Source organism: Kluyvera fluvialis, from assembly GCF_059725275.1.
The window spans coordinates 4,247,351-4,477,403 of sequence record NZ_AP046142.1; the positions used below are offsets into that span (position 1 = coordinate 4,247,351).

211 protein-coding genes, 9 tRNA genes, 3 rRNA genes and 5 pseudogenes (1 of these 228 only partly in view) are annotated in these 230,053 nt (G+C 52.8%); 93 read left to right on the forward strand and 135 right to left on the reverse strand.

Annotated features, from left to right (window positions below):
- Window positions 1-1,161, forward strand: partial view of a YjjI family glycine radical enzyme gene (locus AC6I4B_RS20060; RefSeq protein ID WP_497767678.1) — the 3' portion only. 390 nt of this gene lie to the left of the window's left edge; the window shows 1,161 of its 1,551 coding nt (coding positions 391-1,551); its start codon lies beyond the left edge, outside the window; the stop codon is at window positions 1,159-1,161.
- Window positions 1,133-1,996 carry a YjjW family glycine radical enzyme activase gene (locus AC6I4B_RS20065; protein WP_497767679.1) on the forward strand — a complete coding sequence of 288 codons (864 nt, stop codon included), beginning with the start codon at window positions 1,133-1,135 and terminating at the stop codon, window positions 1,994-1,996. The genes AC6I4B_RS20060 and AC6I4B_RS20065 overlap by 29 nt, the downstream gene beginning before the upstream one ends.
- Here the strand turns inward: AC6I4B_RS20065 and AC6I4B_RS20070 are convergent.
- The 7 genes from AC6I4B_RS20070 to AC6I4B_RS20100 form a co-directional block, all read right to left on the reverse strand.
- The gene (locus AC6I4B_RS20070; protein WP_497767681.1) at window positions 1,991-3,268 is read right to left on the reverse strand and encodes a NupC/NupG family nucleoside CNT transporter; all 1,278 of its coding nucleotides are present in this window, start codon (window positions 3,266-3,268) and stop codon (window positions 1,991-1,993) included. The genes AC6I4B_RS20065 and AC6I4B_RS20070 overlap by 6 nt on opposite strands.
- Window positions 3,269-3,413: 145 nt before the next feature.
- Entirely contained in the window at window positions 3,414-4,193 is a 780-nt protein-coding gene (locus tag AC6I4B_RS20075; RefSeq protein WP_497767682.1) for a TatD family hydrolase, read from the reverse strand.
- A gap of 118 nt (window positions 4,194-4,311) precedes the next feature.
- Complete coding sequence (locus tag AC6I4B_RS20080; protein ID WP_234508140.1) at window positions 4,312-4,473, reverse strand: DUF1328 family protein; 162 nt, start codon at window positions 4,471-4,473, stop codon at window positions 4,312-4,314.
- A gap of 198 nt (window positions 4,474-4,671) precedes the next feature.
- Window positions 4,672-6,261: a peptide chain release factor 3 gene (gene prfC / locus AC6I4B_RS20085; RefSeq protein ID WP_497767684.1), complete on the reverse strand. Its 1,590-nt coding sequence runs from the start codon at window positions 6,259-6,261 to the stop codon at window positions 4,672-4,674.
- A gap of 93 nt (window positions 6,262-6,354) precedes the next feature.
- Window positions 6,355-7,032 carry a pyrimidine 5'-nucleotidase gene (yjjG, locus tag AC6I4B_RS20090; protein WP_497772262.1) on the reverse strand — a complete coding sequence of 226 codons (678 nt, stop codon included), beginning with the start codon at window positions 7,030-7,032 and terminating at the stop codon, window positions 6,355-6,357.
- 17 nt (window positions 7,033-7,049) lie between these two features.
- Window positions 7,050-7,496, reverse strand: a complete 447-nt coding sequence (gene rimI, locus AC6I4B_RS20095; RefSeq protein WP_497767686.1) for a ribosomal protein S18-alanine N-acetyltransferase — start codon at window positions 7,494-7,496, stop codon at window positions 7,050-7,052.
- Window positions 7,465-7,878 (reverse strand): DNA polymerase III subunit psi, encoded by a 414-nt coding sequence (locus tag AC6I4B_RS20100; RefSeq protein WP_497767687.1) that lies wholly within the window; start codon window positions 7,876-7,878, stop codon window positions 7,465-7,467. Before AC6I4B_RS20100 ends, rimI begins: the two co-directional genes overlap by 32 nt.
- Before the next feature lie 102 nt (window positions 7,879-7,980).
- Between AC6I4B_RS20100 and rsmC the strand changes: the two genes are divergently transcribed.
- The 4 genes from rsmC (at window position 7,981) to AC6I4B_RS20120 (ending at window position 9,553) form a co-directional block, all read left to right on the forward strand.
- Window positions 7,981-9,012, forward strand: a complete 1,032-nt coding sequence (gene rsmC, locus AC6I4B_RS20105) for a 16S rRNA (guanine(1207)-N(2))-methyltransferase RsmC (RefSeq protein WP_497767689.1) — start codon at window positions 7,981-7,983, stop codon at window positions 9,010-9,012.
- A 222-nt stretch (window positions 9,013-9,234) separates the two neighbouring features.
- Window positions 9,235-9,321: transfer RNA gene (locus AC6I4B_RS20110), tRNA-Leu, on the forward strand.
- A 27-nt stretch (window positions 9,322-9,348) separates the two neighbouring features.
- Window positions 9,349-9,435, forward strand: a tRNA-Leu gene (locus tag AC6I4B_RS20115).
- A 31-nt stretch (window positions 9,436-9,466) separates the two neighbouring features.
- Window positions 9,467-9,553 (forward strand) — tRNA-Leu (locus AC6I4B_RS20120).
- A gap of 36 nt (window positions 9,554-9,589) precedes the next feature.
- Here AC6I4B_RS20120 and AC6I4B_RS20125 read toward each other — a convergent pair.
- Window positions 9,590-9,829 (reverse strand): DUF1435 domain-containing protein, encoded by a 240-nt coding sequence (locus tag AC6I4B_RS20125; protein ID WP_497767690.1) that lies wholly within the window; start codon window positions 9,827-9,829, stop codon window positions 9,590-9,592.
- A gap of 231 nt (window positions 9,830-10,060) precedes the next feature.
- On the opposite strand from AC6I4B_RS20125, the gene AC6I4B_RS20130 reads away from it, so the two are divergent.
- Entirely contained in the window at window positions 10,061-11,125 is a 1,065-nt protein-coding gene (locus AC6I4B_RS20130) for a GGDEF domain-containing protein (RefSeq protein WP_497767692.1), read from the forward strand.
- Window positions 11,126-11,227: 102 nt separating this feature from the next.
- Window positions 11,228-12,016 carry a siderophore-iron reductase FhuF gene (gene fhuF, locus AC6I4B_RS20135; RefSeq protein WP_497767693.1) on the forward strand — a complete coding sequence of 263 codons (789 nt, stop codon included), beginning with the start codon at window positions 11,228-11,230 and terminating at the stop codon, window positions 12,014-12,016.
- A 35-nt stretch (window positions 12,017-12,051) separates the two neighbouring features.
- On the opposite strand, the gene AC6I4B_RS20140 is transcribed toward fhuF, so the two are convergent.
- Window positions 12,052-13,395: a PTS sugar transporter subunit IIC gene (locus AC6I4B_RS20140; protein WP_497767695.1), complete on the reverse strand. Its 1,344-nt coding sequence runs from the start codon at window positions 13,393-13,395 to the stop codon at window positions 12,052-12,054.
- A 389-nt stretch (window positions 13,396-13,784) separates the two neighbouring features.
- On the opposite strand from AC6I4B_RS20140, the gene AC6I4B_RS20145 reads away from it, so the two are divergent.
- The gene (locus AC6I4B_RS20145; protein WP_497767696.1) at window positions 13,785-14,252 is read left to right on the forward strand and encodes a YbaK/EbsC family protein; all 468 of its coding nucleotides are present in this window, start codon (window positions 13,785-13,787) and stop codon (window positions 14,250-14,252) included.
- Here the strand turns inward: AC6I4B_RS20145 and bglJ are convergent.
- From bglJ to AC6I4B_RS20170, 5 genes are all read right to left on the reverse strand, one after another.
- Window positions 14,249-14,926, reverse strand: coding sequence for a DNA-binding transcriptional activator BglJ (gene bglJ, locus AC6I4B_RS20150; RefSeq protein WP_497767697.1), 678 nt, complete (start codon window positions 14,924-14,926; stop codon window positions 14,249-14,251). The genes AC6I4B_RS20145 and bglJ overlap by 4 nt on opposite strands.
- Window positions 14,887-15,609 carry a helix-turn-helix transcriptional regulator gene (locus AC6I4B_RS20155; protein ID WP_497767699.1) on the reverse strand — a complete coding sequence of 241 codons (723 nt, stop codon included), beginning with the start codon at window positions 15,607-15,609 and terminating at the stop codon, window positions 14,887-14,889. The genes bglJ and AC6I4B_RS20155 overlap by 40 nt, the downstream gene beginning before the upstream one ends.
- A 272-nt stretch (window positions 15,610-15,881) precedes the next feature.
- Entirely contained in the window at window positions 15,882-16,763 is an 882-nt protein-coding gene (locus tag AC6I4B_RS20160; protein WP_497767700.1) for a helix-turn-helix domain-containing protein, read from the reverse strand.
- A 3-nt stretch (window positions 16,764-16,766) separates the two neighbouring features.
- Window positions 16,767-17,951: a 4-hydroxybenzoate 3-monooxygenase gene (gene pobA, locus AC6I4B_RS20165; RefSeq protein ID WP_497767702.1), complete on the reverse strand. Its 1,185-nt coding sequence runs from the start codon at window positions 17,949-17,951 to the stop codon at window positions 16,767-16,769.
- Window positions 17,952-17,975: 24 nt separating this feature from the next.
- Window positions 17,976-18,146 (reverse strand): hypothetical protein, encoded by a 171-nt coding sequence (locus AC6I4B_RS20170; RefSeq protein WP_497767703.1) that lies wholly within the window; start codon window positions 18,144-18,146, stop codon window positions 17,976-17,978.
- Window positions 18,147-18,232: 86 nt separating this feature from the next.
- Here AC6I4B_RS20170 and AC6I4B_RS20175 point away from each other — a divergent pair, with 86 nt between their 5' ends.
- The 7 genes from AC6I4B_RS20175 (at window position 18,233) to AC6I4B_RS20205 (ending at window position 24,489) form a co-directional block, all read left to right on the forward strand.
- Window positions 18,233-19,009, forward strand: coding sequence for a threonine/serine exporter family protein (locus tag AC6I4B_RS20175; RefSeq protein WP_497767705.1), 777 nt, complete (start codon window positions 18,233-18,235; stop codon window positions 19,007-19,009).
- A complete protein-coding gene (locus AC6I4B_RS20180) occupies window positions 19,000-19,473 on the forward strand; it encodes a threonine/serine exporter (RefSeq protein ID WP_497767706.1) in 474 nt (157 codons plus the stop codon). Before AC6I4B_RS20175 ends, AC6I4B_RS20180 begins: the two co-directional genes overlap by 10 nt.
- 115 nt (window positions 19,474-19,588) lie before the next feature.
- A complete protein-coding gene (dnaT, locus tag AC6I4B_RS20185) occupies window positions 19,589-20,128 on the forward strand; it encodes a primosomal protein DnaT (RefSeq protein WP_497767707.1) in 540 nt (179 codons plus the stop codon).
- 2 nt (window positions 20,129-20,130) lie between these two features.
- Window positions 20,131-20,868 carry a replicative helicase loader DnaC gene (dnaC, locus tag AC6I4B_RS20190; protein WP_497767709.1) on the forward strand — a complete coding sequence of 246 codons (738 nt, stop codon included), beginning with the start codon at window positions 20,131-20,133 and terminating at the stop codon, window positions 20,866-20,868.
- A 68-nt stretch (window positions 20,869-20,936) separates the two neighbouring features.
- On the forward strand, window positions 20,937-21,425 hold the full coding sequence (locus tag AC6I4B_RS20195) for a YjjA family protein (RefSeq protein ID WP_497767711.1): 489 nt from the start codon (window positions 20,937-20,939) through the stop codon (window positions 21,423-21,425).
- A gap of 197 nt (window positions 21,426-21,622) precedes the next feature.
- Entirely contained in the window at window positions 21,623-23,917 is a 2,295-nt protein-coding gene (gene opgB, locus AC6I4B_RS20200) for a phosphatidylglycerol--membrane-oligosaccharide glycerophosphotransferase (protein ID WP_497767713.1), read from the forward strand.
- A 56-nt stretch (window positions 23,918-23,973) separates the two neighbouring features.
- A complete protein-coding gene (locus AC6I4B_RS20205; protein WP_497767715.1) occupies window positions 23,974-24,489 on the forward strand; it encodes a GNAT family N-acetyltransferase in 516 nt (171 codons plus the stop codon).
- 25 nt (window positions 24,490-24,514) lie between these two features.
- Here AC6I4B_RS20205 and AC6I4B_RS20210 read toward each other — a convergent pair.
- Both AC6I4B_RS20210 and AC6I4B_RS20215 read right to left on the reverse strand, forming a co-directional pair.
- Window positions 24,515-24,982: pseudogene (locus tag AC6I4B_RS20210) on the reverse strand (methyl-accepting chemotaxis protein); the annotation flags it as partial.
- A pseudogene (locus AC6I4B_RS20215) lies at window positions 24,979-25,137 on the reverse strand (oxidoreductase); the annotation flags it as partial. The pseudogenes AC6I4B_RS20215 and AC6I4B_RS20210, both read right to left, overlap by 4 nt.
- A 465-nt stretch (window positions 25,138-25,602) precedes the next feature.
- Here AC6I4B_RS20215 and btsT point away from each other — a divergent pair.
- The 3 genes from btsT to yjiA all read left to right on the forward strand — a co-directional run bounded on the left by btsT (window position 25,603) and on the right by yjiA (window position 29,021).
- Window positions 25,603-27,753 carry a pyruvate/proton symporter BtsT gene (btsT, locus tag AC6I4B_RS20220; RefSeq protein WP_497767716.1) on the forward strand — a complete coding sequence of 717 codons (2,151 nt, stop codon included), beginning with the start codon at window positions 25,603-25,605 and terminating at the stop codon, window positions 27,751-27,753.
- Window positions 27,754-27,850: 97 nt separating this feature from the next.
- On the forward strand, window positions 27,851-28,054 hold the full coding sequence (locus tag AC6I4B_RS20225; RefSeq protein WP_497767718.1) for a YbdD/YjiX family protein: 204 nt from the start codon (window positions 27,851-27,853) through the stop codon (window positions 28,052-28,054).
- 10 nt (window positions 28,055-28,064) lie between these two features.
- On the forward strand, window positions 28,065-29,021 hold the full coding sequence (gene yjiA, locus AC6I4B_RS20230) for a GTPase (protein WP_497767719.1): 957 nt from the start codon (window positions 28,065-28,067) through the stop codon (window positions 29,019-29,021).
- A gap of 115 nt (window positions 29,022-29,136) precedes the next feature.
- Here yjiA and AC6I4B_RS20235 read toward each other — a convergent pair whose 3' ends face one another.
- On the reverse strand, window positions 29,137-30,105 hold the full coding sequence (locus AC6I4B_RS20235) for a hypothetical protein (protein ID WP_497767721.1): 969 nt from the start codon (window positions 30,103-30,105) through the stop codon (window positions 29,137-29,139).
- A gap of 142 nt (window positions 30,106-30,247) precedes the next feature.
- On the opposite strand from AC6I4B_RS20235, the gene hsdR reads away from it, so the two are divergent.
- The 4 genes from hsdR to symE all read left to right on the forward strand — a co-directional run bounded on the left by hsdR (window position 30,248) and on the right by symE (window position 36,479).
- Window positions 30,248-32,677 (forward strand): EcoAI/FtnUII family type I restriction enzme subunit R, encoded by a 2,430-nt coding sequence (gene hsdR, locus AC6I4B_RS20240; protein WP_497767723.1) that lies wholly within the window; start codon window positions 30,248-30,250, stop codon window positions 32,675-32,677.
- 70 nt (window positions 32,678-32,747) lie between these two features.
- Entirely contained in the window at window positions 32,748-34,217 is a 1,470-nt protein-coding gene (locus AC6I4B_RS20245; protein WP_497767724.1) for an N-6 DNA methylase, read from the forward strand.
- Entirely contained in the window at window positions 34,217-35,944 is a 1,728-nt protein-coding gene (locus AC6I4B_RS20250; protein WP_497767726.1) for a restriction endonuclease subunit S, read from the forward strand. The genes AC6I4B_RS20245 and AC6I4B_RS20250 overlap by 1 nt, the downstream gene beginning before the upstream one ends.
- A gap of 214 nt (window positions 35,945-36,158) precedes the next feature.
- Entirely contained in the window at window positions 36,159-36,479 is a 321-nt protein-coding gene (gene symE / locus AC6I4B_RS20255; RefSeq protein WP_497767727.1) for an endoribonuclease SymE, read from the forward strand.
- A gap of 43 nt (window positions 36,480-36,522) precedes the next feature.
- On the opposite strand, the gene AC6I4B_RS20260 is transcribed toward symE, so the two are convergent.
- The 3 genes from AC6I4B_RS20260 to AC6I4B_RS20270 all read right to left on the reverse strand — a co-directional run bounded on the left by AC6I4B_RS20260 (window position 36,523) and on the right by AC6I4B_RS20270 (window position 39,470).
- Window positions 36,523-38,376 carry a GmrSD restriction endonuclease domain-containing protein gene (locus AC6I4B_RS20260; RefSeq protein WP_497767729.1) on the reverse strand — a complete coding sequence of 618 codons (1,854 nt, stop codon included), beginning with the start codon at window positions 38,374-38,376 and terminating at the stop codon, window positions 36,523-36,525.
- Window positions 38,377-38,527: 151 nt separating this feature from the next.
- Window positions 38,528-38,833, reverse strand: a complete 306-nt coding sequence (locus tag AC6I4B_RS20265) for a TauD/TfdA dioxygenase family protein (protein WP_497772264.1) — start codon at window positions 38,831-38,833, stop codon at window positions 38,528-38,530.
- Complete coding sequence (locus AC6I4B_RS20270) at window positions 38,823-39,470, reverse strand: TauD/TfdA dioxygenase family protein (protein WP_497767730.1); 648 nt, start codon at window positions 39,468-39,470, stop codon at window positions 38,823-38,825. Before AC6I4B_RS20270 ends, AC6I4B_RS20265 begins: the two co-directional genes overlap by 11 nt.
- A 135-nt stretch (window positions 39,471-39,605) precedes the next feature.
- Here AC6I4B_RS20270 and AC6I4B_RS20275 point away from each other — a divergent pair, with 135 nt between their 5' ends.
- From AC6I4B_RS20275 to AC6I4B_RS20290, 4 genes are all read left to right on the forward strand, one after another.
- Complete coding sequence (locus AC6I4B_RS20275; RefSeq protein WP_497767731.1) at window positions 39,606-39,848, forward strand: DUF2164 domain-containing protein; 243 nt, start codon at window positions 39,606-39,608, stop codon at window positions 39,846-39,848.
- 107 nt (window positions 39,849-39,955) lie between these two features.
- Entirely contained in the window at window positions 39,956-41,107 is a 1,152-nt protein-coding gene (locus AC6I4B_RS20280) for a double-cubane-cluster-containing anaerobic reductase (RefSeq protein WP_497767733.1), read from the forward strand.
- 9 nt (window positions 41,108-41,116) lie between these two features.
- Complete coding sequence (yjiL, locus tag AC6I4B_RS20285) at window positions 41,117-41,881, forward strand: putative 2-hydroxyacyl-CoA dehydratase activator YjiL (protein ID WP_497767735.1); 765 nt, start codon at window positions 41,117-41,119, stop codon at window positions 41,879-41,881.
- Entirely contained in the window at window positions 41,881-42,129 is a 249-nt protein-coding gene (locus AC6I4B_RS20290; RefSeq protein WP_497767736.1) for a putative Se/S carrier protein, read from the forward strand. The genes yjiL and AC6I4B_RS20290 overlap by 1 nt, the downstream gene beginning before the upstream one ends.
- Here the strand turns inward: AC6I4B_RS20290 and bglB are convergent.
- From bglB to AC6I4B_RS20320, 6 genes are all read right to left on the reverse strand, one after another.
- A complete protein-coding gene (bglB, locus tag AC6I4B_RS20295; RefSeq protein ID WP_497767737.1) occupies window positions 42,126-43,199 on the reverse strand; it encodes a beta-galactosidase BglB in 1,074 nt (357 codons plus the stop codon). The genes AC6I4B_RS20290 and bglB overlap by 4 nt on opposite strands.
- Window positions 43,196-45,616 (reverse strand): hypothetical protein, encoded by a 2,421-nt coding sequence (locus tag AC6I4B_RS20300; protein WP_497767739.1) that lies wholly within the window; start codon window positions 45,614-45,616, stop codon window positions 43,196-43,198. Before AC6I4B_RS20300 ends, bglB begins: the two co-directional genes overlap by 4 nt.
- Window positions 45,617-45,854: 238 nt before the next feature.
- Window positions 45,855-47,525, reverse strand: coding sequence for a hypothetical protein (locus AC6I4B_RS20305; RefSeq protein WP_497772265.1), 1,671 nt, complete (start codon window positions 47,523-47,525; stop codon window positions 45,855-45,857).
- A gap of 79 nt (window positions 47,526-47,604) precedes the next feature.
- A complete protein-coding gene (locus AC6I4B_RS20310) occupies window positions 47,605-48,666 on the reverse strand; it encodes a DUF2955 domain-containing protein (protein WP_497767740.1) in 1,062 nt (353 codons plus the stop codon).
- Window positions 48,656-49,723: an HlyD family secretion protein gene (locus tag AC6I4B_RS20315; RefSeq protein ID WP_497767742.1), complete on the reverse strand. Its 1,068-nt coding sequence runs from the start codon at window positions 49,721-49,723 to the stop codon at window positions 48,656-48,658. The genes AC6I4B_RS20310 and AC6I4B_RS20315 overlap by 11 nt, the downstream gene beginning before the upstream one ends.
- Window positions 49,724-49,727: 4 nt before the next feature.
- A complete protein-coding gene (locus tag AC6I4B_RS20320) occupies window positions 49,728-50,195 on the reverse strand; it encodes a MarR family winged helix-turn-helix transcriptional regulator (RefSeq protein WP_497767743.1) in 468 nt (155 codons plus the stop codon).
- 328 nt (window positions 50,196-50,523) lie between these two features.
- Between AC6I4B_RS20320 and trpS the strand changes: the two genes are divergently transcribed.
- Window positions 50,524-51,531: a tryptophan--tRNA ligase gene (gene trpS, locus AC6I4B_RS20325; RefSeq protein WP_497767745.1), complete on the forward strand. Its 1,008-nt coding sequence runs from the start codon at window positions 50,524-50,526 to the stop codon at window positions 51,529-51,531.
- A gap of 178 nt (window positions 51,532-51,709) precedes the next feature.
- On the opposite strand, the gene rrf is transcribed toward trpS, so the two are convergent.
- The 4 genes from rrf to AC6I4B_RS20345 form a co-directional block, all read right to left on the reverse strand.
- Window positions 51,710-51,825, reverse strand: a 5S ribosomal RNA gene (gene rrf, locus AC6I4B_RS20330).
- Window positions 51,826-51,919: 94 nt separating this feature from the next.
- A 23S ribosomal RNA gene (locus tag AC6I4B_RS20335) occupies window positions 51,920-54,825 on the reverse strand.
- Between the two features lie 219 nt (window positions 54,826-55,044).
- Window positions 55,045-55,120 (reverse strand) — tRNA-Glu (locus AC6I4B_RS20340).
- Window positions 55,121-55,205: 85 nt separating this feature from the next.
- Window positions 55,206-56,745 (reverse strand): 16S ribosomal RNA (locus AC6I4B_RS20345).
- Together the 16S, 23S and 5S rRNA genes with 1 tRNA gene alongside form the textbook arrangement of a ribosomal RNA operon.
- Window positions 56,746-57,319: 574 nt before the next feature.
- Between AC6I4B_RS20345 and AC6I4B_RS20350 the strand changes: the two genes are divergently transcribed.
- The gene (locus AC6I4B_RS20350) at window positions 57,320-57,706 is read left to right on the forward strand and encodes a VOC family protein (protein WP_497772267.1); all 387 of its coding nucleotides are present in this window, start codon (window positions 57,320-57,322) and stop codon (window positions 57,704-57,706) included.
- 122 nt (window positions 57,707-57,828) lie between these two features.
- On the forward strand, window positions 57,829-58,200 hold the full coding sequence (locus AC6I4B_RS20355; RefSeq protein ID WP_497767746.1) for a hypothetical protein: 372 nt from the start codon (window positions 57,829-57,831) through the stop codon (window positions 58,198-58,200).
- 241 nt (window positions 58,201-58,441) lie between these two features.
- On the opposite strand, the gene AC6I4B_RS20360 is transcribed toward AC6I4B_RS20355, so the two are convergent.
- From AC6I4B_RS20360 to AC6I4B_RS20425, 14 genes are all read right to left on the reverse strand, one after another.
- On the reverse strand, window positions 58,442-59,431 hold the full coding sequence (locus AC6I4B_RS20360; protein WP_497772268.1) for a restriction endonuclease: 990 nt from the start codon (window positions 59,429-59,431) through the stop codon (window positions 58,442-58,444).
- 87 nt (window positions 59,432-59,518) lie between these two features.
- Complete coding sequence (locus AC6I4B_RS20365; protein WP_497767747.1) at window positions 59,519-60,367, reverse strand: DUF4942 domain-containing protein; 849 nt, start codon at window positions 60,365-60,367, stop codon at window positions 59,519-59,521.
- A gap of 88 nt (window positions 60,368-60,455) precedes the next feature.
- Window positions 60,456-60,659, reverse strand: a complete 204-nt coding sequence (locus AC6I4B_RS20370) for a hypothetical protein (protein ID WP_497767749.1) — start codon at window positions 60,657-60,659, stop codon at window positions 60,456-60,458.
- A gap of 30 nt (window positions 60,660-60,689) precedes the next feature.
- A complete protein-coding gene (locus AC6I4B_RS20375) occupies window positions 60,690-61,181 on the reverse strand; it encodes a DUF5983 family protein (RefSeq protein WP_497767750.1) in 492 nt (163 codons plus the stop codon).
- A complete protein-coding gene (locus tag AC6I4B_RS20380) occupies window positions 61,178-61,558 on the reverse strand; it encodes a TA system toxin CbtA family protein (protein ID WP_497767752.1) in 381 nt (126 codons plus the stop codon). Before AC6I4B_RS20380 ends, AC6I4B_RS20375 begins: the two co-directional genes overlap by 4 nt.
- 56 nt (window positions 61,559-61,614) lie before the next feature.
- Window positions 61,615-61,974: a type IV toxin-antitoxin system YeeU family antitoxin gene (locus tag AC6I4B_RS20385; RefSeq protein WP_497767753.1), complete on the reverse strand. Its 360-nt coding sequence runs from the start codon at window positions 61,972-61,974 to the stop codon at window positions 61,615-61,617.
- A gap of 19 nt (window positions 61,975-61,993) precedes the next feature.
- Complete coding sequence (locus tag AC6I4B_RS20390; protein ID WP_497767755.1) at window positions 61,994-62,215, reverse strand: DUF987 domain-containing protein; 222 nt, start codon at window positions 62,213-62,215, stop codon at window positions 61,994-61,996.
- Between the two features lie 10 nt (window positions 62,216-62,225).
- Entirely contained in the window at window positions 62,226-62,705 is a 480-nt protein-coding gene (gene radC / locus AC6I4B_RS20395; RefSeq protein ID WP_497767757.1) for a RadC family protein, read from the reverse strand.
- Between the two features lie 11 nt (window positions 62,706-62,716).
- Window positions 62,717-63,196 (reverse strand): antirestriction protein, encoded by a 480-nt coding sequence (locus AC6I4B_RS20400; protein ID WP_497772270.1) that lies wholly within the window; start codon window positions 63,194-63,196, stop codon window positions 62,717-62,719.
- Between the two features lie 177 nt (window positions 63,197-63,373).
- A complete protein-coding gene (locus AC6I4B_RS20405; protein WP_497767758.1) occupies window positions 63,374-63,730 on the reverse strand; it encodes a hypothetical protein in 357 nt (118 codons plus the stop codon).
- Window positions 63,731-63,797: 67 nt separating this feature from the next.
- Window positions 63,798-64,310 (reverse strand): hypothetical protein, encoded by a 513-nt coding sequence (locus AC6I4B_RS20410; RefSeq protein ID WP_497767760.1) that lies wholly within the window; start codon window positions 64,308-64,310, stop codon window positions 63,798-63,800.
- Complete coding sequence (locus AC6I4B_RS20415; RefSeq protein ID WP_497767761.1) at window positions 64,310-64,858, reverse strand: hypothetical protein; 549 nt, start codon at window positions 64,856-64,858, stop codon at window positions 64,310-64,312. Before AC6I4B_RS20415 ends, AC6I4B_RS20410 begins: the two co-directional genes overlap by 1 nt.
- A 307-nt stretch (window positions 64,859-65,165) precedes the next feature.
- Window positions 65,166-66,050, reverse strand: a complete 885-nt coding sequence (locus tag AC6I4B_RS20420) for a GTPase family protein (RefSeq protein WP_497767763.1) — start codon at window positions 66,048-66,050, stop codon at window positions 65,166-65,168.
- A gap of 96 nt (window positions 66,051-66,146) precedes the next feature.
- Complete coding sequence (locus tag AC6I4B_RS20425) at window positions 66,147-67,004, reverse strand: hypothetical protein (RefSeq protein ID WP_497767764.1); 858 nt, start codon at window positions 67,002-67,004, stop codon at window positions 66,147-66,149.
- Window positions 67,005-67,468: 464 nt separating this feature from the next.
- Here AC6I4B_RS20425 and AC6I4B_RS20430 point away from each other — a divergent pair, with 464 nt between their 5' ends.
- Both AC6I4B_RS20430 and AC6I4B_RS20435 read left to right on the forward strand, forming a co-directional pair.
- Window positions 67,469-67,678: a helix-turn-helix transcriptional regulator gene (locus AC6I4B_RS20430; protein WP_497767766.1), complete on the forward strand. Its 210-nt coding sequence runs from the start codon at window positions 67,469-67,471 to the stop codon at window positions 67,676-67,678.
- Window positions 67,679-68,275: 597 nt separating this feature from the next.
- Complete coding sequence (locus tag AC6I4B_RS20435) at window positions 68,276-68,896, forward strand: inovirus Gp2 family protein (protein ID WP_497767767.1); 621 nt, start codon at window positions 68,276-68,278, stop codon at window positions 68,894-68,896.
- Between the two features lie 63 nt (window positions 68,897-68,959).
- Here AC6I4B_RS20435 and AC6I4B_RS20440 read toward each other — a convergent pair whose 3' ends face one another.
- The 9 genes from AC6I4B_RS20440 to AC6I4B_RS20480 form a co-directional block, all read right to left on the reverse strand.
- Entirely contained in the window at window positions 68,960-69,676 is a 717-nt protein-coding gene (locus tag AC6I4B_RS20440) for a M48 family metallopeptidase (protein WP_497767768.1), read from the reverse strand.
- A complete protein-coding gene (locus AC6I4B_RS20445; protein WP_497767770.1) occupies window positions 69,676-72,771 on the reverse strand; it encodes a type I restriction endonuclease subunit R in 3,096 nt (1,031 codons plus the stop codon). Before AC6I4B_RS20445 ends, AC6I4B_RS20440 begins: the two co-directional genes overlap by 1 nt.
- Before the next feature lie 20 nt (window positions 72,772-72,791).
- Entirely contained in the window at window positions 72,792-73,859 is a 1,068-nt protein-coding gene (darG, locus tag AC6I4B_RS20450) for a type II toxin-antitoxin system antitoxin DNA ADP-ribosyl glycohydrolase DarG (RefSeq protein WP_497767771.1), read from the reverse strand.
- Window positions 73,856-74,512, reverse strand: a complete 657-nt coding sequence (gene darT / locus AC6I4B_RS20455; RefSeq protein ID WP_497767773.1) for a type II toxin-antitoxin system toxin DNA ADP-ribosyl transferase DarT — start codon at window positions 74,510-74,512, stop codon at window positions 73,856-73,858. Before darT ends, darG begins: the two co-directional genes overlap by 4 nt.
- Before the next feature lie 12 nt (window positions 74,513-74,524).
- Window positions 74,525-75,898, reverse strand: a complete 1,374-nt coding sequence (locus tag AC6I4B_RS20460; protein ID WP_497772271.1) for a restriction endonuclease subunit S — start codon at window positions 75,896-75,898, stop codon at window positions 74,525-74,527.
- The gene (locus AC6I4B_RS20465; protein ID WP_497767774.1) at window positions 75,898-78,336 is read right to left on the reverse strand and encodes a type I restriction-modification system subunit M; all 2,439 of its coding nucleotides are present in this window, start codon (window positions 78,334-78,336) and stop codon (window positions 75,898-75,900) included. Before AC6I4B_RS20465 ends, AC6I4B_RS20460 begins: the two co-directional genes overlap by 1 nt.
- A 39-nt stretch (window positions 78,337-78,375) precedes the next feature.
- Entirely contained in the window at window positions 78,376-78,615 is a 240-nt protein-coding gene (locus tag AC6I4B_RS20470; RefSeq protein WP_497767776.1) for an HTH-like domain-containing protein, read from the reverse strand.
- 345 nt (window positions 78,616-78,960) lie between these two features.
- Window positions 78,961-80,235, reverse strand: coding sequence for a tyrosine-type recombinase/integrase (locus AC6I4B_RS20475; RefSeq protein WP_497767777.1), 1,275 nt, complete (start codon window positions 80,233-80,235; stop codon window positions 78,961-78,963).
- Between the two features lie 198 nt (window positions 80,236-80,433).
- A tRNA-Leu gene (locus tag AC6I4B_RS20480) sits at window positions 80,434-80,518 on the reverse strand.
- 209 nt (window positions 80,519-80,727) lie between these two features.
- Here AC6I4B_RS20480 and ahr point away from each other — a divergent pair.
- Entirely contained in the window at window positions 80,728-81,747 is a 1,020-nt protein-coding gene (gene ahr / locus AC6I4B_RS20485; RefSeq protein WP_497767778.1) for an NADPH-dependent aldehyde reductase Ahr, read from the forward strand.
- A 31-nt stretch (window positions 81,748-81,778) separates the two neighbouring features.
- Here ahr and AC6I4B_RS20490 read toward each other — a convergent pair whose 3' ends face one another.
- Window positions 81,779-83,419, reverse strand: coding sequence for a dihydroxyacetone kinase subunit DhaK (locus AC6I4B_RS20490; protein ID WP_497767780.1), 1,641 nt, complete (start codon window positions 83,417-83,419; stop codon window positions 81,779-81,781).
- A gap of 134 nt (window positions 83,420-83,553) precedes the next feature.
- Here AC6I4B_RS20490 and AC6I4B_RS20495 point away from each other — a divergent pair, with 134 nt between their 5' ends.
- Window positions 83,554-85,056 carry a helicase HerA-like C-terminal domain-containing protein gene (locus AC6I4B_RS20495; protein WP_497767782.1) on the forward strand — a complete coding sequence of 501 codons (1,503 nt, stop codon included), beginning with the start codon at window positions 83,554-83,556 and terminating at the stop codon, window positions 85,054-85,056.
- A 103-nt stretch (window positions 85,057-85,159) separates the two neighbouring features.
- Here AC6I4B_RS20495 and lptG read toward each other — a convergent pair whose 3' ends face one another.
- On the reverse strand, window positions 85,160-86,242 hold the full coding sequence (lptG, locus tag AC6I4B_RS20500) for an LPS export ABC transporter permease LptG (RefSeq protein WP_497767783.1): 1,083 nt from the start codon (window positions 86,240-86,242) through the stop codon (window positions 85,160-85,162).
- Window positions 86,242-87,342: an LPS export ABC transporter permease LptF gene (gene lptF, locus AC6I4B_RS20505; protein WP_497767785.1), complete on the reverse strand. Its 1,101-nt coding sequence runs from the start codon at window positions 87,340-87,342 to the stop codon at window positions 86,242-86,244. The genes lptG and lptF overlap by 1 nt, the downstream gene beginning before the upstream one ends.
- A 267-nt stretch (window positions 87,343-87,609) precedes the next feature.
- Here lptF and pepA point away from each other — a divergent pair, with 267 nt between their 5' ends.
- The 3 genes from pepA to AC6I4B_RS20520 all read left to right on the forward strand — a co-directional run bounded on the left by pepA (window position 87,610) and on the right by AC6I4B_RS20520 (window position 92,537).
- On the forward strand, window positions 87,610-89,121 hold the full coding sequence (gene pepA, locus AC6I4B_RS20510) for a leucyl aminopeptidase (protein ID WP_497767786.1): 1,512 nt from the start codon (window positions 87,610-87,612) through the stop codon (window positions 89,119-89,121).
- Window positions 89,122-89,238: 117 nt separating this feature from the next.
- Window positions 89,239-89,682, forward strand: a complete 444-nt coding sequence (gene holC / locus AC6I4B_RS20515; RefSeq protein WP_497767788.1) for a DNA polymerase III subunit chi — start codon at window positions 89,239-89,241, stop codon at window positions 89,680-89,682.
- Window positions 89,682-92,537 (forward strand): valine--tRNA ligase, encoded by a 2,856-nt coding sequence (locus AC6I4B_RS20520; protein WP_497767789.1) that lies wholly within the window; start codon window positions 89,682-89,684, stop codon window positions 92,535-92,537. Before holC ends, AC6I4B_RS20520 begins: the two co-directional genes overlap by 1 nt.
- A 49-nt stretch (window positions 92,538-92,586) precedes the next feature.
- Here AC6I4B_RS20520 and AC6I4B_RS20525 read toward each other — a convergent pair whose 3' ends face one another.
- Window positions 92,587-93,780, reverse strand: a complete 1,194-nt coding sequence (locus AC6I4B_RS20525; RefSeq protein WP_497767791.1) for a YjgN family protein — start codon at window positions 93,778-93,780, stop codon at window positions 92,587-92,589.
- A gap of 189 nt (window positions 93,781-93,969) precedes the next feature.
- Here AC6I4B_RS20525 and AC6I4B_RS20530 point away from each other — a divergent pair, with 189 nt between their 5' ends.
- On the forward strand, window positions 93,970-94,467 hold the full coding sequence (locus tag AC6I4B_RS20530) for a GNAT family N-acetyltransferase (protein ID WP_497767792.1): 498 nt from the start codon (window positions 93,970-93,972) through the stop codon (window positions 94,465-94,467).
- A 23-nt stretch (window positions 94,468-94,490) separates the two neighbouring features.
- On the opposite strand, the gene AC6I4B_RS20535 is transcribed toward AC6I4B_RS20530, so the two are convergent.
- The 3 genes from AC6I4B_RS20535 to rraB form a co-directional block, all read right to left on the reverse strand.
- Window positions 94,491-95,321, reverse strand: coding sequence for a topoisomerase II (locus tag AC6I4B_RS20535; protein ID WP_497767793.1), 831 nt, complete (start codon window positions 95,319-95,321; stop codon window positions 94,491-94,493).
- Between the two features lie 171 nt (window positions 95,322-95,492).
- Window positions 95,493-96,251 carry a tRNA isopentenyl-2-thiomethyl-A-37 hydroxylase MiaE gene (gene miaE, locus AC6I4B_RS20540; RefSeq protein ID WP_497767795.1) on the reverse strand — a complete coding sequence of 253 codons (759 nt, stop codon included), beginning with the start codon at window positions 96,249-96,251 and terminating at the stop codon, window positions 95,493-95,495.
- A 52-nt stretch (window positions 96,252-96,303) separates the two neighbouring features.
- Entirely contained in the window at window positions 96,304-96,723 is a 420-nt protein-coding gene (rraB, locus tag AC6I4B_RS20545) for a ribonuclease E inhibitor RraB (RefSeq protein ID WP_497767796.1), read from the reverse strand.
- Window positions 96,724-96,818: 95 nt separating this feature from the next.
- Between rraB and argL the strand changes: the two genes are divergently transcribed.
- Window positions 96,819-96,914, forward strand: a complete 96-nt coding sequence (gene argL / locus AC6I4B_RS20550) for a putative translational regulatory protein ArgL (protein WP_497767798.1) — start codon at window positions 96,819-96,821, stop codon at window positions 96,912-96,914.
- On the forward strand, window positions 96,884-97,888 hold the full coding sequence (argF, locus tag AC6I4B_RS20555; protein WP_497767799.1) for an ornithine carbamoyltransferase: 1,005 nt from the start codon (window positions 96,884-96,886) through the stop codon (window positions 97,886-97,888). Before argL ends, argF begins: the two co-directional genes overlap by 31 nt.
- Before the next feature lie 38 nt (window positions 97,889-97,926).
- Here the strand turns inward: argF and AC6I4B_RS20560 are convergent, their stop codons facing one another.
- The gene (locus AC6I4B_RS20560; protein ID WP_497767801.1) at window positions 97,927-98,379 is read right to left on the reverse strand and encodes a YhcH/YjgK/YiaL family protein; all 453 of its coding nucleotides are present in this window, start codon (window positions 98,377-98,379) and stop codon (window positions 97,927-97,929) included.
- 263 nt (window positions 98,380-98,642) lie between these two features.
- On the opposite strand from AC6I4B_RS20560, the pseudogene pyrL reads away from it, so the two are divergent.
- The 4 genes and pseudogenes from pyrL (at window position 98,643) to ridA (ending at window position 100,651) form a co-directional block, all read left to right on the forward strand.
- Window positions 98,643-98,781, forward strand: a pseudogene (pyrL, locus tag AC6I4B_RS20565) (pyr operon leader peptide).
- Between the two features lie 2 nt (window positions 98,782-98,783).
- Window positions 98,784-99,719, forward strand: a complete 936-nt coding sequence (gene pyrB / locus AC6I4B_RS20570; protein WP_497767802.1) for an aspartate carbamoyltransferase — start codon at window positions 98,784-98,786, stop codon at window positions 99,717-99,719.
- A 10-nt stretch (window positions 99,720-99,729) separates the two neighbouring features.
- Window positions 99,730-100,194 carry an aspartate carbamoyltransferase regulatory subunit gene (gene pyrI, locus AC6I4B_RS20575; RefSeq protein ID WP_497767803.1) on the forward strand — a complete coding sequence of 155 codons (465 nt, stop codon included), beginning with the start codon at window positions 99,730-99,732 and terminating at the stop codon, window positions 100,192-100,194.
- A 70-nt stretch (window positions 100,195-100,264) separates the two neighbouring features.
- Window positions 100,265-100,651: a 2-iminobutanoate/2-iminopropanoate deaminase gene (gene ridA, locus AC6I4B_RS20580; protein WP_497767805.1), complete on the forward strand. Its 387-nt coding sequence runs from the start codon at window positions 100,265-100,267 to the stop codon at window positions 100,649-100,651.
- A 432-nt stretch (window positions 100,652-101,083) separates the two neighbouring features.
- Here the strand turns inward: ridA and mgtA are convergent, their stop codons facing one another.
- Window positions 101,084-103,792: a magnesium-translocating P-type ATPase gene (gene mgtA, locus AC6I4B_RS20585; protein ID WP_497767806.1), complete on the reverse strand. Its 2,709-nt coding sequence runs from the start codon at window positions 103,790-103,792 to the stop codon at window positions 101,084-101,086.
- Window positions 103,793-104,145: 353 nt separating this feature from the next.
- On the opposite strand from mgtA, the gene treR reads away from it, so the two are divergent.
- The 5 genes from treR to nrdG all read left to right on the forward strand — a co-directional run bounded on the left by treR (window position 104,146) and on the right by nrdG (window position 111,709).
- Entirely contained in the window at window positions 104,146-105,093 is a 948-nt protein-coding gene (treR, locus tag AC6I4B_RS20590; RefSeq protein ID WP_497767808.1) for a trehalose operon repressor TreR, read from the forward strand.
- A 195-nt stretch (window positions 105,094-105,288) separates the two neighbouring features.
- The gene (gene treB, locus AC6I4B_RS20595) at window positions 105,289-106,710 is read left to right on the forward strand and encodes a PTS trehalose transporter subunit IIBC (protein WP_497767809.1); all 1,422 of its coding nucleotides are present in this window, start codon (window positions 105,289-105,291) and stop codon (window positions 106,708-106,710) included.
- A gap of 57 nt (window positions 106,711-106,767) precedes the next feature.
- On the forward strand, window positions 106,768-108,423 hold the full coding sequence (gene treC / locus AC6I4B_RS20600; RefSeq protein ID WP_497767811.1) for an alpha,alpha-phosphotrehalase: 1,656 nt from the start codon (window positions 106,768-106,770) through the stop codon (window positions 108,421-108,423).
- A gap of 392 nt (window positions 108,424-108,815) precedes the next feature.
- Window positions 108,816-110,954, forward strand: a complete 2,139-nt coding sequence (nrdD, locus tag AC6I4B_RS20605; protein ID WP_497767812.1) for an anaerobic ribonucleoside-triphosphate reductase — start codon at window positions 108,816-108,818, stop codon at window positions 110,952-110,954.
- 290 nt (window positions 110,955-111,244) lie between these two features.
- Window positions 111,245-111,709: an anaerobic ribonucleoside-triphosphate reductase-activating protein gene (nrdG, locus tag AC6I4B_RS20610; RefSeq protein ID WP_497767814.1), complete on the forward strand. Its 465-nt coding sequence runs from the start codon at window positions 111,245-111,247 to the stop codon at window positions 111,707-111,709.
- 75 nt (window positions 111,710-111,784) lie between these two features.
- On the opposite strand, the gene AC6I4B_RS20615 is transcribed toward nrdG, so the two are convergent.
- Window positions 111,785-112,366, reverse strand: coding sequence for a nuclear transport factor 2 family protein (locus AC6I4B_RS20615; protein WP_497767815.1), 582 nt, complete (start codon window positions 112,364-112,366; stop codon window positions 111,785-111,787).
- A gap of 110 nt (window positions 112,367-112,476) precedes the next feature.
- Between AC6I4B_RS20615 and AC6I4B_RS20620 the strand changes: the two genes are divergently transcribed.
- On the forward strand, window positions 112,477-113,367 hold the full coding sequence (locus AC6I4B_RS20620) for a LysR substrate-binding domain-containing protein (protein WP_497767816.1): 891 nt from the start codon (window positions 112,477-112,479) through the stop codon (window positions 113,365-113,367).
- Between the two features lie 4 nt (window positions 113,368-113,371).
- Here the strand turns inward: AC6I4B_RS20620 and AC6I4B_RS20625 are convergent, their stop codons facing one another.
- The 12 genes from AC6I4B_RS20625 to pmbA all read right to left on the reverse strand — a co-directional run bounded on the left by AC6I4B_RS20625 (window position 113,372) and on the right by pmbA (window position 124,236).
- The gene (locus tag AC6I4B_RS20625) at window positions 113,372-115,282 is read right to left on the reverse strand and encodes a BglG family transcription antiterminator (RefSeq protein WP_497767818.1); all 1,911 of its coding nucleotides are present in this window, start codon (window positions 115,280-115,282) and stop codon (window positions 113,372-113,374) included.
- Between the two features lie 22 nt (window positions 115,283-115,304).
- Complete coding sequence (locus tag AC6I4B_RS20630; RefSeq protein ID WP_497767820.1) at window positions 115,305-116,456, reverse strand: lactonase family protein; 1,152 nt, start codon at window positions 116,454-116,456, stop codon at window positions 115,305-115,307.
- 81 nt (window positions 116,457-116,537) lie between these two features.
- Window positions 116,538-117,278 (reverse strand): 2-dehydro-3-deoxy-phosphogluconate aldolase, encoded by a 741-nt coding sequence (dagF, locus tag AC6I4B_RS20635; RefSeq protein ID WP_497767821.1) that lies wholly within the window; start codon window positions 117,276-117,278, stop codon window positions 116,538-116,540.
- Window positions 117,275-118,393, reverse strand: coding sequence for a DgaE family pyridoxal phosphate-dependent ammonia lyase (locus tag AC6I4B_RS20640; protein ID WP_497767822.1), 1,119 nt, complete (start codon window positions 118,391-118,393; stop codon window positions 117,275-117,277). Before AC6I4B_RS20640 ends, dagF begins: the two co-directional genes overlap by 4 nt.
- Window positions 118,377-119,510 (reverse strand): amidohydrolase/deacetylase family metallohydrolase, encoded by a 1,134-nt coding sequence (locus tag AC6I4B_RS20645; protein WP_497767824.1) that lies wholly within the window; start codon window positions 119,508-119,510, stop codon window positions 118,377-118,379. Before AC6I4B_RS20645 ends, AC6I4B_RS20640 begins: the two co-directional genes overlap by 17 nt.
- Before the next feature lie 169 nt (window positions 119,511-119,679).
- Window positions 119,680-120,324, reverse strand: a complete 645-nt coding sequence (locus AC6I4B_RS20650) for a DUF4310 family protein (RefSeq protein WP_497767825.1) — start codon at window positions 120,322-120,324, stop codon at window positions 119,680-119,682.
- Window positions 120,325-120,336: 12 nt separating this feature from the next.
- Window positions 120,337-121,113, reverse strand: a complete 777-nt coding sequence (locus AC6I4B_RS20655; protein ID WP_497767827.1) for a DUF4311 domain-containing protein — start codon at window positions 121,111-121,113, stop codon at window positions 120,337-120,339.
- Window positions 121,114-121,134: 21 nt separating this feature from the next.
- Window positions 121,135-121,434, reverse strand: a complete 300-nt coding sequence (locus AC6I4B_RS20660) for a DUF4312 family protein (protein ID WP_035892752.1) — start codon at window positions 121,432-121,434, stop codon at window positions 121,135-121,137.
- 2 nt (window positions 121,435-121,436) lie between these two features.
- Window positions 121,437-121,799 (reverse strand): SFCGS family glycine-rich protein, encoded by a 363-nt coding sequence (locus AC6I4B_RS20665; protein ID WP_004206501.1) that lies wholly within the window; start codon window positions 121,797-121,799, stop codon window positions 121,437-121,439.
- Between the two features lie 10 nt (window positions 121,800-121,809).
- Window positions 121,810-122,148, reverse strand: a complete 339-nt coding sequence (locus AC6I4B_RS20670) for a glycine dehydrogenase (RefSeq protein WP_497767828.1) — start codon at window positions 122,146-122,148, stop codon at window positions 121,810-121,812.
- 287 nt (window positions 122,149-122,435) lie between these two features.
- Complete coding sequence (cybC, locus tag AC6I4B_RS20675; RefSeq protein ID WP_497767830.1) at window positions 122,436-122,822, reverse strand: cytochrome b562; 387 nt, start codon at window positions 122,820-122,822, stop codon at window positions 122,436-122,438.
- Window positions 122,823-122,883: 61 nt separating this feature from the next.
- Window positions 122,884-124,236, reverse strand: coding sequence for a metalloprotease PmbA (pmbA, locus tag AC6I4B_RS20680; RefSeq protein WP_497767831.1), 1,353 nt, complete (start codon window positions 124,234-124,236; stop codon window positions 122,884-122,886).
- A gap of 94 nt (window positions 124,237-124,330) precedes the next feature.
- Here pmbA and yjgA point away from each other — a divergent pair, with 94 nt between their 5' ends.
- From yjgA to AC6I4B_RS20695, 3 genes and pseudogenes are all read left to right on the forward strand, one after another.
- Entirely contained in the window at window positions 124,331-124,882 is a 552-nt protein-coding gene (gene yjgA, locus AC6I4B_RS20685) for a ribosome biogenesis factor YjgA (RefSeq protein ID WP_497767833.1), read from the forward strand.
- A 70-nt stretch (window positions 124,883-124,952) separates the two neighbouring features.
- Window positions 124,953-125,330, forward strand: a pseudogene (locus tag AC6I4B_RS20690) (hypothetical protein); the annotation flags it as partial.
- Window positions 125,320-125,490 (forward strand): annotated as a pseudogene (locus AC6I4B_RS20695) (hypothetical protein); the annotation flags it as partial. The pseudogenes AC6I4B_RS20690 and AC6I4B_RS20695, both read left to right, overlap by 11 nt.
- Here AC6I4B_RS20695 and AC6I4B_RS20700 read toward each other — a convergent pair.
- Entirely contained in the window at window positions 125,439-125,969 is a 531-nt protein-coding gene (locus AC6I4B_RS20700) for a GNAT family N-acetyltransferase (protein ID WP_497767834.1), read from the reverse strand. The pseudogene AC6I4B_RS20695 and the gene AC6I4B_RS20700 overlap by 52 nt on opposite strands.
- Window positions 125,970-126,047: 78 nt before the next feature.
- Entirely contained in the window at window positions 126,048-127,421 is a 1,374-nt protein-coding gene (gene mpl, locus AC6I4B_RS20705; protein ID WP_497767836.1) for a UDP-N-acetylmuramate:L-alanyl-gamma-D-glutamyl-meso-diaminopimelate ligase, read from the reverse strand.
- Window positions 127,422-127,596: 175 nt separating this feature from the next.
- On the opposite strand from mpl, the gene fbp reads away from it, so the two are divergent.
- Window positions 127,597-128,595, forward strand: coding sequence for a class 1 fructose-bisphosphatase (gene fbp / locus AC6I4B_RS20710; RefSeq protein ID WP_497767837.1), 999 nt, complete (start codon window positions 127,597-127,599; stop codon window positions 128,593-128,595).
- A gap of 48 nt (window positions 128,596-128,643) precedes the next feature.
- On the opposite strand, the gene AC6I4B_RS20715 is transcribed toward fbp, so the two are convergent.
- A complete protein-coding gene (locus AC6I4B_RS20715) occupies window positions 128,644-130,206 on the reverse strand; it encodes a methyl-accepting chemotaxis protein (protein WP_497772272.1) in 1,563 nt (520 codons plus the stop codon).
- 288 nt (window positions 130,207-130,494) lie between these two features.
- On the opposite strand from AC6I4B_RS20715, the gene ppa reads away from it, so the two are divergent.
- Window positions 130,495-131,022 (forward strand): inorganic diphosphatase, encoded by a 528-nt coding sequence (gene ppa / locus AC6I4B_RS20720; RefSeq protein ID WP_497767839.1) that lies wholly within the window; start codon window positions 130,495-130,497, stop codon window positions 131,020-131,022.
- A gap of 113 nt (window positions 131,023-131,135) precedes the next feature.
- On the opposite strand, the gene AC6I4B_RS20725 is transcribed toward ppa, so the two are convergent.
- From AC6I4B_RS20725 to tamA, 5 genes are all read right to left on the reverse strand, one after another.
- On the reverse strand, window positions 131,136-131,378 hold the full coding sequence (locus AC6I4B_RS20725; protein ID WP_497767841.1) for a hypothetical protein: 243 nt from the start codon (window positions 131,376-131,378) through the stop codon (window positions 131,136-131,138).
- A gap of 75 nt (window positions 131,379-131,453) precedes the next feature.
- Window positions 131,454-131,696 carry a hypothetical protein gene (locus tag AC6I4B_RS20730; RefSeq protein WP_497767842.1) on the reverse strand — a complete coding sequence of 81 codons (243 nt, stop codon included), beginning with the start codon at window positions 131,694-131,696 and terminating at the stop codon, window positions 131,454-131,456.
- Window positions 131,697-131,794: 98 nt separating this feature from the next.
- Window positions 131,795-132,133 carry a gamma-glutamylcyclotransferase family protein gene (locus AC6I4B_RS20735; RefSeq protein ID WP_497767843.1) on the reverse strand — a complete coding sequence of 113 codons (339 nt, stop codon included), beginning with the start codon at window positions 132,131-132,133 and terminating at the stop codon, window positions 131,795-131,797.
- A gap of 2 nt (window positions 132,134-132,135) precedes the next feature.
- A complete protein-coding gene (tamB, locus tag AC6I4B_RS20740) occupies window positions 132,136-135,912 on the reverse strand; it encodes an autotransporter assembly complex protein TamB (RefSeq protein WP_497767845.1) in 3,777 nt (1,258 codons plus the stop codon).
- Window positions 135,909-137,642 carry an autotransporter assembly complex protein TamA gene (tamA, locus tag AC6I4B_RS20745; RefSeq protein ID WP_497767846.1) on the reverse strand — a complete coding sequence of 578 codons (1,734 nt, stop codon included), beginning with the start codon at window positions 137,640-137,642 and terminating at the stop codon, window positions 135,909-135,911. The genes tamB and tamA overlap by 4 nt, the downstream gene beginning before the upstream one ends.
- Window positions 137,643-137,910: 268 nt before the next feature.
- Between tamA and msrA the strand changes: the two genes are divergently transcribed.
- Window positions 137,911-138,549 (forward strand): peptide-methionine (S)-S-oxide reductase MsrA, encoded by a 639-nt coding sequence (gene msrA, locus AC6I4B_RS20750; protein WP_497767847.1) that lies wholly within the window; start codon window positions 137,911-137,913, stop codon window positions 138,547-138,549.
- A gap of 2 nt (window positions 138,550-138,551) precedes the next feature.
- On the opposite strand, the gene AC6I4B_RS20755 is transcribed toward msrA, so the two are convergent.
- Window positions 138,552-139,607 carry a LacI family DNA-binding transcriptional regulator gene (locus AC6I4B_RS20755; RefSeq protein ID WP_497772273.1) on the reverse strand — a complete coding sequence of 352 codons (1,056 nt, stop codon included), beginning with the start codon at window positions 139,605-139,607 and terminating at the stop codon, window positions 138,552-138,554.
- 189 nt (window positions 139,608-139,796) lie between these two features.
- Here AC6I4B_RS20755 and AC6I4B_RS20760 point away from each other — a divergent pair, with 189 nt between their 5' ends.
- The 4 genes from AC6I4B_RS20760 to paeA all read left to right on the forward strand — a co-directional run bounded on the left by AC6I4B_RS20760 (window position 139,797) and on the right by paeA (window position 144,739).
- Complete coding sequence (locus AC6I4B_RS20760) at window positions 139,797-140,951, forward strand: Gfo/Idh/MocA family protein (RefSeq protein WP_497767849.1); 1,155 nt, start codon at window positions 139,797-139,799, stop codon at window positions 140,949-140,951.
- Between the two features lie 36 nt (window positions 140,952-140,987).
- Window positions 140,988-142,055, forward strand: coding sequence for a Gfo/Idh/MocA family protein (locus tag AC6I4B_RS20765; protein WP_497767850.1), 1,068 nt, complete (start codon window positions 140,988-140,990; stop codon window positions 142,053-142,055).
- Between the two features lie 13 nt (window positions 142,056-142,068).
- Entirely contained in the window at window positions 142,069-143,091 is a 1,023-nt protein-coding gene (locus tag AC6I4B_RS20770; protein WP_497767851.1) for a Gfo/Idh/MocA family protein, read from the forward strand.
- 301 nt (window positions 143,092-143,392) lie between these two features.
- The gene (gene paeA, locus AC6I4B_RS20775; RefSeq protein ID WP_497767853.1) at window positions 143,393-144,739 is read left to right on the forward strand and encodes a polyamine export protein PaeA; all 1,347 of its coding nucleotides are present in this window, start codon (window positions 143,393-143,395) and stop codon (window positions 144,737-144,739) included.
- An 82-nt stretch (window positions 144,740-144,821) separates the two neighbouring features.
- On the opposite strand, the gene AC6I4B_RS20780 is transcribed toward paeA, so the two are convergent.
- A complete protein-coding gene (locus tag AC6I4B_RS20780; RefSeq protein ID WP_497767855.1) occupies window positions 144,822-145,028 on the reverse strand; it encodes a DUF1107 domain-containing protein in 207 nt (68 codons plus the stop codon).
- Between the two features lie 322 nt (window positions 145,029-145,350).
- Here AC6I4B_RS20780 and AC6I4B_RS20785 point away from each other — a divergent pair, with 322 nt between their 5' ends.
- Entirely contained in the window at window positions 145,351-145,905 is a 555-nt protein-coding gene (locus AC6I4B_RS20785) for a YtfJ family protein (protein ID WP_497767856.1), read from the forward strand.
- A gap of 457 nt (window positions 145,906-146,362) precedes the next feature.
- Here the strand turns inward: AC6I4B_RS20785 and cysQ are convergent, their stop codons facing one another.
- Complete coding sequence (cysQ, locus tag AC6I4B_RS20790; RefSeq protein ID WP_497767858.1) at window positions 146,363-147,109, reverse strand: 3'(2'),5'-bisphosphate nucleotidase CysQ; 747 nt, start codon at window positions 147,107-147,109, stop codon at window positions 146,363-146,365.
- A 212-nt stretch (window positions 147,110-147,321) separates the two neighbouring features.
- On the opposite strand from cysQ, the gene cpdB reads away from it, so the two are divergent.
- Entirely contained in the window at window positions 147,322-149,265 is a 1,944-nt protein-coding gene (cpdB, locus tag AC6I4B_RS20795) for a 2',3'-cyclic-nucleotide 2'-phosphodiesterase (protein ID WP_497767859.1), read from the forward strand.
- Between the two features lie 80 nt (window positions 149,266-149,345).
- On the opposite strand, the gene AC6I4B_RS20800 is transcribed toward cpdB, so the two are convergent.
- Window positions 149,346-149,726, reverse strand: coding sequence for a winged helix-turn-helix transcriptional regulator (locus tag AC6I4B_RS20800; protein WP_497767861.1), 381 nt, complete (start codon window positions 149,724-149,726; stop codon window positions 149,346-149,348).
- A gap of 89 nt (window positions 149,727-149,815) precedes the next feature.
- Here AC6I4B_RS20800 and AC6I4B_RS20805 point away from each other — a divergent pair, with 89 nt between their 5' ends.
- From AC6I4B_RS20805 to AC6I4B_RS20815, 3 genes are all read left to right on the forward strand, one after another.
- Window positions 149,816-150,664, forward strand: coding sequence for an SDR family oxidoreductase (locus AC6I4B_RS20805; RefSeq protein ID WP_497767862.1), 849 nt, complete (start codon window positions 149,816-149,818; stop codon window positions 150,662-150,664).
- An 81-nt stretch (window positions 150,665-150,745) separates the two neighbouring features.
- A complete protein-coding gene (locus tag AC6I4B_RS20810; protein ID WP_497767864.1) occupies window positions 150,746-151,570 on the forward strand; it encodes an AraC family transcriptional regulator in 825 nt (274 codons plus the stop codon).
- 76 nt (window positions 151,571-151,646) lie between these two features.
- On the forward strand, window positions 151,647-152,612 hold the full coding sequence (locus AC6I4B_RS20815; protein ID WP_497767865.1) for a DMT family transporter: 966 nt from the start codon (window positions 151,647-151,649) through the stop codon (window positions 152,610-152,612).
- Between the two features lie 4 nt (window positions 152,613-152,616).
- On the opposite strand, the gene AC6I4B_RS20820 is transcribed toward AC6I4B_RS20815, so the two are convergent.
- Window positions 152,617-154,263 (reverse strand): methyl-accepting chemotaxis protein, encoded by a 1,647-nt coding sequence (locus AC6I4B_RS20820; protein WP_497767867.1) that lies wholly within the window; start codon window positions 154,261-154,263, stop codon window positions 152,617-152,619.
- Window positions 154,264-154,506: 243 nt separating this feature from the next.
- Between AC6I4B_RS20820 and ytfE the strand changes: the two genes are divergently transcribed.
- Window positions 154,507-155,169: an iron-sulfur cluster repair protein YtfE gene (ytfE, locus tag AC6I4B_RS20825; protein ID WP_497767868.1), complete on the forward strand. Its 663-nt coding sequence runs from the start codon at window positions 154,507-154,509 to the stop codon at window positions 155,167-155,169.
- A 36-nt stretch (window positions 155,170-155,205) separates the two neighbouring features.
- On the opposite strand, the gene nudI is transcribed toward ytfE, so the two are convergent.
- The 3 genes from nudI to bamJ all read right to left on the reverse strand — a co-directional run bounded on the left by nudI (window position 155,206) and on the right by bamJ (window position 158,087).
- Window positions 155,206-155,634 (reverse strand): nucleoside triphosphatase NudI, encoded by a 429-nt coding sequence (gene nudI, locus AC6I4B_RS20830; protein ID WP_497767870.1) that lies wholly within the window; start codon window positions 155,632-155,634, stop codon window positions 155,206-155,208.
- Window positions 155,635-155,760: 126 nt separating this feature from the next.
- Entirely contained in the window at window positions 155,761-157,164 is a 1,404-nt protein-coding gene (gene cycA / locus AC6I4B_RS20835) for a D-serine/D-alanine/glycine transporter (protein ID WP_497767871.1), read from the reverse strand.
- Between the two features lie 302 nt (window positions 157,165-157,466).
- Window positions 157,467-158,087, reverse strand: a complete 621-nt coding sequence (bamJ, locus tag AC6I4B_RS20840; RefSeq protein ID WP_497767873.1) for a BamJ family beta-barrel-assembly machinery protein — start codon at window positions 158,085-158,087, stop codon at window positions 157,467-157,469.
- 210 nt (window positions 158,088-158,297) lie between these two features.
- On the opposite strand from bamJ, the gene AC6I4B_RS20845 reads away from it, so the two are divergent.
- Window positions 158,298-158,939 carry a LysM-like peptidoglycan-binding domain-containing protein gene (locus AC6I4B_RS20845; RefSeq protein ID WP_497767874.1) on the forward strand — a complete coding sequence of 214 codons (642 nt, stop codon included), beginning with the start codon at window positions 158,298-158,300 and terminating at the stop codon, window positions 158,937-158,939.
- A 117-nt stretch (window positions 158,940-159,056) separates the two neighbouring features.
- Here AC6I4B_RS20845 and AC6I4B_RS20850 read toward each other — a convergent pair whose 3' ends face one another.
- The 5 genes from AC6I4B_RS20850 to rpsF all read right to left on the reverse strand — a co-directional run bounded on the left by AC6I4B_RS20850 (window position 159,057) and on the right by rpsF (window position 161,586).
- The gene (locus AC6I4B_RS20850) at window positions 159,057-160,001 is read right to left on the reverse strand and encodes a DMT family transporter (protein WP_497767876.1); all 945 of its coding nucleotides are present in this window, start codon (window positions 159,999-160,001) and stop codon (window positions 159,057-159,059) included.
- Window positions 160,002-160,146: 145 nt separating this feature from the next.
- Window positions 160,147-160,596 (reverse strand): 50S ribosomal protein L9, encoded by a 450-nt coding sequence (gene rplI, locus AC6I4B_RS20855; protein WP_497767877.1) that lies wholly within the window; start codon window positions 160,594-160,596, stop codon window positions 160,147-160,149.
- A 41-nt stretch (window positions 160,597-160,637) separates the two neighbouring features.
- Window positions 160,638-160,865, reverse strand: coding sequence for a 30S ribosomal protein S18 (gene rpsR / locus AC6I4B_RS20860; protein ID WP_000135199.1), 228 nt, complete (start codon window positions 160,863-160,865; stop codon window positions 160,638-160,640).
- A 4-nt stretch (window positions 160,866-160,869) separates the two neighbouring features.
- On the reverse strand, window positions 160,870-161,184 hold the full coding sequence (priB, locus tag AC6I4B_RS20865; RefSeq protein ID WP_455562635.1) for a primosomal replication protein N: 315 nt from the start codon (window positions 161,182-161,184) through the stop codon (window positions 160,870-160,872).
- A 6-nt stretch (window positions 161,185-161,190) separates the two neighbouring features.
- A complete protein-coding gene (gene rpsF, locus AC6I4B_RS20870) occupies window positions 161,191-161,586 on the reverse strand; it encodes a 30S ribosomal protein S6 (protein ID WP_006686337.1) in 396 nt (131 codons plus the stop codon).
- Between the two features lie 341 nt (window positions 161,587-161,927).
- On the opposite strand from rpsF, the gene AC6I4B_RS20875 reads away from it, so the two are divergent.
- Window positions 161,928-162,203: a YdgH/BhsA/McbA family protein gene (locus tag AC6I4B_RS20875; RefSeq protein ID WP_497767880.1), complete on the forward strand. Its 276-nt coding sequence runs from the start codon at window positions 161,928-161,930 to the stop codon at window positions 162,201-162,203.
- A gap of 64 nt (window positions 162,204-162,267) precedes the next feature.
- Here the strand turns inward: AC6I4B_RS20875 and AC6I4B_RS20880 are convergent, their stop codons facing one another.
- From AC6I4B_RS20880 to ulaA, 6 genes are read right to left on the reverse strand one after another with little or no spacing between them, the layout of a single operon-like run.
- A complete protein-coding gene (locus AC6I4B_RS20880) occupies window positions 162,268-162,954 on the reverse strand; it encodes an L-ribulose-5-phosphate 4-epimerase (protein WP_497767881.1) in 687 nt (228 codons plus the stop codon).
- A complete protein-coding gene (locus tag AC6I4B_RS20885; RefSeq protein WP_497767883.1) occupies window positions 162,954-163,808 on the reverse strand; it encodes an L-ribulose-5-phosphate 3-epimerase in 855 nt (284 codons plus the stop codon). The genes AC6I4B_RS20880 and AC6I4B_RS20885 overlap by 1 nt, the downstream gene beginning before the upstream one ends.
- Window positions 163,809-163,817: 9 nt before the next feature.
- Window positions 163,818-164,468: a 3-keto-L-gulonate-6-phosphate decarboxylase UlaD gene (ulaD, locus tag AC6I4B_RS20890; RefSeq protein ID WP_497767884.1), complete on the reverse strand. Its 651-nt coding sequence runs from the start codon at window positions 164,466-164,468 to the stop codon at window positions 163,818-163,820.
- A gap of 13 nt (window positions 164,469-164,481) precedes the next feature.
- Window positions 164,482-164,949 carry a PTS ascorbate transporter subunit IIA gene (gene ulaC / locus AC6I4B_RS20895; RefSeq protein ID WP_497767886.1) on the reverse strand — a complete coding sequence of 156 codons (468 nt, stop codon included), beginning with the start codon at window positions 164,947-164,949 and terminating at the stop codon, window positions 164,482-164,484.
- Between the two features lie 9 nt (window positions 164,950-164,958).
- Complete coding sequence (gene ulaB / locus AC6I4B_RS20900; RefSeq protein ID WP_332149842.1) at window positions 164,959-165,264, reverse strand: PTS ascorbate transporter subunit IIB; 306 nt, start codon at window positions 165,262-165,264, stop codon at window positions 164,959-164,961.
- A gap of 15 nt (window positions 165,265-165,279) precedes the next feature.
- Window positions 165,280-166,677 (reverse strand): PTS ascorbate transporter subunit IIC, encoded by a 1,398-nt coding sequence (gene ulaA, locus AC6I4B_RS20905; RefSeq protein ID WP_497767887.1) that lies wholly within the window; start codon window positions 166,675-166,677, stop codon window positions 165,280-165,282.
- 363 nt (window positions 166,678-167,040) lie between these two features.
- Here ulaA and ulaG point away from each other — a divergent pair, with 363 nt between their 5' ends.
- A complete protein-coding gene (gene ulaG, locus AC6I4B_RS20910; RefSeq protein ID WP_497767889.1) occupies window positions 167,041-168,105 on the forward strand; it encodes an L-ascorbate 6-phosphate lactonase in 1,065 nt (354 codons plus the stop codon).
- Between the two features lie 119 nt (window positions 168,106-168,224).
- Window positions 168,225-168,980, forward strand: a complete 756-nt coding sequence (gene ulaR / locus AC6I4B_RS20915; RefSeq protein ID WP_497767890.1) for an HTH-type transcriptional regulator UlaR — start codon at window positions 168,225-168,227, stop codon at window positions 168,978-168,980.
- Here the strand turns inward: ulaR and yjfP are convergent.
- Entirely contained in the window at window positions 168,977-169,699 is a 723-nt protein-coding gene (yjfP, locus tag AC6I4B_RS20920) for an esterase (protein ID WP_497767892.1), read from the reverse strand. The two genes, ulaR and yjfP, sit on opposite strands and share 4 nt — an antisense overlap.
- Before the next feature lie 204 nt (window positions 169,700-169,903).
- On the opposite strand from yjfP, the gene bsmA reads away from it, so the two are divergent.
- Together bsmA and yjfN are read left to right on the forward strand one after the other, a co-directional pair.
- On the forward strand, window positions 169,904-170,212 hold the full coding sequence (bsmA, locus tag AC6I4B_RS20925; protein ID WP_497767893.1) for a biofilm peroxide resistance protein BsmA: 309 nt from the start codon (window positions 169,904-169,906) through the stop codon (window positions 170,210-170,212).
- A 129-nt stretch (window positions 170,213-170,341) separates the two neighbouring features.
- A complete protein-coding gene (gene yjfN / locus AC6I4B_RS20930) occupies window positions 170,342-170,617 on the forward strand; it encodes a DUF1471 family protease activator YjfN (RefSeq protein WP_497767895.1) in 276 nt (91 codons plus the stop codon).
- 60 nt (window positions 170,618-170,677) lie between these two features.
- Here yjfN and AC6I4B_RS20935 read toward each other — a convergent pair whose 3' ends face one another.
- The 16 genes from AC6I4B_RS20935 to nnr form a co-directional block, all read right to left on the reverse strand.
- Entirely contained in the window at window positions 170,678-172,300 is a 1,623-nt protein-coding gene (locus AC6I4B_RS20935) for an isovaleryl-CoA dehydrogenase (protein WP_497767896.1), read from the reverse strand.
- A 116-nt stretch (window positions 172,301-172,416) separates the two neighbouring features.
- Window positions 172,417-173,148, reverse strand: coding sequence for a 23S rRNA (guanosine(2251)-2'-O)-methyltransferase RlmB (rlmB, locus tag AC6I4B_RS20940; RefSeq protein ID WP_497767898.1), 732 nt, complete (start codon window positions 173,146-173,148; stop codon window positions 172,417-172,419).
- A 112-nt stretch (window positions 173,149-173,260) separates the two neighbouring features.
- Complete coding sequence (locus AC6I4B_RS20945) at window positions 173,261-173,842, reverse strand: DapH/DapD/GlmU-related protein (RefSeq protein ID WP_497767900.1); 582 nt, start codon at window positions 173,840-173,842, stop codon at window positions 173,261-173,263.
- Between the two features lie 40 nt (window positions 173,843-173,882).
- The gene (rnr, locus tag AC6I4B_RS20950; protein WP_497767901.1) at window positions 173,883-176,324 is read right to left on the reverse strand and encodes a ribonuclease R; all 2,442 of its coding nucleotides are present in this window, start codon (window positions 176,322-176,324) and stop codon (window positions 173,883-173,885) included.
- A 38-nt stretch (window positions 176,325-176,362) separates the two neighbouring features.
- Window positions 176,363-176,788 (reverse strand): nitric oxide-sensing transcriptional repressor NsrR, encoded by a 426-nt coding sequence (gene nsrR / locus AC6I4B_RS20955; RefSeq protein WP_497767903.1) that lies wholly within the window; start codon window positions 176,786-176,788, stop codon window positions 176,363-176,365.
- A gap of 206 nt (window positions 176,789-176,994) precedes the next feature.
- Window positions 176,995-178,293 carry an adenylosuccinate synthase gene (gene purA, locus AC6I4B_RS20960; RefSeq protein WP_497767904.1) on the reverse strand — a complete coding sequence of 433 codons (1,299 nt, stop codon included), beginning with the start codon at window positions 178,291-178,293 and terminating at the stop codon, window positions 176,995-176,997.
- Between the two features lie 102 nt (window positions 178,294-178,395).
- Window positions 178,396-178,593: a DUF2065 domain-containing protein gene (locus AC6I4B_RS20965; RefSeq protein ID WP_497767906.1), complete on the reverse strand. Its 198-nt coding sequence runs from the start codon at window positions 178,591-178,593 to the stop codon at window positions 178,396-178,398.
- A 71-nt stretch (window positions 178,594-178,664) separates the two neighbouring features.
- Window positions 178,665-179,669 (reverse strand): protease modulator HflC, encoded by a 1,005-nt coding sequence (gene hflC / locus AC6I4B_RS20970; protein ID WP_497767907.1) that lies wholly within the window; start codon window positions 179,667-179,669, stop codon window positions 178,665-178,667.
- Between the two features lie 2 nt (window positions 179,670-179,671).
- Window positions 179,672-180,928, reverse strand: a complete 1,257-nt coding sequence (gene hflK / locus AC6I4B_RS20975) for an FtsH protease activity modulator HflK (RefSeq protein ID WP_497767909.1) — start codon at window positions 180,926-180,928, stop codon at window positions 179,672-179,674.
- Window positions 180,929-181,085: 157 nt separating this feature from the next.
- A complete protein-coding gene (gene hflX, locus AC6I4B_RS20980) occupies window positions 181,086-182,366 on the reverse strand; it encodes a ribosome rescue GTPase HflX (protein ID WP_497772274.1) in 1,281 nt (426 codons plus the stop codon).
- A gap of 197 nt (window positions 182,367-182,563) precedes the next feature.
- Entirely contained in the window at window positions 182,564-182,866 is a 303-nt protein-coding gene (gene hfq / locus AC6I4B_RS20985) for an RNA chaperone Hfq (protein WP_497767910.1), read from the reverse strand.
- Window positions 182,867-182,999: 133 nt separating this feature from the next.
- Window positions 183,000-183,950 (reverse strand): tRNA (adenosine(37)-N6)-dimethylallyltransferase MiaA, encoded by a 951-nt coding sequence (gene miaA / locus AC6I4B_RS20990; protein WP_497767912.1) that lies wholly within the window; start codon window positions 183,948-183,950, stop codon window positions 183,000-183,002.
- A complete protein-coding gene (mutL, locus tag AC6I4B_RS20995) occupies window positions 183,943-185,802 on the reverse strand; it encodes a DNA mismatch repair endonuclease MutL (RefSeq protein WP_497767914.1) in 1,860 nt (619 codons plus the stop codon). Before mutL ends, miaA begins: the two co-directional genes overlap by 8 nt.
- Before the next feature lie 9 nt (window positions 185,803-185,811).
- A complete protein-coding gene (gene amiB, locus AC6I4B_RS21000) occupies window positions 185,812-187,164 on the reverse strand; it encodes an N-acetylmuramoyl-L-alanine amidase AmiB (RefSeq protein ID WP_497767915.1) in 1,353 nt (450 codons plus the stop codon).
- A gap of 16 nt (window positions 187,165-187,180) precedes the next feature.
- Window positions 187,181-187,642, reverse strand: coding sequence for a tRNA (adenosine(37)-N6)-threonylcarbamoyltransferase complex ATPase subunit type 1 TsaE (gene tsaE, locus AC6I4B_RS21005; RefSeq protein WP_497767917.1), 462 nt, complete (start codon window positions 187,640-187,642; stop codon window positions 187,181-187,183).
- Window positions 187,635-189,161, reverse strand: coding sequence for a bifunctional ADP-dependent NAD(P)H-hydrate dehydratase/NAD(P)H-hydrate epimerase (gene nnr / locus AC6I4B_RS21010; protein WP_497767918.1), 1,527 nt, complete (start codon window positions 189,159-189,161; stop codon window positions 187,635-187,637). The genes tsaE and nnr overlap by 8 nt, the downstream gene beginning before the upstream one ends.
- Between nnr and queG the strand changes: the two genes are divergently transcribed.
- Complete coding sequence (gene queG / locus AC6I4B_RS21015) at window positions 189,160-190,299, forward strand: tRNA epoxyqueuosine(34) reductase QueG (RefSeq protein WP_497767919.1); 1,140 nt, start codon at window positions 189,160-189,162, stop codon at window positions 190,297-190,299. The two genes, nnr and queG, sit on opposite strands and share 2 nt — an antisense overlap.
- 269 nt (window positions 190,300-190,568) lie before the next feature.
- On the opposite strand, the gene AC6I4B_RS21020 is transcribed toward queG, so the two are convergent.
- The 4 genes from AC6I4B_RS21020 to orn form a co-directional block, all read right to left on the reverse strand.
- Window positions 190,569-190,644: transfer RNA gene (locus AC6I4B_RS21020), tRNA-Gly, on the reverse strand.
- A 30-nt stretch (window positions 190,645-190,674) separates the two neighbouring features.
- A tRNA-Gly gene (locus AC6I4B_RS21025) sits at window positions 190,675-190,750 on the reverse strand.
- A gap of 30 nt (window positions 190,751-190,780) precedes the next feature.
- Window positions 190,781-190,856, reverse strand: a tRNA-Gly gene (locus AC6I4B_RS21030).
- Between the two features lie 178 nt (window positions 190,857-191,034).
- Complete coding sequence (orn, locus tag AC6I4B_RS21035; RefSeq protein ID WP_497767921.1) at window positions 191,035-191,580, reverse strand: oligoribonuclease; 546 nt, start codon at window positions 191,578-191,580, stop codon at window positions 191,035-191,037.
- A 107-nt stretch (window positions 191,581-191,687) separates the two neighbouring features.
- Here orn and rsgA point away from each other — a divergent pair, with 107 nt between their 5' ends.
- The 3 genes from rsgA (at window position 191,688) to mscM (ending at window position 197,341) form a co-directional block, all read left to right on the forward strand.
- Window positions 191,688-192,743: a small ribosomal subunit biogenesis GTPase RsgA gene (gene rsgA, locus AC6I4B_RS21040; RefSeq protein ID WP_497767922.1), complete on the forward strand. Its 1,056-nt coding sequence runs from the start codon at window positions 191,688-191,690 to the stop codon at window positions 192,741-192,743.
- Window positions 192,744-192,947: 204 nt separating this feature from the next.
- Window positions 192,948-194,000, forward strand: a complete 1,053-nt coding sequence (asd, locus tag AC6I4B_RS21045) for an archaetidylserine decarboxylase (RefSeq protein WP_497767923.1) — start codon at window positions 192,948-192,950, stop codon at window positions 193,998-194,000.
- A 20-nt stretch (window positions 194,001-194,020) separates the two neighbouring features.
- Window positions 194,021-197,341, forward strand: coding sequence for a miniconductance mechanosensitive channel MscM (gene mscM / locus AC6I4B_RS21050; protein ID WP_497767925.1), 3,321 nt, complete (start codon window positions 194,021-194,023; stop codon window positions 197,339-197,341).
- 13 nt (window positions 197,342-197,354) lie between these two features.
- On the opposite strand, the gene AC6I4B_RS21055 is transcribed toward mscM, so the two are convergent.
- Window positions 197,355-198,335, reverse strand: coding sequence for a LacI family DNA-binding transcriptional regulator (locus AC6I4B_RS21055; RefSeq protein WP_497767926.1), 981 nt, complete (start codon window positions 198,333-198,335; stop codon window positions 197,355-197,357).
- A 248-nt stretch (window positions 198,336-198,583) separates the two neighbouring features.
- On the opposite strand from AC6I4B_RS21055, the gene AC6I4B_RS21060 reads away from it, so the two are divergent.
- The gene (locus tag AC6I4B_RS21060; RefSeq protein ID WP_497767927.1) at window positions 198,584-199,822 is read left to right on the forward strand and encodes an oligosaccharide MFS transporter; all 1,239 of its coding nucleotides are present in this window, start codon (window positions 198,584-198,586) and stop codon (window positions 199,820-199,822) included.
- 21 nt (window positions 199,823-199,843) lie between these two features.
- Complete coding sequence (locus AC6I4B_RS21065) at window positions 199,844-201,943, forward strand: glycoside hydrolase family 36 protein (protein WP_497767929.1); 2,100 nt, start codon at window positions 199,844-199,846, stop codon at window positions 201,941-201,943.
- A gap of 59 nt (window positions 201,944-202,002) precedes the next feature.
- Here the strand turns inward: AC6I4B_RS21065 and yjeM are convergent, their stop codons facing one another.
- Both yjeM and epmA read right to left on the reverse strand, forming a co-directional pair.
- Window positions 202,003-203,493, reverse strand: a complete 1,491-nt coding sequence (gene yjeM, locus AC6I4B_RS21070; protein ID WP_497767930.1) for a glutamate/gamma-aminobutyrate family transporter YjeM — start codon at window positions 203,491-203,493, stop codon at window positions 202,003-202,005.
- Between the two features lie 223 nt (window positions 203,494-203,716).
- Window positions 203,717-204,694 (reverse strand): elongation factor P--(R)-beta-lysine ligase, encoded by a 978-nt coding sequence (epmA, locus tag AC6I4B_RS21075; RefSeq protein WP_497767932.1) that lies wholly within the window; start codon window positions 204,692-204,694, stop codon window positions 203,717-203,719.
- Window positions 204,695-205,003: 309 nt separating this feature from the next.
- Here epmA and frdA point away from each other — a divergent pair, with 309 nt between their 5' ends.
- Genes frdA through frdD form a run of 4 tightly spaced genes read left to right on the forward strand, consistent with a single transcriptional unit; the run spans window position 205,004 to window position 208,297 of the window.
- The gene (gene frdA, locus AC6I4B_RS21080; RefSeq protein ID WP_497767933.1) at window positions 205,004-206,794 is read left to right on the forward strand and encodes a fumarate reductase (quinol) flavoprotein subunit; all 1,791 of its coding nucleotides are present in this window, start codon (window positions 205,004-205,006) and stop codon (window positions 206,792-206,794) included.
- On the forward strand, window positions 206,787-207,521 hold the full coding sequence (locus tag AC6I4B_RS21085; protein ID WP_497767935.1) for a succinate dehydrogenase/fumarate reductase iron-sulfur subunit: 735 nt from the start codon (window positions 206,787-206,789) through the stop codon (window positions 207,519-207,521). The genes frdA and AC6I4B_RS21085 overlap by 8 nt, the downstream gene beginning before the upstream one ends.
- 10 nt (window positions 207,522-207,531) lie before the next feature.
- Window positions 207,532-207,927, forward strand: a complete 396-nt coding sequence (gene frdC / locus AC6I4B_RS21090; RefSeq protein WP_497772276.1) for a fumarate reductase subunit FrdC — start codon at window positions 207,532-207,534, stop codon at window positions 207,925-207,927.
- A gap of 10 nt (window positions 207,928-207,937) precedes the next feature.
- Window positions 207,938-208,297 (forward strand): fumarate reductase subunit FrdD, encoded by a 360-nt coding sequence (gene frdD / locus AC6I4B_RS21095; protein WP_497767936.1) that lies wholly within the window; start codon window positions 207,938-207,940, stop codon window positions 208,295-208,297.
- A 95-nt stretch (window positions 208,298-208,392) separates the two neighbouring features.
- On the opposite strand, the gene sugE is transcribed toward frdD, so the two are convergent.
- From sugE to efp, 3 genes are all read right to left on the reverse strand, one after another.
- Window positions 208,393-208,710 (reverse strand): quaternary ammonium compound efflux SMR transporter SugE, encoded by a 318-nt coding sequence (gene sugE / locus AC6I4B_RS21100; protein ID WP_497767938.1) that lies wholly within the window; start codon window positions 208,708-208,710, stop codon window positions 208,393-208,395.
- Between the two features lie 145 nt (window positions 208,711-208,855).
- A complete protein-coding gene (gene ecnB, locus AC6I4B_RS21105; RefSeq protein WP_497767939.1) occupies window positions 208,856-209,002 on the reverse strand; it encodes a lipoprotein toxin entericidin B in 147 nt (48 codons plus the stop codon).
- 167 nt (window positions 209,003-209,169) lie between these two features.
- A complete protein-coding gene (efp, locus tag AC6I4B_RS21110) occupies window positions 209,170-209,736 on the reverse strand; it encodes an elongation factor P (RefSeq protein WP_497767941.1) in 567 nt (188 codons plus the stop codon).
- Between the two features lie 40 nt (window positions 209,737-209,776).
- On the opposite strand from efp, the gene epmB reads away from it, so the two are divergent.
- Entirely contained in the window at window positions 209,777-210,805 is a 1,029-nt protein-coding gene (gene epmB / locus AC6I4B_RS21115; protein ID WP_497767942.1) for an EF-P beta-lysylation protein EpmB, read from the forward strand.
- A 104-nt stretch (window positions 210,806-210,909) separates the two neighbouring features.
- On the opposite strand, the gene AC6I4B_RS21120 is transcribed toward epmB, so the two are convergent.
- The 3 genes from AC6I4B_RS21120 to AC6I4B_RS21130 form a co-directional block, all read right to left on the reverse strand.
- Window positions 210,910-211,263 (reverse strand): DUF4156 domain-containing protein, encoded by a 354-nt coding sequence (locus tag AC6I4B_RS21120; protein WP_497767944.1) that lies wholly within the window; start codon window positions 211,261-211,263, stop codon window positions 210,910-210,912.
- A gap of 133 nt (window positions 211,264-211,396) precedes the next feature.
- Complete coding sequence (groL, locus tag AC6I4B_RS21125; RefSeq protein ID WP_497767945.1) at window positions 211,397-213,043, reverse strand: chaperonin GroEL; 1,647 nt, start codon at window positions 213,041-213,043, stop codon at window positions 211,397-211,399.
- Window positions 213,044-213,135: 92 nt separating this feature from the next.
- Window positions 213,136-213,429 carry a co-chaperone GroES gene (locus AC6I4B_RS21130; RefSeq protein ID WP_003855929.1) on the reverse strand — a complete coding sequence of 98 codons (294 nt, stop codon included), beginning with the start codon at window positions 213,427-213,429 and terminating at the stop codon, window positions 213,136-213,138.
- A gap of 252 nt (window positions 213,430-213,681) precedes the next feature.
- On the opposite strand from AC6I4B_RS21130, the gene yjeH reads away from it, so the two are divergent.
- On the forward strand, window positions 213,682-214,926 hold the full coding sequence (yjeH, locus tag AC6I4B_RS21135; protein WP_497767947.1) for an L-methionine/branched-chain amino acid transporter: 1,245 nt from the start codon (window positions 213,682-213,684) through the stop codon (window positions 214,924-214,926).
- 433 nt (window positions 214,927-215,359) lie between these two features.
- Here yjeH and AC6I4B_RS21140 read toward each other — a convergent pair whose 3' ends face one another.
- Window positions 215,360-215,836, reverse strand: a complete 477-nt coding sequence (locus AC6I4B_RS21140; RefSeq protein WP_497767948.1) for an FxsA family protein — start codon at window positions 215,834-215,836, stop codon at window positions 215,360-215,362.
- A 327-nt stretch (window positions 215,837-216,163) separates the two neighbouring features.
- Here AC6I4B_RS21140 and aspA point away from each other — a divergent pair, with 327 nt between their 5' ends.
- The 9 genes from aspA (at window position 216,164) to gapS6b (ending at window position 226,622) form a co-directional block, all read left to right on the forward strand.
- Window positions 216,164-217,600, forward strand: a complete 1,437-nt coding sequence (aspA, locus tag AC6I4B_RS21145) for an aspartate ammonia-lyase (RefSeq protein WP_497767949.1) — start codon at window positions 216,164-216,166, stop codon at window positions 217,598-217,600.
- Window positions 217,601-217,711: 111 nt separating this feature from the next.
- Window positions 217,712-219,013, forward strand: a complete 1,302-nt coding sequence (locus AC6I4B_RS21150) for an anaerobic C4-dicarboxylate transporter (protein WP_497767951.1) — start codon at window positions 217,712-217,714, stop codon at window positions 219,011-219,013.
- 112 nt (window positions 219,014-219,125) lie between these two features.
- The gene (gene cutA, locus AC6I4B_RS21155) at window positions 219,126-219,449 is read left to right on the forward strand and encodes a divalent cation tolerance protein CutA (protein WP_497767952.1); all 324 of its coding nucleotides are present in this window, start codon (window positions 219,126-219,128) and stop codon (window positions 219,447-219,449) included.
- Window positions 219,425-221,104, forward strand: a complete 1,680-nt coding sequence (locus tag AC6I4B_RS21160; protein WP_497767954.1) for a protein-disulfide reductase DsbD — start codon at window positions 219,425-219,427, stop codon at window positions 221,102-221,104. The genes cutA and AC6I4B_RS21160 overlap by 25 nt, the downstream gene beginning before the upstream one ends.
- 45 nt (window positions 221,105-221,149) lie before the next feature.
- A complete protein-coding gene (locus tag AC6I4B_RS21165) occupies window positions 221,150-221,725 on the forward strand; it encodes a transcriptional regulator (RefSeq protein WP_497767955.1) in 576 nt (191 codons plus the stop codon).
- 169 nt (window positions 221,726-221,894) lie between these two features.
- Window positions 221,895-221,970 (forward strand) — tRNA-Phe (locus AC6I4B_RS21170).
- 163 nt (window positions 221,971-222,133) lie between these two features.
- Window positions 222,134-222,901 (forward strand): tyrosine-type recombinase/integrase, encoded by a 768-nt coding sequence (locus AC6I4B_RS21175; RefSeq protein ID WP_497767957.1) that lies wholly within the window; start codon window positions 222,134-222,136, stop codon window positions 222,899-222,901.
- Between the two features lie 56 nt (window positions 222,902-222,957).
- The gene (gene gapS6a / locus AC6I4B_RS21180) at window positions 222,958-223,284 is read left to right on the forward strand and encodes a GapS6a family protein (protein WP_497767959.1); all 327 of its coding nucleotides are present in this window, start codon (window positions 222,958-222,960) and stop codon (window positions 223,282-223,284) included.
- Between the two features lie 17 nt (window positions 223,285-223,301).
- Window positions 223,302-226,622, forward strand: a complete 3,321-nt coding sequence (gene gapS6b / locus AC6I4B_RS21185; protein ID WP_497767960.1) for a GapS6b family protein — start codon at window positions 223,302-223,304, stop codon at window positions 226,620-226,622.
- A gap of 121 nt (window positions 226,623-226,743) precedes the next feature.
- Here gapS6b and AC6I4B_RS21190 read toward each other — a convergent pair whose 3' ends face one another.
- Together AC6I4B_RS21190 and dcuC are read right to left on the reverse strand one after the other, a co-directional pair.
- On the reverse strand, window positions 226,744-227,886 hold the full coding sequence (locus AC6I4B_RS21190; protein ID WP_497767962.1) for a Fic family protein: 1,143 nt from the start codon (window positions 227,884-227,886) through the stop codon (window positions 226,744-226,746).
- 638 nt (window positions 227,887-228,524) lie between these two features.
- Window positions 228,525-229,997: a C4-dicarboxylate transporter DcuC gene (gene dcuC, locus AC6I4B_RS21195; RefSeq protein ID WP_497767963.1), complete on the reverse strand. Its 1,473-nt coding sequence runs from the start codon at window positions 229,995-229,997 to the stop codon at window positions 228,525-228,527.
- Window positions 229,998-230,053 lie beyond the last annotated feature (56 nt).

Sequence of the window (230,053 nt, forward strand, 5' to 3'; positions counted from 1 at the left end):
AGAATTCTAACACAAGATGAAATCGATATTCGAATAAAACGTTTCTGGCGCTATCTCGATCGCACGCTGCCCGATGCTTTTACTCACGTCAATATTGGCCCACACGATACGCCGATTACTCGCGCCATTTTGCGCGCGGATGCTGAATTAAAGCAGGTAGCACCGAATCTCACCTTTATTTACGACCCAGAAATCACGCCCGATGACCTGCTGTTACAGGTTGCACAAAATATTTGTGAGTGCAGCAAACCGCACATCGCCAACGGGCCAGTGAATGATAAAATATTCACAAAAGGTCAGTATGGCATCGTTAGCTGTTACAACTCTCTGCCGGTAGCCGGTGGCGGTAGCACCTTAGTTCGCCTGAATCTGCAACAGGTCGCCCAGCGCAGTGACTCCATTGCTGATTTCTTCACTCGTGTGCTGCCGCACTACTGCCAGTTGCAAATCGACATCATCGATGCGCGCTGCCGCTTCTTGTACGAACAATCGCACTTCTTTGAGAATAGCTTCCTGGTCAGCGAAGGGCTGATAAGTCCTGACCGTTTTGTACCGATGTTTGGTATTTATTCCCTGGCGGAAGCCGTCAACATTTTGTGTGAGCGCGAAGGGCTCGCAGGGCGTTATGGCAAAGATGAACAGGCCAATCAGCTTGCCTACCGCATCAGCGCCGAGCTTGCCGCGTTCGTCGCCCGCACACCAGTGCAATACGGCTGGCAACAGCGCGCATTGCTACATGCGCAATCCGGGATTAGCTCCGATACCGGCACTACCCCGGGCGCGCGTCTGCCGTACGGAGATGAACCCGATCCGATTACTCACCTGCGCACCGTCGCGCCGCACCACGCACACTACGCGGCGGGGATAAGCGATATCCTGACACTGGATGAAACGGTAAAACGTAACCCGCAGGCGGTTATGCAATTATGTTTAGGGGCGTTTAAAGTCGGTATGCGCGAGTTCAGCGCCAACGTGAGCGGCAACGATTTAGTCCGTGTCACCGGCTATATGGTGCGCCTCTCCGATCTGGAGAAATATCGTACCGACGGCTCGCGCACCAACACCACCTGGCTGGGTGAAGAAGCCGCGCGCAATACTCGTATTCTGGAACGTCAACCTCGCGTCGTTAGCCATGAACAACAGATGCGCTTTAGTCAGTAAGGTCATCCCATTCTCCTGCGTGGATGGGCCGGGCAGCCGCCTGGCCCTGTTCTTACAGGGTTGCAACCTGCGCTGCAAAAACTGCCACAACCCGTGGACAATGGGGCGCTGCAATGACTGTGGCGACTGCGTTTCGCAGTGCCCGCATCAGGCGCTAAGTCTCAGCGCCGGACGCGTAGTGTGGCAGCCTGACGTCTGCCAGCAGTGCGACACCTGTCTGCATATGTGCCCACAGCAAGCCACGCCGATGGCACAAACGCTGAGCATCGAACAGGTTGTCCAGCACATCCACCAGGTCGCGCCATTTATCGAGGGGATCACCGTTAGCGGCGGCGAAGCCACCACCCAGCTACCGTTTATCTGCGCGCTCTTTCAGCACCTGAAACAAACGCCCGCACTCCAGCATCTGACGTGCCTGGTAGACAGCAATGGCGAACTACCCATAACCGGTTGGCAAAAACTGCGCCCCGTTTGCGATGGCGTAATGGTGGATTTAAAAGCGTGGGACAACGACTGCCACCTGGCGCTTACCGGACGAGGAAACGCGCGTATTAAACAAAGTATTCAATGGCTTGCCGAGCACAACATGCTGGCGGAACTGCGGTTGTTAGTCATTCCAGATCACACGGATTATCTGCAAGAAATTGCGCCGCTCAGCGCGTTTATTGCCGGACTGGGAACGGTTGCCGTTCGCCTGAATGCATTTCATGCACACGGGGTTTATGGGGAAGCGAAGACGTGGCGTAGCGCCGGGCCGCAGGACATTGAAGCCCTTAGCCAGGCGCTACAGGCCAGGGGAATAACACAAATTATTCCCCCAGCGCTGTACTTATAGGGCGAGAAAAACACCCGCGATGGTGGCGCTCATCAGGTTAGAGAGCGTCCCCGCCGCGACCGCTTTCAGGCCAAGCTGCGCAATTTCCTGGCGACGGTTCGGAGCCATGCTGCCCAGACCGCCAATCAGAATCGCAATGGAGGAGAGGTTCGCAAACCCACACAGCGCGAAAGAGATAATCGCTTTGGTGTGTGACGAAATGGTTTGCAGCCCTGCCGCTGCCACTTCGGCGTCCGGTTTCAGGTATTCACCAAAGTTCATGTAAGCCACGAATTCGTTGATAACCAACTTCTGGCCGATGAAAGAACCGGCGACGGTCGCTTCACTCCACGGCACACCAATCACCCATGCCAGCGGCGAGAATACCCAGCCCAAAATCAACTGCAATGACAAATCGGGATAGTTAAACCAACCGCCCACACCGGACAGAATCCCGTTTAACAGCGCAATCAGGGCGATAAACGCCAACAGCATTGCGCCTACGTTCAGCGCCAGTTGCATCCCGGATGCCGCACCAGAAGCCGCAGCGTCGAGAACGTTAGCCGGGGCATCGGGATTATTCGCTTCGCTTTCAAGCGTCGGCGAGTCGTGCGGTTTTTCTGTTTCCGGCACAATGATTTTGGCAAACAGCAGGCCGCCTGGCGCTGCCATAAACGACGCAGCAATCAAATATTCCAGCGGCACACCCATTTGCGCATAGCCCGCCAGCACAGAGCCCGCGACCGACGCCAGGCCACCACACATGACAGCAAACAGCTCTGAACGTGTCATGGTCGCGATATACGGACGTACCACGAGCGGCGCTTCCGTTTGACCGACAAAGATATTTGCCGTCGCCGACAGCGATTCGGTACGCGAGGTTTTCAATACTGCGCGTAGACCACCGCCCAGAATGCGAATCACAAATTGCATAATGCCGAGGTAATACAGCACAGCAATCAGCGAGGAGAAAAAGACGATAACCGGCAGTACGCGCAGCGCAAAGATAAAACCGCCACCGCCGAAGACTTCAAACATTTTGTCGGAAACCAGGCCACCGAACAGGAAACCAATACCTTCATTACCGTAGGCGATTACGTTGGCAACGCCTTCCGACATCGCCAGCAGCACTTTACGCCCAGCCGGAACATAAAGAATTAATGCGCCGATGCCCACCTGGATAATCCAGGCGCCCAGCACGGTACGAAGGTTAATGGCTTTACGATTACTGGAAAGCAGTAAGGCAATGGCGAGTAGCACCACCATGCCTATCAGTCCCATGAGGATTTGCATACAGAGTCCCTGTGTATTGAAAAAGATGAATCACGGCATCTGAGCCGCCGCGATTATAACGCCACGTGATTATCTTTTTTGGTCAAAGTCACAGGTTTCACGCAATAGAAACAGTGTAATACTCGGTAATGAGATCTACATCACCTCATAACCCCACAAAGAGTGCATGGCTGTTATTAAGCAGCGTAGCCGCTATCTCTTCTGGGTTTTCCTGGCGCAAGGAACACAAATGCGTAAAGACATCGGCAATGCGCTCCGGGCGGTTGGGCTGACCCTGAAAACCGTTCAATGGCATATCGGGGGCATCGGTTTCGAGGATTAATGCCTCCAGCGGCAAACGCGCCATAACATCACGAGTTTTACTGGCCCGCGGGTATGAAATTGTACCGCCGACGCCAATTTTATAACCCAACTGAATGAAACGCTCCGCCTGTTGCAGGCTACCGGAAAAACCATGCACCACGCCGGTTCTTGGAAGATTATGCCGTTTCAGGTGCTGCGTCATCTTATCGTGGGTGCGCCTTGAATGTAGGATGACCGGCAAGTCATAGCGTTTTGCCAGCCGCAGTTGCGCATCTAACAGAGACTGCTGGCGCTCAAACTGCGGGTCTTCGCGATACAAATCAAGGCCAATTTCCCCAACCGCCACCACTTTGTCCGGTTTTGCTGCCAGCAGTGTTTCGAGCTGTTCCAGGCTTTCGTCGCTATGACGCTCGATGACTATCGGGTGCAGCCCCAACGCCGCGTACAACGGCGGGTGCGCGGCGGCGAGATCCACGACACGCTGAAAGCGCCCCGCTTCTATCGCGGGCACAATGATTTTCACGACGCCAGCCGCAGCCGCTTGCGCCAGGCTGGCGGGTTCATCATCGGTAAACGGAGGGAAATCAAAATGGCAGTGGGTATCAATAAAACGATAGGTCACGCGCGCCTCACCAGTCAGCAGTCTGAATACTGCTATCGTAAAACAGCACCACTCAGGAATATATAAAAAAGCCAGCGCTTAGGCTGGCTTAGAGAGTGGCCGCTGTGAGTGAAACGCGCTACGGGCGCTTACGCCCCATAAACAAGCTGACCAGAAACAGGATAAGACCCACAACAAAAACAATTTTTGCCGCACCTGCTGCTGCCCCCGCCAAACCACCGAAGCCCAACGCGGCGGCAATTAACGCGATAACCAGAAAGATGATGCCCCAACGAAACATATGATTCTCCTTTATCCGTACGTACCGACCTGTTGGTCGAACCCACATTAACTATCTTTTTTCGTCGTACTGATAAGGAGACTAGGACAAAAATCAGACCCTTGCGTTGTAAATTGCAAGAATTAAGAACTTTCCGTCGCAGGAGGTGTGAGGAAAAAGCAGCCAGAGCACGGCGGACGCCGTGCTCTGTGGCGGCGATTAGTGCTCGCGGGTTTTGCGGAACTCAACCTCAGGATAACGCTCCTGAGTCAGGTTCAGGTTCACCATTGTTGGGGCGATATACGTCAGGTTATCGCCGCCATCCAGCGCCAACTGCACTTCGTTTTTACGTTTGAACTCTTCGAATTTCTTCACGTCTTTGCTTTCCACCCAGCGGGCGGTCGCGACGTTGACCGATTCGTAGATAGCTTCAACGTTGTACTCGCTTTTCAGACGTGCAACTACCACATCAAACTGCAGCACACCGACTGCGCCGACGATCAGATCGTTATTGGCAATCGGTCGGAACACCTGCACCGCACCTTCTTCAGAAAGCTGAACCAGGCCTTTCAGCAGCTGTTTTTGCTTCAGTGGATCTTTCAGGCGAATACGGCGGAACAGTTCTGGGGCGAAGTTCGGGATACCGGTGAACTTCATCGTTTCACCCTGAGTGAAGGTGTCGCCAATCTGAATCGTGCCGTGGTTGTGCAAGCCGATGATATCGCCCGGATACGCTTCTTCAACGTGCGAACGGTCGCCCGCCATAAAGGTCAGCGCATCGGAAATCACCACGTCTTTGCCGGTACGCACCTGACGCAGTTTCATGCCTTTTTCATATTTGCCGGACACCACACGCATAAACGCCACGCGGTCGCGGTGTTTCGGGTCCATGTTGGCCTGAATTTTAAAGACGAAGCCGGAGAACTTCTCATCTTTTGCTTCGACCAGACGCGTGTCGGTTTGACGTGGCATCGGCGCAGGCGCCCATTCCACTAAACCATCCAGCATGTGATCCACGCCGAAGTTACCCAATGCAGTACCGAAGAATACAGGGGTAATTTCACCTGCCAGGAACAGCTCTTGATCGAACTCGTTGGACGCGCCCTGCACCAGCTCCAGCTCGTCACGCAGTTGTTGCGCCAGCTCTTCACCGACGGCAGCATCCAGTTCTGGGCTGTTCAGGCCTTTAACAATACGCACTTCCTGAATGGTATGGCCTTTACCGGTCTGGTACAGATAGGTTTCATCTTTATAAAGATGGTAAACGCCTTTGAACAGCTTGCCGCAGCCAATCGGCCAGGTAATCGGCGCACAGCCGATTTTCAGCTCGCGCTCAACTTCATCCAGCACTTCCATCGGATCGCGGATGTCACGGTCGAGTTTGTTCATGAAAGTCAGGATCGGCGTATCGCGCAGACGGGTAACTTCCATCAGTTTGCGCGTCCGGTCTTCGACGCCTTTCGCGGCATCGATAACCATCAGACAGCAGTCAACCGCCGTCAGCGTACGATAGGTATCTTCGGAGAAGTCTTCGTGCCCGGGGGTGTCGAGCAGGTTAACCAGGCAGTCGTGATACGGGAACTGCATTACGGAGGTGGTAATAGAAATACCACGCTGCTTTTCCATCTCCATCCAGTCAGATTTCGCATGCTGGCTAGAGCCACGGCCTTTTACCGTACCGGCGGTCTGAATAGCCTGTCCGAATAACAGCACTTTTTCAGTGATCGTCGTTTTACCGGCATCCGGGTGAGAAATAATGGCAAAAGTGCGGCGCTTGGCCACCTCCTGCAAATAAGGAGACAACGTCATAGTTCGATCTTCTTGAGTAGGCGCGGCTTTACGCCACGCATGTTGAATACGAAAAAATTGCGGCTATTTTACCCATCAAAGGGGGGCTGGCAATCACTGTTTACACAGGAGTCGCTCCAGTTCAGGCAATGAGGTCACCGTCCAGTCCGGCTCGATGCCTTCCGGCAGCGGACGTTGGTGCGCGTTCAGCCAGCAGGTCGCCCAGCCAGCGTTCATCCCACCGAGAATATCAGACTCGGCGGTATCCCCCACCATCAGCACGCGGGAACGGTCCGGGTTACCGGCCTGTTCAAGGGCGTAATCAAAGATTCGCTTATCCGGTTTTGCGACGCCAACCTCTTCAGAAATCACCAGTAAATCAAAGTGATCACGAAGCCCGGTGCGCTCCAGACGAATCTGCTGTAATGAGGTAAACCCGTTGGTGATAATGCCCATTTTCACCTTGCCCTGTAGCACGTTCAACAGTGAAACGGCTCCCGGCAGTGGTGAACAAATCTCGGCCATCGCGTTCATAAAAGCATCGTTAAGGTCGCCAGGATGCACATTCAAACGTTCAGCCCAGGTCACAAAGCGCTGATGTTGAAGCTGAAGCGAGGTGATAGCGCCGTTTTGGTAATCCACCCACAACGGTTTATTCACCGCCTGATAGTCCTGGAAATCTTCTGCGGTGAAGGTCACGCTATAGTCGAGAAACATCCGCTGTAAGCCACTAAACGAGTCAAACGTAAACAGCGTCTCGTCGGCATCGAAGAAAATCCAGTCCCACTTCATCATCTTTTCACCTTGTCTTACATACTGATGGGCAGCGCCATAATAATGGCATCCTCGCGGCCTTCTGCCGTGGGATAATAGTTGCGACGAATCGTCGCCTCATTAAAACCTAAGCTCTCGTACAGAGCGATAGCCGCGTGGTTCGACGCGCGCACTTCCAGCCATAACGTCAGCACACCACGCGCTTCTAACGTATCGATGAGATGTTCAAGCAGCTCGCGCCCCAAACCACGGCGCTGATAGTCCGGGTCAACCGCGATATTGAACAGCGTCGCTTCATCCAGCACTATCTGCGTGATAGCAAATGCCGCCATCTCGCCATCAACCGACATCTGCAAATTCAGATAGCGTTCGCCCTGATTGCTGGCGAAGGTTTTTTCACTCCAGGGAAACGCATGAGCGCGCGTTTCAATAGCAAAAGCGCGGGGCAAATCAGTCGTGCTGAGGGTAGAAATCGTGTTCATGGGCGCAAATTTGTTGCCAAAGCGCGGCGCGCGCTGGCGCGCTGGCTTGCAGTTCATTAAATGGCGGTGTTGAAATCACCGCCCCTTCCAGCGTCAACGGCGTATCATTGCCGAGGCGCCAGCAATGGCAGCGGCTACCCTGCGGCAGCATCGCCACTCGGTCTGGTGACAGCGGCAATACCTGATCAGGCGTTAGGCGCAGCGCACGAAGAATATCGCCAATAAGCGGCTCCGTCAGTGCGGGCAGAGCTTCGCCAACCATCACTAAACGAATGTGCTGCGGGAGCGTAATAGCAATCTCACCTTGCAACGCCCCAGGGCGGCGCAGTGACCACTGAGTGATACCCAACTGTTGTAATTGCCAGTCTCGCCGGGATGTCATGTGAAACGCTCCTGTCTATCAAGGGCGCAAATATAGCAAATTCATCGAAACTGCGCCAATTACACACTATAATCCCCGCCTAAGTTTATTGAGGAACGATTCATGTCTGCTTTTACTCCGGCAAGTGAAGTCTTGCTGCGCCACAGTGACGATTTCGAACAAAGCCGTATTCTGTTCGCCGGCGATTTGCAGGATGACCTGCCCGCCCGCCTGGAAACTGCCGCAAGCCGCGCGCATACCCAGCAACTCCACCACTGGCAAATGCTCAACCGCCAGATGGGTGATAACGTCCGCTTTAGCCTGGTTGCTCAGGCAGAAGACGTTGCCGATTGCGACACACTGGTTTACTACTGGCCGAAAAACAAACCAGAAGCTCAGTTCCAACTGATGAACATTCTCTCTTTGCTGCCAGTCGGTACGGATATTTTCGTCGTTGGCGAAAACCGTAGCGGCGTGCGTAGCGCAGAGCAGATGCTGGCGGAACTCGCACCGCTGAATAAAGTGGACAGCGCTCGCCGCTGCGGGCTATATCATGGGCGTCTGGAAAAACAGCCGACCTTTGATGCCGATGCATTCTGGGGTGAATATCAGCAGGGCAATCTGACTATCAAAACGCTGCCGGGCGTCTTCAGCCGTGACGGCCTGGACGTGGGGAGCCAACTACTGCTCTCCACCCTGACCCCGCACACCAAAGGTAAAGTGCTGGATGTCGGCTGCGGCGCGGGTGTCTTAGCAGCAACGCTTGCCAGCCATTCACCTAAAGTCCGCCTGACGCTGAGCGATGTTAGCGCAGCTGCGGTAGAAGCTAGCCGCGCAACGCTTGCCACCAACGGCATTGAAGGCGAAGTGCTGGCGAGTAACGTGTTCTCTGAGGTGACCGGTCGTTTCGACATGATTATCTCTAACCCGCCATTCCACGATGGTCTTCAGACCAGCCTGGACGCGGCGCAAACACTGATTCGCGGGGCGGTTCGCCACCTGAACAGCGGCGGTGAACTGCGTATTGTGGCTAACGCCTTCCTGCCGTATCCGGCAGTGTTGGATGAAACCTTCGGCTTCCACGAAGTGATCGCCCAAACCGGACGTTTTAAAGTGTATCGCACCGTAATGACCCGCCAGGCGAAAAAAGCCTAAAGGATGCAGGCCGGATAAGTCGGTTACGCCGTCATCCGGCATTAGCGCTCGCAGTGCCGGGTAGCGCTATCACTTATCCGGCCTGTATAAAATGCCCAAAGCCAGATAAACGCCTTTTTTTTCAGCATTCGCGCAGAGTTCTACAATTAACTATTGACGCCAAGCGTAAAACCACTAGAATGCGCCTCCGTGGTAACGATACTTTTTAAGTATCGATGGTATGCGAAGGTGGCGGAATTGGTAGACGCGCTAGCTTCAGGTGTTAGTGTCCTTACGGACGTGGGGGTTCAAGTCCCCCCCCTCGCACCATAAACCACGTTATATCGCTCGCACTGTGCGAAGGTGGCGGAATTGGTAGACGCGCTAGCTTCAGGTGTTAGTGTCCTTTCGGACGTGGGGGTTCAAGTCCCCCCCCTCGCACCAACGAGGCGATATAAAGTAACGAGATTTCTGTGCGAAGGTGGCGGAATTGGTAGACGCGCTAGCTTCAGGTGTTAGTGTCCTTACGGACGTGGGGGTTCAAGTCCCCCCCCTCGCACCAGTTTCCTCGTCCTCTCTGAGATATACCTTCCTCTATTTATCCCATTAGCTTTACATTCATACCTATCAAGACGATGCCGCCAATCAATGCTATGCATGATGGCAACAGCACGAAATGGCGCAATTGACGATGCCAGATCATTCCACCGCTCAGCAGCAGCCCGCACATAATTACCCCGCGCCAGACATCCATCGACAGCCCCATGGTGCTCAGTATCGCAATGGTCAGGCCAGGAATCAGAACCCCCCAACCACTGCCCAACGTTCTCCGCAACATGATTTCGCCCCTTTAAATGATAATGATTACCAATATCATATAGCATTTTTTGTCATTTGTCTGCTCATGAGCTAAGGTTTCATATTCATTAATGACATGTATATTGTATGGTGATAAATTGTACAGAATAATACTATGTCTAATATAAAAAGATGTGCGTATCACCTCATGCATTATTCTTGCTTTTGATGCACTTACTTATTTATTTAAGGCTGACTACAACTTCAAACAATGACAGTACAATCCTGGCGCACACTGCGTGCACAAAAATATCAGCTCACGTTCCGGCTGTTTTTGTTTTTAAATCTGGTTTCATCGGTGCTGTCTGTCTTCAGCCCAATATATGACACCAATATTTTCCCTCTGCCCGCAATACTGATTGCGATAAGTAGCGGAGTATTGTTGCTATGGAACTGGCGAAATGCACGTATCCGTTTGAATGTCCCGATAATTTCGGCGGTTTTCGGCTGCATGTGGGCTTGGCATATTTTAAGTAAAACTCAGACTCTTGATTCACCCAATGACAACTTCCAGCTAGTCGCATTATTCAGTGTGTTATTTGTCGGTACGATCGCATTTTCAAATAATATTATCGCCTTTACATTACATTCATTGCCTACGTTTATTATTTGCCTGGTAACCAGCGGAACAGACCAGTGGTGGCGTATGGCCTACTGTTTTGCTTTGCCGTTAATCGGTATTGCTATCCAGTATGTTATTCAGCGACGTAACGATAATTTCGCTCAGGGGCTGATGTATAAGCTGCTCGAAGAACGAGAGACGCTAAACGGGCTAAGTATGCTTGACCCCCTCACCGGCCTGTATAACCGGCGAGGGTTCCAGTTCCGCCTGGACTCACTAAGATCAACCGGGCCAGGCCATCATTCCGTTTTGCTATTAGATATTGACCACTTCAAGGCCTACAACGACCATTATGGTCACATGATGGGTGACCAGGCGCTGATACGTGTCTCTGCCGCTATCCGCAATGCAGTGCGCTCGCGTGATATTGTGACCCGCTTTGGCGGCGAAGAATTTGTCGTGGTTCTGCCGCACTGTGATATGCCAACCGCCATGCAAATTGCCGAACGTATTCGCCTACAGGTCTACGATTTAAAAATCCCACATATGTTCAATGCCAAGGTCGCAACCCACGTTACCGTCAGCATCGGTGTGGCTCCGCTTCAGGATAACAACATCGATTCCGCCATGGAAAATGCGGATAAAGCGCTTTATGAGGCCAAAAACAAGGGGCGTAATCACATTCTTACCAGTGATGAAGTTGCCACCGTATAAGGTCACAAAAAACGGGCTCAAGAGACAAACCTCTTGCGCTCGCTTTTATCTATAGCTAGGATTGCCAATCATTATCATTTAGATTTGTATCTAGCTAATCCTATGGCTTACCGCTCCGCTCCGATTGCTGATGACCTTATCTGGCGTACGCCGCTTCCCACCACGGAAAGCACGTTTGCCGAATCGGTACGCGCAAAAATTGCTGAACTACGGCCGCATATGCTGGAGCTGTTTCGCCTTGATGAAACCGCACCGGAGCGTGCTAAAACGCTGGCTGAATGGGCGCAACCCATGGAATTACGTTCTCTGCTAGCGGTGTACTCTGACCATATCTACCGCAACCAACCCACGCTGCCACGGGAAAATAAACCGCTGATTTCGCTGTGGGCACAGTGGTATATCGGCCTGCTGGTTCCCCCGCTGATGCTAGCCCTGCTGACAGAAGAGTCGGCCATCTCCCTCTCGCCTGAACATTTTCGAGTTGAGTTTCATGAAACCGGGCGAGCGGCATGTTTCTGGGTAGACGTGCGTCATGACCTGCGTGCCAGCCAAAAACCCGTAGCCGAGCGACTGGACAAGCTGATCACCCAAGCATTGATGCCGGTTATCCAGGCGCTGGAAGCCACAGGTGATATTAACGGTAAACTTATCTGGAGCAATACCGGCTATTTAATTAACTGGTATCTCGGAGAGATGAAAACACTGTTAGGCGACGAGCTAATTAACCAGCTTCGCCAGCGTTATTTCTTCACGAAAACGCTCGCCGATGGCCAGGATAACCCGCTGTGGCGCACCGTTGTACTCCGCGATGGCTTACTGGTGCGCCGTACCTGCTGCCAGCGTTACCGCCTGCCGGATGTTCAGCAGTGCGGCGACTGTACGCTTAAATAATTAGCGGGATATTCACCCCGCTAATTTATCACCCATTATGCCACCTGCTGGCTCTCTTCTGCCGCACGCTGCGCCTCTTCTTCTTCCTGCGCTAGCAACTGTTTTTCATACACTTTGAAGAACGGATAGTAGATAACCGCCGCAACGCACGCCAGCAGCACGACCAGAATCGCCGCACGGAAATCCCAGCCTAGTGCCCACGCCGCGCCAATCGGTGCCGGTGCTGTCCACGGAACTACAGAGATAACGCGACCAATCAAATCCAACTTCATGGCCGCCCATGCCAGCACGGCGTTCACCATTGGGGCCAACAGGAACGGAATAAAGAACACCGGGTTCATGACAATTGGCGTACCGAAAATCACCGGTTCGTTAATATTGAACAGGCTAGGGACTACGCTCAAACGACCAATAGAGCGTAAATGCGCGGAGCGGCTACGCAGATAGCAAATCACCAGCCCCATTGTTGCCCCTGAACCACCGACCACAATAAAGAATGTCCAGAACGCTTCCATAAAAATATGCGGCAATGGCGCACCTTGTGCCAACGCGGTTTGGTTCAGCCCCAGGTTGGTCAACCAGAACATTTGCAGCATCCCGGAAACAATCGCCGCGCCGTGAATACCGGCAAACCACAGCAGGTGGCCAATCAGCACCGCCAGCAGAATGGCAGGCAATGAGTCCGCCGCTGAAACCAGCGGTTTAAATACGGACATAATGGCCTGTGGAATCAGCATATCGAACTGGCTTTGAATAAACAGGCTCAGCGGATACAGCGTGAAAACCACCACCAGCACAGGGATCAACAGGTCAAAAGAGTTTTTGATCATCGGTGGCACCTGATCCGGCAGGCGGATCCCGATGTTACGGATTTTCAGAAAACGCATCATTTCTACGCAGTACACCGCCACCAGAATTGCGGTAAAGATACCGGTTCCGCCAAGGCTATCAACCGGCAGATTACCGTTCGTTTTCGGCGCAGCGACCAGCAGGAAAGCCATGATCGACAACATCGAACACATAAAAGGATCAAGCTGAAGCGCTTTTTCGTAATGTTTGCCAAGGTTATAGGAGATAGCGGCGCAGATATAAATAGACATGATGCCCATCGTCATATCAAACGGCGTCAGAATTCGGCCCTCAAATTCCTTTGCTAAATCTAACCACGCGCGAGCAAAGCCCCAAGTTGTATCGGGCGAGAACGGCGGGTAAGCTAATACCAGCAGAAATGAACCGACAATCATAAAAGGCATTGCGGAGATAAAACCGTCACGAATAGCCATGACGTGGCGCTGAGATGAAATTCTTCCTGCAACGGGACTTACATAATTTTCTACAAAGCGGAATATCAAATTAAATGCAGCGTGATTAGCAGACATAGCAGCCCTCCTGACAGGCCTTAGACGTAAACACAGCAACGACAATTTTTGCCGATATACGTCTGGGCATACGGTAACAACCCGTCATAGCGGATTGTTAATGGAGGCACAGCGCATATACAGCTCTTATTATGGAGACAACGGAAGCCACTGTTGCAGTATCAGCCGCCAGGAGATGAACGGCAACCGGTTACAGTAACCGGTTGCAGTGATTGTGAAGGAGATCCAGAAATACAACATTTTTTGCACAACTTGGATCTCAAGCGTACGAAATATTTCACCTTGCCGCGCTGCCAAAAAATGGCATCACTCTCTGCAAGGTCAGGTGAATATTTACAAGCAAGGCCACTTTGTGACAGAGTGACTCGCCGATTTTTCAGGAGAGCGCAATGAGCTTACAGTCTGTACAAGAATTCTTTGCCGAACATGCCCCGGATATTACCATCATCGAACTTGAACAAAGCACCGCGACCGTCGCACAGGCTGCTGCCGCTCACCACGTTGAACCGGGGCAAATCGCCAAAACACTGTCGTTGAAAATCAAAGATCAGGCTATTTTAGTCGTCGCTAAAGGCGATGCCCGCTTAGATAATAAAAAACTAAAAACGACATTTGGCGCGAAAGCACGGATGCTCAGCAGCGATGAAGTCGTCGTACTAACCGGCCACCCAGTTGGTGGTGTTTGCCCATTTGGCCTCGAAAATCCACTAACCGTGTACTGTGATGTTTCACTGCAACAATATGACGAAGTGCTACCAGCGGCGGGCTCGACTCATAGCGCGGTGCGCATTTCCCCGCAAAGAATGGCCAGCCTTACCGCCGCAACCTGGATTGATGTCTGCTGTAGTCAGGCTTAGTGACGCAAAGAGTGCGTATAGGCAATGTTTCGGTCAGGCAACGAAACCAATAGGTCAGCAGCACTCAGTAGATCAACATCGGAGCTTACGCCAAGTTTTGTCATGGCATTGAATTTGTGTGCACGAATCGTTTTGATGTTTCTATCCAGCCGCTGCGCTATCTCCATTAGTGAATAACCATAGGTCATATAGCGCAGAATCATGTTCTCTGTCGGGCTGAGAAAACGGCTTTCATTCTGAATAGATGAGGCATCGATGTACTCATGCCCCAGCGCAACCTCTTTGAAAAGCTCTATTATGCTTTGTTGTAGTTTATTCAAGGCGCTGGATTTATTTAATACGCCGTGAATATAGGTAGGTGAAAGGTGTTTGATTAACGACGCCTCTACCTTATCGTTTGCCAGAATAATACGTATCATTTTCGGGTGACGATTGGCGATTTCGCCCATCGCAAACAGGCACTCAAGGCGTTGCTCTCGCGTCCCTGATAAACAGCTCATCACTGCGTCAAACTGGGTATGCCGAAGCGCTAACGCAAACTCACTCATTGAGCGAAAAAAGTGAACGGTAAAACCATCATTATCAGTATGCGTTAACAAACTACGCAGCCCGACCTCCGTCATAATACAACGTTCTATAATAGCGACGCACTGCTTCCTGCCGTGCTTTTCCATTCTGCTTGCTCTCCGTAAGCTGAGTAGAGATTAAGTTCCTTCATCCCTTGATTGCTATTGATCCAGGCGTACATTTCCGCGTTGCTGCGCAGAGACAAACGACGCATCGCGCTGTTTTTCTGTGCGCTAATGGTCTTATTGCTCTTTTTGAGTAATGCCGCAATTTGATTAATGCCCCAGCCTTTCGCTAATAAACGCAGTACCTTGCGCTCAGACAGAGTCAGCATAACCAACCGTTCATTATCATCAGTCTCATCATTATGCTGTTGAGAAATGAGCGCCTGACTAATATTCTCCGTACTAACACCACTCTGCTGAATAGCTTTAATGACATGTTCTACGGTATCAGAGTCAGAAAGCAATGTACTTTCCGGACGCATTAAAAACTCGACAGCCAGCGCATAATATGGCCGGCTAATCATAAATACCCAATGAATATCCCGATATTGCGATAACAACGCGTAGTATTGTTCACACAGTGCGCGAGGAAGACGAACTTCACCTGAGAAATCAACAATCACGACATCTGTACGACGCAATTGCAACAGAGTAAGCTCTTCTAAAGACTGGCAAAAATTAAGTTCGTAATCAGGGAAATTCGCTCCCATAATGGCGCTAAGCCCAGACTGCATTACCGGTATTTTGCTGATAATCACCGCGAACTTACAGTATTCTGGTAACATACAACCTCCGTATCCATTCGAAGATTCATTTCCTGAATAAAATATTTAATACCTTATTAAGTATTAATAGGAATATGAACAACTCCGTTTCCATTCCCTTAAATGCAACAACATTATTTTATAATCACATCACCAATAAATTATGGCGCTACTTATCGGAAGTACTGGCAGGATTAACTAAAATAGTATGGCATAGTCATTTACAATGAATTAATTAGAAAATATTAAATGTCACATAAGTGCTAATTAAATATTCATTAATCCGATTTTAATTATTGTATCATTCTTAATTTGAATTCTTTTGGAGTCACCCCTTCGTGCTTACGGAAGAAACGGGAAAAGTAGGTCACATCGCTAAAACCCAAATACTCGGATACCTGAGTGACCGTCATGCTGGTGTACTGCAAGCTTCGTTTAGCCTCAAGCAGCAGGCGTTGATGCAGCACACCTAACGCGCTAGCGCCATGAAATTCCCGGCATAAACAGTTCAAATGCGTTGTAGATACCCCCAGCTTTTGCGCGTACTCGGCAAGCGATAAATGCTCGCAATAGTGGCTCTCAATCAGGCGCGCAAACTGGCGCAATACCCCGCGTTTACGCGCGCTTTTGTCCTTCAACACTTTTGGCGGCACACCCTGCCGGTTTAACCACACCAGCAATGCTCCCAGAAGTGAATACAGCATCATCTCGCGCGCATCATTGTCCTGCGTGTATTCATCAAGCAGGGCGGCAAACAGCGTGTTGATATGCCGGCTTGAATGCTTTACCGCCACACAGTTTGGCTGGGCAAGACTATCCAGCGGGCGTCCAAACTGCGCTTCCAGGCGGCTAAGTAAAGGCAGCGCCAGCGATAATACATAACCTTGAGTCCCCGGCAAAAAGCGAAACCCGTGGGCGCATAGCGACGGCACAATCTGGATACAGGCTTCGCGAACGACCCGTCGCTCGCCTTCAATCTCAATAGAAGCCTGCCCTTTGTGCAGATACAGCAGTTGCACAAGCTCAGCATGTTGGTGCACCCGGATATGCCATTCATACAAACTGCTGCGCTGATGAATCGATTCACAGTGCAGTAAATCCGGCGTCGGCCAGTCGTGATGCTCGCCATACAGTTTAAATACTGGCACCACATCCGGCGCAGTCACGCGTCTCATGCGTTATTCCACCGTGTCATAAGGTAGCCCCACATAGTTCTCAGCAATGGTTGTTAGCCCCGCGCGGGAGCCTAAATAATATTGGCGATCTGCTTCCTGCATTTTTTTGTCGAAGGCATTTTTGTCCTGAAAATCATGCAGAAGATGCGTCATAAACCAGCTAAAGCGTTCACCTTTCCATACCCGGTTCAGCGCCAACTGCGAGTAGCGGCTGAGCAAATCGGCGCGCCCTTGGTGGTAATATTGCCGCAAAATTCGCCACAGATAGTTCACATCCGACACCGCCAAATTCAGCCCTTTTGCCCCCGTCGGCGGCACGATATGTGCGGCATCGCCGACGAGAAACATTCGGCCATATTGCATCGGTTCCACCACATAACTGCGCAATGGTGCGATGCTCTTTTCAAGTGAGTGACCAGTCACTAACTTTTGGCTTAATTCAGCGGGCAAGCGGCGCTTTAGCTCGCCCCAGAAGCGTTCGTCCGACCATTGTTCAACGTGCTCCGTCAGCGGAACCTGCAAATAGTAGCGGCTTCTTGTTAGTGAGCGCTGACTACACAGCACAAACCCGCGTTCATGGTGCGCGTAAATCAGCTCAGGGTTAACCGGCGGCGTATCTGACAGCAACCCCAGCCAGCCAAATGGCCAGATGCTTTCATATTCGCGCAGCGTATCTCGTGGAATACTCTGGCGCGACACGCCATGAAAACCATCACAACCCGCCACGAAATCACACGTCAGTCGGCACACCTCACCGTTTTTCACAAAGGTGACATACGGCTTATCACTTTTCAGATCATGCAATGCCACCTGCTCCACGCCATAAATAATCGGCGCGCCGCAGGCCTCGCGGGCTTCCATCAAATCACGCGTGACTTCCGTTTGCCCGTACACCATCACGCTTTTACCGCGAGTCAGTTCGCTCAACGGCACTGGAATACGTTGCCCGGCAAACAGAAATTCAACGCCATGATGTACCAAGCCTTCGGCATCCATTCGGCGGGAAACCCCAGCCTCACGCAGCAGCTCAACCGTACCGTTTTCCAAAATGCCCGCGCGAATTCGCCCCAGCACGTACTCTGGCGTTTGCCGCTCAAGAATGACGGTCTTAATGCCAGCGTTGTGCAACAACTGCCCCAGCAATAGCCCAGAAGGCCCAGCACCGATAATGGCGACTTGCGTGTTCATAGGGTGACCTCACATCATGGTTAATTATTTGTTTAATTTATGTATTAATAAAGTTTCACGATGCATTTTTGATAACTCAGCAACGAAAAAGAAGGCCAGAATCCGTTCAAAAATTGCACTTTCCAACAGTTTTATAAAAGTGTGGGCAGCATCAACTCTTAGGCGTAACGCCGTTCCACCGCCGATTTTTTGCACATAGTTTGATCCTGTCTGGATAAGCGCTCCGCGTTATTCAGGTACAAGTAGATGATGGAACAGGCGTTTTTGATAGCGGGACTGTTATGGAAGCAGATCAATCGGAACAACGTATCGTTACCCGCCTTTGTATCCAGTGCGGGCTATTTCTTTTGCAGCATGGAGCTGAAAGCGCGTTAGTCGAGGAACTGTCAACGCGGCTGGGGCGTGCGTTAGGGATGGATAGCGTCGAAAGCGCCATTTCATCCAACGCCATCGTGCTCTCAACGATTAAAGACGGGGTGTGCCTCACTTCCACGCGCAAAAACAGCGATCGTGGGATCAACATGCACGTGGTCACCGAAGTGCAGCACATCGTTATCATGGCCGAGCACAAACTGCTGGACTACAAAGACGTCGGCAAACGCTTTACGCAAATAAAGCCGCTGCGCTACCCGCGCTGGCAGGTGGTGCTGATGGTTGGGCTGTCGTGCGCCTGTTTTTGCAAATTGAATAATGGCGGCTGGGACGGCGCGTTTATTACCTTCTGCGCCAGCACTATCGCGATGTACATTCGCCAGGTGTTGACGCATCGCTCCATGCACCCGCAGATTAATTTCTGCCTCACCGCATTCGTCGCCACCACCGTTTCCGGGCTGATGCTCAATCTGCCTGTATTTCATCAAACATCCACGGTTTCTATGGCAGCGAGCGTCCTGCTACTGGTGCCTGGTTTTCCGCTGATTAACGCCGTGGCGGATATGTTCAAAGGGCATATCAACACCGGCCTGGCGCGCTGGGCCATCGCCAGTCTACTGACGCTGGCGACCTGCATTGGCGTGGTAATGGCCATGACGATATGGGGGTTACGCGGATGGGCATAATCGATTTTATCCTGCTGCTGATACAAGATATGTTGCTGTCGGCTATCCCTGCCGTGGGCTTTGCGATGGTATTCAACGTCCCGCAGCGTGCGCTGTCCTGGTGTGCTTTGCTGGGTGCTATCGGCCATGCTTCGCGTTTTGGCATGATGAGCGCGGGTTTTAACATCGAATGGGCCACCTTTTTGGCGGCACTACTGGTTGGCAGCATTGGCATTGAATGGTCGCGCTGGTATTTGGCGCATCCTAAGATTTTTACCGTGGCGGCGGTCATCCCCATGTTCCCCGGCATTTCAGCCTATACGGCGATGATCTCGGCGGTCAAAATCAGCCATTTTGGCTATTCCGAAGAGATGATGATCACCTTATTAAGCAACTTCCTGAAAGCGTCGTCTATTGTTGGCGCGCTGTCCATTGGCCTGTCGATCCCCGGCCTGTGGCTATATCGCAAGCGCCCACGGGTGTAACGCTGGGGGCGGTACAGGAGAGTGCCGCCCATCCTGAAGCTTGTGCTACTATGTGCAGTATTACTGCGGATTTCCCGCACCCTTCCCGTTATTTTTTCAGTATTGAGATAGTGTTATGTCTTCTCGTATTTTAACGCCCAATGTGATTGGTATTGACGCCTTCGTTGCCGATCCCGTTGCTATTCTTGCGCAGACTCAAGGCGGCGCAGTCGCGGTGTTTGCCAATAATACGCCTGCGTTCTATGCCATTACGCAGGAACGGCTGGCGCAGCTGCTGGCACTGGAAGAAAAGCTATCCCGTCCAGGCAGCGACGTGGCACTGGATGCCCAGTTTTTTGAGGAGCCCACCGCCGCGCCGGTTGCCGTTCCGATGGGAAAATTTGCCATGTACGCGGGCTGGCAGCCCGATGCAGAATTTTTGCGCCTTTCCGCACTGTGGGGAATTGCGCTGAGCGAGCCGGTTACTCCAGAAGAGTTGGCCTCATTCGTCGCTTACTGGCAGGCGGAAGGAAAAGTATTCCATCACGTACAATGGCAGCAAAAACTAGCGCGCAGTGTGCAGATGAGCCGGGCAAATAATAACGGCCCAATGCGGCGCGACATCAACGCGGTCAGCGAGCCTGACAGCCATATTCCACCCGGTTTCAGAGGTTGAGCATGAAAGACGTTGGCGAATTAATGAAGCGCCTGCAAAAGATGATGCCGGCGCATATTGAACCCGCTTTTAAAACAGGTGAAGAGCTCTTAGCCTGGCAGAAGGAACAGGGCGAGCTGCGCGCAGCCGCACTGGCACGAGAAAACCGGGCGATGAAAATGCAGCGCACGTTTAACCGTTCAGGTATTCGTCCGCTGCATCAAAACTGCTCGTTCGATAACTATCGAGTTGAAAACGAAGGCCAGATGAACGCCCTGGCGAAAGCCCGGCAGTATGTTGATGAGTTCGACGGCAACATCGCCAGCTTTATTTTCTCCGGCAAGCCCGGCACGGGTAAAAATCACCTCGCCGCAGCCATCTGTAATGAACTGCTGCTGCGCGGTAAATCGGTGCTGATTATCACCGTTGCCGACATTATGTCGGCCATGAAAGAGACTTTCAGCAACCGCGAAACCAGCGAAGAACAACTGCTGAGCGACCTCAGTAATGTGGATTTGCTGGTGATTGATGAAATTGGGATGCAGACCGAATCCCGCTATGAAAAAGTGATCATCAACCAAATTGTCGATCGTCGCTCATCATCGAAGCGCCCAACGGGGATGCTCACCAACAGCAATCTGGACGAGATGAACAAGCTGTTAGGCGAGCGCGTGATGGATCGTATGCGTCTTGGCAATAGCCTGTGGGTTATCTTCAACTGGGAAAGTTATCGCAGCCGTGTAACAGGCAAAGAGTATTGAGATAAATCTGACGAATGACAGGCGTATACTCACGCGATGACTTTTAATAGCACATATGAGTACATCCCATGAAATCAGTAAAATCGATGTTGTGCCGCGTAATTCTCGCCAGCGCTTTTGTTTCTACCGCAGCGAGCGCGGTATCGTTACAAGATCTTAGCAGCGCCGCAAGCCAGCTTGGCGGCGGCAGCACCTCGCAGAGCGGCGGGACATCTCTTGCTTCACTGACCAGCCTGCTCAACGGCGGCAACCAGTCGCTGAGCGCTGGTAGCATGAACAACGCCGCCGGGATTATGCAGTACTGCGCACAGCAGAAACTGACTTCTGTGACCAACGCCGATAATCTGAAAAATCAGGTGCTGGATAAACTGGGCCTCAACACTCAGGCAGAGCAAAAACAGGATACCGGCTATATGGAAGGTATTCAGGGTCTGCTGAATGCCAAAAATGGCAAACAGATTGACCTCGATGCTCTGGGTAACACTGAGCTTGGCAAAAAAGTGAAAACCAAAGCCTGTGATCTGGTTTTAAAACAGGGCGCTAGCTTCCTTTCCTGATCCTATTTTTGCTGCGAATAGGTGCTTAAATCCCCCTGTTCGCAGCAGTTCCCTACCAGAAACATGCTTATTTCTAAACCAATTCTGAGTAACAACACACTTTCATCACGATAGAATTGCAGACAGGTGACAGCACAATTACATTGTGATGTTAATTTCTGTGTAGCCAGAAAACCTGGCGCTGTTGAGGACGTGTAGTGTCAGAGTTGTTATCCATCGCACTTTTTCTGGCTTCCATTGCGATTTATGCCTGGAAAGCAGGGCGTAATACCTGGTGGTTTGCCGCCACCCTAACCGTACTGGGCCTGTTTGTGGTCCTGAATATTACCCTGTACGCCAGTGACTACTTCACTGGTGATGGCATCAATGATGCGGTTCTCTACACCCTCACCAACAGCCTGACCGGCGCTGGCGTCAGCAAATATATTCTGCCAGGACTGGGGCTTATTGCCGCTTTGGTTGGTGTTTTTGGCGCGCTGGGCTGGCTTTTACGTCGCCGCCGCCATCACCCTCATCATTTTGGCTATAGCCTGCTGGCGCTGGTGCTGGCCGTCGGTTCTGTCGATGCCAGCCCAGCGTTCCGCCAGATTAGCGAGCTGGTAAAATCGCAATCTCGCGACGGCGATCCTGACTTTGCGGACTATTATAAAGAGCCGTCAAAGACGATTCCCAAACCGAAGCTGAACCTCGTTTATATCTACGGTGAAAGCCTTGAGCGCACCTATTTTAACGACCAGGCATTCCCGGAGTTAACCCCTGAATTAGGCGCGCTGAAAAACCAGAGTCTCGACTTTAGCCACACCATGCAGCTACCGGGAACCGACTACACCATCGCGGGAATGGTCGCGTCACAGTGCGGTATTCCTCTGTTCGCGCCGTTTGAGGGTAACGCGTCTGCGTCACTGTCGAGCTTCTTCCCGCAAAATATCTGTCTTGGCGATATCCTGAAAAACTCCGGCTACGAAAACTATTTCGTACAGGGCGCGAACCTGCGTTTTGCCGGTAAAGACGTGTTCCTGAAATCCCACGGCTTCGACTATCTGTACGGCGCGGAAGAACTTAAAACCACCGTTGCTGACCCTAACTACAAAAACGATTGGGGCTACTACGACGACACCGTGCTGGACGAAGCATGGAAAAAATTTGAAGCCCTCTCACGCGAAGGGAAACGTTTCTCGCTGTTCACCTTAACCGTGGATACCCATCACCCGGATGGTTTTATTTCCCGCAGCTGTAACCGCAAACGCTACGACATCAACGGTAAAGCCAACCAGTCATTTAGCGCGGTGGCGTGCAGCCAGGAAAACATTGCTGAATTTATCAATAAAATCAAAGCATCGCCGTGGTTTAAAAACACCATTATCGTGGTTTCATCAGACCACCTGGCGATGAAAAACACCGCCTGGGATGAGCTGAACAAGCAAGACCGCAGCAACCTGTTCTTCGTGCTGCGCGGCGATAAGCCGGACGAGCAAGATACGCTGGCAGTGAAACGTAACACGATGGATAACGGTGCGACGGTGCTGGATTTGCTCGGCGGTGATAACTATATCGGCCTGGGCCGCAGCAGCCTTTCCGGCGAGTCGCTGTCTGAAGTGTTCCTTAACATGAAAGAGAAAGTGCTGGCATGGAAGCCAGACGTAATTCGGCTGTGGAACTTCCCGAAAGAGATCAAAAACTTTTCGATTGATACGCAGAAAAACATGATTTCGTTCTCCGGCAGCCACTTCCGTCTGCCGCTGCTGTTGCGCGTGTCCGACAACCGTGTAGAACCGCTGCCGGAAAGCGAATACTCCGCGCCGCTGCGCTATCAACTGGCGGATTTTGCCCCACGAGACAACTTCGTCTGGATTGACCGTTGCTACAAGATGGCACGGCAGTGGGCGCTCCATTTGGCGCTCTTGACCGACTGGTGCGTCTCACAAGGGCAGTTGGGTGGCGAACAGCGCGTACAGCACGTTGATAAAACGCAATGGAACGGCAAAACCGCCTTTAAAGACACGGTTATCGACATGCTGCGCTACAAAGGCAACGTGGATTCGCTGAAAACCGTGGATAACGATATTCGCTATAAAGCCGACAGCTTTATCTTCAACGTGGCGGGCGCGCCGGAAGAGGTAAAAAGCTTCAGCGGCATTTCACGCCCAGAATCCTGGGGGCGCTGGTCTAACGCGCAGTTGGGCAAAGCGGTGAAAATTGAGTATCAGCACCCGCTGCCGAAGCAATTTGATCTGGTGATTACCGCGAAAGCCTTCGGCCCGAACGCCGATAAACCGATTCCCGTCCGCGTAGGCAATCACGAGCAGACGCTGGTGCTCGGCCATGACATCACCACAACCACGCTGCATTTTGAGAACCCATCGAATGCCAGTACGCTGATCATCGAGCCACCAGACCCACAGTTCACCAACGAAGGGAATATTCTCGGCCACTCGCCGCGTAAGCTGGGCATTGGCATGGTGGAGATTAAAGTCGTGGCTTCTGAAGGTTAATTCTCCCTCGCGCCTGGTAGGTTCCACGCCGCCAGGCGCTTTTTATGCAGGTTCTCATGACGTTTACTTTTCGCGCCACAACTGCGGCTGATACCGCCAAACTCCCCGCCATTGAACGCGCCGCCGGGCAGCGCTTTCGCCAGCTTGCAGAGCTGGCGTGGATTGCCGACGCTCCGGTGATTTCCGTTGCCGAGCACCAGCGCTACACCGCCAATGCGATGAGCTGGCTGGCTTTGGCTGACGCCCTGCCGGTGGGTTTTGTGCTGGCGGAAGCTCTCGACGACTCACTATTTATTGCTGAGATTTCACTGCATACGGCGTGGCAAGGCCAGGGGCTGGGCCGCCAGTTACTGGCTTATGTGATTGAACAGGCAAGAGAACGGGGGTTTAGCTCGCTGTCGCTGACAACGTTTTGCGACGTGGCGTGGAATGCGCCGTGGTATGCGCGAATGGGGTTTGAAATTCTGCCAGAAGCGTCGCTTTCGCAGGCGCTACGGCAGAAAAGAGAAGCTGAAACCGCGCACGGGTTAGCGTATGAATCACGCTGCGCCATGCGCCTGATGCTTCGTTAACGCGCCCGGAAAAGACGCGGAGGAGTTAGAAAGTTTCCCAGTTTTCCCCGTTTTCAATCGTCACCGGTTTGCGCTGCGCATTGGCGGCGGGAGCCGTCACACTGGATTTTTCACGCGCGGCATTCGCCTGGTTCTGCTGAATACGGAACACGGCTACGGCTTGTGTCAGATGGTTGGCCTGTTCTTCCAGCGCAACCGCTGCTGCCGCAGACTCCTCCACCAACGAGGCGTTCTGCTGCGTGACACGGTCCATCTCAGCAACCGCCAGCCCGACCTGATCAATACCACGGCTTTGCTCGTCAGACGCTGACGCAATTTCGCCCATAATATCGGTCACGCGGGTAACGGCATTCACAATCTCATCCATCGTTTCACCAGCGCTTTCCACCAGCGTAGAACCCTGGTCAACACGGTTTACCGAGTCTTCAATCAGGCTCTTAATTTCACGCGCCGCTTGAGCACTGCGCTGCGCCAGGTTACGAACTTCACCAGCAGCCGCCACAGGCCGTGTGACGCACAGCCGTCACGCTCCCCTGCCGTGACGTTGCGCGCAATCGCATCGGCGTGTGGTTTTGAAAATCCGTTCGAGTACAACACCTCAAAGGCCAGCTCATAAGCGTCATTGAGCGCGAGGTTTACCGTAGTCATGTTCTTCTCCGTAATGTAGGACTGGCATAAAGCGTAGACGGATGTGCAGGTTTTACTTAGGCTAACAAAGTGATTTAAATCACGTTTTTCCGACTCGCAGGCGATGTTCCAGCCAAACTCTACCACGCCTTTTCCCCGATGCGCAGACTGAACTTTTGTGCCCATTCTGCTTAAATGCGCGCCTTTCCGGCTCCGTAGGTAGCGAAAATCTTCAGCAAAATCTCAGAGCAAAAAAACTTGAGATCTCAATCACATATTTCCGCGTTGTTCAGACCTTACTCAACCGCTTATTCCCCTACATAACCGCTCACCCTGCACATTTAACCACTCGCCCATTTACCCAACTTTACGCGCGCGTATGTCTGGCAAGCTAGGAGTCAGAATCAATACCGACCTCCTCAACCCCAAACTCAAAAACAACGGCAGCTTCGGCTGATTATTAATCTTAAAAAACCAGGTTTTACTATGGATACCAAAAAGCTATTCAAGCACATACCCTGGGTGATTCTCGGAATCATCGGTGCATTTTGCCTCTCGGTTGTCGCCCTGCGTCGCGGTGAGCACGTCAGTGCCCTGTGGATAGTCGTGGCGTCAGTTTCCGTTTATCTGGTGGCATATCGCTACTACAGTCTGTACATCGCTCAAAAGGTGATGAAACTTGACCCCACGCGCGCAACACCGGCGGTCATTAATAACGATGGCCTGAACTACGTGCCGACCAACCGCTATGTGTTGTTCGGCCACCACTTTGCGGCGATTGCCGGTGCTGGCCCGTTGGTCGGCCCGGTTCTGGCGGCGCAGATGGGTTACCTGCCAGGCACGCTGTGGCTGCTCGCAGGCGTCGTGCTAGCCGGTGCGGTGCAGGACTTTATGGTGCTGTTTATCTCCACGCGCCGTAACGGTTCATCGCTGGGGGAAATGGTCAAAGAAGAGATGGGCCGCGTGCCGGGTTCTATTGCCCTGTTCGGCTGCTTCCTGATTATGATTATCATCCTGGCGGTACTGGCGCTGATTGTTGTTAAAGCGCTGGCAGAAAGCCCGTGGGGCGTCTTTACCGTGTGCTCAACAGTGCCAATTGCGCTGTTCATGGGGATCTACATGCGCTTTATTCGCCCAGGACGCGTGGGCGAAGTGTCGGTGATTGGTATCGTGCTGTTGGTTGCCTCCATCTGGTTCGGCGGCGTCATTGCCCACGACCCATACTGGGGCCCGGCGCTGACCTTTAAAGACACCACCATTACCTTTGCCCTGATCGGTTACGCCTTTATCTCTGCGCTGCTGCCGGTATGGCTGATTCTGGCGCCGCGTGACTACCTCGCCACCTTCCTGAAAATTGGCGTTATCGTTGGCCTGGCGTTGGGTATCGTTATCCTCAACCCGGATCTGAAAATGCCAGCAGTGACTCAGTACATCGACGGTACTGGCCCGCTGTGGAAAGGCGCGCTGTTCCCATTCCTGTTTATCACCATCGCCTGTGGCGCGGTGTCTGGCTTCCATGCGCTGATCGCCTCCGGCACAACGCCGAAGCTGCTGGCGTGTGAAACTGACGCACGTTTCATCGGTTATGGCGCAATGCTGATGGAGTCCTTCGTGGCGATTATGGCGCTGGTTGCCGCCTCCATCATCGAGCCAGGCCTCTACTTTGCGATGAACACCCCACCAGCAGGCCTGGGTATCACCATGCCAAACCTGCATGAGATGGGCGGTGAAAACGCCGCGCTGATTGCCGCACAACTGAAAGATGTGACGGCTCACGCAGCGGCAACCGTCAGCTCCTGGGGCTTTGTGATTTCGCCTGAGCAAATCCTGCAAACGGCGAAAGATATCGGTGAACCATCGGTACTGAACCGCGCCGGTGGCGCTCCAACGCTGGCGGTAGGTATCGCTCACGTGTTCCACAAAGTGCTGCCAATGGCAGACATGGGCTTCTGGTATCACTTCGGTATCCTGTTTGAAGCGCTGTTCATCCTGACCGCACTCGACGCCGGTACTCGTGCAGGCCGTTTTATGCTGCAAGACCTGCTGGGTAACTTTGTTCCGTTCCTGAAGAAAACCGACTCTCTGGTGGCGGGCGTTGTCGCCACTGCGGGCTGTGTTGGCCTGTGGGGTTATCTGCTGTATCAAGGCGTGGTTGACCCGCTGGGCGGCGTTAAGAGCCTGTGGCCGCTGTTCGGTATCTCTAACCAGATGCTGGCAGCCGTAGCGCTGGTGCTGGGTACGGTGATTCTGGTCAAAATGAAACGCACCAAGTATGTGTGGGTGACTATTGTTCCGGCGGTTTGGCTGCTTATCTGCACCACCTGGGCGCTGGGTCTGAAACTGTTCAGCACCAACCCGCAGATGGAAGGCTTCTTCTACATGGCGAACCAGTACAAAGAGAAGATTGCCAGCGGCGGTGAACTGACGGCGCAGCAAATAGCCAACATGAACCATATCGTTATCAACAACTACACCAACGCAGGCCTGAGTATTCTGTTCCTGGTGGTGGTGTACAGCATCATCTTCTACGGTTTCAAAACCTGGATGCAGGTGCGCAATAACGATAAACGCACCGACAAAGAAACGCCTTACGTTCCTGTGCCGGAAGGCGGCGTGAAGACTTCTTCGCACCATTAAAAAACCTGGCGGGTGGCGCTGCGCTTACCCGCCCTACACAGACCCTGTAGGCCCGGTAAGCGTAGCGCCACCGGGCTTTTTCTATCTGGATGGCACAATGTTTGGTAACTTAGGTCAGGCAAAAAAATACCTCGGTCAGGCGGCAAAGATGCTGATTGGCATCCCGGACTACGACAACTACGTTGAGCACATGAAAGCCACGCACCCGGATAAACCGTACATGACCTACGAAGAATTTTTCCGCGAGCGGCAACAGGCGCGCTACGGCGGAGATGGTAAAGGCGGCATTCGCTGCTGTTAAAGGAGAGAACATGACCCCGATTGCAGTTACCCTACTTACCGGTTTTCTCGGCGCTGGCAAAACCACGCTACTGCGCCATATCCTTAACGAGCAGCACGGCCTCAAAATCGCGGTTATCGAAAACGAGTTCGGAGAAGTCTCCGTTGACACCCAGCTTATCGGCGACCGCGCCACGCAAATTAAAACGCTGACCAACGGCTGCATCTGCTGCTCACGCGCCAACGAACTGGAAGATGCGCTGCTCGATCTTCTCGACAGCCGCGATCGCGGTGACATTGCGTTCGACCGTCTGGTTATTGAGTGCACTGGCATGGCCGACCCCGGCCCGATTATTCAGACCTTTTTCTCCCATGACGTGCTGTGCGAACGCTATCTGCTGGACGGCGTCATTGCGCTGGTCGATGCAGTACACGCCGACGACCAGATGAACCAATTCACGATTGCTCAATCACAAATAGGCTACGCAGACCGCATCCTGCTGACCAAAACCGACGTCGCCGGTGATAGCGAAAAGCTGCGCGAACGCCTGGCGCGTATCAACGCCCGCGCCCCGATTTACACCGTGATTCACGGTGATATCGACCTTGAGCCATTATTTAACACCAGCGGTTTTATGCTGGAAGAAAACGTATTAGCGAGCAAACCGCGCTTCCACTTTATCGCCGACAAACAAAACGACGTGGCGTCGATTGTGGTCGAGCTGGATTATCCGGTAGATATCAGCGAGGTTTCCCGCGTGATGGAAAACCTGCTGCTGCAATTCGCCGACAAACTGCTGCGCTACAAAGGGATGCTGTGGATAGACGGCGAACCTAACCGCCTGCTGTTCCAGGGCGTTCAGCGCCTGTACAGCGCCGACTGGGACCGCCCGTGGGGCGACGAAACACCGCGCAGTCAACTGGTGTTTATTGGCATACAGTTGCCAGAAGAAGAAATACGGGCGGCGTTTGCCGGGCTGAAAAAATAATGCGTATCAAGGCCATCACAAAATGATGGCCTCCTGAGCAGATACAGCACTCTCTACTCACCGTTACCATATTATTCACTCCAACTACGCACCACTGCATAATGACAAATACAAGCTACCTTAACCACGAGGGGATATTATATTCCGGCAAAAGCTCCACAATATAAGAATCTCTCCTGTCACTCCCTTTTTTACAAGTGAGTTCATAGAAACCCCATTTATCATTTTTATCAGAATAAAAGACAGTATATTTATTGGTATTAAAACCAAAATATTTTTCGTTTTTATTCTTCACTTTCAGCTCACCGCATTTTGCTTCATCGCGCCATTCATGATTGATGGTCTTTTTTAACACAAAATAAGCAACATCACCAATTAACCTAGGTACAAGCAGAAACAAAAACATAGACATAATAAAGGCACCCGTTAATGTAAAGATTCGATACCCTTTTGCTTTATCGCCGTAACGCAGAAATAGTCCATAGCAAATAGGTTGTGATAACCACAAGAAAAACATAAGAAATGCGGTGGCTTTCCAACAATATTCCAACCATGGAGATGAGGATAGCTCCAGATTACTAATTTGCCAAAAAATGCTAGCTGAGTAGCTACTAGTAAATGCGAAAACACCTGAAAAAACGGTAAAAGCTAAGCCAATTATTTTAAGGGTTTTTGCTGTATTATTCCTTGCAAGATCTAAAACAGTCAATATACTGCTGATGAGGATTAGAATTGAAAATAAAATTGCCAAACCATACGTCATTGCGTTAAAGAAAACATTCGCCGACAACAATAAAATTAAAAAAAACAACCATGCTGTTAACGATAGACAACCAGCAAGCCGAGTCAATAAATGGTTGTTATTTGTCCGTACAAAGAAAGCGATATACTCCCTAATACGTACTTCCTGCGTACAAGAAAATATAAGAATAAATAAAAATAGAAGTGCAACCAGGTAACTTTTTAAAGGAAATTTATACGGAATTAAATAGATTGCGATCAAGCCGTAGATTACCACCGCAGCATCTAGTTTTTTTTGTTTTAAATGCCGAAAAAAAGGCCTCAAAATCTGAAAAATTTCCATATTAAAACCTCATGTGTTTGGGTATAGCATTCACTAATGTATCTAAAACAGAGAGTTAACACTAATAATGCACATAGAGTGTAATGATTTCACCTAATTTTCTGTGTAGAATTTGTGCATTGATACTTGATGAGAATCCCCAATGGCTGAACTGAACCTGAATACCCTAACGGAAGCAGACATCATCACCAAACGCATTATGCCCGCGGTCGTTCGCGCAGGGTGGGATGATACGGTACAGATCAGACAAGAGGTTAAACTCCGGGACGGAAAGGTCATCGTACGCGGTAAGATGGCGGCACGGCGGAAGGTCAAATCTGCCGATATCGTGCTGTATCACAAATTAAACATGCCGCTGGCGGTGATCGAAGCTAAAGCCAATAAGCATGAAATCGGCAAAGGTATGCAACAGGCGCTGGGTTATGCCCATCTGCTGGATGTTCCCTTTGCATTTGCTTCCAACGGCGATGGTTTTATCTTCCACGATAAAACCGCAACCGGTGCGATTGAACGAGAAATTACCCTCGACGAATTCCCAACGCCTGACGAATTGTGGCAAAAATTCTGCCAGTGGAAAGGTTACACCGCCGCGCAAATGCCGATCGTCACCCAGGATTATTACAACGACGGCAGCGAAAAGCGGCTGCGCTACTACCAGCTTCAGGCCATCAACAAAACGCTGGAGGCTGTGTCTAACGGGCAAAACAGATTGTTGCTGGTGATGGCAACAGGAACCGGTAAAACGCTGACGGCATTTCATATCATCTGGCGTTTATGGCAATCAGGCGTTAAAAAACGCATCTTGTTCCTGGCTGACCGAAACGTCCTTGTTGACCAGACCCGACTTGATGACTTTCAGCCTTTCGGCTCCGCGATGACCAAAATCACCGGGCGTACTCTCGACCCCGCTTTCGAAATCCATCTTGCGCTCTATCAAGCGTTAACCGGCAATGAAGAACATCAAAAAGCCTTTAAGCAGGTTTCGCCGGATTTCTTTGATCTGATTATCATCGACGAATGCCACCGCTGTAGCGCCTCTGAAGACAGCGCCTGGCGTGAAATTCTGGATTATTTCAGCTCCGCCACCCAGATTGGTATGACCGCCACGCCGAAGGAAACTCACGAGGTCTCCAATAGCGACTACTTTGGCGATCCTATTTACACTTATTCGTTGAAAGAAGGGATCGAGGACGGATTCCTCGCCCCTTACAAAGTGGTTCGCGTCGATATTGATGTTGATTTACAGGGCTGGCGGCCCGTACGCGGCCAGAGCGACCTCAACGGTGAACTGATTGACGACCGAATCTATAACCAGAAAGATTTTGATCGCACCATGATCATCGACGAGCGGACTGAACTGGTGGCGAAAACTATTACCGATTACCTCAAACGCACCAATCCGATGGATAAAACCATCGTTTTTTGCGAAGACATTCCGCATGCTGAACGCATGCGCCGGGCGCTGATCAACCTCAACCCGGAGAGGGTAAAACGTAACGATAAATACGTGATGAAAATCACCGGGGATGACGAAGAAGGGAAAGGCCAGCTCCAGAATTTCAGCGACAAGAAAAAAGAATGGCCGGTGATTGTGACCACCTCAGAACTCATGACTACCGGCGTAAACGTTAAGACCTGCAAACTGATCGTGCTGGACCAAACCATCCGCTCGATGACCAAATTTAAACAGATCATTGGCCGGGGTACCCGCATCGAAGAAAACTACGGCAAACTGTGGTTCACCATTCTTGATTTCAAAAAGGCCACTGAACTGTTTGCCGACGAGCGGTTTGACGGTATCCCGGAAAAAGTGATGGAAGCCACGCCAGATGACATTGCGGACCCGGACTCCGGGTTCAACGAAACGCTGGATGAAGATACGCCTGACGTCTTTGCCGATGAAGATATCAACGGAGCAGACGAAGATCCGGCCTCCTACACTACCCGCCCGATGGACGGCTCCGGGCCATTGCCGGAAGAGGAAGACAACCGGGTCCGTAAATTCCATATTAACGGCGTCACCGTTGGCGTGGTCTCGCAACGCGTCCAGTATTACGACGCCGATGGCAGGCTGGTCACCGAATCCTTCAAAGATTACACCCGCAAAACCGTGCTCAAAGAGTGCGCCTCACTGGATGATTTTGTCCAGAAATGGCAAGATGCTGACCGTAAGGCGGCGGTGATCAAAGAGCTAGAATTACAGGGCATCCTTTGGGATGTTCTGGCGGAAGAGGTGGGCAAAGATCTTGACCCGTTCGACATGCTCTGTCATGTGGTGTATGGTCAGCCGCCGCTCACGCGCAAAGAGCGCGCAGACAACGTTCGCAAGCGTAATTATTTCACCAAATATTCCGATGCCGCCCAGGCCGTGCTCAGCAATCTGCTGGACAAATACGCCGATGCGGGCGTGGAAGAAATCGAGAATATTCAGGTGCTGAAGCTTAAGCCGTTCGACCAGATGGGCACTCTACAGGAGATCATCACCGACGGCTTTGGTGACAAAGGCACCTATATGCAGGCAGTGAGCGACCTGGAAAGCGAAATTTACCAGCTTCCTCCCCGCTCCGCCTGAACATCCTGATTACGCCACCTGCGGCCCGTCTGCCGCAGGTGGCTTTGTTTTTTTATAAAGGGACGACCCCATGTCAATCAGCTCGGCTATCAAATCATTACAAGACATCATGCGCAAAGATGCAGGCGTCGATGGAGACGCACAGCGTCTGGGTCAGCTCTCCTGGTTACTGTTCCTGAAGATCTTCGACGCCCAGGAGCAGGCGCTGGAAATCGAGCAGGAAAAATACAGGCTGCCCATGCCGGAGCGCTACCTGTGGCGCAACTGGGCGGCCGATAACGAAGGGATCACTGGCGATAAACTGCTGGCGTTCGTCAACGACGACCTGTTTCCGACGCTGAAAGATCTGCCCGCGCAGATCGATATCAACCCGCGCGGCTATGTGGTTAAGCAGGCGTTCAGCGATGCCTATAACTATATGAAAAACGGCACCCTGCTGCGTCAGGTGATCAACAAGCTGAACGAGATCGATTTTACCCGCGCCAGCGAGCGTCATCTGTTCGGCGATATCTATGAACAAATCCTCAAGGATCTCCAGGCCGCAGGCAACGCGGGTGAATTCTACACCCCACGCGCCGTGACCCGTTTTATGGTCGATCGCGTCGATCCTAAGGTCGGCGAGTCGATTATGGATCCAGCCTGCGGTACTGGCGGCTTCCTCGCCTGCGCGTTTGACCACGTGAAAAACAACTATGCGCACACGGTGGCTGACCGCCAGATCCTGCAAAAACAGATCCACGGCGTGGAAAAGAAACAGTTGCCGCACCTGCTCTGCACCACCAATATGCTGCTGCACGGCATTGAAGTACCGGTACAGATCCGCCACGATAACACCCTCAACAAGCCGCTCTCCTCCTGGGACGAGCAGATGGATGTGATTATCACCAACCCTCCGTTCGGCGGCACCGAAGAAGACGGCATTGAGAAGAACTTCCCTTCCGATATGCAGACCCGCGAAACGGCGGATCTTTTCCTGCAACTGATCGTTGAAGTGCTGGCGAAAAACGGCCGCGCGGCGGTGGTGCTGCCGGACGGCACGCTGTTTGGCGAAGGCGTGAAAACCAAGATCAAAAAGCTGCTCACCGAGGAGTGCAACCTGCACACCATCGTGCGTCTGCCGAACGGCGTGTTTAACCCGTACACCGGGATCAAAACCAACCTGCTGTTCTTTACCAAAGGCCAGCCGACCAAGGACATCTGGTTCTACGAGCACCCGTACCCGGCAGGCGTGAAGAACTACAGCAAAACCAAGCCGATGAAGTTTGAAGAATTCCAGGCCGAGATCGACTGGTGGGGCAACGAGGCCGACGGCTTCGCCAGCCGCGTCGAGAACGAGCAGGCGTGGAAGGTCAGCATCGACGAGGTGATTGCCCGCAACTTCAACCTTGATATCAAGAACCCACACCAGGCAGAAACCGTCAGCCACGACCCGGATGAACTGCTGGCGCAGTACGCGAAGCAGCAGGAAGAAATCCGGACCCTGCGCCACCAACTGCGCGATATTCTCGGCGCGGCGCTCTCCGGCAAGGAGGCCAACTGATGGCGGTGGAAAAACTGATTGTTGACCATATTGATACCTGGACCACGGCGCTGCAAACCCGCTCCACCGCCGGGCGCGGTAGCTCGGGTAAGATTGACCTGTACGGCATTAAGAAGCTGCGCGAGCTGATTCTGGAGCTGGCGGTGCGCGGCAAGCTGGTACCGCAGGATCCGAACGATGAACCGGCGTCTGAGTTGCTGAAACGCATTGCAGCGGAAAAAGCCGAGCTGGTGAAGCTGGGGAAAATTAAAAAGCCCAAGCCGCTGCCGGAGATTAGCGAGGAGGAGAAACCGTTTGAGCTACCGGTGGGGTGGGAGTGGGTAACACTGGCGACCGTAGGTGAAATAGTCGGTGGAGGTACGCCAAAGTCAGATAATCCACAATACTGGGCCAAAAATGGTATTAAGTGGCTTACTCCAGCAGATCTCTACGGGCTCAAAGGGAAGTACATTTCGTCTGGAACCCGTGATATTTCACCCGCAGGACTGTCAAACTCATCAGCTAGGTTAATGCCAAAAGGGAGTGTACTTTTCTCTAGCCGAGCACCAATTGGATATGTCGCGATAGCCGATGCAGAACTATCTACAAACCAGGGTTTTAAATCTTGTGTTCCATATATCAAAGAGAGTGCAGAATATATATATTACTTCCTAATGGCATCCGCAAAAAAAATAGATGCAGAGGCAAGTGGAACCACATTTAAAGAAGTCTCAGGGGCAATTGTATCGAAAATATTATTTCCTTTGCCGCCATTGAGTGAACAACTAAAAATCGTCTCAAGGGCAAATGAACTCATGTCCCTCTGTGACCAACTGGAACAGCACTCCCTGACTAGTCTGGACGCCCATCAGCAGCTGGTTGAAACCCTGCTAACCACGCTAACCGACAGCCACAACGCCGAGGAACTGGCCGAAAACTGGGCGCGTATCAGCGAGCATTTCGACACGCTGTTTACCACCGAAGCCAGCATTGACGCCTTAAAACAGACCATTCTACAACTGTCGGTGATGGGTAAACTGGTGCCGCAGGATCCGAACGACGAACCGGCCTCTGAACTGCTCAAACGTATTGCGCAGGAAAAAGCGCAACTGGTGAAAGACGGGAAAATTAAAAAGCAAAAACCGTTGCCACCGATTAGTGATGAAGAAAAACCGTTTGAACTGCCGAATGGATGGGAATGGTGTCGTATTGGTAATCTAGTAAACATTCGCCCAGAATTAGTCGCGCCTGATGAATACCAGTCCCTGCTACAGGTAGCGCCAGATATCATTGAGAAAGGTACAGGGAAAGTCACCGCCAAAAGAACGGTAAAAGAGTCGGGTGTAAAAGGGCCAAATAGTCGGTTTTACAAAGGACAGATTGTTTACTCTAAAATTCGTCCATCGTTATCAAAAGCATTTTTAGCCGAATATGATGGTTTATGTAGCGCGGACATGTATCCACTGGATTGTTTTATTGACCGTAGCTATTTATTAAAATCAATTTTATCGGAGTTTTTTCTCATACAAGTAAGGCAAGCTGAGAATAGGATAAAAATGCCGAAACTCAATGTTGAGAGCTTTTCAAATATTCTTGTTACAGTTCCACCTAGCAATGAACAGCAAAAAATCATCATGAAGCTAGCAGCTATTGATGCCTTTTGTGACAAGGCAAAATCTCTCATCCAATCAGCCCAACAAACCCAACTCCACCTGGCCGACGCTCTCACCGACGCCGCCATAAATTAACCCGCCCCAGAAACCAATAAAGCGGCTAAATAGCCGCTTTATTCCCATCACCAAAAATAATCCTTCCCTTTATCCCCGCCGTTATTTTCATTCATTTTCAGCTGGACTTTCCTTCTATTCCCTGATGATATATCCAGGTATTTTTCGCAAGACGCCCGTGGTGGAACACGAGCGCCTCGCTAATCACAATCACTATTTTCAAGGAATAGCCATCATGACTACCCCGCATTCTATTGCAGAATTCACCGATCCAGAAGTCTCCCCGGCAAATAATCGCGCAGCCACCGTCAGTTATGCGAGCCGCTACCCGGAATATACCCGTATTCCCGCCATTACTCTGAAAGGCCAGTGGCTGGAAGCCGCCGGTTTTACCACCGGCAGTAAAATAGATATTAAGGTGATGGACGGCTGTATCGTGCTGACGGCAAAGCAGCCGGAGCCGCCGCTGATGCAGTCGCTGCGTCAGGTGAGCAAGCTATCGGCCCGTAAGCAAAAACAGGTGCAGGAGTTTATCGGTGTGATTACGGCTAAATAATCAGAAACCCAGGTACGACTTAAAACGTACCTGGGTAACATTGTCAGGCATCAATATCATCCAGCGCTGGTTCAAGTTCAGCAACATCATCCTGGCTTATACTTTTCCCCATTGCCTGTTCAATCAGTTTTAGCAACTGCTTTTTCCTATCGGCAAAAAATGCCTCAAAGTTATCCTGTCGTAACAATGAGGGTTCAATAAAATGGCTACGCAGGATCCCATCCATCTCCGCATCTTCCAGGCCAACCTGCTGATGTGTTTGAATCTGCGACAGATATTCTGCCGGCGCTCTCCCACCAATCATCCTGTTCGCCTTATAGGAAATAGATGTTTTATTAATAATAGAGTTATACACCGCAGGGCTAATATTATTATTCTCACACCATACCCTTGGGAATATATGATGAATATCGAGTGCAATTTCGCCAAAATCTAATTTTTGGATCGTTGACTTCCAGAAAAAGTCTTGTGCGCCATTACGCAGGATCAGCACACTTAATGCTTTGTAAGCGGCGCTCAGTCGAGAGCGCAACGTCAATAAACGTCCTGGCTGGAACGAGGCTTCATAAATCGTACGAGGTTCCTCACCTTCCCCTTCAATCCAGTTTAATAACTCTTCTACATCATTCGCGATACGCGTTTCTACCGCACCACCGTAGAGTTCCCCCAATACACCACACCAGAACCAACGAGCTAATTTGTCGTAAATCTTAGGTTCCAGCCAGTTACCTTGCAATTGCGATAGCACGGCCGCTAACGGCACAAGTTGCGTACGATAGGGTAAATCCCAGGAATGCATAAAACATTCATGATGGAGAAATTTAGCGGCAAGTAAGAAGCCCTTTTCCACATCATCGGCCCAGCAGTGATAATCATCAAGAGAAAGAGTTAAGACTGAAACACGTTTGGCGCTGACCGCAGTGATTGATTTACCGGTCTTTCCTTCAGCAATATCTGCTCGTCTTTTCTTCAACGTGTTTAATATACTGATTGCCTGTAAAAAATCGGTCGGCTCTACGCCCTGTAATATGGCCTCTTTGTTCAGTGTATTCCGGCGACCAAATTTTTGGCGAAGGTGACTGCCAAACCAGTCATCACGAAGGTTAAACCCATCTGCCGCAAAACTGGCTGTAACCAGCTCAAACACTGATAGCGGGACTCCACCGGTATTCACCTTTTCAAACACCAGGCAGACGGCTTCTTTGCTGGTAGTTTTACCTAATGCAATAACGGGCAATTGGTAGTTACGAAATGCGGTGAGAATTTTTTTGCGAAAACTCATATATACGCCAAATTTCTCTGGCGCGAACTCCTGCAAACTTTCCTCCCAACTGTCTGAATTAATAATTTGGTTGCATGGGAAGAACAAAGATTTGCACTCTTTTTCTGGCGTAGAGAAATCCATTTCAATTTCTTCACCAGCATCATTAATGAACGTCTTAACATCTCTGCCGAAATTAATAGTTACACGCTTCGATTTCTCAACTGCAATGAACGCCTCATCCAGGCGATCGTCCAGGGCCGCCTCAATATCGATATAATAGAAACGATCAATGGCTTTGCCTTTTTCGTTAAAAGTCTTAACCGGTGCATCCAGCATTAATACCTGAGTCATTGAGGTTAACCGCTGTTGCCCGTCGAGAATCAAACGTTCAGGTTCCGGCATATGTCCTGATACGTTTTCAACCGGACGAACCTGGAAGCGGACTTCCCCCCCTGTCTCTAGCAACATTACGGCACCGACAGGAAAAGACCGAGCGATACTGACCAATAAAGAACGCACATGCTCATCATCCCATACCCATCCACGCTGGAAATCAGGTAACTGAACGCGCCCATCAGTGATCTGTTCCAGGATATCTTTTAAAGCAATCTTTGTTGTGTCAAAAGTACTCATGCTGGCTCTCCTGCCATTATATCGATACTGATGAACACGTTATCACATACAGACCTTCGGATTTATTCAATTCCATCCAATATTCATTTTCCAATGAAGGCTGGAAAAATTATCCTGATCCACTGGAAAGGAACAAAGAACACACATCCCTCTACCCAATTGACGACACCCTTGCCGCGCGCACTGCCCCTTCCCCGTTCGCTGCGTCCTGCGGTTTTGAAATCGTGCGGCTTTTGCTGCCGTCTACGCCCACGGCTATCTCCCCTTCGACCGTGACTCGGCGCACCACGCGCGGCTGAGTGCCGTAGTCGTTCACCGCATAGTGTTGGGTGCTGCGGTTGTCCCAAATCACCACATCGCCCGGCTGCCACTGCCAGCGCACGGTGTTGTCGAGGCGGGTGATACGCGCTTGCAACAGTTCAAACAACTGCGCAGATTCGCGAGTGCTAAAGCCCACGTTTGACAAAATGCCCCAGCAGCAGCGCGCGTTCGCCGCTTACAGGGTGGACGTGCACCACCGGATGCTCGGCTTCCCATAATGACGAGACAAAAACCTGCTGATGATGCGCCAGCCGGTGCGCCTCCACGACGGTACGCTCCGCGCCGTAGTCATAATCGTTACTGTGCACCGCGCGCAGGGTATCGACGAAACGCTTTAATGTCTCCGGCAGTTGTTGATAGGCGCGGGCGGTGTTAGCCCATACCGTGTCGCCGCCGTACTCTGGGATGGTAACGCCGCGCAGGATAGAAATTTTGGGGAAAGCATCCACAAAGGTGACATCGGTATGCCACGAGTCGGCACGCCCACCGCCTTTGGAGGCGTCGAGTTCGAACAGTTTAGTACCTTGCGGAGAAGGCACTGTCGGGTGGGCGACAATCTTGCCGAAACGAGCGCCAAACGCCTGATGTTCCGCGTCCGTAAGGTGGCTTTGCTGGCGGAAAAACAGCACTTTATATTTGACCAGCGCCGCTTCCAACTGAGCGAAAACCGCCGTGTCCAGGTCAGCAGAAAGCGTGATGTCGCGGATCTCCGCGCCGATATTGCCCGCCGCGCGGCGTAACTGTAATAAAGGAAAATCGGTATCAGCAGTCATGATCAAGCCCCTTTAAATGGTCAGAAGCTCGACTATAAAAATATTCCTGCGGGTGACAAAGTCCACTTTGTGATATTGATAGCCACCATCCGGCAATGTCCCCGATAGCGCCGCCTTTCCTTTAAAGGAGCTTTTATGACCACGGAAATAACCTTAACCCCAGCCGAGCGCGAGAAGCTGCGCGACCAGCTCACCGACTACTGCGCCAAACAGTTTGATCTCGATCTGGAGCAGTTCGACGCCGAGTTCTTTATCGATTTCATCATCGAAAAATTAGCGCCCGCCTTTTACAACGCCGGTATCGAGGAGGCGATCCGCACTCATTTAGCCTGGAGCGAACGCATTCAGGAAGAGATGGATCTGAAGAAAATGCTGTAGCGATCGTGTGGGTGAAAACGTCTACGGCGATCAACAAAACCACAAATTAATTATGGTTATAATGGCGGTTCATTTCATTGTCTCCCGTGTTACGGGGAAGGAAAAACATGTCGCTTATCACCGCTCTACCCGCCATTTTCGATCAATTCTCCGACGCCCGCCAAAAAGGCTTTCTCACCGTGATGGATCTCAAAGAGCAAGGAACGCCGCTGGTTGGCACCTATTGCACGTTTATGCCGCAAGAGATCCCTATGGCGGCGGGCGCGGTGGTGGTTTCGCTCTGTTCCACCTCTGATGAAACCATTGAAGAAGCGGAGAAAGATCTGCCGCGCAACCTCTGTCCGTTGATCAAAAGCAGCTACGGTTTTGGCAAAACCGACAAATGCCCCTACTTCTATTTTTCTGACCTGGTGGTTGGGGAAACCACCTGCGACGGCAAAAAGAAAATGTACGAGTACATGGCCGAATTTAAGCCGGTACACGTCATGCAATTACCAAATAGCGCGACGGATGAGGCATCGCGCGCACTGTGGAAAGCCGAAATCCTGCGTTTGCAGCAGGCGGTTGAAGCCCGTTTTGGCACAAAAATTAGTGAAGATGCCCTGCGGGAAGCCATTGCGTTGAAAAACCGCGAGCGCCGCGCGCTGGCGAATTTCTATCGCGTGGGGCAGCTTAATCCTCCGGCGATAACGGGCAGCGATATTTTGAAAGTGGTGTACGGCGCCACGTTCCGTTTCGACAAAGAAGCGCTGATTGACGAGCTGAACAGTATGGCCGAGCGCGTACGCCAGCAGTGGCACAACGGTGAACGGCTGGACGCCCGCCCCCGTATTCTCATCACCGGTTGCCCCATTGGCGGCGCGGCGGAAAAAGTGGTGAAAGCCATCGAAGATAACGGCGGCTGGGTGGTCGGTTTTGAAAACTGCACCGGTGCAAAGGCGACCGAACGTTGCGTGGACGAAGAAGGCGATGTGTATGACGCGCTGACCGACAAATATCTCGCTATCGGCTGTTCGTGCATTTCGCCTAACGACCAGCGTTTAACCCTGCTGAGCCAAATGGTTGAGGAGTATCAGGCCGATGGCGTTGTTGATGTTATTTTGCAGGCCTGCCACACCTACGCCGTTGAGTCGCTGGCGATTAAACGTCACGTTCGCCAGCAGCACAACATTCCCTATATCGCTATTGAAACCGACTACTCCACGGCGGATATCGGCCAGCTTAGCACCCGCGTCGCCGCCTTTATTGAAATGCTGTAAGGAGTGCCTGTGGCGTTATCAATAGGTATTGATTCCGGTTCGACGGCGACCAAAGGTATTTTGTTAGAAGACGGCGTTATTCGCCGCCGTTTTCTCAGCCCGACGCCTTTTCGCCCCGCCGACGCGATTGTTGAGGCATGGGAAACACTCCGCAAAGGGTTAGACGTGCGCCCCTTTTTAACCCTCACCGGCTATGGCCGTCAGTTGGTCGATTTTGCCGACAAACAGGTCACTGAAATTTCATGCCACGGTCGCGGCGCGCGGCTACTTGCGCCGCAAACCCGCACGGTGATTGATATCGGTGGCCAGGACAGCAAAGTTATCCAACTGGATGATGACGGCAATCTAACCGACTTCCTGATGAACGATAAATGTGCGGCAGGAACCGGCCGCTTTCTGGAGGTGATTTCGCGCACGCTGGGCGCAAGCGTTGAGCAGCTTGATGCCCTTACCGAGGGCGTGGAGCCACACGCGATCACCAGCATGTGTACGGTCTTTGCCGAATCAGAAGTGATTAGCCTGCGGTCGGCGGGAGTCGCGCCGGAGGCCATTTTAGCTGGCGTTGTGAATGCGATGGCTCGGCGGAGCGCCAACTTTATCGGCAGGCTGTCGGCGCAAGGGCCGCTGTTATTTACCGGCGGTGTAAGCCATTGCGTCACCTTTGGGCGGAGGCTGTCAGAGCACGTTAATCTGCCAGTGCACACCCACCCGGACGCTCAGTTTGCCGGAGCCATCGGGGCGGCACTGATTGGCCAGCGTGCAAAGGGGCGCTAATGGCAGAGTATCTCTTTTTGTTCCACTCCACTCTTGGGGTTATCCGCACGCGCAAAGCGCTACAGGCGGCAGGGGCAACCTTTCGGGTAGCGGATATTCCACGCCAACTGCGCGGCGGCTGCGGGCTATGCATCTATCTGCAATGCCCGCAGGGCGACGAACAACGCTGGGTTATTCCTGGCGCAACGGAGAGTATTTACCGTTGCGCCGAAGGGTTTCAACTATTGCACCACTTCCCTGCGCCTTAGCAGCACCATTTATCCTGCTGCAATTCCAGTAAAAGCAGCATCATCAGCGCCTGGGCGTAAGGCACAGGTGCTATTGCGATATCACAGTAATACTGTAAATCGGGGCCGACCATCGTGCCTTTGGAGGCTTCCAGCACGATCCCGCGTTCGTCTATGCGATCCCGCAGGGCTGACCACGCGCGCAGCGCATTGTCGGCCACGCGATCGTCAAGAATGCCCATTCGTACTCCGCGCAGCATCCCATAGGCGATCCCGGCGGTGGCGGAAGATTCCTGCGGCGACAGCGGATCGTCGAGCAGGGTGTGCCACATGCCGTTGTCGGCCTGGAGTTCGCATAACGTTTTCACCTGCCGCGCAACGACCTGCGACAAATAGCGTTGCACGCTGGTATCGAGGTTATCGCCCAGCAACGCAATAAATTCCGGGATGGCGACGGTTATCCACGCATTGCCGCGCCCCCAAAATGCTTCAGAGAAATGGTGCTTGCCGACAAACGTCCAGCCGTGATACCACAACCCGCTGGCCGGTTCACTCAAGTAACGGGTGTGCAGCAGGAACTGATAAGAGGCTTCATCAATCAAGTCCTTACGCTTGAGCACCACGCCCGCCGTGCCGAGAAACAGGCAGGTCATAAACAGTGTGTCGTCCCACAGATGCCCGGTGTTAGGCTGCTCTTTCACCACATGCTGAAAGCCGCCTTCTTCGGTTTTCGGTAGCGTGCGCAGCAGAGAATCAGCCCAGTCGTTAACCACGCTTAGCAGATCGTGGCGATCGGTATGCCCCGCCACCAGCGCGAGCGTGATCATCGGCGCGGTGGTGTTGATCTGGATCTCCGGCAAGCCTTTTGCCAACTGCCCTTCATACCAGGTGACGATCGCCTGTTGTAACTCGGCATCGCCTTTTTGACGGGCATACTGCCAGAAGCCGTACAAGCCGACGCCCACTTCCCATTCCCACTCTTCAAAATGAATGGCGAAGCCGTCACCGCCGGAGACTTCACCGATATTTTTCAGACGGCAGAAACCTTGTACCACCTGCTCCAGCAGGCTATTTAATGCTGCGTTGCTCATACTGCTTCTCCTGAGAACGTCACCTGGAGTTCATTGCCTGCAAGCGTTGGGAACGCCACAGCGAGGCCGTTGTTTTGGCAGTCCCCCTGCCAGCTCAGTTGCATTAGGGTGTGTCGGGCATCCACTACACGAGCGTCATCCCCGTCGAACGTAATGTGCAGCCCACTGGCTCGCTGGCAAAATGCGTTAAATGCCGCGCTATCGCCTTCATCCACTTCCAGCCACCACGCGACATGGCGGCCTTCTGCGCGCACTCCATTTCCGGATACCGTGAGCGGTTGGGAGCAAAGTATTGCCGCAAAAGCGTTGCCCGCGCGAACGACATAACCCTGCGCCAGCGGGCGCACTTCATCGAAAGCCTCGGCATCCAGATGCAGGTGCGTCCAGGGAAGCGCATCGGATGGCGTCAAGCGATACAGCATCAGCGCGCGGTTCTCTGCCTGCATCAGCCGTGGTAAAACGCCGTTACCGGCCCAGAAAGACGGGCGCGCTTCACTGCCTGGCGCGACATCGCCGGGATGGTTAATCCACAGGCGCGCGGCGGGGCGAGCGGCAAACTGGACATCCAGCAGATGCTGCTGATGACCGCGCTCGCCGGTATGGTGATCAACACAGCTTGAGAGGCTTACCATCGGCTGTTTCCACGCCACAATATTGCCGCCGCCACACTGGTAGTGTGCGCTGAGTGCGCCGTGCGTTAAGCGGGCGTAGTGCGCGGATTTCGCAGGCGGCGTGTAGTCGCTCAGGCAGAAAAACGGCAAGGAGGCACATTTGCGGTTAACGTGCCCGCCGCCCCAGGCAACATGGCCGAAGGCTGACAGTTCGCTCATTGGGCTTGCCAGCAGCTCTTTTTCATACACCCGCCCCATCGTGCCGGCGGCGATACCTGACTGATAATGCAGCGCGCTGGTCAGCATCAGGCGGTCGATAAGCCGCTGTGCGCGTTGACATAGCGTGGCATCGCTCGCCAGTTGGTACAGCGCGAACAGGCCGATGTAGTCCACCGGGTAATACGGTGCGGAGTTCCACTCAACAAATCCCTGCTGTTCTACGGCGTCAAACCAGCGGTGCAGGCGCTGTGCCGCCAGCGTGTGTTGTTCACGCCCGGAGCGACCAGAAGCGGTAAATAATGCGTCCGGCAGCATTTGCCCCGCCAGATATTGCGCGGTGTGGAAGCACAGCGCATGGTTCTCGCTCCAGAACCACATCACGTCGTTGCCCAGTTCATCGTACCAATAGCGGTAACCGACGATGGCAGAGCGCACCCGTTTCCACAGCACCGCCGGGAAATGTTCGCCGTGAAAATCATGCCAAATCCACAATAACGGCACGATGGAAAAATCCGAGCAATCCTGACGGGCGCTAATACGCTGGAGAGTGTTAATCAGTAATTGTTGCGCCAACGGGCCATGTTCGCCGACGTGCAGCATCGCCAGCAGGCGTCCGGTGCGCGGCACGCCGTGCTCCGCAATATAATTCAGCGCCACCCGCTTGCGGGTTTCCAACACGCCTTCACCGCCGGGCAAGATTTCATCCGCCAGCACGGTCACACTCAGGCTGCGGCTCATTGTTACATCGCCTTGAGTTGCGGTGAGTTCGACGCGGTAATACCCCATGTCGATATCAGCGGGCAGCGCCAGCGTGAGGCCGTTCTCCCCGCTATTGACCACGCCAAAATCCAGCGGGCAGGTGGCGATATTATCGTTGCCTAAGCTGTATAACGCCCCGCGCAGCGCCAGGCTGATATTGGGCTGGCAGGGTAAGTGAATACGCTGGTGTTGCGCGGTGGCCGTGGCGGGCAGAGAGTCGAGGAAACGTTGCAAGGCATCGATGTCGGCGCGGTTTAGCGCCGGTAGCGTGACGGTTAGCGGCTGTGTGCCGAGGTAAATCATGCGGAAGGCAAAAATCGTGTCGCGCTCACACAGTTCATCAAGGTGAATCAGCAGCGCGTTCTCTCCCTGCTGGAGCGAGATATCAGCCGTGAGCGTTTGTAGCGTGTTGCGGGTAAACGGGGTAAAGCAGACGGCTTGCGTGTCGCCACACCAAATTCGCACACCGCCGCAGGTGGCTATTTCGAACGGGTAGCGCCCTGCTTCTGGCGCATTCAACGTTACGCGTAGCCAGCGCTGGCTGTGGGTGGCAATGGGCTGTGAGCCTGAAAATGTGATGGTATTGTCCACGCCGGTATACGCCACCGACGAAGCGGCTAATGCTTTGTGCGGGGAAATCGTTCGCCGGGCGAAATCACGGCGGAAAATGCGCCGACAGAACGACTCCTGAGACGGGCCTTTGCCGTTAGCAAACTGATAGTCCATCGCATCGTCGAGGACTTCACCCGTGAAAAACTCCGCAAACCGCTCATTATGCGGAGCCGAAACCGTAAAACGCGTCAGCGCCTCGCCCGCTATCAGCCTCATGTTACTTTCCTCAATTACCGCTAAGTGATGATGCGGTATTGTCAGGAAACGCCAGAGAACACGCTACGCACAGGTGACGGCGGGTTTGCGGAACTGCCTGATCATTCACAATCTCCGTCTGGGCGGAGAATAAAATGTGAGGTAAGTCACAGTGAGAAATCGCCTTCCGCCCTTCATGACGGGAAAACTCACGTTTCGCGGCAAAATCGCGCTAATTGATAGTGATCTTCATCACGCTTTACCCCTTCAGTAGCGTCAGTTCGTGGCTCAAACTGTCGGCCAGCAGACGTACACGAGTCGGGTCGAACAACACGTGCAGCCCTGGCGAGGCATCGGCGTGCTGCGCACAGAAGCTATCCATTTCCGCCGCACAGCGGTAAAGCTCCTGAATATTCACCTGACAAATTTCACGCATACTCCAGCTATTATCGACCACCCGCGCGAAATGAAGAGTGAAGAAGGCTTTCTGCGCATGGCGGAAGAGCAGGCAGTAGAGATCAAAGCCCTGCCACTCCTCTAACCAGCGCCGATGGAGTGAAAAAGGGAACGCCGCGCGTTCGGCAAAGGCCAGCGCTTGCTCACGCAGGGTGACAGCCGCCTGGTACGCGCTGTCTTTTTCTTCGGCAATTAGCGACAGATTGCGCCCTGAGGTTTCAACATCGCTGGCGCTAAAGAAAATATCGCGCTCAGATCCGGGCAGCCAGTGATTGCGATTCAACTGGCCATACAGGCTCCAGACCGCCTGACCGTAGCTTTCCGGCACCTGGCTGTGGCGGTGAAAAACGTGGTCACGCACGTAAATCGCCTGATACAGCACCTGACCGGCCTGCGACATCAGCGACTCAAACTCGTCAAATATCGCGGCATCGGGGCGCCAGCCGTAGCATTCATCAAGCCAATGTGTAAGCAGCGCCGCGCAGGTCATGTGTTCATTTTCGCGCGCCAAAATCTGGCTACAGGCGACCAGATTACATTCACTGAGTGAGCCGATAATCCAATGGTTATCAACACCTTCCCAGCTAGTTTTACACACTGCTCCGCTGATGGTTGCGTTACCGCGACACCACAGCAAGCGCCCCTGTAGCTCATCAATACGCGGGAAGGGAAGGACGCCCCAGCCCACTTCTTCACCGACCAGATCCAGCTCCACCCAGACGTCACGATCGTCAACGTCGAGCAGCGCAGGGTTGTTGGGGAAGGTCGGCCAGAAGCGTTCCGGCGTGAGTTTTATCGAAACCGATACGCACTCTGGCAGAGTGCGTATCGCCTCCATCACGTTGCTGATATCGTGATTACCCGCCGGAAAAGCGCGTAACACTAAGTGTTTGTTTTCACGCATTACCGCACGAGCCATCGCGCTAAAACACTGGCTGTAGCGTGAGAGGCTTCGCGGGTCGATATGCGGAGAAGGGTCGTCCTGCCCGGTCAACTCCCAGTTTGGCCGCGAGACAGGCAGCAGACCATCGGTATTAGAGAGCGCAACCAGCAGGCCAGTCATCGCCGGAATTTGCTGGCACAACAACGTGAGTTTATCCGCCAGATATTGACACCAAAATTCGACGTCAAAGCGGATGCTGCCATCTTTCTCAATCAGTTGAGGATGCGCCGCCAGCAGATCTGCCGGAAAACTCAGCTCCTTAGCCTGGAGGTAAAATTTCAACCCACGTTGCTGGCAGTAACCTGCCAGCCGGTTAAGGTAGACGCAGCGCGCTCGCTGTTGGCTGGAGAGGCGGTCGTTATATTGATGCGGAGTATATCCCTTTGGCGAAACCAGTTTGTCGAACAGGTCAACCTGACCGACCACCACGGTATTAAAATCGTGGCGAGAAGCCCATTGCACCAATTCACAGGCTTTTTCCCAGTTCCAGAATTCCTGGTTATTCAGCTCCAGCGCGCGCGTTTGCCACATCATTTTTCTCCCTCAGCCACTCCGGCGAGGGGCTATTGTACGCGCAGAGGGAGGGAGATAATCAGCATTCAACAGTGCGCTACTTCACAATAAAGCGCGTTGGGGCGAAACAATTGAGTACGCGATGCAGTAAAAAGACCAGCGTTAGCGTCGCCAGCAACGAAATCGTCACTGAAGTGGCGCGATAAAGGTCGCTGAACACCAAGTCTCCGTTTGGCTGGAGATTTTGGCCAAACATAATGCCGATCGTGGTGATGCTGGCAAAACCGACGCCTGCGCCTACTTTTTCCATCACGTGTAACCGCGCGCTGAAACCCAGGCCCAGACCAATCAACGGCATCATCAATAACATATGGCTGCTGTGATCGTAGAGGATCAGTTGTATCAGCAGAATGTATAAGCAGGCCAACACGACGCCCGCAACGCGCCAAAGGGAGCTTATCACCGCACCACGATAGTGCATGGGAAAGAGAATTAAGATGCCAGCCATCAACGCCGAAAGTGAGTCGCTCAGGTCGCTTATCTGGAAGACGACGAAAATCAGCGTAGCCACCGTGCCGGAAAGCAACGATTCATGGCGAACGCGGGCGGCATCTTTTTCAATCAGCGGTGGTGGCTTGCGCGGCTCGACGTCCGGTATCAGATAATGCATCAGCGCACACAGCGCCACCGCCATAATGCTGGCTTCGATATTGGAAAACAGCAACGTGTGCCAGTTCGCCGACGGGTAACTCATAAAATTGAGCATCACGCTTTGGCACACCACGCCCATCGAGCCAAACAAAAATAGCGGCCCTTTGCTCATAAAGCGGAAACGCACCACGTACAGCGCGAATACCACCATCGTCATAATGACTGGCCATTGGCTGAGATAGCCGATAATCAGCACCATTTCGACGCAATTCAACGACGCACTGAAAATAAACTGCCTGGCGATATGGCGGTTAAACACCGGAACCAGCGACATTAATAACAGGGGATACACCACGAAAAAAACGCCGTAGTGGGTATCATAAAAAGTCGAAATACTCAGCGCCGCCATACCGGCAAAAACGATGCGCAGCGTCTGACGGAAATCATTCGCCGTATAGACAATATTGCCGTGAGGGGTAAAGACCTGCGCGAGGGTGTTAATAGACATAGTGTAACCAGCTTACGAGATGGATTTGCAGCCCAGAGAAAAAGCGCGCAAAAGGCCCCTCGCTGTTATACAACTGCACGGTTGCACGCGCGCCGGTTGGCAGCGTTTTATCCAGTGGCTCATTCAGCGCGACATGGATGCGCATCCGCTGTGCGTCGCGTACCCAACGGGTGGATTGCTCCGGCTGGGATAGCTCACCGTTCACCGCTTCTTGCCCGGCAAGGATCCCGGCATCGCTGCTGGTGACCTGCGCCGAGAATACTTTGCCCGGCAAGGCATCGAACACCACCGCCGCATCGGTTCCCTGTTTAGTATGACGCAGACTCTTTTCGCGGAAATCTGCGACGATGTCGGTTTTTTGATTCACCACCGCCATCACGGCGCTGCCCGCCGCAGCGTACAAGCCAGGGCTAAGTTGCAGGTTACTCACCGTGCCGTCGGCTTCTGCCCGAATCTTCGTCCACCCCAGATTCAACTGCGCTTCCTGTAGTGCGGTTTGGAATTGTTGCAGCGTGACGTTGCGGTGATCATCACGCTCACCGCGCTGGATTTGTAGGTTATGAATCGATGCGTGTAGCGAATTCACCGACTGTTCACTGCTCTGCCAGGTGGTACGCACTTTATCGAGATCCGCCTGCGAGACGTTCTGCATACTGCTTAAACGCTGGTAGCGTTCAAAGGTCACTCGGTCATTACGGGCGGTCAGTTGCGCCGTTTTGAGGTTGGCCTGTGCGGCAACAATTTGAGCGTCTAACTGTTGATTGCTCAGCTTGGCCTGCGCAAGTGCAAGCTGCGCGGCATCCACTTTGTTCTGGAAGGGAGTGGGGTCAAGTTCATATAACAAGTCCCCCTTTTTCACCGGGCTATTGTTATGGACGTAAACCTGCGAGACGTAACCGGATACCCGAGAGGAGATAGGCGTGACGACACGCATTACCGTCGAGTCTGGCGTTAGCGGGATCCAGATATCGGCAACGATAAAATAAATAAACATCAGCAGGAAAGAGGCAATACTCACCCTTACCCAGCGGGCAAACTTTTGTTCTGGCGTCATCATGGTGTTATTCGGTTTTGTTTTTTTCTTCGCGGATAGTCCGCAGATTGCAGGCAATGTGATTCAGTGTGTCACTAAACTTCTCGATGTCGGCGGCGGGAATACCATCTGATACGCGAGTCTGAAAGGATTCAATCACTTGGGTCAACATCTGGAGCACGGCTCGACCTTCGTCGGTGAGCGTCAGCAGGCGAATGCGTTTGTCATACGGTGATACCGTGCGCAGCAGATAACCTTGCTGCTCCAGTAGCGTGAGGGTGCGCATCAGCGGCGGCAGTTCAATGCCCTGCATTTCCGCCAATTCACTCACCGAGACGTGATCGCCCAGTTGATCAAGCTGCATCAGCACCGTCCAACTGGACTGGGTTAGCCCTGTGTCGGTGATCGCATGATCGATAATAGAGCGCCATTGACGCACCACCATCGCCATACGCATCCCCATCGGGCGGCGGGCAAATAGTTCATCTTCAGTCATGACGATCTCCGGTTGTTTTCAGCGGTCACAATAATACTTACCGTGATAAGTATCAAGGAACAGGATGGGTAAACCGCATGGATTGTGCAATGACCCTACTTCCCGGCAATGTATTCGACGAAATGGAAATGTAATCCGCTAGACAGGGATACCCTTTGGTGGCACGATAAAAGGATGAATACAAACGTAACCCTTATCCGCTCCACTCGTTGGTGGCTGCCTACATAACAGGCGGCACGGGTTACGTTATCTTTTTCAAAGCCGCCGAAAGGCGGCTTTGTAGTTTATCGGTGACGTCTTTCGGCTCAATCCCTTTTAGGAGCCACTGATGAATATCCACCACACTATCCTTACCGGCGACCGCCCAACCGGCCAGCTGCATCTCGGTCACTATGTCGGTTCACTACGCCAGCGCGTGCAACTTCAGCATGAACATCAACAGTTTATCCTTATCGCCGATTTGCAGGGGTTGACGGATAACGGCAGCAATCCGCAGAAAATTAGCCATAACATTCTGCAAGTAATGGCTGACTATTTGGCTGTCGGCATTGACCCACAGCGAACCACTATTTGCCTGCAATCGGCCTTGCCTGCACTGGCAGAGCTGACCGCGCTCTATATGAATATCGTTACCGTCGCCAGGGTTGAACGTAATCCTACCGTCAAAAGTGAGATTGCGCAGAAAGGATTCTCCCGCGCACTACCGGTTGGGTTTATGGCTTACCCTATTAGCCAGGCTGCTGATATCACAGCGTTTAATGCCGATCGCGTACCGGTTGGCGACGATCAGTTGCCGATGATCGAACAAACCAACGAGATCGTGCACAAGATGAATAGCCTGACGTCTACACCCGTGCTCCGTCACTGCAAAGCACTGCTCAGCGACGTTGGCCGTCTGCCAGGTATCGATGGCGGGGCAAAAATGTCGAAATCATTGGGTAACACCATTCTTCTTTCCGCCAGCGAAATGGACATTCACCAGGCCGTCAGCGCTATGTTTACCGATCCACACCATTTACGCGTCGCAGATCCCGGGAGAATTGAAGGCAATGTTGTCTTTACCTATCTTGATGCCTTCCATCCAGATAAAACGCGAGTTGCTGAAATGAAAGAACATTATCAGCGTGGAGGGCTAGGAGACAAGCAGTGCAAAAACGAGTTAGAGGGTTGTTTGCAGGAGTTGCTGGCCCCTATTCGCGAGCGGCGAGCGATGGTTATCCAGGATAAAGGTATGTTGTTAGAACTGTTACGCCAGGGAAGTGAGCGGGCGCATGAAGTGACACAGCAGACGCTGCATGCAGTAAAACGTGGACTGGGATTACCGGTACTTTTCTGAATATAGCAGGCCGGATAAGACATTTACGTCACTATCCGGCAAATCTGAACACCGTGACGCTGCACTCTGCAGGCCGGATAAGGTATTCACACCGCCTTCCGGCAACGCTGTGCTTTCTGACCTGTTCCGCACACGCAAAAAAGCCCATCCGGCAGGATGGGCTTCTTCACTAATTGATGCCTGGCAGTTCCCTACTCTCGCATGGGGAGACCCCACACTACCATCGGCGCTACGGCGTTTCACTTCTGAGTTCGGCATGGGGTCAGGTGGGACCACCGCGCTACTGCCGCCAGGCAAATTCTGTTATCAGACCGTTTTTCACGTTCTGATGTTATCTGTATCAAGCTGAATTTCGATGTCTCTTTCGCCAAAACATCTTCGGCGTTGTAAGGTTAAGCCTCACGGTTCATTAGTATCGGTTAGCTCAATGTATCGCTACACTTACACACCCGACCTATCAACGTCGTAGTCTTCAACGTTCCTTCAGGACTCTCAAGGAGTCAGGGAGAACTCATCTCGGGGCAAGTTTCGTGCTTAGATGCTTTCAGCACTTATCTCTTCCGCATTTAGCTACCGGGCAATGCCATTGGCATGACAACCCGAACACCAGTGATGCGTCCACTCCGGTCCTCTCGTACTAGGAGCAGCCCCCCTCAATTCTCCAGCGCCCACGGCAGATAGGGACCGAACTGTCTCACGACGTTCTAAACCCAGCTCGCGTACCACTTTAAATGGCGAACAGCCATACCCTTGGGACCTACTTCAGCCCCAGGATGTGATGAGCCGACATCGAGGTGCCAAACACCGCCGTCGATATGAACTCTTGGGCGGTATCAGCCTGTTATCCCCGGAGTACCTTTTATCCGTTGAGCGATGGCCCTTCCATTCAGAACCACCGGATCACTAAGACCTGCTTTCGCACCTGCTCGAGCCGTCACTCTCGCAGTCAAGCTAGCTTATGCCTTTGCACTAACCTCCTGATGTCCGACCAGGATTAGCTAACCTTCGTGCTCCTCCGTTACTCTTTAGGAGGAGACCGCCCCAGTCAAACTACCCACCAGACACTGTCCGCAACCCGGATTACGGGTCTACGTTAGAACACCAGCCATTAAAGGGTGGTATTTCAAGGTTGGCTCCACGCAGACTGGCGTCCACGCTTCAAAGCCTCCCACCTATCCTACACATCAAGGACCAGTGTTCAGTGTCAAGCTATAGTAAAGGTTCACGGGGTCTTTCCGTCTTGCCGCGGGTACACTGCATCTTCACAGCGAGTTCAATTTCACTGAGTCTCGGGTGGAGACAGCCTGGCCATCATTACGCCATTCGTGCAGGTCGGAACTTACCCGACAAGGAATTTCGCTACCTTAGGACCGTTATAGTTACGGCCGCCGTTTACCGGGGCTTCGATCAAGAGCTTCGCGTTACCGCTAACCCCATCAATTAACCTTCCGGCACCGGGCAGGCGTCACACCGTATACGTCCACTTTCGTGTTTGCACAGTGCTGTGTTTTTAATAAACAGTTGCAGCCAGCTGGTATCTTCGACTGAGTTCAGCTCCACGAGCAAGTCGCTTCACCTACCATCAGCGTGCCTTCTCCCGAAGTTACGGCACCATTTTGCCTAGTTCCTTCACCCGAGTTCTCTCAAGCGCCTTGGTATTCTCTACCTGACCACCTGTGTCGGTTTGGGGTACGATTTGATGTTACCTGATGCTTAGAGGCTTTTCCTGGAAGCAGGGCATTTGTTACTTCAGCACCGTAGTGCCTCGTCATCACACCTCAGCGTTAATAAGGTTCCGGATTTACCTGGAACCTCCGCCTACATGCTTAAACCGGGACAACCGTCGCCCGGCTAACATAGCCTTCTCCGTCCCCCCTTCGCAGTAACACCAAGTACAGGAATATTAACCTGTTTCCCATCGACTACGCCTTTCGGCCTCGCCTTAGGGGTCGACTCACCCTGCCCCGATTAACGTTGGACAGGAACCCTTGGTCTTCCGGCGTGCGGGTTTTTCACCCGCATTATCGTTACTTATGTCAGCATTCGCACTTCTGATACCTCCAGCAAACCTCACAGTTCACCTTCAACGGCTTACAGAACGCTCCCCTACCCAACAACACATAGTGTCGCTGCCGCAGCTTCGGTGCACAGTTTAGCCCCGTTACATCTTCCGCGCAGGCCGACTCGACCAGTGAGCTATTACGCTTTCTTTAAATGATGGCTGCTTCTAAGCCAACATCCTGGCTGTCTGAGCCTTCCCACATCGTTTCCCACTTAACTGTGACTTTGGGACCTTAGCTGGCGGTCTGGGTTGTTTCCCTCTTCACGACGGACGTTAGCACCCGCCGTGTGTCTCCCGTGATAACATTCTTCGGTATTCGTAGTTTGCATCGGGTTGGTAAGTCGGGATGACCCCCTAGCCGAAACAGTGCTCTACCCCCGAAGATGAGTTCACGAGGCGCTACCTAAATAGCTTTCGGGGAGAACCAGCTATCTCCCGGTTTGATTGGCCTTTCACCCCCAGCCACAAGTCATCCGCTAATTTTTCAACATTAGTCGGTTCGGTCCTCCAGTTAGTGTTACCCAACCTTCAACCTGCCCATGGCTAGATCACCGGGTTTCGGGTCTATACCCTGCAACTTAACGCCCAGTTAAGACTCGGTTTCCCTTCGGCTCCCCTATTCGGTTAACCTTGCTACAGAATATAAGTCGCTGACCCATTATACAAAAGGTACGCAGTCACCCCATAAAGAGGCTCCCACTGCTTGTACGTACACGGTTTCAGGTTCTGTTTCACTCCCCTCGCCGGGGTTCTTTTCGCCTTTCCCTCACGGTACTGGTTCACTATCGGTCAGTCAGGAGTATTTAGCCTTGGAGGATGGTCCCCCCATATTCAGACAGGATACCACGTGTCCCGCCCTACTCTTCGAGTTCACAACCTGTGCATTTTGGTGTACGGGACTATCACCCTGTACCGTCGGACTTTCCAGACCGTTCCACTAACACACAAGCTGATTCAGACTCTGGGCTGCTCCCCGTTCGCTCGCCGCTACTGGGGGAATCTCGGTTGATTTCTTTTCCTCGGGGTACTTAGATGTTTCAGTTCCCCCGGTTCGCCTCGTTAACCTATGTATTCAGTTAACGATAGTGCAACGAATTGCACTGGGTTTCCCCATTCGGACATCGCCGGCTATAACGGTTCATATCACCTTACCGACGCTTTTCGCAGATTAGCACGTCCTTCATCGCCTCTGACTGCCAGGGCATCCACCGTGTACGCTTAGTCGCTTAACCTCACAACCCGAAGATGTTTCGTAAAACACCATCGTGTTGCGAAAATTTGAGAGACTCGAACACACCGCTTATCTGTTCTTATTACGGAGAACAGACACAGTGTGTCGTTTCAATTTTCAGCTTGATCCAGATTTTTAAAGAGCAAATATCTCAAACAAGACTCGTGAGTCTGTTTTGAGATATGACGGTCGGCGACTTTCACTCACACATACCAGCAAGTGGCGTCCCCTAGGGGATTCGAACCCCTGTTACCGCCGTGAAAGGGCGGTGTCCTGGGCCTCTAGACGAAGGGGACACTGAAGTCTCAATCGCAAGACGCCTTGCTATTTACTTTTCATCAGACAATCTGTGTGGACACTTCAACAAACGTTTCTTTAAGGTAAGGAGGTGATCCAACCGCAGGTTCCCCTACGGTTACCTTGTTACGACTTCACCCCAGTCATGAATCACAAAGTGGTAAGCGCCCTCCCGAAGGTTAAGCTACCTACTTCTTTTGCAACCCACTCCCATGGTGTGACGGGCGGTGTGTACAAGGCCCGGGAACGTATTCACCGTAGCATTCTGATCTACGATTACTAGCGATTCCGACTTCATGGAGTCGAGTTGCAGACTCCAATCCGGACTACGACATACTTTATGAGGTCCGCTTGCTCTCGCGAGGTCGCTTCTCTTTGTATATGCCATTGTAGCACGTGTGTAGCCCTACTCGTAAGGGCCATGATGACTTGACGTCATCCCCACCTTCCTCCAGTTTATCACTGGCAGTCTCCTTTGAGTTCCCGGCCGAACCGCTGGCAACAAAGGATAAGGGTTGCGCTCGTTGCGGGACTTAACCCAACATTTCACAACACGAGCTGACGACAGCCATGCAGCACCTGTCTCACGGTTCCCGAAGGCACTAAAGCATCTCTGCTAAATTCCGTGGATGTCAAGAGTAGGTAAGGTTCTTCGCGTTGCATCGAATTAAACCACATGCTCCACCGCTTGTGCGGGCCCCCGTCAATTCATTTGAGTTTTAACCTTGCGGCCGTACTCCCCAGGCGGTCGACTTAACGCGTTAGCTCCGGAAGCCACGCCTCAAGGGCACAACCTCCAAGTCGACATCGTTTACAGCGTGGACTACCAGGGTATCTAATCCTGTTTGCTCCCCACGCTTTCGCACCTGAGCGTCAGTCTTCGTCCAGGGGGCCGCCTTCGCCACCGGTATTCCTCCAGATCTCTACGCATTTCACCGCTACACCTGGAATTCTACCCCCCTCTACGAGACTCAAGCTTGCCAGTTTCAAATGCAGTTCCCAGGTTGAGCCCGGGGATTTCACATCTGACTTAACAAACCGCCTGCGTGCGCTTTACGCCCAGTAATTCCGATTAACGCTTGCACCCTCCGTATTACCGCGGCTGCTGGCACGGAGTTAGCCGGTGCTTCTTCTGCGAGTAACGTCAATTGCTGCGGTTATTAACCACAACACCTTCCTCCTCGCTGAAAGTACTTTACAACCCGAAGGCCTTCTTCATACACGCGGCATGGCTGCATCAGGCTTGCGCCCATTGTGCAATATTCCCCACTGCTGCCTCCCGTAGGAGTCTGGACCGTGTCTCAGTTCCAGTGTGGCTGGTCATCCTCTCAGACCAGCTAGGGATCGTCGCCTAGGTGAGCCATTACCCCACCTACTAGCTAATCCCATCTGGGCACATCCGATGGTGTGAGGCCCGAAGGTCCCCCACTTTGGTCTTGCGACGTTATGCGGTATTAGCTACCGTTTCCAGTAGTTATCCCCCTCCATCGGGCAGTTTCCCAGACATTACTCACCCGTCCGCCACTCGTCACCCGAGAGCAAGCTCTCTGTGCTACCGTTCGACTTGCATGTGTTAGGCCTGCCGCCAGCGTTCAATCTGAGCCATGATCAAACTCTTCAATTTAAGTTTGATGCTCGTGAATTAAACTTCGTAATGAATTACGTGTTCACTCAGAGACTTGGTATTCATTTTTCGTCTTGCGACGTTAAGAATCCGTATCATTGAGTGCCCACACAGATTGTCTGATAAATTGTTAAAGAGCAGTGCAACGCGGCGTTAAGCTCACCGTTGCGAGGTGGCGTATATTACGCTTTCCTCTTTCAGAGTCAACCCTGAATTTCAGGATTTTTTCTCTTCAACCGAACCGGCTATTTAGTGTGAAGTGATTCACATCCGCCGTGTCGATGGAGGCGCATTATAGGGAGTTCCCGAGAGTCCGCAACCCCTAAATTGCAGAAAAATGACTGACTGCTGCAATCCCCAGCAGAAACCCGCCTTATACCTGCTTACACACAGAGTTATCCACAAATATCAGCAATCAATATGCTCAGCAACACATTTTCCCCTTTTGAAGGCTAATTTCGCTTCTATATATAGAAGGCATATTCCTGTCATTTACTCTGTGCTATACCGACGTATATAGAAGAAGACGCTACCCCGTGATAGTGGAGCCCTACATTAATAGATGGAGAGAATGATGAAGATAGCGCATGTCGCCCTCTGGACCCGCAACCTGGATGCGCAGGTTACTTTCTGGCAAACCGTGTTTGGTGGTAAGAGTAATGAACGTTATGTCAGTAAGAACCGTCCCGGCTTTGAATCTCACTTTATTACTCTTGAGGAAGGGCCAACCGTCGAGCTGATGACTCTGCCTGACATCCCTGATGCACCAAGCCACCCCGAATTTATAGGTTGGGCACACATTGCATTGAACGTGGGTACAAAGCAGGACGTTGATCGATTAGCCGAGAGTGCACAATTAAATGGAACGTTATTGAGTGCACCAAGAATGACCGGTGACGGATACTATGAAGCCGTCATTGCTGACCCGGATGGGAATCGGGTGGAGATTGTTGGGGAATGATGGGTAACAGGTGAACCATCGCGGGTTATCCAGATACTATCGAGCCAATGAGAATACTGGCGAGCAAACTCTGCGGAGAATCATAATCTGCTTTGGGGCTCGTCGGGGCAGAAACAAACGAAATGCCCATCGCACAGGCCGCAGAACCCGCCGTTATTTACCAGATTAACACCCGAGAAATGCGGAAAATAAAACGCGCCGCCCAGATCCTCAACGAGGTCGGCAGCAAGCAGGAACACAAAGAGTGGGTAGCGCAATTCAAGGCGGGCGAGATTGTTCTGCTGTTCGTCTACAACATGCAACTCACCGGCTTTGACGCAAAACGACTGAAAAGACTTTGCCGACATCCGCAGGAATTTGACACCACCAACAAAGCCTACTTCGAAGAGCTACGGGCGGAACTGGATGACGAACAGAAAGAGAGACTGCGGAGTACCCGCAAGGCGCTGGCCGCCAACTTCGACCAGCAAACCCCGCAGTTCGTCAGCCTATAAGACTAGCTAGAGCGCCGGTTCAAGAAAAAGAAACTCAGCGAAGTCACCCGGGAAGAAATAGTTGCGAAGGCCGGACTCGAATTTCACAGCTAATAGACTGATATCAATGCAGTTTATAAGCAGGGACAAATAGTCATACCCGCACTTGTACCCACAAGTTAAAATCCGTACAAAAAACAGACATTACTAGTGGGTATAAAGCCATACCAGTAGAACACCGATATGGCTGTCGAAGCAAGATTCACGCAGGCAGGAAAGTTTTCTTCAGAGGCACCAAAAGTTTGGTTTCGATATCAACCTGCTCATAGTTTTCAATGAGGGCTCTGACAAGATCGTCTAGTGTCCAGAGCGTCAGAGGTATCTGTGAGCGGTCGGCTTCATAGCGAGCATCTTTCGTAAAGCCCCCCGTACTGACATAAAGCCCACGATCTTCTGGATGACGGCCGCCAATAAAGCTGCGAATCTGCTGACTCCCCATTTGCTCCCTGCGATGTTTTACCTCAACGATAATACGTGGATTTTCAAAACCAAATCCATCAGGTGAAGCAATAATGTCTTTACCCCTATCGGCTCCCGCAGGTGAGACCTGCGTTTTATAGCCCATACTGCGTAAAACTCCGGCAACCAGATTTTGCATCTCGTCCCAGTCAAGAGAGTTGATACGATCTTTGATACCCTCAAACGCAAGCATTTCCATATCGCGCAGCGGATCAGAAACGACCTCATCTTCATCCATCACAATTGGATTCTGAGTAATCACATCTACAGTGGGTTTCTTATCCTGCAAAAGCTCTTCTAGAGCATATTCCGGAAGCTGGAAAACCGTCAGCGTAGAACCCAATGTGTTTTTGGTAGCAACGGACAATCGATCGCGGTCGATTTCTTGAGTATTCCACTTAACCTGCCGAGCAATACCCATCCCCTCTTCCACCCATTCAGGATGATATTGGAAGTCGGATGTGACTTTGCCTAGCAGATAAGTACGGTTGGCTGGCGAATAGGTAATAACCCAATCACCCTTTTGGATCTCATTTACAAAACGCCAGACCTGCGATGCACCAGAACGGGCTGTTCCCAGCTTCGTCAAAGGGTCTGCTTCCTGGTATAAGGCAAGTAACTGGGCCCGGGACAGGCCAGGTTTGACTAATGGAGCCAGTTGAGACCAACCGATGCCTACAATTTGCTTATCGCGAAAATCGTCATAGAGCTTGCCACCATCGCCGCGGATCATCCACATTCTGTTGCCCATACCCGTCCCTTCATGAGGAAAAGAAATTAAGCTGGATCATAAGCTTGTTCGCCGCATGCGTCAAAACCCTCAAGAACGATGGGCTAACAATCCTGGATAATGCCTAGCTATAATTTCATTCAGCTTGTCAACGAGCTCCAGTCGCTTGAATATGATATGCGCAGTCCCCTTCTGAAAGTATTTAATTGAAAACATTTCGTCCTCATAATGAGTGCTGTGCCTGTTATCATGGATATGATCGCCGAGACGGCGGGTAACGTCTGCACGGCTGTCGGGAATGGGTTTTCCGTCGAGTATCATCAGCATCCGTTCCAGGTCCGCCAGGCGATCACGCTGCCAGCCCCAGTTCAGACCAAATCCCCACCGCTCGCATTTCACCAACCCCGTTACGATGATCTTCTTTCCAAACTTACATGGGCTATTCGTCTTAAAATCCCAGCTTAAACCCTTAAACACGTTAATCACACCACGTTCAAATACCTCGCTTTTGCTCTGAAGCAGTTGCTCGAATGTGCTCAGGATATTAGCTTCACTAACGGTTGGAATATCTTCCTTTTCCAGACTGTTATACCACTGGTCTCTGGCCTGAGCGTCCATCAGGCTAAGCATCCCTGACCGCTTCATCAAATCACGCCATATACCGCGATCGATGTTGTGGGTAATGGCTTTCATCGCCGTTTCTCTTTTTTCCATCAACCAGCAGCCGCAACGGAAGTCCTGCTTCATGGCCCAGTCCAGGGCAGTTTTGCCGCCGATACTGCGGGTCAGTGTCGAGATATCGACAAGTTGCTGGATTAGTGCTTCTGTCTGCGCCAGCGCAGCATTACGTCCTGTGACGATGCGTTCAATGCTGGTGGAGCAAATGACATCAGTGTGATCGGTTAAGACTTCGGGTTCATTATGAGTCTGTTCTGTCATTATTTTTCTTTCCTTTATATATAGAAACTCAAAGCGCCAGCCATTAAGGGCTGGCGCTTATGCGTGTGATATAAGCAAAATTAGGGAATTATGGTTTTCTTGTGTTATGCAGGATCTGAAGATGGCGAAGAGCATGAACATCTTTCCGTGCCTGCTCAATCCAGGGCAGCAGTACCGCTGAATCCGTATTATCTTCGTCGTTGTCGAAAATAATGTCGGTGTTGCAACTGATATTGTCCTGCAGCCAGTCAATCAGAATGTTGAGAGCCGCATCGGTGGTTAATGCCAGCATGGGAAGCCCCGTAGTGGGGAGTGGAAAATGTTACCAGTCGAACGTGGAGAAGCCGGGCAGCAATTCACCCAGAGCATCCAGATGGATAATTCTGATGGCGTAGCGACGTATCAGCGTCACGATTAGCCGACGACAGGCCTTCGATAATCCCCGCTTCTTAAGCTGGAGTACCGGATACTGCCAGGCATCCAGATAAATCAGATAACCGGATCCGGTATAACTTATCCATTCGCTGTCACCATGGTCTCCATGTTGATGCGACAATGTAAACAGCAGGGTGTTGTCGGCTTCGGTGATATGCGCGGTGCTGCACTGGATCCCGTTAAGGTGGGTGATGGGCGGGAGCGGATCTTCAACAACCAGCTGCCCGGGGGTATCAGCAATACGAAGCGAATACCCGTTATCACAAACCACATTAATCAGTTCAGCGAGCTCAATGCCGTCAACCTCCACGGCAATTCTTCCCATATTGAGCGCCAGGACGTTGATACTGTCGGCTTCGATATTCAGACAGAATTTCATGACTTCAGTCCCCGACGATACTGACCGGTGGTCACGGCGGTGACGGTTTTATAACCGGAACGCCTCATCAGTCCACAGTCTTTACGGGCCCGGAGGATATCGATACGGGTGATGAACGGCGACTGTGCGGTGAGGCTGAATCCGGGGCGGTCGGTACGCACCAGGTCGTATTTCTCCACGATGAAATTGAGGGCGTTAATGAGCGAAATCCCGGCATCAATATGCTGTTCAATCACGCCGTCGAGACCAAACGGCGTGTCGTTAAGTGTAAGGCCGTAGTGTTGCTGCAGGAGCCGGGTCAACAGTATTTGCCAGATTTCGGTGGGTGACGGGCAGGAGGATGCCGCCCGCGTCCGGGAAACGGTGAGGGTTTGCATAAGTGGTTATCTCTCTGTGGAATAAGACGAAGGTAATCTGCGGGTAAGACGTGATTTTATTCGCCAGTGGATGGTGTGGGATATACAGCGATATAGAGGTAGCCGTGTGAGCCGAGGGAATCGGCCTCACAGGTCAGTCCTTTCGCATACAGCGTGACGCGGTGCTGATGGCGGGGATTGAGTTCACCGTTGAGCAGCATCAGTTCCAGCTGTTTGAGCAGTACAGGAAAGGCCTGGTCGAGGTGGCGTAAGTCCGCGTCGCTGAATGTCCCGGCGATGCTGGCGCGGTCAGCGAGATAGTGCAGGCGGTAGCCCTCCTGCACCAGACGTGCGCCAAAGCACGGGATGACGGTGGGCTTAAGTCCCCACCAGGGCTCAGAAATATCATGGTTTACTGGTGGTGTTTTATTCGACAATGGTGACTCCTGATTAACGTTAATTGTGCGTGACGCTGCGCAGGATGACATACGGACCGTTGCGGTCCTGGAGGCGTTCCGCGAACACTGCCAGCACACCACGAATATCCTGCACTTCCCGCCCGGAATAGTGGCAGATGCTGCCGCTCCATTTGTACTTCCCGGTACAGAAGCGAAATAGCCGGGACTGCGGATGCTGACGGCATATCGCCATCGCCTGACGTTTGGGGATGATTTTCATCACCGGTTCCTTACAACCAGCCACGTTCAGAGAACGAGATGATCTCCATCCCGCCGACGACCAAGTGATCCAGCAGGCGGATATCCACCAGGTCCAGTGCCTGCTTAAGACGCTCTGTGATCCGTCTGTCTGCATCGCTGGGCTCAGCGTGCCCTGAAGGATGGCAGTGCGCCACGAGAATGGCAGCAGCGTTATGTTTAAGTGCAGCCTTCACCACCTCCCGTGGATGTACCTGCGTATGGTTGATGGTGCCGGTGAAGAGGGTTTCGTGCGCAATCAGCCGGTGCTGGTTATCGAGGAAGAGCGCGGTAAATTCTTCGCGCTCCTTCGTGGCAAGCTGCAGGCGTAACCACTCCCGGACCGCATGGCTGGAGGTAAATGACGCGCCAGGTTCGCGTAGCTGGCGTTCCAGCAGGGCTAATGCGGCCCTGACCGTGTACTGCTCTGATGGCAGTAACCCGGCGGCAAACAGCGGCAGTTGTTGTTCCATATTCTCAGGCCTCAGTCGATGATGTGCATGATGGTGTTGCATTCCGGATGCACCAAAGCGTAATCCCGCAGGCGGTAGTAGTGCTCCGTCATGGCGTCACATTCGGTGCGGCAGGCATGGTGACTGTAAGCCATAAGACAGACCGCTATCCCGGCGGCTTCGGCGCTCATTTCACCACCGTTGCCGTTCATGCTGTTAAATAGCGACCAGAGGGCATCGCTATCCGCTTCCGGGACCATAAAGGCAGCGCCGTTGCTGAGTGTGTAAAACTGCCAGACACCCCCGCAGTACTCTGCGCAGAGGCGGTCCATCCAGGAAAATACGGTCGATTCGAGGGTTATCCACTGAGGAATGCTGCCAAAGTGCTGCGGCCAAAACCCCACACGTTGTTCGTCCGGGACGAGGGTTGCTGCTAATGCAGGTGCGAAATCATCACCGGTAGAGGGTGTAAGTAACAGGTTGTTATCGTTAAGATTGATAATGTCGGTCATGTTGGTTTTTCCTTTTGTAAAGCGCATGGGTTACTCCTTATCCGGCAGAAAAAGACAAGGGCTGCTCCTCCCGAAGGAAGAACAGCCCTGTCAGTGCGGTCATGTATGGCGTATGGCCGTCGAAACAGCTACCGATGAGGTTTCAGCCCCGTTTTTATTCTGGCGGCCGGACCTCCGTTATTTCCAGTTAAAGGTATAAGCCCCCTGGCTGGTTTGTACGGTCAGCTCCAGAGGGCGACACTGCGTGAAGGTGCTGTTACTGGGGGTGGTAAAGGACAGCGTCTGACCGTACCCCAGACGTTTGTTAACATTCTGTCCCCTTCCCGGCATGGAAATCAGGCAGTTACCCCGGTTCAGGGTGAATGACTGCACCGTGATGTCATTTTCGAGGCTGGTCAGCGTCAGTTCCCAGACGGGAAAATTGACTTTCGGGAGATAAGCTTTCTGTGCATTGACGGACAACGGCGCATTATCCGCCAGCACAGGAACCGCGACAGCAAGCAGCAGGGGGGCCAACAGTGTCTTAAACATCATTAACATTCCTTATAAACAACGTTCTGTATCCGGATACCGGTATCGGTTCCGTCCGGTATATGCAGCGTCAGAGGCTGTCTGCCTGTGTGACGCCCTCTTCCGCCAGTGAAGGGCTGATGTTATTCACCACCGTTGCCGGGTCGAGCGCTATCTCTGCCAGCAGCCTGCCAGTCTCCGGGGCACCTTTATACACATACAGCGAGGCCACCGGCTCACCGTCATCGCTCGTGCCGGCAGAGACCTGATAGCGGGTCTCGCCCATTCTGACGGTAAATTCCTGAATACGGATGACCCCGTTATTCTGCCAGGCATATGTGGTATCACGGAGCGGCACCGTTTTGTCCATTTCCTTCGTTTCTGCACCGGTTTTGCCAAACGCGTAAGACACCCCCTGGCTGACCAGACAAATCTCCACCGCCTTTTTATGGTTCACGGTCTGCGCATAAAATACCGGTCTGGCGCAGCGCGGCGATGGTGCCGGTGACTCTGACGCCCAGGCAACGGACAGCGCCGGGAGCAGCAGCCCTGCACTGACCAGCACCAGGCCAGTTATGCGCGTTAACACATTCCTCTGTTTCATTATTCCATCTCCGGTAAAACGACATATATATCCCGGCCCCTTACCTCAATCGTCACAGGTTCCCTTACACCGGTATTCAGCAGCACCTGTGCTCGCCAGAAACGCCCGCGCACCTCTTCCTGCATATCCGTCACGCGAATACAGCGCTCCTCATAGCCTTCTTTACTCAGGATTTTTGTCACCACCGCACAGGCATTCTGCGCCAGGTTTTCCGTCCCCGAGTCTTTCTTAAACGGGTAACCCACCACGGCTGACAGCACGGTACAAAGCAACCAGGCCTGCATCAGGCGCCACGGTTTGCCCTGCGTCAGGTCCCGCTGGCGAAGGTAGACAAAATGCAAAGGGAACCACAGCCATGAAGGCGGTGTGATGCCCTGCTTCATCAGGTTTGTCCGGTCCAGTAATACCCAAGCCAGGGCGACGACCATGTACAGGACAATGGCGACAACGCGGGGAAAGCTCAGGAGCAGCACCACCCAGAGGAAGGGGGTAACGACGGCGAGGCACCAGGCGCAGAGGTCCTGACGTAACAATGGATATGATTTCATCGCTGAGTCTCCAGATTGATACGAATACCAGGGGAGACGATCACAGAGATACACATAAAAATATTCCTTTATAAACAGTAAATTAAATATGATGAATAACAGGGGGTAACGGTACACTCAGCACAGATCGTACTGGCTAATCAGAAGGTGGGATAATTGTTAATTCAGATCGATACACGCAAACCGATCGTTGATACCTATCAATAATAACGATTAATTATAAAATATTAATAGCTTTAACCTATTGGAATTCATTATTTCGATCGTCGAAACAGATCGAAACGGCAGTGGAAAAACCAGGATGAACTCAGAACAGGAGATGCCAGATGGCACGGATGACCGACAGGAACTGCTGGCGGAGTCGCTGTAACTGGTGTATCAGCGTCCCGGAGGTCTTCAGGGTGTTCATCACATCATCAAAAATCGCACCGGCGACACTGATAAAACCTTCCTGTGCAGCGCCCCGAACACGTTCTGTGCATAATTCAGGGTTCAGATGGCGGGAAACGGCGCTGCAGCTACTTACCGGTAGTGCCTTAATCAGCACTTCCGCCCACTGCTCCAGGTTGTAGCTTTCAGTTGCAGATATCGCAATGACCGGATGGACTGTGGCAAACAGTGTTCCGGCAAGTGCGGCTTTGTCGAGAAGATTTTCAGACTGGCGTGGTGAAGGTTGATGATTAGAGTCGTCCCATTCACGGCAGGGATCCATTTTATCGGCCTGCGTGAGGACAAACAGAAAGCGTTCCGGCACTGCGCCCAGGCTCAGCAGCTCACGGTAACAGCGCAGGTCATCTTTCCAGGCCCGGTCATCCGCTTTCAGCGCCCAGACAATCAGGTCCAGTTCTGGAGACCATGCCCGGTACAGGCGGCGATACTGTCTGTCAAGCTCCGGGGTTTCGGCAATGCCGGGAAAATCTGCAATATGAAGAGTACGTGGACCACGACGAACCTGATAACGATGAACGCGTCGCGTGCAGCCGCTGACGGCATCAACCCGGGCGGGCGGCGGACTGAATAGGGTATTGCACAGGCTGGATTTACCCGCCCCCGATTTTCCCATAATGCCAATCACCGGCTCATAGTGAACACACCGGAGCAAACGTTCAACCATCGCATCCGACAGCGCAGCAGGGAAACAGGATAAGGAATGTTTCAGGGTATCAAGACCCTGTTCGGTTTTATCGGGCACATTGACCTCCGTAAGTTAAACAATAGGGCGGCAGCGATACTGGCTGCCGTGCTCACGAAGGTAATATTGGGCTGAAAAATTATTGAGATTCCCATGTTAAAGCTGTTTGATGAGCTCCATGCCTTTAAGGCAAAATCTTTCTTTGTTATTGCCCGCCCCCACGCCGGTGAATAAATAATTCGCGCTGCCAAACCTGTTCATCAGGGGTAGTGAGATTAACCTTTGTTTCAGTGAAACCGGGTTACGTAACACCGGGATAAAAAAGCCACCAAGGTCTTTATGCTGATGTTGCTTTTCAAATATGAGCGAAGCCCCGACGTATTTGTCTGAAAATACTCTTTCTGTTTTCCTTTTTATAATATCTGTCTGTCTGAGATACCGGATGTTAAAGAAATCATAACGCCCGTCATATTCATCCCATAACGTTTCTGTCACCAGAAGCGGCAAATAGGTTGACTGGTGGTTACAGAGCAATGGTGATTTTTGTTCATCTTTGATAATCCACCCTCTGAAACACGTTTTCAGAAAGATAGCATAATACTCACTATCTGGTTCCCGAATATATTTATTTAAAGCTTCCAGGTAAAAATCAGCAGAAATATTTGCATGGGCTTTTTCTTTTAACCAGGAAAGGAAGTTTTTTACCTTTTCCTGAGGATTAGGTAATGGTTGCATTAAAACGTTAGCCTTAAGCTCAGCGTCTGTATCATAGTTATCACAAGTATGGGTGCTCAGTATTTGTTCTCTCGGTGTGAACGTCTCAAAGATGGTGAACTGTGCTTTTAACCGGGATGAGGTATCCCCTGTTTCCGCCTTCTTCCTTTGCATTTCCTCCCGTATCAGCGACTCAAGGTATGCAGACCTTTTCATCCCCTTCTTTTCTGCCGCGTTCGTGGCCCACTCGTATAAGAGTGTATCAGAAGTATAAGCCGTAATTTTGTGCTTACTCACCATATCTCAGCATCCTTTAATGAACAAAAAAACAACCAATGGTAGGTTACTTTTTATAAATACTATATTTCATTAAGTAAGTCACTCATAGTGACCCACTTTTAAATAAAATTCTTATATTCAACAACATATAAAAATTTGGTGTATGATGTTTTTTAACCGTACATGGCATGAAGACCTGCGACCACAACCGAAACAACATGATCTAAAAAATACTTTCTATCCTGTGGCCTGAGCGCCAGGTCATTCACCGAAACATCACTTCCTGTCGGAAGTTCGGGTTCTGAACACCTGGCAGGGCGCATCAGGACAAAGGGGGGGTAGCTTTCCTGGAGATGCTTAACTGGCAGAGCCCTCCTGCGTACGCATTATTTTTTTACACAGCCTTCCATCACCTGAGGAAGGCTGCAACACAACACTGAGAACAGTCATTCCTCCTTCACTTTTAACGTAAAGGAGATTTTCCCATGAACACATCCCCCACCCTGCTGAACGACCAGCTTGTCGATATGGTATTCATCACCACCTACACTCACTGCAGTGATAAATGGTTTTACAAACTCATCAGCGAAGGACGGTTCCCGAAACCCATCAAACTGGGGCGCAGCTCCCGCTGGCTGAAGAGTGAAGTGGAAGCCTGGATGCAGCAGCGCATAGTAGACTCTCGGGGTAACTGAGTATGTCTGTAAAATAATGGAAGCAAGGCTTAGCCCCTGCTGGTCTGGCAGAAACAAAAATGGGCAAAACAGATGTTGTCCATGAGCACTCCCGAATGTCCTGATTATCAGATTTTTATTTATATTCTGAATTGCTAACCCTAGAGTAAATGCTGAACGCCTATAATATAAAACCCCGCATATGAAAAGGCTTTGATATATATCAACCATCTTCTATTGCACAGTATATATATTATATAAAAAGAGATTAATATATAAGGATGTTAATATATGCAATCATAGACAAGCAAGCTAATGGCATATATATGTAGATATACAAAGTGATTGACAATGTATTACCGGGAGTGCGTGTTCTTTTAGCATGAAATATACAACACTGAGTAGTTAAATATCAAAAACAATAAGGCCTTATCTCACAAAAAGCAATCACACTGTTCAGCCTCAATAATTTCCATCAGCGAATAACATTCTAAAATAACAAACCTCTCCCTGCATCCAGGAAATGCATAAATATCAAACAACCAACGCATTCATTACTGCCATTCGCTCTGGCAGAGGCTTCGCTCGCCTGAGAAAAACGCAAAAGGAGTAATACTTGTGACTAACAGTAAATTTGGGGAAATCAATCCGGGTTATATGAATCGTATTACGGATATCATCAACTTCGCGACAAAAGCCCACGCCAGGACATCCGTATTCACCTTCGTACTCAGACTGCCTGAGCATCGTGATACAGGCGACAGTATTGCCTGTCTCCCTGATCTGAGCTCAGGATTGATGGAACGAGTTATTGGGGCACTGAGAGCCCGTATCGCAGCCCATCAGAAACGCCGTAAGCGGGACGGCCATCAGGTATGTCCAACAGACCTGAGACACGTCTGGGTACGTGAGGTGGGAACCAGCGGCAAATCTCATTACCACATGGCGATATTCGTCAACAAAGATACGTTTAATGGATTAGGGAATTATTCTAAAGAAGACCATAACCTGGGGAGTTACATCTGCGAGGCCTGGCTAAGTGCATTAGGCCTGATCGAGTTTCCGGAGTACAGGACGCTGGTTAACCTCACCAATCCGCCGCACTATCTGGAAAGTCTTCGGGTGGACCGATTTGGGCAACAGATCCTGAACTTACGGAGCCACCTCAGTTACTTTGCCAAAGAGCGCACCAAGGTTTACAACAAGGAAGAACGTTCATTCGGGGGAAGTGTCAGGTGAACAAGCACTACACCGGAGGAAGCCCCCCTCCAGTAATACGAAGAGGGACAAGTGTACCGATGGTTAGTACTCCCACGCCTCAAAAGCTAGCGGCATTTTATTGAGCAAATTTCGCCGCTCGCGCCAGTTAGGAATCAAGCGGTCCATATGTAGACGGAAGCGCTCGTTGTGATGACGCTCCAGTAGATGAACCAGTTCATGCACCAGAATATACTCCAGACACTCAGGTGGTTTCTTAACTAGTTCCAGATTGAGCCAGACTCGCTTGGTGGTGGTATTACAGGTGCCCCAAAAGGTTTTCATCTTTTTTATGCCCCAGAACGTCGGGGAAACGCCGGTTCTGTCCTGCCATTCGGGCAGTAATTTAGCGACCTGCCGTTTCAGCTCATGCCGATAAAAGTCGGTTAATACCAGCTCCTTATTTTCATTGCTGGTTCCCGGCTGAACATAAAGCTGGAGTTTATTATTTCCCGCAATTTTCACCTCATGACGCCCCTGACGCTCGATCACAAACAAGCGATATTTACGACCCCAAAGATAGTGGCATTCTCCGCTGACCATCTCCCGCTCGGACTGACGTGGCTGTCTGGCGAAATCCTGCTGTTGTTTTCGGATCCAGCGAAAGCGGGAAGCGACCGCCATTCGTATCGCCGTTTCTGTCATGTGTTCCGGGGCTGAAACGCGAACTTTGCCGTCAGGCGGCAGGACGCTGATATGCAAGTTCTTAATCGCTTTACGATTGATCTGTAAGCGCAGCGTGCCTATCTGCATGACCGGCATCAGTGGTATTCCTTTTGCTTGCGGGCAAGCTCAAGAACGTCATCAATATTTACGTTATAACTGGCGGTTTCTTCGCGCACTGCACGGGCAAGCTCTCGCTCCTTAAAACGATCGCCAATCCACTCCGCTTTTTTGGTATAGCGGATTGTCGTATCAATACGGGTTGCCAGCACCTCGTCATGACCGAAGTTATCATAAAACGCGCGCTTTGCCTGCGTATCCATTGTTTCAGGATAGGATGCTCCGTTGGTTTGTTCTGGGCGTATGACCTGCTTGCTCAAATCCCGGATACGTTCCAGATACTGCTGATAATCAAGCGCATTCTGGCGGCGAAGGGTAATCAGTTCATCCAACAAAAGCGACATGCGCCCGTAGTATTTTGGGTTCACCGGGTTTTCATCCACGATGGTTTTACGCACGTTATTTTCGATGGTTTCCGCCATCGCATCCTGATTGTTGCGGATCTCGTCCGGCAGAGCAGCGGTTGCTGCTGCTCCTTTTTCAACAATCAGCTCAATCAGGCTTAACTCTTCGAAATCCATAAGCACTTCGCTACCGTCGGCGCGAACGTACATATCTAGCAGGTGGCGCATGGCGGGCTCAAAGCGCTTCATGTCCAGCAGATCGCCGCTGGTCAGTTTAATGTCGTAGCGCAGTCTCTCGAATTTAGCGACTTCAGTGCGAATGCTTTCCACTTCCTCATCGGTATAGCCCGCTTCCTGCATTTCATTCGCCAGGCTGGCGTAAGCGCGCAGCAGGCGGGCGACATTCTGATAGAACGAAAGGCGCAGTGCCTCTTTTTCGCCTAATATCGTCTGGTTTTCCCCCGACTGACCACAGAAATAGTGCTGATAGTCCTGCAATTCGCGCGGAGCCTTGACAGGTTCACATAGGCTGCGAACTACCTCTAGCGCGCTGTCGAGATCCAGCTTTGCCTGCTCCAGACGATTTTTTAACAGCCCATCAACATCATCGCGATCGTAATCATCAAACGCGCCCGTGGTGTAATCGGTTATCGCTTTATCCAGAGAGCGGAACAGATCTTTATAATCGATAATATAGCCGTATTCTTTATCTTCCCCGTCCAGCCGGTTTACCCGACAAATCGCCTGAAACAGCGTATGGTCTGTCATGGTTTTATCAATATAAAGATAGGTCGCAGACGGTGCATCAAAGCCGGTTAGCAGCTTATCCACCACGATAAGCAAACGCATTTGTCCCGGTTCATTTATAAAGCGTTGCTTAACGTCTCGCTCGAATTCGGCGATACGACCAGCAATCTTCTCTTCGCTTTGTTCAAAAAAGTCAGCCAGCATTTTGCGATAGGTCGAGAATTTGTAAAGTTTCTCGGTCAGGCCCGCGCCGGTTTCTTCACCTTTGATACTGGCAGCATCGGGACGGAAGCTGGTTACAATAGCCACTTTTCCAGCCAGATCTGTCTGGCTAAACATCTCGTAAACCTTACAAGCCTGATACACACTACTGCACACCAGCATGGCGTTGCCGCGCCCGTCCATCAGCCGCGGGCGGGTATCCATATCCAACAGAATATCATTAACGATCTGCTCCAGCCGTGACTTACTGGAAAGCAGTTTCTGCATTGAGCCCCACTTTTGTTTAAGCTGGGTTTTGGCTAAGTTCGACAAGCCACGCGTTTTGGCTTCAAACCAGTCATCGACCTTTTTCTCAGACGTCAGATACTGGTCAATATCGCGTGCCTCATAGCGCAGATCCAGCACAACCCCGTCGGCCACAGCCTCATCAAACTTGTAGGTGTGGATATAAGGGCCGAACACCTCCACTGATTTCTTTTTATCTTTCTTCATCAGTGGGGTACCGGTAAAACCGATGAACAAAGCTTCCGGAAGAATGGCGGTCATCGCGTTATGCAACTTGCCGGACTGCGTGCGGTGGCACTCATCCACGAAGACAAACAAGTCGCCTTTGGCCCGGAAGGTTTTAGTCAGAGATTGTTGCAACTCGGTGATGAAGTCGTCAGTTGCAGCAGCGTCTTCCGCCTCGCTACGACGACCAAACTTATGCACTAAAGAGCAGATGAGCCACGGGTTCGGATGGTTAAGCGTCGCAATAAGGTCGTTGCCGCTAGAGGTGCGATAAATCTCTTCATCCACACCCATAAACACGCTTTCGATCTGTTCATCCAGCTCGGTGCGGTCAGTCACAATCAGCACGCGTGAATTCGGCACATTTTCGCGGATCCACTTCGCCAGCCAGACCATCGTCAGGCTTTTACCCGATCCCTGCGTGTGCCAGATAATCCCGCCTTCACGACGAGCAATATGCTGTTTAGCCGCCTCGACGCCGAAGAACTGATTATGGCGACAGAGTTTTTTCACTCCAACGTCAAAGGCTATGTAGTTATGGACGATATCTAGCAGCCTTGACTTGTTGCAAAGACGGCTTAAATGAAAGTCGAGTTTATGCGTATATACATCGGTATGCTCTTCTTTCCATTCCAAATAATATTTTTCCGGCGTTTCAATGGTGCCGTAACGCAGCCCCTGCGTATCATTACCCGCCATCACCAGTTGCATGGTGGTAAAGAAATTGCGGATAAAGGTTTTCTTCTGATTGTCGAGATTCTGCCGGATGCCTTCGCTAACGTGGACTGACGAGCGTTTAAGTTCAATCACGCCCAGCGCGATGCCGTTAACGTACAGCACCAGGTCCGGACGCTTGCTGTATTCGCCTTTTACCGTCACTTCGTCGGCGATGGCGAAATCATTGGCTTCAGGATGTGCCCAGTCAATCAGCCATACTGTCTGATTTTGCTCGCCCGCGCCTTCCTTTTCCTTCACTCCGTAACGCAGCAGGCGATAGACCTCTTTATTGGCATAATACAACTTCTTGCCTTCACCCAGCGCGGCGGCGGAATCCAGTTGCCTAAGCACGCGGGTGATCAGGGTATTGCTGACGCCGCGCCGCTTCAGCCATGCGCTCAGTATGTCCGTGTCGATATTGCTGTCACCGGCATATCCTGCGCTGCGGCCCAGATAGCGGTATCCTAAATCCTTTACAAAAAACTGAATCAAACGCTGCTGTGTGGCGCGTTCGCGCTGGCCGATAGTGCTCAAAGGGCGCTCTCCCTAAATGTTCAGCAATGGAACTCCATTACGCGGTTAATGGCGAATTGAAGATGATTATCATCGAAGAGCTTCATCTTACGGCTGGCCCAGCGTTCACCGGCAGGCCACTGGTGTAGCCCCTCTTTCACGGAATCTAGCGTGGGCTGACATTCTCCTCGGGTCAGCAGCCAGTCAACGGTCGCCAGCAACTCCAGACCAAACGGCGATTCAAAGCCGTCAATCAACTGGCTGACCTGCTCAAGCGCCGGTAGCCACTCTTTGGCCTCGTTGTTCAGCCAGAGGTTGACGTGTTCTTTTTCCCGATCGTTAAACCAGATCACGTCCAGCGGCTGGCTGTCCGGGATGCGTTTCTCGGCTTTGAGATAGGTGCCATCCAGCGCATTAAGCAGATGGTTCAGGTTGGGGGAGAAGGGACCGTAATTGTGCGCCTCAAAGCGCAGCTTTAGCACGTCCTCCTGCTGGTGCAGTTCAATAGCGCGTTGTAACAGCCATGCCAGTTTCTGGATTTCCAACAGGCTGCACTCCATGCCCAGCACCCAGTAGCGGCGCACTAGTTCAGCGATCATCGCTCTGGCGGGTGTGAGCTTTTTTACGCCGGTGCTTTTGGCGACGTTCTGGTATTTTTCGGTGGGCTCAAAAATCAGGATTTCAGTGCTCGGAAGATCGCCCAGCGCAGATTCAATCCGCGCCCGAACGTCCGGCCAGTTCAGGCCACCGTTGCCTGCGCCCAGCGGGGGAATGGCGATGGACTGCACTTTCTCTTCGATCAAAAAGCGGCGCAGGTCCTGCAAACCGTCTTCAATCCACTCCATACGGGAGTCGGCGCGCCAGTGCTGCTTGGTAGGGAAATTGACGATCCAGCGCGGCCCCATCAGTTCGCCGGTTTCGGTGATAAACATTTTGCCGGTCGTCAGTTGCTTCTGTTTGCAGGCGAGGGCATAGGCTTTCATATTATCGGGGAAGCGCTCTTTGAACATCAGCGCGATGCCTTTACCCATGACACCGACGGTATTAACCGTATTCACCAGTGCTTCCACGGGCGCGTCCAGTAGATTGCCTTGTGTATATGTCATCATGAGAAGTACCACCCGGCCCGTGCGTGAACGGGCATTGACAGATTGCGTTGCGACAGCCACTGCTCTAATTGTAACCTGACGCCATCGTTGTAACAAATCATCCCGCCCAGCAGTGAGATTGGGCAGTGCTTCCAGATTAATGCCTCAGCTTGATAGCGTTCAAACTTGCCAAGATCATCCTGATCGCGACGGAAATCCCGTGCTTGTAAGATTGGCCAGTCGATCCGATGCAGATTGTTTAGATCGGTATAGTAATTCGCCAGATTATAGTAGGCGTGGCTGTCGGTAAACACGAAGGGAATGTTCTGCGCCGCCACGTGTCGCAGGCTGCTGACCAGAATAACGATTTCCTCATTGGGGCGCTGCTTAATGCCGCCACGCCCGCTGCGAATATTCATCAGCATCGGCGAGAAAGGAGTAAAGTAAAACGGCACATAATCATGCAGCGTCCCGCCCGTCCCCGCAGGCACCGGATGCCCGGCGCGTTTGTCGATAAGCTCCGGGTTGCCGATATTGATCCAGTTTGCCGCCTGTACCGGGCTGTTGCCGCAGTGCAGGCCGTTGTCCAGTATCCACGGGATATTGTCCCGATGGACAATGCGCCAGATCAGAGCTTTTTCCGGGTTGAGGTTGGCGCTGTAGTCATAAGCCATGTGCTTTCCCTTCTATATTAAACGAGTTTTCCCGGTTAACAGTTCCTGCATCATCCCCTGTTTAAGCTGGCGAGTTTTGTCCAGACGTTGTTGCAGGATCTGAATCTCTTTGTCCATATCGGAGAGGATGGCTGCGATGGCGGTTTGTTCTTCTTTTGGAGGAACAGGAATAGGGATTGTTTTCAGGTTATTCTTCGATACCCCAAAGACTTTCATACCCGTTGCCAGTCGGTCAATATTAGCTTTAACGGCTCGAATACAATGTAGGTATCCCCGGAAACCGTCTACAAATATATTGTTCATATCACGTAGCAAATAGGTATGTAATCCCGCAACGATTATATTATCCCTTACACCTTGAATTTCAATGCTTTTCCCTATACCAGCATAGTCTTCTGAGGCATCAGTCATAATAAGATCACCTTCTTCGATAAACGAAGAAGATACCAAGTCGCTTGATATTCTGGGAACGGAGCTATTCTCTAAATTCAAATTGTTGTTCCACTTCGTGTGGATGTCACCATAATGAATATATCCGTAGTCTCCAGTATCAGAAAGATCGCTTCTTGCATTTGTCGATGTAGATAAAAATGAAAAAACCTTACCGTAGGTCGAAATATCCCAATCCTCAGGAATATCCCCCAATTCACTCTTTTTGTATCCCTTAGCAACCCCATCCTCCCACAACACAAACTGCGGCAAACGGGTTTTACCTGTCAGCAGTTGCTGCATGGTGGCTGTTTTGATGGCCTGTTTTTTGGCGATTAGTTGCTCTAGTTTAAGAATAAAATTGTCACAATCAGACAACGTATCTGCTATTTTTTCCTGTTCTTGCTCGTTTGGAAAAGGTACAGAAATAAGTCTAATCAGATCAGTATTTAGATTAGGCTGTCCGTTACCCGTTGCGATCTTGTCATGAAGGCTTTTTGTTATTGTATTAATGTAATGAATCAAAAATGATTTATTTCCGATTCGTTGGTTAATAATTGCAGCAACACCATCATTTGCACAGCATTTTATTCCTAAAAGTTTTGCAACACCAAGTGTTGCACCACTATTAGAAATAATAAGAGTGCCTTTTTCTAAGGTCCGGCTATGCTTAGAACCTAATTCGGTTAACATCGAGGATGTTGCCATAACGATCTGTTGGGCATCCGGGATTGTCGTCAATGAAGCAACCGTCAGCCAAGGGATAAAATCACCCTCAAAATATTTAGGATCACCTGCAGGGCGAGGAGAGCCTCCCCGAACAATATCGCCAAGTTCTCCGAGATATTTGCACTCCCAATCCTCAGGAATAATCCCCACCTCAGTCAATTTAAACCCCGCAGGCATGCCTTTCTCCGCCGCACCCGACTGCTGCTCACTCACCATTAAATCCACCATCACCACACCAGCCCCATCGCCCGCAAATGCCCGGCCACCTTCTCGCTCAACGCTTCAACGGACGCTTCAAGCGCCGGTAACGGCTCGGCATAGCGCTCTTCCAGTTCCTTCACACGCTCCGCCAGTTGCTGGGTGATACGCTCAATCTCAGCTTTAATCCCGGCCTGCAACGTCGCCAGCCACTTGTCCTGCACCACCAGCACTTTGATCGCCGCGTCATCTAATGAGGGATAATGTTTAAACACCGCGCGATCCAGCGCTTCCTGTGCAGATTTCAGCGCTTTTTTCGCATTCGCCTCTGCTTTAATCAGAGCCAGACAGCGGGTCAGTGCCGCCAGCTCATCCGGGTCGGCGGTGGTTTTCTTCAATTTTGTCAGGCGAGCATTGACCAACTTTTGCGTCACCTTATCCTTATCGTTCTTCGCCTCGGCCAGCAGATCGTCTTCTCCTGCCTGCTCCTCGATATACTCGGCTAACTGACGGCTCGCTTCTTCACTATGTTCCTGTGCGCGGTTTAGGGCGTCCAGTAGTTGCGGGAAACAGCGAATTTCCACTAGTGAACGGGGCAGTACGTCGGCCTTGTAGCGCCGCTTGTCAAACTCAAAATCGTGCGTTTCTTTCCAGACGTTTTTGCCGTCCTTGCCTTTTACCGGCTGGAGTTCACGAATTTGCGCGGCGGCTTGCCAGCCGTCCTGCGTGATCACATAGACATCGTCCTGCATGGCGTCGGCCCAGTAGTCCATCAGGATCTGGTACACGCTGTATTTGTTCAACAGCTCACTGTTAGCATACTGCGCCAGCAGCATCTCGCTGATATCGTGGATCAGTTCCTTCGGTTTATCGCCTTTGCCAATATCTGCCAGCGCCGCCTCTTTCACCCACGCCTTAAACGGCAGCAGGCTGCGGCTGGCAAAATCCTTAAATTCCTGATGCGCCAGAATGGTCGGTTTAACCTGCAGGGCTTCGACCTGCGCCCGACAGTAGCCGGAACGATCGTCAGCAAACAGCACGTCGCGCAGGGCAGGGAATACCCGCCAGTACTCCTCCAGGGCATCCACATCGCGAGTCGGAATACCACCCTGTAAGTGCGCGGTCAGATCGTGCAGATCTTCCGGTTCGCCACCGTCGATATAGCGGGGGATATTCAGGTTGTAATCATTCCCGGCGATGTCACTTAACGGCACCATCCGGCTGTATCCGGGCACCGTGCGCTGGTGGTTGAATACGTCCACGATGCGATGAATATCCCGGCTGCGCAGGCGGTTCTTGTTGCCGTCCTTGATAAAGCCCCGGCTGGCGTCGATCATAAAAATGCCTTTGCGGCTGTGGGCGTGCTCCTTGTCAATCACGATAATGCACGCCGGGATGCCGGTGCCGTAAAACAGGTTAGCCGGTAAGCCAATAATGCCCTTGATATAGCCTTGCTTGATCAGGTTTTCACGGATATTCGCTTCAGCGTTGCCCCGGAACAACACGCCGTGCGGCAGGATCACCGCCCCTTTGCCGGTGCTTTTCAAGCTCTTGATAATATGTAGCAGAAAGGCGTAATCGCCGTTCTTCTCTGGCGGAATACCCCAAACAAAGCGTTCAAACGGATCTTTTTTTGGATCCAGTCCGCTGGTCCAGTTTTTATTGGAAAACGGAGGGTTGGCCACGGCGAAATCGAAAGCTTTCAGTTTGCCGTTAGTTTCTTTCCACTGCGGATCGCTCAGGGTATTGCCCTGCCAGATTTTAGCGGTGGCATTGTTGTGCAGGATCATGTTCATACGCGCCAGCGCGCTGGTGGCGTTGTCCATTTCCTGCCCGAATATCGACAGCCCGCGTCGCGTTTCGTCGCTGACTTTCAACAGCAGCGAACCGGAACCACAGGTGGGGTCGTACACCGTGGCATCCTGCGGCGTATCGGGGGTAATACCGATCACCTTCGCCAGAATGCGCGACACCTCTGCCGGAGTATAAAATTGTCCCTTGCTTTTACCGGATTCGGTGGCGAAGTGGCGCATCAGGTACTCATAGGCATCGCCCAGCAGATCGTCGCCATCGGCCCGGTTGCCGGACAGATCCAGCCCCTCGAATATACCGACCAGCTTCGTTAGGCGGTCAATCATCTCCTTGCCTTTACCAAGCTTGTCTTCGTCGTTAAAGTCGGCCTCGTCAATAACGCCTTTCAAATCGTTCTCTTCCGCCAGCTTGCGGATGATTTTGTTAATTTTATCGCCGATTTCTTTATCGTTCTTCAGCGCGACCATATCGTCAAAACTGGCCCCTTTCGGGATAACGATCATTCCGTAAGGGTCGCCTTTATATTTGTCGGACACATACTTCATAAATAGCAGGGTCAGCACATAGTCCTTGTACTGGCTGGCGTCCATCCCACCGCGCAGCTCGTCGCAGCTTGCCCATAAAGAGGAGTAGAGTTCGGTTTTTTTGATAGCCATTAAATATCTCGTTTTGCACGGTGATGTGCGGTAAGCGGGTTACAGCAGATCTGTGTTCAGTCCGGCGGCTTTCAACCGACGGGTTAAGTTACGCATTTTGCTGAATTCGGTGCCGAGGCTGTGGCTCAGACCTGTGCCTTCGCAAAAGGTTTTTGCCGTAATGTGTTCCAGCTCGTCAGCATACTTGATCATTTGCAGATGCAATTCGACGGTGTACTGGTTACGTGGTGCTCCGGATAGCGCTTGCTGGATACGATGGTATATTTCGTTTTCATTCATAAAGGCTGGTATCCGTGGACATGCTAGATAATTTAGCTAAATTAGCTAAAATTGACGTTGGGTTCAATGAGTAAGACGTTCAGCGGTTCTGATTGCACAGTTTTCGAACAAAGAAAATATCTCTGAGCAAATCAGCCATCTAGATTTTCTCATTAGCGTCTACGAAATTAGATTTCTGGGTTAGTTTCCTAAAGATATCGCTTATTTGTGACTATCATACATTTACATTTTTTATGCCTGACCCAGCTATCATTGCTAGATGGCTGGGTCAGGTATCGCAAGACGTGACTGTGGCCTCAAAGCCGATTAATCGAACCAACTATTGCTATCAGCTTTCTTGCACAGTTACTTATTCTGGCTTAATGGGTTATTGATTTTTGCATAATCAAAAGGAGAAAAGATTTTTTCTCGATTAGCATCAAGATAATCAGCCCACCACTGCAACATTAGCCTCCTCTCCCCCAGATGCTCCGCCTTATGAATATAAGCCGCACGTACAGAGTTACGTTCCTGATGACTCATCTGCCGCTCGACTGCATCCCTCGACCACAATCCTGATTCAATCAGTGAACTACACGCCATCGTCCTGAAACCATGTCCACAAACTTCCGTTTTCGTGTCATAGCCCATCACTCTCAGCGCCTTGTTCACCGTGTTTTCACTCATGGGTTTACGCGGATCGTGGTCGCCAACGAAGATCAGCTCTCGGTTTCCATTCATGCTTTTGATCTTTTCCAAAATAGCTAAGGCCTGACGCGACAAGGGAACAAGATGGGGCGTGCGCATCTTCGAACCACGCCGAGAATGCTTAACACCTTCTAAGGGTTCACGCTCGCCCGGAATCGTCCACATAGCCGTATCAAAATCTACTTCAGACCAGCGTGCAAAACGTAGTTCACTAGAGCGGATAAACACTAACAAAGTGAGCTCGACAGCTAATCGAGTTAAAGGCCTGCCGGAGTAATGATCAATGTGATGAAGTAATTCAGGTATACGGTTAAGTTCAAGAGCAGCACGATGCTGTCTTTTCGCCGTAGCAACCGCACCGGCAATTTCTTGTGCAGGGTTGTAGTCGATTAAACCGCTCTGCACAGCAAAGCGCATAATCGCGGTAGTTCGCTGTTGTAAACGGGCGGCAACTTCGAGTCGTCCGGATGATTCCACAACCTTAATGGGTACAAGCAAATCTCGTGTCTTCAGCTCCGCAATGTTCCGCTTACCGATAGCAGCAAAAAGATTATCTTCTAGGCTTTTCAATACACGAGCACTGTGCGATGCAGACCATTTCTGATTGCTGGTGTGCCAGTCTCTGGCAACCACTTCAAACGTTATCGCCTCTTGCTCCTGCTCTACCTTAACGGCTTTCTTGTTTTCACTGGGATCGACGCCGTTAGCTAACAGCTTACGGGCTTCATCCCGGCGTGCTCGAGCATCCGCCAGCGAGACTTCAGGATATTTCCCCAACGCCAGCATCTTCTCTTTACCGCCAAAGCGATAACGAAGCCGCCAGTATTTCGAGCCATTCGGGTGAACCAGCAAAACCATGCCTTCACCGTCAGCCAGTTTATAGGCTTTTGCTTCAGGCTTAGCCGAACGAACCTTCACATCACTCAGAGCCATGATAAGTATCCTTTCAAGGGTACTGTGTGGGTACAAACATTATCGAACCGGGATATACCCGCAGTTGTACCCGCATCAGTAAGTTGATGTAGATTGAATCAGGTTGACTTAGGTTGAGTGAAAAAGCGAGGAAAGCCTTGCGGATACTGGATTTCAGACACAAAAGAAGACGTCCGTTGACGTCTATTGATGTTCCGATGGTGCCGAAGGCCGGACTCGAACCGGCACGTATTTCTACGGTTGATTTTGAATCAACTGCGTCTACCGATTTCGCCACTCCGGCACTGAAGAGGTATGCGGAAAACGAGTGAATTATACCTGCCATACGCCGCCATGCAAGTACCTGTACATACTAAACCTGCTAAGTGCCTAAAAAACAAGCGCCACACTACTTTACCCCCGGACTCCCCGTGCTTAATCCCCTCTTACGCGAAGCATCCCCTCTGTACATACTCTACACTCTCAGTTCAACACCACACTGAGAGTAATACGATGTCCATAATAAAAAGCTACGCCGCGAAAAATGCTGGGGCTGAACTGGAAGTCTGGGAATACGATGCAGGGGAACTCCTGCCTGAAGACGTTGAGGTAAAGGTAGATTATTGCGGTGTCTGCCACTCGGATTTGTCGATGCTCGACAATGAATGGGGGTTCTCTCAATATCCGCTGGTTGCTGGGCACGAGGTTATTGGCCACGTGGTTGCGCTGGGCAATGCAGCGCAAAACAAAGGACTGAAAATTGGCCAGCGTGTGGGAATCGGCTGGACAGCGCGTAGCTGCGGTCACTGCGATGCCTGCATCGACGGCAACCAAATCAACTGTACTGAAGGTTCTGTTCCCACCATCCTTAACCATGGTGGTTTTGCCGATAAACTACGCGCAGACTGGCAATGGGTTATACCGTTACCGGATAATATTGATATCGAAACCGCAGGCCCAATGCTGTGCGGTGGTATTACCGTGTTTAAACCGTTACTGATGCATCACGTAACAGCCACCAGCCGCGTAGGGGTGATTGGTATTGGTGGTCTGGGACATATTGCCATAAAACTGCTGCGCGCAATGGGGGCTGAGGTGACGGCGTTTAGCTCCAACCCCTCAAAAGAGCAGGAAGTCCGAGCAATGGGCGCGGATCACGTGGTCAATAGCCGCTCTCCAGAAGCACTGAAGGAGTTGACGGGTCAGTTCGACCTGATAATCAACACCGTCAATGTTGACCTCAACTGGCAGCCCTATTTTGAAGCGCTGGCCTCGGGCGGCAACTTCCATACGGTAGGCGCGGTGTTAACTCCACTGCCTGTTCCGGCCTTCACGCTGATTGGTGGCGATCGCAGTATCTCTGGTTCTGCTACGGGTAACCCGTTCGAGCTGCGCAAATTGATGAAATTTGCCGGGCGTAGCAAAGTTGCACCCATTACCGAACTGTACCCAATGTCGAAAATCAACGATGCCATTCAACATGTTCGCGACGGCAAAGCCCGTTACCGCGTGGTATTGAAAGCTGATTTCTGATACCAGGGCGGTGGCGTGTGCCACCGCTTTTTTATCCACGCCCCCAAGCGGCAAAAATCTCTGCAACAGCGACTGCACCGGGATCGGGCACACTGTTCAGGTTGTCGCTATTTACATACGACGCGCGCCCTGCTTTAGCTTTCTGCATATTAGCGGTACTTTCTGCTCCGCGCTGTGCAGCACTAATGGCTGCATCTAAGCCGTCGTCTCGCAATGCTTCCAGTGCGGGTTGCAGGGCATCGATTAATGTTCGATCTCCCAGTTCTGCACCACCGTAAAATTTCAGCTGCGTTAGACCCGCTAGCAGGGCATCAGGAAGAGTGCGCCCCTGCATTAGCGCTTGCCCTGCTGCGGTGAAAAATAGCGACATCAATACACCGCTGGAACCACCCATTACCGTTGCCAGCCGCTCGCCAATCAGCTGTAGTAACTGAGCGGGGTTATCCAGCGGCAGTGCGTTGCGGTTAAGCTGGGTGCTAATATCCTGCGCCCCTAACGCAAAAGTCGAGCCAGTATCACCATCACCCACTTTAGCGTCCAGTGCATTCAGGCGGCTTTCGATATCGAGCAGCCTTTGGGTTGCCTGTGCGACCCATTTACGCACCAGTGAATTCTCCGAGGGCTGAATCTCCAGTGCATCATGCACTTTCGTGTGAGCTACCGTTTTGGCTGACATGAAGGCGACAGCCCTCACCCAACCGCTAGTCTCGACCGCTGCCAGCAATGCCTGCTCTCTCATATCATCAAGCAACAGTAAAGATAGCGAAAAACCTTTCATATCGAGCGAGGTCACAAGCGAAGCGGGGCCAATTATCCACGCGATCTGCTCACGTAATGCGCCATGCGCCAGCTCTTTGGTCAGCAGCGCCATCTCAAGTGCTGACACGCCGCCAAGATTATTAATCAGTACCGCCACGCGCGCCTCGCCGACCGATGGCTTCAGCGTGTTCACTAATGTGCTCATCAGTTGCTGGCTGTTATGGCTGTTGACGACAGAAGCCCCCGGCTCACCGTGAATCCCCAGCCCCAACTCCACTTGCCCTGTTTTGATTCGCTCAGACGTTTCACTGCCGCCGGGCAAGTTACCGGTTTGCATAGCAAGCCCAAGGCTGAATACGCTGTCGCAGGCCTGCTGGGCTATCTCACGAACTTCGCTGAGTGATTTTCCCTGCTCGGCGGCATAGCCTGCGATTTTATGTACCAATACCGTACCAGCAATACCACGCGGTTGCTTATTGTCAGGTAGCGCGATGTCATCGGCCACAATCACCATTTCGACTTTTAAGCCATAGCGCTTGGCCTTCTCAGCGGCGAGGCCAAAGTTCAGTCGATCGCCAGTGTAGTTTTTAACAATCAATAAACAGCCACGATCGCCGGTGACAGCAACGATCGCGTTCAGTACCGCATCCACGCTGGGCGAGGCAAAAACATCACCGCACACGGCGGCAGTTAACATGCCTTTACCAACAAACCCAGCATGTGCGGGTTCGTGCCCTGAGCCACCACCAGAGATAATCGCCACTCGACTTTTATCCCAGTCATTGCGGGCAATAATACGTATCGCCGGATCGATGTCTAAACGCACCAGGTTAGCGAACGGTGCTGACAACACTACCCCTTCCAGTGCATCGTCCACCAGCTGTTTACGATTGTTCATGAAGAATCTGGACATAGCATTCCAAAAAAAAGCAAACCATATGCAAAGCATAGTCTGCGCTGGATAATGCGTCGCAAAGCAGACAATTTACTGCATCAGGATGCCGTTGTTTTGCCTATACTCGACGCAGAATAAATGGAGGATTACCCATGAGCGCACCTTTGCTAATTGCACGCACCCAGGATACACAGCTTGTTTTGCTGCCCGCGATGGCCAACCGTCACGGCCTGATAACCGGCGCAACCGGGACGGGCAAAACCGTTACCCTACAAAAGTTGGCGGAGTCATTCTCCGAAATTGGCGTGCCGGTATTTATGGCGGATGTAAAAGGTGACCTGACCGGTGTAGCGAAAGAGGGGCAAGCGTCAGAAAAGCTGCTGGCGCGGCTGGAAAAAATAGGAGTGACCGGCTGGGAGCCTCATGCTAATCCGGTCGTCACATGGGATATTTTTGGTGAGAAAGGCCACCCAGTGCGAGCCACCGTCTCCGATCTCGGCCCGCTTCTGCTTGCCCGTCTGCTTAACCTGAATGAGGTGCAGTCTGGGGTGCTGAATATCATTTTTCGCATCGCTGATGACCAGGGTTTATTACTGTTAGACTTTAAAGATTTGCGCGCTATCACGCAGTACATTGGTGATAACGCAAAATCCTTCCAGAACCAGTACGGCAATATTAGCAGTGCCTCGGTGGGTGCGATCCAACGTGGGCTGCTCACCCTGGAGCAACAGGGGGCGGAGCACTTCTTCGGCGAGCCGATGCTGGATATCCATGACTGGATGCGCACCGACAGCAACGGTAAAGGGATTATTAATATCCTCAGCGCCGAAAAACTCTACCAGATGCCAAAGCTGTACGCCGCCAGCCTGCTGTGGATGCTGTCAGAGCTGTATGAGCAATTGCCGGAAGCTGGCGATGTTGAAAAGCCGAAGCTGGTCTTTTTCTTCGATGAAGCACACCTGTTGTTTAACGATGCACCGCAGGTGCTGCTGGACAAAATCGAGCAGGTTATCCGCCTGATCCGTTCTAAAGGTGTGGGCGTCTATTTTGTGTCACAGAACCCTTCGGATATCCCCGATGCCGTGCTTGGGCAGTTGGGCAACCGCGTGCAGCACGCGCTACGTGCATTTACACCGAAGGATCAGAAAGCGGTGAAAACCGCCGCACAGACGATGCGCGCCAACCCAGCGTTCAATACCGAGCAGGCCATTCAAGAGTTGGGAACCGGTGAAGCGTTAATCTCATTCCTTGATGAAAAAGGCAGCCCATCAGTCGTTGAACGAGCAATGGTGATAGCCCCCTGTTCACGGATGGGGCCAGTGACTGACGACGAGCGCAACGGGCTTATCAATAACTCACCGTTATACGGTAAGTATGAGGATAAAGTTGACCGTGAGTCGGCGTTCGAGATGCTGCAAAAAGGGGTGCAAGCCAGCACTGAACAAGTGAATGCTCCCGCCGCCAAAGGTCAGGCCGCCGCTGCCGATGATGGTATTTTCGGCGGGCTGAAGGATATTCTATTCGGTACAACCGGGCCTCGCGGCGGCAAGCGTGACGGCGTAGTGCAAACGGTCGCAAAGAGTGCCGCACGGCAGGTAACAAATCAGATAGTGCGCGGCATGTTAGGAAGTTTGTTAGGAGGGCGCCGCAGGTAATCAGCCGAATTACTGCGGTTGCCCGATGGCGCTACGTTTATCGCGCAGGCTGCATATCGGCCCATAAAAAAGGGAGCTTTCGCTCCCTTTTTTAGTATACCGATTACGATTTTCGCATCATCAGCCACAGGCTTATCAGGAAGAAACTGGCGCTTGGTAACAGCGCACCAATCACAGGCGGAATGCCGTAAACCAGCGTGAGTGGGCCGAAGATCTGATCGAGCACATAGAACACAAAGCCGAAGCTGATACCAGTGACCACTCGCACACCCATAGGCACACTACGCAGCGGGCCGAAGATAAACGACAGTGCCATGAGCATCATGACCGCCACGGAAAGTGGCTGGAAGACTTTGCTCCACATATTAAGCTGGTAACGCCCGGAGTCCTGGCCACTCGCTTTCAGGTACTTCACATAGTTGTGCAGACCGCTAATAGATAATGCATCTGGATCTAACGCTACAACGCCAAGTTTGTCTGGCGTCAGCGTGGTTTTCCAGGTGCCACTGACAGTCTGTGAGCCAGTAATCTGTTTTGGATTGCTCAGGTCAGATTCATCCACCTGCGACAAACGCCACACCTTTTGCTCGTTATCAAACTTCGCGTTAGCCGCATAGCGCACAGAGAGTAGGCGTCGCTCTTTGCTAAAGCTATAGATACTTACACCACCCAGCTCTTCATTACCTTTCACCCGCTCGATGTAGACAAAGTTGTGGCCGTCTTTCGCCCACATACCTTGTTGCGTCGAGAGCAGTGAGCCGCCGAACATCTGCTGTGCGCGGTAGTTACGCGCCATCTGCTCGCCCTGCGGAGCGACCCATTCGCCCATTGCCATCGTCAGCAATACCAGCGGAATCGCCGTTTTCATCACCGACAGCGCAACCTGCATACGGGTGAAACCGGAAGCCTGCATCACCACTAATTCACTGCGCTGAGCCAGCATCCCCAGCCCCAGCAACGCGCCAAGCAGTGCCGCCATCGGGAAGAAAATCTGGATATCTTTTGGCACGCTGAGGATGGTATAGACGCCCGCGCCTAGCGCGTCGTAGCTACCCTGCCCGGCCTTTTTCAACTGATCGACAAACTTAATAATGCCGGACAGCGACACCAGCATGAACAACGTCATCATGATGGTCGTCAAAATAGTTTTGCCGATATAGCGGTCAAGTACACCAAATGGCTGCATTATACCGCTCCTTTATGCATAATTTTAGCGCGGATACGACGCATCGGAACGGTATCCCACAGGTTCAGCAACACGGCTAGCGCGAAGTAAACCAGGTTGACCGTCCACATCCACAGCGCTGGGTCGATTTTGCCTTTACCCGCACTGGACTTAAGCGAGGTTTGCAGCAAGAAGAACACCAGATACAGCAGCATCGCTGGCAGCATCGACAGCACGCGCCCCTGACGCGGGTTAACCACGCTCAGCGGCACAACCATCAGCGCCATAATAAACACCGTCGCAATCAGCGTGAAACGCCAGTGCAGCTCGGCGCGGGCACGGTCGCTATCCGTATTCCACAAGGTTTGCATGTCCATCTGCTCGGTATCGGTTGGGTCTGACGACACCGCTTGATGGCCAACAATCGCCTGATAGTTTTTGAAATCGGTAATGCGGAAATCACGCAGCATCGCGGTTCCCTCAAAGCGTGTTCCCTGGTTCAAGGTCACAATCTGAGCACCATCTTTGCGTTGAGAAAGTTGGCCGGAGTCGGCAACCACAACGGAAGGACGCGCAGAGCCTTTCGGCCGCAACTGCGCCAGGAACACGTCATGGAACTTCGCGCCGTCTACGCCTTCGATAAACAATACGGCGTTACCGTCGTTAGATTGCTGGAACTGCCCTTGCGCCAGGGCAGCCAGGCCAGGGTTTGCTTTTGCTTCCGCCAACACTTCATCCTGGTGACGAGACGACCACGGCCCCGCCCACATGACGTTGACTGCCGCCACGATACCGGTAAACAACGCCAGCACCATCGCCGCTTTAATCAGTACCGCTTTACTCAGGCCACACGCGTGCATGACCGTAATTTCGCTTTCGGTATACAATTTTCCCAGCGTCATCAATAGACCCAGGAACAGGCTCAGAGGTAGGATAAGCTGCGCCATTTCCGGCACGCCGAGTCCCAGCAAAGAGAACACCAGGTTTGTCGGGATATCGCCGTCAACCGCTGCGCCAAGGATCTTCACCAACTTCTGACAAAAGAAAATCAAAAGTAGGATGAAAAGGATGGCAAGCTGGCTTTTTAGCGTCTCCCGCACCAGATATCGTATGATTATCACTATAAATACGCCCGTAAAAACCCGTCTTATTGCAGGAAAATAGCTTGTTTCATGGCTTAAACGTCATTTATTCTCTTGAGTCGTCGAAAACATCGCTAAGATTAAATGACTCAGCGGTTTCACGTTTCAGGATTTGTTCTGACGTGCCAACACCGTAATAACGTTAAGATTAACACGAAGTCACCGCAACAGCGGAAATGAGTTACGTAAGCTTGCAATTCTATCCGTAGCCACCGCCGTTGTCTTTAAGATTCAGGAGCGTAGTGCATGGAGTTCAGTGTAAAAAGTGGTAGCCCAGAGAAACAGCGGAGTGCCTGTATCGTCGTGGGTGTCTTCGAACCACGTCGGCTCTCTCCAATTGCCGAACAGCTCGATAAAATCAGCGACGGCTATATCAGTGCGTTGCTGCGTCGCGGCGAACTGGAAGGCAAGCCAGGGCAAACCCTGTTGCTACACCACGTACCCAACGTGCTGTCAGAGCGCATCCTGCTGATTGGCTGCGGCAAAGAGCGCGAGCTTGACGAGCGTCAGTACAAGCAGGTCATTCAGAAAACAATTAACACCCTGAATGATACCGGCTCAATGGAAGCCGTCTGCTTCCTGACTGAGCTGCACGTTAAGGGCCGTAACAACTACTGGAAAGTGCGTCAGGCCGTCGAGACGGCAAAAGAGACGCTGTATAGCTTCGACCAACTCAAAACTAACAAAACCGAGCCTCGCCGCCCGTTGCGTAAAATGGTCTTTAACGTGCCAACTCGCCGTGAACTGACCAGCGGTGAACGCGCTATTCAGCACGGCCTCGCGATTGCAGCCGGTATCAAAGCAGCGAAAGATCTCGGCAATATGCCGCCAAATATCTGCAACGCCGCGTATCTTGCCTCTCAGGCGCGCCAGTTGGCAGACAGTTACAGCCAAAACGTCGTCACTCGCGTTATCGGCGAGCAGCAGATGAAAGAGCTGGGGATGCACTCGTATCTCGCCGTCGGCAACGGCTCGCAGAACGAGTCGCTGATGTCGGTTATTGAGTACAAGGGCGTGGCTTCCGAAGACGCTCGTCCAATTGTACTGGTGGGCAAAGGCCTGACCTTCGACTCCGGCGGTATCTCCATCAAACCTGCCGAAGGCATGGACGAGATGAAGTACGACATGTGCGGTGCGGCGGCGGTATACGGCGTGATGCGTATGGTCGCAGAGCTTCAGCTGCCTATTAACGTCATCGGCGTACTGGCGGGCTGTGAAAACATGCCTGGCGGGCGGGCTTATCGCCCAGGTGACGTGCTGACGACAATGTCCGGCCAAACCGTTGAAGTGCTGAACACCGATGCCGAAGGCCGTCTGGTACTGTGCGATGTATTAACCTACGTTGAGCGTTTCGAGCCGGAAGCGGTGATTGACGTTGCGACCCTGACCGGCGCCTGTGTCATTGCGCTGGGCCATCACATCACCGGTCTGATGTCGAACCACAACCCGCTGGCGCATGAGCTTATCGGTGCATCCGAGCAGTCTGGCGACCGCGCATGGCGTTTACCGCTGGGCGATGAATATCAGGAACAGCTGGAATCTAATTTTGCCGATATGGCAAACATTGGCGGGCGTCCTGGCGGCGCGATTACCGCAGGTTGCTTCCTGGCGCGCTTTACCCGTAAATACAATTGGGCACACCTGGACATCGCCGGTACGGCATGGCGTTCAGGGAAAGCGAAAGGTGCTACCGGTCGCCCGGTCGCGCTGTTGTCGCAGTTCCTGCTCAATCGTGCGGGTTTTAACGGCGAAGAGTGATGTTCAATGCCGGGTGGTGCTGCGCTTACCCGGCCGACAACGTCACGATTCCGTAGGCCGGGTAAGCGTAGCGCCACCCGGCTTAAGCATTTAAAGTGACCACAAGAAGCCCCATATATGAAGAATGCAACGTTCTACCTTCTGGACAACGACAACACCGCCGATGACTTAAGCACCGTCGAGCAACTGGTGTGTGAAATTGCCGCAGAACGTTGGCGCGCGGGAAAGCGCGTGCTGATCGCCTGTGAGGACGAACAGCAGGCCATTCGCCTGGATGAAGCCCTGTGGACGCGTCCGCCGGAAAGTTTTGTCCCTCATAACCTGGCGGGTGAAGGCCCACGCGGCGGTGCGCCGGTCGAGATTGCGTGGCCGCAAAAGCGCAACAGTAGCCCACGCGATATCCTGATCAGTCTGCGGGTAAATTTTGCAGATTTTGCCACCGCTTTCACAGAAGTGGTAGACTTTGTCCCTTACGAAGACTCTTTAAAACAACTCGCACGCGAACGCTACAAAGCCTACCGCGTGGCTGGTTTTAACCTGAATACGGCAACCTGGAAATAATGGAAAAGACATATAACCCACAAGATATCGAACAGCCGCTTTACGAGCACTGGGAACAGCAGGGCTACTTCAAGCCGAACGGCGACGAAAGTAAAGAATCCTTCTGCATCATGATCCCGCCGCCAAACGTCACCGGCAGTTTGCATATGGGTCACGCCTTCCAGCAAACCATCATGGATACCATGATCCGCTATCAGCGTATGCAGGGTAAAAACACCCTGTGGCAGGTCGGTACAGACCATGCCGGGATCGCTACCCAGATGGTCGTTGAGCGCAAGATTGCCGCAGAAGAAGGTAAAACCCGTCACGATTACGGTCGCGATGCCTTTATCGACAAAATTTGGCAGTGGAAAGCAGAATCTGGCGGCACTATTACCCGCCAGATGCGCCGTCTTGGCAACTCCGTGGACTGGGAGCGCGAGCGCTTCACCATGGACGAAGGTCTTTCCAATGCCGTGAAAGAAGTCTTCGTGCGCCTGTACAAAGAAGACCTGATTTACCGTGGCAAACGCCTGGTCAACTGGGATCCGAAACTGCGCACCGCAATTTCTGACCTCGAAGTAGAAAACCGCGAGTCTAAAGGCTCGATGTGGCACATCCGCTATCCGCTGGCTGATGGCGCGAAAACTGCCGACGGTAAAGATTACCTGGTCGTTGCGACCACCCGTCCAGAAACCGTGCTGGGCGATACCGGTGTCGCTGTAAACCCAGAAGATCCGCGTTACAAAGACCTGATTGGCAAATTTGTTATTCTGCCGCTGGTTAACCGCCGTATTCCGATTGTGGGCGATGAACACGCCGACATGGAAAAAGGCACTGGCTGCGTGAAAATCACCCCGGCGCATGACTTTAACGACTATGAAGTGGGTAAACGTCATCAACTGCCGATGATCAACATCCTGACCTTTGATGGTGATATCCGCGAAAGCGCGCAGGTATTTGATACCAAAGGTGAAGAGTCTGATGTCTACCCTACCGACATCCCGGCAGAGTTCCAGAATCTGGAACGTTTTGCTGCGCGTAAAGCGGTAGTTGCAGCCGTCGATGCGCTCGGCCTGCTGGAAGAGATTAAACCACACGATCTGACTGTCCCTTACGGCGACCGTGGCGGCGTGGTTATCGAACCGATGCTGACCGACCAGTGGTACGTGCGCGCCGATGTGCTGGCAAAACCGGCCGTTGAAGCGGTTGAGAATGGCGACATTCAGTTCGTGCCAAAACAGTACGAAAACATGTATTTCTCCTGGATGCGCGATATTCAGGACTGGTGTATCTCCCGTCAGCTGTGGTGGGGTCACCGCATTCCGGCATGGTACGACAACGACGGTAACGTCTACGTAGGCCGCACCGAAGACGAAGTGCGTCAGGAAAATAACCTGGCTGCCGACGTTCAACTGCGTCAGGACGAAGATGTTCTGGATACCTGGTTCTCCTCCGCACTGTGGACGTTCTCTACCCTCGGCTGGCCGGAAAACACCGACGCGCTACGTCAGTTCCACCCAACCAGCGTGATGGTTTCTGGCTTCGACATCATCTTCTTCTGGATTGCCCGCATGATCATGATGACCATGCACTTCATCAAAGATGAAAACGGCAAGCCGCAGGTTCCGTTCCATACCGTGTACATGACCGGTCTGATTCGCGACGACGAAGGCCAGAAGATGTCTAAATCCAAGGGTAACGTGATTGACCCGCTGGATATGGTCGATGGTATCTCTCTGCCAGATCTGCTTGCCAAGCGTACCGGCAACATGATGCAGCCGCAGCTGGCTGAGAAAATTGCGAAACGTACCGAGAAGCAATTCCCGGACGGCATTGAGCCGCACGGCACCGACGCCCTGCGTTTCACCCTGGCGGCACTGGCCTCTACCGGTCGTGATATCAACTGGGATATGAAACGTCTGGAAGGTTACCGTAACTTCTGTAACAAGCTGTGGAACGCCAGCCGCTTCGTGCTGATGAATACCGAAGAGCAGGACTGCGGCTTCAACGGCGGCGACATGACGCTGTCGCTGGCAGACCGCTGGATTCTGGCGGAATTCAACCACACCATTAAAGCGTACCGCGAAGCGCTGGATAGCTTCCGCTTCGATATCGCTGCTGGCATTCTTTACGAGTTCACCTGGAACCAGTTCTGTGACTGGTATCTGGAGCTGACCAAGCCGGTAATGAGCGGCGGTTCTGAGTCTGAACTGCGCGGCACGCGTAATACGTTGGTCACGGTTCTGGAAGGTCTGCTGCGTCTGGCGCATCCGATTATTCCATTCATCACCGAAACCATCTGGCAGCGTGTGAAGGTGATGAAAGGCATCACCGCCGACACCATCATGTTGCAGCCGTTCCCGGAATATAACGCGGCACAGGTTGATGAAGCGGCGCTGGCTGACACCGAATGGCTGAAGCAGGCGATCATCGCTGTACGTAACATCCGTGCGGAAATGAACATCGCCCCAGGCAAGCCACTGGAACTGTTGCTGCGTGGTTGCAGCGCTGACGCGCAGCGTCGCGTGACCGACAACCAGAGCTTCCTGCAATCAATGGCGCGTCTGGAAAGCATCACCGTGCTGCCAGCCGATGACAAAGGCCCGGTTTCCGTAACCAAAATCATCGACGGCGCTGAGCTGCTGATCCCGATGGCTGGCCTCATCAACAAAGAAGATGAACTGGCGCGTCTGGCGAAAGAAGTGGCGAAAATCGAAGGTGAAATCAGCCGCATCGAGAACAAACTGGCAAACGAAGGCTTTGTGGCGCGCGCACCGGAAGCGGTGATCGCCAAAGAGCGTGAGAAGCTAGAAGGTTATGCCGAAGCGAAAGCGAAGCTGATTGAACAGCAGGCTGTTATCGCCGCGCTGTAATTGCTCGCATTCAGAAATAAGGCCGGAGGAGACTCCGGCCTTATTATTTTTACATAAAATGAAGCGTGGGTATCACGCCACGGGAAATACGTGAACCGATACCATTATCAATAGCCTCATCGCTATTACTCATTACCAGCGCATCCAGATCACCCACCACATACGTATTTTCTGCCAGCCAGGCTAAATACCACACTCTCAATAATGGATAAGCCAGCCCAAGCGTTATCGCAGAGAGAAGATACAGGCTACCTAAATGGTAAACCATGCCAGAAAAGGTCAGCGTGGAACGAAAGTGGATCGTATCGTCGGCTAATCGCAAATTCGCCAGAAAATAGTTACGAAACGCCATAATCAAATAGCTTGTTGAAACCCCAAGACCGAGAAAATAAATAAAATAGATGGCGATAAGCCGTGGCTTAATTTCGAACAAGAACAGTTTAGCTTCCTCTACGATTATGTCACGCTTACCTAACTGTATAATGAATACCAAAGCCTCGTGAAAGAGAAACCCCACAACCAGTAAAAACGGGATCAGCGCGAGCATCGCCAAAACGGCCAATTTAATGCAGCGCCAGATATCAATCAACACATCAAACCGGTGGATACCGAAACGACTGCCTTCCCCCACAATATTCATCATTTTACTGTAGGTTATGCCATTAATGACCGCTAAACTGGATAATCCCACTACGGCGAACATCATAGTAGAGAAGGTCGTTGCGTGCCGAAATCCCCCGCTAAGCGACCATATTATTCCCATCACAAAACCCCACAGCAGGAGCATCAGCATCGGTAACCCAAACATCTCCCACCATGCTTGCATCATAGGGCAGTTAAAGCCGAAACGAACGCCGTTAAAAGACGTCATGTTCGCCTGATACTGTAAACTTTTAACCACCATAAAAGGGCGCGACATTATCACCAGGATCAAAATCACAGTACCGATAAAAACATTATCGGTATCAATTAAAATAATGCCTGAGAGATATATAAAAAACAGCACAACCCAACTTAAAAAGACATCCGCCCCCGTCATTTCACAGGAGAATGATTGACCATTGAGTTTAATATTGTTGTGAATATAATTCCGACACTTCATCAGCGCCCAGGGGTAATATATTCCCAAGGTGATAATAACAAGCAACAAATTGACAAGACAAATACGAAAATAGCTAAAGTACCGCCCAGAGGACTCAAATACGTGAGATTGGCTATTATTACCGCTCAAACGTTCACCCATAATATATCCCTAATCAAATTAATCCATCACACTAATAATTACATACTGGAAATAACCTGCCAGTTAAAACATAATTTCGCATTAAAAAACAGAATAATATTAAACCCCTGCGATTTATAAGTTACTTGCATCAGATTACGGAGGGTGTTATTAGATGATTTTCTTTATGCTGTTTCACAAGGTAGTAAAATGAACGTTGTCGAGTCACTCACGATACGCCCACTCACGGTTAATGATAATCAGGCTATTGCTGCGGTAATCCGTCAGGCTTCCGCTGAATACGGCCTGACTGCTGATAAAGGCTATACCGTTGCCGATCCCAATCTGGATGAACTATTTCAGGTTTACAGCCAGCCAGGCGCGGCCTATTGGGTGGTGGAACGCGATGGGCAGGTCGTTGGTGGTGGTGGCGTTGCGCCATTAAGCTGTAGCGAACCCAATATTTGCGAGCTGCAAAAAATGTACTTTTTGCCGAGCGTTCGCGGGCAAGGGTTGGCAAAAAAACTGGCGTTAGCGGCGTTGGACTACGCGCGTGGGCAAGGTTTCAAACAGTGCTATCTGGAAACAACCGCCTTCCTGACCGAGGCTATTCACCTGTATGAACGGCTGGGCTTTGAGCATATCGCCGAACCACTCGGTTGCACCGGCCACGTCGATTGTGAAGTGAGAATGTTAAAACCCCTTTGAACCCTGCCAAAGGGGTTTCGCTGTTATTGCATTTCCGGCGATACCGCCAGGCGAATAACCCCTGCCGCTTGCGCTTCAGGTAAGGTCAGCACCTGCGTCCAGAAATTTTGCACCAGTTCGCAGGCTATTTTTTCCTTACCCACGCCCTTGCTTGGATCAGACATAATTTCAATATCTTGCCCATAGCGCTGTACCAGCACGGGGGCTACGTTACGCATATCCTGTAACGCGCGCTGTTTTTCTTCCGTGGTCACGGTGTGTTTATTCGGCCCGTAGGCGGCACGCATCATTCGCGCATCGCCGTCCATCCGCCGCGCAAGCACCTCTTGCGGGATGATATGCACCGGATTAATACCCCCTTTCACCGCCGGGAACAGGAAACGGAAGCACTCGTCATCGCCCTTTTTCTTCACTGCGGCCATTTGTTCGAGGTTGATATTCATATACTCGACAACATTAGTGTCAGGAGCCTGTTGCAGGCGCGCCATTTGCAGTTGCAGCACCTGCGGCTGAATAGCGTCGATGATTTGCTGTTCGCTATTTCCCGCCTCTTTCATCTGCACCGCCTGGCTGCGGATATGCTGCCAAAATGCCGGGTCTTGTTCCTTAATAACCTGGAAAGTCGGCATATTGAGCATCGCCGTTTCAAACTTTTGCTCTTCGGTCTGCCCGAAGTCAGGGCTTTCTCGCGGAATCAGATAATGCACATCAAACCAATTCCAGGCCGCTATTGCGACCACGAAAAAAACCACGCCGGAAATTTTCCCCACCCAACCTTTTTTGCGAAGTACCCCCACCAGGATAGCAATCACCACCCCAATGTAACCCGCCATTAATACGTGTGCCCAGTTCATCAACCATCCTTATTCCATAACATCAATCAGTTATTATGCTGGGGGATATTTCCCCTCTTGTGGCTTAGCCGCTGTGCTCTATCGAGATATAACAAAACGCCTTTACCGATTATTCAGGTAAAGGCGTTTAATTTCCAGCCACCAAATTTTATCTACTGATGATGAGAAAGGTCAGACTGGCACACCGCTGTGAAAGCGAAATTCGTCGTCAGGCGAGGAGATAAGTGCGGCTTCCACTTCGCCAAAGAAACGCACACGAGCGCTAATATCCTCAGCAGAAACCTGCTGCGCCAGCGCCAGATAATCTTGGTAATGGCGTGCTTCCGAGCGCAGAAGCGAAAGATAAAACGTCTGAAGATCGTCATCCAGATAAGGCGCCAGCGCCGCAAAGCGCTCGCAGGAACGCGCCTCGATGTACGCCCCGCAAATCAGTTTATCGATAAGCGTTAACGGCTCGTGGGTGCGTACTTCTTTAAGCATTCCCTTCGCATATCGGCTAGCGGTAATTTTCACATACGGGATATTGCGCCGTTGCATGGCTTCACGCACCTGCCAGAAGTGGTGCAGTTCTTCTTTAATAAGCAGCACCATGCTGTCGATCAACTGCCGCCCCCACGGGTCGTCAGTCTGCGGCATGACGCCCTTGCCAATCTGTTTATGCAACGCGACAAAATCCGGTTCATCGCCCTCTCGAAAGGCGAAGGCTTCATACGGTTTTAACCAGTCCAATAATGCCTGTGCGCCGTCTTTATCCGCGACATATTTACGCACTAATAGCATCGCGGTTTGCGCGGCTTTCAGCTCACATATGAGATGGTCGGTTAACAACAGCGGCAGATTCGCCGGACTGCGCGCTTTATCAAGCCACGCTTGAGGTGTTTTGCAGTGCAGAAAGGTCAGAATCGGGGAGAGTATTTGCGGATAGTCCATCGCATAATCCTTGCCCTACGGCAGCGGGCGCTGCCGTAGGTAATCAGATGACTTAGTGGCGAACGCCGTCGTCTTCTTCATCGACGAAATCTTCGTCGTCGTCACCTTCTTCGCCGTTTGGATCTTCGTAGTAAGTGCCCCAACCGTCGTACTCCACTTCGAATTTCTCTGCGAGGTTCATCAGTTGCTCAACCTGTGCATCAATCAGCTCGGCATTCAGCGCACATTCGCTCAGGATATCGCAACAGATAACGGTGTCGCCTTCTTCCACTTCCAGCTCTTCCGGCTCTGTCACTTCATAGCCCAGCTTGAACGCCTCAACCGCCGCCTTTTCCAGGCTTTCGAAATCATCCGCAGAAAGGTGGTGTTCAATCGTGTACAGCGCGTCAGGATCGCTGCCGTCGTCCAACAGTTCTTCAATAATCAGACGTGTTTCTTCACGCTGTTCTTCCAGGTGTTCTGGGTTTGCCATGTCGCGTTCCTCATAATGTGGCGGATACTCTTATTGTCACATACCGCCGCCATTGCCTCCACCTTTCCGATAAAGATTTGTTTCGGGGGTTGCAAATGAATATTCATTCATATAAAGTGAATTTTAATTCAATAAGTGGCTTAAGCCAGGTGAGGGAAAAATGTCTACTCTGTACAAAAAGAACTTCTTAAAATTACTGGATTTTACCCCGACAGAAATCACCACTCTGCTACAGCTTGCGGCAAAACTAAAAGCGGATAAAAAGAATGGCGTGGAATCGCCGAAACTGACCGGTAAAAACATCGCGCTCATCTTCGAAAAAGATTCTACCCGTACACGATGCTCTTTCGAAGTTGCCGCTTACGATCAGGGCGCTCGCGCGACCTACCTCGGCTCCAGTGGCAGCCAGATTGGCCACAAAGAATCCATTAAAGATACCGCCCGTGTGCTGGGCCGTATGTACGACGGGATCCAGTACCGTGGCTACGGCCAGGAAATCGTTGAAACGCTGGCGGAATATGCCGGAGTGCCGGTGTGGAACGGCCTTACCGACGAGTTCCACCCCACCCAGTTACTGGCGGATTTGCTCACCATGCAAGAACATCTGCCAGGCAAAGCGTTTAACGAAATGACGCTGGTTTATGCCGGTGACGCGCGTAACAACATGGGCAACTCGATGCTGGAAGCGGCGGCCCTAACCGGCCTTGACCTACGCCTGGTGGCTCCGCCTGAATGCTGGCCGGAAGAGAGCCTGGTGACGGAATGCAAAGCGCTGGCGCAGAAAAATGGCGGCAACGTCACGCTGACGGCAGATATTGCAGCAGGCGTAAAAGGGGCCGACTTTATCTATACCGATGTGTGGGTGTCGATGGGCGAGGCCAAAGAGAAATGGGCAGAACGTATTGCGCTGCTGCGTGGTTATCAGGTTAACAGCGCCATGATGAAACTGACCGGCAACCCGCAGGTCAAATTCCTGCACTGCTTACCTGCATTCCATGATGACCAGACCACGCTCGGTAAGAAAATGGCGGCTGAATTCGGCCTGCATGGCGGTATGGAAGTCACCGATGAGGTCTTTGAGTCTCCGGCCAGTATTGTGTTTGATCAGGCCGAAAACCGGATGCACACCATCAAAGCGGTGATGGTGGCAACGCTCAGCAAATAAACCGCGCTAACCCTGGCCGCAAGGCCAGGGTTATGCTGTTACCCAACCAGCAGTTTAATCACCGCTTTACGCACCTTCGCAGGCTGTCCAACCGCGCATAGCGGTTTGTGCACTTCGCCCGGATAGAACACCACAAAATCCCCTTCGCTCATCACGACCATTTTTTCCTGCACGCTGTCAGCCAGGAACGCGATATCTTTATCTGCCAGCCAGTCCGTCTCTGGCGTACCCGCAGGCATCGTGCTGAACGCCATACCTTCCTGGCCTTTTAACACCACCTGAATATCCAGATAACGCTCATGATATTCGGCGCGGCGTTCGGCACACGGCTCGGTCATATTTTCAGAGATCATATAGAACAGGCGGTTGCCGTCGATATCATATTTCCCTTCCGGGGTCGTATCGCTGACGTTTGCCTGCAAATGAACGATAGCCTGACGTAATTCTTCCGGCAGCCAGGACGGTAAGTGATGAATGTTGCCAATAATCATGAAGACCCCACAAATAAAACGATGTTTCAATTTTTAGTTGTTATACGTAAATTCGGCTTACCATACCAGCACTTTTTATCATGGTATTCGCGGACAGATGATTTAGCGCACACTTTGTCTCACGCCGTTTAGCGATGCATTTAAATGCACAAAAATACGTTAGCCATTCAATAAGAATCGTTTTCGTCGATTAAAGTGTGAATCCAACGCTTGATTGCCCAACAAAGCTGCGTATAATGCCACCCGTTTTGCCGGGAGGAATTATGGTTCAGTGTGTACGACATCGCGTCTTACCGCGTCTGAAAACAGACGCTGGCCTGCCGTTTTTTCTTTCCGTTGCATCCCTATTCTCAAAGCCCCTTATTTAAGGGGCTTTTTTTTTGCGCAGTCGTCAGGAGATAAACATGGCTAATCCGCTGTATCAAAAACACATCATTTCCATAAACGATCTCAGCCGCGAAGACCTTGAACTGGTGCTGGCGACTGCTGCCAGACTCAAAGCGCACCCGCAGCCGGAGCTGCTCAAGCATAAGGTCATCGCTAGCTGCTTCTTCGAGGCCTCGACGCGCACCCGTCTCTCTTTTGAAACCTCAATGCACCGCCTGGGCGCGAGCGTGGTCGGTTTCTCTGACAGCAGCAACACCTCGCTGGGTAAAAAAGGCGAAACGCTGGCCGACACCATTTCGGTTATCAGCACTTATGTTGACGCCATTGTCATGCGCCACCCGCAGGAAGGCGCCGCCCGTCTGGCGACCGAGTTCTCTGGCGGCATCCCGGTACTGAACGCCGGTGATGGCGCAAACCAGCACCCAACGCAGACCCTGCTTGACTTGTTCACCATTCAGGAAACGCAGGGCCGCCTGGAAAACCTGAATATCGCGATGGTCGGCGACCTGAAATATGGCCGTACCGTTCACTCGCTGACTCAAGCGCTGGCTAAGTTCAACGGCAACCGTTTCTACTTTATCGCCCCGGACGCCCTCGCCATGCCGCAGTACATTCTCGACATGCTGGACGAAAAAGGCATCGCCTGGAGCCTGCACAGCTCCATTGATGAGGTGATGGCGGAGGTGGATATTCTGTACATGACCCGCGTGCAAAAAGAGCGCCTCGACCCATCGGAATACGCCAACGTGAAGGCTCAGTTTGTGCTGCGCGCGGCGGATCTCGACGGCGCGCGCGACAATATGAAAGTGCTGCACCCGCTGCCACGCATTGATGAAATCACAACTGATGTCGATAAAACGCCACATGCCTGGTACTTCCAGCAGGCTGGCAACGGCATCTTCGCGCGCCAGGCGTTACTGGCACTGGTACTGAATAAAGATCTGGTTCTGTGAGGATATGACGATGACACACGATAACAAACTGCAAGTCGAAGCGATTAAACGCGGTACAGTGATTGACCATATCCCGGCGCAGATTGGCTTTAAGCTGCTGACGCTATTCAAACTGACCAAAACCGACCAGCGCATTACCATCGGCCTGAACCTGCCATCCGGCGAAATGGGTCGTAAAGATCTGATCAAAATCGAAAATACCTTCCTGACCGACGAGCAGGTAAACCAGCTTTCGCTGTATGCGCCGCTGGCGACCGTTAACCGCATTGATGAGTATGAAGTGGTGGGCAAATCTCGCCCGAATCTGCCAGAGCGCATTGAAAACGTGCTGGTGTGCCCAAACAGCAACTGCATCAGCCACGCAGAACCGGTTTCATCGAGCTTTGCAGTGAAAAAACGCGCCGATGATATCGCTCTCAAATGCAAATACTGTGAAAAAGAGTTTTCTCATTATGTGGTGCTGGCCAATGAATAGCGGTTGGTATTGGTTTTCCGCCTCCCTATAATGGTTGCGACCTCATTAATGCAGTTAAACTGGAGATATCATGAGCAAAACTATTGCGACGGAAAATGCACCAGCAGCTATCGGCCCATACGTTCAGGGCGTTGACCTGGGCAGCATGATCATCACTTCGGGTCAGATCCCGGTTGACCCGAAAACTGGCGCGGTGTCGGAAGATGTGTCTGCTCAGGCACGTCAGTCGCTGGACAACGTAAAAGCTATCGTCGAAGCCGCAGGCCTGAAAGTTGGCGATATCGTCAAAACGACCGTTTTCGTAAAAGATCTCAACGATTTCGCGACCGTTAACGCCACTTATGAAGCATTCTTTACCGAGCATAACGCCACCTTCCCGGCACGTTCCTGTGTTGAAGTGGCTCGCCTGCCGAAAGATGTGAAGATTGAAATCGAAGCGATCGCAGTACGTCGCTAAGTCGGTTTGGTGTAAAAAAGGCAGCCGAGGCTGTAATGTTGGTCAGTTAAGCGCCACATTCCGTTCACCTGATGTTTTGTAGAACATGAAGCACCTGTTCCTGTGAACGGGTCAAGGGGGACTGCCGAGTCCCCCTTGACAATCCCCTCGGCCCCGCAGGGAAATCGGTGCTTCGCACTACGCTCGCCTGCGAACTCCAGCCTGCGGCACGGCGAAACTCGACTTCCTGTCTCGGTTCGCCTCATCCCGCCATCCCTGGCGGTCTGACCTTGTCTTCCCTTCTCCGGCTCGCCGATTTCCATCGGGGACTCATCGGTTTCAGCAACTCTGGTTGTTGCTATTCATTCAAAGAGCGCAACTGACGGCGATACTAAAAGCAGAACTCCCCTTAACTGACAAGCATTAAGCCGAGGCTGCCTTTTTTGTTTTGCCTTATTGCCAGCCGTAGCGGCGGCTGAAGAAGCCCTTCACCCACTGCGTCAACGTCATATAACCCACCAAAATCGCCACCAGCCACGGGAAGTAGCTCAGCGGCAGCGCCTGCAATTGCAGATAGCTTGCCAGCGGCGAGAATGGCAGTGCAATCCCGACGACCATCACCACCAGCGTCATCAGCATTAATGGCCATGCCGCGCGGCTCTGGATAAACGGTACGCGGCGGGTACGAATCATGTGCACAATCAGCGTTTGCGACAGCAGCCCCACCACGAACCAGCCAGACTGGAACAGCATCTGCGTTTCCGGTGTGTTGGCCTTAAACACCCACCACATCAAGCAGAAGGTTAAAATGTCAAAGATGGAGCTGATTGGCCCGAAAAATACCATGAAACGGCCAAGATCTGCCGGATTCCAGCGCTGCGGTTTTTGAATCTGCTCGTCATCCACGTTATCAAACGGAATCGCCACCTGAGAGACATCGTACAGCAGGTTCTGAATCAGTAAGTGCAGCGGCAGCATCGGCAAGAACGGCAGGAAGGCGCTCGCCACCAATACGCTAAAGACGTTACCGAAGTTAGAACTGGCGGTCATCTTGATATACTTCAGCATATTCGAGAAAGTACGACGCCCTTCAATAACCCCTTCTTCCAGCACCATCAGGCTCTTTTCAAGCAGGATGATGTCTGCGGCTTCGCGGGCAATATCAACTGCGCCGTCCACCGAGATCCCAATATCCGCTGCGCGCAGCGCCGGAGCATCGTTAATGCCGTCGCCCATAAAGCCGACCACATGCCCTTCGCGTTTGAGCAACGTCACAATGCGCTCTTTGTGCATTGGCGTCAGGCGAGCAAACAGCGTGGTGCGCAGAGCAAGCTGCGCCAGCTCATCATCGCTAAGGTGTTCGATATCGCTACCCACCACCACATCGCCCGCATCCAGCCCCACTTCATGGCACACTTTCGCCGCCACCAGCTCGCTATCACCGGTCAGAATTTTCACCGTAATGCCGCTGGCTTTCAGCGCTTTCAACGCTGGCGCAGTCGTCTCTTTCGGCGGATCGAGGAAAGCGATATAGCCTTCGAGAATCAGGTCTGACTCATCAATACGCTGATAATCCCCTTCGCGCGCAGGCAAGAATTTGCTGGCAACTGCCACAACGCGCAGCCCCTGGCGATTGAGCGTATCGGTCACGCGTTTAATCCGGCGCAGCATGGTTTCATCCAGCGGTACGACATCACCGTTGTGATACACCTGAGTGCAGACGTTGAGGATCTCTTGCAGCGCACCTTTACAGATGAGTTTGTGCACCTCTGGTTTTTCGCACACCACGACCGACATACGGCGGCGTTCAAAATCAAACGGGATTTCATCCACTTTCTGCCAGTCGGTAGAAAGCTGGCGTGCAACCGTTTCGTCAACGCCTTCCAGCACCGCCGTGTCGAGCAGGTTTTTTAGACCGGTTTGATAATGGCTATTCAACCATGCGGTTTGTAGCACGCGCTCGCTGGCCTTACCGGAAATATCGGTATGGTTCTCCAGCACGATTTTATCCTGGGTCAACGTCCCGGTTTTATCGGTGCAGAGAATGTCCATCGCGCCAAAGTTCTGAATCGCGTCGAGGTGTTTAACGATAACCTTTTGTTTTGACAGCTTCACCGCGCCACGCGCCAGCGTGGAGGTGACAATCATCGGCAGCATTTCCGGCGTCAGGCCAACGGCAACGGAAAGCGCAAACAGCGCCGCTTCCCACCAGTCGCCTTTGGTATAGCCGTTAATCACCAGCACAATCGGCGCCATCACCAACATAAAGCGAATCAACAACATGCTGACGCGGCTGATGCCTTTCTGGAAGGCGTTCGGCTCACTTTCTTGCTCGCTAACTCGCCCCGCCAACTGACCAAACCAGGTGTTCGCGCCAGAGGCAATCACCATCGCCTGCGCCGTGCCGCTCACCACATTCGTGCCCATAAAGCACAACGTATCGCACTCTAACGGGTTGATCTGATCGGGTTCGCGGCTGTGCGCCACTTTTTCTACCGGCAGCGATTCACCGGTCAGCGACGCCTGGGCAACAAACAGGTCACGCGCCTGAATAATACGCAGGTCGGCAGGAATCATATCCCCGGCGGCGAGCTTGATAATATCGCCCGGCACGAGCTGGTCGATGGGCAGCTCAAGCCAGCCGCTTTCGCCCTTCTCATTAATGACGCGCAGCACCGTCGCGGTATTGCTCACCATCGCTTTCAGGGTATCGGCGGCTTTAGTCGAACGTGCTTCCTGCACAAAGTTAAGCAGCGTGGAAATCCCAACCATCAGGACAATCACCCCAGCCGCAAACAGGTCTTCCGTCGCATAAGAGACCGCCGCCAGAACAGTCAGCAGGATGTTGAACGGGTTACGGTAGCACAGCCACAAATGCACCCACCACGGCTGCGGCTGCTGTGTTGGCAGCTTGTTTTCGCCATACGTCACGCGCGCCTGTTCCACTTCCGAGGTGTTCAGCCCTTCCGGGTGAGAATGGAAAAACGCCCACAGTTCTTGCTCGCTTAGGTGCGCCATTTTCAGGCAATGCGCGCTAAGTGAAGGTGGAATCGGTGTGTTGGCAACACTTTGCTGGGTTGGCAGTGGATCGCGCTGAACTAAACGGCGCGGTAAATGGCGGCCAAGCTGAGCAAACAGCTGCCGGGTAATATTTTTCAGCATAAGAAATCCCCCTGTAACCGCCACACGCAGCCACAGTCAGACCAACGGGCACGGAAAAACCGTACCTGTCGGCACTTCATTTTTATTGCAGGGACATAAACGGAATGTCGCCGCCTCACATCATCGGTAAGACAGCAAAAACTGACCTACCGGAAAATAACTCTCCATACAGAGAGAAGGGTGGGATCGGGATCCATAACGCCTCCGGTAAGGTTAATGATAGAAAATGCCGCGCAAGATACGCAGAAAATCATAAGGTTTGTGATAATTACAGCGATATAATAACGGCTGTCTATTCAACGATACGTCAACCAGCAGGTTTGATGTGAAAAATATTCACGCGGGGCAACAATATGCAAAATCGGCTGACCATTAAAGATATCGCCCGTTTAAGCGGTGTCGGGAAATCAACCGTTTCCCGCGTGCTGAATAATGAGAGCGGCGTCAGCGAACGCACCCGCGAGCGCGTCGAAGCCGTTATGCACCAGCACGGTTTCTCCCCTTCCCGCTCCGCCCGCGCCATGCGGGGGCAAAGCGACAAAGTGGTCGCGATTATCGTCAGTCGCCTCGATTCTCTGTCTGAAAACCTCGCCGTGCAAACCATGCTGCCAGCGTTTTACGAGCAGGGCTACGACCCGATCATGATGGAAAGCCAGTTCTCACCGGCAAAAGTGGTCGAGCACCTGGCGATGCTCAAACGGCGTAATATTGACGGCGTGATCCTGTTTGGCTTCACCGGTATCACCGAAGAGATGCTCGCCAACTGGCAACCCACGCTGGTACTGATGGCGCGTGACGCCCACGGTTTTGCCTCCGTGTGCTACGACGATACCGGCGCGATTACCCAGCTCATGCAGCGCCTGTACTCGCTCGGCCACCGCCATATTAGCTTCCTGGGCGTTCCGCAAAGCGACGTCACTACCGGACAGCGCCGCTACGATGCCTATCAGGCATTTTGCCAGCAGCATCAGCTAACACCGGCAGCCGCCCTACCGGGGCTTGCCATGAAGCAAGGTTATGATTTCGCAAGCCAGGTGATCACCCCTGAAACCACCGCACTGATTTGCGCAACCGATACGCTCGCCCTCGGCGCGAGTAAGTATCTTCAGGAACAGCGCATCGACAACATCCAACTGGCGAGCGTCGGCAATACGCCGCTGACCAAATTCCTGCACCCTGAAATTATCACCATCGATCCTGGCTACGCCGAGGCGGGACGCCGTGCCGCTGGGCAGTTAATCGCCCAGATTAGCGGGCGCGCCGAACCGCAGCAAATCGTGATCCCCGCGCTCCTGGCCTAAGCAGAAATAGCGCTTTAATGTGATCGTCGCTACGTTTCGGGAACGTTCCCGTTTTCCCGGCGCGGTAAACCCGCTACGCTTATATTCAACATATCAATAACGGTTCATATCCTGAGTCCGCCAGTTTGCCTCACCAACAGGCAACCTGAGCTAGCGGTTATCGGGGAGATCTCACCTCTGTTTGAAGGCCCAATTATGAGCAAAAAAATAGAACAACAGAACATCGATAAACTGATCGAACTGGTCGGTGGACGGGAAAACATCGCCACCGTCAGCCACTGTATTACGCGGTTGCGCTTCGTACTGAATGACCCCGCGAAAGCCGATCCGAAAGCCATCGAAGAGTTGCCGATGGTAAAAGGTTGCTTTACCAACGCCGGGCAGTTCCAAGTGGTTATCGGCACTGAGGTGGGCGACTACTATCAGGCGCTGCTCGCCACCACCGGTCAAAAATCAGCGGATAAAGAGCAGGCCAAACAGGCGGCGCGCCAGAATATGAAATGGCACGAGCAGTTGATCTCCCATTTCGCAGAGATCTTCTTCCCACTGCTGCCCGCACTGATCAGCGGGGGTTTGATCTTAGGCTTCCGTAACGTTATCGGCGACCTGCCGATGAGCAACGGCCAGACGCTGGCGCAGATGCACCCGTCGCTGCAAACCATTTATGACTTCTTATGGCTGATTGGCGAAGCCATCTTCTTCTATTTGCCGGTCGGTATCTGCTGGTCTGCGGTGAAGAAAATGGGCGGCACGCCGATTCTCGGCATTGTACTGGGCGTCACGCTGGTTTCCCCGCAACTGATGAACGCCTATCTGCTGGGCCAGCAAGTACCGGAAGTGTGGAACTTTGGCCTGTTCACCATCGCCAAAGTGGGCTATCAGGCTCAGGTGATCCCAGCCCTGCTGGCTGGTCTGGCGCTGGGCTTTATTGAAACGCGCCTCAAACGAATCGTCCCGGATTACCTCTATCTGGTGATTGTGCCAGTCTGTTCACTGATTCTCGCGGTGTTCCTGGCTCATGCCTTTATCGGCCCGTTTGGCCGCTGGATTGGTGATGGCGTGGCCTTCGCCGTGCGTCACCTGATGACCGGCAGTTTCGCGCCTGTGGGGGCGGCACTGTTCGGCTTCCTGTACGCCCCGCTGGTGATTACCGGTGTGCACCAGACCACGCTGGCAATTGATATGCAGATGATCCAAAGCATGGGCGGTACGCCAGTGTGGCCGCTGATTGCGCTGTCTAACATTGCTCAGGCGTCGGCGGTGGTTGGCATTATTATTTGCAGCCGCAAGAGCAAGGAGCGCGAAATCTCCGTTCCGGCAGCCATTTCCGCTTATCTTGGCGTGACGGAACCGGCGATGTACGGGATCAACTTGAAATACCGCTTCCCAATGCTGTGCGCGATGGTCGGCTCTGGCCTCGCAGGCCTGCTGTGCGGCCTGAACGGTGTGCTGGCAAACGGCATCGGCGTGGGCGGCCTGCCGGGCATTCTGTCGATTAAACCGACCTTCTGGGGCGTTTACAGCATCGCGATGGTCATCGCCGTTATCGTGCCTATCTTCCTGACCGCAGTGGTGTACAAGCGCAAACTGCGCCAGGGCACGCTGCCGGTAATGTAAATCTTACTTTTGTTCGGGGCGCACTTGCGCCCCTTCGCCTTCTTAAAGGACAACTCAATGAATACACTTCCTCACTGGTGGCAAAACGGCGTTATCTACCAGATTTACCCTAAGAGTTTTCAGGACACGACCGGACGCGGAACGGGAGATCTGCGCGGTGTGACCTCACGCCTTGATTACCTGCAAAAGCTGGGCATTGATGCCATCTGGCTGACGCCGTTCTACGTGTCGCCGCAGGTTGATAACGGCTATGACGTGGCGAACTACACGGCTATCGATCCGACTTACGGCACGCTTGATGATTTCGACCAACTGGTTGCCGAAGCGCACCAGCGCGGCATCCGCATTGTCCTCGACATGGTGTTAAACCACACCTCTACTCAACATGCGTGGTTTAAAGAGTCGCTGAAAAAAGACAGCCCATACCGCCAGTTCTATATCTGGCGCGATGGCACGCCAGAAACACCGCCGAACAACTGGCGCTCAAAATTTGGCGGCAACGCCTGGCAGTGGGACGCCGAAAGTGGGCAATATTATCTGCACCTGTTCGCCACCGAGCAGGCGGATCTCAACTGGGAAAACCCAACGGTACGCGCTGAGCTGAAAAAAGTGTGTGAGTTCTGGGCCGATCGTGGCGTTGATGGCCTGCGTCTGGATGTGGTGAACCTGATCTCCAAAGATCAATCCTTCCCGGAGGATTCACTGGGCGATGGTCGCCGCTTCTATACCGACGGCCCGCGCGCTCACGAGTTTCTTCAGGAGTTCAGCCGTGATGTCTTTACCCCGCGCGGCCTGATGACCGTGGGCGAAATGTCTTCGACATCGCTGGAGCACTGCCAGCAGTACGCCTCACTCGACGGCAAAGAGCTGTCGATGACCTTTAACTTCCATCATCTGAAAGTGGACTACCCCGGCGGCGAAAAATGGACGCTGGCGCGCCCTGATTTCGTGGCGCTGAAATCCCTGTTCAGCCACTGGCAGCAGGGAATGCACCAGCAAGCGTGGAACGCGCTGTTCTGGTGTAACCACGATCAGCCGCGCATTGTCTCGCGCTTTGGTCACGAAGGTGAATACCGTGTTCCGGCGGCGAAAATGCTGGCAATGGTGCTGCACGGAATGCAAGGCACTCCGTACATTTATCAGGGTGAAGAAATCGGCATGACTAACCCCCATTTCGCGAAAATCGACGATTATCGCGACGTGGAGAGCCACAACATGTACAACGAGCGAGTGGCGCAGGGGCAGCACAGCGACGAACTATTGGCGATTCTCGCCAGTAAATCCCGCGATAACAGCCGCACACCGATGCAGTGGGACGCCAGCGACAACGCCGGTTTCACCCAGGGTACGCCGTGGATTGGCGTTTGCGATAACTACACGGACATCAACGTTGAACGCGCGTTGTCCGACCCCGACTCCGTGTTCTATACCTATCAGCAGTTGATTGCGCTGCGCAAGTCGCAACCGGTGCTTACCTGGGGCGATTATCAAGATTTACAGGCGGAGCATCCGTCATTGTGGTGCTATCGCCGCCAATGGCAGGGGCAAACGCTGTTGGTGGTCGCGAACCTCAACGCCGAGCCGTTAGCGTGGGAGCCGCCGTCTGACAATCAACGCTGGCAGCGTCTAATGAGCAACTACGACGATGCGCCACAAACCCCAACCACGATGACCCTACGTCCTTTTGAAGCTATCTGGTGGCTTCAGGGCTAATCTCCCGCCCGGTGGCGCTATGCTGCCGGGCTGCTCAAAATGACACTCTACATATCGTATTTGGTCACAATTCGCACAAATAAAATTTACATATCCCGTAACGCCTGCCATCTGTACTCTTGCATTTTTACTTTGTCCTGCGTCAATAAAAACGCAAACATCTTTGATGCATATCACTACATATAGACCTTAAAATGCGTTCCGGCCCAACATATGGTATTTATCGACTATTATTGCAACAGTCGTTGCAACAATGAGAATCACGAAAAGACCGTCGATATGTGGATAACCTGGGCCGCACTCGGGGGAAGGTATTGGTTAATGGGGTAATTACGCCAATCGCTGTTTTCCTGCCTCTGTGGATAACCTGTTCTTATTAAATTGGAGTGATCATGACACCGCATGTGATGAAACGAGATGGCTGTAAAGTGCCGTTCAAATCAGAGCGCATCAAAGAAGCAATTCTGCGTGCAGCTAAAGCAGCGGGAGTCGATGACGCAGACTATTGCGCCACCGTCGCAGCAATCGTTAGCCAACAAATGCAAGGCCAGCCACAGGTTGATATCAACGAGATTCAAACCGCCGTTGAGAATCAGCTAATGTCCGGGCCGTACAAACAGCTAGCCCGTTCTTATATCGAATATCGCCACGACCGCGACAGCCAGCGCGAGAAGCGCGGCCGCCTGAACCAGGAAATTCGCGGTCTGGTTGAGCAGACCAACTCGGCGCTGCTTAACGAAAACGCCAACAAAGACAGTAAAGTCATCCCAACCCAGCGTGACCTGCTGGCCGGTATTGTCGCCAAACACTATGCGCGTCAGCACCTGCTGCCGCACGACGTTGTTATGGCGCACGAGCGTGGTCTGATCCACTATCACGATCTCGATTACTCGCCGTTCTTCCCGATGTTCAACTGTATGCTTATCGACCTGAAAGGCATGTTGACGCAGGGCTTCAAGATGGGTAACGCGGAAATTGAGCCGCCGAAATCCATCTCAACTGCCACGGCGGTCACAGCGCAGATTATCGCTCAGGTTGCGAGCCACATTTATGGCGGCACAACCATTAACCGTATTGATGAAGTACTGGCACCGTTCGTTACCGCCAGCTACGACAAGCACCGTAAAACGGCGGCAGAGTGGCAGATTCCTGATGCGGAAAAATACGCGTTGTCTCGCACAGAAAAAGAGTGTTACGACGCGTTCCAGTCGCTGGAATATGAAGTCAACACGCTGCACACCGCTAACGGTCAGACACCTTTTGTCACCTTCGGCTTTGGTCTTGGCACCAGTTGGGAATCACGCCTGATTCAGGAATCGATTCTGCGTAACCGTATCGCGGGCCTCGGTAAAAACCGCAAAACGGCGGTATTCCCGAAACTGGTCTTCGCGATTCGCGATGGCCTGAACCACAAGCCAGGCGATGCCAACTACGACATCAAACAACTGGCGCTGGAGTGTGCGAGCAAGCGCATGTATCCAGACATTCTTAACTACGATCAGGTGGTTAAAGTTACCGGTTCGTTCAAAACCCCAATGGGCTGCCGCAGTTTCCTTGGCGTGTGGGAAAACGAAAACGGCGAACAGATTCACGATGGGCGTAACAACCTGGGCGTTATCAGCCTGAACCTGCCGCGTATCGCGCTGGAAGCCAAAGGCAATGAAGAGGCGTTCTGGAAACTGCTGGACGAGCGTCTGGTACTGGCGCGTAAAGCGCTGATGACCCGTATTGCGCGTCTGGAAGGCGTTAAAGCGCGCGTAGCACCAATCCTGTATATGGAAGGTGCCTGTGGCGTTCGCCTGAACGCCGACGACGATGTGTCTGAAATCTTCAAAAATGGTCGCGCGTCTATCTCGCTCGGTTACATCGGGATTCACGAAACCATCAACGCGCTGTTCGGCAACCAGCACATGTACGACAGCGAAATGCTGCGTGAAAAAGGCGTGGCGATTGTTCAGCGTCTGCGCGATGCGGTTGACCAGTGGAAAGATGAAACCGGCTACGGCTTTAGCCTGTACAGCACGCCAAGTGAAAACCTGTGCGACCGTTTCTGCCGTCTCGACACCGCCGAATTTGGCATTGTGGAAGGCGTTACCGACAAAGGCTACTACACCAACAGCTTCCACCTCGACGTGGAGAAAAAGGTGAACCCGTACGACAAAATCGACTTTGAAGCGGCCTACCCTCCGCTGGCGAACGGTGGCTTCATTTGCTACGGCGAATACCCAAACATTCAGCACAACCTGAAAGCGCTGGAAGACGTGTGGGATTACAGTTACCAGCACGTGCCGTACTACGGAACCAACACGCCAATCGATGAGTGCTACGAGTGCGGCTTTACCGGTGAGTTCGAATGCACCAGTAAAGGTTTCACCTGTCCGAAATGTGGTAACCACGACGCCTCACGCGTTTCCGTTACCCGCCGCGTCTGCGGCTATCTCGGCAGCCCGGACGCTCGTCCGTTCAACGCCGGTAAGCAAGAAGAAGTGAAGCGCCGCGTGAAGCATTTGGGAAATGGGCAGCTCGGGTAATCCTCTGCCGCGTTAATGCCCGGTGGCGCTACACTTACCGGGCCTACGGACTGCCGCATTAATGCCCGGTGGCGCTACGCTTACCGGGCCTACGGAATGACGCATTAATGCCCGGTGGCGCTACGCTTACCGGGCCTACGGAATGACGCATTAATGCCCGGCGGCGCTACGCTTACCGAGCCTACGGAATGACGCATTAATGCCCGGTGGCGCTGCGCTTACCGGGCCTACGGATCACACTCTCATTGTAGGCCGGGTAAGCGCAGCGCCACCCGGCATGGTTATACGCTATGAACTACCATCAGTATTATCCTGTCGATATCGTCAACGGCCCCGGCACTCGCTGCACCCTGTTTGTTTCAGGCTGCGTCCACGAGTGCCCAGGCTGCTATAACAAAAGCACCTGGCGGGTAAACTCCGGTCAACCGTTCACCGAAGAAATGGCCGACCGCATCATCGCAGACCTGAACGATACCCGCGTCAAACGCCAGGGGATTTCGCTCTCCGGCGGTGACCCATTGCACCCGCAAAATGTGCCGGAAATCCTCAAGCTGGTGAAACGTATTCACGCGGAATGTTCAGGAAAAGACATTTGGGTGTGGACGGGTTACAAGCTGGACGAACTCAACGACGCGCAGATGGAAGTGGTCAACCTTATCAACGTGCTGGTCGATGGCAAATTTGTGCAAGACCTAAAAGACCCGTCGCTTATCTGGCGCGGCAGCAGCAATCAGGTCGTGCATCACCTGCGCTAGAATGAAACAGGCGTCGCATCGCCAGAATATTTTCGCCGCTAGCGCGATAAAACGGAGATAGCAGAGTTTCCGTTTTCAGACCGCCAGCCAGCGCTTTGCGTCCGCCTTCATTTGTTGTTCGAGTTCACTTCCGCGCGTAGCAAAAACGCGCTCGACCGGGAAGCCGGTTTTTTCAAGCAGATACGCCAGCGCCGCATATTCACGCGGATATTTCGCCACCGTTTCCTGGTCTATTTCCACCGGGCCGAGCGGGAAGGTAAAGCTCGCCATATCGTAAATGCTCTGGCGTCTGAACAGCTTCCACACGCCATCGCGTTTTTCTGCCATATCGTAAAAGCGGTTGTGCCCAACGCATCCCACATTGAGTTTCACGTTTTCACCGATAATCATCGCGTTCGTCTCAACAATGGCCTTTGTCGCGTCGTGATTAAACGTCACCACCGGCGTGCCGATCAGGTGTTTAGTGCGAGCATCCGACGCGCCCATGCGCATGGAACCATCCACGAAATCACTGGCTGCGCCTTCAAACCAGGTGATCTCAATCGTGCCGTCGGGATGAAACAGATTACGCAGTTGATCCCATTCGCCCAGATCGCGATGGATCCAGCCGGTAAGCAGATCGGTAATTTGTTGACGATCGTCGAGGTAATTTTGCATGTTTTTTGACTCCTTCAGAGAATGGATTTCAGTTTTACCCCTCTTAAAGATAAAATCTATTAGATGAAATTGACCCATCATTCAATTTGAGTGAACCATGAGGCCATCGTATGGAGTTACGTCACCTGCGTTATTTTCTGGCGGTGGCCCAGGAGGGCCATTTTGCGCGCGCCGCTGAACGGCTGAATATTGTGCCACCGGCGCTGAGTATGCAGATTAAAGCGCTGGAAGAGGAGCTTGGCGGCCCGCTGTTTGTGCGCACCAGCCGTAAAGTGGAATTGACCGAGGCCGGACGACTGCTCCAGATTGAGGCACAGCGCACGCTGGATCAGGCCGAGTACGCAAGCCAAACCGTACAGCGATCTTTGCGGGGCGAAACCGGCCAGGTACGAATTGGTTTTGCCGGAAATGCGGTGTTTAGCGGCAAACTGACGCGCGATTTGCGCACTTTTCGCCACCATTATCCCGATGCGGAGATGGTAGTCAGTGAGATTGCCCCCCTGACCCAGGCTGACGCCATTCTGGCGGGGCAGCTTGATATTGGTTATTCCCCCGATCACGACAAACTCCACTCACCGGCGCTGATCGCGGAAAAAATTGGTTTGTGGAAGCGCATCGTGGCGATGGCAGATGATCATCCACTATCCCGCCAGTCCCGGTTGACGGTGGAGATGCTGGCCGCTGAACCGCTGATCCTCTACGATGCCCACGGCGCGGATGAGTCGTTGTATCTCGCTCTGAGTCAGATTCTGGGCCATGCCCCGCTCATTTCCCACTGTTCTGCCAGTTCGCTGAGTGTCCTTACGCTGGCGGCTGCGGGTTTAGGGCTGGCGTTAGTCCCGGAGCCACTGATGAATATTTCCGTTCCGGGAGTGGTGTACCGCCCTCTGGATGAACCCGGTCTTGCCGCCAATCTGATGCTGGTCAGTCGCAGGCAGGATAATAATGGCGCAGTAGCCGCTTTTCTCCGTATCGCACGTGATGATAGAGAGGGGGAATAGCCAATCAAAAACGGCTGACGCATTCCATCGCCACCGCTTTAAATTCCTCAAAGCTACGGGTCGCAGCGAGGCGCGCCATAGCGCGTTCGCGCAGGAAGGTGACGAAAATATCGTAGATAGCCATCGCCTCTTCATACTCACTTTTGCTGATGGCGAGCAGGAAGATGATATGCGCAGTTTCATCGCCCCAGGCGATACCTTCAGGGGCGATAACCGTATAGACCACCGTTTTTTTCGCCAGTAATCCCAGCGCGTGCGGCAGCGCAATGCCATCACCCAGCATGGTGCTGACTATGGCCTCACGTTCAACAACCGAGTCATGAAATTCAGCATCGACAAACCCTTCGTGCTGCAACTGCTGGCACAGCTCGGCAAACAGCGTTTGCTGGTCTATTGGCGTATCGATAACCCGGAAGTGGGTTTCATCGAAGTATTTATTCAGCATCCACGGGCGGGTACGATCGACCAGCACCAGCTTGCCAATTTGGTCTAGCTGATAGTCGGTTGGGAACGGCGCGATAGTCACAACCGGCTTATCTTTTTCACTAATGCGCACCGTCGAAATAATGAAATCTTCTGGCACGGCGTCGAGCTGTTCGTACTCGCGCTGCGAAAGTGTCGCGGCAATCTCCACCTGTGGGTATTTACGCTGCAAAATGGCTTCGATCATTCGCACCATCGCCTTACCCGCATCGCACACCAGCAGCACTTTCGGCTGGCGCTGATAGCCAATGTTGTAGTGGCGTTCCAGCCCAACGCCAATGTGCAGCACCAGGAAGCCAATCTCATTTTCACTGATCGCATACGGCGTATATTTACCCCAGCTAGAAACGGCGGCCAGCGTCATATCCCACGCCATCGGGTAGTGCTGTTTGATGTTATCAAGCAGCGGATTAGGGATCATTATCTGGTAACGCACCCGCGTTATCATGGTTTTAATATGCGTCAGCAAATCGGCGTGCAGTTGCGCGTCGTCCAGCAGGTTGTAGTTATATTGCTGGTTGATATAGCGCAGGATGTAATTGACCAGCGCTTCGTCGTCGTCGGCGCTGATCGTGCCGGGGTCCACGTCCTGCACCTGCCGAGCGGCAAGGTGAACGCACAGCCACTCTTCTTCTGCCGGGGAGAACGTTTTGCCCGCCAATTGTTGCAGCGCAACAGCCAGGTCATGCGCCACATCACGGACGTTTTGCGCGACATCTTCGGCGCTGAAATCAGCCAGCGGATACCCTTCGCTAACGCGGCGAACCACTACCGCGCCATACAGGCAGATAAAACGCTCCCCCGCATCGGTCAGGCGCACATGATGCAGAGCGAGTGTTTCCTGTAGCCCCTCTTCCAGCAGCGCCAGCACGTTGGCATCCAGCGCCTCCTCGCGAATCAGCGGGTTTAGCGGCCCTTGCTGGCTCAACTCCCACAGCAGATCCGTCAGACAAGCGCGAATCGACACTTCACTGCCAAATAGCTTCATGCCGTGGCGCGGGCGGGTTTCCAGCGTTAATTGATAGCGCTGCAACCGCTCGCGGACATCGACCATGTCGCCTTGCAGCGTCGCACGGCTGACAAACCAGGAGTCAGCCAAATCCTCTAGCTTGAGAGAAAACGCTGACGTCAAAAAACGCACCAGCAAAAAGTGGATACGTTCCTGGGCGGTGCGTGGAATATGCTGCTGTTTGGGGGCGGCCTCAGTCAGGCTCTGGTAGCGCGAAGGGTCATCAATTTTTAGCTGATAACCGCTGCCGCGCGCCAGCACAAACTGCGCGCCGTGGTGCATCAACAGCGCGTTTAACGCAGTGATATCGGCGCGAACGGTACGCGTTGAGACCGACAGCCGCTGCGCCAGTTCGTCCTGGGGCAGCGTTTCGTTTTGCAGCAGGGTAAAGAGTTGCGCTAAACGTTGGTTGGGAAATCGCATGTCGGATCCTTCATTTTACGGCTTAAGGTTGAGCAGAAATCACCATTTGAGATGGGCTGCCAACCGGGGTGTAGTCCGGTGAAAACGTGAGTTTACCGTCCTTCGGCGCCACGCTAAATCGCGTAATATTATCGCTACGCTGATTCATGACATATAGCCAATGTCCTTGATTATCCAGCGTTAACGTCCGTGGATAATCCCCGCGCGTCCAGATATCTTCCTGATGGTTCAGGCTGCCGTCAGCCATCACGGTAAAGTGGGCAATGCTATTGTGTAAGCGGTTGGCGACATACAACTGTTTGCCGTCCTGGCTTAATACCAGGCCCGATGCAAAGCTGGTTCCTTTGTACTCTTTTGGCAGCACAGAAACCGTCTTGCCTTCACGCAGCAGGCCGCTTTGTTTATCGAGGTGATAAAAGGTCAGCGTCGAGGACTCTTCGTTAATCAACCATAGTCCATCTCCGGTCGGCGTAAAGACAAAATGGCGCGGCCCCGCCCCTGGCGACGATGCGGCGATAAACGGCGGGTCGTTCGGCGTTAACTTGCCGCTAACGCTGTCGATCCGGTATTGATAGATTCGGTCCAGCCCCAGATCGGTCGAGTAGACAAACTGGCCGCCAGGATCGGCGGCGATCATATGGGCGTGCGGGCCATTGTGGTCGCTCATCGCAAAGCTGCCTTCAACGGCGGCGGCGGGACGTTCCGCACCGGCTGGCCCTTTATCTTGCTGCACATCCACCGCCTCTCCCAGACTGCCATCGTCTTTCACCGGCAGTACGGCTATCGACCCGCTCACGTAGTTTGCCACCAGCAGATGACGACCATTTGGCGTTAACGACAGAAACACCGGGCCGCTGCCGCCAGAAGCCACCTGATTCAAACGCGTCAGCTCACCGTTGGTGTTAATACGCCACGCCTGTATCACGCCGTTTTCCACTTCGCTGGCGAGGTACAGCGTTTTGCCGTCCGCCGTTACCGTCAGTTGCGCCGCGTTAGGCAGCGTACTCACCACCGTTTTATCGCGCAGTTCGCCGGTTTTACCGTCGAGGGTAAAGCGGTACAGGCCTTCGCCATTCGGGTTGTAAGTGCCCACCCATGCGTACTGAGTTTGCGCGGCGGCGCTGGCGGCAAGCAGAGAAAGTGACGCAACAAGCAGGTGACGAGCGGTTAGCATGGTGGCTCCTTGATGGTTCGGTGAGAGGTTATTTTCCCCTCTCCCCTTTGGGGAGAGGGCTGGGGTGAGGGGCAATCGGCACTACTTCACTAACGCTTTCGTCATTTCCAGCAGCGCGCGAACGTCTGCCGGACGGGTGTTGCCGCTGGCTTTATCGATAATTGAACTATAGATATGGGGAATAATTTTGCTCACTCCAGCGTCCAGAGCAATTTTCAGAATTTCGCGGTAATTTTCAAGATCGATACCGCCGGTCGGCTCCAGCCAGAAATCATGGCGTGCGCAGGCTTGCGCCACGGCCACAAACTCATCGCGGTGCTTCAGGCCGCCCATCGGGAAATATTTAATAGAGCTGCCGCCCATATCTTTCAGCAGGGCAATGGCGGTTTCCAGCGGCACAATGCCATCCGGTGCATTGCTGCTCAGCGGGCCGGTGGAGATTTTGACCATCCCAACCGTGCCGGTGGGTGACACCAGGCCATTAACCACCGTTTCACTCTGCCCCAGCAGCGCGCGGCTGGTGGCGACACCTGTGAACACCTGGTTTACGTGCTGTGGTTGTACCTGACGGGAAATCTCGCTCACCATCGCCGACTGGTTCGGGTCGCCTGCGCCCAGCCCCACGGAAAGTGCGTTATCAATCAGCGCGGCGTATTCACGCATATCCGCCACCGCGCTGGCGATGTCCGGGTAATGTTTGGAGAGCACGCCCACCAGCACATGACCTTCCGCCGCTTCATAAATCTCGCGGGCGTTGTCTTTGCTGCCTGCCAGTACGTTCAGGCACACACGGTCACGGTAAAAATTGGGGGTCAGTTTCATGCGGTTTTCTCCTTATTCAGAACCTCTGCGATGCGACGAGAGACAATCTCAAGCTGCTGCGCGTTCACGCTGCGGACATCGGCTTCGATAATACCTTCGTTAGCTTTATAGCCACGGAAGTAGATGGCGTATTCGCCCTGTTTCAGCGCGTTAACCACGTCGCCAGTTGGGACGCCAGTCACCGCTTCATCAAATTTAATTTCGGTACGAGCAATATCACGCCCGGCGCTGTCCCAGACCACGCGCGCGGTGACACCGTTCAGGGTATTGAGCTGGTCAATAAACGGCGTCATCTTCGCCACCATTTCTTCGCCGCTCTCTTTACGCGCGGTCAGGTAGTGCTCAATGGCGCAGGTCAGGCCAAGAATGCCCTCTTTGCCCACTTTCATCGCGCGACCAATACCGCTGGACTGGCGTTTGACCCACTCAACGTACTGCGTTTTACCGATAACCAGCCCGCTGGTTGGCCCTTCAATCGCTTTTGCGCCGCTGTAAATCACCAGATCCGCGCCCGCGCGATAGTAGGCTTGCAGGTCTTCTTCCGCCGCCGCATCAACAATCAGCGGCAGGTTATGGCTGCGCGCCACGGTTGCGGCCTGTGCAACGCTGAGCATACTTTTCTGCACACAGTGGTGAGATTTGATATACAGAATCGCCGCCGTGCGCGGGGTGATTGCCGCCGCCAGTTGCTCGGCGGAGCATTCGTTCGCATAGCCCGCTTCCACCAGCTTGCCGCCGCCCAGCGCGACCATCGTGCCAACCGGCGCGCCAAAGTTAACGTTGTGGCCTTTCGGCAGGACGATTTCGTTATTTTCAATCGGCGTAACGTGTAGGTTTTCCAGCAGCCAGTCGCTGTCTTTGACCAGCACTGCCGCAACGGACTGGGCAATCCCCGCAGAGGCGCAAGAGACAACGGTCGCCCCTTCTACGCCCAGCAATTTGGCGATGTACGCCCCGGTTTTATTCACCAGGTCTTTCATCTCGAAATACTGGTTCATCCCCGCCATTGCGGCTTCAACGACTTCCGGGCGGGGCGTTGAAACGCCGAGCGCCGTCATGCGCCCTGAAGTGTTAATAACCTGTTTTAAATCATATTTTTCAAAAATCGAAGGCATTTTCCGCACTCCCTTGTTCGGTCAGATAGCCCTTGCCTGCGCGGATCGCGGCAAGCGGCAACAGAATTTTGTCAGCCTGAAGGCTCTCTTTTTCGGCATCCACCAATAAGGTCGGCGTCTGCGCGAGGGTAAATACAGTCAGGTCAGCGTCATAACCCACGTCCAGCCGCCCTTTGCGCGTCAGGCGCAGGCCGTCGGCGGCGTTTTCGGTCACGCAGGCAATCACCTGCGGCAGTGACATGCCAATGGCGAGGAACTTCGACATTACCAGCGCCAGAGAGCGCACCGGGCCATCGATACGGTTACGGCAGTAAATATCGGAGCTGATGGTGTGCGGCAAAATGCCCATCGCAATCGCCCGCCGCGCCACCTCAAAGCTGAAGCTCGCCGTGCCGTGGCCGACGTCGAGGCGCACACCGCGCTTGAGCGCCCGGACAATAGAACTGCGCAGCTCGCCTTCCGGCGTCAAAATGCGGTTGGGTTTGCCGTTATAGCAGTGGGTAATGATGTCGCCAGAGGTGAGTAGCTCGGCAATTTCGTCCAGATTCGGCGGGTTATTCCCAATGTGTACCATCAGCGGCAGGTCGCCGTTTTCTTGCTGAATGGCCTTTGCCCGCGCCAGTGGCGTGATGCCGTTTTCGCCCACCACGCTGCTGCTCATGCGCGCTTTCAGGCCGACGATAAAATCAGGATGGCGCAGCACCGCTTGCTTCACCGCCCCGGCGTCGATATTGGCCATATTCGCCAGTTCGTTTTGTGCAATCAGCCCAACGCGGGAAATATTCAGCAGTGCGTAGACGTCGGTCGCCGCTTTACGGGTTAGCTGATAGAAATCATCCACGTCGTCGGCGCCGGTGCTGCCCGCATCAATCACCGTGGTAACACCGGTAGCGATACCGACGCTGTCGGGTTGATCATGGTAAATAGGCGAGTTCGGGTAGCAGTGAACGTGTGAGTCAATCCATCCTGCGCTGACGTAGTATTTGCCGTCCAGCGCCACGGTTTTACGAGCAGGCGCGCTAATCTCGCCCAGCGCCGCGATTTTCCCGTCCTGGATGGCGATATCAGTCAGGGTATCGTCAACGAGTCGCGCACGGCGCAGGAGTAAATCAAACATATCTCTCTCCTGTAAAATGGGGGAACCTGTTGCCGGATGGCGGCTACGCCTTATCCGGCCTACGAGTTCGTGCTGGTTTTTTGCCGGATGGCGGCTGCGCCTTATCCGGCCTACGGGGTCGCGGTTCTGCACAACCTGTAGGCCTGATAAGCGAAGCGCCATCAGGCGGTTAGCTAATCGCTACCGGGAAGATAGATCCCAGGAGCATCGCGCCGAGAATTGCGCCGCCGGTAATCGGCTTTTGCCAGATGTAAAACAGCAGCGCGCCAATCAACGAACCGATACCAATAGGAATTGAAGCCGTCATCGCGCTGAGGATAATCAACGGCCCAAGAAAACGACCCGAGGCATTACCGGCGCCCATCATCACGTCAGCACCGTAGGTGGAATCGCTCTGATTGATGGTGAATTTACGCGCCAGAATGATGATGTAACCAATGGCCACACCAATCACCAGCCCAGTAATCAGCGAGGCAATAAAGTTGGTCACCGGGAACATAATCCCCGCACCGAGCAGCAGCGCCGGAACGCCCAAGCCTACGCCAGTCTGAATCGCGCCGCCGATGTCCAGAATCCCCACCAGCGAGCCTTCGATAATGCGCGCAAACAGGAAGCTCGCGCCGAACGCCGCCACCGCGCCGTACGCCCCGGTATCAATCCCCGCACGCAACATGGAGACAAACGCCACTTCGTTAAACGCGCCGATACCGTAGAGGTAGTACATGTGTGTCCCGGCAAATACGCCGGAGGAGAGCAGGCCAACGAAGATCGGGAACGACCAGTCGGCGTACCAAAAACCTTTATTCTGTTCCATATCAGGCTCCTGTTATTTGCCGCTGAGTGAGTTGTGGATGAGATCCAGCCAGTTCGGCACGGTCAGGTGGAAGGATTCGATCATCTTCATATCGAAGCCACGGAAGAAGGCGCTCAGGACGAACAGCGCAACGATAGCGCCCATCATCACTTTGGTGACGCGGTTCCAGCCGCTTTCTTCTACCCCTTTACCAATCAGGATGCCCAGCACCAGGCCCGGTACGGCGTTGCCCATAATCAGTTGCGCAGCACCACCGAAAATGGTGGCCCAGAAGCCCGATTTTTTACCGGCATCAATCGCTGCCAGCCAGAAAATCACCGGCATCACGGTGTTGACCAGCAGGTTTGCCGCCGGGACGAGCACTTTCACCGCCGTCACCTGCAACGCCTGCGGTACTGAAGAGGCCGTCAGGTTCAGGAAGGCGACAACAATCATGCCGATGATGCCGCAGGCAATCGCCATTTTTTTCGGGTCGTGCAGTGTTTCGCCTACGTTGCGGTTTTTCAGCATCAGCGCTGCCGCGCCCCAGTTCGGGATAATGCGGTGGTCAACGTCCTGAGTGAAGGAACCTGCTGCAACAGAAGAAGCCCAGGCGTTAAAGAAGAAGCCGAGGCCAAAGGAGAAGTGGGAAGCCGGATCGCCTTCGCAGGAGTTCAGCTCGCCCAGAGTACGAAATGCGCCCATCCCCTGGGTGGTGGGCGCATGAAACATGCGTGCCGCTCCGGCCCCCACACCGACGCCAACCAGGCCGCCGATAATGAGCGATTTTATTAAAATTATCAGGAACATAATCTGACCCTTTGGTAAAAATCAGGTTTGCGTGACGAAATCCACTTTATCGATGTCAATGGCGGTCACGTTGACGGTAACGTCCAGCTCCACGCTGTACGCTCGTCGTTCACGACGTAAAAAGAAGAATAAGAACGCCTCTTTTCGCACCGCTTCACGCGCATGAACAACTTGCACATCCTGTGGCTCAATACGCAGTAAGATGCGCGATGATGTTTTCATCACCGCTGCCTGCACATGGTTCAGGGCATCGGCGAACGCCCGTGTTTTGCTCTCGCCTTTGCCCGTGACCCTCACCGTGGTGGTGAATTGCTCTTTCATCGTTAAGCGCCGTACTTCTTCTTCCAGGCTTCTACCAGGCGCTCGCCCAGCTCTTCTTTGTCCATAAAACCGAAGCCCAGGACATTGCAGCCTTCGTTGATGGCGGTAACGCCCTCTTCTACTGAACGCATCCCGTATTTTGCTTTGTAGCCGTATTTAGTTTGCGCGGTGATAGCGCCCGCGCCGCCGCTGCCGCAGAAAGAGATGCCAAAGGTGGCGTTTTCCGCTTTCATCATGTCACCCAACTTCATATCTGCGGCCACGCCCGGAACCACAACTGCACGAGCACCGGCTTTTTCTGCGCCAGCGGCAACTTTTTGTCCTTTCCCCAGGCGGTCGCCAATAACTACGGTGATTTGTTCCATTTTTTGCTCCTTACAGGTTGTCTTTTGCTACTTCGAAGTGAACGGAGAGCAGCCAGGCCTCTTCATCAGGCAGGTTGCCGAACTCCGCGACCACTTCGCGGGCAAGCATCATTGAATCTTCAGAAATTTCTTCAAACAGGCTGGCATCCACTTCCGGCAGCGGCTCGCCGCTAATTGACCGGTGGGCCATCGCCCGCACGTGGGAAGTCAGCATTTGCTCCTGCACGTCGTTAGGGGTGATATCGCGTCGGCGTAACAGAGCGAACACCTGCTGCAACATTTTGTCGGCCAGCTGTTCTGTCTGCGTTGCCTGCTCCCCTGCGTCGTGTATTACCGCTCCGTTATTCACTTGTATTTCCCCGCTAATGTCTCTGGGGATAAAACTAACGCCGGGGAGGGGGAGTTTGTAGCGAGTTGTTTTCCACTTCGAAGTGGAAAGGAGGACGGCCTGGGTGATCTGATTCACATATTCATCACGAATATGATGATATGGATATATTCTCGTGATGGATGTCACGTCTAAGCGTCAAGGCAATAGGAAAACGCAATGGGAAAATAAAGGAGAAAAGTGTGATATCGACGGAATTTTCAGGGGTGAGAAGCGGGAGACATCAGCAGATGCCCCCCAATAAAGGCTCAGCGGAACTTCTTGTGGTTCTCGTTACGGGTAGTTTTTAACTCTTGAGCTGCCGCCTGGGCCTCTTTGAGTTTGCCTTCGTTCGCCAGCTTCAGCGCGCCATCAATCTGGCCGATCAGCACATCAAAACCGTGGCGATAATCTTTCATCTCTGCGCTGTCAGCCGCTTTGCCTTCCAGCTTCGGCGGAGTTTCTTTCTGCGCATCGACGGCTGCCGTGCGCATTTTGGTCAGCGCTGATTTCAGCTCGCCGACATCCGTAGTTTTTTCGACTACCTGAAGATTTTGCGCCAGCGTATCCATATCTTCGCCCAGATCGGCAAACGCCGACGCCGAACCGAGGGCAAAAGTAGAGACCGCCAACATCGCTAACAGAGTTTTACGCATTGCTCACTTCCTTTTTATTATTTAAGCAAAACGGGCGCAGCAGGATGCGCCCTAAACGTGATTACTGGCCGGCGATTTTCATCTCCGGTAACAGTACGGAACCACACTGGATATTACTACGCGTCTCAATATCGTCGGCAATGGTGACAATATTGCGCCACATATCTTTCAGGTTGCCCGCGATGGTGATTTCGCTCACCGGATACTGAATCTCGCCGTTTTCAACCCAGAAGCCCGATGCACCGCGCGAGTAATCGCCGGTTATCCCACTCACACCCTGCCCCATCAATTCAGTGACGACAAGACCAGTGCCCATCTCTTTAAGCAACTTTTCAAAACTCAGGCCACGCCCGGCGATGCGCCAGTTATGGATGCCGCCCGCATGACCGGTGCTCTTAAGCCCCAGCTTACGCGCGGAGTAATTAGTCAGCAGCCATTGGGTCAGTACGCCGTCTTTAATGATCTCGCGGCGTTCAGTGCGCACGCCTTCGCTGTCGAACGGCGTAGACGCCAACCCTTTCAGCAGGTGTGGATGTTCCTCAATGGTCAACCATTCCGGCAGAATTTGTTGGCCGAGAGAGTCCAGCAGGAAGGTGGATTTACGATAAACCGAACCACCGGCAATCGCGCCGACCAGGTGACCAAACAATCCGGTTGCCACTTCATTGGCGAAGATAACCGGTGCTTGCATGGTCGAGAGCTTACGCGGAGACAGGCGCGACAGCGTGCGGCGCGCGCACTCTTCGCCAACCCATTCAGGTGTTTGCAGGTCGCCCAGCGCACGGCCAATGGTGTAGGCGTAATCGCGTTCCATATCGCCGTTTGCTTCGGCAATCACACAGCTAGAGAGGGAATGGCGCGTCGAGCAGTAGCTTTGCAACATGCCGTGGCTGTTACCAAACACTTTAATACCGTAGTGGCTGTTGAAACTGCCGCCTTCGGTATTGGTAATGCGTTTGTCGGCTTTCAAAGAAGCCTGTTCCGCGCGCGCCGCCATTTCGATGGCTTCATCCGGGGTGACTTCCGCCGGGTGGAACAGGTCTAAATCTGGGGCTTCAAATGCCAGCAGATCTTTATCCGCCACGCCTGCGCATGGGTCCGGCGAGGTATAACGGGCGATATCCAGCGCCGCCTGTACGGTACGGGCAATGGCGTCTGGGCTGAGATCCGTAGACGATGCGCTACCTTTACGGTTCTGGTGATAAACGGTTATCCCCAGTGCGCCATCACTGTTGAATTCGACGTTTTCGACTTCACCGTAGCGAGTGCTAACGCCGATACCGGTGGTTTTACTGACCGCGACTTCTGCGCCGTCTGATTTACCTGCCGCCAGCTCCAGCGCCGTGGAGACGGCTTTTTCCAGCGCAATACGTTGTTCCGCAACTTGTGTGGTTACTTTCATCATCAATGCCATAATCTGAGGTAAAGTTAAATGAAGTCTAACAGAGAACCCATTCTCAGTATGCGCTCAAGCTGTTAGTATTAGCCTCTTTTTTAAGGAGCCTGAAATGACAAAGCAGCCCGAAGACTGGCTCGACGAAGTCCCCGGTGACGATATCGAGGACGAAGATGATGAAATTATCTGGGTCAGCAAGAGTGAAATTAAACGTGACGCCGAAGAGCTGAAAAAGCTGGGGGCGGAACTGGTTGAGCTAGGTAAAAACGCGCTGGAGAAGATCCCGCTGGATACCGACCTGCGCGCCGCAATTGAGCTGGCGCAGCGTATCAAGATGGAAGGCCGCCGCCGCCAGTTGCAGTTGGTTGGTAAAATGTTGCGTAGCCGCGACGTCGATCCGATTCGCCAGGCGCTGGACAAGCTGAAAAACCGTCATAACCAACAGGTCGTTCTGTTCCATAAACTGGAACAATTGCGTGACCGCCTGGTTGATGAAGGTGACGATGCGGTTGCCGACGTGCTGAACCTGTGGCCTGACGCCGACCGTCAGCAACTGCGTTCGCTGATCCGCAACGCCAAGAAAGAAAAGGCCGCGAACAAGCCGCCGAAATCGGCCCGCCAGATTTTCCAGTATCTGCGCGAGTTGGCAGAGCACCAGGAATAAGCCCCACAAAATGCCCTCCTCGCGAGGGTATTTTTTTGCCTGATAGCGCGGGTTTGTAGGCCAAATAAGGCGTTTACGCCGCTATCCGGCAATCTGCCCAGTTCTGCCTGATGGCGCTGCGCTTATCAGGCCTACACAGGTTTGTACGCCACCATTTGCATCGATTTGTAGGCCGGATAAGGCGTTTACGCCGCCATCCGGCAACTCTGCTCCGTTCTGCCTGATGTCGCTGCGCTTATCAGGCCTACGCGGGTTTGTAGGTCAACATTTGCGTGGGTTTGTAGGCCGGATAAGGCGTTTACGCCGCCATCCGGCAATCTGCTCCGTTCTGCCTGATGGCGCTGCGCTTATCAGGCCTACGCGGGTTTGTACGCCACCATTTGCGTGGGTTTGTAGGCCGGATAAGGCGTTACGCCGCCATCCGGCAACTCTGCTCCGTTCTGCCTGATGGCGCTGCGCTTATCAGGCCTACGCGGGTTTGTACGCCACCATTTGCGTGGGTTTGTAGGCCGGATAAGGCGTTTACGCCGCCATCCGGCAATTCGCACCGTTGGGCCTACGCGTCGAGGCCCATCACTACCTGGCGCAATGCGGTGTTGAAGCGCTGATACTTCGCTTCATCGATTTTCTGCGGATAACTTAAAACCACCAATTTATGATCGGCAATCCCCTGGTGATAAGTCGGGTGCGCGTGTGCCCACGGGTTGGCGGCAAACCCCATCGACTCATAAAAACGTAACCGGCGATGCGCAATCTCTGTCGTAAGCGGATCAATTTCCAGCACGGTGACCGGAGCGCGCAGCAGCAGTTCCGCCAGCAAAATCTTACCGTAGCCTTTCGAGCGCAGCGCGCCATCAACCGCCAGATGCTCAATATAGAGCATGTCGTCAATCAGCCAGCTACCGCTCATGCCAACAAACTGTTCACCGTCAAACCACGCTTCCAGCGCATAGCGCGAATCGCTCAGCGCCTGTTGCTTCGCCGCCCGCTCCCGCTGTTCATGCCAGGGAAACGCGAGCGCATAAAGCGCATCCACGCGGGAAAACAGCGGCGACGTGTCTGAAGTCAGTTTCTGAGACGTTAACATGCATAAACTCTTCTGAAATCGAAATAAAAAAAGCCAACCGGTTTCCCGATTGGCCTGAAGAAACCTGAGCGGAGAGGTTTACTGTTGCTGTTGCGCTTTTTTCGCCAGACCGTCGAGCAATTTCTGGTGAATACCACCGAAACCGCCGTTGCTCATGACCAGAATATGGTCGCCCGGATTGGCGCTTTTCACGATCATCTCAGCCAGTGCGTCTACGTCCGCGCTCCAGTGCGCAGGCTGCACACAGGCTTCCGCCACTTCCGCGACCTGCCACGGAATATGCTGCGGCTGCAACAAGAACACTTCATCCGCGCGGCCTAAAGACGGCGCTAAATCATCTTTGCAGATGCCCATTTTCATGGTGTTGGAGCGAGGTTCCAGTACCGCGATAATTTTCGCCGTACCGCCCACTTTGCCACGCAACGCCTGTAATGTGGCGAGGATCGCCGTCGGGTGGTGAGCAAAATCGTCATACACGCAAACGCCGTTGGCTTCACCGCGCAGTTCAAGGCGGCGGCGGGCATTGATAAAGCTGCCCAGCGCATTGGCGGCATCCGCAGGGGTAACGCCCACGTGACGAGCAGCAGCAATCGCCATCAGGCCGTTATGCATGTTGTGCTCGCCAACCAGGCCCCATTTCACCTGACCGACCACTTCACCGTCGAGCAGCACTTCCCATTCGGACGCATCGGCGTTCAGTTTCTTCGCCAGCCAGTGACCCTGCTCACCCACCAGCTCCTGCTCGCTCCAGCAGCCCATCGCCATCACTTGTTTCAGGTTAGCGTCGTTCTCCGGCAGGATAATGCGCCCTTGCCCTGGCACGATACGCACCAGATGGTGGAACTGTTTCTGGATAGCTTTCAGATCGTCAAAGATATCCGCGTGATCGAACTCAAGGTTGTTGAGAACCAGCGTACGCGGGCAGTAGTGCACGAACTTGGAGCGCTTATCAAAGAAGGCACAGTCGTATTCATCGGCTTCAATCACGAAGAACGAGCTGTCGCCCAGACGCGCGGAAACCTCAAAGTTGCCCGGTACACCGCCAATGACGAAGCCCGGCTTATAGCCGCATGCTTCAAGGATCCAGGTCGCCATGCCAGCGGTAGTGGTTTTACCGTGCGTTCCCGCTACGGCCAGTACCCAGCGATCGCGCAGCACAAAATCGTGCAGCCACTGAGGGCCGGACATATAAGGAATATTTTTCTCCAGCACCGCTTCAACACACGGGTTACCGCGAGTCATGGCGTTGCCGATGATCACCAGATCCGGCTGCGGATCAAGCTGGCTTGCGTCGTAACCTTGAATTAAATCAATGCCTTGCTTTTCAAGCAGTGTGCTCATCGGGGGATACACATTAGCATCCGAACCCGTGACTTCATGACCCAGCGAACGCGCCAGCATCGCCAGACCGCCCATGAAAGTGCCACAAATACCCAAAATATGAATGCGCATACGTCACTATCCTTTTTTTATCTGCCCCGCATTTTACCCATATGTTTGCCAGCAGAGAAATGCATTTCAGGATATTCCGTAGTTTGCTGGCGCGATTCACCTGTGCGAACTTTTTTTATTCTTTGTTAAGATTGTTGCAGTCGCTTTACTCAACATCCAATGCAGGGAAAGTGTTATGAAAACGTTAGGTGAATTTATTGTCGAAAAACAGCATGAGTTTTCTCATGCGACCGGTGAGCTTACCGCTTTACTGTCGGCAATAAAGTTAGGTGCTAAGATCATCCACCGCGATATCAACAAGGCCGGTCTGGTCGATATCCTGGGTGCCAGCGGCGCTGAAAACGTACAGGGAGAGGTACAGCAAAAACTCGATCTGTTTGCGAACGAGAAATTAAAAGCAGCGCTGCGTGCACGTGACATTGTCGCCGGTATAGCCTCCGAAGAAGAAGACGAAATCGTTGTTTTCGACGGCTGCGAGCACGCAAAATATGTGGTGCTGATGGATCCACTGGATGGCTCATCTAACATCGACGTTAACGTTTCTGTTGGGACTATCTTCTCAATTTATCGCCGCGTCACCCCAGTGGGCACGCCGGTAACAGAAGAAGATTTCCTGCAACCTGGCAATAAGCAGGTTGCCGCCGGTTATGTGGTTTACGGCTCTTCCACCATGCTGGTGTACACCACCGGCTGCGGCGTGCACGCCTTTACCTACGACCCGTCGCTGGGCGTGTTCTGCCTGTGCCAGGAGCGTATGCACTTCCCGGAACGCGGCACGACCTACTCCATCAACGAAGGGAACTACATCAAATTCCCGAACGGGGTGAAAAAGTACATCAAGTTCTGCCAGGAAGAAGATAAGTCCACGCAGCGCCCGTACACTTCACGCTATATCGGTTCTCTGGTGGCGGATTTCCATCGTAACTTGCTGAAAGGCGGGATTTACCTGTACCCAAGCACCGCCAGCCACCCGGATGGGAAACTGCGTCTGCTGTACGAATGCAACCCGATGGCGTTCCTGGCAGAACAGGCCGGCGGTAAAGCGAGCGACGGTAAAGAGCGTATTCTGGATATTCAGCCAGAAACGCTGCACCAGCGCCGTTCGTTCTTCGTCGGTAACAACCATATGGTTGAGGACGTTGAGCGCTTTATCCGCGAGTTCCCGGACGCGTAATTTGTTCTGAGTGGTTTTCCCCCTCCCTTAGAGAGAGGGGGAAACCTATCACGACGCCTGTAAACGGAACGACGACATCGCCGCGACCAGCGCCTGTGATTGTTCTTCCAGCGAGCGGGTGGCCGCCGAAGACTGCTGCACCAGCGCCGCATTTTGCTGCGCGGTTTCATCCATCTGGCTCACCGCAATATTAACCTGCTCAATACCACGGCTCTGTTCCTGCGAGGCACTGGCGATTTCCCGCATCAGTTTGGTCATGCGCATCACTTCGCTGGCGATTTCATCCATCGTCTCTCCCGCCTGCTGCGCTAAGTCGCTGCCTTCGCTAACATGCGTTTGCGAGTCGGAAATCAACTGACGAATCTCTTTCGCGGCGTCTGCGCTACGGCTGGCGAGGTTGCGCACTTCTCCGGCGACCACCGCAAAACCGCGTCCTTGCTCACCCGCGCGCGCCGCTTCAACGGAGGCATTCAACGCCAGAATATTGGTCTGGAAGGCAATACCGTCAATCACCCCGAGGATATCGGCGATACGTTTGGCGCTGCCGGAAATATCCTGCATTTTTTCAATTACGTAGCACACCATTTCGCTGCCGCGATCGGCGGTGTCGGAAACCTCTTTCGCCAGCTTGTGCGCTTGTTCTGCGTTGTCGGCGTTCTGTTTTACCGTGGCGGTGATTTCTTCCATGCTGGCGGCGGTTTGCTCCAGCGATGTCGCCGTCGATTCGGTACGCTGCGCCAGATGGTTATTACCCGCCGTCAGTTCACGGCTTCCCACGTCAATTTGTGAGCTGGCGTCGCGAACCCGCATCACCGAGTTCATCATCGATTCGCGCATTCCGGCGATAGCGATATTCAGGCGCTTAATTTCCGCGCTGGTTGTGGTCGGTGGAATGGGGGTTAAATCCCCTGCGGCAACCTGTTCCAATTGAGCAATCGCCGCCGCCAGCGGTGTCAGCAGCAGGTGGCGTAGTTGCAGCCAGCCCAGCAGCATCACGCCTGCGGTGAGCAAAATGGCAATAGTCATCAGGACAAGCACACGATTTTTGGTGCTGTGTACCGACGCCACTTCAACCTGCCCGCGCGATTCGCCCCAATCCTGGAAGGCGTGAATGGCATCATCAAACTGCCGCGCAACCGGAATCATGTTTTTTTCCAGAAGATCGTAATAACCGTCAACATTCTGCTGGCTAAGCGCTGCCAGCATCGGTTTGATCCCCTGCGAGTTATAGAGATCGTAGCTTTTCGCTACCTTCGACATCAGTACCGCGCCATCGGGATCGTCCATCGATGATTGCGTCACGCGGGTCATGATCTTCTGCGCCTGCCCAACTTCTCCGTTCAGCGCATTCACCGCCTTTGCGGCATCATCAAGCATACCTATTTCCATCAACCGGACGGCCTGCCCGGCTTCATTGCGGGCGCGCAGCAGCAGCGTGTAGCTTTCATTAAGCTGCGTTATCTGGTCACTTTGTAGATGGTCAATGCGTTGTAGCGAGGCAGAACTTTGGGTGAGAGCATAAATGCCAATTCCACTGACCAAAATCAGCAGTAGGGTCATTACGGCGAGCAGGGACAGCAAGCCGGTACGGATAGAAAGCGTTCTAAGCATCATAATATTTCCGGTAGCAGGGGTACTGTTTGGCGTAAAAGCGTTTTATCGGCAGCTAACGGAAAAACTTTATTCTATCAGTATGTTAAATCTTTATATCCCCATTCCGTGGCGAGAACACCGTTCCGGCACAGTCGATAGCCTATAGATGCGCACAATTATGCTACGGGTTGAGATACCGATTAATATTCACCCGCGCAAGGTTGACGTAAAACAGCTCAAGACTTTCCTGGCGAGTTGGCTATAATACCGAGCACTAGTTTGCCATACATTCTAAAGGAAACAGACATGAGCTTACTCAACGTCCCTGCGGGTAAAGATCTGCCGGAAGATATCTACGTTGTCATCGAAATCCCGGCCAACGCAGATCCTATCAAATACGAAGTTGACAAAGAGAGCGGCGCGCTGTTCGTTGACCGTTTCATGTCCACTGCGATGTTCTATCCATGCAACTACGGTTACATCAACCACACCCTGTCTCTGGATGGTGATCCGGTTGACGTTCTGGTCCCAACGCCATACCCACTGCAACCGGGCGCAGTCGTTCGCTGCCGTCCAGTTGGCGTGCTGAAAATGACCGACGAGTCTGGCGAAGATGCGAAACTGGTTGCGGTTCCGCACACCAAACTGAGCAAAGAATACGATCACATCAAAGATGTGAACGACCTGCCAGAACTGCTGAAAGCGCAGATCACCCACTTCTTCGAGCACTACAAAGACCTCGAAGCAGGTAAATGGGTTAAAGTTGACGGTTGGGACAACGCTGAAGCGGCTAAAGCTGAAATCGTTGCTTCCTTCGAGCGCGCGAAGAAATAAGATTTCTTATCAAGCGTTGAAAACACCGCCTCCGGGCGGTGTTTTTGTTTGTGCAGGATAAAGCGTTTACGCCACCATTTTCGATGGCGCAGTTTGTAGGCCGGATAAGGCGTTTACGCCGCCATCCGGCGCGGTTGCCGCCATTGCCTGATGGCGCTGCGCTTATCAGGCCTACGCAGTTTTGTATGCCAACATTCGCGTGTAGGCCGGATAAGGCGTTCACGCCGCCATCCGGCACGGTTGTCGCCATTGCCTGATGGCGCTGCGCTTATCAGGCCTACGCAGTTTTGTATGCCAACATTCGCGTGTAGGCCGGATAAGGCGTTCACGCCGCCATCCGGCACGGTTGTCGCCATTGCCTGATGGCGCTGCGCTTATCAGGCCTACGCAGTTTTGTATGCCAACATTCGCGTGTAGGCCGGATAAGGCGTTCACGCCGCCATCCGGCACGGTTGTCGCCATTGCCTGATGGCGCTGCGCTTATCAGGCCTACGCAGTTTTGTATGCCAACATTCGCGTGTAGGCCGGATAAGGCGTTCACGCCGCCATCCGGCACGGTTGTCGCCATTGCCTGATGGCGCTGCGCTTATCAGGCCTACGCAGTTTTGTATGCCAACATTCGCGTGTAGGCCGGATAAGGCGTTCACGCCGCCATCCGGCACGGTTGTCGCCATTGCCTGATGGCGCTGCGCTTATCAGGCCTACACAGCCGAAAAACCTAACGCGGATAAAAAAACAACGCCACCCGAGGGTGGCGTTGTCGTATTCAACACTAGTCTTTATCCAACCAGTTGCCGCTTTCTATCAGCGTAAGCCCTTCTACCGAGCGCTGATAGACGTACATCCAGGCGCTGCCATACGGCGTCTGAATGAGATGACGTGCATATTCGCCCGCTTTAGTGCGCAGCGCATCCAGTTCGGCCAGCGTCGATGCGTCAATCCGATACACTTCACCATGTACTGTGCCATTGCCCGGCACGGCGCCTGGATAGTGGCCCAGGCTGTACAGTTGATAATCGGTAACGCTGTGATCGCCCAGCCACTGAGCGTTAGTCATCCAGTGGCTGTTGCCTTGTTTGCGCCGTAAACTGCCGTACACAAATATTCGCATTGCTAAAACTCAAACTGATAGAGCAAATCGAGAGCCTGGTCTACGCCAGACACCGCTTCCAGATACAGCTTAGGCATCAGGCGATAGCGTAACGTGAGCGTCGCTAAAGAGTCAAAGATCCCAACGCCATATTTCACCTGTAGACCCGGCAATACGTAACCACTGACCACCACTTGAGAGGAATCACCCACCCCTTGTGTATCCAGTGCCAAATTACTTACGCCGAATGTCTCACCGATTTTACCCACAACCTGACCACTTTGTGCAACCCCAATCCCAATAAGCATTGAGGTCATCGCCGCACTATCGCTCTGGCCGCTTTCCAGCCCTTGTCCACGAACAAGGTAGGAGAGCGCTTCTTGCTGCGACATTGCCGGGTCAGAGAACACTTCCGCTTTCGGTTGATCGGCCGTGCCGGTCACGCGAACGCCTGCGATCACGTCATTTTCGGTCGAGTCTGGGTTACGGATCGCTTCAATGTTCAACAGCGGTTGATCCGGCGGGCCGGAGAACAGCAGTTCGCCTTTACGCACAATAAGATCCTGGCCATAAGCGTGGAAGCGCCCTTCCGGGATATTGATCTGCCCGTTCAGGCCCAGCCCTTGTTTATCCTGCGCGACTTTGAGATCACCCGTCAGTCGCGCTTTCAGGCCAAACGCGCTCAGACGCACGTTATTGCCGACGTGGATAGTCAGGTTGCTGTTGATAGGGATCGACGCTGATTTGCTTTCCACCGGCTGAAGCTGGCTGTTGAGCATCACTTCATCGCTGGAGACACCCACCGCGCTTTCTGGCACTTCCTGCACGACGATACGCGCCCACGGGACATCAACGTTGCCGTCGAGCGTGAACAGACTTGGCGTAGCGTTAAACTCAATATCCGGCGAGACATCCAGGCGCACCATTGGCGGTACGGTAATCCGCACCCGGCTGCCTTTTGCCGCAATACGCGCACGCCAGTTATCAATCTGTCGCCAGTCAGCATCGCCGCTGAGGTTAATCGACCCTTGCTGAGTATTAACCGTCCCTTGCAGCGTGGAGCTTGCGCCGTTGAAGTTCATCGTCAACTGGCTTGGCTGCATGTCGAACGGCATAAAGTTACCGTCAACATCAATGCCGTTAAGCTGCATCTGACCAAACATCAGCGGGCTTTGCGCATTGCCGCCCAATCTCAGGTTGGCGTTAAGTTTGCCATCCGCTTTTTCGCCGCGTGAGAAAATAGGGTTAATCATCGCCAGCGAGAAGTTACGGATGTTGACGTTACCGCCAAGATTACGCCGCCCCTGCGGATCACTCACCTGAACTTGCCCATCCAACTGGCCGTTGTTGGTCAAACGGATAAGCCAGCCCAGTTCGGCGCGATCGTTATGCAAGTCAGCGTTCAGGTTCAGCGTGTCGAAGGCCACCGGCAGCGGCGCATTGTTAACGATTTGCGTCACCTTCACGTTGCGCCCGGAGAGCGTCACTTTCCCCTGCGGCAGCCCCGGTTTGGTGGTGTCCCAGGTCACATCAGCGTTACCGCTGAATACGCCGCTCGCTTGCGTGGCATCCGGCATAAACGGTTTCAGCATCGCGAGGTCGAAACGGTTGAGGTTCACTATCGCATGGCCTGCCGCACCGGCTTCAATCGTCTGCGGGACGCACAGTTCCGCATTCGGGTTCACCCAGCAGTGTGGCCCGATAGTGATTTTTTGCTCCAGGTTGCGGTAGTCCAGCGCAATATCACGATTCACCGACCACGGCCCCACCGGCGTTTTAAAGCGGGTATTGCTCAGCGTCCCTTTCCAGCGCTCTTCTTTGCGGTCAAAACTCCCCGCCAGCGCGAGCTGCCCGGAAACTGGCTCGCCCTGAATCTGAAGCTGGAGGCTGTGCTGTTTTTCACTGCCTTTCGCCGCCAGATGCACCAGCCCGATGTTGACGTCCGGCTGCACAATGCGCTCCACGCGCACGTCGAGGTTACCGGCAATTTGGTCGCTCGATTTCACATCGCCGTCCACGCGAATCTGGCCAATCGTCAGCTCTTGCCAACGCAGGCCGCGCGCGGTGATATCCGCCAGCAGTTGCGGGGCTTCCACCGTACCGCGAATATTCACCAGCCCTTTCGCCGTACCGCCCAGACCAGGCAGCATGTTGTCGAGCTTCGGCGCATCGATTTTGGCGTCGAGGTTAAGATCTTTAACCCCCAGCTCGCCCTTCACGTCCGCCGTGTTATTGCCCAGCGCCACATGCAGACCCGGAATCGTCCACTGCATATAGCTGTTGCCTTTCACCGCACCGTCAACGTTCACTTTATTTTGCTTCACGTTACCGGTGATTTTGATTTCCGGCACGTTCATCTGCCAGCTACCGCCGTACAGACTACCGTTGGTTTTAATCAACCCCTCCAGCTTCGACGGCCAGTCTGGCGCAATCTTGCCGGTGTTGATTCCGTGCAGCGCTAGCTCACCGCGCCAGCTTATCGCCTGTTGCCAGTCGAGCAGCGCGGTCAGTTCGGTTTTGCCTTCCAGCGCCGCAACGGTGAGTTTGTCGAGGCTCACCTGACGTTCGTTACCTTTGGCATCAATCGTGATATCCGCCGGTGGTACGCCCTGGCCTTTCACTGCGGTGCGCATAGAAAGGGTGTAGTCGGTCATCTTGCCGCCCAGCTTCAGCTTGAAATCGTCAGCCTGGAACTGTTTTTCACCGGTAAACGGCCAGTACAGTTGCTGGCTGGTCACTTCAAGATTGAACGGCAAGCCCGCTTCTGCCAACTGCGCCTGCGCGCGCAGCCCTATATCCACCGGGCCTGAGAGATTCACTCCGACTTCCAGTTGCTTGCGCACCGCGCCGCCGACTTTCAGTTTGATCTTCTCGCCCTTCAGCGGCTCGATATTCAGCGTGCTGTTAAGGGTCATGTCCACCGGCCAGTCGTTCACCAACTGCGCCGTACCACTGGCGTTCACCGTCCCCTGGCTGGAGTTGATGTCCAGGGTGTCGAGCTTCATCTGGCCGTCAATACTGCTCACCTTCAGCAGCATTTTGTACACCGTGAGGTCCGTATCGCCGGTAATTCGTAGCTGTTCGCCGCTAAAGGATTGAATATTCAGGTTCAGCGGCAAATGAACATCGGTCATCTCCGGCAGCACCGGTTTGGAGAACAGCTCGGTCAGCGTTTCGCCCAGCGGTTTTTCCTGCGGCTGCGGGTTGTCGATTTTCGGCTCCACCACCTCTTTTTGCGCCACGTTGGCGACTTTCGGCAGGGCAATTAGCAACCCCTGCAACGACGTTGGCGTCAGCGTCAGGTTTTTCTCCTGCCACGCCAGGCCGCTGGTGAAGTCCATCACCGATACGGTGGTGTCATCAATTTTGATATTGATGTTATTGAGCGCCACCCGATTGAGGGTAATCGGATACGGGGTAGAGAGGTTCAGCGGGCCGCTGTCCTCCTCTTTGACCGGTTCCGCTGGCGGCATTTTACTGCTGTCGATAGCCACGTTAATGTCGCGCAGCGCAATATCGTTCACACACAGGTTGCTGTGCCACAGGCAGCTAAGGTTCACCGCCAGATGAAATTCGCCAGCATCAACCGCCACACCCGGCTGCGTGTAACGCACTTTTTTCAGCGTCAGGTCACGCCAGCCGCCGGTCACCTGGCCAATTTCCAGCCCCGGAACCCAGCGGTTAGCGGCGTTAAACAGCAGATGTAAACCGGTAGTAGTGCCAATCAGGAAGCCAACGATACCCAGCAATAGCACGATAAAAATCAGTACGCCGAGGCTTATTTTTTTCCATAACGTCATAGTTCAGGCCCCAGTCCGATATAAAACTGCAATCCGTGTTCGTCTTTGTCACCCACCGGAACCGCGAAATCGAGCTTGATAGGCCCGACTGGCGATTGCCAGCGCACGCCAATACCCGCGCCGGTTTTCCAGTCGCTCTGGCGGATATCGCTCACCGCTTCGCCGCCATCGACAAACATCGCGCCCCACCATTTACCCGTCACATTGTACTGGTATTCCAGCGAGCCAGTCGCCAGCTTCGACGCACCAATCAGCTTGCCTTTAGAATCTTCAGGAGAAATGGATTTGTATTTGTAGCCGCGAATACTGCGGTCGCCACCGGCGAAGAAACGCAGGTCTGGCGGCACTTTGTCGAAGTCACCGGTTTCAATCCAGCCGAGGTTACCGCGCATCACGAAACGGTGGCGATCGTAGAGCGTGCGAATCCATACGTTCTGTGCCTGGATGACGGAGAAATCAACGTCCGAGCCCCACGCGGTGTTCGAGTAGTCAATCGAGTAACGCTGCGAGTCACCCCAGGTAGGCATCAGGCCGCCGCGCGAACGGGTACGGCTAATCGACACGCCTGGATAAAACAGCATGGTGGTGTTAGTCACGTTGGCCTGGGTAAAGTGGTCAAGGCTCCAGCGCAGGTTAATCGCCCGCTGCCAACCACTGGAGAGATCCCAATAGCGCGAAACCGCCAGCGTGGTGGAGTCGGCTTTGGTGTCGTTCAGGTCGGTGCTTTTAAAGCCGCCCTGCACCAAATAGTACTGTTCCAGCGGGTTTTTCAGCAGCGGCATTTTATAGCTGAAATCCAACTGCTGTTCCGGCGCTGAGACACTCAGGCTGGTGGTCAGGCTGTGACCATAGGAGTTCACCCACGGTTTTTTCCACGACGCTTTCACCCGTGGGCCGACATCGGTGGAGTAACCACCGCCCAGCTCAACGGTGTTCTCGCTGCGCGGCGAAACGACGCCATGCAGCGGCAATACCTTAGTTTCACGGGATTTATCGAAAACAGGCGCGACCACAACCGAGTTAAACCAGCCGGTTGCTGATAGCCGACGGTTCAGTTCGGCCAAATCGCTGGTCTGGTAATAGTCACCTTTTTTAAACGGCACCAGATGCTGCAAATACTCTTCGCGAATCTGTGAGCCTTCAAAGGTGACTTCGCCAAAGCGATAGCGCTCGCCGCTGTCGTAGTCGATATCCCAAAACGCCAGGCGGCGCTCCAGCGACACGCCGAGCTGGCTTTTTTTAAATTCGCTGTCGAAATAACCTTTACGCAGCGCTACGCTGCTTAAGGAGCTTTTAAAGTGGTCGTAGTCGCCGTGGTTTAACACCGTGCCAATTTTGGGACGCGTTTTCAGCAGCGCGAGATAGTCGTCGTCGGTTCGCGCGCCACCGCGCAGGATGACATCCGTGCCGCCAATCAACACCGGTTTTCCGGGAGTGACTTTGGCTAACAGTACCTGACGGCCTTTTTTCGGCGGCGGCTTGAGTTCGAAATCAATCGTCGGTTCGTAATACCCGAGCGCTTTCAGCCCTTCGCGAATCGCGTCATCCACGCGCGCGCGAAAGCGACGATCCGGCGTGACTTCATCACTGGCGATCGTTGAAAGCTGCGCTCTGACGTTTTTTTGTAGCTCGCCTGATAGCCCTTCAACCTGTAAACGGATGTTCGCTGCACTGGCAACACCGCTGGTCAGCAGCAAGCTCACCAAACATAACTGGCGGATTTGTCGCACATTTTCTCCTGAATATCTTTGTTCCCGCCCTAACGGGAAACGAAAGTCCGCTCCGTGGCCACGGCTGCGTTTATCTGTTTTGCTCTTTAATGGCATACAGTTTTCAACGTCAGCCTAAAAAACCCACTCTTTATCGGGTTGAAAAAAAGACAGAGCCCCAAATTATTCTTATGTTTAAATTTAGACGTATTCGGCGTGTTTATTGTGTTATAAAGACACGCTCGGTTACAACCTTAACGACAATTACTGTCACCCGGAGGCCTATCCCATGAGTCTAGCTGATAAAAAACACCTTGTATCTCAGTCGGATGCATTGCCTGGTAGAAATACGCCCATGCCTGTGGCAACGCTTAATGTCGTTACCGAACACTCAATGACTCATATCCCAGACGATATGGAAGTGGCGATATTCGCCATGGGATGCTTCTGGGGCGTCGAACGCCTGTACTGGCAACTGCCGGGGGTCTACAGCACCGCCGCAGGCTACTGTGGCGGCTACACGCCGAATCCGACCTATCGCGAAGTGTGCAGCGGGCAAACCGGACACGCCGAAGCAGTGCGCGTGGTCTATGATCCTGCGGTCATCCGCTACAGTGAGCTTTTAAAAGTCTTTTGGGAAAACCACGATCCCGCGCAAGGTATGCGCCAGGGAAATGACCAGGGCACACAGTACCGGTCTGCTATTTACCCGGTTACGCAGGAGCAAGAGCAGGAAGCGCAGGCCAGCCTGAAACAGTTCCAGGAAGCGATGCGCAGCAGCGGCGATATGCGGACGATCACCACCGAGATTGCGGTCGCCCAGCCGTTCTACTACGCCGAAGATGAGCACCAGCAGTATCTGCATAAAAACCCATACGGCTATTGTGGCATTGGTGGAATTGGCGTCTGCCTGCCGCCGCAAAGCTGAAGCTAACGCGAGACAACCACGCGTGCGGCATGGCGCGTGGCATGAGTCACCGTACCGCGCTCAATCACCTTCCCCTGCAACAGTAAGTTAAATACCGGAGCATGAGGGCGATTTAGCCGGGTCTGCAACAGATGCACCGCTTCGATGCCCAGCGCCCGACAAGGGATGGTGATTCCGGTCGTGGTCAGCCCGATTTTGGCATCCAGTTCCCATACATCGGTGGTCATCAGCGAAATGGCATCCGGGACGCGCTCACCCACGCTCGCCAGCACTCGCAGTACCGCCGTTGACATCGACAGCCCGGCGCAGAAAATCACCTCCGGCCAATGCTCACGCGGTGTGCTACGCAGCCAATCTCCCAGCGCCCGCTCAGCCTCATCCTCTGAAAAGCCTTCCGTCACCAGCAGGTCATGCTGCACATCGAAGGGGATTTGATACTGGCGATACACCTCTTTAATCCCCTCAAGCCGCCAGTACATTGTCTCGCGGCGCAGGCTCGTCATGCTGAGAATTCGCCGGTGTCCCTTTTCAAAGAGGTAGTTTGCCGCCCGATAGCCAATTGAGCGGTGGTCTGGCGATACCGAATCCAACCCCCCTTCTTTATCTCGCGAGTTAACCAACACGCACGGCTTACCCAACGATTGCGCCAGCTTGTGGATGGTGGGGTCATCAATACCGATGATAATGATCGCGTTGATATTTTTATGGCTGACCTTTTCCAGAAACACTTTAATGTCGGCGCGCTGCTCGCCTAACCCGCTATAACTCACGTAAACGTCGTGCGGTGCGAGCGCCTCCGCGATGCCTCGCGTCACTTCCAGATAGTAAGGATCGCCCTGCGCCATGAAGGTGCGCTGCGGGGCAAATACCGCGATACCGTTAATCAGCAGCCGACCGCTCGCTAAATCGTCCAGTACCCCCAACTTTCGCGCGCAGCTCACAATCGCCTCGCGGGCCTTTTCACTGGTGTAGGACTTGCCGCTGAGCACGCGCGAAACGGTGCTGATGGAGTAGCCCGTCAGCGCCGCAATCTCATCCATTTTTAGCTTGCCGGACATAGTGTGACCTCTGTCGCAATCATATTTTGCAAATTCTTGCAGATGCAGTTCGCTGATTTTAAAACCTAATTCCACCTCCTTGCGGATATTCCTTTTGCGCTTGCGAGCATTCTCACAAATACCGTTTGTCCCTCCTGAGCGCCTTGCCTATTTTCAGGCTTCACTCCTTTCTCTCACGCAAGGTGCAACATGGATAAGGTGCGTTTTGGCATTATCGGCGTAGGTAATATTGGAACGGTTCACGCCCGTTACCTGCTGGCAGGTACGGTGAAAGAGGCCTGCCTGACGGCAGTGTGCGATAACAATCCCGACAAACATCCGGCGATTCGCCAGTTAGTCGGCGATAAGGTGGCGTTGTTTAACGACGCCGAAAAGATGCTAACAAGCGGCCTGATTGACGCCGTTATTGTGTCCACTCCGCACTACGACCATCCGGGCCTCTCGATGCTGGCGATGAGTCACGGTATCCATACGCTGTGCGAAAAACCGGCGGGCGTGTATACCGCGCAGGTGCGCGAGATGAATGCGTTTGCGCGCGGCTGCAACGTGGTGTTCGGCATGATGTTCAACCAGCGCCCTAACCCGCTGTATCAGAAAGTGAAAGACCTTATCGACAGCGGCGAGCTGGGCGAACTGCGCCGTTCCAACTGGATAATCACCAACTGGTATCGCTCGCAGAGCTATTACAACTCTGGCGGCTGGCGCGCCACGTGGAAAGGCGAAGGCGGCGGCGTGCTGCTAAACCAAGACCCGCATCAACTTGACCTGTGGCAATGGCTGGTGGGGATGCCGGTACGGATGCGCGCTTTCTGCCAGTTCGGCAAACACCGTGATATTGAAGTGGAAAACGACGTCACCGCCTATGCCGAATACGCCAATGGCGCCACCGGGGTGTTTATCACCACCACTGCCGAAGCGCCGGGCACTAACCGGCTAGAGATAGCGGGCGATCGCGGCAAAGTGGTCGTAGAAGACGGCAAGCTGCGTTTCTGGCGGCTGCGCGAGTCCGAAACGGAATTTAACGCCCGCTGGCAGAATGGTTTTGGCGAGCCGGAATGCTGGGAAGTGGTCATTCCAACCCAGCCAGACAGCAGCGAGCACCACGTTGTCACCGCCAATTTCTGCGACGCCGTTCTGCACGGCAAACCGCTCATTGCCCCCGGCTGCGAGGGAATTAACGGCCTGACGCTCTCTAACGCCATGCACCTTTCCACCTGGACCGATAGCTGGGTTGACCTGCCGTTTGACGAAGCGCGGTTTAAAGAACTGCTCGACGAACGCATTGCAACCTCCGTCGAAAAACAGGTCGAGAGCAAAACCCTGGATGCCTCTGGCAGTTGGTAAGGCGTTGGCTAAAGATTGGGAGCAAGGAGTATCAACATGAACATCAAAGACGGTATGAATTACGCCCCGGTGGGCAAACCACAGCCGGTTGTCGGCGCGGGCGAGTTTATTATTGCTGCTGCCGCGCTGGATCACGGCCATATCTACGGCATGTGCAATGGCCTGATTGAAGCGGGGGCAACTCTGAAATGGGTTTATGATCCCGACCCGGTGAAAGTCGATAAATTTGTCCAACAGTATCCGCAGGCACGGGTTGCGCCGACGCTGGAAACTATCCTCAACGACCGCCACGTGCAGTTAGTTGCGGGCGCTGCTGTGCCATCGGAACGCTGCCCGCTGGGCTTGAAAGTGATGGACGCCGGGAAAGACTACTTTACCGATAAAGCCCCGCTCACCACGCTGGCGCAACTGGAAGCCGCCAGGCGTAAGGTGGCGGAAACCGGGCGTAAATACGCGGTCTATTACAGCGAACGCCTGCACGTCGAAAGCGCCGTTTTTGCCGGCCAACTGGTCGAGCAAGGCGCGATTGGTCGCGTGATGCAAACGCTGGGCGTCGGCCCACATCGCGAAGGCGAAGGCCGCCCGGACTGGTTCTATGAGAAGGCGTTGTTCGGCGGCATTCTGTGCGATATCGGCAGCCACCAAATTGAACAATTCCTGTACTACACCGGCAACAGCGAGGCTCGCGTCGTCGCAAGCCAGGTGCGCAACGTTAATCACCCGCAGTATCCGCAGTTCGAGGATTTTGGCGACGCGATGCTGGCGGGAGATAACGGCGCGACCGGTTATTTCCGCTGCGACTGGTTTACCCCAGACGGCCTTTCCAGTTGGGGCGATGGTCGCCTGACGCTGCTCGGCACTGAGGGCTATATCGAAATCCGCAAGTATGTCGATATCACCCGTGGCGAGCAGGATGTGGTTTATCTGGTGAACAAAGAGGGCGAATTCCGCTATCCGGTGGCGGGCAAAGTCGGCTTCCCGTATTTCGGTCAACTGATTCTTGATTGCCTGAACCGCACGGAAAATGCCATGACCCAGGCGCACACCTTTAAAGCGGCGGAGCTGTGCGTGAAGGCGCAAATGCTGGCGAACGCGGCGGTGTAACAAGGAGACGGTAATGAAAACACGTCATGCGGCGATAGTGGGCTGCGGCGCTATCCACACCTGTCACGTGGATGCCTTGCACCACGTTCCAGGGGCGGTGCTGCACGCGATTGTCGATATCGAGAGTGAAAAGGGAAGCCGGCTCGCTGCCGACTATGGCTGTCAGTTTTATCAAGACGATCGCGAGATGCTGCTGGATGCTGCCATTGACGTGGTGCATATCTGCACGCCGCATTACCTGCATAAATCGATGATCCTTGCCGCGCTGGCAGCAGGGAAAGCGGTGTTTTGCGAAAAGCCGATGGTGATGAACGCACAAGACGTGGCGGAGATTCAGGCCGCCGCCGACATCGCGCAGCGCCACGTTGGTATCTGTTATCAAAACCGCCTCAACCCCACCAGCCTGGCGATTCAGCGCTGTATTGCCGACGGTTCGCTGGGCGCGATGCGGGCGATAAAAGCGGTGCTCACCTGGTCGCGCACGCGTAATTACTACACCTCTAGCCCGTGGCGCGGCAGTTTTGCCCGCGAAGGCGGCAGCCTGCTGATAAACCAGGCTATTCACACGCTGGATTTAATGCAGTGGTTTGGCAAGGGCGTCAGCCGCCTGAAAGGCGTTATCGACAGTAGCCTGCTCGCCGACGACATTGAAACGGAAGACAGCGCAATGGCAACGCTCTGTTTTAACAACGGCGCGCGCGGGCTGTTTTACGCCAGCAACTGCTACGTCAGCGACTCGCCGTTGCTGCTGGAGATAGAGTTCGAGCGCGGTATGTTGCGTATGACCGATAACGCACTGTGGCAAATTTGTGGTGATGAGCGCACCCAGCTTGCCAGCGATGCCTCACCTGATGGGAAGGGGAAAAGTTACTGGGGCATCGGCCACCAGCAAGCCGTTCAACGTTTCTATCATGCGCTGGACACTCACGTTACCGATCGGTATTGCGGTATTCACGACGCGGCAAAATCATTGCAGGTGGTGAATGCGATTTACCAATCGTCACTCTTAAGGAAGTGGGTAAATATCACCGAGTGAGGGCGTTCCCGTTTTGCTGTAGGTGGATAAGCCCAATGGCGCTTTTGTTGCTTATAGCGACCATGAACTTAACCGAGTCACTCGCAGTACTGATCTTACGCGACAAGAATGTCGCGCTTTTAAGTGAGAATAATTCTCATAACACAAACAAAAAGTGACCTCTGGCGACTTTACAGTGCTTTACGCTATACTAGCTGCTGAAATGATCGGCTCATCCCCTTCGAGCCGATTTTCAATGTGTATTTCACACGGATTTATCAACTTCCCTTCCGAGGATCTGGCCCAAGAGGCTGGATAAGATATGTTAAACAGTATTCTCATCATTCTTTGTCTGATCGCTGTAAGTGCGTTCTTCTCTATCTCTGAGATCTCACTTGCGGCTTCTCGCAAGATCAAACTGAAACTGCTTGCCGATGAAGGCAACATCAATGCCCAACGCATTCTGAAGATGCAGGAAAACCCAGGGATGTTCTTCACTGTGGTGCAAATCGGCCTTAACGCGGTCGCCATTCTTGGCGGTATCGTCGGCGATGCAGCATTTTCACCGGCATTTCACTCACTGTTTTTAAACTACATGTCGCCTGAACTCTCCGAGCAGCTGAGCTTCATCCTCTCCTTCTCGCTAGTTACTGGTCTGTTTATCCTGTTCGCGGATTTAACCCCGAAACGCATCGGTATGATTGCGCCTGAAGTTGTGGCTCTGCGTATCATCAACCCGATGCGCTTCTGTCTCGCGGTGTTCCGCCCGCTGGTGTGGTTCTTCAACGGCATGGCTAACATCATCTTCCGCATCTTCAAACTGCCGATGGTGCGTAAAGACGATATTACCTCCGACGATATTTACGCCGTGGTGGAAGCGGGAGCGCTGGCGGGTGTGCTGCGCAAGCAAGAGCACGAGCTGATTGAAAACGTGTTCGAGCTGGAGTCACGCACCGTGCCGTCTTCAATGACGCCGCGCGAAAATGTTATCTGGTTCGATTTGCACGAAGATGAGCAGAGCCTGAAAATCAAAGTGGCCGAGCATCCGCATTCCAAGTTCCTGGTGTGTAACGAAGATATCGACCACATCATTGGCTATGTGGACTCCAAAGATCTGCTGAACCGCGTGCTGGCAAACCAGAGCATGGCGCTCAACAGCGGTGTGCAGATTCGTAACACCTTGATTGTGCCGGATACGCTGACGCTGTCCGAAGCGCTGGAAAGTTTCAAAACCGCTGGTGAAGACTTCGCCGTTATCATGAACGAATATGCGTTGGTGGTTGGGATTATCACCCTCAACGACGTGATGACCACCCTGATGGGCGACTTAGTCGGCCAGGGGCTGGAGGAGCAAATCGTCGCGCGTGATGAAAACTCCTGGCTGATTGACGGCGGTACGCCAATCGATGATGTCATGCGTGTGCTGGATATCGACGACTTCCCGCAGTCCGATAACTACGAGACTATCGGCGGCTTTATGATGTTTATGCTGCGTAAGATCCCGAAACGCACCGACGCGGTGAAGTTCTCCGGCTACAAGTTTGAAGTGGTGGATATCGATAACTACCGCATCGACCAGTTGCTGGTGACTCGAATCGACAACAAGCCAACGGTGCTAGTGCCTAAACAGGCCGACATGGCCGAGAACAAACAAAGCACGACTGCGTAAAGCGCTATGCGGCGATGAAAGGCTAGAAACATCAACGGCTCCCTTGGGAGCCGTTTTTAATTCTATCGCACCGTTTTTACGGCTACGCCATGTCCGTTTGTAGGCGCAGAACGTGGCGGTTTATTTCAGACATCACAGATAAATGCTGCTTGTCTCTAATCTTCGGGATAAGAATTTTACCCTTATCAAATTCAAAAGCGCCAACATCCTTGATGTACAACCGTCCACGAAACAGGGTTTTTACGTATTTCGCTACCTGAAACGGGTTGTAGCGTTGGAAAATTTTCATTCTAATCTCCTGCGAGTACTACGCCCTAGTCGATCCAAATTTGGCTCAACGCTCCGGGGCGCAAAGTGAAGTACTCGTTAACTATAGTCCATAACAACAGAGGTCCCCTATCTTAGAGGACCTTATTTACCTTTTTATTACAATATTTCAGAACATTCTTTTCAGCTATACGCGGAAGGCAGTATAAGGCTTCATTCTTACTAGATTGTGTGCGGTTCTCCACAAACTGGCACCGCCTTTGCGGGAAAAATCAATTAATCGCACTTATCATTAATGCTATCGACCAAGTGGTCGGATCACCTGCTTATAAAAAGGAAAAAACATGACTCTAGGTACGCTTCTCGCGGTTTCCTGCCTGTTAATGCCGTTAATGGCCGGTGCGCATAACTTCGTCAATGGGCAACGCGTGTCGCCGGTTGGCGTGGCGGATCGCGGCGAATTGATTCTTGATAATGATAAGTTTAGCTACAAAAACTGGAATAGCGCTCAGTTTTCGGGAAAAGTGCGCGTGGTGCAACACATTGCCGGGCGTAGCTCTGCGAAAGAGAAAAATAACGCGCTGGTCGAGGCCATCAAAGCCGCTAATCTGCCGCACGACCGCTATCAGACCACCACCATTGTGAATACCGATGACGCAATCCCCGGCACATCGATGTTTGTGCGCAGTAGCATCGAGAGCAATAAAAAGCTCTACCCGTGGTCGCAGTTTGTCGTCGATAGCGACGGCGTAGTGCGCAAAACCTGGCAGTTAGAGGAAGGCAGCTCCGCCATTGCGGTGCTGGATAAAGACGGGCGCGTGCAGTGGGCTAAAGACGGCGCACTGACGCCAGCAGAAGTGCAGCAGGTGATTGCCCTGCTGCATAAACTTCTGAATTAAATCACCTGACGTGCCGCCTATGGCTGATGTGGCCTTATGCTTGTCAGTTAAGCGCCACATTCCGTTCACCTGATGTTTTGTAGAACATGAAGCCTCTGTTCCTGTGAACGGGTCAAGGGGGACTGCCGAGTCCCCCTTGACAATCCCTGCGGCCCCGCAGGGAAATCGGTGCTTCGCACTGCGCTCGCCTGCGAAATCCAGCCTGCGGCACGGCGAAACTCGACTTCCTGTCTCGGTTCGCCTCAGCCCGCCATCCCTGGCGGTCTGACCTTGTCTTCCTTTCTCCGGCTCGCCGATTTCCATCGGGGACTCATCGGTTTCAGCAACTCTGTTTCTGGCTATTCATTTAAAGACCGCGCTCTTTGCGCCCGAGCACGCTTAGGGCATGGCGTAAAAAAGAGCGCAACTGGCGGCGATACTAAACCCTTAACTGACCAGCATTACGCCTGTGGCGGCACTAAAAGATCGACACCCGAAAGCCTGGGTTAAGGAACGATTCGCGCGGCGTGTAATCCAGCGTTTTGCCCTGCCAGTCGTGAATATGCGCCCCGGCGGCGGCGGCAACCGCATGGCCCGCTGCGGTATCCCAGATGTTGGTCGGCCCAAAGCGCGGGTAAAGCTGCGCGGCGCCTTCCGCCACCAGGCAGAATTTCAACGATGAACCAATCGACGCCGTTTGGTGCTCACCCAACTGCTGCAAATACTCTTTCAGTTCGTCGTCATTGGCGTAGTGAGAGCGGCTCACCACCACTTTGGGCGGGTTGGCGTCACGCACCTGGATAGGCTTACGCACACCGCACTCCTCTTTCCACGCTTTGCCATTTTCCGCGCTGTACATCACGTTCAGCACCGGTGCGAATACCACGCCCAGCACCGCTTTGCCGTTGTCGATAAGCGCAATATTGACGGTAAATTCACCGTTACGCTTGATGAACTCTTTAGTGCCGTCGAGTGGGTCAACCAGCCAGTAGCGCTGCCAGTGTTGGCGCACATCCCAGCCCGGAGGATCTTCCTCAGAAAGAATCGGCACGTCTGGCGTCATCGCCTTCAGGCCTTGCACAATCACATGATGCGCCGCGATATCGGCCGCCGTAACCGGAGAATCATCCGGTTTGCTTACGACATCTAACGGCTGTTTACCTTCGTAAACCTGCATAATGGCATCGCCCGCATCCCGTGCAAGCTGACATACTTGTTCTAACATTCTCCACCTCGTTAAGATTACAGTGGCGTTAACTTATTGTTTTATTTATATCGCATCGCCGTTAATTCTGCTATTCCCATCATCGGTCTGGATAACTGTGAACCGTTGCCAATTTCCCGTCATGATTTTCTGGCATGATTCACACCTTCGTAAGTAACGGAATTTAGATACATTCAAATCTGTGTTTTAGATCTAAAAAAAGGATGCCTCTGATGATCAAGTTTAGCGCAACGCTGCTGGTTACGCTGATTGCCGCCAGCGTAAATGCGGCAACGGTGGATCTCCGCATTATGGAAACCACTGATTTGCACAGCAATATGATGGATTTTGATTACTACAAAGATACGGCGACGGAGAAATTTGGCCTGGTGCGTACGGCAAGCCTTATTAATGCCGCGCGTGACGAGGTGAAAAACAGCGTGCTGGTGGATAACGGCGACGTGATTCAGGGTAGCCCGATGGGCGACTATGCGGCGGCAAAAGGGCTAAAACAGGGCGATACCCATCCGGTTTATAAGGCGATGAATCTGCTCGACTATACGGTGGGCAACCTCGGCAACCACGAGTTTAACTACGGTCTGGATTATCTGCACAAAGCGCTGGCTGGCGCGAAGTTCCCGTACGTTAACGCCAATATCATCGACGTTAAAACCAAAAAACCACTGTTTACCCCTTATCTGATTAAAGAGACTGACGTCGTCGATAAAGAGGGCAATAAACAGACGCTGAAAATCGGTTATATCGGCTTTGTTCCGCCGCAGATTATGACCTGGGATAAAGCCAACCTGAGCGGCAAAGTCACCGTCAACGACATCACCGAAACAGCGCGTAAATATGTACCGGAAATGCGCGCAAACGGCGCGGATGTAGTAGTGGTGATTGCCCACTCCGGCCTTTCCGCCGACCCATACCAGGTGATGGCTGAAAACTCAGTGTACTACTTAAGCCAGGTGCCAGGCGTTGATGCCATTATGTTTGGCCACGCGCACGCCGTATTCCCGGGCAAAGATTTTGCCAATATTAAAGGCGCAGACATCGCTAAAGGCACGCTCAACGGCATTCCTGCGGTGATGCCGGGAATGTGGGGCGATCACCTCGGCGTGGTTGACCTGGAGCTGAATAACGACGGCGGCAAATGGCAGGTCACCTCCGCCAAAGCGCAAGCCCGCCCAATTTATGACGCTGTTGCTAAAAAATCCCTGGCAGCGGAAGACAGTAAACTGGTTAGCGCGCTGAAGGCTGACCATGACGCCACCCGCGAGTTTGTCAGCAAGCCTATCGGTAAATCATCCGACAACATGTACAGCTTCTTGTCGCTGGTGCAGGATGACCCAACCGTACAGGTGGTCAACATGGCGCAAAAAGCCTACGTTGAGCACTACATTCAGGGCGACCCGGACTTAGCAAAACTGCCGGTGCTCTCAGCTGCCGCGCCGTTTAAAGTCGGCGGTCGTAAGAATGACCCCGCAAGCTATGTTGAAGTGGAAAAAGGCCAACTGACGTTCCGTAACGCCGCCGATCTTTACCTCTATCCCAATACGCTGGTCGTCGTGAAAGCCAGCGGCAAAGAGGTGAAAGAGTGGCTGGAGTGCTCCGCCGGGCAGTTTAACCAGATAGACCCGCACAGCAGCAAGCCACAGTCGCTGATTAACTGGGACGGTTTCCGCACCTATAACTTTGATGTGATTGATGGCGTGAATTATCAGGTCGATATCACCCAGCCAGCGCGCTACGACGGCGAATGCCAGAGCGTTAATCCGCAGGCTGAGCGTATTAAAAATCTGACCTTTAACGGCAAGCCTATCGACCCGAACGCCATGTTCCTGGTGGCAACCAACAACTATCGCGCTTACGGCGGTAAGTTTGCGGGCACGGGCGACAGCCACATCGCGTTCGCCTCCCCGGATGAAAACCGTTCGATACTGGCGGCATGGATTAGCGCCGAATCGAAAAAGGCAGGCGAAATCCACCCGGCAGCAGACAACAACTGGCGTCTGGCGCCGATTCACACGGACAGCAAATTAGATATCCGCTTTGAAACTTCACCGACAGAAAAAGCGGCGGCGTTTATTAAAGAGAAAGCGCAGTATCCGATGAAGCAGGTCGCAACCGATGATATTGGTTTCGCGATTTATCAGCTGGATTTGAGACAGTAACCTGTTGCCACTCTTATCCGGCCTACCGTCGAAAGTAGGCCGGATAAGCAAAGCCGCCATCCGGCAATCCCCGTCGATAATCAGGCCGCGCGTTCATCGCGCACCGCCAGTACGTCCGGCAAATTTAGCTCGATCCAGTCTGCCAGCGCCGCCACCTTTTCGCTCACCGCCTCGCCCAGCGGCGTCAGGCTATACTCAACGTGCGGCGGGACGACCGGGTAAGAGATTCGATTCAGAAAGCCGTCTTGCTCCAGCGCCTGTAGCGATTGAGCGAGCATCTTTTCACTCACGCCGCCCATTCTGCGCCGCAGATCGCTAAAACGGTGCGTTCCCTCGCGCAGCGCCACCAGGATAAGGACGCCCCAGCGGCTGGTGACGTGTTTCAACACCTCCCGCGACGGGCACTGCTCGGCAAATAAATTGCCCTCTTTCATCTGTTGGGAAAGCGTGGTTCGAGTCATTTTGATACTTACCTTTTTGTACGTACTTACTAAAAGTAAGTTTAGGTGTTAGCGTAGTCAAACACAAGACAAACAGACGGAGACTTCCCATGATCGCAATCACCGGCGCAACCGGCCAACTGGGCCACCATGTCATCGAATCTTTACTGAAAACCGTACCCGCCAACCAGATTGTGGCGATTGTTCGCCATCCGGCAAAAGCAGAAGCGCTGAGCCAACAGGGCATTGTCGTTCGCCAGGGCGACTATACCGATGAAGCGGCGCTAAAAGCAGCGCTTGCTGGCGTCGATAAACTGCTGCTGATCTCCTCCAGCGAAGTGGGCCAACGCACGCCGCAGCACCGCAATGTGATTAACGCCGCCAAAGCCGCTGGGGTGAAATTTATCGCTTACACCAGCCTGCTGCACGCCGACAAATCCCCATTAGGCCTGCACGTAGAACATGTCGAAACCGAAAAACTGCTGGCAGATTCCGGCATACCTTACGCCCTGCTGCGTAACGGCTGGTATACCGAAAACTACCTGGCAAGCGTCCCTGCCGCGCTAGAGCACGGTGTGTTTATTGGCGCAGCCGGAGACGGGAAAATTGCCTCAGCCACCCGCGCAGACTACGCGGCGGCGGCCGCTCGCGTGGTGAGCGAAGACGGTCACGCAGGAAAAGTGTATGAACTGGCGGGCGATAACGGCTGGACGCTGAGCCAACTGGCGGCCGAACTGGCCAGCCAGAGCGGCAAAAACGTGGTTTACCAGAACCTGAGCGAAGCCAATTTTGCCTCTGCACTGAAAAGCGTTGGCCTGCCTTCCGGTCTGGCCAATATGCTGGCAGACTCTGACGTTGGCGCATCAAAAGGCGGCCTGTTTGACGACAGCCACACCCTGAGCAAACTGATTGGTCGCCCGACCACCCCACTTGCCGACAGCGTCAAAGGTATCCTGTAAGCGTTAAAAATCGGTTAAACATGTAGCGCCTCCACGGGCCATCTCTGATAATAGTCGAGAAGGCCCTGGAGGAGACACTACGTGCAAGGCGTACCAGAACAGTTCACCGACGAGAAAGACCGCGCGCGCTTTCGCCATTTGGCGCAAGTGCCCGGCGTTGAGCTGTATCATGCCCATATCTCGCGCTACGCCTTTGAACCTCATACTCACGAAGCGTTTGGTATTGGGGTGATTGAAGCGGGAGCCGAGCGTTTTCGTTATCGCGGCAACCAGTATGTTGCGCCAGTGCATTCTGTCGTGACCATGAACCCGGACGAACTACACACCGGCGAGGCCGAAACCGCAGACGGCTGGCGCTATCGCATGATTTACCTGGATCCCAACCAGCTTGAGGATGTTACCGGCATACGCCACTGGTGGTTTGCCGACGTTATTCGCCACGATCCGCGACGTTCGCAGATTATAGGCCGCCAAATTCACGCGCTCTGGCACGCCGATACTCCACTGGCGCAGCAAGGGCTACTGTTGGATTTGGTCGATACCTTCAAACCCTTCGCCAGCCATGCGCCCGTGTTACAAGAAGCGGCGCACCGCTTTAACCGCGTGCGCGATTATCTGCACGACAACTATATGCACCCGATTACGCTTGATGAGCTGGCTAACGTCGCGGCGCTAAGTCCGTGGCATTTTCAGCGCCAGTTTAAAGCGCATTTTCATGTGACCCCGCACCAGATGCTGATGGCGGTGCGGTTATGGCGAGCTAAAGAGTTTCTCACTCACGGGATGCCCGCCGCCGAAGTCGCCGCTGCCACCGGGCTAACAGACCAATCCCACCTCACCCGCGCCTTTACTCAGCGCTACGGTATTACGCCTGTGCGCTACCAAAAACAGGTTGTCCGCCGCTAATGCGCAATCTCATACAATACTGAACAGCGTTCCCCTCCTACACTTTTCAGCATGTTCAATAAACGTGGATGTCATCATGATTAGCGGTGTGCTGTACGCCCTGCTGGCGGGTTTAATGTGGGGGCTGATTTTTGTGGGGCCGTTAATCGTGCCGGACTATCCGGCGGTATTGCAGTCGATGGGGCGTTATCTGGCGCTGGGGCTGATTGCCCTGCCGCTGGCCTGGATGGGGCGCGCACGCTTGCGCCAGCTTTCGTCAAAAGACTGGAAGACGGCACTGGCGCTGACGATGGTCGGCAATCTGGTCTATTACGTCTGCCTTGCCAGCGCAATTCAACGTACCGGTGCGCCGGTTTCGACGATGATTATCGCCACCTTACCGGTCGTCATCCCCATTTTTGCCAACCTGTTGTATAGCCAGCGCGATGGTAAGTTGTCCTGGCTGCGGCTGCTTCCGGCACTGGTGCTGATTGGCATCGGTTTGCTGTGCGTCAACATTGCCGAACTGCGCCAGGGGCTGCCGGATTTCAGCGGTTGGCGCTACGGTTCCGGCGTGGCGCTCGCCAGTGTTTCAGTTGTGTGTTGGGCGTGGTATGCGCTGCGTAACGCTCGCTGGCTGCGGGAAAACCCCGATAAACCACCGCTGATGTGGGCTACGGCGCAGGCGCTGGTTACGCTGCCGGTTTCGCTGCTGGGTTATATCGTGGCCTGCCTGTGGCTGCACGGGCAAACGCCGGATTTCTCGCTGCCCTTCGGCCCGCGCCCAACGCTGTTTATCGGCCTGATGGTAGCAATTGCGGTACTTTGCTCATGGGTTGGCGCGCTGTGCTGGAACGTAGCAAGCCAACGCTTGCCGACGGTTATCCTCGGGCCTTTGATTGTGTTTGAGACGCTGGCGGGGTTGCTGTACACCTTTTTACTGCGCCAGGAAATGCCGCCGATGTTAACGCTAAGTGGGATAACGCTGCTGGTGATTGGGGTGGTGATTGCCGTGCGGTCAAAACCGCAGAAACCGGCGGTGATTCCGGTTTCTGAGGTGTGAAACGTTAGAAGGTTTCCCAGTTCGCTTCGTTGAGTGGAGCCGCTTTCGCCGATGGCACTGCGGCTTTTCTCGGCGCGGTTCTCTGTAACGTCTGGTGGTTGATTTTAAACACCGCCACCGTTTGGTTCAGACGTGCTGCCTGCTCCTCCAGCGCTGCCGCCGCGCTGGCGGACTCCTCAACCAACGAGGCGTTCTGCTGGGTGACGCGATCCATTTCAGCAACCGCCTGGCCGACCTGATCGATGCCACGGCTCTGTTCATCGGATGCCGAGGCAATTTCCCCCATGATGTCGCTGACGCGGGTCACTGCGTTAACGATTTCTGCCATTGTCTCCCCGGCTTCGTGCACTAAGGCAGAACCGGCGTTAACCCGGCTGCCAGAGTCGTCAATCAGCGCTTTGATCTCCTTCGCCGCCTGCGCACTGCGCTGCGCTAAAGTACGGACTTCGCCAGCGACAACCGCAAAGCCACGCCCCTGCTCGCCCGCGCGTGCCGCTTCAACCGCCGCGTTCAGCGCCAGAATATTGGTCTGGAAGGCGATGCCGTCAATCACGTTGGTGATCTGTGCAATTTTGCTTGAGCTGGCGGCGATATCGTCCATCGTGCGCACAACGCCATCCACGACATTGCCGCCTTTCTGCGCCGTTGCGGAGGCATTTTTCGCCAGTTGCGTGGCCTGACGCGCGTTGTCGGCGTTCTGTTTCACCGTAGCGGTCAGTTGCTCCATGCTGGCCGCCGTTTCTTCCAGCGAAGCGGCCTGCTGTTCGGTACGAGAAGAAAGGTCATTACTGCCCGCCGAGATTTCCCCCGCACCGGTGTAGATGGTGTCTGCGCCTTCACGCACCACGCCAACCGTTGTGGCAAGCGACTGCTGCATTTCGTTGACGTTGCGAGCGAGCAACGCCATTTCATTGCTGCCTTCGGTATTGATGTTGCTGGTCAGATCGCCTTCGGCAATATGGCGAATGTGCGCCATAACGGTGTGCAGCGGTTTCAACAGCACGCGCTGCATCGACAGCCAGCTCACCACAATCGTCGCCACCACCAGCAGCATAATGCCCGCCAGCGCCCATAAAATATTGTAGTAGTCGCTTTCATTTTGCTGAATGCCCGCTTGGGTCAGCGCAGCCTGCGCTGTGCGCCATTCGCGGTAAACCGACTGCATCGCCACCTGTTTTTGTTCCGCATTCTGCTTGAACATCTCTTCCAGTTTTCCCTCTGCCAGCAGTTCGTTCATTCTGGCGAGCGTCGTGGAATAAACGCCGTACTCTTTCTCTAGCCTATCCGACAGTTGCTCGTTGATCCCCGGTGTTTCCGGTAGCGCGTAGTATTTGTCGTAGTGATTTTTTGCCTCCGCCAGCAGATTATTGGCGGTATCAACCAGCGTTTTCAATTCGCCGCCGTTAAGGCTCGTCGCCATGCTGCCTTGCAGGCGCAACATGCCACGGTTAAGGGTTACGCGGGCCTGGTTGAGACTGATCCACGCATCGGTGAACTCCGCCACGTTCTGGCTGGATAGCTGCGAGACAGTAAAGTTCTGCTTATCGTTATCCAGCGCGCGAACAAAAACGCCCGCAGAAATAAGCTGCATCGCGCCCAGCGCGAACAGCACGATAATCAGTACAGTAATAACTTTTATTCTTTTGAACATCGTATGCCTTTTTAATGCAGGTGATCTGAAGTCTCACTATCGGCAGTACGACGGGCTTATTTAATCGATTCAGGTCCAACCAGGGCGGGTTATCCGTCATTTCTAATAATATTCAGTATGTTAAAGCAACAATAAATTTTTGTGATAACCGTCACTCAATCCCACTCCCTCTAAAGGGGTATATCTTCGTCTTAAAGATGCATTTAAAATACATCTTATATTATTGATGACGAGGTAACTGCTATGGCCTTTCGCGACCAACCATTAGGTGAGCTGGCGCTCTCCATTCCGCGCGCATCTGCGCTGTTCCGTAAATACGATATGGACTACTGCTGCGGCGGCAAGCAGACGCTGGGCCGAGCGGCAGATCGTAAAGATCTGGATGTTGCCGTGATTGAAGCCGAGCTGGCAAAACTGGCAGAAGAGCCAGTAGAGAAAGATTGGCGCAGCGCGCCGCTGGGCGAAATCATCGACCACATCGTGGTGCGTTACCATGACCGCCACCGCGAGCAGTTGCCGGAACTGATTTTACAGGCCACCAAAGTCGAACGCGTACACGCCGACAAGCCTAACGTACCAAAAGGCCTGGCGAAATATCTGACCATGCTGCACCAGGAGCTTTCCAGCCACATGATGAAAGAGGAGCAGATCCTGTTCCCGATGATCAAACAAGGCATGGGCAGCCAGGCGATGGGGCCAATCAGCGTGATGGAAAGCGAGCACGATGATGCGGGTGAACTGCTGGAAGTTATCAAGCATACGACTCAGAACGTGACCATTCCACCGGAAGCCTGCACCACCTGGAAAGCGATGTATAACGGCATTAACGAAATGATTGACGACCTGATGGAGCACATCAGCCTCGAAAACAACGTGCTGTTCCCGCGCGCGCTCGCCGGGGAATAAGCCTTCTGCCGCCTCCCACTATCGGAGGCGGCGGTTTTATGCCAGCAGCCCTTTTTGGCGAAAGGTTTCCCGCGTCGCCACGTTCAAATCCATTCCGGCCAATGCTTCGGGTTTTACCCAGGCAATCTCCTGAAACTCCTCGTTAAACGTCACATCACGATTAGCGCTTACGCAGTCGAAGATGAGATAAATCATGTAGATTTGCTCGGTTGAGCCGTCGGCATAGGTTTTTACCCGCACGTCGTCACGAAACGTCCACGGCGTTACCTCGGTGATTTCCAGGGCATCGCCCAGCTCCTCGCGAATTTCGCGCCTTAACGCCTGTTCCATCGTTTCACCCGCTTCCATTCCGCCGCCGGATATCGCCCACTGGCCGGGGAACACGCCGCGATCGTCAGCCATCTTACATAACAAAAATTCGCCTTCGTTCTGAATTATTGGGCACACAATCGTTCTCTGACGCATCTTATCTCCATACGCGTTGGGGTTTGGCGGGCACGCTATCACGCTCAGCGGTGAGCTTCCACGAGGCGTACCGCAAAAACAAAAAAGCGCCCCGAAGGGCGCTTAAGTGTATGCCTGTCTGGCGGTTTAATTAACCCGCTTTTTGTTGCGCAGGAACATCCAGCCTAAGCCCAGCACGATGAACCAAATTGGAGTCACCATCAGCGCTTCACGGGTATCCGCCTCCAGCGTCAGCAGCACCAGAACACAGGCGAAGAACACCATGCACACCCAGCACATCACTTTGCCCAGCGGCATTTTGTAGATCGATTTCTCATGCAGGTGTGGACGTTTTTTACGGTACACCAGGTAGGAGCACAGAATAATCGTCCAGACGAACATGAACAGGATAGCCGAAACGGTGGTGATCATCGTAAAGGCGGCAATCACGCTTGGGTTAACCATTAACATCACCACACCGCCCAGCAGGCAGATGCAGGAGAAGGTCAGCCCTTTTGCCGGCACAGCACGTTTAGAGAGCTTCGCGAACAGGCCTGGCGCAACGCCATCCTGCGCTAAACCAAACAGCATACGGCTGGTTGAGAACACGCCGCTGTTGGCCGACGAAGTGGCAGACGTTAGCACCACAAAGTTGATGATGCTCGCCGCCGCCGGTAAGCCGACCAGCATGAACAACTCAACGAACGGGCTTTTATCCGGAACCACCGAACTCCACGGCGTTACCGACATAATCACGATCAGCGCAAACACGTAGAACATGATGATACGAATCGGAATGGAGTTAATGGCGCGTGGCAGCGATTTTTCCGGGTCTTTGGTTTCAGCAGCGGTCGTCCCTACCAGCTCAATACCGACAAACGCGAACACCGCTATCTGGAAGCCTGCAAAGAAGCCACTAATCCCTTTCGGGAACCAGCCGCCATCGTTCCACAGGTGAGCAAACGAGGCTTCTACGCCGGTTGGGGATTTAAAGTGCATCAGCACCATCACCAGGCCAACGACAATCAGCGCTACAATCGCGACGATTTTGATCATCGCAAACCAGAACTCCATCTCACCGAACATTTTGACGGTGGCGAGGTTCAGGCCCAGCAGCAGCAGGACTACCGCCAGTGAAGCGACCCAGTCAGATAGCCCTGGGAACCAGAATTGGGCGTAAGCGGTAATTGCCACGACGTCCGCCATTCCAGTCACTACCCAGCAGAACCAATATGTCCAGCCAGTAAAGTAGCCCGCCCACGGGCCAAGCAGGTCAGCGGCGAAGTCGCTAAATGACTTGTATTCCAGATTGGAGAGCAGCAGCTCGCCCATCGCGCGCATAACGAAGAACAGCATGAAGCCGATTATCATATAAACGAAAATAATCGACGGCCCAGCGAGACTGATAGTTTTCCCGGAGCCCATAAACAGCCCGGTACCAATAGCGCCGCCAATGGCAATAAGCTGAATATGCCGGTTAGTGAGGTTTCGCCGTAGCGATTGTTCAGCCGGCTCCTGCTCTGCAGCAGCGACTTTTATCTGATCAACCATGTGATTTTCTTCCTGTTGTTTCTGTCTGTGTTGTGCGGGCTCTATTGGCCTTTAATGTCGTCATGCAAGACTATCCTATTCATAGGATGTCTCGATATTAGGTAAGAATCAGAGGGATGAATACTATGATTTAAATATAATGTTAATTTTATGTTTAAAGTGGGTGTTATATCACCTCACCTATGGGAAACAGCTCACAAAAATACACGCAATCATTGCGTTTGCAAGATTAAATTCCAACATTTGTCTAACTTCAGGAGTTTGTATCCTCTCCCCAGGCGGAGAGAGGATAAAGGCGAGAATTACAGGATTTCCAGTAACTCGACTTCAAAGACCAGGGTGCTGAATGGCGGGATGGACGCGCCAGCGCCGCGCTCGCCGTAAGCCAGGTTGTGAGGGATGGTCAGTTCCCATTTAGAGCCAACTGGCATCAGGGTCAGGGCTTCAATCCAGCCAGCGATCACGCCGTTTACTGGGAACTCAGCCGGTTCGCCACGCGCTACGGAGCTGTCGAAAACAGTACCGTCGATCAGTTTGCCCGTGTAGTGTACGCGAACGTGGTCAGTACGTGCTGGGATAGCGCCTTCGCCCTGGGTCAGAACGCGGAATTGCAGGCCGGATTCGGTGCTGTTCACGCCTTCTTTTTCACGGTTTTCTTCCAGGTATTTCACACCGTCGGCAGCCATTGCCGCAAAACGCTCTTTACGTACTGCGTCAGCACGTTCGTGGATTTCACGCAGCGCACGATGCACAACATCTACTGGCACAGCAGGCTGTTTGCCTTCCAGCGCATCAGCGATACCGGCAACCAGTGCTTCCGGCAGTAAACCCTGCAAACCAGACTCGCTCAGTTGCTGTCCTACTTGCAGGCCAATACCGTAGCTTGCCTGTGCTTCAATGGTGTCAAAAGTCGGGGTGGCCATCGTCTTTCCTTTCTTCGGGAATTAAAGTAGCGGGCAGCATAACAGCCACGCCGCATAGGGTAAACGTTGTGTCAGGAAAGATGACAAATTACCAGGAAAAAGAAACAATACCGATTGCCCATAGGATATGATGAATACTTGCTTTAGCACGTCCATCAGGCAGTTAGCCATCTATACTGGATTGCAATGATACGGAGCAGGAGGAGAGCCATGCCCGGGAGATTTGAAGTAAAACCTTTGCTGGCGAAGATCTGGCACGCGCCAGACCACCTTCGCATCCTGGATCCGTTGCCGATTGCACACCGTCGCGGCGTGATTATCGCTGCGCTGGCGGTGATTATTGGCTTCCTGCTGCCTTCCGCCGACGATGCTCCATCGACGCCGGTTAGCCGTACTGCACAGCTCGATTTCCAGTCTCAGTCTACGCCGCAGCCTGATGTTCAGCCAATGCATGCACAGCTGGTTACGTCATCGAATGATTTAGACCAGGTCGCTCCGGTTGCGCCAGAGCCGGTGCAAGAAGAGCAGCCAGTCGAGCAACCGCAACAACCAGCCTCACCGCGCACACAGCCGTATCAAGAGAGCCGCAACAATGACTGGCGGACTTATCACGTTGAGGCCGGTAAAACGCTGGCGCAGCTGTTCCGCGACAATAATTTGCCGCCGACCGATGTCTACGCAATGGCCCAGGTTGAAGGGGCGGGCAAGCCGCTGAGTACGCTGAAAAATGGCCAGAAAGTGCAGATTCGCCAGAATGCCAACGGCGTGGTGACAGGGTTAACCATCGAGTCTGACAGCGGGCAAGTGCTGTTTACCCGCCAGAGTGACGGCAGCTTTATTCGCGCCCGTTAGCTTTATTGCACCAAATATTGGCCTACAAACCCGCGTAGGCCTGATAAGCGCAGCGCCATCAGGCGATGGCGGTAACCGTGCCGGATGGCGGCGTACAACCAGCGCCATCAGGCTGGTTTAGCCTGCCGTCGGCTGGCGTTTCACCTTATTCACCCACCAAATCCCGGAGCACACCAGCACCAGCGCAACCGCGTATTTCCATTCGAAAATGTTTTCACCGAGGAAGATAGCCGAAAGCACCGATCCCGAAACAGGAATCAGGAAGTTGAACGGCGCAATCATGCCTACCCGATTGTATTTCAGCAAAATACTCCACAGGGCGAAAGCTACCGAAGAGAGCAGCGTCAGATAGCCGAGAATCGCCACCGAGGCGATACCGTGGAAGGTTAACGTGCCACCGCTGAGGTAACCCCCAATCACCAACGCCAGGCCACCCAGCGCCAACTGGTAGCCGGTCATCACCGTGGGATCGACGGTTTGTGAGATACGTTTGCCATACAGCGACGCCGCCGACAAGATAAATGCCGCCAGCACCACCGATCCATCACCCAGCAGACTAAAGCTGAAATCCAGCAGCCCACTGTTGAAATTCACCACCATCACCCCGGCAAAACCAAGAATACAGCCCAGCGTCTTGTTGTAGCTCAGCCGGTCATTCTGATAGATAAAGTGCGCCAGCAACACGCTAAAGAAAGTGCCGGTAGCATTCATGATCGAACCTTTCACCCCCGTGGTGAAGGCCAGACCTACATAGAAGAAGATGTATTGCAGTGAGGTCTGGGTTAGCCCCAGCAGCGTAAGCTGCCCAAATTGGCGTGAACTTAAGCGCGCAATAGGTTTACGCTGCGCCATTGCCAGCAGCAAAAGCAACGCGCCAGCGAACAGGAAGCGGTAGCCCGCGAAGACAATTTTGCCAGGAATATCATCGGCAGCAATTTGAAATAGCTCGTAGCCACTTTTGATGGCCGGATAGGCGCTGCCCCATAACAGACAACAGAAGGCGGCACAGAGGTAAACGACGTTTTTGCGGGAAAATAGCGGATGCTGGCGGAGGGTATCCATTCTTTTACCAAAAATTGAAATAATGTTTTATTTTTTGATTATCGCGAAAAGGACGAGAGATAGCCAGTCTAAAAACAGAGCGCCAGAAAAGCAAAACGCCGGCACGAGGCCGGCGTCTTGTTGTTATCAAAACGTGGGTTGCAGATTACTCAGCAACAACGTTGATGATAACTTTAGCGAACACTTCGCTGTGAACCTGGAAGTCCACTTCGTGCTCACCAACGGTACGCAGAACGCCGTTCGGCAGGCGAACTTCGCTCTTAGCAACTTTAACGCCAGCTGCAGTAACAGCGTCAGCGATGTCGCGAGTACCGATGGAACCGAACAGTTTACCTTCGTCGCCAGCTTTAGACGCGATGGTTACGGATTCCAGTGCGTTGATCTGCGCAGCACGAGCTTCAGCAGCAGACAGAACGTCAGCCAGTTTGGCTTCCAGTTCAGCGCGGCGTGCTTCGAAGAATTCAACGTTTTTCTTGGTAGCAGGAACAGCTTTACCCTGTGGTACCAGGAAGTTACGAGCATAGCCCGCTTTAACGTTAACCTGATCACCCAGGCTACCCAGGTTTGCTACTTTATCAAGCAGAATAACTTGCATTACCTTATCCTCTCAAAGTCGTATTAATGGACCGTGACCGATTACTGATGACGATCAGTGTACGGCAGCAGGGACAGGTAGCGAGCGCGTTTGATAGCGCGAGCCAGCTGACGCTGGTATTTTGCACGGGTACCGGTGATACGGCTTGGGACAATCTTACCGCTTTCGGTGATGTAGTTTTTCAGCGTAGCGATATCTTTATAGTCGATCTCTTGAACGCCTTCCGCGGTGAAACGGCAGAACTTGCGACGACGGAAATAACGTGCCATATGGCTAGTCTCCAGAATCTATCAATTCAATCTGCTCGGCATGCAGAACCATTTTGCTCAGACCATTCTTTGCTTTGTGGCAACAGATAAAGCCTTGCACGGTTACTGCGCTACCGACCGTTATACTGTGAGTAATGGCTTGGTTTTCGTGACCGCTAATAATAACGGGCATTTGGCACCACGCCTGCCGGTGGAAACCGGCTTCCTCTTGCACAGAACGATGCTCAAGCACGAACTGGCAATGAGGAATTCCTGATGGACTGACCTTTCGAAGGGGCATCCTGCACACGGTGCCGGATAACACCAGACGGTTGGTCATCAGAAATTACTCTTCAGAATCCCCAGCATCTGCATCATCTGCGGTTTCGTTTGCGAAATCATCGCGACGTTCACGACGCTCGTCTTTCGCTTTAACCATCGGAGATGCTTCGGTAACAGCGTGTTTAGTACGCATTACCATGCTACGGATAACGGCATCGTTGAAGCGGAAGTTAGTTTCCAGCTCATCGATAACTTCCTGCGGTGCTTCAACGTTCAGCAGAACGTAGTGCGCTTTGTGCAGTTTGTTGATCGGGTAAGCCAGCTGACGGCGGCCCCAGTCTTCCAGACGATGGATCGTACCTTCTGCTGCAGTGATTGCACCAGTGTAACGTTCGATCATACCCGGAACCTGTTCGCTCTGGTCAGGATGGACCATAAAAACGATTTCGTAATGACGCATCGAATTGCTCCTTACGGATTATTCAGCCTCCTGTCTGGGTCAGCCGCGGCCCATGGAGGCAAGGAACGTGTTAAAGGGCGGCTGAAAAATTGACGCGTCATAATACTTGCGCCCCTGGAAAAACTCAAGCTGATTGCACAAAAAATTCTCACAAAGCGTGAAATGGGTCTAAGTCTGTGATTTAAAATTGAACAGTACAAGATGCGTGATTTTTTTGAACAACTGCATCAGAAATGGTCGCGATACGTCCACGAAAGAGCGATTACACTTTAATCAGCAAGCAATCCACGATCACAGGAGAGCCCCGAGTCATCATCAGGACTGTCAGTAAGGAGTTGAATATGAAAAACATCATCATTGCCGCGATGGCTGCGCTACTGGTTAGCGTCAGCGCACAGGCCGCCATTCAGATTAATGGCCATCAGGCGCGTAACATGGACGATGTGCAGAGCCTGGGGGTTATCTATATCAATCATAATATCGCCACTGAGCAAGAGGCCGATCGGGCGCTCAACCAGGAGAGCGATGCTCAGGGGGCTAAATATTTTCAGCCAATCCTGATTCACGAACCCGGCAGCGATGGCTTAATCCACGCCAGCGCAGTGCTGTACCGCTAACGGGAGAAAGCCCCCGAAACCTGACCGGTAACATCCCAGAAGGAGTTAAGGTTTCGGGGGACATTCATTTTTGCCCGTAGTATGCGTCAGGGCCATGCTTACGCATGAAGTGCTTATTCATTAAATAGCCATCAATCGGGTTCAGCGCAGGATTAATGCCGCGCGCAATCCACGCCATTCTGGCAACTTCTTCCATCACTACCGCATTGTGCACCGCGTCGTGGGCGTCTTTACCCCAAGCAAACGGGCCGTGCTGATACACCACAATGCCTGGCGTATGTAACGGTTCAATATCGCCCAGCGTTTCGATAATCACTTTTCCCGTATTGCGTTCATATTCCCCCTGTACTTCCGCTTCGCTGAGCGCGCGCGTACAAGGAATATCACCGAAAAAGTAATCTGCGTGCGTCGTACCCAACGCCGGGATTGCCAGCCCAGCCTGCGCCCACGCGGTTGCATGGGTGGAGTGTGTATGCACAACCCCGCCTAAGCTCGGGTAACGCTGGTACAGCGCCAGATGAGTGGCGGTATCGGAAGAAGGACGATATCGCCCTTCCACCACATGACCGTCCATATCCACCACCACCATATCGTCTACGGTCATGGTGTCATAGGCGACGCCGCTGGGTTTAATCACCACGCGCCCACGTTCCCGGTCGATAGCACTCACATTGCCCCAGGTGAAAGTCACCAGCCCATAGCGCGGCAAATCCATATTGGCATCAAAAACCTGCTGTTTTAGCGTTTGCATTATGCTGCCTCCACCAGGCCTGCGCTGGCCATCCGTGCTTTTACCCAGTCGCGCGCTTTCGCCACTTCGAGCGCCGGGTTGTCTGCCGTTTCGCTCCACATTTCAATCAGGTACGGCCCGCAGTAACCGCTTTGTTTGAGCGTTTCAAAGCAACGTTCAAAGTTGACCACGCCTTCACCAAACGGCACGTTCTTGAAGACACCGGGTTTGGTGTCTTTAACATGTACCGCCACGATGTGCCCGATACCCGCTTTAAGCTCCATTTGCACGTCGTTATCCCAGGCAGAAAGATTGCCGATATCGGGATAAAGCTGGAACCACGGGTTGTTCAGGTAATGCGCATAGCCCAGCGCTTTGCTGATGGAGTTCATGAGTGGGTAGTCCATAATTTCCATCGCCAGCGTGACCTGCGCGCGACTCGCCATGTCCACACTCTCTTTCAGCCCTTCACGAAAACGGCGGCGCGTTTCGTCGTTGGCATCCTGGTAATAAACGTCATAACCCGCGAGTTGGATCACTCGAATGCCCACATCTTGCGCGAACTGGATGGCTTTACGCATGATCTCCAGCCCCTGCTGACGCACGGTGTCGTCTTCGCTACCTAGCGGGAATCGACGATGCGCGCTCAGGCACACGGAAGGAATACGAACGCCGGTTTCCGCCACCGCGCTCACCAGCGCCAGGCGCTGTTCACGCCCCCAGTCAAGACGCGACAAGCGGGCATCAGTTTCATCAATGGACATTTCGACGAAATCAAAACCCAACTCTTTCGCCAGCCGTAAACGCTCCAGCCAGCACTCCCCTGCGGGGAGTGCTTTTTCGTAGATGCCAAGCGGTATGCCTTTCGTCAACATAGACGCTCCTTAACCCCAAAGCTGGGCGATAGAGCGTTTGAACTGGCGAGCGGCTTCTACCGGAGAGGCGGCATCGCGGATGCTACGACCGGCGATAAAGACGTGAATAGGAATACCTTTAAACAGCGGTAAATCCTCCAGCGCCAGCCCACCGGTGACGGTGACTTTAAAGCCCATTTCAGAGAGGCGTCTGATGGCGTCGATATCCGCGTCACTCCAGGCCACACCGGCCGCCTGTGCGTCACGGCTGCGGTGATAAACCACCTGCCCAATCCCCGCGTCACGCCACTCCTGCGCCTGCTCCCACGTCCAAAAACCGGTTAGCTCAATTTGCACGTCACCGTTAAATTCTTTCGCTACGTCCAGCGCACCTTTGGCGGTGTTGATATCCGCGCAGCAAATCACCGTAATCCAGTCGGCATTGGCTTCAAAACACATGCGCGAAAGAATTTTACCCGCATCGGCAATTTTGGCGTCCGCCAGCACGATTTTGTGCGGATACAGCGCTTTTAAGTCACGAACAGCACGCACACCTTCAGCGACACACAAAATAGTGCCGACTTCGATAATATCGACTTCTTCCGCAATCAGGCGGGTCGTTTCATACGCACTAGACATCGTTTGGTTATCCAGTGCGACCTGCAACATAGGTAATGACATGTTTAATTCCCTCTTAAATAGAAGCCGCATTTGTGCGGTCGATTAAATCCAGCACTTCCTGCTCGCTGCGGCAGGCGCGTAAACGGTCGAAATTTGCTTCATCTTCAAACAGATTAACTATCTGCATGATGCCGACTTCCTGATGCGTATTGGCATCGACCGCCGCCATAGTGATGAGAATATCCACGGGGTCATTGTCTTCGTGGTTAAACGACAGCGGAGTTTTCAACGTCACCAGTGCAAAACCCGTTTTCTTAACCCCTTCCTCTGGACGGCCATGCGGCATCGCCAACCCTGGCGCAATGACAAAGTACGGGCCAAATTGCTCCACGCCATCCAGAATGGCCTGGTAGTAACACGGCTCAACCACATCTGCCGCCACCAGCAAATCAACGCCAATTTTCACCGCGTCCTGCCAGGTATCGGCTTCTGCTTGCAGGCAGATGGAGTGGTTTTCAGCCAACGAATCACGTAATTTCATGCCGCCTCCTTACTTCACGTCCTGAGGGAAATGTTCTTTGATAACGTCTAACAGTTTCGGGCCGAAATCCGCCGGAGACAGCATGTTGCGCACGCCTACGACATATTTATTGCCAGTAACGGTAATTTCACCGGCGATATGTGTGGAGGCGATAATAATGTCAGCACCGCTCAGCTCACTTTTGTATTCACCTACCGCACAGCTATTTACCGTGTGGTCAATATTTGACTGGGTTAAAAACTGATCCACTTTCATTTTCATGATCATAGAGCTGCCTTGCCCATTACCACACACAGCCAGGATACGTACGGTCATAATCAAAACTCCTTATTAAGCAGAGCGTTCTGCCAGTTGTTTTTCCGCATCTTCCTCAGCGCGCAACGTGCGCCCGGCGAAGACCATATAAGCCAGCGCAATGACGATGATGACAGCCATAAACGCGATACCGACGGAGGCAAAGCCTTGCATCATCGGTGGTGCCAAAATTGACCAGTCTGCCATGCCCATCCAGGCGCTCATGCCGGTGAGTTTCACCGCCCAGACGCAGCCGAAAATTTCAATCATGCCCATCACAAGGCAAATCTTGAGCGCCGCGCGCCAGCCGCCAAAGTGGTTAGCAAAGACGCCGATGGTGGCGTTAGAGAAGAACATCGGGATAAAACCAGGGATGATAAGAATGGAGGAGCCGCAGCCGACCAAAATACCGACCGCAATCAGCTGGCCGATAGTGCCCCACATAAAGCCCCATACCACGGCGTTTGGCGCGAAGCTATAAATCGCCGCACAGTCAATGGCCAATACCGCGCCAGGGATCAAACGTTGGGCAATACCGTTGAACGCTTCGGACAGTTCAGCAACGAACATCCGCACGCCCTGAGTAATGATGAAAATAGCGACCGCGAATGAGAAACCCGTTTGCAGTATGTAGACCGTCCAGTGCGTTTTTCCTGCCATCGCTTGGACAACATCAATACCAAAGGAGAGCAAAATGGCGCCGAAGAAAATGGTCATCACAATCGCCGTTGAGACGATGTTGTCGTGAAAGATATTCAGCCAGCCGGGCAGCTTAAGATCTTCGACGCTTTCCTCTTTTTTGCCCAAATACGGCGCAATTTTATAGGCAATCCACGAGGCAAACTGCTGCTGATGCCCGATTGAGAATCCGCAGCCGTCGGTCACTTCCTGCGTCGGTTTGTACATCATGTTGGAGGTGATGCCCCAGTAGAGCGACACCAGCACCGCAGTGCAGATAATCGTGGTCCACATTGGGTAGCCGAAGATGTAGAAAGATACCGCAATCAGCCCCGCCTGCTGGAACATGATGTGCCCAGTGAGCATGATGGTGCGAATGCCGGTAATACGACGCAACAGTACGTAACAGATGTTCAGCGCCAGCGCTAACAGTACCGCGTATCCTACCCAACTGTAGGCGTCACCCATACGATCGATCGTCGCCATCATCGAAGCGTAGGTATCAGAGATTGCGCCGTTGATGCCGTACACCTCAGACATCTTCGCCACAACCGGTTTAAAGGTGCTGGTCAAAATGCCAGAACCCGCCTGTAAGAGCATAAAACCGATGATCGTTTTGATAGTGCCTTTGATGATGACACTGACGCTTTTACGCAACAGGATGTAGCCGATACAGGTCACGATCCCCAGCAACAGCGGGGCATTGGTCATTACCTGATTAAAAAAGACGGTAAAGATGTTGTAGAGGATCTCCATAACGCTCTCCAGTAAATAAGGGGGGCTGAACCTACGACCCTGTTCAACCGATGGTGTCACACACTCCAATAATCAAAAGTAATCACAACAAGATTCAATTTGATTAAATGTGACGCACACCGCAATAATAAACGCACTGATAATAGGGAATAATATCAAATCAAATTAAACCAAAAATACCTCTTTAAAATCATAATCATATTGAATAACTATAGATTAGTCATTGCTCACATAACGTGATTTATTTCGTCCTTACCTTGCTATCCAGCAAAATTCCCTCATTGCATTCATGAAAAAACGGTGAGATTATCAATCACAACAAATCACCATATGATTATTTATGATAAATAAAGAGGGAGCACGATGAGCAAAGTAGAGACTATCTCGCGGGAATCTTGGATCCTGAGCACCTTCCCAGAATGGGGAAGCTGGCTGAATGAGGAGATCGAGCAGGAACAGGTCGCGCCAGGCACCTTTGCCATGTGGTGGCTGGGCTGTACGGGCATCTGGCTAAAATCGGAAGGTGGCACCAACGTCTGCGTTGATTTCTGGTGCGGCACGGGCAAGCAAAGCCACGGTAACCCATTGATGAAGCAAGGCCATCAGATGCAGCGCATGGCCGGGGTGAAAAAACTCCAGCCAAACCTGCGTACCACACCGTTTGTGCTAGACCCGTTTGCCATTCGCCAGATTGACGCCGTACTGGCGACACACGATCACAACGATCATATCGACGTCAACGTCGCCGCCGCAGTCATGCAAAACTGCGCTAGCGATGTGCCGTTTATTGGCCCGCAAACCTGCGTTGATCTTTGGATTGGCTGGGGCGTGCCAAAAGAGCGCTGCATCGTGGTGAAACCTGGCGATGTCGTCAAAGTAAAAGACATTGAGATTCATGCGCTTGACGCGTTTGATCGCACAGCTTTAATCACCCTGCCCGCCGATCAAAAAGCCGCTGGCGTACTGCCTGATGGCATGGACGTTCGCGCCGTCAATTATCTGTTCAAAACCCCTGGCGGCACGCTGTACCACAGTGGTGACTCCCACTACTCCAACTACTATGCGAAGCACGGTAACGAGCATCACATTGATGTGGCGTTAGGTTCATACGGTGAAAACCCGCGCGGGATCACCGACAAAATGACCAGTGCCGATATGCTGCGCATGGCTGAGGCGTTGAATACGAAAGTGGTTATTCCGTTCCATCATGATATTTGGTCAAACTTCCAGGCCGACCCGCAGGAAATTCGCGTACTGTGGGAGATGAAAAAAGATCGCCTGAAGTACGGATTCAAACCGTTTATCTGGCAGGTAGGAGGCAAATTTACCTGGCCGCTGGATAAAGACAATTTTGAATATCACTATCCACGCGGCTTCGACGACTGCTTTACGATTGAGCCTGACCTGCCGTTTAAATCCTTCCTGTAAGCATTCGACTCAGGCCGGATCGCGCAATGCGAATCCGGCCTGTACAGTCTTATACGGAATAGTATTTTTTCTGTTTTTCAAATATCATCTTAAATCATCATTTTTTTTCGGATTAGCTCATGACGGAAGCGCAAAGACATCAGATTCTACTGGAACTGCTGGCACAGGCGGGCTTTGTTACAGTAGAGCAGGTGATTTCCCGTCTGGGGATTTCACCCGCTACGGCTCGCAGGGATATCAACAAACTTGATGAAAGCGGCAAGCTGAAAAAAGTGCGTAACGGGGCCGAGGCCATCAATCAGCAACGACCTCGCTGGTCACCGATGAATATTCATCAGGCGCAAAATCACGACGAGAAAGTACGAATCGCCCAAGCCGCCGCGCAACTGGTGATGCCTGGAGAAAGCGTGGTGATCAACTGCGGATCCACCGCATTTTTGGTCGGTCAGGAGATCTGTGGCAAACCAGTGCAGATAATCACTAACTACCTGCCACTGGCGAACTATTTGATCGACCAGGAACACGACAGCGTGATAATCATGGGCGGGCAGTACAATCGCAGCCACGCGATTACCTTAAGCCCACAGGGCAGTGAAAATAGCCTCTACGCCGGACACTGGATGTTTACCAGCGGCAAAGGGCTGACGACAGAGGGGCTGTACAAAACCGATATGCTCACCGCGATGGCCGAGCAAAAAATGCTCAACGTCGTAGGTAAACTGGCGGTGTTGGTTGACAGCAGTAAAGTGGGCGAACGGGCGGGGATGCTGTTCAGCCGCGCCGATGAAATCGATCTGCTCATAACCGGCAAACAGGCCGATCCCGAGATCCTCAAAAAGCTTGAGGATCAAGGTGTGCAGGTGATCCGCGTTTAAAGATGCTGGCGGAAAAATGCCACCGTGCTATTCAGCGCTTCTGGCGTGATCCGGTGGCGAACGCCCGCCTGCCAGACACACGTCAGGCGTTTATCAAGCCCCGCTTCACGCAGCGCTTGTTGCAAACGGTACGTTTCGGCGGCGGGAACCACATCATCCTCTTCACCATGCCACAGCAGCAGCGGGCGGTTGGCTAACTGCGCCAATTGATGCTCTACATCCCATTGAGCCAACGGTTGTTCAACTTCCGCCCTTTGAACGGGTGGGAATAATGTGCGGGAAAGTGAAGTGAAATACCCCGATCCCATCAGGCTTGCCACACATTTTAGCTCTGGCTGTTGCGCCATCAGCCCCAGCGCGGTCATTCCGCCCATTGAGGCTCCCGCCACCGCCAGGCGGCCTTCACTCACCAACCCGCTGGCGCTTAATGCATCGCGCAACGCCGGAAACTCCGCAAAGTTTTGCAGCAGAATCTGCCAAAAATGCTGCAAGCGCTCCGCGCTATGACCATTGAAACGTTCGCCGTGTTCGGCAGCGTTAGGCATTACCACCCGAAAACCAGCCTGCGCGAACGCTACGGCAAAATAGCTATAAACAACGTTTGAGGAGGTAAAACCGTGATAAAACACTATGCTGGGCAGCGCTTTTTCGGCGCATCCTTTTGGATAGGCATGTAAAACATCTCGCCCGGCGAGGATGCGAGTTTCCAGCTCAATCATGGTAATCCCCTAAACTATGCTGATGTAGCAGCCTAAATTGATTCATTATGATGATGGCAATACCCTTGATTTATAACATTGAGAACCCGGTTACGCTTTCGGGATATTTTCATTCGAAAATAGCGCTATGGTTAACAAATCAGGAACATTGCCCTAAAGGGAAACTCTATCCCCCACTACACTATGATTATCAGGAAACGGGAAATGGCGATACAACGGTTTATCCCTGTGTTGTTGGCGCTCTGGTTGAGCGGTTGCACCCTGCTGGAAGGCACGCCCGAAGCGCCACCAGCCGCGACCAATCATCCGCAGGAAATTCGTCGCAACCAAACTGAAGGTTTGCAGCGCATGGGTACGATTAGCGCGCTGGTGCATGGCTCGCCGATGGACGTTGAAGCAACGTTAAAGGCCAAAGCCACCCAGCAGAAAGCGGATTACTACGTGATCATTATGATTGATGACACGGTGGTTCCGGGGCAATGGTATTCACAGGCAATCCTTTACCGTAAGTAGTTTTCATTAGCTTTACGTAGGTTTGCACCGTTTCACGTTTCTCTGATGCACAATGACGCCTCAGCCTAAAAGCAGGCCAGGCGTCTGCTATGGACTGCCCCTAATGGGTTATGCAAAATGGAGCTGACGATGAAACAATCATTTACCTTATCTTCCCTGCTTTTGCCAAGCGGTACGCACCCCGCAGCGGCGCAATCGGCAGAGTTCGCCAGCGCTGATTGTGTCACCGGGCTAAACGAAATCGGTCTGATTTCGGTCAACAATGTGACCGGAAGTCTGGAAGATGTTGAACTGGTTATCGCCCGTAAAGCGGATGAGCAAGGCGCATCCTGGTATCGCATTGTTCAAATGTATGAAGAACCGCAGCAGGACAATTGGCGAGCACAGGCGATTATCTATGCCTAAGACCAGCCTACGGTGGAAGACGCGCTAGCGACGCAATCACCTCTTCCACCTTTTCGTCCGTTATCTTCCCCCGCCCGTCGCCCGACACAAGACCTCGTTGATAACCTGTTCACTCAGCAACGCCTCGCCCCGCGAGTCGAGCATCATCCGACACCACGCCTGAGCCATCGGCGGTGACGCATAGCGCAGCATCTGCGCGCCCACGCCTAACAGATACAACTGCTGAGTTATGTTACGCCCCTGCGCCTCGGAAGGTTTACGCAACAGCCGCTGAAACTGACGCCAGTGGCGGTCAAAATGGCGATCCTGACCTTTCACTTCCGCGCACTCGCCAGCCAGCAGCGCCATCGCATCGGGTTGCTTCGCGAATACGCGCAGTACATCAAGACACATAATATTGCCGGAGCCTTCCCAAATACTGTTTACTGGCATTTCGCGGTATAGACGCGGCAGTTCGCTCTCCTCGCAATAACCTATACCGCCCAAGACTTCCATTGCTTCGGCGACAAAGGGAATCCCCGCTTTGCAGAGTGTAAATTTCGCGGCGGGGGTAAACAAACGTGCCCATAGCGCCTCTTCCGGCCGTTGGTTCTGCTCCCACGCGCTGGCAAGGCGGAACATAAACGCAGTTTGTCCCTCCAGTTGTAACGCCATTTTGCCCAGCACCTGGCGCATCAACGGCAGATCGACAAGATTATGGCCAAACGCTTGCCGCTGGAAGGCGTGATACAACGCCACCGACAAGGCTCGCCGCATCAGGCTGTGGCTGCCCAGCGCGCAGTCAAAGCGCGTCAGGCCGCCCATTTTGAGGATTTGCCGTATCCCTTCGCCCTCTTCGCCCAGCGGCCAGCCGAGCGCCTGCTGGAACTCCACTTCCGCGCTGGCGTTCGCCCGGTTGCCCAGCTTGTCCTTTAGCCGTTCCAGGCGAATAGCATTGCGGCTGCCATCAGGTAACAAACGCGGCACAAAAAAGCACGTTAACCCGCCGTGAGCCTGCGCTAAAACCAGGTGTGCGTCGCTTTGCGGTACGGAATAAAACCATTTATGCCCAGTAAGCTGATAGCTCCCATCCGCCAGTTTCTGCGCGCGAGTGCTGTTGCTCAGTACATCCGAACCGCCCTGTTTTTCCGTCATTCCCATACCGATGAGCAGCCCACGCTTTTGCACATCAGGCTGCTGATGGGGATCGTAGCGATCGCTGAGCAGTTGAGTTCGCCAGTCAGCAAACAGCGGCGGTAGCGCCTGACACAGCAATGGTGTGGCGGCAAAGGTCATGGTGATGGGGCATAACGTGCCCGCTTCGACCTGGGCGTGCTGCATAAAACGCGCGGCACGAGCGACAAACGCACCACGACGCGCCTCCTCCTGCCAGGGAAGATTATGCACCCGATTCGCGCACAACCCTTGCATCAGCAGATGCCAGGCGGGATGAAAACGCACGTCATCAAGCCGCTGTCCCTGTGGATCATAGCGGAGTAATTCTGGAGGATGCACATTAGCCAACCGCCCCAGTTCCAGCGATTCCGCCGTACCTAACTGTTGGCCAATACTTGCCAGCAGATCGGCGTCCCAGGCGGCATCATGCCGGGAAATCGCGTCACACAACGCGCCATCAGATAAGAACAGGTTACTGTTATTTAAGGGGATAGGCTGATTAAAAACGGTATGAGTTTGCCAGTGCACGGTGTTTCCCTCCCTCTTTTGGCATTGCCTTAAGTATGGACGGTCAGGAGTGATGCACAATAAAAAGCCACCTCAAAAGAGGTGGCTCAATAAATTGACAGCGTGCCGCCTGATGCTTAACTGCGCTGGCGAACCGCTTCAAACAGGCAGATACCGGTCGCGACAGACACGTTCAGAGATGAAACCGTGCCCGCCATCGGAATGCTGATCAACTCATCGCAGTGTTCGCGAGTCAGACGACGCATACCTTCACCTTCTGCGCCCATCACCAGCGCCATACGTCCGGTCATTTTGCTCTGATACAGAGTGTGGTCAGCTTCGCCCGCCGTGCCCACAATCCAGACGTTCTCTTCCTGAAGCAGACGCATGGTGCGCGCCAGGTTGGTGACACGAATTAACGGCACGCTTTCGGCCGCGCCACAGGCCACTTTTTTCGCTGTCGCATTCAACTGCGCCGAGCGATCTTTCGGGACGATAACCGCATGAACACCGGCGGCGTCCGCGCTACGTAAGCAAGCGCCCAGGTTGTGCGGATCGGTGACACCATCGAGGATCAGCAGGAACGGGTTATCCAGCGTTGCGAGCAGATCTGGCAGATCGTTTTCCTGATACTGACGACCCGGCTTCACGCGCGCAATAATCCCCTGGTGCACGGCTCCTTCGCTTTTTTCGTCCAGATACTGGCGGTTCGCCAGTTGGATAACCACGCCCTGGGCTTCCAGCGCATGGATAAGCGGCATCAGGCGCTTATCTTCGCGGCCTTTCAGAATAAACACTTCCTGAAAACGTTCAGGGGCGCGCTCCAACAGTGCCTGCACTGCATGGATGCCGTAAATCATTTCACTCATTAAAGGTTCTCATTTTAAGCAGGATACGCCGGGATTATCGGCGGTATTAAGCCATTATACACGTCATCCTTCAGGCTGCCTCTGCGTTGGCGGCGCGCATGCGCCACCAGCTTTACACCCTGAAGCTGGCCTTATCGGCCTCAGTAATTTCACGCAGCACGCGGCAAGGTACGCCCACGGCTACGACATTCGGCGGGATAGATTTTGTCACCACGCTGCCCGCACCAATCACGCTGTTGCGACCAATCGTCACCCCAGGGTTCACAATAACGCCCGCGCCGAGCCAGACGTTATCTTCAATGGTCACCGGCAGCGAAAACTGCTGCCCGCTGGCGCGCAGCTCCGCGTCAATCGGATGCCCAGCGGTGGAGATAGTGACATTGGGCGCAATCAGCACGTTATCGCCAATCGTCACCGTGGCGTCGTCCACCAGCGTGAGATTGAAATTGGCATAGAAATTCTTGCCAATGTGCGTGTGGCTGCCATACGCCACGCGCACCGGGGGTTCAATCCAGCCGTTCGCGCCAAAATGCCCGAACAGCTTTGGCAAAATTTCCTGCCTGAGCGCCTCTTGCGACGGGCGCGTCATATTGTAATCATAGGCCAGCTCTTTTCCGGCACGGCGATCTTCCGGTAGCCCTTCGCAATGGTCGGTATACAACATACCGAGATTCATCCTTTCTCTTACCAACATGCATTTCTCCTTAAACTGCACCCGATGACTGGCCTAAAAATTACTCAGCGGCTGTTTTCTTGGCCGCGCGTTTTGCTTTGGTTGCCGCCGCGATTTTTTGCGTTTTCGCCGACGGCTTCTTCGCTTTTCTCGCGTCTTTCTTCGCCGCTTTCGGCTTTTGTTTTTTCTCACCACGGAAGGCGCTGTCTGGCTCAAAATTCACTTTTTTGCCAACCTGACGACGTTTACCGCCGCCTTTGCCTGCCGAGCCTTTCTTCGCTTTTTCGCGATCGGTTTTACCGACGTTACGTGGCGCACGCTCGCTGGAGATCAGCGAGAAGTCGATTTTACGTTCGTCCATGTTTACCGCTTCAACGCGCACTTCTACGCGATCGCCAAGGCGATAAGTCTGACCGCCGGACTCGCCAATCAGGCGTTGGCCGATTTGGTCAAAGCGATAGTAGTCGTTATCCAGCGAGGAGACATGCACCAGGCCGTCGATAAACAGCTCATCCAGACGCACAAAGAAGCCAAAACCGGTCACGCTTGCGATAACACCTTTAAAGACGTTACCCACCTGATCCTGCATAAAGTCGCACTTCAACCAGTCGGACACGTCGCGTGTCGCTTCGTCGGCGCGGCGTTCAGCCATGGAGCAGTGCTGGCCCAATTGCAGCATTTCTTCCATTGAGTAATGGTAGCCGCCGGTTTCCGTGGTATTGCCTTTGTGGCCCTGTTCCTGCGCCAGCAGATACTTAATAGCACGGTGCAACAGCAGGTCAGGATAACGACGAATCGGTGAAGTAAAGTGCGCATAAGACTGGAGCGCCAGGCCGAAGTGCCCTCGGTTTTCCGGGTCATAAATCGCCTGCTTCATCGAACGCAGCAGCATAGTTTGCAGCATTTCCGCATCCGGCCTGTCAGCTACCGATTCCAGCAGCTCGGCGTAATCGCGTGGTTCTGGCTTGTTGCCGCCAGGCAGTTCCAGACCCAACTCGGACAACACCGAACGGAAAGCGGTAATCGCTTCGGTCGTCGGTTTATCGTGGATACGGAACAGCGCAGGTTCTTTGGCCTTCTCAACAAAACGCGCCGCCGAGATGTTCGCCAGAATCATGCACTCTTCAATCAGTTTGTGCGCGTCGTTACGCTGAGTCTGCTCTATACGCTCGATGCGGCGCTCGGCGTTGAAGATAAATTTCGCTTCTTCGCTTTCAAACGAGATCCCGCCACGCTCTTCGCGGGCTGATTCCAGCGCTTTGTAGAGGTTATGCAGCTCCTCGATGTGTTTCACCAGTGGCGCGTACTGTTCGCGTAAGTCCTGATCGCCCTGCAACATATGCCACACTTTGGTGTAGGTCAGACGCGCGTGGGAACTCATCACCGCTTCATAGAATTTAAAGCCGGTTAAGCGACCTTTCGACGACACGGTCATTTCACAGACCATGCACAGGCGGTCAACCTGCGGGTTCAGCGAGCACAGACCGTTAGACAGCACTTCTGGCAGCATCGGCACAACCTGCGACGGGAAGTACACCGACGTACCACGGTTGCGCGCTTCTTTGTCCAGCGGAGTCGGCGGACGCACGTAGTAGCTGACATCCGCAATCGCGACCCACAGACGCCAGCCGCCGCCGCGTTTTTTCTCGCAGTACACCGCGTCATCAAAGTCGCGGGCGTCTTCGCCATCAATAGTGACCAGCGGTAAATCACGCAGGTCAACACGGCCAACTTTCGCTTCTTCCGGCACTTGTTCTTTCAGGCCAGCCACCTGCGCTTCAACGGCTGGCGGCCAGACGTAAGGGATTTCATGGGTGCGCAGCGCCATATCAACCGCCATGCCCGTGCCCATGTTATCGCCCAGCACTTCAACAATTTTACCAATAGCTTTGGTGCGACGGGTTGGGCGCTGGGTCAGTTCGACCACCACCACAAAGCCCATGCGCGCGCCCATCACCGCCTCTGGCGGGATCAGGATATCAAAGCTCAGTCGGCTGTCGTCCGGCACAACAAAACCGACGCCAGCGTCAGTGAAGTAGCGGCCAACTATCTGCCCGGTTCTTGGCTCAAGCACACGAACGATGCGCGCTTCGCGGCGGCCTTTACGATCCGCACCCAGCGGTTGCGCCAGCACCTGATCGCCGTGCATACAGGTTTTCATCTGCTCGCTCGACAGGTACAAGTCGTCTTTACGGCCTTCCACACGCAGGAAGCCAAAGCCATCGCGATGACCGATAACCATGCCTTTCAGCAGGTCGAGGCGTTCCGGCAGCGCGTAGCACTGGCGACGGGTAAAGACCAACTGCCCGTCACGTTCCATGGCGCGCAGTCGGCGGCGCAGAGCTTCAATTTGCTCCTCGCCTTCAATGTTCAGTTCCACGGCCAATTCTTCGCGGTTGGCCGGTTTTTCACGTTTTGTTAAATGTTCGAGTATAAATTCCCGGCTCGGGATGGGATTCGCGTATTTTTCAGCTTCGCGTTCCTGGAAAGGATCTTGTGACATCTCGGTTCCTCCGTTGTCATCTCTGGTGGAGATTTTCGTCACTCCACCAGCAATAATTTATAGAGCGGTTGATTCTTTTCAACCAAATCAGCCAGTGTATAGTTATCCAGTTCCTTGAGAAAACATTGCACAGCCTGAGAAAGCGCCTGTTTCAAACGACAGGCAGGGGTAATATGACAAAACTCGCTACTGCAATTCACCAGCGAGAGCGGTTCAAGTTCGCGTACGACGTCTCCAACGCGGATCTCCTTTGCGGGTTTCCCCAGCTGGATACCGCCGTTTTTTCCCCGCACAGCCCTGACGTAGCCCGCACGACTGAGCTGATTAATTATTTTAACCATATGGTTACGCGACACGCCGTAAACCTCGGTCACCTCCGAGATACTGGTCATGTTGCCTTCCGGCAAAGCTGCCATATAAATAAGCGCACGTAAGCCATAATCGGTAAAACTTGTTAACTGCACATCAACCTCAGGGGGAAAAGAACTCGGGAAGAATAACTACCGGTATTATATTGATGATAAACCAGCCACCAGCCAGGTCGCTAATTTTTTCGGTGCGGGAAGGAAAAAAGCGCGGATCTTGCGAATGATTAAGCCGGATAGCAGCGCGAAGCGCCCGATCCGGCCTACAGGCTCGGCAGTCAACAACTACCGAGCATTGCCATTTATTATGCGTCGAACGGGTCGCGCAGAATCATGGTTTCAGTACGGTCTGGGCCAGTAGAGATAATATCAATTGGCACACCAGTCAGTTCTTCAATACGTTTGATGTAGTTCAGCGCTGCCTGTGGCAGGCCGCTACGATCTTTCACGCCGAAGGTCGTTTCAGACCAGCCTGGCATGGTTTCGTAGATAGGCTCGATACCCTGCCAATCATCAGCTGCCAGTGGAGTGGTGGTCACTTCGCGGCCATCCGGCATACGGTAAGCAACACAGATTTTAACTTCTTTCAGGCCGTCCAGGACGTCCAGTTTGGTCAGGCAGAAGCCAGACAGGGAGTTAATCTGCACTGCGCGACGCACGGCAACGGAGTCCAGCCAGCCGGTACGACGACGACGGCCAGTGGTAGCACCATATTCGTTACCTTGCTTGCACAGGAACTCACCGGTTTCATCAAACAGTTCGGTCGGGAATGGACCCGCACCCACGCGAGTGGAGTACGCTTTGATGATGCCCAGTACGTAGTCAACATAACGCGGGCCGAGGCCAGAACCGGTTGCTACGCCACCTGCGGTGGTGTTGGACGAGGTCACGTACGGATAAGTACCGTGGTCGATATCCAGCAGCGTACCCTGCGCACCTTCGAACATGACGAATTCGCCACGTTTACGCGCCTGGTCCAGCAGGTCAGAAACGTCAACAACCATGCCAGTCAGGATGTCGGCAACCGCCATCACATCGTCCAGCACTTTCTGGTAGTCAACGGCTTCAACTTTGTAGAAGTTCACCAGCTGGAAGTTGTGATATTCCATCACTTCTTTCAGTTTGTCGGCAAAAGTCGCTTTATCGAAGAGATCGCCAACGCGCAGACCGCGACGAGCGACTTTATCTTCGTAAGCCGGACCGATACCACGGCCGGTAGTACCGATAGCTTTAGCACCGCGCGCTTTTTCACGAGCGTTATCCAAAGCGACATGGTAGTCGAGGATTAACGGGCACGCTTCAGACAGCAGCAGACGTTCACGAACCGGGATACCACGGTCTTCCAGTTCTTTCATCTCTTTCATCAGCGCAGCCGGAGACAGAACCACACCGTTGCCGATGATGCTTGTCACGTTTTCGCGGAGAATGCCTGATGGAATAAGATGGAGGACGGTTTTTTCACCGTTGATTACGAGAGTATGGCCTGCGTTGTGACCGCCCTGGTAGCGTACAACATATTTAGCCCGTTCAGTCAGAAGATCAACAATCTTCCCTTTACCTTCGTCACCCCATTGGGTGCCCAGTACGACGACGTTGTTACCCATTTTTCAAAATCACCGTTTGCTTAAAAATGGATTCTACCATCGCTTTTTCAGATATACAGCACTTTTTATATGCAAAATCACGCTGAGAAGGCCGCTTTTTGTTCAGCTAATCGTTTTCGTCAACATGTAGTAGATAACGACGCCAGCAACCACAAGACCGCCGCCAAATCGACGTAACATCGTATCCGGTAATTGGGTCATCGTAGAGATCATCTTACGCCAGGCTTTCGGGTACAGCATCGGCCCAAGCCCTTCAAGCACCAAAACCAGCGCAAGCGCTAGCCAAATTGTCGAGTTCATTATTCCCCCTGATAAAAAGAAAACCACCGGCTCCCAAAGGAGGCGGTGGTTTTATTCACTTGCGAGCGCAATTAGCGCGTTGCTGCACTCGGCGTTTTCATATAGCGGAAGAAATCGCTATCCGGGCTCAGCACCATCACATCCTGATTGCTATCGAAGCTCTTCTCATAAGCCCGCAGGCTACGGATAAAGGCATAGAATTCCGGATCCTGGCTGAAGGCGTCAGCAAACAGCTTAGCGGCTTCGGCATCCCCTTCACCACGCATGATTCGCCCCTGACGCTCGGCTTCAGCCAGCGTTTTGGTGACTTCATAATCCGCAGCAGCCTGGATCTTCTCTTTCTCTTCTTCACCCTGAGAACGGTGACGACGCGCAACTGCTTCACGCTCGGCGCGCATACGGTTGTAAATCGCCTCGGAAACTTCGGTCGGCAGGTTGATCTGCTTGATACGCACATCGACCACTTCAATGCCTAACGCCGCCATACTGTTCGGGTTAACGACCGGCACTTTACCGTTAGTTTCTGCGGTAATACGCTCTGCCGCTTCGGCAATCGCGCTATCCGCCGCTGGCGTCGCGACTTCATCCACCGTGCCCGCAGAACCGGAGTTCAACGCATCACGAACTTCGATAGTTAGACGACCACGAGAGTCGGTCACGATGTCTTTTACGTCCAGACGACCAATCTCAGAACGCAGACGGTCAGAGAACTTACGTTTCAGCAGCACTTCGGCCTGAGACACATCGCCACCGCCCGTTGCCAGGTAGTAACGGCTGAAATCGCTGATACGCCATTTGATGTAAGAGTCAACGATCAGGTCTTTCTTCTCTTTGGTCACAAAGCGGTCAGCCTGATTGTCCATGGTCTGAATACGCGCATCCAGCGTTTTAACAGACTCAATCAACGGCAGCTTGAAATGCAGACCTGGTGCATACACCAGTGGTTTGTTTTCATCGTCACGCACCACTTTGCCAAAGCGCAGTGTAATCCCGCGCTCACCTTCTTTAACCACGAAGATAGAGGCATACAGCACTACCAGCACGATGATGATAATCGCAATAACTGACTTACGCATCGTTATTCCCCCTGACGCTGGTAGTCGTTACGCTGCGCGTTAGCGCGGCGTTGGTCCATGATATTGCCCTGACTGGCAGACGAAGTGTTGCTTGCGCTGCTGTTGGATGAGGACGCAGGCGGCAGGCGCAACAGATTGTTAGCACCACTGCTATCGCTCTTTGCCGCTGGGGCGTTACCGCCTTTCAGCATTTGATCCAACGGCAGAACCATCAGGCTGCCATTTTTGTTATCGCTAACCAGCACTTTGCGGGTATGGCTCAGCACTTTTTCCATCGTCTCGATATACAGACGCTCGCGGGTAATCTGCGGAGCGGCTTTATATTCAGGCAGGATTTTAGCGAAACGAGCCACTTCACCCTGCGCTTCCAGAACGGTCTGCGTTTTATAAGCGCGAGCTTCTTCCAGAATACGCTGTGCCTGACCGTTGGCGCGCGGCTGTACTTCGTTGCTGTACGCTTCGGCTTCACGGATCGACTGTTGTTCGTTTTCACGTGCGGAAATCGCATCGTCAAACGCGGCCTGAACGGCTTCCGGCGGACGAGCGGCCTGGAAGTTGACGTCCAGCAGCGTAATACCCATGTTGTACGGACGAATGGTTTCTTCCAGCTCACGCTGGGTATCGCTACGAATAACGGTACGGCCTTCGGTCAGAATACGGTCCATGGTGTATTTGCCGATAACCCCACGCAGGGCGCTGTCGGTTGCCTGACGCAGACTGTCGTCGGCGCTGGTCACGCTAAACAGGTAACGCTGAGGATCGGTTACGCGATACTGCACGTTCATTTCAACGCGCACGACGTTTTCGTCAGAGGTCAACATCACACCGGACGCGGCCAGTTCGCGCACAGCTTCAACGTTAACCGGACGAACTTCATCAATAAACGTCGGCTTCCAGTTCAGACCCGGCTCAACCAGGTGGCTGAACTTACCAAAACGCGTCACAACGCCGCGCTCGGCTTCTTTAATGGTATAGAATCCACTGGCCGCCCAAATCACGACCACAGCAGCGGCTGCGATACCGACAATACGTCCACTCATCGGCCCACGAGGGGTCTGAGGTGAACTACCGGAACCGCCTTTACCGCCCCCAAAACCGCCAAGCTTTTTGCTCAGCTTACGGAAGATATCATCCAAATCCGGCGGCCCCTGATCGCGACCGCCTTTATTTCCATTTCCCCCGGAGTTGCCGCCTTGATTATTGCTGCTTCCCCACGGGTCGCGGTCTTGTCCGTTATTACCGGGCTGATTCCACGCCATGTTTATGCTCCATATTTGTTATGCGGTGATATACCTTTTCCCAGTCAAGGTCTGCTCACGGTTAACGACAACATCCATCCTGGTCGTTGTCGTTGCGTTAAAGCGACCTGAACCGCTGGGTACCCAAAGGGCTAATATTTTCAGGCAAGCTGCACGGTCAGACGACGTAGTCTGCCAGTGTCGGTTCTTGTTTACAGAGGCGACGCCAGTCAACAATCGGCATACGAACCTGCAAATTGACGCAGCCGTCATCCTCCATCCACTCTTTTTCGATTGCCTGAAGCTGATAAAAGCGGCTACGCAAACGACCTTCCTGCGGAGGTAAACGCAGCGTGTGCTGTGCCACTTCCCCGGAAAGCAGTTCGGTCAACGCCTGAAAAAGGAGTGGTATCCCTACCCCGGTTTGCGCAGAAAGCCACACCCGGATAGGTTTATTCTCTTCATCTCGGTCGATACGCGGTTCGAACTCATCCAACATATCGATTTTATTCATCACCAGCAGGGCCGGTATCTCGTGGGCATCAATTTCTTCGAGAACCGTATCTACCGCATCGATGTTTTCCTGCACACGAACATCTGCCGCATCAATCACGTGCAGCAACAGCGTCGCTTCGCGGGTTTCCTGCAAGGTGGCTTTAAACGCTGCCACCAGGTCATGCGGCAAGTGACGAATAAAGCCGACGGTATCGGCTAATACCGTTTCACCGACGTCTGCCACATCAATGCGACGCAGTGTCGGATCGAGGGTGGCAAACAGTTGGTCAGCGGCATAAACCTCCGCCTGCGTAATATGGTTAAACAGCGTTGATTTTCCGGCGTTGGTGTATCCCACCAGCGATACCGTCGGAATATCCGCTTTCACACGTGAACGGCGTCCTTGTTCACGTTGTTTCTCGACTCTCTCGATACGCGAAAGAATCTGCATAATACGATTGCGCAGCAAACGGCGGTCGGTTTCGAGCTGGGTTTCGCCAGGGCCGCGTAAACCAATCCCGCCTTTTTGTCTTTCAAGGTGCGTCCAACCACGCACCAGGCGTGTCGCCAAATGGCGTAACTGCGCAAGCTCAACCTGCAACTTACCTTCATGGGTACGCGCACGCTGGGCGAAAATATCTAAAATAAGGCCAGTACGATCGATAACTCTGCATTCACACAGACGTTCGAGGTTGCGTTCCTGGGCCGGGCTTAATGCGTGGTCAAAAAGAACAACGGAAGCGCCTGTCGCTTTTACGGCTTCCGCAATTTCGACAGCCTTACCTTCACCAACAAAATATTTTGGGTGCGGCGCTTTACGGCTACCGGTAATCACCTGCATTGCATCGACACCAGCGGAAGAGACCAGAGATTCAAACTCCTGGAGGTCTTCCATATCTTTGTCTTGCGTAAAATAGATGTGTACCAGCACCGCCTGCTCACCGGCGTCATAACGGTCAAACAAGCGTAATGTCTCCTGAAATACCAGCGGGGAACGCAGTTGCTCGTCGTCTTTTAAGCTGCATGGGCCTTGGCTTTTCTCGTTCACCCCAGTCGTTCACTAATGTAAATTCCTGGGGATTCACTGCGCGCCGCCTTCCTGCAACCTAAAAGCCATAGAGCAAACTATGGCTCCCCGGCTTGGATAAACAGCCATCAACCTTATTCGGTTTCTTCGCTGTCTTGCTGCGCAGAACCCTGCGCGTTGCTACCGTGATGATAGTTACTACCCGTGCCGCCAGCGTTGTTGCTGTGATGAGAAACCGGACGAGACGGAACAACGGTAGAAATTGCGTGCTTATAGACCATCTGGCTGACCGTGTTTTTCAACAGGATCACGAACTGATCGAAAGACTCAATTTGCCCTTGCAGCTTAATACCATTCACCAAATAAATAGAAACTGGAACACGTTCCCGACGCAATGCGTTCAGGAACGGATCTTGTAAAGATTGCCCCTTAGCCATTCTCTCTTTTCCTTATATGCTTATTTGTACTTATACACTTCGTCATCCAGGCTACTTGCAGCAACTTGAACGATGTTGCGTATGAACCTTACGATTCTGAAAATTGCGCACGATACGACTCAATTGTACACATTCAGCCTACACTAGCACCCACTACCTGTAGTAATTGGTTAAACGACTGCTCCGGCTGTTCACTATCTAACCAATGAACCCCTTCCCAACCGCGTAACCACGTCACCTGGCGCTTCGCTAGCTGTCTCGTGGCACAAACTCCTCTATAAACCATTTCATCATATGAAATTTCGCCTTCAAGGTATGACCACATCTGGCGATATCCCACACAACGAATGGAAGGCATATCCGTATGCAAATCTCCACGGGCAAATAGCGCCCGCACTTCTGCTTCAAAACCCGAAGCCAACATCTGATGAAAACGCTGCTCAATGCGCTGATGGAGCAGTTCACGGCTCGCCGGGGCGATGGCGAACTGATGCACCTTATAGGGCAGAGCGTCTCCTGACGTTTGCGTCAACTCCGTTAAAGTTTTACCCGAAATGAAAAAAACTTCCAGTGCTCGGGAAAGTCTTTGCGGATCATTCGGATGAATACGCTCAGCCGCCACGGGGTCAATCTCCCGCAGTTGCTGATGCAGCGCCATCCATCCTTGCTCTGCCGCTTGCTGCTCAATCTTCGCCCGAACTTCCGGGTCGGCTGAGGGCAACGGTGATAAACCTTCAAGCAACGCCTTGAAATATAACATCGTACCGCCCACTAACAGGGGAATTTTCCCTGCGGCGGTAATCTCGGCCATGTGCGCCAGTGCATCGCGGCGGAAATCCGCCGCCGAATAGGCTTGCGCGGGGTCGAGAATATCCAGCAACCGATGCGGTGCAGCTTGCAGCTCTTCCGCACTCGGCTTAGCAGTGCCGATGTCCATCCCCCGATAAATAAGGGCTGAATCAACACTAATCAACTCTACTGGCAAAACTTTACGTAATTCAATTGCCAGCGCTGTTTTGCCCGAAGCGGTTGGCCCCATTAAAAAAATTGCCTTAGGCAGGCTCGCCTCGGTTACATCACTCATTTGTCAGGGCGTTCATCGCAGAATCTAAATCAACAGGTTGTAACAGACCACCCGGTGGAGCTTTGACCAGTTGAGGGCAAAGACGTTCAACGTCCGCTAGCATGGCAATCGCCTGCGCCGTGTTCCATTGCGCGTGGTCACTCGCCAGATTGCGGGCTAACCACTGCGCCACGTTGCCAGCCTCAACTTGAGTTTGTTCCAGTAAGTAGCCTATCAGTTCAGGAATCAAGATTTGTAAATTTTGTTGTCGTAAGGGTAAAGGCACGGCGCGAACCGTGACGTGCTGCCCTTCCAGCAGGATTTCAATGCCCAGCGTACTTAGGGTGCTTTGCGCCTCTTGCAATACCCGTCGTTCGCCGTCGGTCACTTTCAGACGCAGCGGAATCAACAGCGGTTGAGCGCAAATCGTCGCCTCGCCCGGCGTGAGCTGAGCCTGACGCAGCCAGCGCTCGGCCACCGGTAGCGACAGCAGGCTCACTCGCCCGTTACGCTCCAGCAGCGCACAGTGTTCACCGATAATCGCCAGCACGCGGCCAAAGCTCTGGCTGTGCCCCGCCAAATTCTCCACCGCCGGTTTTGCTGGTTCGGGTTTGCTGACGGGCGTATCCAGCAGTTGGCGATAGAGCGCCCCCTGCTGTTTCTGATAGCCCGGCTGTGCGTTTGGCCAGCTTGCGCCAGCGCCACTGCCTCGGCTACTTCCACCACCGCCGCCCGTCGAGGCATAGCGCAGCGGTTCGGCTTCACGCGCCGCCACTGGTTCAGCAAACTGGTTTCGCCCTGCGGCGATACGGTTTTCCGGCAACGCGCGCGGTGCGGGTTCATCGTCTTCCGTCAGCGGCAAGGGCGCGTCTAACTGCTGTTGTAGTACGCTCAACACCCCCTGGTAGATGAAATCATGCACCAATCGCGACTGGTGGAAACGCACCTCATGCTTGGCGGGGTGCACGTTAACATCCACCTGATGCGGGTCAATTTCGAGATACAACACAAACGCAGGCTGCTGGTCTGCGCCCAGTTTGTCCTCACAGGCCTGGCGAATCGCGTGATTGATCAAGCGGTCGCGCATCATACGGCCATTCACATAGCAGTATTGAATTTCAGCCAGCGCAGTGGTGGTGTGTTTCGGGTCAGCAACCCAGCCGTGCAGTGCTAAATCGCCGTGCTGCCACTCGATAGCCAACGCTTGTTCGAGGAACGGAACGCCGCAAATGGCGCCCAGGCGGCGCTCTTTCGACGCCCCTTCAGCCACCGCACGATACTGGCGAATCATCTTGCCGTTATGGGTCAGGTTGAAACTCACATCGAAACGCGCCAGCGCAATGCGGCGGATAATCTCATCAATGTGGTTAAATTCGGTTTTTTCAGTGCGCATAAACTTGCGACGCGCCGGTGTGTTGTAGAACAAGTCCAACACTTCCAGCGTCGTGCCAACCGGATGTGCGGCGGGTTTTACCGTCACATCCTGATCGCGCCCTTCGGCATAGGCCTGCCAGGCCTCCTGCTGCTCTGCCGTGCGTGAGGTCAGCGTTAAACGCGCCACCGAGCTAATGCTCGCCAGCGCTTCACCGCGAAAGCCGAGGCTCAAGATAGCTTCAAGGTCGTCCAGCGAGGCAATTTTACTGGTGGCATGACGCGCCAGCGCGAGCGCCAGCTCATCTTTTTTAATACCACAGCCGTTGTCACGAATGCGGATAAGCTTCGCACCACCGCGTTCAATATCAATATCGATGCGGGTAGCACCGGCATCAAGGCTGTTTTCTACCAGCTCTTTCACTACCGATGCAGGCCGCTCCACCACTTCACCCGCGGCAATCTGGTTCGCAAGCTGCGGCGGTAAAACCTGAATCGGCATGAAAACTCCTTAGTTTATCAGCGTCCTGGAAGATGAGGCGGCGCTGGCGGTCTGCGATTGTTCGTCACGAGGGCCGGATTGTATCGGATGCGCCACAAAATAGTTACGCAAACCGGTGTAAATAGCGTCAGCAATTTTCTGCTGATACGCGTCGCTTGCCAGCAACTGCTCTTCATTACTGTTACTGATAAAGCCAGTCTCCACCAGGATTGACGGGATATCCGGCGAGCGCAGCACGCCCAGGCTCGCGTGTTCCGGGCGGCGTTTATGCAGGTTGCCCACCCGCTGTAGCTGGCTTATCACGTTCGTCGCCACATCATACCCTACGCGCTGGGAATGGCCGAATTGCAGATCCAATACCGCCTGGCTTAGGTAAGGGTCAGACTGGCTGTTAGCCAACACATCTCCCGCACCGCCCAGCAGTTCGGACTGTTTCTCATGCTGCTCCAGCCAGCCGGCCATTTCGCTGTTAGCGCGACGGTTCGACAGCACCCATACTGAGGCGCCCGTCGCATCGCGATTCGGCGCTGCGTCGGCGTGAATCGATACCAGGAAGTGGGCATTTTGCTTACGCGCCACATCTGAACGCCCCATGACCGAAATAAAATAGTCGCCGTCGCGGGTCAGTACACCACGGAACATCGGGTCGTCGTTAAGCAAGGTTCTGAGCTTGCGGGCAATGGCGATGGTGACGTTTTTCTCACGCGTGCCGCCAGGGCCGATGGCACCGGGATCCTGGCCTCCGTGACCCGCGTCGATGGCGATAATCACTTTATCCCCGGAAACGCTCCGCGCACGAGCCGCTGGGCGTGGTGTCGGCGTAATGGTGCTGGCGATAGCCGGTTGACGCTCGCTGCTCACGCGATTAGTGCTATTGCCGCTAAATGGATTACGCGCAGGTTGGCTTGGCGCAGGAGCGACGACGGGCGTCTCCACCCGCTTCACAACCACCGGCGGTGGAGGTGGAGGCGGCGGCACGTCGGCGTTAATGGTAAATACCACGGTATAATTCGCGCCGTTTTGCTGCTTCACCGCACGCGTTTTGCCGTTTTCAGTGAGATCAACCACCAGGCGTAAAGATTGGTCGTCCTTCGGCGTACCTGAACGGATGGCTTTAACCAGGTTATTCCCGCTAAAGCGTAGCGGCAGCCCCTGAATCACGCCGGTTTGTTTAATGTCCAGCACGACGCTACATTTATCGTCCTGGCTAAAGTTATATTCTGGGTCGCCCATAAAGCTGAAGGTGATCCGCGCCTGCGTTTCACTATTCGCCACCTGAATATCGGACAAGCTCGCTGCCATTACCGGTGCGCCAATCAGTATCAGCGCCGCCATCAACCACTTTTTTGCGCGAAAAATCATCCTGCGATCCCTTAAATTAACCAGCAAACCGCGCCAGCAGAGACTCACCTAATGAGGAGACCGCAGTAATGCGCGCCTCACGCCCTTGCGCCTGGTAATCTAAGTGTATTTCGATATCCGGCTCGGGCAGAACACCAGCACCCTGTTGCGGCCATTCCACCAGGCAAATGGCATCGTTAGCAAAATAATCGCGGATCCCCATAAATTCTAGCTCCTCGGGATCGGCAAGGCGGTAAAGATCAAAGTGATAAACCATCAGGTCGGCAAGCTGGTACGGCTCGACCAGGGTATACGTCGGGCTTTTGACGTTGCCGTTATGACCCAACGACTGTAGAAAGCCACGGCTAAAGGTGGTTTTCCCCGCGCCTAAATCGCCATACAGATAGATGACCGTTGCGCCGAGACAGGCCTGCGCCACTCGATTGCCAAGGTTTAGGGTAGCCTGCTCGTCAGGTAAAGGAATCACTCGATTAATCATGGTTTACGTCAATCACATCCGGGTTAACAACACGCCGTAGCGTGGAAAAGAGATCGGTCGCCAGCATGCCACGAGTTCCCTCACGCGCCGCCAGCACATCAGCAGCGGCTCCGTGAGCGAGACACCCTGCGCACGCAGCATCATACGGCGATAAGCCCTGCGCCAGCAATGCGCCGATGATGCCCGAAAGCACATCGCCCATTCCACCGCTGGCCATGCCAGCATTTCCGGCATCAATAATTGCAATCACGCCGTGTTCATCGGCAACTACCGTTCCTGCGCCTTTCAGCACTACCGCACCGCCATAACGTTTTACCAAACGCTGTGCAGAAAATAAGCGATCGCGTTCGATTTCTGCCACCGAACAGTTGAGCAGACGCGCGGCTTCACCGGGATGCGGCGTGATCACGCGATTGTGACGTTTATCTGGGTTGAATGCCAGCAGGTTCAGCGCATCGGCATCCCACAACGTTGGTTTGCAAAAACCGTCGATTTTTCGTAGCGCCTGTTTGCCCCACTCCGCCTGCCCAAGCCCAGGGCCAATCGCTACCACATCGGCCCATTCCAGGCTTTCAGCCAGCGACTGCGGCGTAAGCTCATGCACCATCAACTCTGGGCGCGCGGTGATAATCGGCGCGATATTTTCAGCGCGTGTCAGCACTCGCACCAGCCCAGCGCCCGCGCGTAGCGCGGCTTCACCCGCCAGCCGAATTGCCCCCGCAGTACCGTGGTCACCGCCTATCACCACCAGGCGACCGTGGTCCCCTTTATGCGATGTTGGGCGGCGCGGCGTAAACCACTGCGCAAGCTGTGAAGCCTCTATACGGTGAATCATGGTGGGCTGCGCGGCGAGCCAGTTCTCCAGCCCTAAGGCGTGATGATGTAATTGGCCAACCACATCTCGCGCTTTGCCGGTCAGCAGACCCGGCTTTAGGGCAATAAACGTAATGGTATGGGCAGCGTGAATCACGGCACCCGGCGTCGCGCCGGTTTGGGCGTGTAGCCCCGAGGGAATATCCAGCGCAATAATCGGCGCGGGAAACTGGTTCGCCTGTTGAATCAGGCTAGCGACGTCATCGCGAGGAGCGTTTTGTAAGCCAGTGCCCAGCAGGCCATCAATGATCAGGTCAACGTCAGAGGGCCACGGTATATCGGGTGAGTGAATGATTCCCCCCGCCGCTCGCCAGGCATCGTGCGCGGCCTGCGCTTCTTCCGGCAACGGCTTCTCGCTCGTTTGCGCCAACAGCGTGACGCGTATCCCCGCCGCTTGCGCCAGGTTCGCCACCACATAACCATCACCACCGTTATTGCCGTGCCCGCACAAAATCAGCCAGTGGTGCACCGTCGGGTACGCGGCGCGAGCCACCTCAAACGCCGCCCTGCCCGCGCGCTGCATCAGTTCATACAACGTGATACCCAGACTTTGCGCTGCCGTTTTTTCGGCGCGACGCAGTTCGTCCGCAGGCCAAATGGAGTGTGGTATACTTTGGGGGTTTCTCGTCAATGTATGGTCCGTCATGTCACAGCCCCTCGATCTCAATCAGTTAGCGCAACAAATCAAACAATGGGGCACTGAACTTGGCTTTCAGCAAGTGGGTATTACCGATACCGATCTCAGCGCCGCCGAACCTAAACTTCAGGCATGGCTGGATAAACAATATCACGGCGAGATGGAATGGATGGCGCGTCATGGCATGATGCGCGCCCGCCCGCACGAACTGCAACCCGGTACGCTTCGGGTCATTAGCGTTCGTATGAATTACCTGCCTGCCAACGCGGCGTTTGCCCGCACGCTGAAAAATCCCGAGCTGGGTTACGTCAGCCGTTATGCGCTGGGGCGCGATTATCATAAGCTGTTGCGTAACCGCCTTAAAAAGCTCGGCGAAATGATTCAGGAACAGTGCGTCTCGCTGAATTTTAGACCGTTTGTGGACTCTGCGCCTATTCTCGAACGTCCATTAGCCGAAAAAGCCGGAATTGGCTGGACGGGTAAGCACTCGCTTATCCTCAATCGCGACGCAGGATCGTTCTTCTTCCTGGGGGAATTGCTGGTTGATATACCGCTGCCCATCGACCAACCGGTCGCCGAAGAGTGTGGGCGCTGCGTGGCTTGCATGACCATCTGCCCCACTGGCGCGATTGTCGAGCCGTACACCGTTGATGCCCGCCGCTGCATTTCGTATCTGACTATTGAGCTGGAAGGCGCGATCCCGGAAGAGTTTCGCCCGCTAATGGGCAACCGCATCTACGGCTGCGATGACTGCCAATTAATTTGCCCGTGGAACCGTTTTTCGCAGTTAACCGACGAAGCGGACTTTAGCCCGCGCAAGGCGCTTCATGCCCCAGAGCTTATCGAACTGTTCGCCTGGACTGAGGCCTGGTTCCTGAAAGTGACCGAAGGCTCGGCGATTCGCCGCATCGGCCATTTACGCTGGCTGCGGAATATCGCGGTCGCACTGGGGAATGCGCCGTGGAGCGAAGCCGCGATTAAAGCCCTGGAGAGCCGCCGAGGTGAGCACCCACTACTCGATGAACACATTGAATGGGCGATTGCGCAGCAAATTGCCCGCCGCAATGAGTGCGTTGTCGAAGTGCAACTGCCAAAGAAACAACGTTTGGTGAGAGTGGTGGAAAAAGGCTTACCACGCGATGCCTAAGATACTCACAGCCTGTGAGTAAAAATAAAAACACATTGCGTTTCAACGCGACAAAGTTCGTCAAGCGATCGCGCTAACATTTTGAAATGATATATTGCCTTATATATCAACAACATAATAAAGACTGTAAATAATTCAAAAAAATTAGCAAGCTAAGAAGCTGATGACAGCCTGTGGATAACTCTGTTTACAAGAGTATTTCAGAAACGAAAAAAACGACCTCAACGGCTTATTGCGTTGTGGAAGTATTTTGGATTTGGAAGAAAATTTGGAGCGGGAAACGAGACTCGAACTCGCGACCCCGACCTTGGCAAGGTCGTGCTCTACCAACTGAGCTATTCCCGCTTGGGTGTGTCTGATACTACTTTCAAATTTTGGAGCGGGAAACGAGACTCGAACTCGCGACCCCGACCTTGGCAAGGTCGTGCTCTACCAACTGAGCTATTCCCGCTTGGGTGTGTCTGGTACTGCTTTCAAATTTTGGAGCGGGAAACGAGACTCGAACTCGCGACCCCGACCTTGGCAAGGTCGTGCTCTACCAACTGAGCTATTCCCGCAAAACATCTAAATTTGTTGCTGTCGTAATTCGCATTTCTGCTTCGTTACGGGAGGCGCATTATACGAGAATTCTTTTCTCCTGCAACCCCCCTCAACGCAATTTTTTTAATTTTTTGTTCAGATGCTGAATTAATCGGCAGGTTGATTATTTTAACGCCAATTCAGCCCGTAATCACCTTAAAGTTGAATAAAATGCTCACGATAGTAGGCCAGCTCTGCCACCGACTCACGGATATCGTCCATTGCCTGATGCGTACCCTGCTTTTTAAAACCAGGCAGAATTTCAGGTTTCCAACGACGTGCCAGCTCTTTCAACGTGCTGACATCCAGATAGCGATAATGGAAGTACGCCTCCAGCTCCGGCATATACTTAAACAGGAAACGGCGATCCTGGCCGATGCTGTTACCACAAATTGGCGATTTACCCGCCGGAACCCATTTTTTCAGGAATTCTAGTGTTGCCAGTTCGGCTTCGCGGTCGCCCATAGTGCTCGCCTTCACGCGATCAACCAGCCCGCTGCCAGTGTGGGTACGCACGTTCCAGTCATCCATCAGCGCCAGTTGAGCATCAGACTGATGAACCGCAATGGTTGGCCCTTCTGCCAGAATATTCAACTGTGCATCGGTCACCAGCGTCGCGATTTCAATTATGCGATCGCGCTCGGGATCTAGCCCCGTCATCTCCAGATCGATCCAAATCAGGTTGTTTTCATCTGCACTCATGCTATTTTCCCCCCTTCTTGTCTTACCTGCCGCGGTAGGTTAACTAGTATTAATTAGCGTGTATCATAGAGGTTTTGCCCTTCATGGGCGACCAGGAGTCAGCACGATTGAGTAAAAATAAACTCTCCAAAGGTCAGCAGCGCCGCGTAAAGGCCAACCACCAGCGCCGCCTTACAACAACTGCGGAGAAGCCCGACTACGACGATAACCTGTTTGGCGAAACCGCCGAAGGGGTAGTGATCAGCCGTTTTGGTATGCATGCCGACGTGGAAGCCGCCGATGGCGAAACCCACCGCTGCAATATCCGCCGCACTATCCGCTCGCTCGTTACCGGCGACCGCGTTGTTTGGCGTCCGGGTAAAGCCGCCGCTGAGGGCGTTAACGTTAAAGGTATCGTTGAAGCGGTGCATGAACGCACCTCGGTTCTGACGCGCCCAGACTTTTACGACGGCGTAAAACCGATCGCCGCGAATATCGATCAAATCATTATCGTCTCCGCGATTCTGCCGGAGCTGTCGTTGAACATCATCGACCGCTACCTTGTTGCTTGCGAAACGCTCGACGTTGAGCCCTTGCTGGTATTGAACAAAATCGACCTGCTGGACGACGAAGGCATGGCGTTTGTTAATGAGCAGATGGATATTTATCGCAATATTGGTTATCGCGTACTGATGGCCTCAAGCCATACGCAAGACGGCCTGAAACCGCTGGAAGAAGCGCTAACCGACCGAGTCAGCATCTTTGCTGGGCAGTCTGGTGTGGGTAAATCGAGTCTGCTCAACGCATTACTGGGGCTGAATGACGACCGCATCCTGACCAATGATGTTTCGGATGTTTCAGGTTTGGGGCAGCACACCACCACGGCAGCGCGTCTGTACCACTTCCCGAGCGGCGGCGACGTCATCGACTCCCCAGGAGTGCGCGAATTTGGCCTGTGGCACCTCGACCCGGAACAAATCACTCAAGGCTTTGTCGAATTCCACGATTACCTGGGTCACTGCAAGTACCGTGACTGTAAACATGACACCGATCCGGGCTGCGCTATCAGGGCTGCCGTCGAGGATGGGAAGATTGCTGAAACCCGTTTCGAAAATTATCACCGTATTCTGGAAAGCATGGCGCAAGTAAAAACGCGTAAAAACTTTTCTGAGACGGATAATTGAGAGTTATACACTAAATCATTCAAGTCGCGTCACGGCGGCAAGTATGCGGATGCGGCTAACGCCAAAGCGGCTTGAAAGATGACGGGTATATGATTTTGCCGACTGACATTTTTACTAACACTCGCTAGAATCGGCCGCTTTTCTGTTTAAGATCCGGCATTCGTCGTCGGATCAGGAACGACACATAATGGCCTGGAGGCTACCTTGTTAAACTCGTTTAAACTTTCACTGCAATACATTCTGCCTAAACTGTGGCTTACGCGTCTCGCAGGCTGGGGTGCGAGCAAACGAGCGGGATGGCTGACCAAACTGGTTATCGATCTGTTCGTAAAATTCTACAAGGTCGATATGAAAGAGGCGCAAAAGCCAGACACCGCCAGCTATCGCACCTTTAACGACTTCTTCGTCCGCCCACTGCGTGAAGACGTGCGCCCGGTCAACACCGACCCGAACGTGCTGGTGATGCCAGCCGATGGCGTTATCAGCCAGCTAGGCACGATTGAAGGCGACAAAATTTTACAGGCGAAAGGCCACAACTACTCGCTGGAAGCCCTGCTGGCCGGTAACTACATCATGGCCGACCTGTTCCGTAACGGTTCGTTTGCCACCACTTACCTGTCGCCGCGCGACTACCACCGCGTACACATGCCGTGTAACGGTATCCTGCGCGAAATGATCTACGTGCCGGGCGATCTGTTCTCTGTGAATCACCTGACCGCGCAGAACGTGCCTAACCTGTTTGCCCGTAACGAGCGCGTTATCTGCCTGTTCGATACCGAATTTGGCCCAATGGCGCAGATTCTGGTCGGTGCGACCATCGTTGGCAGCATTGAAACCGTCTGGGCGGGTACAATTACCCCGCCACGCGATGGCATTATCAAGCGCTGGACATACCCAGCGGGCGACAGCGAAGGTTCCGTTGCGTTGCTGAAAGGCCAGGAAATGGGCCGCTTTAAACTGGGCTCTACGGTTATCAACCTGTTTGCGCCAGGCAAAGTGAAGCTGGTTGAACAGCTACAAAACCTGTCTGTCACTAAACTGGGTGAACCGCTGGCAATCTCTGGTGAAGCAATCGCCGAGCCAGAAGCTGTAGCTGAACCCGCCGTAGTTGCTGAACCTGTCGTGGTTGTCGAGCCTGTTGTGGTGACGGAACCCGAAGTGGTTGTCGAAACGACCATCGCTACCGAGACGGAAGCGAAGCCAGCAGCCGAGCCGGAGGTTGCTCCGCAGGCTGACGAAAAGAAAGAGCGAAGCTAATAACTGAATAAGGGTCTGATGTGCGCCTGATTATCACTTTACTGATGGCCTGGTGCCTCAGCCAGGGGGCGTACGCAGCGACGGCCCCCAACGCCCGACAAATCGCTCAGGAACTGGAGCAGGCAAAAGCGGCTAAACCCGCCCAGCCGGACACCGTTGAGGCGCTCCAGTCCGCCCTCAGCGCGCTTGAGGAGCAAAAAAGCTCACTTGAGCGTGCTGCGCAATACCAGCAAGTTATCGACAACTTCCCCAAACTCTCCCAAACGCTGCGTAATCAGCTCAATAACTTGCGCGATGAACCGCGTCAGGTGCCAAATGGGATGAGCAGCGATGCGCTAAACCAAGAAATCCTGCAAATCAGCAGCCAATTGCTGGAAAAAAGCCGCCTGGCGCAGCAGGAACAAGAGCGTGCCCGTGATATTGCCGACTCACTCAACCAACTGCCGCAGCAGCAAACCGACGCGCGCCGCCAGCTCAACGACGTAGAGCGCCGGATAGGCACGCAGTCGGGCAATACCCCGCTGGCGCAGGCGCAAAACCTTAGCCTACAGGCCGACTCCAGCCGTTTAAAAGCGCTGGTCGATGAGCTTGAACTGGCGCAACTTTCAGCCAATAACCGCCAGGAACTGGCGCGTATGCGCTCGGAGCTGGCGCAAAAGCAGAGCGAACAGCTCGATGCCTACCTCCAGGCGCTGCGTAACCAGCTCAACAGCCAGCGCCAACAGGAAGCGGAACGAGCGCTGGAAAGCACCGAACTGCTGGCGGAGAACAGCGAGAACCTGCCGCCGGTAATTGTTGACCAGTTTAAAATCAACCGAGAGCTTTCTCAGGCGCTTAACCAGCAGGCTCAACGTATGGATCTGGTGGCGTCCCAGCAGCGTCAGGCCGCCAACCAAACCTTACAGGTTCGCCAGGCGTTGAACACACTGCGCGAACAATCCCAGTGGTTGGGTTCTTCGAACTTGCTCGGCGAAGCACTGCGCGCCCAGGTTGCGCGTCTGCCGGAGATGCCAAAACCGCAGCAGTTGGACACTGAAATGGCCCAGTTGCGGGTACACCGTTTGCGCTATGAAGACCTGCTCAACAAGCAGCCGCAGCTACGTCAAATTCACCAGACAGATGGTCAAGCGCTCACCGGCGAGCAAAACCGCATTCTCGAATCTCAGTTACGCACTCAGCGTGAACTACTGAACTCGCTGTTACAGGGCGGCGATACGCTGATTCTCGAACTGACCAAACTGAAAGTGTCCAATAGCCAACTGGAAGATGCGCTGAAAGAGGTCAACGAAGCGACTCACCGCTATCTGTTCTGGACGTCCGATGTGCGCCCTATCGACTTCAGTTGGCCGCTCGAGATTGTGCAGGATTTGCGCCGTCTTATCTCACTGGACACCTTCAGCCAGTTAGGTAAAGCCGTCGCGATGATGCTCACCAGCCGCCAAACGTTGTTGCCGTTGTTCGGCGCGCTGCTACTGGTAGGTTTTAGTATCAGCTCGCGTAAACACTTTACGCGTTTTCTGGAACGTTCCAGCGCCCGCGTCGGTAAAGTTACCCAGGATCACTTCTGGCTCACACTACGCACGGTGTTCTGGTCAATTCTGGTGGCGTCGCCGCTGCCGGTTCTGTGGGCGACGCTCGGCTACGGGCTTCAGGAAGCCTGGCCGTACCCGCTTGCCGTGGCGATTGGCGATGGCGTGACCGCCACCGTGCCGTTGCTGTGGGTGGTGATGATTTGCGCCGCCTTTGCCCGCACTAACGGCCTGTTTATCGTCCACTTTGGCTGGCCGCAGAACCGTGTCGCGCGCGCCATGCGCTATTATCTGATGAGTATCGGGCTTATCGTGCCGCTGATTATGGCGCTGATCATGTTCGATAATCTTAACGATCGCGAGTTCTCGGCGTCGCTTGGCAGGCTCTGTTTCATCCTGATTTGCGGCGCGCTGGCGGTGGTTACGCTGAGCCTGAAACGCGCCGGTATTCCGCTGTATCTCGACAAAGAAGGCAGCGGTGAAAACCGGGTCAACTTGATGCTGTGGAACCTGATGATTGGCGCACCGCTGGCGGCTATTTTTGCCGCCGCCGTGGGTTATCTCGCCACCGCACAGGCGCTGCTGGCGCGCCTGGAAACCTCGGTGGCTATCTGGTTCCTGCTGTTGGTGATTTACCACGTTATTCGCCGTTGGATGCTTATCCAGCGCCGCCGGTTGGCGTTTGATCGCGCCAAACATAAGCGCGCCGAAATGCTGGCTCATCGCGCCAGAGGCGAGGAGGAAGCACACGCCAGCAGCCTCGAAGGCTCCGCAGAAATAGACGTTAGCGAAGTGGATCTCGATACCATCAGCGAGCAGTCATTGCGCCTGGTGCGTTCGCTTCTGATGCTGGTTGCGCTGGTGTCGGTCATCATCCTGTGGTCAGAAATTCACTCGGCGTTCGGCTTCCTTGAAAACATCTCGCTGTGGGACGTCACCTCAACCGTACAGGGCGTGGAAAGCCTGGAGCCGATTACGCTCGGCGCGGTGCTGATTGCGATTCTGGTGCTGATTATCACCACGCAGTTGGTGCGTAACATGCCCGCGCTGCTTGAGCTGGCCATTTTGCAGCACCTGGATCTCACGCCGGGTACAGGCTACGCCATCACCACCATCACCAAATACATCCTGATGATGATTGGTGGACTGATGGGCTTCTCGTTATTGGGGATTGAGTGGTCGAAATTGCAATGGCTGGTTGCCGCACTCGGTGTCGGCCTCGGTTTTGGCTTGCAGGAGATTTTCGCCAACTTTATTTCGGGCCTGATTATCCTGTTCGAAAAACCGATTCGTATCGGCGATACGGTCACCATTCGCGACCTAACCGGCAGCGTAACGCGCATTAACACCCGCGCCACCACAATCAGCGACTGGGACCGCAAAGAGATTATCGTGCCGAACAAAGCCTTTATCACCGAGCAGTTTATCAACTGGTCGCTGTCGGATTCGGTCACTCGTGTGGTGTTGAGCATCCCAGCGCCGTCGGATGCTAACAGTGAGGAGGTCGCGCAGATTCTGCTCACCGCCGCGCACCGCTGTTCGCTGGTTATTGATACGCCAGCGCCGGAAGCCTTTTTGGTGGATTTGCAGCAGGGGATTCAGATTTTCGAACTGCGTATTTATGCCGCTGAAATGGGCCATCGTATGCCGCTGCGCCACGAGCTACATCAGTTGATACTGGCCGGTTTCCGCCAGCATGGCATCGATATGCCATTCCCACCATTCCAGATGCGTCTGGAGACGATGGATGGCCGCAAAACGGGCCGCACGATGACTTCGGTTGGCAAAACGCGCCAGCCTGGCAGTTTGTAATTAACCGGGGGATTTATCCCCCGGTACTTTCCCGCACAACCAGCGTGACCGGCAGAATCTCATCCGCCGTCGTGACTCCGTCTAACAGCAACCCCACTGCCCGATAGCCCAGTTGGTGCTTATCCACGGCGATTGTCGTCAACGCCGGACGGCTCCAGGCGGCGGGGTCGATATCATCAAAACCAACGATGGCGATATCCTGCGGCACACGGAAACCGCGCTGTTCACAGATATTCATCGCCGCAATCGCCGTCACATCGTTATAGGCGAAGATAGCGTCCGGCGGCTCCGCCAGCGACAGCAGTTCATTCATCGCCGCCACCAGCGACTGGTTGGTATCCACCAGCGGCGAGGCAATCACCTCATACTCTGGCGGCATCATCATTTGCGCCTCATACAAAGCCTGGCGATAGCCCTTTTCACGCTGGCGAATGCTGTAATGGGTGGCCGTGCTGGCGAGAAAGGCAATACGTTTACGCCCAGCGTCAATCAAGTGGCGCGTCGCCAGATAGCCGCCGCGCAGGTTATCCACATTGACGCTGGGTATATCAGGAGCCCACAGATCCACCAGCACCATAGGAAGCTGAGCTTTCTGCACTGCCATAATCAGCGAGCTTTCAAAGTAACCGGCACAAATCAGCGCATCAGGGTGATGCAATGCAATCTGTTCTTCAATGTTGTCGCCAGGGCCAATGGAAAGAAAGCTCATGGCGATCCCCTTTTCACGGCAATGATCTTCGACACCGAGTAGTAAGAGGGAGTAAAACGGCAGCGCGCGGGCAATATCATGCTGGCGATGCAGTAAAAACAGCACGCGTTTTACTTTCTCACCACGCAGGCGCGAAAAGTCGTAGCCCATCTCCTGCGCCACCGTGATAACACGCTGTCGAGTCTCTTCTTTTAAACCTGGCTGCCCTTTCAGCGCGCGAGAAACCGCAGCAACGGAAAGCCCACACGCCTCGGCAATACTTCTGATCCTGACCGGCTTCGTCATGACGCTCCCATAAAAGAAACATGATTTTGTTCACTATAGATTTATGTGCTTTTCATCGCAACGCTGGATTCTCTGACAGGGAGATCATCATCAATACACTATGGATTATGCCGCTATCTGCATGAAAAATACTGCTCACTTTGCCGGTAAACACGATCGCATTCACGCTTCACTCATCATTCACTTCCCCTGGAAACAGGTTAATTTCTAAAGTAACAGCATCTTGTTTACTAGAAATGAGGTTGTCTATGTTACCGGGAAAAGGCGTTAAACAAGGGAACTACCTGCTTTCCTGCATCTGGTTTCTCTTTTTCTTTATCTGCTGGGGCGCGTGCTTTCCCTGGCTATCGCTGTGGCTGACAGAAAAAATCGGTATCGACTCAACGCAGGTAGGGATGGTGTATACCTGCATCGCGATTGTCGCGGTCGCCTTTCAGCCTGTCTTTGGCGTGCTGGCCGATAAGCTGAACTTTCGTAAACACCTGATGTGGATGCTGGCAGGCTTGATGATCGCCTTCGCTCCGTGGTGGATCTGGGTATTCGCTCCGCTACTCAAAATCAATATTGTTGCCGGAGCGTTGGCCGGAGGCGGTTTTATCGGCCTGGCATTTGGCTGCGGCTGCGGGATATGCGAGGCATGGATCGATAAAGTCTCGCGGCTGGAAGGTTTTGAGTTTGGTCGCGCCAGAATGTGGGGAGGCATCGGCGCAGCAGTAGGGACGTTTATCTCCGGCAAACTGTTCGCGATTAACCCCGATTACATCTTCATCATGGCCAGTTGCGCTGGGCTGGTGTTAGCGATTCTGCTGTGCTTCTTTCATCCAGGCCAGCAGGGACTGGCTGGCGAGCTTAATCCGCAGCGGCTGAAAATCAACCGTGGCGATGTCCTCTCACTGCTACAAACCCGCCGTTTCTGGTTTCTGGTGCTGTATATGGTCGGCGTCGGCGCAGTCTATGAAACCTACGATCAGCAGTTCGCCGTCTACTACAGCAGCTTCTTCGCCACCCGCGAGCGTGGAGCAGAAGTGTTTGGCTACCTCTATACCGCACAGATTTTCCTTGATGCGCTAACCATGTTCTTCGCCCCGGCAATTGTGAACCGCATCGGCCCGAAAAATGCGCTGCTGTACTGCGGCTTTATCATGGCATTTCGCATTATCGGCAGCGCAATGGCAACCGGCCCGATTCTTATCTCCACCATGAAGCTACTGCACGGCTTCGAAAGCTCGATTTTAATCATCGCAACGCTGAAATATATCTCCGCCAACTTCGACTGGCGACTCTCCGCCACCGTTTATCTGATTGGCTTCCAGTTTGCCAAACAGTTCAGCCAAATTTTTATGAGCACTGGCATCGGCAGCATGTACGGCTCAATGGGCTTCAAAGAGTCCTACGCCATTCTCGGTGTGATTGCCCTGTCCTTCACCGTGATTTCTATCTTCACACTCTCGGGCAGCCGAGTTTTACACCCCACGCCCGTCGTATAACCGTGTTATTAAGGATCTGATATGTCTTCACTATTTTCTGTAATTGAAAACGGCATCACCCTGGTTTTCGACCTGCAAGACAAAGCCCGCCTGCTGCACTTTTCCGCCCTGCCGTTCAACGCCGAAACCCTGGGCCAGAACGCCGATGAGCTATCGCGCTTTAACCTGGTGGAAGTAAATATCTCTGGCCTCGATAAACCGCTGGAACGCCACGGAGCCGGTTTTACCGCCACCGCGCCAGGTTATACGCTGCGCTATCGCCAACATCAGGACACGCATAATGCCGAGGGCCGCAAACTGGTTTTCACGCTGTTCGATGCCGAAACGGCGGCAGAGGTGGAGGTGCACTACCAGTTTTACAGCCAGCTTTCACTGCTGCGCAGTTGGAGCGTTATCCGCAACCTCAGCGATAAACCGTTTACCGTTGAGTACCTTTCCAGCTTCGTGATTAACGGCATAGAAAAAGAGAGCGCCAAAAACTGGGGCGATAACTTCACGCTGCATATTCCGCACAATAGCTGGACGCGAGAACTACAGTGGCGGCAATACACGTTTGATGAGTTAGGCTTTATGCCCTGCATTCAAAAAGGATTACAGCGATCGTCAAAGCCGCTGCATTACAGCAACACCGGAGCGTGGTCGAGCAAAGAGTATTTGCCGATGGGCTACCTGGAAGACCGCGACACCGGCACAGGGCTGTTCTGGCAAATTGAGCATAACGGCTCATGGCATTGGGAAATTGGCGACCAGGCAAATCACTTGTATCTGCAATTGGGCGGACCAAATGAGTTCTATCATCACTGGTTTAAAGACCTTCAGCCCGGCGATGAATTTTGTTCCGTACCGGTTGCGGTAGGCGTGACGCAGGCCGGTTTTACCGATGCCATCGCCACTCTCACTCAATATCGCCGCCGTACCCGCCGTGAAAATGAGGATAACCAGCGGTTAGGGGTTATCTTTAACGATTACATGAACTGCCTGTTTGGCGACCCCACCACCGAGAAACTGTTACCGTTGATTGATGCCGCAGCCGAGGCGGGCGCAGAATATTTTTGTATCGACTGCGGCTGGTACGATAAAGGTGAATGGTGGAACGGCGTCGGCCAGTGGCAGCCCAGCGCGGAACGCTTCCCGGAAGGAATTCAGTACGTTATCCGCTATATCCGCGATAAAGGCCTGATTCCTGGGCTTTGGCTGGAGCTAGAAGTGATGGGAGTGAAATCCCCCAAACTGGCGGAAACCGACGACAGTTGGTTCTTTATGCGCCACGGAAAACGTGTATTTGATCGCAGCCGTTACCAGCTAGATTTTACCAGCCCGGCGGTGATTCACCATGCCAATGAGGTTATCGACCGGCTGGTAACCCAGTACGGCGTGGGCTACATCAAAATGGATTACAACATTGAACCGGGGATCGGCACGGAGCAGCACGCCGATAGCGCGGGCGATGGCCTGCTGAAACATAACCGCGCCTGGCTTGCATGGCTGGATAGCGTCTTTGCGCGCTATCCGCAATTGATTATCGAAAACTGCGGCAGCGGCGGCTTGCGTATGGATTACGCCATGCTCAGCCGCTGTTCTATTCAGTCCACCAGCGATCAAGAAGATTACCTGAAATACGCCACCATCGCCGCCAACGCACCGACCGCCGTCACGCCGGAACAGGCCGCTATCTGGTCTTATCCGTTACGTGATGACGACGAGCAGGCGGTGATCTTCAACCAGGTGTCAGCCATGCTGCTACGCATTCACCAAAGCGGCCATTTAGCAGAACTCTCTGAACCCGGTTTCCGCCAGGTACAGGAAGCTATCCGCTATTACAAAACGCTACGCCAGCATATCAATACCGCGCTGCCGTTCTGGCCGCTGGGGCTATCGCGTTTTAACGACGAATGGGTATCGCTGGGAATGAAATCGACGACAGGAAAGACATGGCTGGCGGTCTGGCGGCGAGAAGGCGCTGAGGATACCTGCGCACTGCCACTTGCTGGGCTACGCGGTCGCGTGGTGCAAGGCTATCCCTCGACAGTGCACCACCCGATAAGCTGGCAAGACGATCGCGATGTATTGATGGTGACAATGCCACCGCGATCGGCCGCTATCTTTGAGATTGTGCCGTAAACAATAGGCCTGATAGCACTGCGCTATCAGGCCTAAGCATTGACATCAATGAGTTGATGTTAAAAAAGAACGCCAGGCTGGCGGCGGCGGTAGTTTTCATAAATCGCCATCGCCAACAGCGAGAAGAAAACAGGCCCGCCAACCATCCACAGCGCGCTGCTCCAGTCTCCAGCTTCCATCACTGGCTGAATCACGGTGAAGATGTTGGCAAAGGCCACGACCAAAACAACCATACCGGTCGCCACAAGCGTTGACAGCCTGCTGTTGAAGATAACAAACGGGCGCTCAAGTTCCTGTTTTGCTTTGAAGAATGGGAAGGCTAACGCCAGGAACAGGTACGGCAACGTCATTGAAACGTTCGCCATCAGCGTCAGTTTGTTATAGAACACCGAGGCGGTATCGCCACCAAATGACACCAGCAGAATAAACAGGCTGACCAACGCACACTGCATCCACATCGCCGTAGATGGCATACCATTTTCATTCAGGCGAGTCATCGACGCAGGCCATAGCGCTTTTGGCGTCCCCTGGATAATCGCTTTCAGCGGTGAATAACTCAGGGTGAAAAACGCGCCGGTATAGGCGAGGAACATCGACAACCCCGTAATACGCGCAAACCATACGCCTACCGTGGCAGCCATCTCTGGCGGCAGGTGCATTGCGTTGCCTAACGTTGCGCCCAGGCTTGTCATCAGCACATAAGTGATGTTGCCGAGGTTAACGGAGTGGTCGCTTAAAATGAGCTGCCAGTTACTGCTAACGCCCCATAAAAATATCGCCAGTGAATATCCAATGGAAATAACAATCGCCGCAAAAATAATTCCTTTGGCAAAGTTCTTTTCCGGTTTTTCCGTTTTATCAACCAGACCGCCGACGGCTTCAATACCGCCATAGGCAAAAATAGCAAAGACGACAAAGGATAAAACCGCCAGTCCAGATTGATAACCTGGGTTTGGTGAGGTCGTAAAATTAATAGGTTGCGCAAAATGGCCACCATTTAATAACAAAATGGCCATACTGACTAACAATAAAACTAAGTTCAGGCACATCACGGAAATACCACCAACGGCAGTAATACGGGCGATTTTATTAATGCCCTTCACCGCCACCGTCGTGACCAGCACCATCCAGAATACTGCCAACAGACCGACAACCTGAGTGGACGCAAGCCCCGCAAAGCCCCAGCGCTGGGTCATATCTGCGCCAAATACGAAGGTCGAAAACGGAACCCAAATCTTAGCCGAGGTGCTAACCATCCAGATAACGTAGGAAGAAAACCACATAAACGTGCCAATAAAAGCGTAGCGCGGGCCAACGCTATTATTCATCCAGGAATAGATGCCGCCTTCTTCTTTTCGGTAGGCCGCGCCCATTTCAGCCATCATTAAGGCAAATGGAATAAAGAATAATAATGCAGAAAATATATACCAAATGATGGCGCTATAACCCATCAGGTAAAACGCGGAGGGGCTATTGGCAAAACCAAAAACGGACGTAAATATCATGAGGATGAGGCCTATCAGGCTCATCTTTTTTATCGATGGGGTCATTTGACCATCCTTTATTGCGGATTATTTTTACGCATCAACAACAAAGCCCATACCGCAGCTTGCAACCGCAAGGCAGTAACGAGATAGACGCGAGAATTGACCGGCGGGATAATAGCAAACGTTCAGAAAGTTATTGTGGCAAATAGCGCGAATCTAAACATAAATAACCAAAAAAATGGCGCATAAGCGCCATTTAATATTGATTACTGGTCTATTTTCAGACTTATGCCCGATCAACGCTAAACGCCAGCACTTCAGACAGCGTCTCTGCCCCTAGCGCCAGCATAACCAGACGGTCTACGCCCAGTGCGACGCCGGAACAGTCCGGCAAGCCTGCGGCCAGTGCGTCCAGCAGGTTTTGATCGATGGGCTGTTGTGGCAGGCCGCGCGCCGCGCGCTTACGGTTATCCTGCTCAAAACGCTGCTGCTGCTCACGGGCGTCGGTCAGCTCATGGAAACCGTTCGCCAGTTCCATGCCCTTGAAGTAGACCTCAAAACGCTCGGCAACACGGTGATCTTCCGCGCTAATCTGCGCCAGCGATGCCTGGCTTGCCGGGAAGTGATAGACAAACGTCGGGCGCTCTTTACCGATATGCGGCTCAACACCGAAAGTGAACAGCATTTGCAGCAGCGTATCGCGGTCTTCTTCGGTATCCGCGATGTTGCTCAAATCGAGCTTCGCCGCCGCTTCACGCAGCTGCGTTTTGTCTGCCGATAGCGGGTCGATTTCCAGATAACGCTGGAAAGCCTGTTGATAGGAGAGGCTCTCCGCCGGTTGGCACTCCAGCACTTGCTGTAAAAGATCATCGACTTCGTTGATCAGACGATACATATCAAAGTGCGGGCGATACCACTCCAGCATGGTGAACTCTGGGTTATGGTGGCGTCCCATTTCTTCGTTGCGAAAGCTACGGCACAACTGGAACACCGGGCCACACCCTGCCGCCAGCAGGCGTTTCATGTGGTATTCAGGGCTGGTCATCAGATACAGGTTAATTCCCTCGGAATGACCGGGACCGACGAAGCGAGTTTCAAACGGGACCATATGTACGTCAGTCACCGTCGCCTGGCTCATGCAGGGCGTTTCCACCTCTAGTACGCCGCGATCGGCAAAGAAACGACGAATCTCCGCCATCAGAGCCGCGCGTTTTAACAGATTAGGGATGGATGCGCTCGGCTGCCAGGTTGCCGTCTCGCTCATGGTTTTTTCTCCGATTTCAAACAAGGGCACGAAGTCTACTCGCAAGCGGCAAATGACACAAATTTTGCCCAGTAATTTCACCTACGCCGCAGGCGAACATTTTTTTATGTAATTCCACAACGTAGTTAATCAACTACAGTGATAAATAAACCGCACAGAACGACAAAAAAATCGAACACATCAAATTTCCTTAACCGGCGTGCGGGTATACTGATTTACCCATAAAGGAGCAGTGGATACGCTTTTACTACAGGCGCGTAATCTCCCCGCGTAGCCCGTGGTGAAATAACAAAAATCTGGAGGAATGTCGTGCAAACCTTTCAAGCCGATCTTGCCATTATAGGCGCAGGCGGAGCTGGATTACGCGCTGCTATCGCAGCTGCCCAGGCTAATCCGAAAGCCAAAATCGCTTTGATCTCAAAAGTTTATCCTATGCGCAGCCATACGGTTGCCGCTGAAGGTGGCTCCGCCGCCGTCGCACAGGACCATGATAGCTTCGAATACCATTTTCACGACACCGTCGCCGGTGGCGACTGGCTTTGCGAGCAGGATGTCGTCGATTACTTTGTTCACCACTGCCCCACAGAAATGACCCAGCTTGAGCAGTGGGGTTGCCCGTGGAGCCGCCGCCCAGATGGCAGCGTCAACGTGCGACGCTTCGGGGGGATGAAAATAGAACGAACCTGGTTCGCCGCCGATAAAACCGGCTTCCACATGCTGCATACCCTGTTCCAGACCTCCTTACAGTTCCCACAAATCCAACGCTTTGATGAACACTTCGTCCTCGACATTTTGGTGGATGACGGGCAGGCCCGTGGCCTGGTCGCCATGAACATGATGGAAGGGCAACTAGTGCAAATCCGCGCTAACGCGGTAGTGATGGCAACCGGCGGCGCAGGCCGTGTGTATCGCTACAACACGAACGGCGGCATTGTCACCGGCGACGGGATGGGCATGGCGCTGAGCCACGGCGTTCCGCTGCGCGATATGGAATTTGTGCAGTATCACCCAACCGGCTTGCCTGGCTCCGGCATCCTGATGACCGAAGGCTGTCGTGGTGAAGGCGGCATTCTGGTTAACAAAGATGGCTACCGTTATCTGCAAGATTACGGCATGGGGCCAGAAACCCCGCTTGGCGAGCCGAAAAACAAATACATGGAGTTGGGTCCGCGCGACAAAGTGTCTCAGGCCTTCTGGCATGAATGGCGCAAAGGCAACACCATCTCCACGCCGCGCGGCGATGTGGTTTACCTTGATCTGCGCCACCTCGGCGAGAAAAAACTGCTGGAGCGCCTGCCGTTTATCTGCGAGCTGGCGAAGGCTTACGTCGGCGTAGACCCAGTGAAAGAGCCGATCCCAGTACGCCCAACCGCGCACTACACTATGGGCGGTATCGAAACCGACCAGCAGTGTGAAACGCGTATTAAAGGGCTGTTCGCCGTCGGTGAATGCTCCTCCGTTGGCCTGCACGGCGCAAACCGTCTGGGTTCCAACTCGCTGGCCGAACTGGTGGTCTTTGGTCGTATGGCCGGTGAGCAAGCGATGGCGCGCGCCGCAACCGTAGGCGAAGCCAACGGCAGCGCGCTGGACGCGCAGGTTAACGATATCGAAAACCGTCTGAAAGCGCTGGTTAACCAGCAAGGCAGCGAAAGTTGGTCGAAGATTCGCGACGAAATGGGCCTGTCGATGGAAGAAGGCTGCGGCATTTACCGTACGCCAGAGTTGATGCAGAAAACCATTGATAAGCTTGCTGAATTGCAGGAGCGCTTCAAACACGTACGCATTACCGATACCTCCAGCGTGTTCAATACCGACCTGCTGTACACCATTGAGCTGGGCCACGGGCTGAACGTTGCCGAGTGTATGGCGCACTCCGCAATGGCGCGTAAAGAGTCGCGCGGCGCACACCAACGTTTAGACGAAGGTTGCACCGAACGCGATGATGTCAATTTCCTCAAACATACCCTCGCCTTCCGCGATGCCGACGGCACGACTCGCCTCGACTATAGCGATGTGAAGATCACCACCCTGCCACCGGCAAAACGGGTGTACGGTGCCGAAGCAGAAGCGGCCGAGAAGAAGGAGACGGCGAATGGCTGAGATGAAAAATGTCAAAATTGAGATTGTGCGCTACAACCCAGAAGTGGATAGCGCACCGCACAGCGCTTTCTATGACGTGCCTTACGATGAGCAAACCTCCCTGCTCGATGCGTTAGGCTACATCAAAGATAACCTCGCGCCGGATCTCAGCTACCGTTGGTCATGCCGTATGGCTATCTGCGGCTCTTGCGGCATGATGGTCAACAAAGTGCCGAAGCTGGCCTGTAAAACCTTCCTGCGCGAATACCCGAAAGGCCTGAAAGTGGAGGCGCTGGCAAACTTCCCTATCGAGCGCGATTTGGTGGTCGATATGACGCACTTTATCGAGAGTCTGGAAGCGATTAAGCCGTATATCATCGGCAACCCACGCACGCCAGATCAGGGGCCAAATAAGCAAACACCAGCGCAGATGGCGAAATACCATCAGTTCTCCGGCTGTATCAACTGCGGTCTGTGCTACGCCGCCTGCCCGCAGTTCGGCCTGAATCCTGAGTTTATCGGCCCGGCGGCGATTACGTTGGCGCACCGTTATAACGAAGATAGCCGCGACCACGGTAAGAAAGAACGTATGGCGCAACTGAACAGCCAGAATGGCGTCTGGACTTGTACTTTTGTCGGCTACTGCTCCGAAGTGTGTCCAAAACACGTCGATCCCGCCGCTGCCATTCAGCAGGGCAAAGTAGAAAGCTCGAAAGACTTTCTTATCGCCACCCTGAAACCACGCTAAGGAGTGCATGATGACGACTAAACGCAAACCCTATGTACGGCCAATGCCGTCTACCTGGTGGCGAAAACTACCGTTTTATCGCTTCTATATGCTGCGTGAAGGCACGGCAGTGCCTGCGGTGTGGTTCAGTATCGTGCTGATTTACGGCTTGTTTGCACTGAAGCACGGCGCTGAAAGCTGGGCGGGCTATGTGGGCTTTTTGCAAAACCCAATTGTGGTGGTGCTGAACCTGATTACCCTCGCCGCCGCGCTATTGCATACCAAAACGTGGTTTGAGCTGGCGCCGAAAGCCGCCAATATCATCGTGAAAGGCGAAAAAATGGGGCCAGAGCCGGTTATCAAAGGGCTTTGGGTAGTGACCGCCGTGGTCAGCGTGGTGATTCTGTTTATCGCCCTGTTCTGGTAAGGAGACTGGCATGATTAACCCTAATCCAAAGCGTTCCGATGAACCGGTATTCTGGGGGCTATTTGGCGCAGGTGGCATGTGGAGCGCGATTATCGCTCCGGTGATGGTGCTGCTGGTTGGTGTGCTGCTGCCGCTTGGCCTGGCGCCAGACGATGCCTTCAGTTACGAGCGAGTGCTGAGTTTTGCCCATAGCCTGATTGGCCGCGCATTTATCTTCCTGATGATTGTGTTGCCGCTGTGGTGTGGGCTGCACCGTATTCACCATGCGATGCATGACCTGAAGATCCACGTGCCGAACGGGAAATGGGTATTCTACGGGCTGGCTGCCATTCTGACGGTGGTAACGTTGGTCGGTGTGCTGTTTATCTAGTGCAAGCCGCGCCGGATGGCGGCTTTGCCTTATCCGGCCTACAGGATATCACCCGTAGGCCCGATAAGCGCAGCGCCATCGGGCACAACTCCTCGTTAATGCGCGCTCAACTTCAACCCGATAATCCCCATCACAATCAGCGCCAAGCTGGCGATACGCATCGGGCTTGCCGATTCCCCTAACAGCAAAATACCGGTGATAGCCGCACCGACTGCGCCAATCCCCGTCCACACTGCATAGGCCGTGCCTACCGGCAGGCTTTTCATCGCCCACGACAACAGCGCCATGCTGACCACCATCGCAGCGACGGTGATAACACTTGGCACCAGGCGGCTAAAACCATGGGTATATTTCAGGCCGACAGCCCAAACCACTTCCAGAAGACCTGCGACAAAGAGAATTAACCAGGACATATTGGCTCCATTAATGGGGCCGTCCCCGAATGCGATACGCTTACGGGTCGTCCCGTAAGGTGTTGGAAAGTTGCCCACCAGTATAAACAAGGGCACGAGCGATGAAAAGAGACGGTACGACGAGATTGCGTACCGTCGCACAGGCTTATTGCTGGGCTTTGGTCGCCGCACCAGAAATCGCGCTACCACCATCCGAAATATCTTCACCGATACCTCGAGTGGTATTGCAGGCGGTTAATACAGAGGAAAAGACCAGAACCGTAAAAAGAGCGGCAATTGTTTTTTTCACCATAATGTCATCCTTAAGTGCCAGTTTTCGTTATCGTGCTTCATAAGCATAGACAACTTCATCCAGCATGTTGGATCTCAGTGATTTTTTTCGGACAAAAATACAGCGGGATGGGGTAATGCGGAAGCTGGCGCAGCACTGATGCTGCGCCGGACGGCTTAATGCATGAATTACTTCACGCGAGATACGTATTCGCCAGAGCGGGTATCTACTTTGATCACTTCGCCAATCTGTACGAACAGTGGAACTTTAACCACTGCGCCAGTAGACAGAGTTGCTGGTTTGCCGCCAGTACCTGCGGTGTCGCCTTTCAGACCTGGATCGGTATCAACGATTTCCAGCTCAACGAAGTTCGGCGGAGTCACGGAGATCGGCTGACCATTCCACAGGGTCACGATGCATTCAGCCTGGTCCAGCAGCCATTTTGCGTTATCGCCAATCGCTTTCGCGTCAGCAGACAGTTGTTCGAAGGTTTCGTTGTTCATGAAGTGCCAGAACTCACCGTCGTTGTACAGGTAAGTCAGGTTCATATCGACAACATCTGCACCTTCCGCAGAGTCGGTAGATTTGAAGGTTTTCTCTACGCGAGTACCGGTCAGCAGACGGCGCAGTTTAACGCGCGCAAACGCCTGGCCTTTGCCTGGTTTTACGAATTCACTGGCTTCGACAGCATAAGGTTCGCCGTCCATCATGATTTTAAGACCAGCACGAAAATCGTTGCTATAGTAAGTCGCCATAAGGCCCTCTGAAATTGTTAAATGGTAGCTAAGCCACAAAATGGCGCATATTGTAACCCGAAATACCCCATCCAGAGAAGATTGGTTAGTGCAACTTGCCGATGTTCTCACCGATCCAGATGAACTATTACGTCTTTTGAACCTGGACGCTGATGAAAGTTTGCTCGCTGGCCGTGAGGCTAAGCGTCTTTTCGCCCTGCGCGTTCCGCGCGCATTTGTGGCGCGAATGGAAAAAGGCAACCCCAACGACCCGCTGCTGCGTCAGGTACTGACCTCGAAAGAGGAATTTATCGCCGCGCCCGGTTTTTCCACCGATCCACTGGAAGAACAGCACAGCGTCGTACCTGGTTTGCTGCATAAGTACCATAACCGTGCATTGTTGCTGGTGAAAGGTGGCTGTGCGGTGAATTGCCGTTATTGCTTCCGCCGCCACTTCCCGTATGCCGAAAACCAGGGCAACAAGCGCAACTGGCAAGCCGCGCTGGATTACATCAACAGCCACCCGGAATTGGATGAAATCATCTTCTCCGGCGGCGACCCGTTGATGGCAAAAGATCACGAGCTAGACTGGCTGCTCAGCCAGCTAGAGGCGATGCCACACATCAAGCGCTTACGCATTCACAGCCGTTTACCAATTGTGATTCCGGCACGTATTACCGACACGCTGGTTTCTCGCTTCGAACAGTCGCGGCTGCAAATTCTGCTGGTGAATCATATTAACCACGCCAACGAAATCGACGACGCGTTCCGCTCAGCGATGGCGCGTCTGCGTAAAGCCGGGGTGACGCTGCTAAACCAGAGCGTGCTGCTGCGCGGGGTGAATGACAACGCACACACGCTAGCAGACCTCAGCAATGCGCTGTTTGACGCGGGTGTCATGCCCTATTACCTGCATGTGCTGGACAAAGTGCAGGGCGCGGCGCACTACCTCGTCAGCGATGATGAGGCGCGCAATATTATGCGGGAACTGCTGACGCTGATATCCGGCTATATGGTGCCGAAACTGGCGCGTGAAATTGGCGGAGAACCGAGTAAAACGCCGCTGGATTTGCAGTTGCGTCAATCGTAAAAGGGCGGCGGTGCAAGGCAAAAATAAAACGGCAACGCCCGTTGCCGTTTTTACCTTCTCCCCACGGGAGAGAGCCGGAGTAAGGGTATTAGCCCTCACTTAATTCAGTTCGGGCACTTATAAACCTGGCCGTTCATTTCGCTGTCGGTTGGGACAAAACTGGACAGCAGGCCTTGTGTTGGGCTGCTTACGCCATAAATCACGTTACCGCCCAGTTCGGCTGCATGGTTACGCAGCGCGTTCGCAGCACCGCGCATAGAGCCGCCTTCAGCGCCCTGCTGCCCGGAAAGCCAGTTACCCTGCGCACCGGTTGCGGTCCCCAGCAGTTGGCACTCCGCGCCCGGCTTATCTTCCACGAAACGGACGTTCTGCCCGCCAGCGGTCAGCTCCGTAGTAGAGCTACAGCCAGCCAACAGCAGCGCTGCGCCAACAATCCCTGCCAAATATTTTACCTGCATGTTATTCCCCATAATCAATGAGCTGGACGCATGTCGTCCGTGTGTAAACCTTATACTAAAAAGATGACCAAAAGAAAAACCCCCGAACATTTCTGTTCGGGGGTTTCTTGTTGCTATGGGGTATAGCGCACGATTACATCATGCCGCCCATACCGCCCATGCCACCCATGCCGCCAGCAGCACCTAAGTCAGGAGCATCGCCTTTAGGCAGGTCGGTCACCATGCATTCGGTGGTGATCATCAGGCCCGCAACGGAAGCCGCGTACTGCAATGCAGAACGGGTTACTTTGGTTGGGTCCAGGATACCGAAGTCGATCATGTTGCCGTATTCTTCAGTTGCTGCGTTGTAACCGTAGTTACCTTCGCCCGCTTTAACTGCGTTAGCGACAACAGACGGTTCTTCACCGGCGTTGGTAACGATTTGACGCAGTGGAGCTTCCATTGCGCGCAGCGCAACTTTGATACCCACGTTCTGGTCTTCGTTCTGAGCGGTCAGGCCAGCCAGTTTCGCTGCAACGCGAACCAGAGCAACACCACCACCAGCAACCACGCCTTCTTCTACCGCAGCACGGGTCGCGTGCAGGGCATCGTCAACGCGTGCTTTTTTCTCTTTCATTTCAACTTCGGTAGCCGCACCGACTTTGATTACTGCCACACCGCCAGCCAGTTTCGCTACGCGCTCTTGCAGTTTTTCACGGTCATAGTCAGAGGTTGCTTCTTCAATCTGCTTACGGATCTGAGCAACACGGCCCTGAATTGCGGCTTCTTCACCCACGCCATCGATGATGGTGGTGGTGTCTTTGTTGATAACAACGCGTTTCGCCTGACCCAGGTCTTCCAGAGTTGCTTTTTCCAGCTCCATACCGATCTCTTCAGAGATAACAGTACCGCCAGTCAGGGTAGCGATATCTTGCAGCATCGCTTTACGACGATCGCCGAAGCCAGGTGCTTTAACCGCAGCCACTTTCACGATGCCACGCATGGTGTTAACCACCAGAGTCGCCAGCGCTTCGCCTTCAACGTCTTCAGCGATGATAACCAGTGGTTTACCTGCTTTCGCAACGGCTTCCAGAACTGGCAGCATTTCGCGGATGTTGGAGATTTTCTTATCAGCCAGCAGGATGAACGGGCTTTCCAGTTCTACTGCGCCAGTTTCTGGTTTGTTGATGAAGTATGGGGACAGGTAGCCACGGTCGAACTGCATACCTTCAACCACGTCCAGCTCATCTTCCAGACCAGTGCCGTCTTCAACGGTGATAACGCCTTCTTTACCGACTTTATCCATCGCTTCTGCGATCAGTTTACCTACGGTTTCGTCGGAGTTAGCAGAGATAGTACCTACCTGAGCAATGGCTTTAGAGTCGGAGCATGGTACGGACAGGGCTTTCAGCTCTTCAACAGCGGCGATAACCGCTTTGTCGATACCACGTTTCAGATCCATCGGGTTCATACCCGCAGCAACAGCTTTCAGGCCTTCGGTGATGATGGACTGTGCCAGTACGGTCGCGGTGGTGGTACCGTCGCCTGCAGCGTCGTTCGCTTTAGAGGCAACTTCTTTCACCATCTGCGCGCCCATGTTTTCGAATTTGTCTTCCAGTTCGATTTCACGCGCTACGGATACGCCATCTTTAGTGATGGTTGGCGCCCCGAAAGATTTGTCCAGGACAACGTTACGGCCTTTTGGACCCAGGGTAACTTTTACTGCATCTGCCAATACGTTTACGCCGCGCAGCATTTTCACACGAGCGTCGTTACCGAATTTTACGTCTTTAGCTGCCATTTCTTCTATTCCTCAAATTCGTTTATGCACTGCATCCTTCAAGCTGTCTTGATGCAACTCGAATGATTTCGCGCATACGTTACGTGCTTAAATTACGCTTCAACAATTGCCAGGATGTCGCTTTCAGACATGATCAACACTTCTTCATTGTCGATCTTCTCAGATTTCACGCCATAGCCATCGTTGAAAATCACGATGTCACCAACTTTAACGTCCAGTGGCTGCACAGTTCCGTTTTCCAGAATGCGGCCCTTACCGACAGCGATGATTTCGCCACGCGTTGATTTAGCTGCCGCAGAACCGGTCAGAACGATACCGCCAGCAGATTTGGTTTCAACTTCTTTACGTTTGACGATCACACGATCATGTAACGGACGAATACTCATTGATAGCTCTCCTTTGAGAAAGTCATTATCAGTTATGGGTGACGCCGGGCCGAATACGGTTTTCCGGCTAGTGCCAGAGAGATGGGGGTAGTTATTTTGGCCTTCAAGGGGGCAGCTTAAAAAAAATTTTGCTCAAGGGCTTAATCACGATAAATCGCTGAAATATCGACCTACAACAGCACAATGACGAGGGACGCCGCGCCACAGTGCCATGGTAAAATTACGCTCTTTGCCGCAGCGTGGAAGAGGGTCATGACAGGACTAAAACAAGAGCTAGGGTTAGCTCAAGGTGTGGGGTTGTTATCAACGTCGCTACTGGGGACTGGCGTTTTCGCCGTTCCGGCGCTGGGAGCACTGGTTGCCGGGGACAACAGCCTATGGGCCTGGCCGGCATTGATTGTGCTGGTCTTTCCCGTGGCTATCGTTTTTGCCTTGCTGGGGCGGCATTTCCCTAGCGCAGGCGGCGTCGCGCACTTCGTCGATATGGCATTTGGCCCTCGGCTCGCACGTGTTACTGGCTGGCTATTTCTCTCGGTTATCCCGGTCGGCCTACCCGCCGCGCTGCATATCGCCTCTGGCTTTACCCAGGCGCTGTTTGGCTGGCACGGCTGGCAACTGCTGTTGGCTGAAATGGCCACGCTGGCGATTGTCTGGTGGCTTGGCTCGCGCGGCGCTAGCTCCAGCGCCAACCTGCAAACGCTGGTTGCACTGATGATTGTCGCCCTGCTGGCGGCTATTTGGGGTTATAGCGATATCAGCCTCACGGCGATTCCATTCCCGGCACTAAACGCCATTGATAGCGCGCAATTGTTTGCCGCACTGTCGGTGATGTTCTGGTGCTTCGTCGGCCTTGAAGCATTTGCGCACATGGCTTCGGAGTTCCGCCATCCAGAGCGGGATTTCCCGCGCGCCCTGATTATCGGCCTGCTGCTGGCAGGCGTTGTGTACTGGGCATGCACTGCGCTGGTGCTGCATTTCCATGCCTACGGCACGGCAAACAGCGCAGCCGCCTCGCTGCCCACTATTGTGGTACAACTGTTTGGCGTTAAAGCGCTGTGGGTCGCGAGTGTGGTCGGCTTTCTGGCCTGTTTCGCGAGCCTCAATATCTATATTCAAAGTTTTGCCCGTCTGGTGTGGTCGCAAGCACAGCACCAGCCTGGCAGCTATTTGGCGCGCCTTTCCTCCAACCTTGTGCCGCGCAACGCCCTCAGCGTGGTGATCGGCAGTTGCATGGTGAGCACACTCGCGAGCTACTGGCTGAATATTAATCTCGATGCGCTGATCATCTACGCCAACGGTATTTTCATCATGATTTATCTGCTGTGTATGCTGGCGGGCTGCAAGCTGTTGAGCGGTCGTTATCGGGTGCTCTCCGCCGTAGGCGGTGTGCTGTGCCTGCTGTTGCTGGCGATGGTGGGCTGGAAAAGCGTGTACGCTATCGTAATGCTGGCGGGGCTGTGGTTATTAATGCCCACACGGCGCGTGGCTGCGGCATAAAAAAAGCCGGATAGGTATCTAATGCTGGTCAGTTAAGGGGATTTCTACTTTTAGTATCGCTGCTAGTTGCTGTCTTTGAATGAATAGCCTGTGTTGCTGAAACCGATGAGTCCCCGATGGAAATCGGCGAGCCGGAGAAAGGAAGACAAGGTCAGACCGCCAGGGATGGCGGGATGAGGCGAACCGAGACAGGATGTCGAGTTTCGCCGGGCCGCAGGCTGGAGTTCGCAGGCGAGCGTAGTGCGAAGCACCGATTTCCCTGCGGGGCCGAGGGGATTGTCAAGGGGGACTCGGCAGTCCCCCTTGGCCCGTTCACAGGAACAGAGGCGTCATGTTCTACAAAACATCTGGTGAACGGAATGTGGCGCTTAACTGGCAAGCATTACGGATAGATATCCGGCTTTTTTCGCATGGTGTTATTCAGTCAACGCCATTACGGACGGTCGTCATCTTTATGGTCAATCTGCCCTGGACGGTCGTCTTTACGCTGATATTCACCGTCAAAGGTCTGCCCGCCGCTCTCGCCTCCGGCAAAACCACCGCCAGGCATACGGCCAAAGTGCAGGTGCGGCATCAGTTTCAGCGTCAGGCGTTTTTGCACTGGCGGCAGCAACACCAGCAGCCCCAGGAAGTCCGTAAAGAAACCAGGCAACAGCAGTAACAAGCCAGCGAGGATCAGCGATACGCTTTTAATCATCTCTGCCGCAGGGCTTTCACCCGCCTGCATTTTCTGTTGCATCAGCACAAAATTCTTAAAGCCCTGGTTACGCACCAGCGACATACCAATTATCGAAGTGAAAATAACCAGCACTAACGTCAACAGGACGCCAAAGACATGGGCGACCTGGATAAAAATGGATATCTCAATGTAAACATAGAGAAATATGGCAATTAACGGTATCCAGCGCACTGGCCTCTCCTGTCATTAAATAACGCATTCGCAATGGCTCACGCGCCACCGCATTTTCATTAAATGGTGGTGAATTATTCTTTTTCAATCAGAGCTAGCTATATTTTTGTCAATGATAGTCAAGCGGTGATTTGTTTCACAAATCGATAATTCTTACGCACTTCGCCTGATAATAAGTGATCCAAATTACGGCAATCCGCTATCATCAGCATATGATCACGGACACCGGGCCGACTAAAGAAATAATCTGCGGTCAGAAAAGCGCATGACCACAAAAATCCTGCGTATTTGGTGAAATCATTGGCAGCTCGCAAAAAGAAGGTTCACATGCTAAACAACATTCGTATCGAAGAAGATCTGTTGGGTACAAGGGAAGTTCCTGCCGACGCTTATTACGGCGTCCATACTCTGAGAGCGATTGAAAACTTTTACATCAGTAACAGTAAAATCAGCGATATCCCAGAGTTTGTTCGTGGGATGGTTATGGTAAAAAAAGCAGCGGCCCTGGCGAACAAAGAACTACAAACGATTCCCAAAGGCGTCGCAAATGCCATCATTGCAGCATGTGATGAAGTCCTGAATAACGGCAAATGCATGGATCAATTCCCGGTTGACGTCTATCAGGGCGGCGCGGGGACATCTGTCAACATGAACACCAACGAGGTATTGGCAAACATCGGTCTGGAACTGATGGGCCATCAAAAAGGCGAATACCAGTACCTGAACCCGAACGACCACGTGAACAAGTGCCAGTCTACCAACGATGCCTATCCAACCGGCTTCCGCATCGCGGTATACACCTCTATCGTCAAACTGGTTGATGCCATCCATCAACTGGGTGAAGGCTTCCAGCGCAAAGCCACCGAATTCCAGGACATTCTGAAAATGGGCCGTACCCAGCTTCAGGACGCAGTACCGATGACCCTCGGACAGGAATTCCATGCCTTCAACGTGCTGTTGAATGAAGAGACTAAAAACCTGCTGCGCACAGCGGAGCTGCTGCTGGAAGTGAACCTCGGCGCCACCGCTATCGGTACGCGCCTGAACACGCCAGACGGCTACCAACAGCTGGCGGTGCAGAAACTGGCAGAAGTCAGCAACCTGGCGGTTGTTCCGGCGGAAGACCTGATTGAAGCAACTTCTGACTGCGGCGCTTACGTCATGGTTCACAGCTCGCTGAAACGTCTGGCTGTGAAGATGTCGAAGATCTGTAACGACCTCCGCCTGCTCTCCTCCGGCCCACGCGCGGGTCTGAATGAAATCAACCTGCCAGAATTGCAGGCCGGTTCATCTATCATGCCAGCCAAAGTGAACCCTGTAGTGCCAGAAGTCGTCAACCAGGTGTGCTTCAAAGTCATCGGCAACGACACTACCGTGACGATGGCATCAGAAGCCGGTCAGTTGCAGTTAAACGTGATGGAACCGGTTATCGGCCAGGCGCTGTTTGAGTCTATTCACATCCTGACCAACGCATGCTACAACCTGCTGGAAAAATGCATCGACGGCATCACCGCCAACAAAGAAGTGTGTGAAAGCTACGTCTACAACTCTATCGGTATCGTCACCTACCTGAACCCGTTCATCGGCCACCACAACGGCGATATCGTCGGTAAAATCTGTGCCGAAACCGGTAAGAGCGTGCGTGAAGTGGTACTGGAGCGAGGTCTGTTAACGGAAGCGGAGTTGGATGACATTTTCTCCCCGCAAAACCTGATGCACCCAGCGTACAAAGCGAAGCGTTATACCGATGAAAGCGAACAATAGTCTGTCAGACTAACGCCATTGAGGCATGTCATGATGACATGCCTTTTTTATTTCTATAATTCACAAAAATACAACAAATAAACATCAACCTGTTAAACAAGGAAGGCTAAAATGTTTGGAGCAGAACTGGTCATTGTGCTTCTTGCCATCTATCTGGGGGCGAGGCTCGGCGGCATCGGCATCGGCTTTGCCGGTGGCTTAGGCGTGCTGGTGTTAACGTTAATATTCCAGATAAAACCCGGCGCGATTCCGTTCGACGTTATTGAAATCATCATGGCGGTTATCGCGGCGATTGCTGCCATGCAAGTCGCAGGCGGGATGGATTATCTGGTCAGCCTTGCCGAACGAATGCTACGGCGACACCCTAAATACATCACCTTTCTGGCTCCGCTCGTCACCTGGTTTATGACCGTGTTGGCTGGCACAGGGCACACCGCATTTTCAACATTGCCAGTCATCACCGAAGTGGCTAAAGAGCAAGGCATTCGCCCTTCTCGCCCGCTTTCTATTGCCGTGGTCGCCTCACAAATTGCCATCACCGCCTCGCCGATTTCAGCGGCAGTGGTGTTTTTCGCCGGGATACTCGAACCGCTAGGCGTCAGCTACCTCACGCTGCTCGCAATATGCATTCCCGTGACGCTGATTGCCGTTCTGTTAACCGCTGTAGTATGTAACTTCCTCGGCTGTGAACTCAAAGACGACCCGGTGTATCAAGAGCGCCTGGCAAAAGGTGAAGTGAGCCTGCGCGGCAGCCAGGTGTTTGAGTTAAAACCTCATGCCAAACGCTCGGTGCTGTTTTTCCTGCTCGGGATTGTGGCAGTCATGTTCTACGCGACCGCAATCAGCGACACCGTAGGGCTGATTCAAAACCCGATTCTGCCGCGTAACGAAGCCATCGTCGTGTTTATGCTGACTATCGCCACCTTGATTTGCGTCACCTGCAAAATCGACACCGGTGAAATCCTCAACGCCAGCACGTTTAAGTCCGGTATGAGCGCCTGCGTATGCGTGCTGGGCGTCGCCTGGCTGGGCGATACCTTCGTAAAAGCCCACATTGCCGACATCCAGGCTATCGCCGGTGATCTGCTCAACAGCTACCCGTGGCTGCTAGCGGTGGTGCTGTTCTTTGCCGCCACACTGCTTTACTCCCAGGCGGCAACGACAAAAGCGTTAATGCCTGCCGCGCTGATGCTCGGCGTTTCACCGCTCACGGCGATTGCCTCGTTTGCAGCAGTTTCTGCGCTGTTCGTCCTGCCAACCTATCCAACGCTGCTGGCGGCGGTTGAAATGGACGACACCGGCTCAACCCGCATCGGCAAATATGTGTTTAACCATGCCTTCCTGATCCCCGGCGTTATCGCCATTACTCTGTGCGTCATCCTCGGGTTTATCTTCGGCGGCTTTATGCTGTGACCCGCGCTCGCATGTAAAATAGTTAAAAGTCGGGTCGCTCTGCGGCCCGATTCTCTCAACCCTCCGTAACCGTCATGCTATAGTGCCTCTTTTCATCGATACGAGGTTTACAATGAGCACTCCCGACACTGTTGTGGTTCTCTGTACTGCTCCGGATGAAGCCACCGCCCAAGATCTGGCGGCCAAGGTGCTGGCAGAAAAACTCGCCGCCTGCGCCACGCTTTTACCCGGCGCGACTTCGCTGTACTACTGGGAGGGGAAACTCGAACAGGAGTACGAAGTGCAGATGGTGTTTAAAACCAATCTCTCCCACCAACAGGCGCTACTGGACTGTCTGAAGTCTCATCACCCGTATCAAACGCCTGAATTGTTAGTGTTACCCGTTACTCACGTAGATGTTGATTATCTCTCATGGCTCAACGCATCCTTACGCTGATCCTGCTGCTATGCAGCACGTCGGCCTTTGCCGGGTTATTTGACGCACCCGGCCGCTCTAATTTTGTTCCCGCTGATCAAGCGTTTATCTTTGATTTTCAGCAAAACCAGCATGATGTAAACCTTAGTTGGCAGGTCAAAGACGGCTACTATCTGTATCGCAAACAGATAACCGTGCATCCCGCGAACGCCAGCATCGCGCCGTTGCAGTTACCGAGCGGCGAGTGGCATAACGATGAGTTTTACGGCAAAAGCGAAATTTATCGCCAGCACCTGACCGTGCCGGTAGCGCTCACGCAAGCCTCGCCTGGCGCGACGCTAACGGTAACCTACCAGGGCTGCGCCGACGCGGGCTTCTGCTACCCGCCGGAAACCAAAACCGTGCCGTTGAACACCGTCGCGGCTCAGGTGCAAACGCCTCCGCTCGCCGCAGGGGAGCACGCAGACCTTCCTTTCAGTGCGCTGTGGGCTTTGCTGATAGGCATTGGTATCGCCTTTACCCCTTGTGTACTGCCGATGTACCCGCTGATATCCGGCATTGTGCTCGGCGGTAAACAGCGGCTTTCTACCGCTCGCGCGCTGCTGCTGGCCTTTATCTACGTGCAAGGTATGGCGCTGACCTACACCGCACTGGGGCTGGTTGTCGCGGCAGCCGGAATGCAGTTCCAGGCGGCGCTCCAGCATCCGTACGTGCTCATTGGGCTATCGGCGGTGTTTATTCTGCTGGCGCTCTCGATGTTTGGTCTTTTTTCGCTCCAACTGCCGTCGTCGTTACAAACTCGCCTGACCTTAATGAGCAACCGTCAACAGGGCGGCTCAGCGGGCGGCGTATTGGCAATGGGCGCGATTGCCGGGCTTATCTGCTCGCCATGCACCACCGCTCCGCTCAGCGCCATTCTGCTGTACATCGCCCAAAGCGGTAACCTGTGGCTGGGCGGCGGCACGCTGTATTTGTACGCGCTCGGCATGGGCTTGCCGCTGATTCTGGTCACCGTGTTTGGCAACCGTCTGCTGCCGAAAAGCGGGCCGTGGATGGCGCACGTTAAAACGGCCTTTGGCTTTGTTATCCTCGCCCTGCCGGTGTTCTTGCTGGAGCGTATCATCGGCGACACGTGGGGATTACGGCTGTGGTCGATGTTGGGCGTGGCGTTCTTCGGTTGGGCATTTATCACCAGCCTGGGGCTGAAAAAGCCCTGGCAGCGCATCGGGCAAATTGTGCTGCTGGCGGCAGCGCTTATCAGCGTACGGCCACTACAGGACTGGGCTTTTGGCACTACCGTCGCGCAAGCGCCTCAGCACCTGAATTTCACCCGCATCACCAGCGTCGAAACGCTGAACCAAGCGCTGGCGAATGCTCGCGGCAAACCGGTAATGCTGGATTTGTACGCCGACTGGTGCGTGGCCTGCAAAGAGTTTGAGAAATACACGTTTAGCGCCGAATCCGTACAGCAAACGCTGAAAAACACGGTGCTATTACAAGCGGATGTCACCGCCAACAGTGCGCAGGACGCCGCACTGCTCAAGCATTTACAGGTTCTGGGGCTGCCTACGATCCTCTTCTTCGATGCCGAAGGGAACGAGCAGCCCGCCGCACGGGTGACAGGCTTTATGGATGCCGCCGCGTTCAGCGCACATTTGCGCAATCGCCAACCGTAGACAACACTTTTAGACGGAAAACCGTCGGCAACGGAGGAGAATACCGTGCAACGCGAAGACGTACTGGGGGAAGCCCTACAGCTCCTTGAACAAGAAGGGATCGCCAGCACCACGCTAGAAATGGTCGCCGCCCGCGTGGACAGACCGCTAGACGAGCTACGCCGTTTCTGGCCCGATAGCGAAGCATTGCTGTATGACGCGCTGCGCTATCTTAGCCAACAAGTGGAAATCTGGCGTCGCCAACTGATGCTGAACGACGAAATGACGCCAGAGCAAAAGCTGCTGGCGCGCTACACCGCATTAACCGAATGCGTCAGTAATAACCGCTATCCTGGCTGCCTGTTTATTGCGGCCTGCACCTTCTACCCGGACGCAGAGCACCCGATTCATCAGCTTGCCAATCAGCAAAAACAGGCGGCGTTCCACTTCAGCCATGAGCTGCTCACGCAGTTAGAAGTGGATGATCCGGCGATGGTTGCCAAGCAAATGGAGCTGGTGCTGGAAGGCTGTTTAAGCCGGATGCTGGTTAACCGCAGCCAGGTTGATGTCGATACCGCACACCGTCTGGCGGAAGATATCCTGCGCTTTGCCCAGTGTCGCCAGGGCGGCGCGCTGACCTAAGCAAGCACTCTCGCCCACACAAATGTGTGGGCGTAATGAACGCGGTAGCGATAAGATTTGCGCAAATATGACAAAAAAAGTGCAAATCGCCGCAAAGTTAAGCAGTTGAACGGTTTTCCCTGAAATTTGGTTGACTGCCGTAGGCGATTACGGTTTAATGCGCCTCGTTGCCCGGATAGCTCAGTCGGTAGAGCAGGGGATTGAAAATCCCCGTGTCCTTGGTTCGATTCCGAGTCCGGGCACCACTATTTAGTTTCATGACGTCTCTATGAGTCCTGAAACGTTAAAAAATCAGTTAGTTACAAAGAGCCTGGAGTATCTATAGATACTACCAGATTTTTTGACATCCATAGTTTTTGGGGGCTTAATTGGGGGCCCGTCGGTTCGATAAACTATGGAGCCCCCACTATGTCACTCACCGATACCGCCATCCGTAATGCAAAGCCGCTTGATAAATCCTGGAAGCTCAGCGATGCGCAGGGGTTATACCTGCTGATTAAACCCAACGGCTCTAAACTCTGGCAACTCAAGTACCGTTTTGGCGGTAAAGAGAAAAAGCTGGCGTTTGGCGCTTACCCTGCCGTAACACTTGCAAACGCACGTAAGATGCGCGAGGAAGCCCGCTCGGTATTGAGCGCAGGCAACGATCCCAGCGTGAAAAAGCAGCAGGAGAAGTTTGCCCGTAAAAGCGGCAACACTTTTGAAGATATCGCCCGTAAATGGGTAGCGGGTAATACCCGCTGGAATGAGGCCCATGCTGCCAAAGTCCTGCGCTCGCTGGAATTGCATGTTTTCCCATTAATCGGCAAATTCCCCGTCGCCGACCTGAAAACTGCCGATCTGCTAATCCCGCTGCGGGTAGCAGAAAGAAAAGGCACGCTGGAAACCGCCGCCCGCATCCAGCAGCGCACCACGGCAATCATGCGCTATGCAGTGCAGGAGGGGCTAATCGACAGCAATCCGGCTAACGATCTGACCGGAGCCATCGCGCCGCCGCCGAAAAACCACTACCCTGCCCTGCCCTGCCCTGCCCTGCCCTGCCACTGGAGAAAATACCGGAGATGTTGGGGCGTATCGAAGTCTATTCCGGCAGGCGCAGGGGAAGGATACAACTATTGGTTTATGGCGGCAATAAATCCTCTCAATCGCACTTTTCATGCAGTCAGAGTCTGGTAGTCGAGCGCGCACATCAGGTATAGTTAACTATATGATTTAACTATAGAGAAACGATTATGGATTTTTTAACAAGTACCTTTCTGTCAGGGTTACTTTATGATGGATTAAAGGTAGGAGCTACGATTAGCGCGGCTTGGCTGAAAGATTCTCTCAAAAACTGGATCATTGACGATAATATTGCCCAGATAATGGCAGATAAAGTCACTCAACTGGATATAAACGATGATCTCAGTGGAAAGGCCATAAAAACTCGGATTGATAACGATCCTGAGTTTCTAAAACTATTAATGGAAATTAAAACAGCGCCACGAACCATCACCCATATCAGTACACATCATGGTAATGGTGATATTGTGCATGGTGATAAAATCATTAATAGCTAAGAGTAAGGTCATCAGAAATGAATAACGAATTTCACCCTTCACATCACGGTTCTGGTGACATTGTCCTTGGCAATAAATTTATATACCCACCAGATCTTAATCCTGAAAATCTATACCCTATCGCAGAAGATATTTTCAGAATGATCCGTGATAATAATATTGCCTCAGCAAAGACTGTTATAGACACTATAAAAAAATTACCTGCCACACCTGTCGCAAAACAGTTTGTAGATGCATTAAATACAGCAATTCTTGCATCAGAAAATACTTTACCTTCTGATTTTAATGAACTGTATTCACTTACCAGAGAAGATGATTTATCGGACAAACTAAGAGATATTGTGTTTTCCGTTATTATGCTTATAGAGTTCAAAGATAATAATAATGAAAATGCGATAGCTATATATTCACAATCACCAAAGAAAAAATATTCACTCATGTTTTATCTTCAGTGCCTTGCAAATGAAGACGAAATCAACGAGTTCTGGAACCGGAACCGACCTCTAATTGGTGCGGATGAACTTTATGCAATATCTATAGGTATCAGCCGAGTAAAGAATCAAGCATCAGCAAAAAATTTTGCAACACTCTTAGTTAAAAAAGCACCAACACCTACAAATTCGATCCTTCTTAATTATATTACCGTACTGGAACTTACAGAAAAATATCATAATATAGATTTACTATCTCTGGATAAAGACGTCTATAACAAAATAATCAATTGTATTGATGATACGCTCTCATTCTCAGAAACATACCCAGACAATAAATGGTTGATTTACTCTTTAAGTAATTTAGTTATGTTGGTTAAAGCAAATCATTATCAACTTATTCAAACAATAATTAAATATAAAGATAAAATATCAGCCATTAGCCCATCTGTTACTGACTTTGTGGATCTGATATTCTCTATTAATGAAACAACACCTCTCACTTTACGGGACATTAAAGAAGATAATGAGTTAACATCAGGCTGCCTGATTGTATTACTAGAGGCCGCAGCAAAAGGATCGTATATTAAGGAGAATATAAAAAAGCTTATTCTGAATACTAATTTAAAGCAAGATGACCATATTAAAAATTTTCCTTTTAACTATCAACTCATATTGCTGAAAGCTAAGTTATTACTAAATAACAGTAATGACCACATTAATAGAAAAAGAATCAAAGAAGATCTTGCTATTTTCATTCCATTAGCACATAAAGATAAAAGTTCTCTTTCCGGTAATGGATTAGTTAATTTATGCGATGATCTACTCTGGCTGGATCTTGCTAAAGAGTGTTGTGATCTTCTCGAACCCCGTTTACCTGAAAATTTATGGCCGTCACGTTTAGTTATAGCCTATTTTGAATCACTTATTCGTGCAGAAAAACTAACTACACTGACAGAATATCTAAATATATTAGATAAAACATTATGGGATCACTACATATGGACCTTTCAAGCCAGAATATATATTGCATATGACAATTGGTCTCAGGCAATAATAGCGCTGGAAGAAGCCATTAAGAAAAATAATAATAACTCATACCCTTGGATTCTATTGATCCGCTGTACTTTAAAAATTGCTCCAGCTACAACCATTACTATTCTTGACAGAATACCGAAAACCGTTTTCTTATCTTTTGATGCTCATGTTTTGTCATTATTAGGACTTATCTCAGAAAAAATAGACCCCCATTTTTCAGAAAAAATCGTTGCCGAACAATTTATCAACTCACCTAAAGAATTTGCCCCTATTTTTTTAAAGATATATTTCTCTTCTTTAAACGGTCATAAAAATAAAAAAGCTAGCGAAATAAACACACAATATCCAAATAATATAATCAGGGCTATAAAATTAAGCCGTAATGGAGAGGAAGAAGAAAAGGTTATTGTTGATATAATGCCTGACCAAGAACAGGGAGCCCTATTGTCTGTTCACACTGAATACGGGGATCTCCTTGCTAATTTAGCGATAGGTGAGGAAGCTGTTTATGTCATGGATAGAATAAAAATAATCGAAGAACTAAATCCTTATCATGTTATATTCAGGTATGCACTAAATATTACTTCTGAAAAACCAGATATTAACTTCCCGATTAAACGAATTGAAGTTCCTTCAGATCCAGAATTATTGTTTAAAAAGATAAAAGAAGAATTTTCTCAATATGATCTTCCATCAAGAGAAGAACATATTATCAACTGTGAGAATGTACCTTTATATCTTAAAGCTAATGAACTTGAAAAAGGAAAGCCTGTAAAATCTATTTTGCAGCTACTAACCTCTCAGATAGTCAATAAATCTTTATCTTTCCCTGAAGGGGAAGTAGAGCATCCAGAAAAATTCATTACAGATATTCATGGCATCGTTTATTTCGCTTTAACTCGTGCAGACATAACATTATGCAAAAGCAAATACAAACTAGTAATTACAAATGAGACTAAAGCTTGTATTGATAATTGGTTAGCTGAAGTTGAAGATCCTTCTTACCTATCTATCGGTGTGCGTGATGATCATATTTTTAGGATAACCGCAGAAAACATTCAAAGCTCAACAGCATCCATTCGCGAAGCTCTGAATAACTTACTTAGTTACTGCGAAATTCACTCAGTTCCGGTAAATAATACGCCAGATACATTATTCAATGTAAAAGAGTTTTTAGACACATCAGTCTATTCTACTATTAAATATGTTCTGTTCACAAAAACGCCATATTTTATTATTGATGCCACCTTTAGTGCCTTGATAAAATCTTTAGATTCTGAAATAAAATTAGTAAATGCGATACTGTTCACATCCCATCTCCTGGAGCATCTACCGCAATCTATTAAATTAAACAATTTCCAATACCATGTAGAAACTTACCTTCCTATGCATATAAGCTGCAAGGATTGTATTGCATTGGCAAATTCAGATGATGAAAAAAATGTCGCTTTAGTAACCAAAATATTTCAGATGCACTCTAACCCATTTAATAACTTTAACAGTTTATGTTCATTTTTTACCCATGCTATTTCTTTACCATTATTTTTAGTTTATATCAATCATAATAAGGGAAGAAGACCCTTATCCCTGGACAATGCTATAATTGTATTATTCAATACTTGTTGCCAATGTATCATTAATGCCTCTGATGGACGTACCGCAGAAGAACGATTAGTAGCATTTACTAAGTCTATTCTTGAGGACCATATGTATCCTCAAGAATTTGTTTCATTTATTTTTTCAATATTCCGTTTATTTTCACAGGGTCATTTTCTTGATATCAATTATATGAATCTACTGGTGAATAATGCCGACACTACAACAGAATCACTCGAAAACGCCTCAGCTATAGGTAACTGTAGAACCTAATAAAAAATTAATTTATATAATAAATGAGACCAGAGATATAGCAGCTATATTACTAGCTGCTATATCTCACAAAATGTAGTTATAGGAAAACCATTAATAATTTACTTATATATTCCCAACATCACAAATCAGGAATAAACCCTTCCTCCCGCAGAACCTTAATCACCCCACGAATCAGATACGAGTTAGAAAACTTCGCCGTATAGGTACGCGCCCCTTCTTCTACTGGCTGGAGCAGTCCTCGTTCAATCAGCTTACCAAGCTGATAGGTCACCTGCGTCGGCTTCAGGTCAGGTAAAACGGCACGTAGATCGCCCGCTTTTATCGTCCCCAGCTCAACGGCACGTTTCAGAACCTTCGATTCCAGCGGGTTTATCAGCCCTCTCTCCGAGGAAAAATCTATAGCCGGATACAGGATCTTTTCGCTAAGGAAAGCGTGGTTTGTCAGTTGATCGACTTTCTTCAGCTCAGCGGAGATCCCCGAAAGGACATATAAGCACCATTCCTCAAGTCCCTGTTCCGTTCCCTTATCGGCTAACGAAAGCATGGAATAATAACGTTCACGAGCGTTACAGAATACCGCTGTCGGGTTAAGTACCCTGCCACCCGCCTGAACATTAAAACCATATTTGATAAGTAACGCATAGGTCAACAGCCTGACCGTACGGCCATTACCGTTGCCAAAGGGATGTATCCAGCCAAAGCGGTGATGCACCAGCGCAATCTTCATCAGATCATACTTTGGCTTGTCGGCTCGGTTAATAAAAGCGGTCAGTTCTGCCATATAATCAGCAACGCGGATATGATCCGGCGGTAAATGGTCAGACTGCGCGATGCTGACGTTATGTTGCCGGTATGCGCCGGGCGTTTTATCCCCTTCCTGTTGTAGCCCGGCAACCGCCAGGCTATGCAACTCGCGGATAAAATATTCCGTTATGTCGTCGCCATTGCTCAGATATTTGTCGATGTACTCCATCGCGGCTTCAATATTGTTGATTTCTTTAAGCTGGTCCGTCGAACTCTGCGTTCCTTCAACCTTGCTTTCTACATAGTCGGCAAGCGTGGTGTGGTTTCCCTCAATTCTTGCAGAGCCAAGACTCTCCAGCATGTGGAAAACGGCCTTCAACTGTGCAAACAGAATAGGGTGGACATCGGTTTCCAGCCGCAGATGCCGGAGTAACTCCAGTTCTGTCAGCGCATCGACTAATGGGGAGTCAAAGCTCGGGTTCAGAAGTGAGAGTTCAAAGTGATTAAATCGAGCCATGATGTTTAGTTATCTCAACTGGTGCATGACGATATCTCAAAAGTATAGCAAAAATACTAATAGAATCTATAAATTAGAAATATCACCATTTCTGAATATCTCAAAAACCATTGTTCCGACATATCAAATGTAAGTTTGAAAGATGTTCAACGCGGTGGGGGACGGGCTTTGATTGCATAGTGCAGTGTGGATTTTTTAGCGCCGCTATGTGTGGACCTTGAATCGTTATGTGTGGAGTTCCATCCGCTATATGTGGACCCCAGACCGTTATGTGTGGACCTGACTCCACACATAACCAGGCCCCTATTCGCCAAACGCCTTTTTCGTGATAACCATCACAAAAACAAAGCGATTTTTTATGGGGGCTTTAGTGGGGGCTCTGTTTGGTTGTTTCTTCAACAAAAACAATAATAAACAGCATATTAATCGCCGATATGATTCCGAGTCCGGCACCACTATTTAGAAAAACCAGCCTACGGGCTGGTTTTTTGCTTTCTGGGCTCGGTTGCCATCTGGCCTAAAAATACCAAAAAGTACTATCCATTCCGCTTTGTTCCCTTATCCATCACACCGCCTGGTTTACATAGCTACGAGAAGATCTAGTATTGTGGCGCACGTCGATATTATTTTACTGACGATTAAAGCAGTGATATGGAAAGCCCCATCATAAGTACATAGGCAATAGCTAATTGAACGCAGTTACGTTTAATAATTTCAAAAGGTGTCACACCGATAAATCCCGAAACAGCCAGAATAACACCAGAAATTGGTGAGAAACTTCGCCCCAGACTCGCTGCAAAATGTAAAGGTACCAGCATTTTGAAGACTGAGATCCCTGCCCCGCGTGCCACCTCTGCACTCAACGGTGCAAAAGCGTTAAATACGGTAGCCGTCCCCATAATTACCGAACCGAAGAAAATCAGCACACTAAAAAGTACAACCATCAGTATCGCATAATGCCCCTCGCTCGGAATAAAACTAAATAGAGTATCAATAAAACCTATTTTAATTATTCCTGCGACCAGTACCTGGGCGCATAGTAGAATCGAAACCACCGAGATAAACGACTGGCCCATTTGATCAAAGAGTCCAAGTACTTTATCCGTTGATTTCTTCAAATCGAATGTTCTGAAAGAATCTAAAATAAATGCAATAAAGAACGACAAAATAATAGCAGAGACGACATCAATCCTAAATCTCAGATACTCTGGGAAATATCCCTCGACCAGGCTGGAGAAGGTAAACAAAATAATCATCGGCACTACCGGTAACAATGCATAATATCCAGGAATCTGTGAATCAGAGGTTATAACCTGCTCAGTTTGCTGTTCATCTCCGCAACGCTCACCTTCTCTTTTATCCCAATATGCCTGCATAACCATATGAGACACACCAATAACAACAAACAGAATAGCAACGATCGGTATCTGTTTATCTACAAAGAAGGAGAAAAGGTCGTAGCCAGTAATTTCTGAAATCAAGACACTTCCTGAAGCCGATGGCCCATAGTCAATACAGATACCGGAAGCAATAACCGAAGCCACTGCGCCTTTAGAACATCCAATAGAACGCAGTACTGGATACAGCGTTGTTAGCATCAATAACGCTAACCCTGAAGGGCTTGAAATAAACAATGCCAGAATTTGCATCAAGATATAACAAAATCCCAAAAGTACATATTTGGCATTTATTTTCTTCAGTGGAATTATACAAATTTCAACTAGTTTTTGTGATGCACCAATATCATTCATATATCGAGAGAAACCGGCGATGACCATAATTATCAGGCCAAGCTTCGCAATGCTGTCAGAAAACAGATTTTTTATTTCGATAAAAATATCTAAGATTTTTGATCCCGATGAAGCTTTAGTAATCACAACCTCAGGAAAAAACAATGCGGTAATAATGAGTAAGCCGACCCCACCACAAAGAATCACCGCCTGGGCATAGTATTTTTTGGCAATACCAGCACTCACCATCACGATAACTAAAAAAGAAGTCAGCAATACAAATGCCTTGTCCCCAAAGGTCCATTTTACCCCCATTAAGGCAATTAACCCCAGAACAATAACGAACGCTACTCTGGCCTTTTTCAACATAGCATTTTGCATGATCAGCACCTGGATAGTTTGCATTTCCTTTAAGCTATACACTCATAACCTAAAAA

What these genes read in the sequence shown, in the direction of transcription:
- AC6I4B_RS20065 (WP_497767679.1), top strand. Translation starts at nt 1,133, where the DNA reads ATGAACAACAGATGCGCTTTAGTCAGTAAGGTCATCCCATTCTCCTGC.
- AC6I4B_RS20070 (WP_497767681.1), bottom strand. Translation starts at nt 3,268, where the DNA reads ATGCAAATCCTCATGGGACTGATAGGCATGGTGGTGCTACTCGCCATT.
- AC6I4B_RS20080 (WP_234508140.1), bottom strand. Translation starts at nt 4,473, where the DNA reads ATGTTTCGTTGGGGCATCATCTTTCTGGTTATCGCGTTAATTGCCGCC.
- prfC (WP_497767684.1), bottom strand. Translation starts at nt 6,261, where the DNA reads ATGACGTTGTCTCCTTATTTGCAGGAGGTGGCCAAGCGCCGCACTTTT.
- yjjG (WP_497772262.1), bottom strand. Translation starts at nt 7,032, where the DNA reads ATGAAGTGGGACTGGATTTTCTTCGATGCCGACGAGACGCTGTTTACG.
- rimI (WP_497767686.1), bottom strand. Translation starts at nt 7,496, where the DNA reads ATGAACACGATTTCTACCCTCAGCACGACTGATTTGCCCCGCGCTTTT.
- AC6I4B_RS20100 (WP_497767687.1), bottom strand. Translation starts at nt 7,878, where the DNA reads ATGACATCCCGGCGAGACTGGCAATTACAACAGTTGGGTATCACTCAG.
- rsmC (WP_497767689.1), top strand. Translation starts at nt 7,981, where the DNA reads ATGTCTGCTTTTACTCCGGCAAGTGAAGTCTTGCTGCGCCACAGTGAC.
- AC6I4B_RS20125 (WP_497767690.1), bottom strand. Translation starts at nt 9,829, where the DNA reads ATGTTGCGGAGAACGTTGGGCAGTGGTTGGGGGGTTCTGATTCCTGGC.
- AC6I4B_RS20130 (WP_497767692.1), top strand. Translation starts at nt 10,061, where the DNA reads ATGACAGTACAATCCTGGCGCACACTGCGTGCACAAAAATATCAGCTC.
- fhuF (WP_497767693.1), top strand. Translation starts at nt 11,228, where the DNA reads ATGGCTTACCGCTCCGCTCCGATTGCTGATGACCTTATCTGGCGTACG.
- AC6I4B_RS20140 (WP_497767695.1), bottom strand. Translation starts at nt 13,395, where the DNA reads ATGTCTGCTAATCACGCTGCATTTAATTTGATATTCCGCTTTGTAGAA.
- AC6I4B_RS20145 (WP_497767696.1), top strand. Translation starts at nt 13,785, where the DNA reads ATGAGCTTACAGTCTGTACAAGAATTCTTTGCCGAACATGCCCCGGAT.
- bglJ (WP_497767697.1), bottom strand. Translation starts at nt 14,926, where the DNA reads ATGGAAAAGCACGGCAGGAAGCAGTGCGTCGCTATTATAGAACGTTGT.
- AC6I4B_RS20155 (WP_497767699.1), bottom strand. Translation starts at nt 15,609, where the DNA reads ATGTTACCAGAATACTGTAAGTTCGCGGTGATTATCAGCAAAATACCG.
- AC6I4B_RS20160 (WP_497767700.1), bottom strand. Translation starts at nt 16,763, where the DNA reads ATGAGACGCGTGACTGCGCCGGATGTGGTGCCAGTATTTAAACTGTAT.
- pobA (WP_497767702.1), bottom strand. Translation starts at nt 17,951, where the DNA reads ATGAACACGCAAGTCGCCATTATCGGTGCTGGGCCTTCTGGGCTATTG.
- AC6I4B_RS20175 (WP_497767705.1), top strand. Translation starts at nt 18,233, where the DNA reads ATGGAAGCAGATCAATCGGAACAACGTATCGTTACCCGCCTTTGTATC.
- AC6I4B_RS20180 (WP_497767706.1), top strand. Translation starts at nt 19,000, where the DNA reads ATGGGCATAATCGATTTTATCCTGCTGCTGATACAAGATATGTTGCTG.
- dnaT (WP_497767707.1), top strand. Translation starts at nt 19,589, where the DNA reads ATGTCTTCTCGTATTTTAACGCCCAATGTGATTGGTATTGACGCCTTC.
- dnaC (WP_497767709.1), top strand. Translation starts at nt 20,131, where the DNA reads ATGAAAGACGTTGGCGAATTAATGAAGCGCCTGCAAAAGATGATGCCG.
- AC6I4B_RS20195 (WP_497767711.1), top strand. Translation starts at nt 20,937, where the DNA reads ATGAAATCAGTAAAATCGATGTTGTGCCGCGTAATTCTCGCCAGCGCT.
- AC6I4B_RS20205 (WP_497767715.1), top strand. Translation starts at nt 23,974, where the DNA reads ATGACGTTTACTTTTCGCGCCACAACTGCGGCTGATACCGCCAAACTC.
- btsT (WP_497767716.1), top strand. Translation starts at nt 25,603, where the DNA reads ATGGATACCAAAAAGCTATTCAAGCACATACCCTGGGTGATTCTCGGA.
- AC6I4B_RS20225 (WP_497767718.1), top strand. Translation starts at nt 27,851, where the DNA reads ATGTTTGGTAACTTAGGTCAGGCAAAAAAATACCTCGGTCAGGCGGCA.
- yjiA (WP_497767719.1), top strand. Translation starts at nt 28,065, where the DNA reads ATGACCCCGATTGCAGTTACCCTACTTACCGGTTTTCTCGGCGCTGGC.
- AC6I4B_RS20235 (WP_497767721.1), bottom strand. Translation starts at nt 30,105, where the DNA reads ATGGAAATTTTTCAGATTTTGAGGCCTTTTTTTCGGCATTTAAAACAA.
- hsdR (WP_497767723.1), top strand. Translation starts at nt 30,248, where the DNA reads ATGGCTGAACTGAACCTGAATACCCTAACGGAAGCAGACATCATCACC.
- AC6I4B_RS20245 (WP_497767724.1), top strand. Translation starts at nt 32,748, where the DNA reads ATGTCAATCAGCTCGGCTATCAAATCATTACAAGACATCATGCGCAAA.
- AC6I4B_RS20250 (WP_497767726.1), top strand. Translation starts at nt 34,217, where the DNA reads ATGGCGGTGGAAAAACTGATTGTTGACCATATTGATACCTGGACCACG.
- symE (WP_497767727.1), top strand. Translation starts at nt 36,159, where the DNA reads ATGACTACCCCGCATTCTATTGCAGAATTCACCGATCCAGAAGTCTCC.
- AC6I4B_RS20260 (WP_497767729.1), bottom strand. Translation starts at nt 38,376, where the DNA reads ATGAGTACTTTTGACACAACAAAGATTGCTTTAAAAGATATCCTGGAA.
- AC6I4B_RS20270 (WP_497767730.1), bottom strand. Translation starts at nt 39,470, where the DNA reads ATGACTGCTGATACCGATTTTCCTTTATTACAGTTACGCCGCGCGGCG.
- AC6I4B_RS20275 (WP_497767731.1), top strand. Translation starts at nt 39,606, where the DNA reads ATGACCACGGAAATAACCTTAACCCCAGCCGAGCGCGAGAAGCTGCGC.
- AC6I4B_RS20280 (WP_497767733.1), top strand. Translation starts at nt 39,956, where the DNA reads ATGTCGCTTATCACCGCTCTACCCGCCATTTTCGATCAATTCTCCGAC.
- AC6I4B_RS20290 (WP_497767736.1), top strand. Translation starts at nt 41,881, where the DNA reads ATGGCAGAGTATCTCTTTTTGTTCCACTCCACTCTTGGGGTTATCCGC.
- bglB (WP_497767737.1), bottom strand. Translation starts at nt 43,199, where the DNA reads ATGAGCAACGCAGCATTAAATAGCCTGCTGGAGCAGGTGGTACAAGGT.
- AC6I4B_RS20300 (WP_497767739.1), bottom strand. Translation starts at nt 45,616, where the DNA reads ATGAGGCTGATAGCGGGCGAGGCGCTGACGCGTTTTACGGTTTCGGCT.
- AC6I4B_RS20305 (WP_497772265.1), bottom strand. Translation starts at nt 47,525, where the DNA reads ATGTGGCAAACGCGCGCGCTGGAGCTGAATAACCAGGAATTCTGGAAC.
- AC6I4B_RS20310 (WP_497767740.1), bottom strand. Translation starts at nt 48,666, where the DNA reads ATGTCTATTAACACCCTCGCGCAGGTCTTTACCCCTCACGGCAATATT.
- AC6I4B_RS20315 (WP_497767742.1), bottom strand. Translation starts at nt 49,723, where the DNA reads ATGATGACGCCAGAACAAAAGTTTGCCCGCTGGGTAAGGGTGAGTATT.
- AC6I4B_RS20320 (WP_497767743.1), bottom strand. Translation starts at nt 50,195, where the DNA reads ATGACTGAAGATGAACTATTTGCCCGCCGCCCGATGGGGATGCGTATG.
- trpS (WP_497767745.1), top strand. Translation starts at nt 50,524, where the DNA reads ATGAATATCCACCACACTATCCTTACCGGCGACCGCCCAACCGGCCAG.
- AC6I4B_RS20350 (WP_497772267.1), top strand. Translation starts at nt 57,320, where the DNA reads ATGAAGATAGCGCATGTCGCCCTCTGGACCCGCAACCTGGATGCGCAG.
- AC6I4B_RS20355 (WP_497767746.1), top strand. Translation starts at nt 57,829, where the DNA reads ATGCCCATCGCACAGGCCGCAGAACCCGCCGTTATTTACCAGATTAAC.
- AC6I4B_RS20360 (WP_497772268.1), bottom strand. Translation starts at nt 59,431, where the DNA reads ATGATCCGCGGCGATGGTGGCAAGCTCTATGACGATTTTCGCGATAAG.
- AC6I4B_RS20365 (WP_497767747.1), bottom strand. Translation starts at nt 60,367, where the DNA reads ATGACAGAACAGACTCATAATGAACCCGAAGTCTTAACCGATCACACT.
- AC6I4B_RS20370 (WP_497767749.1), bottom strand. Translation starts at nt 60,659, where the DNA reads ATGCTGGCATTAACCACCGATGCGGCTCTCAACATTCTGATTGACTGG.
- AC6I4B_RS20375 (WP_497767750.1), bottom strand. Translation starts at nt 61,181, where the DNA reads ATGAAATTCTGTCTGAATATCGAAGCCGACAGTATCAACGTCCTGGCG.
- AC6I4B_RS20380 (WP_497767752.1), bottom strand. Translation starts at nt 61,558, where the DNA reads ATGCAAACCCTCACCGTTTCCCGGACGCGGGCGGCATCCTCCTGCCCG.
- AC6I4B_RS20390 (WP_497767755.1), bottom strand. Translation starts at nt 62,215, where the DNA reads ATGAAAATCATCCCCAAACGTCAGGCGATGGCGATATGCCGTCAGCAT.
- radC (WP_497767757.1), bottom strand. Translation starts at nt 62,705, where the DNA reads ATGGAACAACAACTGCCGCTGTTTGCCGCCGGGTTACTGCCATCAGAG.
- AC6I4B_RS20400 (WP_497772270.1), bottom strand. Translation starts at nt 63,196, where the DNA reads ATGACCGACATTATCAATCTTAACGATAACAACCTGTTACTTACACCC.
- AC6I4B_RS20405 (WP_497767758.1), bottom strand. Translation starts at nt 63,730, where the DNA reads ATGATGTTTAAGACACTGTTGGCCCCCCTGCTGCTTGCTGTCGCGGTT.
- AC6I4B_RS20410 (WP_497767760.1), bottom strand. Translation starts at nt 64,310, where the DNA reads ATGAAACAGAGGAATGTGTTAACGCGCATAACTGGCCTGGTGCTGGTC.
- AC6I4B_RS20415 (WP_497767761.1), bottom strand. Translation starts at nt 64,858, where the DNA reads ATGAAATCATATCCATTGTTACGTCAGGACCTCTGCGCCTGGTGCCTC.
- AC6I4B_RS20425 (WP_497767764.1), bottom strand. Translation starts at nt 67,004, where the DNA reads ATGGTGAGTAAGCACAAAATTACGGCTTATACTTCTGATACACTCTTA.
- AC6I4B_RS20430 (WP_497767766.1), top strand. Translation starts at nt 67,469, where the DNA reads ATGAACACATCCCCCACCCTGCTGAACGACCAGCTTGTCGATATGGTA.
- AC6I4B_RS20440 (WP_497767768.1), bottom strand. Translation starts at nt 69,676, where the DNA reads ATGCCGGTCATGCAGATAGGCACGCTGCGCTTACAGATCAATCGTAAA.
- darG (WP_497767771.1), bottom strand. Translation starts at nt 73,859, where the DNA reads ATGATGACATATACACAAGGCAATCTACTGGACGCGCCCGTGGAAGCA.
- darT (WP_497767773.1), bottom strand. Translation starts at nt 74,512, where the DNA reads ATGGCTTATGACTACAGCGCCAACCTCAACCCGGAAAAAGCTCTGATC.
- AC6I4B_RS20460 (WP_497772271.1), bottom strand. Translation starts at nt 75,898, where the DNA reads ATGGTGGATTTAATGGTGAGTGAGCAGCAGTCGGGTGCGGCGGAGAAA.
- AC6I4B_RS20465 (WP_497767774.1), bottom strand. Translation starts at nt 78,336, where the DNA reads ATGGCTATCAAAAAAACCGAACTCTACTCCTCTTTATGGGCAAGCTGC.
- AC6I4B_RS20470 (WP_497767776.1), bottom strand. Translation starts at nt 78,615, where the DNA reads ATGAATGAAAACGAAATATACCATCGTATCCAGCAAGCGCTATCCGGA.
- AC6I4B_RS20475 (WP_497767777.1), bottom strand. Translation starts at nt 80,235, where the DNA reads ATGGCTCTGAGTGATGTGAAGGTTCGTTCGGCTAAGCCTGAAGCAAAA.
- ahr (WP_497767778.1), top strand. Translation starts at nt 80,728, where the DNA reads ATGTCCATAATAAAAAGCTACGCCGCGAAAAATGCTGGGGCTGAACTG.
- AC6I4B_RS20490 (WP_497767780.1), bottom strand. Translation starts at nt 83,419, where the DNA reads ATGTCCAGATTCTTCATGAACAATCGTAAACAGCTGGTGGACGATGCA.
- AC6I4B_RS20495 (WP_497767782.1), top strand. Translation starts at nt 83,554, where the DNA reads ATGAGCGCACCTTTGCTAATTGCACGCACCCAGGATACACAGCTTGTT.
- lptG (WP_497767783.1), bottom strand. Translation starts at nt 86,242, where the DNA reads ATGCAGCCATTTGGTGTACTTGACCGCTATATCGGCAAAACTATTTTG.
- pepA (WP_497767786.1), top strand. Translation starts at nt 87,610, where the DNA reads ATGGAGTTCAGTGTAAAAAGTGGTAGCCCAGAGAAACAGCGGAGTGCC.
- holC (WP_497767788.1), top strand. Translation starts at nt 89,239, where the DNA reads ATGAAGAATGCAACGTTCTACCTTCTGGACAACGACAACACCGCCGAT.
- AC6I4B_RS20520 (WP_497767789.1), top strand. Translation starts at nt 89,682, where the DNA reads ATGGAAAAGACATATAACCCACAAGATATCGAACAGCCGCTTTACGAG.
- AC6I4B_RS20525 (WP_497767791.1), bottom strand. Translation starts at nt 93,780, where the DNA reads ATGGGTGAACGTTTGAGCGGTAATAATAGCCAATCTCACGTATTTGAG.
- AC6I4B_RS20530 (WP_497767792.1), top strand. Translation starts at nt 93,970, where the DNA reads ATGAACGTTGTCGAGTCACTCACGATACGCCCACTCACGGTTAATGAT.
- AC6I4B_RS20535 (WP_497767793.1), bottom strand. Translation starts at nt 95,321, where the DNA reads ATGAACTGGGCACACGTATTAATGGCGGGTTACATTGGGGTGGTGATT.
- miaE (WP_497767795.1), bottom strand. Translation starts at nt 96,251, where the DNA reads ATGGACTATCCGCAAATACTCTCCCCGATTCTGACCTTTCTGCACTGC.
- rraB (WP_497767796.1), bottom strand. Translation starts at nt 96,723, where the DNA reads ATGGCAAACCCAGAACACCTGGAAGAACAGCGTGAAGAAACACGTCTG.
- argL (WP_497767798.1), top strand. Translation starts at nt 96,819, where the DNA reads ATGAATATTCATTCATATAAAGTGAATTTTAATTCAATAAGTGGCTTA.
- argF (WP_497767799.1), top strand. Translation starts at nt 96,884, where the DNA reads ATGTCTACTCTGTACAAAAAGAACTTCTTAAAATTACTGGATTTTACC.
- AC6I4B_RS20560 (WP_497767801.1), bottom strand. Translation starts at nt 98,379, where the DNA reads ATGATTATTGGCAACATTCATCACTTACCGTCCTGGCTGCCGGAAGAA.
- pyrB (WP_497767802.1), top strand. Translation starts at nt 98,784, where the DNA reads ATGGCTAATCCGCTGTATCAAAAACACATCATTTCCATAAACGATCTC.
- pyrI (WP_497767803.1), top strand. Translation starts at nt 99,730, where the DNA reads ATGACACACGATAACAAACTGCAAGTCGAAGCGATTAAACGCGGTACA.
- ridA (WP_497767805.1), top strand. Translation starts at nt 100,265, where the DNA reads ATGAGCAAAACTATTGCGACGGAAAATGCACCAGCAGCTATCGGCCCA.
- mgtA (WP_497767806.1), bottom strand. Translation starts at nt 103,792, where the DNA reads ATGCTGAAAAATATTACCCGGCAGCTGTTTGCTCAGCTTGGCCGCCAT.
- treR (WP_497767808.1), top strand. Translation starts at nt 104,146, where the DNA reads ATGCAAAATCGGCTGACCATTAAAGATATCGCCCGTTTAAGCGGTGTC.
- treB (WP_497767809.1), top strand. Translation starts at nt 105,289, where the DNA reads ATGAGCAAAAAAATAGAACAACAGAACATCGATAAACTGATCGAACTG.
- treC (WP_497767811.1), top strand. Translation starts at nt 106,768, where the DNA reads ATGAATACACTTCCTCACTGGTGGCAAAACGGCGTTATCTACCAGATT.
- nrdD (WP_497767812.1), top strand. Translation starts at nt 108,816, where the DNA reads ATGACACCGCATGTGATGAAACGAGATGGCTGTAAAGTGCCGTTCAAA.
- nrdG (WP_497767814.1), top strand. Translation starts at nt 111,245, where the DNA reads ATGAACTACCATCAGTATTATCCTGTCGATATCGTCAACGGCCCCGGC.
- AC6I4B_RS20615 (WP_497767815.1), bottom strand. Translation starts at nt 112,366, where the DNA reads ATGCAAAATTACCTCGACGATCGTCAACAAATTACCGATCTGCTTACC.
- AC6I4B_RS20620 (WP_497767816.1), top strand. Translation starts at nt 112,477, where the DNA reads ATGGAGTTACGTCACCTGCGTTATTTTCTGGCGGTGGCCCAGGAGGGC.
- AC6I4B_RS20625 (WP_497767818.1), bottom strand. Translation starts at nt 115,282, where the DNA reads ATGCGATTTCCCAACCAACGTTTAGCGCAACTCTTTACCCTGCTGCAA.
- AC6I4B_RS20630 (WP_497767820.1), bottom strand. Translation starts at nt 116,456, where the DNA reads ATGCTAACCGCTCGTCACCTGCTTGTTGCGTCACTTTCTCTGCTTGCC.
- dagF (WP_497767821.1), bottom strand. Translation starts at nt 117,278, where the DNA reads ATGAAACTGACCCCCAATTTTTACCGTGACCGTGTGTGCCTGAACGTA.
- AC6I4B_RS20640 (WP_497767822.1), bottom strand. Translation starts at nt 118,393, where the DNA reads ATGCCTTCGATTTTTGAAAAATATGATTTAAAACAGGTTATTAACACT.
- AC6I4B_RS20645 (WP_497767824.1), bottom strand. Translation starts at nt 119,510, where the DNA reads ATGTTTGATTTACTCCTGCGCCGTGCGCGACTCGTTGACGATACCCTG.
- AC6I4B_RS20650 (WP_497767825.1), bottom strand. Translation starts at nt 120,324, where the DNA reads ATGGAACAGAATAAAGGTTTTTGGTACGCCGACTGGTCGTTCCCGATC.
- AC6I4B_RS20655 (WP_497767827.1), bottom strand. Translation starts at nt 121,113, where the DNA reads ATGTTCCTGATAATTTTAATAAAATCGCTCATTATCGGCGGCCTGGTT.
- AC6I4B_RS20660 (WP_035892752.1), bottom strand. Translation starts at nt 121,434, where the DNA reads ATGAAAGAGCAATTCACCACCACGGTGAGGGTCACGGGCAAAGGCGAG.
- AC6I4B_RS20665 (WP_004206501.1), bottom strand. Translation starts at nt 121,799, where the DNA reads ATGGAACAAATCACCGTAGTTATTGGCGACCGCCTGGGGAAAGGACAA.
- cybC (WP_497767830.1), bottom strand. Translation starts at nt 122,822, where the DNA reads ATGCGTAAAACTCTGTTAGCGATGTTGGCGGTCTCTACTTTTGCCCTC.
- pmbA (WP_497767831.1), bottom strand. Translation starts at nt 124,236, where the DNA reads ATGGCATTGATGATGAAAGTAACCACACAAGTTGCGGAACAACGTATT.
- yjgA (WP_497767833.1), top strand. Translation starts at nt 124,331, where the DNA reads ATGACAAAGCAGCCCGAAGACTGGCTCGACGAAGTCCCCGGTGACGAT.
- AC6I4B_RS20700 (WP_497767834.1), bottom strand. Translation starts at nt 125,969, where the DNA reads ATGTTAACGTCTCAGAAACTGACTTCAGACACGTCGCCGCTGTTTTCC.
- mpl (WP_497767836.1), bottom strand. Translation starts at nt 127,421, where the DNA reads ATGCGCATTCATATTTTGGGTATTTGTGGCACTTTCATGGGCGGTCTG.
- fbp (WP_497767837.1), top strand. Translation starts at nt 127,597, where the DNA reads ATGAAAACGTTAGGTGAATTTATTGTCGAAAAACAGCATGAGTTTTCT.
- AC6I4B_RS20715 (WP_497772272.1), bottom strand. Translation starts at nt 130,206, where the DNA reads ATGCTTAGAACGCTTTCTATCCGTACCGGCTTGCTGTCCCTGCTCGCC.
- ppa (WP_497767839.1), top strand. Translation starts at nt 130,495, where the DNA reads ATGAGCTTACTCAACGTCCCTGCGGGTAAAGATCTGCCGGAAGATATC.
- AC6I4B_RS20725 (WP_497767841.1), bottom strand. Translation starts at nt 131,378, where the DNA reads ATGGCGACAACCGTGCCGGATGGCGGCGTGAACGCCTTATCCGGCCTA.
- AC6I4B_RS20730 (WP_497767842.1), bottom strand. Translation starts at nt 131,696, where the DNA reads ATGGCGACAACCGTGCCGGATGGCGGCGTGAACGCCTTATCCGGCCTA.
- AC6I4B_RS20735 (WP_497767843.1), bottom strand. Translation starts at nt 132,133, where the DNA reads ATGCGAATATTTGTGTACGGCAGTTTACGGCGCAAACAAGGCAACAGC.
- tamB (WP_497767845.1), bottom strand. Translation starts at nt 135,912, where the DNA reads ATGACGTTATGGAAAAAAATAAGCCTCGGCGTACTGATTTTTATCGTG.
- msrA (WP_497767847.1), top strand. Translation starts at nt 137,911, where the DNA reads ATGAGTCTAGCTGATAAAAAACACCTTGTATCTCAGTCGGATGCATTG.
- AC6I4B_RS20755 (WP_497772273.1), bottom strand. Translation starts at nt 139,607, where the DNA reads ATGTCCGGCAAGCTAAAAATGGATGAGATTGCGGCGCTGACGGGCTAC.
- AC6I4B_RS20760 (WP_497767849.1), top strand. Translation starts at nt 139,797, where the DNA reads ATGGATAAGGTGCGTTTTGGCATTATCGGCGTAGGTAATATTGGAACG.
- AC6I4B_RS20765 (WP_497767850.1), top strand. Translation starts at nt 140,988, where the DNA reads ATGAACATCAAAGACGGTATGAATTACGCCCCGGTGGGCAAACCACAG.
- AC6I4B_RS20770 (WP_497767851.1), top strand. Translation starts at nt 142,069, where the DNA reads ATGAAAACACGTCATGCGGCGATAGTGGGCTGCGGCGCTATCCACACC.
- paeA (WP_497767853.1), top strand. Translation starts at nt 143,393, where the DNA reads ATGTTAAACAGTATTCTCATCATTCTTTGTCTGATCGCTGTAAGTGCG.
- AC6I4B_RS20780 (WP_497767855.1), bottom strand. Translation starts at nt 145,028, where the DNA reads ATGAAAATTTTCCAACGCTACAACCCGTTTCAGGTAGCGAAATACGTA.
- AC6I4B_RS20785 (WP_497767856.1), top strand. Translation starts at nt 145,351, where the DNA reads ATGACTCTAGGTACGCTTCTCGCGGTTTCCTGCCTGTTAATGCCGTTA.
- cysQ (WP_497767858.1), bottom strand. Translation starts at nt 147,109, where the DNA reads ATGTTAGAACAAGTATGTCAGCTTGCACGGGATGCGGGCGATGCCATT.
- cpdB (WP_497767859.1), top strand. Translation starts at nt 147,322, where the DNA reads ATGATCAAGTTTAGCGCAACGCTGCTGGTTACGCTGATTGCCGCCAGC.
- AC6I4B_RS20800 (WP_497767861.1), bottom strand. Translation starts at nt 149,726, where the DNA reads ATGACTCGAACCACGCTTTCCCAACAGATGAAAGAGGGCAATTTATTT.
- AC6I4B_RS20805 (WP_497767862.1), top strand. Translation starts at nt 149,816, where the DNA reads ATGATCGCAATCACCGGCGCAACCGGCCAACTGGGCCACCATGTCATC.
- AC6I4B_RS20815 (WP_497767865.1), top strand. Translation starts at nt 151,647, where the DNA reads ATGATTAGCGGTGTGCTGTACGCCCTGCTGGCGGGTTTAATGTGGGGG.
- AC6I4B_RS20820 (WP_497767867.1), bottom strand. Translation starts at nt 154,263, where the DNA reads ATGTTCAAAAGAATAAAAGTTATTACTGTACTGATTATCGTGCTGTTC.
- ytfE (WP_497767868.1), top strand. Translation starts at nt 154,507, where the DNA reads ATGGCCTTTCGCGACCAACCATTAGGTGAGCTGGCGCTCTCCATTCCG.
- nudI (WP_497767870.1), bottom strand. Translation starts at nt 155,634, where the DNA reads ATGCGTCAGAGAACGATTGTGTGCCCAATAATTCAGAACGAAGGCGAA.
- cycA (WP_497767871.1), bottom strand. Translation starts at nt 157,164, where the DNA reads ATGGTTGATCAGATAAAAGTCGCTGCTGCAGAGCAGGAGCCGGCTGAA.
- bamJ (WP_497767873.1), bottom strand. Translation starts at nt 158,087, where the DNA reads ATGGCCACCCCGACTTTTGACACCATTGAAGCACAGGCAAGCTACGGT.
- AC6I4B_RS20845 (WP_497767874.1), top strand. Translation starts at nt 158,298, where the DNA reads ATGCCCGGGAGATTTGAAGTAAAACCTTTGCTGGCGAAGATCTGGCAC.
- AC6I4B_RS20850 (WP_497767876.1), bottom strand. Translation starts at nt 160,001, where the DNA reads ATGGATACCCTCCGCCAGCATCCGCTATTTTCCCGCAAAAACGTCGTT.
- rplI (WP_497767877.1), bottom strand. Translation starts at nt 160,596, where the DNA reads ATGCAAGTTATTCTGCTTGATAAAGTAGCAAACCTGGGTAGCCTGGGT.
- rpsR (WP_000135199.1), bottom strand. Translation starts at nt 160,865, where the DNA reads ATGGCACGTTATTTCCGTCGTCGCAAGTTCTGCCGTTTCACCGCGGAA.
- priB (WP_455562635.1), bottom strand. Translation starts at nt 161,184, where the DNA reads ATGACCAACCGTCTGGTGTTATCCGGCACCGTGTGCAGGATGCCCCTT.
- rpsF (WP_006686337.1), bottom strand. Translation starts at nt 161,586, where the DNA reads ATGCGTCATTACGAAATCGTTTTTATGGTCCATCCTGACCAGAGCGAA.
- AC6I4B_RS20875 (WP_497767880.1), top strand. Translation starts at nt 161,928, where the DNA reads ATGAAAAACATCATCATTGCCGCGATGGCTGCGCTACTGGTTAGCGTC.
- AC6I4B_RS20880 (WP_497767881.1), bottom strand. Translation starts at nt 162,954, where the DNA reads ATGCAAACGCTAAAACAGCAGGTTTTTGATGCCAATATGGATTTGCCG.
- AC6I4B_RS20885 (WP_497767883.1), bottom strand. Translation starts at nt 163,808, where the DNA reads ATGTTGACGAAAGGCATACCGCTTGGCATCTACGAAAAAGCACTCCCC.
- ulaD (WP_497767884.1), bottom strand. Translation starts at nt 164,468, where the DNA reads ATGTCATTACCTATGTTGCAGGTCGCACTGGATAACCAAACGATGTCT.
- ulaC (WP_497767886.1), bottom strand. Translation starts at nt 164,949, where the DNA reads ATGAAATTACGTGATTCGTTGGCTGAAAACCACTCCATCTGCCTGCAA.
- ulaB (WP_332149842.1), bottom strand. Translation starts at nt 165,264, where the DNA reads ATGACCGTACGTATCCTGGCTGTGTGTGGTAATGGGCAAGGCAGCTCT.
- ulaA (WP_497767887.1), bottom strand. Translation starts at nt 166,677, where the DNA reads ATGGAGATCCTCTACAACATCTTTACCGTCTTTTTTAATCAGGTAATG.
- ulaG (WP_497767889.1), top strand. Translation starts at nt 167,041, where the DNA reads ATGAGCAAAGTAGAGACTATCTCGCGGGAATCTTGGATCCTGAGCACC.
- ulaR (WP_497767890.1), top strand. Translation starts at nt 168,225, where the DNA reads ATGACGGAAGCGCAAAGACATCAGATTCTACTGGAACTGCTGGCACAG.
- yjfP (WP_497767892.1), bottom strand. Translation starts at nt 169,699, where the DNA reads ATGATTGAGCTGGAAACTCGCATCCTCGCCGGGCGAGATGTTTTACAT.
- bsmA (WP_497767893.1), top strand. Translation starts at nt 169,904, where the DNA reads ATGGCGATACAACGGTTTATCCCTGTGTTGTTGGCGCTCTGGTTGAGC.
- yjfN (WP_497767895.1), top strand. Translation starts at nt 170,342, where the DNA reads ATGAAACAATCATTTACCTTATCTTCCCTGCTTTTGCCAAGCGGTACG.
- rlmB (WP_497767898.1), bottom strand. Translation starts at nt 173,148, where the DNA reads ATGAGTGAAATGATTTACGGCATCCATGCAGTGCAGGCACTGTTGGAG.
- AC6I4B_RS20945 (WP_497767900.1), bottom strand. Translation starts at nt 173,842, where the DNA reads ATGTTGGTAAGAGAAAGGATGAATCTCGGTATGTTGTATACCGACCAT.
- rnr (WP_497767901.1), bottom strand. Translation starts at nt 176,324, where the DNA reads ATGTCACAAGATCCTTTCCAGGAACGCGAAGCTGAAAAATACGCGAAT.
- purA (WP_497767904.1), bottom strand. Translation starts at nt 178,293, where the DNA reads ATGGGTAACAACGTCGTCGTACTGGGCACCCAATGGGGTGACGAAGGT.
- AC6I4B_RS20965 (WP_497767906.1), bottom strand. Translation starts at nt 178,593, where the DNA reads ATGAACTCGACAATTTGGCTAGCGCTTGCGCTGGTTTTGGTGCTTGAA.
- hflC (WP_497767907.1), bottom strand. Translation starts at nt 179,669, where the DNA reads ATGCGTAAGTCAGTTATTGCGATTATCATCATCGTGCTGGTAGTGCTG.
- hflK (WP_497767909.1), bottom strand. Translation starts at nt 180,928, where the DNA reads ATGGCGTGGAATCAGCCCGGTAATAACGGACAAGACCGCGACCCGTGG.
- hfq (WP_497767910.1), bottom strand. Translation starts at nt 182,866, where the DNA reads ATGGCTAAGGGGCAATCTTTACAAGATCCGTTCCTGAACGCATTGCGT.
- miaA (WP_497767912.1), bottom strand. Translation starts at nt 183,950, where the DNA reads ATGAGTGATGTAACCGAGGCGAGCCTGCCTAAGGCAATTTTTTTAATG.
- mutL (WP_497767914.1), bottom strand. Translation starts at nt 185,802, where the DNA reads ATGCCGATTCAGGTTTTACCGCCGCAGCTTGCGAACCAGATTGCCGCG.
- amiB (WP_497767915.1), bottom strand. Translation starts at nt 187,164, where the DNA reads ATGATTTTTCGCGCAAAAAAGTGGTTGATGGCGGCGCTGATACTGATT.
- tsaE (WP_497767917.1), bottom strand. Translation starts at nt 187,642, where the DNA reads ATGATTAATCGAGTGATTCCTTTACCTGACGAGCAGGCTACCCTAAAC.
- queG (WP_497767919.1), top strand. Translation starts at nt 189,160, where the DNA reads ATGTCACAGCCCCTCGATCTCAATCAGTTAGCGCAACAAATCAAACAA.
- nnr (WP_497767918.1), bottom strand. Translation starts at nt 189,161, where the DNA reads ATGACGGACCATACATTGACGAGAAACCCCCAAAGTATACCACACTCC.
- orn (WP_497767921.1), bottom strand. Translation starts at nt 191,580, where the DNA reads ATGAGTGCAGATGAAAACAACCTGATTTGGATCGATCTGGAGATGACG.
- AC6I4B_RS21055 (WP_497767926.1), bottom strand. Translation starts at nt 198,335, where the DNA reads ATGACGAAGCCGGTCAGGATCAGAAGTATTGCCGAGGCGTGTGGGCTT.
- AC6I4B_RS21060 (WP_497767927.1), top strand. Translation starts at nt 198,584, where the DNA reads ATGTTACCGGGAAAAGGCGTTAAACAAGGGAACTACCTGCTTTCCTGC.
- AC6I4B_RS21065 (WP_497767929.1), top strand. Translation starts at nt 199,844, where the DNA reads ATGTCTTCACTATTTTCTGTAATTGAAAACGGCATCACCCTGGTTTTC.
- yjeM (WP_497767930.1), bottom strand. Translation starts at nt 203,493, where the DNA reads ATGACCCCATCGATAAAAAAGATGAGCCTGATAGGCCTCATCCTCATG.
- epmA (WP_497767932.1), bottom strand. Translation starts at nt 204,694, where the DNA reads ATGAGCGAGACGGCAACCTGGCAGCCGAGCGCATCCATCCCTAATCTG.
- AC6I4B_RS21085 (WP_497767935.1), top strand. Translation starts at nt 206,787, where the DNA reads ATGGCTGAGATGAAAAATGTCAAAATTGAGATTGTGCGCTACAACCCA.
- frdC (WP_497772276.1), top strand. Translation starts at nt 207,532, where the DNA reads ATGACGACTAAACGCAAACCCTATGTACGGCCAATGCCGTCTACCTGG.
- frdD (WP_497767936.1), top strand. Translation starts at nt 207,938, where the DNA reads ATGATTAACCCTAATCCAAAGCGTTCCGATGAACCGGTATTCTGGGGG.
- sugE (WP_497767938.1), bottom strand. Translation starts at nt 208,710, where the DNA reads ATGTCCTGGTTAATTCTCTTTGTCGCAGGTCTTCTGGAAGTGGTTTGG.
- ecnB (WP_497767939.1), bottom strand. Translation starts at nt 209,002, where the DNA reads ATGGTGAAAAAAACAATTGCCGCTCTTTTTACGGTTCTGGTCTTTTCC.
- efp (WP_497767941.1), bottom strand. Translation starts at nt 209,736, where the DNA reads ATGGCGACTTACTATAGCAACGATTTTCGTGCTGGTCTTAAAATCATG.
- epmB (WP_497767942.1), top strand. Translation starts at nt 209,777, where the DNA reads ATGGCGCATATTGTAACCCGAAATACCCCATCCAGAGAAGATTGGTTA.
- AC6I4B_RS21120 (WP_497767944.1), bottom strand. Translation starts at nt 211,263, where the DNA reads ATGCAGGTAAAATATTTGGCAGGGATTGTTGGCGCAGCGCTGCTGTTG.
- groL (WP_497767945.1), bottom strand. Translation starts at nt 213,043, where the DNA reads ATGGCAGCTAAAGACGTAAAATTCGGTAACGACGCTCGTGTGAAAATG.
- AC6I4B_RS21130 (WP_003855929.1), bottom strand. Translation starts at nt 213,429, where the DNA reads ATGAGTATTCGTCCGTTACATGATCGTGTGATCGTCAAACGTAAAGAA.
- yjeH (WP_497767947.1), top strand. Translation starts at nt 213,682, where the DNA reads ATGACAGGACTAAAACAAGAGCTAGGGTTAGCTCAAGGTGTGGGGTTG.
- aspA (WP_497767949.1), top strand. Translation starts at nt 216,164, where the DNA reads ATGCTAAACAACATTCGTATCGAAGAAGATCTGTTGGGTACAAGGGAA.
- AC6I4B_RS21150 (WP_497767951.1), top strand. Translation starts at nt 217,712, where the DNA reads ATGTTTGGAGCAGAACTGGTCATTGTGCTTCTTGCCATCTATCTGGGG.
- cutA (WP_497767952.1), top strand. Translation starts at nt 219,126, where the DNA reads ATGAGCACTCCCGACACTGTTGTGGTTCTCTGTACTGCTCCGGATGAA.
- AC6I4B_RS21160 (WP_497767954.1), top strand. Translation starts at nt 219,425, where the DNA reads ATGGCTCAACGCATCCTTACGCTGATCCTGCTGCTATGCAGCACGTCG.
- AC6I4B_RS21175 (WP_497767957.1), top strand. Translation starts at nt 222,134, where the DNA reads ATGTCACTCACCGATACCGCCATCCGTAATGCAAAGCCGCTTGATAAA.
- gapS6a (WP_497767959.1), top strand. Translation starts at nt 222,958, where the DNA reads ATGGATTTTTTAACAAGTACCTTTCTGTCAGGGTTACTTTATGATGGA.
- gapS6b (WP_497767960.1), top strand. Translation starts at nt 223,302, where the DNA reads ATGAATAACGAATTTCACCCTTCACATCACGGTTCTGGTGACATTGTC.
- AC6I4B_RS21190 (WP_497767962.1), bottom strand. Translation starts at nt 227,886, where the DNA reads ATGGCTCGATTTAATCACTTTGAACTCTCACTTCTGAACCCGAGCTTT.
- dcuC (WP_497767963.1), bottom strand. Translation starts at nt 229,997, where the DNA reads ATGCAAAATGCTATGTTGAAAAAGGCCAGAGTAGCGTTCGTTATTGTT.